Genomic DNA, 230,686 nt, shown 5'->3' with positions numbered 1-230,686 from the left:
TGGCGATGGCGTAGAAACTTCAGAAAAGATTCGGTTTTCGTACACCGCACCAGAAGATGCAGGAATGAATGCCGATTTTCTACAAAATGGGATCGATTCTTTAATGCAGCAGGCAATGGATCTTAAAGCGATTCCAGGCGGAGTGGTTTTGATCGCAAAGGATGAAAAAGTTGTTTTTCAAAAAGCCTATGGTTTACACAAATACAGTGATACGGTAAAAACAAAAGCTTCAGATCTTTTCGACCTGGCTTCGGTAACTAAAATTTCTTCAGCTTTACCTGCCTTAATGAAATTGCATGACGAAGGTAAATTCAGTTTAGAAGATGGGATCGACGATTATTTGCCCTACTTCAAAAATTCTAATAAAGCTGATGTTTCTTTTCGACAAATTTTTGCGCACCAGGCACGTTTTAAACCCTGGATTGCTTTTTGGCAAAATACCTTAAGAAAAAACGGAAGTTATAAATGGAATACCTTTAAAAAGGATTCTTCAGCAAGATTTCCAGTAAAGATTAGCGACGATATGTGGCTGCATCGCAATTACAAAAAGAAGATTTATAAAGCGATAAAAAAGTCTCCGCTAGAAGAAAAAGCTGAATATAAATATTCGGGGCTTGCTTTTTATTTGCTTCCGCAGATCGTAGAGAATTTGAGTAATGAAGATTACAGAACCTATTTAAATGAAAATTTCTACTCAAAATTAGGGGCGACAACTTTGGGATATCGCCCAACAGAAGAATTCGACATTTCCAGAATTGTTCCTACTGAAAGTGATTTTAATTTTAGACACGAACCAATTCACGGCAGTGTTCACGATGAAGGAGCCATTATGATGGACGGCGTTTCAGCTAATGCAGGATTGTTTTCTAACGCAAACGACCTGGCAAAACTAATGCAAATGTATTTGAATATGGGCGAATATGGAGGCGAGCGATATATTGAAGAAACTACTTTTAAGGAATGGACCAAAACACAATTTCCAGAAAATAATAATCGCCGCGCAATAGCTTTCGATAAGCCAAATTTAGAATATACCGGCCCGGGAAATAATACCGCCAAAGATGCCAGTGCAGCTAGTTTTGGACATACCGGTTTTACCGGAACAATGGTTTGGATGGATCCGGCCAAAGAGCTGCTTTTTGTGTTCTTGTCGAACAGGGTATTGCCAACCAGAGATAATCAAAGACTTTATAGTTTAAATACGCGAACGCAAATTCAGCAGGTTTTATATGATTCTATTGATAATTAGGATAGAATTTTTAGGGTATTTGTTCATTTCCAGGTAGTATTTGGGAATTTTAAGCCTAAATTTTTAGGGAAAGTTATTTGTAAATGATTACTCTTTTCTATTCAAAACTATATATTTGCCATGCTAAGCTAACTACACCGAATGAAACATTTACAACTACTGCCTCTTTTAGCGATTGGTTTATTTATCTCTAACCGTGCATTTTCTCAAAGTGAGCTTACAGGAGAGATTATAGATGAAAACAGCGATCCGGTTAGTTTTGCAAATGTAATTTTACTTAATGCAAAAGACTCTGTTTCTGTAGTAAAAGGAGTTATTTCTGAAGACGATGGGAGTTTTCGTTTTGAAGATTTAGAGCGCGATGCTTATGTATTAAAAATTAGTTTTTTAGGTTTTTCAGATTATTTAAAACGAGTAGAAGTTGAAGATAATACCAATCTTGGTACAATCGTTTTAAAAGAATCCAGTAATAATTTAGACGAAGTAACCGTAAGAGCCAGGAAACCTAAGATTGAGCGAAAAATAGACCGAATTTCTTTTAATGTCGAAAACTCGGTAATTTCAAGTTTAAACACTTTTGAGATCTTAAAGCGAACTCCAGGCGTAATTGTTAGTCAGGGCGAATTATTAGTTAAAAATCGTCCTGCAACAGTTTATATTAACGATCGAAAAGTTTATTTATCTACGGCCGAGTTAGAGCAGTTACTATCTGGTTTAAGTGGTGAAAATGTAAAATCTGTAGAGGTGATTACAACTCCGCCTGCAAGATATGAAGCTGAAGGTAGTGGTGCGATCTTAAATATCGTAATGTCTAAAAATCCGTCGATAGGATATAAAGGAAGTGTAAATGCCTCGAATACGATCGCAGTTTTACCAAAATATAGTTTAGGAACTAGCCAGTATTATAAAACCAATAACGTAAATGCTTTTGCGAGTTATAATTTTAATGCCAACAATATTTATAAGAACGACGAAAGTAATGTGACTTATTTTGAGCAGGATGGCTCAGAAAATTCTACATGGCTTGGTGATTTTGAACGTGATACTAAAAATTATGCACACAGTTTAAACACGATCCTGGATTTTACACTTTCAGAAAAAAGTAGTTTAAGCCTAAGCGCTAACTTGAATTTCACTCCAAAAAATGACTCAGATCTTCGCGGAAGAACAGATATTTATGATCCTTCAGAAGGTTTAGTATCATTTTTTACTACCGATAGCCGTTTGGAAAATGAAGGCAAGAATATGCTTTTTAATGCCGATTACGCTACAAGTTTAGGCGAAAACGGAACTACTTTATCGGCACAAGCCAATTACATTCGATTTGATGAAAATCAGGATCAGGATCTAAATACTTCTTATTTTAATGGCGATGGTGGTGGAATTAGAAATAATGCCATTTTAACTCAGGGTTTTCAAAACTCAGATATCTATACCGGGCAAGTAGATATTACCACAAATATGGGAAGTTTGCCATTAGAAACCGGAATCAAATATTCTGGAATTACTTCTAATAGTGGTCTTGATTTTTATGATAGTTTATTAGATCAGGTAGATGATCTTTCAGATGCTTTAGATTACGACGAGAATATTTATGCAGCCTATTTTAGTACGTCTAAAGATTGGGAGAAATGGAGTTTAAAAGCTGGTTTACGAGGAGAATATACAGATATTACCGGGATTTCTACTCAAAACGGACTAGTAAACGATCAGGATTATTTTCAGTTATTCCCAACTTTTTATGCAATGCGAAGTCTTGGCGAAGAGAATTCAATCAGTTTAGAATATAGCAGAAGGATCGAGCGACCAAGATTTCAGAGTTTAAATCCGTTTCAATATTACATTAACGAGAATAATGTAAAAGAAGGAAATCCTTCTTTAGTGCCGGGTATCGCGAATAAGATATCTTTAAATTATTCGCATAAAGGAGTATTGTTTTTTGATTTGTATTGGGACAGGGTAGATAATTCGCCTTCGGTTTTAGCATTTCAGGATAACCAAAATCAGATATTAAGAACGCTAAACGACAATTTAGATTACACTCAGCAATTCAGTTTAGATATTACTTATGCTAATTTTGTGACCGATTGGTATTACCTGTATGCGTACGCATCTGGATTCTATATGGAAAACCAGATTTATGCCAGAGAAAGTGCCCCAGAAACTTACAAAATCGATACGTTTAGCACGTTTGTTAACGTAGGAAACTACTTTTATTTTGGTAGCGACGGGACATTTAGTGGGAATGTAAACACCTATTTTTTACCCAATATTTTAGCCGGAAGCTACAAATATCAAGACCCGCAATTTGGATTGGATCTAGGGCTACGTAAAACTTTTATGAACAATAAGATCTCAGTTTCTATAAATGCTGAAGATCTTTTTAGAACCATGAATATTCCGCTGCAAAGCCAGTATTTAAATCAGGATAACGGATTTTATGCGATTTCTGAAACGCGAAGAATCACTTTTGGTATTCGATACAATTTTGGGAATTTCAGGTTAAACGATAATAGCCGAGCGATTAATGCTGATGAGGAAACCAGGCTTCAGGAAAGAAATGTCTTAGATTAATGCCTTATTGAACTGTGATTCTTTTTCTGCGGAAGTGATTCTTGGTTTTAATAATCGGATTTTTTTCAGCTAAAAGATTTAAAAAATTTATACTGAAATTATCGAATTTTAGACTCTGTTTTTGCTGAAGTAATCATAGCGCAATATGTTGTTCTCATTCTATTTTTTGTAATTTCTCATCATTTAAAGTCAATTCAGAAAGAACTCTAAGCACTTGAAAAAAGGTAGTTTACCTGAATTTTAAATTCTTCAATCTTATTTATTAATTTTGCACTTTCTAAAAAACAAAAGAACGTGGCAAAAATAGGAGATATAGATGTAGGAGAGTTTCCATTGCTTTTAGCACCAATGGAAGATGTGAGTGATCCACCATTTAGAGCCTTATGTAAAGAACAGGGCGCAGATGTGGTGTATACCGAGTTTATCTCTTCAGAAGGTTTGATTAGAGATGCAGCAAAAAGTGTGATGAAACTGGATATTTACGAAAAAGAACGTCCGGTAGGCATTCAGATCTTTGGTGCAAATCTAGAATCGATGCTCGAATCTGTTGAAATTGTAGAAAAATCTGGCCCGGATATTATTGATATTAACTTTGGTTGCCCGGTTAAAAAAGTAGTTTCAAAAGGTGCCGGTGCCGGTATTTTAAAAGATATAGATCTCATGGTTTCCCTAACAGAAGCTATGGTAAAACACACTAAACTCCCTGTAACTGTAAAAACCCGTTTAGGTTGGGATCACGATTCGATAAAAATCCTTGAGGTTGCCGAGCGTTTGCAGGATGTTGGTTGTAAAGCGATTTCTATCCACGGAAGAACCAGAGCGCAGATGTACAAAGGCGAAGCCGATTGGAGGCCGATTGCTGAAGTAAAGAATAATCCCCGAATGCATATTCCAGTTTTTGGAAATGGAGATGTAGACACTCCTGAAAGAGCCGTAGAAATGCGTGATGAATACGGTTTAGACGGCGCGATGATCGGTCGTGCAAGTATCGGGAATCCGTGGTTTTTTAGAGAAGTAAAGCATTATTTTAAAACAGGAGAACATTTAGCGCCACCAACGTTGCAAGAGCGTGTTGAAGCTGCGAGAAGACATTTACAGATGTCGATCGATTGGAAAGGTGAGAAGCTGGGTGTTTTTGAAACCCGAAGACATTATACCAATTATTTTAAAGGTATTCCGCATTTTAAAGAATATCGCATGAAAATGGTCACCAGCGATGATGCAGCTGATGTTTTTAAAGCTTTTGATGAGGTAGAAAGAGATTTCGCCGGCTACGAGTTTGTCTAATTAGTATTTAGAAATAAGATCGCTTGGCTGTGAGATTTTAGATTCTAGAGTTTAGATATTGCACTGGAGAAGTAGGATTTATTTTTATTGGCATATTTTGAATTGTGAATTAACAAGGTGTCACTTCGAGTGATTTTAGTGAAGTGATAACGGAACTAAAATTGTATCGAGAAGTGTAATGAAGTTAGAACCTAGATCGCTTATACTGTTAGATGTGAGAGTTTAAAATATAGAGCATAGAAAATAGACTTAAAAAGAAAGAATCAAGATTATATAATTTTGAGAGTAATTTTTTACTAAAAGTTGATCGCTTATAACTAACAGCTTCCAAAAACTGCCTACTGATACTGTTTACTGAATCACTGAAATTACTCTTCCAGTGCTTTTTTACTTCTTCCAGCGGCAAGGAAAGAGGCCAGTAGTCCTAGAATTCCTATGGTTAAAATTACGGTGAGAATATTGCTAATTTCGATCGTAACGGGATAAGCTAAACTAGGTGTGATCATTACCAGGTCGAATTGCATTTGTAGATAAATGAGGATAATGGCAAATAGAAGTCCGATTCCCCCACCAATGGTACACATTAACATTCCCTGGGTAAAAAAAATATTTTTGATCTGTTTTGGTGTCGCGCCTAAACTCTGCAAGGTTTTGATATTATCCTTTTTATCCAGAATTACCATAATGATTGATCCCACTACGTTGAATAATGCAATAATTAAAACTAGAGTGAAAATCAGGTAAACGGCAAGATTTTCAGTATTTAGCATTTTGTAAAGTACATCATTCAGTTGTGCTCGAGTTCTAATTTCAACTGAATTGTCGAAGGACTTCAGTATTGTTTCCTTTACGGATTCTTCGTCAGCCTCCGCAGATAATTTTATTTCTACAGCGCTAAAGGTGTTTTCATCTAAATCTAAAAGGCTTTGCGCAAAACCAATATTAGAGAAAACATATTTATCATTTAGATCTGAATTGATGTTATAAATACCACTAACCACAACGCTTTTCTGGTTAAAAGCATCGGCAGGATTGGTAATCTGTCCCTTTCCCGGTTTTGGAACCAATAATCGCATTAAGCGGTTATAATTAAAAAGTCCGGGATTTAGTTTTCTTGAAATATCAGCTCCAATTACTACCTGAGGTTCTGAAGATGTAAACCATGTGCCATCTACAGAGCTATCGATTTGCGTAACCTGCTGGTAGCGTTCGTCTACTCCTTTTATAAAAGCCCAGGCTGTTTTTTCTTCGTATTCTAAGAAAACACGTTCTTCGATAGTCTTGCTGTAGCTTGCAATTCCGTCGATATTCGCAAAATCTTCATCTAATTTTTCAGAAAAATTAATGGTTTTACCCGTTTTCGGAATCACTTTTAAGTCGGGATCAAACTCATTAGCAAATGCAAGACTAAACTCGCGCAGGCCAGAGAATCCCGAAAGCACAATAAATAAAGAAAAAGCCCCGGCAAAAACGCCAATAGCAGCGATTATAGTGATAATATTAATCGCATTATTACTGCTTTTAGAAAACAGGTAGCGTTTGGCGATGTATAAAGGGAACTTCAAGTTATGACTTTTTCCTACGTTCTAAAAGATCTGGATTATTGATTGGATCTTCGTCGCCTTTCATCGATTTTTCAATATTCTCGATATATTCTAGAGAGTCGTCGATAAAAAAGCTAAGATCGGGCATTTTACGTAGCTGATTTTTGGTACGTAAAGCCATTTGATGTTTGATCTTCGACTTTATTTCGTTTAACTCACTTAGAATTTCGTTGGCATGTTTCTGCGGAAAAACGCTTAGATAAGCTTTGGCAATGCTAAGATCTGTAGTTACTTTAACTTTAGAAACAGAAATTAAAATTCCATTTATCCCGGCATCTCTTAAATTATTATTTAAGATTTCTGCCAGATCTTTCTGCAAAACGCCTCCTATTTTTTTCTGTCTGTTTGTTTCCATGTTGCAAAAATAGTACTTTAAACTTAGCTGTATATTTATTGAAGATAAGAATAATTATTTTAGTGTGATCTTTGCTCGATAATCGAGATTAAATTTTTATTGCCTTGGGGTATTTTACAAAAATTAGTATCGGTTTTAAATAATTCTGAAATGAAAAAGATAGAACATATAGGTATTGCCGTGAATGATCTTGAAGAAGCTAACAAAATCTATGCGGCGGTGATGGGAAAACCTCATTATAAAAAAGAAGCAGTAGTAAGCGAAGGTGTGAATACTTCTTTTTTTGAAATTGGAGAAAGTAAGATTGAGTTATTAGCGGCAACCAGCGAAGATAGTGCTATTGCAAAATCGATTCTGAAAAGGGGAGAAGGGATGCATCATATTGCTTTTGCGGTAGATGATATTGAAGCTGAAATAAAACGGCTTAAAAATGAAGGTTTTCAGCTTTTAAATGAGCAGCCAAAAACGGGAGCAGATAATAAGTTGGTAGTATTTATGCATCCTAAGGAAGCCAATGGAGTTTTAATTGAACTTTGCCAGGAAATTAGGTAAACTTTGCTGAAATATTTAATGACATTGTAAAAGTCAATGATATTGAACTAATGGTATTACTCATAAAACATTACTAAGCAGATGCTAGATTTTGTGTCTAGATTATTTATTATCAAAATATTAAATATTGATAGTAGACTAATTTAAAAAAATGTTTGGCGTATAACTGGGATTTATCTAAATTTGCGCACCCATAATTAATTTTGTGGACTGGTCCTATAGCTCAGCTGGTTAGAGCACTTGACTCATAATCAAGGGGTCCATGGTTCGAGCCCATGTGGGACCACCAGTAAAACCAAGCCTTACAGAGATGTAAGGCTTTTTTATTTCTTCTTGGGTACAACATATGTACAACATATTACTAAGTATTATACACCTATAAATAGATATACTTATTTTTAAAATTAAATCGAGGGGGAGTGGTAATCAATGGGTGACCGATTTCCTAGAAAGTGCATAGCCTATTGCTTAAAATATAAAATAGTTTAACTTATTGTAAAGAGCGATTGAAAAGATGGATGATGAGTTGACGTTTTTGAGACCTTTAGGTACTGTACTGTGAGCGGCACTACTTTATTTGGCGGAACCATCCACTCGATTGTGAACTGTACAATTTAGTTAGCATTACCCCAATTATCCGGCAATCGGGATCTATTGTTAAAGGGAAGAGTTGAATAGGTAAAATAGAAAAAACTCGCGGATTTTCGTAAGTAGGCGAGAACTAGCTATTAATTATACACGTTAATGCTACACGTTTTTATTTTTTATTTGCAATGAATTCATCTGCAATTATGTAAGGTTGTCTCAGATTAAAATCGTGAGGACTTACATCTTCATTCCCAAAAATCAGCAGTTTTGCATCTGGTCGGTACGCATTACCTTTGCCATAATCTTTGATTACATTTTCTACATTGAATTCAATTCCGTGCTTTTCACAAACTTGTCTTATCGGTTCAGCTAAAGGTGCCGTAATTCCGAGGTTCATTTTCCCGTTTTGTTGATAATATTCTTTAATGCTAAAAAAATGTCTGTTTAATTCTATCCAATTTCCAGCTTTTTGTTCGTAAGCAAAGAATAAATCTCCGATGAATTCACTTGGATTTTGAGGATAACCTATTAATTCACATTCCAATTCATTTTTGTGAAATGTCCAGAGTAAAGGATGCTCATTTAAAATCTTTAACTTGATATAAGGTAAATACTGTTCTGAAAATAATCCTCTAAATTTAATCGTATTATGAGCAATTAATCTCCAATGGTCAGCTTCTTTAATCTTTCCGAAGTCGTCTCGTTCTTCCACGATGAAATTAAATTCCATTTTATTAAAAGGTCCGATTTGACCTTTTAGTTTAGTCAAATTAAACTGTCCATTGTGATAGAATTCAAATGAATTAGTTTTCTCAATTAATTTGTCAATCATTGTTTTTTCTCAAATTTGTGGAAATGGTTTTGAGTAGGCCAGTTGCGGGTTTATTAGCCAGGTTCTGTCTGCTTAAAAAAATATAGCTAAAAACATCGAATATCGATTAAGTACTTAGACCCAATTGACCACACGCGTTGTTAGCCACTGGCATTATTTCCTTGCCAAAAATTCTTTTGCTGTTAAAACAGGTAATTTTGAATTTTTAAAGTCTTTTTTATTTCTTGTAATGATAATATCAATATCATTTTCGATTGCGGAATAATATTGAAGACCATCTTCAAAATCTGGAAAAGTTTCATCACTTAAAGCAAGCTCAGTTATTTTATCATCTAAGCTTAATAATTCTACAAGAACTTTAAATTTTCTCAGAATTTCTCTTGCTTCTTTAGCAGATTTTAATTTTGTCAGAATGTAATTCGTATTGGCAAAAGTTAGAGCTGAAATTGTAAGATTTAACTGTTTTTTGTCCGCTTGTGAAAATAAAGTTGCTGCATCATCATAAAAATCTTTTCTTTTAGAAAGTAAATCGATTACGATGTTTGTGTCGATCAATATTTTTGTCATTTATATTTTTCAATTAAATATTGAGTATATTCATCCGTAACATCTAAATCTTTATCAATAGAAATAACACCACTCAAACTTTTTACCAAAGGTGTGATTTCATTTTCAGTTCTTTCTTTTTTAGTTAAAGTGCCTAAATAAGACTCTATTAATTTTGATAGACTAATATTATTAGATTTTGCGTAATGCTTAGCAGTCTCAATGATTTTTTCATTTAAACTTAATGTGAGTTTTTTATCCATTGCAAAATGTTTTACGTGCAAATATAAAAAATTACCACGTAATTGATTTGGTTTTGGATGTTTTTTCCTTAAATCTGACTTGTTATACCTCTATTTAAAAAGTCTTTTATTCCATTTTTTTCAGCTAAAATATGCGTGTTTCTTGCAATTAGAAGAACACTATTGTAAAAAAGCGTCTTTTTCTGCAATAAGGAAAAAGTTATTGTAAATATTTGCCAGTAGTTCAGGAGCTGGATTTACTTATTACTATAACTTTATTTAATTAGGATGTTCATTAATAAACAATGATCTATTACGAATTCATCCATTAGTTTTCTTTTGGTTATATTTAATAAGACAAAAGAATTGATACATGGAGAAGTTCATTCAGATCTCAGCAAAGGCATTGGCTCAATTGAGGTCTGGATTCAACTATTTTCTGGAAGAGAAAGTTCAGGCTAATTCTACCAATTCAATTCTTTTTCTTCTGTCCATCTTTGTTTTATTTCTGCTAAGCTTCAGCCTGATTCTAGGTTTTCCAAACATCGCCCAGATTCTTATCATTATTGCAGTTTTAGCAGGTATCATGCTTGTTATTCTTGTGGGGTTAGCTATTTACTATGAGTCTAATAGGCATCTTACTAAAGGACATCATAACTTTAAGATCGAACCCATCAATAAAAGCCGTATTCGTTTTGATCTTATTCAGTTGGATAAAGCTTCTCAAAAGGAATTCATAAGGCTTATGAAAGGGAAACGGGTCAATCAAAGAATCAACTTTACTATGGGAAATAAAAGTGGAGATTCGGCCAATCATAAGATTCTCTTTGTTCTTTTTGATGAACTATTGGTAGGAGGGATTCAGGATCTTGCTGGTGAACGTAAACAATACTTTTTTGACTTACTTATGGAATCGTTTTTAATGAATAATGCTCCGCTTAAAGCCTCCACATTGAAAACCAGCTTTTCGGCCTGGAAAGGGGATCAGGAAAAAATAAACTCCCGAAATCAACGAAAATTAATTAAACAGGTGCTACGGAAAGACTGAAATTCAATCCTAATATTCTTAATTTTTCCAGATCATATACCTATAAGCCTTACTTTTTTCTTCTTTTTTCATCTGACCGTTAGTTTATAGCATAATTAATGAATAATATCTTATTGGTTTAAATTATGGTATTGATTTACAGGTATTTGCTTTCTTAAGTTTGCTTTAGCTAAAATTATAAGAGGCCTCTTATGCAGTTTTAATTTTAAAGTAAATACTTATGAAAGAGCAAGAAAAAGTGGTGGATTTACTACAGGAAATTAAAGTACTGTTATCCCATAAGAAGAAAGTTATGAATGTTGAAGACCTATCTGTTTATACCGGGCTTTCCAAAAGTAAAATATATAAACTTACCCACCTTCAGCTTATCCCAATGGGAAGCAATCCTAATATTCGACAAAAGTTTTTTGATAGGGATAAGATTGATGCCTGGTTGTTAGGGGAACCTGATCTATCGGATCAACATATCGAGGAGCAATTCAATAAAACATTATTGAAAAACAAGAAGTAACCTATTCACTTAATTTATTTACTATGAAGAGTATACCATATTTAAGGGTAGGGACTTCGTATTATAAAAAAGTCAAAGCACCTACCATTGCCGGGCACTTCAATGAGCTTTTGCTCCCTTGGAGTGTAGAGACCATTCGACAGGATCATGGAAAATCATACCTGAGTAAAATTCCTAAATATGATGGGTTTACCTGTATTCCCGATCACCTGAATTTTAAACCGGTCTATCATGATTTTTATAATATCTATTCCCCCTTAAGTAATATTCCTATACAGGGCGAATTAGGTTTTAGTCTGAATTTTGTCCAACATATTTTTGGGGAGCATTTTGAACTGGGATTGGACTATCTGCAACTTTTATATACCAAACCGGTGCAAACCTTACCAATCCTTTGTTTGGTTTCGAAAGAGCGGAATACCGGAAAAAGTACCTTTTTAAAATGGCTGAAAAGCATCTTTGAAAATAACATGACCTATCTGACCAATGATAGTTTTAGTAGTCAGTTTAATGCGGATTGGGCGAATAAGCTTCTGATCTGTATTGATGAAGTGCTTTTCAATAAAGAGGAGCTGACCGAGCGGATCAAATACCTTAGTACCACCAACATTAATAAGTTAGAGGCTAAAGGGAAGGATAAACGGGAAGTGGAGTTTTTTGGAAAGTTTATCCTATGTAGTAATAATGAGGATAACTTTATCAAGATTGATGGTAATGAAACCCGGTTCTGGGTGCTTAAAGTGCCTAAAATTACGGTTGAAGAAACGGATTATCTCTATCATCTCAGCCGGGAAGTTCCGGCCTTTCTTCATTTTTTAAAACACCGTCAATTGCATTCCAAACATCTCACCAGGATGTGGTTTCATCCTTCCCAGTTAAAAACGCCAGCCTTAAAAAAATTGCTTGCCAATAATCGTAACCGGGTAGAAAAAGAACTGGCCACCATTTTACTTATGGGTATGGATCACTTCAATATCGATGACATTCAACTCTGCCCGATTGATGCATTACAACTACTGAATCGGACACGGATTAAAACGGATCTTACCCAGCTAAGAAGGTTGCTGAAGAATTCCTGGAAATTGGAGAATCAAAAGAATACGCTTTGCTATCAAAGATTGGTATGGTGGGGGGATGGATCGATAGAGCAGCGGGAAGCAAAAGGCCGCTATTTTAACATTTCAAGGTCGTTTCTGACCGAGAATTTTGATGAATTGATGAACGGGGAAGGTTAAGCCCTGTATTTATAGGGGTTTTAGGGTTCATCATTTATTCATCAAATGTTCATCAAAAATAAAAGTGATGAATAAAAGCCTGCTATTGAAAATAAAAATGATGAATTGATGAATTTTTGATGACAGCTTCAGCTCAATGTCTATAAGGGCTTAGGAGGGGTTCTCATCAATTCATCAAAAAAATCCAGAAAATAGAACGCTTATGAAAACAAAGAAAATATGCTGTGAACATGCTCGTAATTTAGACATCGTACACGTACTCGCTAAATTAGGTCATTATCCCAGCAAAACAACGGTGAAAGAAGCCTGGTTTCTGAGTCCCCTGCGGTCAGAAACACAGGCCTCTTTCCATGTCTCTTATCATAAAAACAGATGGTACGACTTCGGATTGGGAAAAGGTGGAAATTGCCTGGACCTGATTATTGCATTAAAACAATGTTCCATTGCTGAAGCTTTACAATTTCTGGCCAATGATCAGCAGCTAACAATTTCAGATTTAAAAAACCCTTCTTTGTCTTTTCATAAGCAGATTTCTAAAAAGAAAAAGGAGGGAATTAATATACTTTGTGTTCAGGAACTCTCAAACATTCAATTACTCCGCTATGCTAAAAAACGGGGGATCCCCAGAGAACTGATTCGAGGATTGACCAGTGAAGTACATTTTGAATTATATGGAAAACCGTATTATGCCATTGGTCTCCAAAATAGACGAGGAGGTTATGAGCTTCGGAATGCTTTTTATAAGGCTTCAAGTTCTCCTAAATCCTATAGTTATTTTCAACAGAATGGAAATGGTCTGATCATTACCGAAGGATTATTTGATTACCTGTCTTTAGCGTTATTGGATCCTGAGCTATTTTTTACCCGTGATCATATCATACTCAACTCCCTATCCTTTATTCAGGAAATCATCAAAGGTTTTGAAGGCTATCCTGATCCGATCTTTTTATTCCTGGATCATGATGCTGCTGGAGATCATATGACTTCGTATTTACTAGAACATTTTGCTCAGGCCATCGACCTGAGATATCGCTTTTATCCACATAAAGATCTTAACGAAAAACTTTGCCATGTTCAACGAGAAAATACCCTTTGAAAGTGAAAAGAAATCCTCCTATTCCTTAAGCTTTGAAAAGCTAAAAAAAAGGGAAGGCAAAACGAGGATTTCCAATGATGGGGACACGGGTTCCCATCAAACGGAAAATTCTAATATAGATCCTAATTCAAGATGTGTGTCTGTGGACACAATCTTGATTGCTCCCCATGGTCGCAATGAAAAAAAAGAGAGGTTTAAGGGGAAGACCTCCTTAATCAAATTCAGGTGTACGCTGTACCAGAAAAAACTACTGAACATTAAGGCCAAAAGATCGGGACTCAACCTTAGTGAATTTTGTCGGAAATCAGCCATGGATTTGCCCATTAATGAGCGGATGCGCGATGATCATATTGCTATCTACAAGGACCTTGTGAAATTCCATAACAACTTTAAGTCGATCGGGAATATGTTCCGAAAAAGGGATCCGAGATTATCGGCTGAAGTTTATAAGTTGGCTGAGGCCATGAAGCAACATCTTAAAAAACTGGACCTATGATTGGTAAAGGAAAATCTATTAGTCATACCCAGGCTTCCATGAAGTATGGATGGAACCAGGAGAAAGAGGCCGAAATTGTCTACGCTCAAAATATAGTAGGAGATTCTCCGCAGGAAATTAGCCGGGAGTTTGAACAGATCCAAAAGCTGAATGAGCATTGTGAACGCAATACGCTGTCGTTTGTCCTGAGTCCTACCATTGAAGATGGGCGGACACTGGATCAGCGTAAACTCGGAGAACTGACCAAAGATTTTATGCGGGAGATGAAACTGGGCGAGCGACAGGCGATTGCTTTTGTGCATCAGGATAAAGAGCATAAACATGTACATCTTTATGTGAACCGAATTGATTTTGATGGTCGCGCCTATAAGGATAATTTTATTGGTAAACGTAGTCAGCATGCTGTCGAGCGCGTAGCTCATGAACATCAACTGACCACCGTTCGTGAGGTACAGCTCATACGAGAGATCAATCTTACCGATATCCGTTTGGAAATCAAACGCCGACATGAGCTGACCATGAAACAGTTTAAACCGGAAACTTATAAAGCTTATATGCGCGGGATGGAAACCAATGGAGTAAAAGCGATTCCATTTATCAATAAGCAACAAAAACTACAGGGCTTTCGGTTTGAATTTGATGGGCATAGCCTCAAAGGCAGTGCCGTGCATCGCTCCATGAGTATGTCCAATATCGGAAAGCAAATGGCACGGGAACATGGTCTCGAGAAATTCAAAGAACTCAATAGAGCGATTAGCCTGGCGAAAAGCCCGGAACCGGTGCAAATCAGCTTAAAACTATTGAAAGAAATCGCAAAAAAAGTTATTAAAAAGTCCATATCCAAAGGCATGGATATCGGATACTAAACCTCTATAATTATGGCAAAAATTGATGAACTATCGGAATTGTTATGCTCCGAGCTGGCAAGCTTTGAACAGCATATGAAACGACTGGAAGAAATTCATTCCCAAGGGATCCACCTGGATACCGAAGACCTGATACGACGACTTTCAAGTCTGGAAGATACCATGGATTTTGAAAAGAACGAATATGAACGGATTTCTACGGAATTATCCGATACCATCAAAGAGGCGAAGATCTATCCGAAATGGGCGCTTATTGTATTTTTTGTGTCTTTGAGCTTGAATATTATAGTTATAACTTATTTTATACTTAAAATGTTTAAGGTCATTCCGTGAAGATGATTTAACCATAATTTTATTTTAAAGACATCCTTATTTTAAAGTTGGTACTTAGTTTTCATTTTAAAAAAATGGAAGAAAAAGCTGGTTTGCAATGTTCCCGGAAGGAATTGTATGATAAAGTTTGGAATAAGCCACTTACTAAAATTGCCAAAGAATATGATATCTCGTATTCGAAATTAAGAGAAACCTGTAAAACTCAAAATATTCCGCTTCCTCCTAATGGATACTGGATGAAACTTAAATATGCTAAGCCAACTAATCAGAAGCCTTTAATAGGTAATCATAAAGCTGAAATTAGAATAGCTCCAAATTTACCTAAGCTTGATAAGAATAAACTTCTCGAAAAGCTTAAGGTGCCAAAGAAGCTACCGAAGAAATTAGATCCTATCGTGGCTGCTACAAAAACCTACCTTGAGAATGGGAATAAGCCACCTAGAACCATACACGCATATATGGAACGCAATGACCATGGAACAATTTCTTGTTCTGTAAATAAAACTCAGGAATCTAGAGCACTTCGATTGCTAAATACCTTAGTTCTAGAATTGAAAGCCCTGGGGTATAATTTTAAATTCAATTACTATAGTTGTTTTTTAATCATGAAAGGGCTAGAATTTGAAATGTCCATCCGTGAGAAATATAAACGGGTTCCAAGGGAGAAACCTTCATGGGAGGGGCAAACGGATCTAATTCCTACTGGATTTTTGCTCATTCATTTTAAACATCGGTATAGTTCAGAGCGTGTTTTTCACGATACTAAAACCATTACACTTGAAGAACGACTGCCACGTATTCTTCAAATTTTACAAAATTGGTCCGAAAAAGAATATGCGGAACACCTACAACATCTGGAATGGAGTAAAGCTCAGGAGGAAAAAGAAAAACAGGAAAAGCTTTTTAGGGAAAAACGTGATCATGAAGTTGAGCGTTTTGAGGAGTTCATTAAACAATCTAATCGATGGGAATTTGTTCAGAGGTTACGAGTTTTTGTAAAGGAATATGAAAATAAGCTTGCTAATATAGATACGCTGACCTCCGATCAACAAGATTTTATTGATTTTGCTAAACGAAAAATAGATTGGCTGGATCCTACAGTATCAATAGAAGATGAACTTTTTGAAGATGTAAATCCCAATCGATTTCTCGATCAAAAATAAGTAGCTCCGCCTTTGTATATGCCTGGGCACTTAGTGAGTGTTTAAAAAAGTTAACCTCACCTTATGGGTATACAACTACCCTCTATTTGAAACTATGAATTTTGTATCTCCATTTTTATACTGTTCGTTATCAACTAATTTTAATAAAAAATGCACACGCACTGTAGATGCCGAAGCACTTAGTGATTGCTATCTAATAACCTCACCTTACGGGTGTACAGCCACCCTCTACTAATTCAAATCAATCAATAATAAGTTCAATTCCGGCTTTCTCTGCCTTATATTTTATTTTCATCGTAAGATCGTAATAGCTCCAATTCCGAAATAAAAATGCTTCCTCTTTGGCTATTTTTATTTTTTCTTCTTGGTTCATCAAAACAAGCGTACCGGCCTGATGTTTTATACAGAAATCTATGAGCTTCCTACTATAGACATGTAAGCGATTTTGTACATAATTGTATTCTGCATTTTTAAATCGTTCTAATGCTTTTGTTTTGCGCTTTCGCCCTTTGCCTGATTTTGCATAGTTTACTCCTGCTTCTACTCGCTTTCTTGCCGACTGAATCGCTAATCGTCGATGTAAAAACTCTTCTTTAGAGCCAATAGCCAGCTTTGCTCTTCCGATCTTGACAATGATCGGATATTCAATCGAAAGGGAGGCTTCCGCTATCTTATCTGGTTGTAGCTTGTGTTTTTCCTTTTCGAACTCAAAAACCGCATGCATAAAAATCTTATGCTTTTCCAACTTTAAATGGGATGTGCGAAGTTTGAGCTTTCCTTCCATTAATCGGTGTAAGAGTTTGCGCGTTTCGTGATAGTCTTTTCCTAAATAGAACACCATTGGTATGGAAAAGAAGCGGAACCGAAAAATATGTTTCTCTTCATCGTATCTTAAACCACATACTCCTTCAAAACTAAAGGGAAAAGCCATATCTCTTTTAAAGTTTTTTACAGATCGCTCTCCTCTCCAATAAGCATCCCGGTTTTGTCGAAATGAACTGAGCAGCGTACTATTCAGATGGGTTAGGATATTGGTGGGCATCTCGCCTTTAAAACGATCGGAAACTAAACGATAGGTGGTATTAATACGAGAGCGGTTAAATATGCCGTTTTCTGATTTCTTTTCATCCAGCAGCTTATATCGAACCCCTTCCGAGAAGTAAAGGAATTCCTGCGCCATTTCCTGGATATATAAATGAGAAACGATAAGATTTGATGCCCGGTAACAATTATATTGCCAGTCATATAATTTACTCAAAGCTTCCTTGCGTTCTTCCTGGGTAGGAAGATCAACTAGTAATTGGATTTTTCGAGTAAGTTTCGTTGTTGATGTACCCATAACTAAGCGGTTTGTAATTGTTCTTCATGTTTCTGCTGCATCAATTTATAGGCTATCATAAACTGACGGTGGACTTCCTTCTGCGGAAGTTGTAGCTCTTCAGCAATTTTTGAAAAGGAATGCTTTTTATCACATCGCAATTTTAACACCTTCGCCTGTTCATTGGTCATTTCCAGAGATTCCTTTTCGGTATTGGATGTTGACTGAATCGGCTGATTTAGTTTACTTCCTCGATGAATAATTTGCTTTAGATCATCGATGGCCAGGTAAACTTCGTTACTGGCATGTTTAACGCTTATGCCCATTAGTTTGGAAATAATCGCATATTTAAAATCATATTTTAAACAAAGTTCTATTAATTGTTTCCGCTTCGGTTCTATAAAAGGCAATACTTTTTGAATGCGATCATAATACTCCTGCTCTGACTTTTGATCCAAAAGATGTTGATCTTCTTCGGCTTCAGGATCAAAGCCGTGCATATAATCCTGATAGTTTTCATAAAATTCTAAGCGGTTGATCGAACGATAGAATTTATTTTTTGGACGGCAGTAATAGAATGTACATTCCCTCTTTACTACATGACGTAGAAAAAAGAACACGTGTTCGGGTCGCTCTATGGTATCACGAAGCATCCATAGTTTTAGAAAAGCATCCTGCATGATCGTTTCTACAACAAATACATCTTGAATGAGTTGTCTACCAATAAAGAAGATATGCCGACTGTGCCTGGCATAAATAAACTCCATAGCGTCAGGATGTCCTTGTTTTAAGAGTTTGAAATCACGTTCCATAACCAACAGTTTTTAATGTTGGATCGGATTTTCGAGTAAGTACTGTATCTATAAAAAATGCAAGTCTCTCGGTATGGTCTATAATTTTCATAATTTTGCTGTGGTTTTGTTTGTCTTTAATTAGTTGATCAAGCCATAAGCCTTCCCCACCAGCTGTCAAACTTGAGGGAAGGCTTTCTGGCTTCAAGCCTAGCCTAAACGGCTCATTCAATAAACGCTGGTTTGTTTCTTCTTATAGGTTTGGTTATTTAATGCATGGATCAACTCTCTTTCTCTCCGAAAATAGTAATGCTTTAGAATTTCTATTTACAATAGCTTCTATGTAAATGCTAACAGTAATGCTTAGTGATGCTCAAATATAATAAAAAAGTAAAATAATGGTACTTGTACCTTTGTTAAAATTATAAATAAGCTTCTAATTGTATAGTCGAAAATTCGATTATGGTTAGTGAAATAGAGGCTTACATAATAGATAAGGTAAAGGAGAAGCGAAAAGAAAAAGGTTTTTCCCAAATAGCACTATCCCAAAAGTTAGGTTTAAGCGATAGTTTTATTTCTCATGTAGAATCTAGTACACGAAGAGCCAAGTATAATCTTAACCATTTAAATCAGATAGCAATAATACTAGAATGTTCACCAAAAGATTTTTGGCCAGAGAATGGATTATAAGGCAATTATAAAACCCATAAATGAGGTCATTAAAAGTTAAATAGTAAACGATGAAAGTAGAATTTATTGGTCAAGGTTATAATCTTAACAAAAACACTTCAGTTTTTCATGAAATTAAAAAACTTTTATTAACTAGTCATTTTACCTCATTTAAATGTTTAGTTGCATTTGCAACAAGATCTGGAGTTTCATCCTTAACTCCATATATTCTTAAGGCAAAAGATAACATAATTGATTTTCAAATCATAGTAGGAATAGATGATATTACTACATATGAAGCTTTAAAAGAAATACTTTCATGGAATGTAAAATCATATATTTATCATTTTCAAAGTAATTCTTCTGTGATATTTCATCCTAAAATTTACATGTTTGAAGGGAAGGAGAAAAGTCATATTATCATAGGTTCAAATAATATGACTCAAACTGGTTTAGTTCAAAGTATTGAGGCTTCTTCATCAATTGAATTGGATTTAAGTCATAAAGCTGATTTAAAATTTATAGATTCGATATATAACTACTTTGATCCAATTTTTAAGTACCAAGATCAAAATCTCGAGTTAATAACCGAAGAGCTACTAGAGAAACTATTAGAAAAAGGTAAAATTCCTACAGAAAAAGAAATTCGAAATAGATATAAAGAAAATAGAAATTCAAAAATAAAGACTAAGGATAGTGATCAATCTATCTTTCCTCCTCGAAAAATTCAGCCCTTACCGAAGGAGTTTAGAAGTAAGACTTCAAAGGTTTCAAGTCCAGAACAAACTTATGATAATAAAATTTCTCAAATAGATACTTCAAAGCTCGCTTTCTATAAACAATTAGTGAAAAATGATGTTAGTTTGACGAGTTCTCCAGGACAGATGATCATTCCTATTAAGTTTTTAGATATTTTTCCTACTTTCTCTACGGTTCAACGTAAACCAAATGGAGCTTCCCAAAGAGAGGTGAAATTTGATGTTCATTTTCAAAGTGAAAATTACAATCAGGTTTTAAATGGAGTTAGATCAATATATTATGTACCCAGCCCAGAACACCCCCGTAAAAATAAAGAGCTTAGATTCACATTGCTAAATCGAAATATACATAGCACATTAAATGCTAAGGATTTATTAGTTTTCTATCGTTCAACATCTGAAGATATACATTTTATAGTAAAACATTTAAAATATGAATCTGTAGAAGCTAAAGAACTTTTGAAAAATGGCAGATATAACTTTATACAGCCTGATAAATAAGAATATAAGAATTTTTAAATTTCGTTTTGATATTTGGGGTGAATGTTCTAGTGTATTTTCTTTGATCAAAAGCTAATTCTTGAACCTTTGTATATCCAGATTTTTCCATCAAATTATCCGATATTTTATTTGCCTTAATTAATTCACCTTTTATAATTCCATCTCCAATGACCATACAAAAATAGCCCTTGTTCTTTTGAACTTTTCTTATTTCAGATATAATTGTCTCCAGTGCTAGTTCGTATTCATCAATACCTGCATTATTATCACTATGTTTATTTCTTGAACCAAATTCTCCAGACTGAGCTTTTTTATAATCAAGATTTAACCAATTCATCCTATGTTTATGATATAAATAATAGTCATAACTATTTACATAAGGAGGAGAGGTAATTACAGTGTCTATTTTATTATTTACAAATGATGAAATTTTACGAGAATCATCATTAAATACTTTGACTATTTTATTTGATGCTTCTTGATTAAACTCATTTAGCTTTAATGACATTTTATTCAGGGCACGATCCAACTCTTTAAAAACTATACCTTGATATAATTTTTTTTCAATGGCTGTATATCTAGTGTCGCTATCTTGATTAGACACTTTTACAATAATAGAAGATAAAGCTACCGATAATAGGTCTCGCACATCTGATTCATCAATGGAATTCAAATGATGTAAAACTATAGAGATTTCTTTTTGAATAAAATCTTTGAACCAATGATTAATGTTGTGAAAATGTGGGTATTTATAATAATTTTTATTATTTATATCAAATAGGACTTTTTCTTTGAAATCTTCAATTTTAGAAAAATCACTTTCATCAATTTTAGTAGATTTTACCTTTGATATTAATGAAGATAGAGGGTTAATATCGACACCAATTGCATTTCTTTGATTCAATTTTGACTCTACTAGGGTAGTACCTGAACCACAAAAAGGATCAAGAATCCAATCATTTTCATTGGAATATTGTAAAATAAGTTCTTTTGCTATTTGAGGAATGAATTTTGCAGGGTAAGGATGAAAACCATGTGTTGAATAGTTATTTCTTTTATAATTTTCTAAATTAATAGAAAAAGGTTTTTTTTCTAAATTGAGCTTGGTTTGATTCATATTTTTTTAAAAGATATAATGTAAGAATGACCAATATTTAAATAATAATTTCTGGAGGGATACCCTAAAACTACGAGAGGTCTGAATTGAGTTTGGTCGTAAATTCTAATATCCCATAGAGTAAATCCAGCATTTTCCGCAGCTTTTATAACATCTCCATGAAAATTGACATAAGGCACTTTTCTTTTTAAATCCCTGTAATCCTTTACGACCCAAACAGCATAGCTATTTTTTTTTAATACCTCAAAACTTTTATTCATGATATCTTCCAATTGATTCATAAATTCATCATAAGGTAAATTTCCTAGATCTCGGTTGCTTTCTGAATATGGGGTTGGATTACTGATCGCTTTAATTTCAGAATGTTCTCTCCATTTATATCCAAAATCACCTTTTATAGTTTGTAGAAGGTTAGCATAAGGTGGACTTGTTAAAATAAAATCAATGCTTTCCTTTTTAAGATGTTTTGTCATGTTTCGACAATCATCACATATAACTTTATGATTATTCGGGTCGATTATATCTTGAGAAGCTAAATCTGCGAAATTAGAATCTACTTCTATACCAACTGATTTCCTACCTAAATTAGCAGCAGCATCTATTGTAGTTCCCACTCCTAAAAATGGATCTAAGATTACCTGATCCTTTTTAGAATATATTAAAATTTGTTGTTCAGCTAGCGATAAAGGAAAACTTGCTCCATGTTGTTTTTGTTTATCTGGTTTACGTCCCTCATACTTCTCCACACTTTTACTTAAAGCGGCCCATTCTTTTCCACTTAGATTATTCAGCTTATTTTCTCTTTTATCCTTCCTTTTGCCATAACAGTCTTTGCAAATATTACTTTTTGCTCTTTCTGTACCTTCATAGGAATAAGAAGGTTTGCCACATTTGGTACATTTAAAACTGACTTTCTGATTCATTCTTCGCGCTAAAATTTCGAGTAAAAATAAAAACTAAACTTAGAAACAACTATATTATTATTAAAAACATAGTTTTATTTAAGTAAAGAAACTTTAAACTAAAAAAATAGTCAATAGTGATTTTTTGAATATATAAACTGAGGGTTAAATATTTAGTTATTATATCTCTAGGCTTTAACTTATTGAAGCAATAACTTACTTGCTTCATCCAAGATTGCCGTATCCAATTCTTTTAAATATGCTTTTGTAGTTTTAACATCTTGGTGCCCTAAGGATTCGCTAATAATATCTGTACCGGCACCTTTTTGCTTTAAGCAATTTGCAAAGCTATGCCTGGCTACATAGCTTGTTATAGGCTTATCAATTTTTGCAAGTTCTCCTAATTCTTTCAAATCCTTATTAAATTTTTTGAGCGTTTTTCTTTTTCTATTGTTTAATTGACTAGGAGTTAGGTTTTCATGAAGAATTATAGGGAAGACGTATGGATGGTTTTTGCCCTTGTAATAATTCAATATTAGTTGTACAGGCGGTAAGATTTTTATGATAAAGTTTCCTTTTGTCTTTGATCGTGTATAATGTATTCTATCGCTGTAGATATTATCCCACCTTAATTTCATCATATCGGCAAAATTCATTCCTCTGGTATAAAAACTAAAAATGAAATAATTTCTACTATTCACTAAATGTGGCTTTTCATTTAAATTAAGATTCTGAAGTCGATGTATCTCTTCGATTTTGAGCGCTTTTTTTATGGACTTTCCTTTTAGTTTAGAAATTTTGTAGTGCTTGAATGGATAAATTTTTTCATCTATTATATTTCGCTTAATAGCAACATTGAAAATCGCTCTAATGGCACGCATTTTAACTCCAATTCCCCCGCCAGTTCCTCCTTTATTTCTGAGATAAACTTCATATTTATCTAAAAAAGTAGGAGTGACCTCTTTAAAATGAATAGGCTTATTCTTTGCGAATTTCTGAACTGAATTTTTAGTATGGTGATATACGTCTGCATTTCCCATTCTTCCAGCCATTTTCATTTCATCAATCAGTTCATCCCAAAATGGAAAAATATTTGAAGCTTCTGGATTAGATTCAATTCTAAATTTATTTTCGAAATCATTTAGAGTATAAAAATCCTGATTCATCTCTAATTCGGAAATTACGGATAAGGCTCTGTCTTCAATCTTTCCGAGTAATCTATTTGATTTGACTTGTTGACTGTGCTTTTTACTAAATCTACCTAGCTTAGAATCCCACTCATTCAGATTAACTTCGAATGGAGTTCTAAAAAATTTTGATTTTCTATCTTTAGTAACTCTCAATGCAATAGGGTATTTTCCATTGCTCAATTTTTTCTTGCGTAGGACAGTTTTTAATGAAGCCATAATTCTTAATCAAACATATAACGGGTACAACATAGGTACAACAAATTGTTCAATAAAGGTAAATTAAAGATAGTTTATGAAAAAATAAATAAAGTTAAAACATTGAAAGTCAATTAAATGAAACTAAATGAAATTTATTGAAGTTGAATTTTTCATTTCTCATAATCAAGGGGTCCATGGTTCGAGCCCATGTGGGACCACATAAAAGCTTCTCAATTTTGAGAAGCTTTTATTTTTTAGAAAGCATAATATACTTCACTACTCATGTATGCTATCATATACTGAAGCTTGATTATTCATTTTTATTTCAAACTTTATCTAAGTCAGTTAAATAATTATTTTTCCAATTTTCTTGGATAGGGATTTCTCTTAGCCTATTTAATACCCGAAAATTTATCTCCATAATTTCTTAAAAACATGACAATCATCAGTTTCCTCACTTTAATTCTCATGTATCTTTATACTCGATTTATCCCAATCTTCAACTAGAGTAGAAAGTCAATTAAATCATCCAATTATGGAATTTTTGTTAGATTTTTTAGGTACAGATTATATCGCACTTTTCATTATTATCGGTATTGGTATTTTTTTAGGCGGAATTAAAATTAAAGGGGTATCCTTTGATTCTTCAGCAGTAATTTTTGTAGCTATTTTTTACGGCTACTGGCTCAACATTCAGGGAGTAGAGTTTGAACTTCCGGAAATTATTCAGAAAATAGGTCTGTTGCTTTTTATTTTTACCATTGGTATGCAGGCAGGACCGTCTTTCTTTGAAGTATTTAAAACTCAAGGTGCGAAACTAATTATCCTGGCAGTATTAAGTGTGGTAATTGGTACGATTACTACTGCATTATTATCAGTTGGATTTGATGTAGATTATAAAATTTCGGTAGGACTTTTAACAGGAGCGCTCACCAGTACGCCTGGTCTTGCAGCAGCTATCGAAGCATCTAATTCTCCACTAGCATCTATTGGTTATGGTATTGCGTATCCTTTTGGTGTAATTGGAGTTATTCTATTTGTAAAGCTATCCCCAAAGCTTTTTGGAGCTAAGATTTCCAAAGAGGAAGAAAATTACATTCGGGAAGCGCAAAGTAAGATTCCAGAAGTCACTAACAGGAATTTTGAAATTACAAATGATAATATTGAAGGGCGTACGATTAAAGATCTTGATATTAGGATGATGACCAAAGCCAATATTTCAAGAATTATGAGCCCAAATACTATGTCTGTTGCTCCTACTGCTGAAGCTATTTTGCATAAAGGTGATGTGGTAAAAGCTGTTGGAACTGAAGAAGCTTTAAAAAGAGTTGAGGTTTTACTTGGGCATTCTACGGAAGTCGAAATACCCGCCAGTGGTTTAATGGAAGTGAAATGGTATGTAGTTTCAAGACGTAACGTGGTAAATAAATCACTTAAAGAATTAAACGTAAAACGAAATTTTAAAGCAACGGTAACCAGAGTTCGAAGAGCAGGAATAGATCTATCTGCAAGGCCAACTTTAAAACTGAGATATGGAGACCGATTATTGATTTCTTCTAGTAAGGGAAATGTGGCTGCTCTTTCCCATATTTTGGGAGACAGTATGAAAGAAGTAGAAACCACAAGTTTCTTACCTGTAGCTTTGGGTTGTGTGGTTGGCTTACTTTTGGGGGCTATAGAAATTCCGCTTCCTGGTGGTAGTTCTTTTTCTTTAGGAATTACAGGAGGTGTTTTAATTGCTGCTCTTGTTTTAAGTAGGATTGGTAAAACCGGCCCAATCATTTGGAATTTGCCCGTAGTAGGAAATCAAATTTTGAGGCAATTTGGTTTATTGCTTTTTCTAACTCCTGTAGGATTAGCTGCGGGAAGTAAAATTGCACCTACAATTAACGAATATGGGCTTAATCTTTTCGGTATAGGTGCAATAATCACTTTAGTGCCTATGATCATTGTAGTTATTATTGGCAGGTTAATCTTTAAGGTTAATTTCCTTTCGCTTTTAGGAGCCTTAACTGGCGGAATGACAAGTACACCTGGCCTTACTGCTGTAGATTCTATGACCAGTACAGAAGGTCCCCAGGTTGCTTACGCTACAGTTTATCCTTTTGCTTTAGTTATGATAATAATCTGTGCACAAATTTTAGGAAGCTTGTAAGCTTTAGATTGAAGTAATTTTCCGAAATTCATTAAATGAATCTATTGGTTCTCGACTTATGATGACTCTGGAATTAATCGTATTCTTAATTGCGCATAAGCCATTCACGTAACATAAAAATTATACAAAATGAGTGCAGAAATTAGAAGGATTACTCAAACTTCATTTATGTTTTTATTATTTCTGATTCACTTACAAGTCTCCGCTCAACATTATTCAGAAATCAAAACTAACATCCCTTTAGATTCCATTCGGCTTAGCGATCCATATATTTTGGCAGATAAAACCTCCAAAATGTATTATATGACGGGTACGGGAGGTAAACTTTGGAAAAGTAAAGATCTTAAACTTTGGGAAGGGCCTTTTACGATTGTAGAAACAGACCCAAATTCATGGATGGGAAAAAGACCAATGATCTGGGCAGCTGAAATTCATCAATATAAGGGCAAATATTATTACTTCGCCACATTTACAAATCGTGATGTAATTATCGATACCGTTAAAGGCAATAAGATCGAAAGACGAGCCAGCCATATTTTGGTAAGTGATGCTCCAGATGGGCCTTATAAACCAATGGAAGATGAGACTTATTTACCGGCAGATAAACCAACTCTAGATGGTACGTTTTGGGTAGATAGAGATGATAAACCTTACATGATTTATTGCTATGAATGGTTACAAAACTGGAACGGTACGGTCGAAAAAATTCAGCTTAAACCAGATCTAAGCGGCTCTATAGGAGAGGGAGAGCTATTATTCAAATCCAGCGAATCACCGTGGAGTAAAGAGCGTACAGAAGATGGAGAAATAAAACCTAATAAAGTAACCGATGGCCCTTTTTTGTTTGAAACGCAAACCGGTAAATTAGGAATGCTTTGGACAAGCTGGGTATTTGGCGATTATGTTCAGGGAGTGGCATATTCTGAAAGTGGAACTTTAGACGGCCCTTGGATTCAGGAAAAAGAACCTATTACTCCGCCTAATTTTGGTCACGGTATGATGTTTAAAACCTTTGAAGGGAAGCTGCTAATGGCATTACACAGCCATCGGGTAGGGCCTAATGGGAACTATATTAGAATTCCTAATTTGTTAGAAGTAGACGATCGTGAAGATAAAATTTATGTATATTTAAAAAACTAGCCACGATTATAGTAAATTTGACAATAAGCTTATCAACTAATTATAATTAAAAAATGAAATCAGTAAAACTCGTTCTCTCTATAGGCTGCTTAATTTTTGCAAACCTGATAAATGCACAGATTGCAGAACTTAAAAGTCCAAATGAAAAAATACATTTACAACTTCATGAAAATGATGGAAAAATATCATATGATATTCGTTATTCTGAAGAGCAATTTTTAGAAGATTCACCATTAGGCTTAAAGACCTCACTGGGTGATTTTTCAGCTAACCTAAAATTTATTTCTTCGGAAGAAAATACCATCGAAAACTCTTATGATCTTAATCGAGCTAAAGTTAGCCATGTAGATTATAAGGCGAATGAGTTAGTTTCGAAATTCGTAAACGAGAATGAAGATACGCTGTTCGTATATTTCAGACTTTCTAATCGAGACGCGGCATATTCCTATAAGTTAAAATCGAAAGTAGGGCGATCCAACGTAAAGATTTTCGAGGAAGCTTCAGGTTTTAATTTGCCAGATTATGCAACCACTTATATAACTCCGCAGGCCTTACCAATGACGGGGTGGAGTGAAACCAAACCATCTTATGAGGAAGAATATACTTTAAACGGAAAGCTAGGCGAACCATCAACTTATGGCGAAGGTTATACCTTTCCTGCACTCTTCAAATTAGGTGAAAATGGATGGATTTTAATTTCTGAAACAGGAGTAGACAGTGGTTACCCGGGAAGTCGCTTAAGTGAATCTACTGCAGATGGTAGGTTTACTGTGCAATTTCCGCAGGAAGGAGAAAATAATGGTATTGGCGATACTTTTGCAGCAATGGCGATGCCAGCTAAAACACCATGGCGAACCATAACGCTTGGAAAAAGTTTAAAACCAATCGTAGAATCAACCGTTGCATTCGATCTTGTGGAACAAAAATATGAGCCTAGTGTCGATTATCAAATGGGACGTGCTACATGGAGCTGGATCGTTTGGCAGGACAACAGTATTAATTATGACGATCAGGTAAAATATATCGATATGGCCTCTGCTTTAGGTTTCGAATATGTGTTGATTGATAACTGGTGGGATAATAATATTGGTTACAAGCGAATGGAAGAGTTGGTAAAATATGCGCAATCTAAGGATGTAGATGTTTTACTTTGGTACAATTCTAATGGATATTGGAACGAGGCTCCGCAAACTCCACAGGACAAAATGAATACTAGTGCAGCCAGAAAAAAAGAAATGGAATGGTTACAAAAAATTGGCGTTAAAGGTTTAAAAGTCGATTTCTTTGGTGGGGATAAACAAACCACCATGAAGTTGTATGAAGATATTTTAACTGAAGCTAACGATTATGGTCTTGGAATCACCTTTCATGGATGTACTATCCCAAGAGGCTGGCAAAAAATGTATCCAAACTATGTAACTTCAGAAGCTGTTTTAGCTTCAGAGAACTTGATCTTTCGTCAGGATGCTTTAGATAAACATGCGCTAAATTCAACAATATTACCTTTTACAAGAAATGCCGTTGGAGCGATGGATTTTGCACCTGTTTTCTTAAACCAGAAAATGTCTAGAGACCAAAAAGGTGGAACCATTAGAAGCACTACAGATGCTTTCGAGCTGGCGACTTCTATATTATACTTTTCACCAATTCAGCATTTTGGTTTAACGCCAAATAACCTTGAAGAACAACCAGATCATGTACTCGATTTTATTAAAGAAGTGCCTAGCGTTTGGGACGAAACTATTTATATTGGTGGAACTCCAGAAGATTATTGTGCGCTGGCGCGTAGAAAAGGAGACCAATGGTATGTTGCCGTAACCAATGCAACTAAAGAGAAGCAAAAAATAGAATTAGAGCTGCCAATGCTCGCAGGAAAAGAGCTAAAACATCTTTATGATAATAAGGATAAAACAGCAGGCTATAAAACCGCTAAAATTAAAAATAACGGTACTTTAAAAATAGAATTACTTCCTGAAGGGGGAGCTGTTTTATATTAAAATATAAGCCGAAATTATATAAAAAAACCTCTCAATTTTTGGGAGGTTTTTGTTTTTCGACCTATCAGACAGCTTTTTGGATATTAAAATAGTGGCCTATAATAATAACTGTAAATTTTACATTAAATTAGAAGTCCGAAACTTCTAAAACCATCATCAATGAAATCAAAGATCACTGCTTTTCTAATTTTCGCCTTACTTTTTCAGGGTTTGCTAGCCCAACAACGTACTGCTGAAATTTTTCAAAATAACTGGAAATTTATAAAAGGTGATCCTTCAGGAGCCAAAGAAATTTCAGCAAATACTTCAGATTGGGAAAATGTAAGCATTCCTCACGACTGGGCAATTGCAGAAGATTTTATAAAAGATGGCGATGGAGACACCGGGAAATTACCTTGGAAAGGGCAAGCCTGGTATCGCCGGGATTTAGACCTTTCAGCAATAAAAAAAGGAAATAAGGTTTTCTTGATGTTCGATGGAGTGATGGCCTTCCCGAAAGTTTATGTTAACGGAGAGCTTGCCGGACAATGGGATTATGGCTACAATTCGTTTTATCTTGATATTACCGATAAACTTGATTATTCTGAAAATGCTAAAAATGTGCTTGCCGTTCATGTAGATACTCGAAAGCACGATAGCAGATGGTATCCCGGCGCAGGAATTTACAGAAAAGTCAGTTTAATTTCTATGGCGCCAATCCATACAAAGATCTGGGGCACACAGGTGACCACGCCAATTATAAAACCAAATTATGCTGATGTTCGAATTTCCAGTCTGGTAAAAAATGAAACTTCCGAAGCAAAAGAGATCACAGTTACTCAGCATATTTTAAATCCGGAAGGCAATGAGGTTTCCAACAAAAGTATTTCTCACGATCTACGTGCCGGGGAAGAAAATTATTTTGAAGTAAATGCACAACTAATCGATCCTATGCGTTGGGATATTGAGCATCCGCATTTATATAAAGCAACTACAGAAGTTAGTGTAGATGAAAAAATCATTGATGTTTCTGAAACTACTTTTGGGATTAGAAGCATTGAATTTACGCCAGATAATGGTTTTCAATTAAACGGAAGAAGAGTGCAGCTAAAAGGCGTGAATTTACATCACGGTCATGGTCCGCTTGGTGCTGCATTTTATCCAAGAGCGATGGAACGCCAGTTAGAAATTATGAAATCTATGGGAGTTAATGCCATTAGAAGTAGTCATAATACGGCCGCTCCAGAGGTTTTAGAATTGTGCGATAAAATGGGGATTTTGATGTTTAATGAGGTTTTTGATAAATACGATCGCAAAGCCGATATTGTTGACACCACTAATTTCGAAAGTTTCGCTGAACGAAATATTCGCAATTTCGTAATGCGAGATCGAAATCATCCTTCCGTATTTATTTGGAGCGTTGGTAACGAGATGCACGATGTGCAAGCCAATTATAATAACGGGTTTAAGCGTTTGCACACTATGCTGAATTACGTGCGAAAATACGATCATGCCCGCCCGGTAACGATGGTAAACGATGTGTTGGATAATGCGGCTTTACGACATTTCGATTTTTACGATGTACATAGCTGGAACTACGGCAGGCGTTATCGCCTGGCTCGCCAAATGGAACCCAATAAATCGGTCATTATTTCAGAATCTGCTTCTACCGTAAGTACACGCGGATTTTATGAATTTCCGTTACCCGAAAAGAAAACAGATTTTACCAAATCGCTTCAGGTGAGTTCTTACGATTTTCATGCACCAAATTGGGCAGAAATTGGCGACGATGATTTTATGTGGCAGCAGGACGAGCCTTATATCGCGGGTGAATTTGTTTGGACGGGTTTTGATTATTTAGGCGAGCCAACGCCCTACACTAATAAGAATGTAAAAGCGATGGGAATGAGCGATAAAGAAGCTGCACGAAGTTCATATTTTGGGATCGTGGATATTGTGGGGATTCCAAAAGATCGCTATTATTTGTATAAAAGCTACTGGAAGCCCAAAGAAAAAACGATTCATATTTTACCGCATTGGAACTGGAAAGGAAAAGAGGGCGAAAATGTTCCGGTTTTTGTGTATACCAATGGCGATTGTGCTGAACTTTTTATCAATGGTGAATCTCAGGGAAAACAATGTAAGTCGCCATCTTCTAAAAACTCCACAGAGCGTTTTCGTTTAATGTGGAAAGATGTGGTTTATCAACCGGGAGAAGTAAAAGTGGTTGCTTATAAACAGGGAGAGAAATTAGGCGAAAAAACTATAAAAACAACTTCTGAAGCGACCAAAATCAAACTTTCAGCAGATCGAAAAACGATAAAAGCGAACGGAATGGACCTTTCTTATGTGTTGGTAGAAGCTTTTGATAAAAACGGAAATTTAGATCCTTTAGCCAATCAAAGTTTACAAATTGAAGTCAGCGGAGAAGGGGAACTGGCCGGCGCCGGAAATGGCGATCCACAGTCTTTTGAGCCACTTCAGGATGATAAAGTCGATTTATTCTACGGAAAAGCAATGATCATCCTAAAATCTGGAATGGAAGCCGGAAATATTAAACTGAAAGTAAGCAGCGAAAACCTGAAAGGAGAAACAATAAAAATTGAAACTGAAAAATAAGAGAAAAACATCGATCCCGATAGCTCGGGATTGATGTTTTTTTTAATAACTGACGATCTATATTGCCATTCCGTATTTGACACAGAATCTCATCCAGTTTATATAAAACTAATGCCGAAATTCGACAATTTTGAGTAGCATTTAAATTTAAAAATCTTTCGAAAATACCAGTCTGGAACCTCGATCTTTAGTTGTAATTTCTTTTATTTCCGTTAATCCCAGTTTTTTAATAGCATTGATCGATGCGTGGTTGTGCGGACTGGCAGCTGCCAAAATTCGATGTTTTTGAAGCTTATTTTTAGCAAAATCGATCCAAAATTGTCCAATTTCAGTAGCAAAACCTTTTCCCCAATGGTTTTGGTGCAAAATAAATCCAAATTCCATATCATTTTCGTCGCCAAGAAAATCACACGGAATTAAGCCTGTAAAACCTATAAAATCGCCTGTATTTTTATCCAAAACACATACAAAACCAATCTGTTCTTCATCATTCAGAATAAAATCATTGCTTAAAACCTCCAAAAACTCTTTTTTAGTGAGCTTTCTTCCTTTAAAAGCCAATTTCATGACCGTTTCATTCTCGCAAAAGAGCTGATAAAGCGGCATAAATAATTCAGCTTCAAAACTTACAACCTTGAGTCGGTTTGTTTCTAGTTGCATTTTAGAATCCTTCTTTTGAACTCGAAAAGTATGGAAAATTTCTTATTGTCATCTCGACCCTGCCTCGCCGGCAGGCAGGCGAAGTGGAGAGATCTTTTTGTGAATGCTTATTTTGGTTGAGATTTCTCGACTACACTACATTTCGCTCGAAATGACAATTTTGTTCTTGGGCTTGATATGAAGGTTTTGTCATCTCGACCGCAGTGAAGAGATCTCATATTGAGAGTTTCATGTAAGTAAGATTTCTCCATTCGCTGCGCTTCAGTCGAAATGACAATCGGTTTTTAAAATATTAAATAGCTATATTTAATTATGAATGAGTATTATACATACATAACATGCAATTCTTCTAAACTTACGTTTTATATTGGGGTAACAAATAATCTAAACAAAAGGCTATCTCAACATTATGAAGATAGTATCAAGGAGAAAAGGTCTTTTGCAGGAAAGTATAACTGTTACAATCTTATTTATTTTGAAGTTTTTCAAAATGTCGATCAAGCAATTGCGAGAGAAAAACAACTTAAAAAGTGGAGCAGGGCTAAAAAGGAAAATCTAATTAGGCTTAAAAATCCTAATTTAGAATTTTTGAGCTTATAAAATTATTAATATCATTTCTATGGTATTTTCGGAGTAGATTTCTCCGTTCCGCTGCGCTTCAGTCGAAATGACAATTTTTTTCGAGTAAATGTATTTTGTCATCTCGACCAGCGCGGAGAGATCTCTTAGGAATGTTCATTTTTTTTAAGATTTCTCAACTACACTGCGTTTCGTTCGAAATGACAATTTTTTCGAGTATACTTTGTTTAGTCATCTCGACCAACGTGGAGAGATCTAATGCGTAGTTTTTATTGTAAGTGAGATTTCTTTATTCCGCTTCGCTACACCCGCCTGCCGGCTGGCAGGGTCGAAATGATATTTTTTAAAGAAAAATTCACTAATCCTGAGACTGCCAACTGCCCACTGCCCATTGAGACCGCCCACTGAAATCTAACTTCCTACATCCATATTTCCGCGGTAATATTCCATCACTTTAACTCTTAGTAGATACTGAAATTTTGCGTTCGCCAGGTTAATCCTGGATTGATCTAAACTGTTTTTACTTACGATATAATCTACGATGGTCGAAGCGCCGGCATTATAGCGAATCTCATTGATCCTGAAACTTTCCTGATAAGCCTCTACCTGTTCTTCTAAATTTCGCCATTGCTGGTAAGCGGTTTCCATATCGGCATGAACCTGAATAATACGTTGTCTAAACTGATTTTTCGTACTCTCCAGGTCGATTTTGGATTGTTTTAGATTTATTTTTTGAAGAGCCACATTGTTTTTAGCACGGAATCCATTAAAAATAGGAATGTTCATTGAAACTCCAACGCCCGTATTCAGGTTGTTAGAAAACTGATCTAAAAAAGAAATATCTGCAGTAGCATACTGAATCTGGCTTGCCAGTACTGGTAAAGATTGTCCATTATACTGAATATAGCTTCCGGTTTCTACAATTTGGCTGCCATTTTCAGTAAAAGTTCGTGCGGTACTCGAATAATTAGTGTTTAGCTGCGCAAATAATCCCACTTGTGGATAATAATTGGCTCGTGCAATTTTAACCTGTTTTTCGGCGGCTTCAATTCGTAATTTTCGAGCTTTAAAAGTGGCTAGATTTTCTACAGCTTCTTTAAAAACATGAGCAGCGCTTAAGTTGTATTTTTCATAAACTTCAAGAGAATGATAGGCTTCAGGAAAAACTTTATAATCGATATTGAGCAAAAGCGATAGCTGAGAAACAGATTGTTTTAAGTTATTTTCAGCATCGATCACGCTGTTTTCATCTGCAGAAAACTGACCTTTAATATTATTAAATTCGGCCGGATTGGCATTTCCTTCTTCATGCAAATTCTGTAATCTATCAAGCTGTCTTTGGGTATTTAAACGCCTTATTTTTGAAAGTTCCAATAGATCTTCAGCATTTAAAATCCCCATATAAGCCATAGTAACATCCAAAATCAGGTTTTGTCTGGCTTCCTGAACTTCAGCTTCAGCAGCTTTGATATTCAGCTTATCCCTTTTTAATTGATTCAGTAATCGAAATCCGTCAAAAACTGTGGCGCTAAGACTAAGACCGGCGTTCGAGTAATTTAGTTGCTGCTCGATCACATCGTTAGAATAGGGATCGATACTTCGCCCGTTGGTAATTCCGCCAGAAATACTTCCGTTTAACGTTGGTAAAAATTCATTCCGACTTTGTTTAAAATTAATATTGGCCGATTCTGAATTCAATTTTCGTGATTTTAGATCAGGATTATTTTTTAAGGCCAATGTGATGCATTGATCCAGATTTAATACGACGGAATCCTGCTGAGATCGACTTAAAAAAGGGCAAAGGATGATGAGTATTAAGATTGATGATTTTAAGTTCATTTTTTAAGATTTTGTGATGCTACCGTCTAAAAGATTGATGGTTTTAGAGGCATAGGCTGCGTTACTTTCAGAATGTGTAGCCTGGATGATGGTTACACCGTCTTCTTCGTTTAATTGTTTAAAAAGTTGCATGATCTCGTCACTTTGTTTCGAGTTGAGGTTTCCGGTAGGCTCGTCTGCAAGGATTAATTTTGGTTTAGAAATTAGCGCTCTTGCGATCCCTACCAATTGTTGTTGCCCACCACTTAACTGGTTAGGAAAAAGGTCTTTTTTACCAACAATATTAAAGCGATCCAGCATATCGCCAACCAGCGCTTTACGTTCAGCAGATTTTACTTTTTTGTAGAGTAGCGGAGTTTCGATGTTTTCGTAAACGGTAAGCTCGTCAATAAGGTGATATTGCTGAAAAACAAAACCGATGTATTCTTTGTATAATTTTGAACGATGTTTTTCCTTCATATTATGAATGGTCTCGTCCAGAAATTTGTATTCACCTTCCTGAAATCCGTCTAACATTCCAATCACATTCAGCAATGTAGATTTCCCCGAACCCGAAGGCCCCATGATAGAAATAAATTCGCCTTCTTCAACCTTAAGACTTAAGTCATTTAGCAGAAATGTTCTTCTTCCACCGGTGGTTACCCATTTGTAAATGTGGTCTAGTTCTAATAACATGTTTTTATTTTTTTTGAAAATTATATTTTAAACCTCACAGGTTTTTGAAACCTGTGAGGGATAGGTTTTACTCAGTTCTTAGTGATTTTACCGGATTTTGCAACGCAGCTTTTACTGTTCTAAAGCTTATGGTGGCCACAGCAATTAAGAGCGATAATATTCCAGAAGCGATAAAGAACCAGACGCTTAGTTCAATTCTAAACACATAATTTTGTAACCATTCGTTGGTAAAATACCAGGCAATAGGTGTTGCGATCACAAACGCAATTCCTACCAGGATTAAAAAATCTTTGGTTAATAGCAAGGTGATATTGGTTACTCCTGCACCAACAATTTTTCGAACACCAATTTCTTTTGTTCGTTGGGTAACCACTAAGATTGACATAGCAAAAAGCCCAATACAACTAAGAACGATAGCGATTATCGATCCGCTGGTGATCATGCTGGTTAGTCGTTTTTCATTTCTAAAGGTTCGGTCTATATTTTCATCCAGGAAAGACGCGGCAAATTCGGCATTAGGTTCGATATTCGCCCAGGCTTTCTCTATCGCATCATAACTTTGCGAAGCCGTATTTGGAGCAACTTTTAGATAAGCATAATAAAGATCCCAGTTTGGGTCTACAGAAATGGTAAGTGGCGCAATTTCTCTATTTAGATCCTGAAAGTTATAATCTTTAAGCACCCCGATAATCTTATAATTTCGGCTACCTTCAATTGGGATTATTTTATTTAAAGGCTCTTCTTCCTGAAGCAGTTTCGCCATCTTCTCGTTTATGATAATGCTAAGACTATCTGTGGCAAAACTTCGGTTAAAATCGCGTCCTTCTTTCAGTTTAAGATCTAAGGTTTTAATGTAATCGTAATCTACCGCAAGTACGTTAGTATTGATGTTTCTGCCCTGATATTCAAATCCCATTTGGCTTTCAAAACGAGAACCCGTGGCATCGATTCCTAAAATATTATCGGCACCACTAATGTTTAGGATATTTGGATTATCCTGAAGTTCATTCCGCAGTAATTTTAAAGATTCTCTGGCCGATTTTTTACCGTTTAACGGAAATGCGATCACCTGTTCTTTGTTGAAGCCCAGATTTTTATTCTGCATAAAATGTAATTGCTGCCACAATACTAAAGTTCCCGTAACCAGAAGAATAGCGATGCTAAACTGAAAAACCATAAGCACGTTTCGCAATCTATTTTTACCACTCATATCCAGTTTTCCTTTTAAAGACTGAATGGTTTTTAATTTAGAAAGTAACAAGGCGGGATATCCACCGGCGATTAATGTGATTACCGCCAGGATAAGTAGAAAGCCAAGAATCATCGACGGATTTATAATGCTACTGAATTCAGCCGGAATTCTAAATAGCGACTGAAAAGGATCGGCGATCAACAGACTTATCAATAAACCTATAATTGCTGAAGAAAGAAAAATGAACACGCTTTCTGCCCAAAATTGAATAAAAAGCTGACTCTTTGCAGCGCCCAGCGTTTTACGCATTCCAATTTCTTTAAGGCGTTTTGTGCTTCGGGCAACGCTCATATTAATAAAGTTTACACTGGCAATTAGGATAATTAGCATTCCTATTCCAAAGATCAGGTAAGGGTAACTTCTGGAAACTTCAAAAAGATGATCTTTAAGTTTTACAAAATGCCAATCTGTGATCGACATTAATTTTAGTTTTTTATAGTTTCCTTCAGCATTAGGTTGTGCGCCATCACGCTGGGCATCGTCGATATCTCCTTTAAAGTGAAGATTGGTGAATTTTTGAGCATTTTTTTCAAAATCGGCTACATCAACACCATTTTCTAATTGTACATACACGTGATGATTTCTATTTCCCCATTCGGTTAAATTTTCCTGATAATAGGGAGTATTTTCCATCGAAATGGCAAGACTAAGATCATCATTGGTGTTTTTTGGCAGGTCTTTTAGCACTGCAGTAACTACAAAAGGTTTTAATTCGCCACCAACCTGAATATCGAAGCTTTTTCCGATAACATTTGTTTCTCCAAAGATCTTATTGGCAGTTTCTGCCGTTACAACAACCGAGTTTTGATGTTCTAAAGGATCATTTTTCTTTCCGTAGAGCATAGGAAAAGAAAACATTTTAAAATAATCATTGTCTAAAAACACTAAATCCAGCAATAATTCTTTCTCTCCTTTTTTTACCAGATTATAGCCTTCGCGATAACGGCTGGCATATTTAACACCAGGAACTTCTTCTTTTAAAGTAGGTGCCATGGCGAGCGGCTGCGTTATAGTTGCTTTTGCGCCCTCTGGGTTTTGTGAAATAAAATAAGAGATAAATAAACGGTCCTTATTCTCATGAAAATTATCGAAAGAAAGTTCGTAAATCGAAGCAATACTTAATAGTATCGCTGCAGCAAAAGCGATAGATAATCCAAGAATATTAAGCCCTGTAAAGGTTTTGTCTTTGATGAGATTTCGCCATGCGATTTTGATATAGTTTTTAAACATGATGTTTTTTTTCTAGCTATTGATAGATGAGGTTTTATTCTGTCCTTAGGCTTTTTACGGGATTTCGCAAAGCGGCTTTTATACTTTTAAAACTTATAGTGATTAATGCGATTGCCAAAGTGATGATCGCGGCCATTAAAAATTGCCAAATGCTTAAATCTATTCTATAGGCAAAATCCTGTAGCCATTGATGCATAAAATAGTAGCCAATAGGGAAAGCAATTAGAAAGGCTATAAAGATCAATTTGATGAAGTCTTTAGCGAGCATTCCTACGATCTCGCTAACATTGGCGCCTAGAACTTTTCGAATTCCTATTTCTTTAAAGCGCTGTTCTGTTGCGAAAGTGATTAGGCCAAATAAACCAAGACAGGCCACAAATATGGTTAGCAGGGTAAAAATGCTAAGAATTGTACCCATTTGTTGCTCCTTGCTATAGGTTTGCGAAAATGCCTCGTCTAAAAATGAATACGAAAAATCTTCATTTTCGTTGAAATTGGACCATTTTTTTTCAGCAAAATTTAAGACCGAAGCAATGTTGGCATTTTTCGTTTTTAAGATTAATCCGCCGTAAGGATTATAGGCTAAAACCAAAGGATCGATCTCGTGATGTAAAGATTTAAAATGAAAGTTTTTAATAACACCAATCACGGTAAACTCTTCATTTTCGGGATCTGCTGCACGTTTAAAGGTTTTTCCGATAGGATGATCACCCAGATCTAAGATTTTAGCGGCTTCTTCATTGATAATCGCCTTATTTGCTTCATTTTTTAATTCCGAAGAAAAATTTCGCCCTTCAATAAGTTCTAATCCCAGGGTTGCGATGTAATCTTCATCGACGTCATAAAAGAAAAACTTCCGTAGATATTCATTATTCTTAAAAATACCCCGCAAATGGTCATCTGTTTCCCCGGCAGGCACATAAGCCGACTGGCTAACGCTGGCGATATTGGGGTTTTTTAGCAGTTCTTTTTTATAAGATTGTACTTTGGTGCTGCCCATTCTGTACGCATCCCTAAGTACGATCACCTGTTCTTTATCGTAGCCCAGTTTTTTATGCTGAATAAATTGCATTTGCTTATAAACAACAATGGTAGCAAGAATAAGCGATGCCGAGATCACAAACTGAAACACCACCATGCTGCTGCGCAAATTATTTCGTTTTCCAGAGGCTGAAATTTTGTTTTTTATGGCCAGTAAAGGTTTAAAAGAAGAAAGCACAAAGGCCGGATAAGCGCCTGAAAAAAGACTCACCAAAACAACGAAACTCAGCAATAGTAAAACGCTTTTTAAACTGACTAAATTTAGCAACTTCAGCTCTTTTCCTGCCAGGCTATTAAAGTAGGGCAAAACCAGGGTGATCAAACCAACAGCGAGTATGATGGCGAAAAGCGTGGTAATAAAAGATTCGGTTAAAAACTGAGTGACCAGTTGTTTTTTAGCTGAACCTAAAACTTTACGAATCCCAACTTCACGACTGCGTTTTGTAGCGGTTGCTGTAGCCAGATTCATAAAATTGATGCAGGCAATAAGAAGCATAAAAATGGCAATTGCACTAAAAATATATACGTATTTAATATCTCCGGAAGCAGAAATCTCGGTATTTGGTGCAAAATCTGAGTGTAAATGAATAGCTGTTAATGGCTGAAGAAATAGCCCTATGTTGTTATTCTTCTGAAATTCTTCATAAGAAATCCCAATAGCCTGCTGCACCTGTTCTCCCATATATTTTTTCATTAGTGCCGGGATTTGATTTTCGACAGCACTAAGTTGGGTTTCAGGTTCAAGAAGTAAATAGGTAGCAAAACCAGAAGTAACCCATAAATTAGAATTTGCACGCTCGTTGTGATGCATAGGAATAAAAACATCCATTTGTAGATGGGTGTTATGCGGCATATCCTGAAGGATAGCGGTAACTTCAAGATCTACTTCTAAGTCTGGAATCGTAATGCGTTTTCCTATTGGGTTCTCGTTGCCAAAATATTTTTTAGCTTCAGAGGAAGTTAGCACTACACTATTTGGATTTTCAAAGGGTGATTTTTTATCTCCTTTAAGGAATTTAAGATTAAAAACATCAAAGAAATTAGGATCTACATAAGCTGCTTTTATATTTTCAAAAGAGGTGTTGTTATACCGAATTACTGGATTATATACTTTACTTAATCGTGTAGCGTCTTTTACCTGCGGAAGATCTTCTTTAAAAGTTTTGGCGATGGGAGCAGCCACTACTGCTTCTTTAAGTTCTTCGCCATTAACGTTGCCACGAAGCACCACCCGGGCAATATTACCTGCATTATCATAAAACCGATCGTAACTCAGTTCATCCCAAACATAGATCGCGATTAAAATACAGCTGGCCATTCCGATAGCAAGACCACCGCAATTCAGAAAAAATGAAGACTTATTCTTAAGAAGATTTCTCCAGGCTATTTTGATGTGATTTTTAAACATGATGATGTGTTTTTTGATTGAATGAATTATTCTGTTTTTAAGCTTTTTGCGGGATTGATGAATGCTTTTTTAGCAGATTGAATTCCCACAGTTAACATAGCGATACCTATTACTACGGAAGCTGCAAGCCCAAAGACCCACCATTTTATTTCTATGCGATGCGCATAATCCTGAAGCCATTCCTGCATTGCATACCAACCAATTGGGATAGCGATAATAAGTGCTACAGCAATGGTTTTTAAAAAGTCTTTAGAGAATAGCATCACAATAGATTGTACCGATGCGCCCAGCACTTTTCGAATCCCTATTTCTTTTACGCGCTGTTCGGTTACCTGAACGATCAATCCGAAAACACCTAAGGCCGCCAGGAATAAACTCAGCACACTAAAGAAGCTGAAGAATTGTAAAAGTTTGGTTTCAGCTTCATATTGTTTTTGCAACAGATCTGAAACATTATTGATTTCCAGAAGTTTGTAAGGAAAAAAATCTTGCCATAATTCGTTGATTTTGGCAACAACTTTTTCCTCAGAGCCAGGTTTTATACGCATGAGTAGGCTTCCGCGATCTGGATTTTTATCAGCTTGAATTACGATTGGTTTTGTGCTGGTTCTAAGATTTTCATTATTGAAATTGCTCACAATACCAACAGGCGTTGCTTCCAAATCTTTATTAGCGACATTTAATTGATCAACTTTTAGAAGTTTTGCAGCCTGAGCGGTAATTAGAGATGGTCTTTTCTCCAACTCAGCTTTTTTGACCGAATCCATTTCAACATAAAAACTTTGTGGCAGGGCATCACCGCCAAAATCATCGCTCAAAAATCTTCCTTTTTCAATTTCCAGACCTAAAGTTTCAGCTAGGTCGGTATCGGCGAACATATACCAGATCTCCACTTCATCACCAGTATTGTCCGGACTTTCAATTCTTCGATTCATACTTCCGCCTCCACCAGATGGAATCCAGGAAGAAATACTCGCATTTTCTACAAACGGGCTTTTAAGTAATTCGTTTTTAAAACTCTCTCCTTTATTCTGCCAGGTTGAATATTTAATGCTTAGAAGATTGGAAGCATCGAACCCAATATCTTTAGATTTTAAAAGTGTTACTTGTTGGTTTACCACGATCATAGCGATGAGTACAACCAGTGAAATTGAAAATTGAAAGACCACAAGTCCTTTTCTTACAAATTGAGTTTGGCCTGTAGCATTAGATCTAAATTTTTTACGCAGTGAAGCCAAAGGATTTATTCTTGAGATCAACAGTGCAGGATATAAACCTGTAAGAATACTTAAGGTGAAAATCGATAAAATTGCACATAAAAATAATAAAGCAGAGTTAGTGAAAGTTAGTGCCAAAGGATGATCTATATAACTTACGATGCCAGGTATACTTAGCTGATAGATCACAAAAGCCAGAATGCCAGAAATAAGAAAAAACAATCCAGATTCTGCCAAATATTGGGAAATAAGCTGAAACCGATCTGCTCCTAAAACTTTTCTAACCCCGGTTTCCTGCATTTTGTGAGAAGTTCTGGCTGTAGTTAGGTTTACATAATTGATGCAGGCGATAACCAATAATAAAATTGCTATCGCACCCAAAATATAAAGTTTTTGGGTACTTCCTTTATAGATTTGATTACGAGCAAAATCAGATTTTAGATAAATACCCTGTAAAGGCTGTAACTCAAATTTATCTGGATGTTTAGCTTCGGTATAATTTGAATACCAATTATTGTATTTTGCCTCAAACTTTGTTTTATTCACATCGTTTTTCAGACTTACATAATAGGTTTGAAAAAAACCAAACTGCTGCTTATTAAGCACCTCTGTTCTGGGTTTATGCAGATATATCACCTGCCCTCTTAGATGTGTATTTTCCGGAATATCTTTGAAAATCCCCGTGATAAGATACTCGTTAGGCTCATTGCTGTAAGAAGGAAGATCTTTGATGGTTTCGCCAACCGGATTTCTACCCTTAAAAAATCTTTTTACCAAGGATTCTGAAATGATAATATTTAAAGTTCCTTCAACCAAATTTTCAGGATTCCCTGAAGTGATCTCAATATCAAACATCTTTAAAAATGAAGGGTTGGTGTAGATCACTTTGGTTTTTGTGCCTTCACCCTGAATATTTCTAAAACTAAAATTGGTGTCAAATTGTTCGATGGTGGTAATCGCCTCCACTTCCGGGAAATCTTTTAAAGCGATATTAGTTCCTGATAATGCATAATCTCCTTTTTCTAAAAGTTCTCCATCACGAGTATTTATAGTATTTACTCTAAAAATCTGGTCTTTTTTTGTCCAAAAGCTATCATAAGAAGATTCATCAATCACTACAGTGGTCACGGCAAGACAGGCAGCTAATCCAATCGTTAATCCAATAATATTGATTAACGAATAGGTACTGTTTTTAAGTAGATTTCTCCAGGCAATTTTGATGTGATTTTTGATCATGGCTATTCGGTTCTTAGAGATTTTACAGGATTTCTTAAGGCAGTCTGGATGGTTCTAAAACTCATTAAAATAACAGCGAAAATCAGCATTCCTATGGCGCTAAGTGCGAAAACCCACCAACTGATTTCGGTTTTATATGCATAATCCTGCAACCAGTTATCGATAAGATAAAATGCTATTGGGATGGCTACCAAGACAGCAATCGCCACCGGAATAATAAAATCTTTACACAAAGTTGCATTAAGCCTCATTAAGGAAGCCCCAAGTATTTTCCTGATTCCTATTTCTTTTGTTTTTCGCTCTGTCGTATAGATTACCAATCCAAATAAACCTAAGGCACTTATTAAAATACTAAGCCCCATGGCCCATTGTAATAATTTAGAAATACGTTGTTCCTGGCGGTAAAAAGAAGCTAGCGTTTCATCTACAAATTGTACCTCAAAATCTGCTTCAGGATAAATGTTTTTCCATTGTTTTTCAACATCAGCAATAGCGCTACTAAGATTGTTAGGATTAAAGCTAAAACTTAAGGTACTAAACTGAGTGTGCCATTTTCTGTTAATATCTGTAGTGAAAATCATTGGTCTAATGTCACTCCTTAAAGATACCTGATTAAAATCCTGCATTACGCCAACAATGGTATAAGGAGTTTCACCAATATTAACCCGCTGATTGATGATATCTTTTGGGTTACTATATCCTAATTTTTTTACCAGAGTTTGGTTCGCTACAAATTCATTAATAGTGTCGTTAATAGGCTTGCGGCCGGCGAGCAAAGGAATATTATAAAGTTCCAGATAATTGGTGTCGCCAAATAACTCGTCTGCCTGCGTTTTTTCCTCTCCATTTTCAGTAGCATACGTTATTAAGGTGCCATACATGGTGTAAGAAGAAGGCGCAGCGCTGGCCAAGCTGAGATTGTTGATTTTTGGATTAGATTTTAATTCATTCCTTAAAAGATATCTTTTGTCGATATTTTCATCTTGATAAGGAAATTCAACAAAGGCAATTTCATTAGACTTAAAGCCAAGATCTTTATTCAGCATAAAATGAATTTGCTTTCCAACCAAAATCGTCGCAATAATAAATATCTGGGCGATCCCGAATTGGAAAAAGCTTAAAAACTTACGGAGTTCTCCTTTATCTTTTCTATAAAATATGTTGCTCTTTAAAATTGAAACGGGTTTGAATTGCGACAGGATAATTGCCGGGTAAACCCCTGCTAAAGACTTACAATTAGCAAGAGTAGCATTATGCCAGTAATAATTTCTGGTTGAAGTATTAAGCTATATTGGAATGTTGGAGATAAAAATTCAGCAAAAACCTTGTAGAGCATATAACCAAACCCGATCGACAGGATTCCAGAGATAAGTGTAAGCAAAAATGTTTCGCCTAAAAACTGAAACATAAGTTGCTTTTTAGAACTTCCAAGGGTTTTTCGAATTCCAATTTCTTTGGCGCGTTGCGTTGCTGCTGCGGTATTTAAGTTTACAAAATTGATGCAGCCTAAAAGCAATAAGAATAGCGCAATAAATGATAAATAGGTTAAAACCGATTTATTTGCAGCGCTATTTCCATAATCGAACAAACCGTACTCGCTAAAATGCATTTCTGGTAAAGCCTGAAGATTAAAACCTAAATGATCTCCTCTTTCGGCTGCTTCTTTGTCTTCGTGCTCTTTACCCAGCGCATCTAATTTATTCTGAAGTTCACTTTTTACAGTGTTAGGATGAAGCAAAACAAAAAGTTGTGAGCTAGAACTTATACTCGTCCAACTTTCGTTGCTTACAGCCCAGTCCATATCGGTTTTTTTGGCTGCATCCAGCGAGATAAACTCGTCAAAAATCAGGTCGGTTTTTTCGCTAAAATCGGCTACAATTCCGGCAACTTCAACAGTGGCAGAATCATCATAAGTGATGGTTTTTCCTAAAACCTGATCGTAGGAAAGATTCGGGAAATACTTTTCAGCTTTATTCTTACTAAGAATGATCTTGTTAGGATCGTTTAAAGATTCTTTTGTGCCAGCCAGAAACTGATATTGGAAGATTTCGAAGTAATTTTTATCAGTAAAAATAGCACCTTCAGAATTCTTATACTTTTTGTCACCAACCTTTACTTCATAAGGCCTGTACGTGTAAAGTGAAGTCGCACTTGAAATTCCCGGAAAATCATCTTTTAAAACTTTAGTAAGTGGCGTGTTTATACCACGATTAATATTAGAATGATCTTTGCCAAAAAATCGTGTAGAAACTCTATAAATTCTATCCTGGTTTGAATGAAAATTATCAAAAGAGAATTCATGATAGATCATAAGGCCGATCACAAATGAGGCGCTTAATCCTATGGCCAGACTAATGATGTTTATTGCTGAAAAAAGCTTGTTTTTCCAGATGTTTCGCCAGGCGATTTTGATGTAGTTTTTAAACATGGCTTTATTCTGTTTTGATGTTTTTAACCGGATTTGAAAGCGCTGCTTTTATTGCCTGAGAGCTTACGGTTAGTAATGTAAGTACGATAGCTCCAAGACCAGCAATAAAGAATACATCTAAGCCTAAATTCACTCTGTAATTATAATCTGAAAGGAAGTTATCCATAGCCCAAAAAGCAATTGGAAATGCCACAACGCAAGAGATGATAATTAATATTAAAAAGTCTTTAGATAACAATCGAACAATAGAAAATACTGAAGCTCCCAAAACCTTTCGAATACCAATCTCTTTAATTCGATTTTCAGCTAAGAATGCAGCTAAGCCTAAAAGACCAAGACAGGAAATAAATATGGTAAAAAAGGCAAATATGGCTGAAAGCGTTCCGGTACGTTGTGATTCAGCAAATTTGCTTGCATAATCTTCATCTACAAAATGATACTCAAAAGGATAGTTTGAATTATATTTTTTAAATATCGCTTTAGTTTTAGAAAGAGCATCGGTCGTCGTTAGGTTAAGATTGTACCTTATATTTATAGTACTTAAATTACCTGCAGGACCACCAATGATCATAGGCGAAATAGGTTCAAAAGGAGATCGTATTATAAAGTCCTTTACAACACCTACCACATGCCAATTTCTATTGTTATCCTTTATAATTTTCCCGATAGGATCTTCAAAGCCCATTGCTTTAACTGCGGCTTCATTTAATAACATGGCAGTAGAATCTGTTCGGTATTTTTTTGGATCAATATCGCGTCCTTTAACAAGTTTTAGTCCACCGGTTTCTATTAGATTTCCGTCGGTATAAGTACGATCGATTATCGTATTATCATCTGGATTTTTTCCCTCCCAACCAATACTAGATGAATTACTCCATCCTTCTGTAAGAGGCGAAAAAGTTCTGGTTACAGATTCTGCTATATTTTGCGAGAGAAGATCGTTTTTTATCGAATTTATATTCTTAGCAATGTCTCCTTCTTCGTAAAGAAATACCAGGTTATTTTTATCATAGCCATTCTCCCGATCCTTGCCATACTGAATTTGCTTGTTGATGATTAAAGTGCTTATAATTAAAATTATTGCAATGCTAAATTGAAATACTACCAAAAACTTTCGAATATTGAATCCAGATTTATCTTGTTGTAATTTTCCTTTTAGAATAGCTATTGGCTTAAAAGAAGAAAGAAGAAATGCCGGATAACTACCAGCGATGAAACCAGTAATTAAAATGATAGACAGTGTAAATATCCAGAATTGAGAATTAAAAATATCTACTGATATTGGGTACTTTAAAAGGCTGTTAAAATAAGGAATGGTAATGATTGTAATGCCAGTGGCGATTATGCCCGCAATCCCTGCTATTAAAACAGACTCTGAAATAAATTGCCATATAAGAGATCCTCTATTAGCGCCGGCAACTTTTCTAACACCAATTTCTTTTGCTCGTTTCTCACTCCTAGCCGTGCTAAGATTCATAAAGTTGATACATGCAATTAGGAGAATAAATAATGCAATAACTGTAAAGAGTATAACTGTATCTATACGCCCGCCAGCAATTTCTCCATTTTCGAATTTAGATCGCAACCACCAATCAGATATTTTATGAATGATGATCTCGTTATCATTATTTCCATTGGTGCTGGTTTTAGCAATATCTTTAACTTTATTACTGAAATTTTCTGGAGTTGTTTTCTCAGATAATTTGGCGAAGGTTAAAACCGAATTGTTTTTCCAGTTATTATCGTCTCCGCCTATTCTTTCAAGTAAGGACCAAGGAAGTAAATATTCAAAATCAAACTGTGTGTTTTTAGGAAGATTTTTTAAAACACCACCTACAGTTAGAAGCTGATCATTATTTACCTGAATGGTTTCTCCGATAATCGATTTTTTATTTCCGAAGAGTTTTTTAGCCGTTGCTTCAGTAATAACAATATTCATTGGGTTGCTGAAAGCCGTAGCTAAATTTCCTTCAACTAAAGGAAAACTGAACATCTCTAAATAATCGGGATCTATAAAAGCTCCAGAAGGAATTAAACTATTTTCTCCTTTGCTAAAAAGTAGATCATTACTATTTGAAAACCTTGAGACTTTTTCAATTTCAGGAAAGTTGTTTTTTATGGCAGTGGCGAGGGGTTTGGGAGTATAGAACCAGACTTCGGTTTTATCATTCCACTTGCCTTTGTTTCCTAAAACATAAAGCTGATTTAAATCTTTATGAAAGGTATCCATGCTCCTTTCATGATTAACCATTAAAAGAATAAGCATGGTAACAGCCATACCAAGGGCTAAACCAAAAATATTGAGAAAGCTAAAAGCTTTATTTTTGAGGATATTTCGCCAAGCGATTTTGATGTAGTTTTTAAACATGGCTTTATTCTGTTTTGATGTTTTTAACCGGATTTGAAAGTGCTGCTTTTATAGCCTGTGAGCTTACGGTTACCAAGGCGATAAGTAAGGTTAATATCCCTGCGCCGGCAAAAATCCACCAGTCGAGATTTGTTTTGTAAGCAAAATTTTGTAGCCAGAACTGCATTAAGTACCAGCCAACAGGAATGGCGATAATGCACGAAATAGCAATCAATTTTAAAAAGTCTTTAGAAAGTAGTGAGGTAATTTGCGCCACTGAAGCTCCTAAAACTTTACGAATACCTATTTCACGGTTTTTAAGTTGTGCGGTATAGGTGCTTAGCCCAAATAGGCCTAAGCATGAAACGAAAATGGCCAAAATCGAGAAAATCCTGAAGAGTTTTCCTGTTCTAATATCATTGCAATACATGGTTTCGTATTGCTTATCCAAAAACGAATAACTAAAAGGAAAGCCAGGATTGTAGGTGTTCCAAATTTCTTCAATTGCAGCCATACTTGCTGAAATATCACCATCTGTGGTTTTAATGTAAATACGATAAGGATTGGGGTCGTAATACATTACGGCAGGTTCAATTTTATTTTTCATCGACGCAAAGTTGAAATCCTTTACAACCCCGGCAATGATGCCTTTGGTTTCCCAAAGTTCAAAAGATTTACCAATTGGGTTTTTGATTCCCGCTTGTTTTACGGCAGTTTCATTCAGTATAAAATGTAGAGAATCATTTGCGCGACCTTTAAAATTTTCACCGGCAACAAGTTGCATTTTCATCATCGGGATAAAATCTTCATCCACACCAATAGGGTTTACAATAAAATCACTTTGTGGATCTTTGCCGTCCCAATTGGTGTCTCCGGTAGTCATTCCGTTGTTTATAATATTGCTGTTGCTAAAGGAAACCGACGCGATATTGGGCAAATTCTTAATCTGATTTACAATAGCTTCTTTATGCGATCGCATTTCTTCAGGCATAGAAAAATGAAACACTTGCGAGCGATCGTACCCGGGATTTTTACTGGTAATAAAATCCAGTTGTTTCCCAATAATTATGGTGCTTATAATTAGAATTACTGAAAATGAAAACTGAAGACAAACCAAAACTTTTCTAAAGCTACCTGCGCCAACACCGGTAATCACATTTCCTTTGATGGCTTCCAGCGGTTTAAAAGAAGACAATAAAATTGCCGGATAAATAGAAGAAGCAACTAATGTTGAAATAAATACCGCTCCAATCATTCTCCATAACTCTGGGTCAAGAAAACTGAAATCAATATTTTTTCCTGAAACCGAATTAAAAGAAGGGGCTAATAAATAGATTAGCCCCATCGCTAAGACAATCGCTAATAAAAAGAAAATACACGACTCAATAATAAACTGTATAAAAAGTTGCTTTCTATCTGCACCAATTAGTTTGCGAAGACTTACCTCTTTGGCTCTTTGTATCGATCTTGCGGTATTTAGGTTTATGTAATTTATACTGGCAATACACAGTATAAGTATCAGAACGATCCCAAAGATGCGTACTGTTTTAATTTGAGTTGGTTCTCCGCCGTAACTATAAAGGTTTATTTGCTGGATGGGTTGTAAATAGTAGGCATCTCTGGTTTCAGACTGGATTGCATTCCTGTCTTTTGCTTTCTGAATTTTAGTTAGTTTCTGAACTACTTTTTCTGCGGAAGCATTCTTTTTTAATTTTAGAAACGTAAGGAAATTGAAGTTTCCCCAATCTGTATCCATAGATTCCCAATATCCGCTACCATCATATTCATTAGAGAAAATAGAAATAGGGAAGAATAGTTCGTAATCTAAACTCGAATTATTGGGAAGATTTTCAATAATACCGGTTACGGTAAAATGTTCTTTATAATCGGCAGCGATAGTTTTACCAATAGCTTCCGTAGTTCCAAAATATTTTTGAGCTGCTTTTTTGCTAATGATTACCGAATTATTTCCTGAAAAAGGAGAAGAAGCGTCTCCTTCAATGAATTTTAAATCGAAAAAATTAAAAAATTCGGGATCTACAAGCGCTCCGCCTCTGGCTTCAAATTTATTAGAAGAACTGCTAAAAATTCGGTAGCCATAAAAATCCCTAAGTCTAATGGCATCTTCGACTTCTGGAACTTCTCTTTTTGCGTAATAAGCAACCGGTCCTACAGAGACACCCCAGGTTTGTGAATTTTCACCACTGCTTAGAATACTGGAAACTCTATAAATACGTTTAGCGTCGCCAATTTCATTATAACTTAATTCAGAATTAATCCATACTGCGATAAAAATAGCAACACAAAGACCCAGCGATAACCCCAGTAAACTTAGGCCATTATAGAACTTGGATTTACACAAGTTTCTCCAGGCTGATTTTAGATGAATTTTGAACATATTTTTTATTTAGATAATGATTGATGTATTCTGAATTTTTTGAAAAATGATTCTTGAAATTTCCTCTTTTGATGATAAGAGAAAACCGAATTTTATTTTTTGATTGATAAATGACCCCGAAAAATCGCTAATGTTGATATTCTGCAAGTATGTTTTCGGTAACTTTTTGTCCGTCTAACATTCTGATGATTCGATGGCTGTATTTAGCGTCGTGTTCGCTGTGCGTTACCATGATGATAGTGGTTCCGGCAGCATTAAGTTCGGTTAGTAGATCCATAACTTCGTTCCCGTTACTACTATCCAGGTTTCCGGTAGGTTCATCTGCAAGAATAAGTTTAGGATTATTCACTACTGCACGAGCAACGGCGACACGCTGTTGCTGCCCACCCGATAATTGTTGAGGAAAATGCTTTCGACGATGCATAATTTGCATTTTTTCTAAAACTTCGTGTACACGTTCTTTACGTTCTGCCGGTTTAACGCCGGTATAAATAAGTGGCAGTTCTACGTTTTCGAACACGCTAAGCTCGTCGATAAGGTTAAAGCTTTGGAATACAAACCCAATATTGTGCTTTCTAAGGTTCGCTCTTTTTCGCTCATTAAATCCGGCAACTTCGATACCGTTAAAAATATAACTGCCTCCATCAGGATCATCTAGAAGGCCTAAAATATTTAGTAGAGTAGATTTTCCGCAACCCGATGGTCCCATAACCGAGACAAATTCTCCTTCCTTTACTTCAAAAGAAAGCTTATTAATGGCGATGGTCTGTACTTCGTCTGTACGGTAAAACTTTTCGAGATCTGTTATTTTTATCATGATGAATGTTTTTTGTCTGTATTGTTGCTGAAATAATTATGCTTAAAATTATAGAATTTAGTCTTTTAGAACCAGTTCCTGAATATCTTCGTAATTGCTGTAGCTTGAAGTGATCACCTGGTCGCCGGGTTCTAATCCTGAAAGAACTTCGTAATATTCGGTGTTTTGGCTACCCAACTGAATATCGGTTTTGTAAGCAATACTACCATCTTCACTTAATTTAAAGATCCAGTTTCCACCGGTTTCCTGAAAAAATCCTCCCTTCGGAATTAGTACCGCTTCTTTTTCCTGACTCAGCGCTACTCGAATTTGCAGCGTTTGGCCTCTTCTAATTTTCTCCGGCGCTTCTTCTAGAAAGGTCATGTCTACCTGAAATCTTCCGTTAGCCACCTGTGTGTAAACTTTCTTGATTTCCAGCGTATATTTTTTTCCGTCGAAATTAAAGCTTCCCTGTTGCCCCGCGTAAATTCGCGAGATGTAATGTTCATCTACATCTACACGAACTTTGTATCCGCTAATCACATCGATTTGTCCCAGGCGTTCACCTTTAGATTTTGATTGTCCAATTTCAGCATCTAAAGAAGTCAGTTGCCCATCAACCGGAGCCCGTACTACAAGATCTTCTACTTTTTTGCGCATCAGCTCTAAAGCTTTTCTGGTTTTTTCGTAAGATTCTCTTGCCTGTACATTTTCCTGTTTAGAAGAAATTGAATCCTGCTGTAAAACTCTTTCGGTTAAAGCCAAACGATCTTTTTGATATGAATAATTGTTTTTAGTTTCCAGGTATTCCTGTTCAGCAACCGCTCCTTTGTCGAACAATTTTTTATTCAGTCTATATCTTCTCTCGGCTTCTCTTAGGCTGCTTTTTACTTCGGTAAGTTGATTGAGTTTATTGATCGTGTTTTCTCTGGATGCATTTTGCGTGCGTTGCATTTGGGTAAGCAGATTGTATACCTGGGTTTCCTGATTTACTAAACTCAGTTCAAGATCTGTATTCGATAATCTAAGGATTGGCTCTCCTTTTTTCATCATTGCACCATCTTCGGCAAGTTTTTCTTCAACTCGGCCACCTTCTAAAGCATCAAGATAAATTGTGGTGATTGGCATTACCACTCCGTTTACCGGAATATTTTCCTGAAAGATGTCTTTTTTTACGGTATTAATGCTGATGCGTTCTTTTTCAACATTAAGTTTGGTGCTGCCGCTTGATGAAAGTAAAACAAAAACGATAAACCCAATTAAAAGCGCGCCACCAATGATCATGGCTATTCTTTTAGGTGTAAATCGTTTCTTTTCTATAGGTATATCCATTGTTGATTGATGTTGTCTAATTGATATTGGTTGTTATTTGATACTTTTTTCTGAATTGAAAATTTTCACATTCTCTTAAAACTATGTTATAATGATGCCAAAAACATAAAACACTGTAGATAAGCAATTTGAATTGTTTTTGAAATTAAAAAGTGTTCGGTTTTAATACACTATCTGTTCGAAAACAAAACAAATTCGTGAGATGTTAAATTTCTGAAGCCATTTTTATTTAGAGGTAAGAGAAAGTCGTAATATTGTAGGTATGCAACTAAAGAACGCGAACATACTGGTTATAGACGACGATCCCGATGTGTTAACTGCGTTGCGGATCATGCTGAAATCTTTGGCAAATAAAGTAGTGACCGAAAAGAATCCCAATAATATCACTTCACTTTTAGAGCAGGAAAAATTTGATGTGATCATTCTTGATATGAATTTTAACGGAGTCGTAAATACAGGAAACGAAGGGATTTTTTGGCTTAATAAAATTAAACAGATCGATAAAAAGGTAGATGTTATTCTAATTACTGCTTATGCCGATATCGATTTGGCCATTAGATCGCTAAAGAAAGGAGCTTCAGATTTTTTGGTGAAACCATGGAAGAACCAAAAAATGATCGAAGCCTTAAAATCTCTGGTAGAAAAAAAATCGGTAAAACCTCAAATATCGAGACCTACTGCTGCCGGAAATAAAATTATTGGCGAAAGTGAAGAAATGCAGCTGGTTTTTGAAAAGTTGAAAAAAGTTGCACCAACAGATGCCAATGTTTTGATTTTGGGTGAAAACGGAACAGGTAAAGATTTGGTGGCACGGGCGATTCACGATCAATCACTTCGAAAAAACAAGCCGTTTGTAAAAGTAGATGTTGGTGCGCTAACAGAAAGTTTATTTGAAAGTGAACTTTTTGGATATAAAAAAGGAGCCTTTACCGATGCACGTGAAGATCGTAAAGGTAGGTTTGAAGCTGCCAATGGCGGTACACTTTTCTTGGATGAAATAGGGAATATTAGTTTACGCCAACAGGCAAGACTACTTACTGTTTTACAAAATAGAACAATTACTCCGCTGGGTTCCAATGAAAGTATTCCAATCGATATTCGATTAATTTGCGCTACAAACTTGGAATTGAGTGATTTGGCCGATGAAAATACTTTTAGAAAAGATCTAATTTATCGCATTAACACCGTAGATCTTACGGTACCGCCACTCCGCGAACGTGGAAACGATATTACTTTATTAAGCCGATATTTTACAGATATGTATGCTGAAAAATATTTTAAAGGGCCATTTTCTTTTGATAAAGAATTCTTTAGTAAACTGAAATCACATTCTTTTCCCGGGAATGTTCGGGAGCTTCAGTATGTGTTAGAACGTGCAGTTATTATGGCCGATGGTGATACGCTTGCTGCGGAAGATTTGGTGTTTTCAGGATTAGAAAAGTCGGTAACAACTTCAACCGGAATTCAGGAAACAAATCTAGAAACCGTAGAGAAGCAAACCATCCTGAAGGTGATCGAAAAAAATAAGGGGAATATTTCTAAATCGGCTAAAGAATTAGGAATTACCAGGGCAGCTTTATATCGCAGACTCAATAAATATGACTTATAAAAAATACAGTTTAGGCCTTTTGCTAAGATTGGTGATTTTAACGGGGTCTTTAACTGCCGTTGCTTTTGGTATAAGTCTGCACCAAATGGCCTTGATCATTGTAGGAGCGATTCTGGCAATAGTGATTTTTTATAACCTGTATAAATTTATAACGCGTCGTTTTGTAGCGATGGACGATTTTTTTGAATCGGTTAAATACAACGATTTTTCAAGGCGCTTTGTAAGCAAAGGAGCGCCTGAAGATTTGTCTCGACTTCACAAAGGTTTCAATTTGATCAATGATAAAATTCGGGAGATCAACTCGAATAAGGAAGCGCAGTATCTTTACCTTCAGAAAATCTTAGAAATGGTAGATGTCGGCATCATTTCTTATAATCAAAAAACCGGCGACGTACTTTGGGCAAACGAGGCGATAAAGAAAACGCTGAGTATTCCTTCCTTTAAAAATATCAAGTTTCTTAAAAGTCGAAAACCGGAATTATTCGAGACTATTTTTGAAATGAGTCATCTTACCGGCAGCTCTATAAGCATCAAAGTAAATGGCGAAAAGCTAAAAGTATTGGTTTCTGAAACGGTTTTTTATGAAAATGAACATTCATTTAAGATCATTTTACTTCAAAATATTGATGAAACCCTAAATCAAAATGAATCTGAAGCTTGGAAAAAGTTACTGAGTGTAATGACGCACGAAATTATGAATTCTATTGCACCAATTTCGTCGCTGGCCGATACTTTGCAATATCAGGTCACTGAAAACCTGAAGAATCCTGAAGAAAATACTTTAGATATTTCAGATCTAAATGAAGCGATAGGAAGTATTAAAAAACGAAGCGAAGGTTTGATGAAATTTGCTAAAACCTATCGTAGTTTAAATAAGGTCACTAATATAAACCGAAATAATGTTTTTGTTGAAGATCTTTTTGCTTCGATAGAGCGATTAATGCGACCGTCTTTAGCTTCTAAAAATATCGATCTATATTTTGAGCTTTCCAATTTACAATTACAGGTTAAGATCGATAGCTATCTAATCGAGCAGGTGCTCATAAACCTGATCGTGAATGCAAGAGATGCCTTGCAGGATATCGACAATGCAGAAATTTACGTAACCGCAAAGGCGACTACAGATGGTTACACCGTTATAAAAGTGATCGATAATGGAAATGGCATTCCGCAGGAAATTCAGGAGACTATATTTGTTCCGTTCTTTACAACCAAAAAGAACGGCAGCGGAATTGGGCTGAGTTTATGCAAACAAATTATGATGTTGCATAAAGGGAAAATCCAGATTCACAGCGAAGAAAATAAAGGCACGGCAATAAGTCTTTTATTTTGAATTGATTTATCACCAAAATTAAAAGAATTAAGATCCGTATATATCAATTTGAATGTAATCATATTCCGACTATCAGCTTAAGAATGTCATACGAAATCGAAATAGTTTGTTTTAGGCGATAAATATTGAGCATTGGACGAAAAAATACGTCTAAATCGTTGATATTAGATATTTTTGCACAAAATAAAACCTTTAAGGTGGGATTTACGTTAATTTATTGGAGTGTAGTTTTATATTATCTCATTTCGAATTAAATTGCGTTGTAGGAATAGCTTTATGAAGAGGAGATTTTTAATATTTACTTTGTTTATTTTCAGTTCTTTGAACTATTCAGTTTTTGCACAAGAATTACCGCCGCCAGGCCCACCGCCGCCTGTAGGTTTACCAATAAATGATCATATCTGGATTTTAATTCTGATAGGTATTTTTATTGGAGCTTATTATTTCAAAAGCAGACTTTTAAGATAACTCGGTAATTCTTTTTACATATTTACCGATTACATCAAATTCAAGATTTACCGTAGTTCCTTTTTCAATTTTCTTAAAAATGGTGTTTTCAAACGTATAAGGAATGATCGCAACAGAAAATGAATTGCGTTCAGAATTAACCACGGTAAGACTTACGCCACTTATAGTTACAGAGCCTTTTTCAATAGTGATATTATTCAATCTAGGATCATATTCAAAAGTGAATTGCCAACTACCATCGAGGTCTTTAACATCGATACATTTTGCAGTTTGATCTACGTGTCCCTGTACTATATGCCCGTCGAGGCGATCACCAAGCTTCATTCCTCTTTCAAGATTCACAAGATCACCTACAAAGAGACTATCTAAGTTGGTTTTATTCAAGGTTTCCTGAATTGCAGTAACCGTATAACTGTTTTCTTTTATGGAAACCACAGTTAAGCAAACGCCATTGTGTGAAACACTTTGATCAATTTTAAGTTCGGGTGTCATTTTGGCTTCAACTTCTATATGAAGATTAGTGCCTTTTTTTATAAGATTCTTTATTTTTCCTACCTCTTCTACAATACCGGTGAACATGGATTCTATAATATTGGTTACATTTGTTATGTAAAAGTAAAATATATATTCGAAGGAAGTATGAAACATCCTAAAAAGATAAAAGTAGGAATTAGTATTGGAGATTTAAATGGTATTGGGAGCGAGATCGTACTAAAGACTTTCGACGATTCCAGAATGCTGGACTTTTGTACTCCTGTTATTTTTGCATCTACGAAGATCATCACATTTCTAAAGAAAAGATATAAGCTTGCAATTAATTTTCAGGGTGTCGATAGTGCTGAACATGCCATAGATGGTAAGGTGAATATTGTTAATGTTTGGAAGGAGAGCGTAACCATCAATTTTGGTGAAGAAGATCCTAAAGTTGGTGAGTATGCTTTTAAATCTTTAGAAGCTGCAACTGAAGCTTTAAAGAAAGATGAGATCGATGCACTTGTAACTGCGCCTATTAATAAACATACTATTCAGTCTGATAAATTTAATTTTCCAGGACATACCGATTATTTGGCTCAGCAGTTAAATGGCGAAAGTCTAATGTTTATGATTACCGATAATCTAAAAGTAGGATTATTTACAGATCATGTTGCTTTAAAGGATATCGCCAGTGTAATCACGCCCGAATTAATTAAAAAGAAAATAGCGATTATTCAGCATACTTTAAGACAGGATTTTAGAATTCAGAAACCAAAAATTGCGGTTTTAGGGATAAATCCTCATAGTGGTGATAATGGCGTAATTGGGAAGGAAGACGAAGAAATTCTGAAACCTACGCTTAATGAAATACGTGAGAGTGGTGAGTTGGTTTTTGGTCCATTTTCAGCAGATAGTTTCTTTGGTTCTAAGAATTACAAGAATTTTGACGCTGTGATCGCATCATATCACGACCAGGGATTAATACCATTTAAAACTTTATCTTTTGGAAACGGAGTGAATTTTACAGCAGGCTTAAGTAAGGTTAGAACTTCTCCAGATCATGGTACGGCGTTTGAAATTGCCGGAACAAACTCTGCAGATATTAATTCTTTTAAAGAAGCTGTGTTTAAGGCAATTGATATATTTAAATGTAGAGAAGAGTATAAAAAACTTACAGAGAATCCGTTAAAAAAACAGGGTAAAAAGATATAAACAAAAAATTGTTTATAAAAAGCTTTTAGTTAATTTAATTTTTTATCTTTGCAGCCGCCTTTGTAAAAGGGCGAAAACTCAAAACTGAGGACGAAATGAGGAAAATGAAAGCCTATACGATCCCTTTTGTGGGGTTAAAGCTTGGGAAGCACCAGTTTGAGTACGAGATTGACAATAAGTTCTTTGAGCATTTTGAGTACGAAGAGTTTAACAGTGTCGATGTAAAGATTGATCTGTTATTCGAAAAGAAAACTACCATGATGGAGCTAACTTTTAAGGCTTCTGGAACGGTAAATGTAAATTGTGATATCACAAACGAACCATACGATCAGCCAATAGAAAGCAGTTTGTATTTGGTTATTAAGTTTGGCGAAGAGTTTAACGACGACAATGAAGATTTACTGATTATTCCCCATGGAGAGTTTGAAATTAACGTACAACAATATATTTACGAACTTATTGTGCTTGCAGTACCAGCAAAGAAAGTTCATCCTGGAGTAGAAGACGGAACCTTAAAATCTGACGTGCTGGATAAACTGGAAGAACTAAGCTTAGGCAATAAGAATAAGGAAAAGAAAGATGGGGACGATATAGATCCCCGATGGGATAAATTAAAAAATTTACTAAACGATTAAATAATAGTAAGCCATGGCACATCCAAAGAGAAAGATATCTAAAACCAGAAGGGATAAGAGAAGAACTCATTACAAAGCAACTGCACCACAAATTGGTACAGATCCTACAACTGGTGAAGCACATTTATATCACAGAGCTCACTGGCACGAAGGTAAATTATATTACCGTGGTCAGGTGTTAATTGATAACACTGAAGAAATAGAAGCTTAATTTTGATTAGGGCTTCAAAAAAATATATAGAAACTCTCACAACGTGGGAGTTTTTTGTTTTTAGTTGATTAAGTCCCAAAAAGACCTTAATTTGCACCCCTGTTTACAGAAATTTTAGTACATTTCTCAAATTGTTTGTACACTAACCAGCTGCAAACAAGGTGTATAAATTCAATTCTATGAATAAAATCACAGCAGCCATAACAGCTGTAGGTGGCTATGTGCCAGAAGATGTGTTGACCAACAAGATGTTGGAGGAGATGGTAGAAACCAATGACGAATGGATTACTACCAGAACTGGAATTAAGGAAAGAAGAATTTTAAAAGATCCCAATAAAGGAACTTCATATTTAGGGATTCAGGCAGCTAAGGACCTTATTAAAAAAACAGGTCTCGATCCTAAAGAGATCGATATGGTGATTCTTGCTTCTGCAACACCAGATATGCCAGTAGCAGCAACAGGAGTTCATGTGGCTTCAGAAATTGGAGCTATTAATGCTTTTTCTTACGACTTACAAGCTGCTTGTTCTGGATTTTTATATGCAATGTCTACAGGTGCTGCCTATATAGAATCTGGTCGATACAAAAAAGTTTTAGTGATAGGAGCAGATAAAATGTCTTCTATTATTGATTATACAGATCGTACAACCTGTATAATTTTTGGAGATGGTGCCGGTGCGGTTTTAATGGAACCAAATGAAGAGGGTTACGGTCTTCAGGACGAGATTTTACGAAGCGATTCTATTGGTAGAGATTCTTTAAGAATCGAAGCAGGAGGCTCTCTTTTACCTCCTTCAGAAGAAACTATAGCGAAAAAATTGCATTACGTAAAGCAAGATGGGAAAACAGTATTTAAATATGCTGTTTCTAATATGTCTGGTGTAAGTGCTCAAATCATGGAGCGTAATAATCTAACTAACGAAGATGTAGATTGGTTAATCGCTCATCAGGCAAATAAAAGAATTATCGGAGCGACGGCCAGTAGAATGGGAGTAGAAGACGAAAAAGTATTAATGAATATCGAGAGATATGGTAATACAACTTCTGCAACTTTACCTTTATTACTTAGTGATTACGAGAAGAAATTTAAAAAAGGAGATAATCTAATATTTGCTTCATTTGGAGGTGGTTTCACTTGGGGAGCTACGTATCTAAAATGGGCTTATAATTCTTAAATAACACCCTTATTATTATGGATTTAAAAGAAATTCAGAATTTAATAAAGTTTGTTGCCAAGTCTGGTGCCAGTGAGGTAAAACTGGAGACCGGTGATGTGAAGATCACGATTAGAACAGGCTCAGACGAAAAAGAAACCACAGTTGTGCAACAAGTGCCAATGGGTGGACAGGTACAACCGCAAATGCCGGTACAACCACAAGCACCTGCTCCTGCTGCTGCACCACAAGAAAGTGCTGCCCCAGCAAAGGAAGAGGCTAAACCAGCTGAAGATGACTCTAAATATGTTACTGTAAAATCTCCTATCATAGGAACTTTTTACCGTAAACCTTCACCAGATAAACCTGTATTTGCAGAAGTAGGTGATGCTATTAAAGAAGGAGATGTTCTGTGTGTGATAGAGGCAATGAAACTTTTCAACGAGATCGAAAGTGAAGTTTCTGGTAAGATCGTAAAAGTATTGGTAGACGATTCGTCTCCGGTAGAATTCGATCAGCCTTTATTCTTAGTAGACCCTTCTTAATTCTTGCCAATTTTTGCACAGAGATTTTTCTCTGTAAATAAAAACCACAGGTATGTTTAAAAAAATATTAATTGCCAATAGGGGAGAGATCGCAATGCGTATTATCCGTACTTGTAAAGAGATGGGGATAAAAACGGTGGCGGTTTATTCTACTGCAGATGCAGAAAGTCTTCATGTAAGATTTGCAGATGAAGCAGTATGTATAGGTCCTCCTCAAAGTAATTTGTCTTATTTAAAGATCGCGAATATCATATCGGCAGCAGAAATAACTAATGCTGATGCTATTCACCCGGGATACGGTTTCCTTTCAGAAAATGCTAAATTCTCCAAGATCTGTGAAGAGCATGATATTAAATTTATCGGTGCCTCTGCAGAAATGATTAGCAAAATGGGGGATAAGGCGACTGCAAAAGCAACGATGAAAGCTGCAGGTGTTCCTTGTGTTCCTGGATCTGAAGGAATCTTAGAAGATTACGACGAATGTCTAAAATTAGCTAAAGAAATAGGTTTCCCTGTAATGCTTAAAGCAACCGCCGGTGGTGGTGGTAAAGGAATGCGTGCTGTTTGGAAAGAAGAAAATCTTCAGTCAGCCTGGGATTCTGCACGTCAGGAAGCTGGTGCCGCTTTTGGAAACGACGGGATGTATATGGAGAAGCTTATTGAAGAGCCTCGCCATATCGAAATTCAGGTAATTGGTGATCAAACAGGTAAAGCCTGTCACCTTTCAGAAAGAGACTGTTCAGTACAACGTCGTCATCAAAAATTAACCGAAGAAACTCCTTCTCCATTCATGACGCCAAAGTTGCGTAAGCAAATGGGAGAAGCCGCAGTAAAAGCAGCAGAATTCATTAAATACGAAGGTGCTGGTACAGTAGAGTTCTTAGTTGATAAACACCGTAAGTTCTACTTTATGGAAATGAATACTCGTATCCAGGTAGAGCATCCAATTACAGAGCAGGTTATCGATTACGATCTAATTCGTGAGCAAATTTTAGTGGCAGCAGGAATTCCAATTTCAGGAAAAAATTACGAGCCACAATTACATTCTATCGAATGTCGTATTAATGCTGAAGATCCTTATAATAACTTTAGACCATCACCGGGAAGAATCGAAAATCTTCATGCGCCGGGAGGTCACGGAGTTCGTATCGATACGCATGTGTATAGTGGATATATTATTCCGCCGCACTACGATTCGATGATCGCTAAATTGATCACTACGGCACAAACCCGTGAAGAAGCGATCAATAAAATGAAGCGCGCTTTGGATGAATTTATTATCGAAGGAATTAAAACTACGATTCCCTTCCATCGCCAGTTGATGGACGATCCAAGATATGTTGCTGGTAATTACACCACAGCATTTATGGACGATTTTAAAATGAATGCACCGGAAGAATAATCAATATCGATTTTCTATAAAATTAAGCCTCGTTTTTACGAGGCTTTTTTTGTGACCATGTTTCAGGGACTTTCTTAATCTATTCAGAAATTTTAGTCACTTTGCTTGAATTACTGCTGAAATTATAAAACTTTATGTAATTTCAGATTATAAATTTTAAGGATGAATTTTTCGTATTGGGAGCAAAAAAGCTGGCTGTCTGATGTCGATTTTGTAATCGTGGGGAGCGGTATTACAGGTTTAAATTGTGCACTTCAACTGCACAAAGATTATCCGGGTTCAAATATTCTAATTCTTGAAAAAGGAATATTACCTGAAGGTGCCAGTACAAAAAATGCCGGTTTTGCATGTTTTGGGAGTCTTTCTGAGATCTTAGAGGATCTAAAAACATTACCCGAAGAAGAAGTTGTTGCTTTAATTAAGAAACGATTAAACGGATTAAAGTTACTTCGGAAGAATTTAGGCGATGAAGAAATTGGATTTAAAAATCACGGTGGTTACGAGATATTTTTAGAAAAAGACAAAGCGCTTTTTGAAAAATGTCTTGCTGAAATGCCCCATATTAACCAATTGCTTCAGGAAGTTTTTGAAACCGACTGTTTTATGCTTTCTGAAAATAAATTCGGGTTTAAAAATATTACTGAAAAACTCATTTATAGTCCGTTTGAATCACAGATCGATACCGGGAAAATGATGAGTGAATTATTGCGGAACATTTATAAAAAAGGCATTCGAATTTTGAATAATATTGCCGTCCAAAATTTTGAAGATTTGGGCAATAAAGTGATCGTTAAAACATCGAATTTCGAGTTGGAATGTAGAAGGTTATTTATTGCCACAAATGGTTTTGCTTCTAAATTTGGAATTAGTGAAGTAAAGCCGGCAAGAGCTCAGGTTTTGGTGACAAAGCCTATCGAAAATCTTCAGATTAAGGGAACGTTTCATTTAGAAAGGGGATTTTATTATTTCAGAAATATTAATAATAGAATTTTATTTGGTGGCGGAAGAAACCTGGATGAAAAAGGAGAGGAAACTATCAAATTTGGACAAACAGAACTCATTCAGCAGAAATTAGAAGAGCTGTTAAAAACAACGATTTTGCCCGACCAGGAATTCGAGATCGACCAGCGATGGAGCGGAATTATGGGAATGGGAAAGAATAAAAAACCTGAAATTGGTCGATTATCGGCAAATGTCTTTTACGGTGTAAAATTAGGCGGAATGGGAATCGCCATAGGAAGTTTGGTAGGAAAAGAACTGGCAAAAATTAGCGAATGATAAAAAAGATACTTCGATTTATAGCGAAACTTATAGGGTGGTTTTTTCTAATTAGCTTTTTTCTGGTGCTTATGTTTAAATGGCTTCCTTTACCATTTACACCTTTAATGGTAATCAGATATTTCGAGCATCCAGAAGAAGAAATAAAACATGTTTGGGTACCGATTGAAGAAATTTCGAAAAACCTTCAGCTGGCAGTAATTTGTAGCGAAGATCAGAATTTTGAAAATCATAGCGGTTTTGATATCGAAGCCATTCAAAAAGCCATTGAAAATAACAAAAAAGGAAAGCGAGTGCGGGGTGCCAGTACCATTTCGCAACAAACTGCAAAAAATGCTTTTTTATGGCCCGGCAGGAACTATGTGCGTAAAGGCCTTGAAGCTTATTTTACATTTTTGATGGAGCTTTTATGGAGCAAAGAACGCATCCTGGAAGTCTATTTAAATAGTATTGAAATGGGCAAAGGTGTGTATGGGGCGCAGGCTGCTGCAAAAAGCTGGTTCGGGAAAGATGCTGTAAATTTAAGTCCAAATGAAGCTGCGGCAATTGCTGCAATTTTACCAAATCCGCGAGAATACAGTGCGAATCCTGCCAGTAATTACATAGGTCAGCGAAAAAGTTGGATCACCCAGCAGATGAAATATTACGGAGAATTCGACTTAGATAAGCCAAGAAAAATAAAAGAATAATACCTAGATTTTGACGACAAAAGAACATTTATATACCATGTGTGAGGAATATGTTGAATCTCGCATTCAGCGTATTTTAAAATCCTTAAAAAGCATTGAAGAGGATATGGAAAATGAGGGAAAAAGCAGTGCAGGTGATAAATACGAAACCAGCCGTGAAATGATGAGCGAAGAATGGAACAAATTATCCAATCAACTAAAAGAATTTAAACAACAAAAAGACACACTAAAATTAGCAAAAAACAGGGAAGGTTCTAAACTTGCGCAATTAGGTTGCCTGGTGAAGACTTCGGCTTCTAATTATTTTATTAGTATTCCTGCAGGTAAAATGGAGTTAGATCAAGAGGTTTTTTATGCTGTTGGTGCGAACTCACCAGTCGCAAGATTGTTAATGGGAAAGACGGAAGGTGAGGAATTTGAATTCAACGGAATTAAAAATAAAATTTTAAGTGTTGAATAGTTATTTCTTCCGCTTTTCGATAAGTGGTTTAGAAATCACAAAATAAACAGGAGCGCCGCTAGGGATAGCTGAACGATGTTCAGCAAAAACAGTTTTTCCGTTAAGATCGGCTTCAATTAAGTAATTATTTCCTTTAAAGTAAGAGTTGATCACGGTGGCTTTAATTGGTGATTTTCGGCTCACTTTTAGTTCTTCAGGATAAAGAATGATCTTTTTGCTAGAGGTCTCTTCCTGAACGATATCTTTTAGCATTACTTCATTAACATCGCCAAACAAAGAGGCAACATACTTGTTTGGCGGATTATTATATAATTCTTCAGGACTTGCTTTTGCATAGATTTTATGATCTTTTAAAACCATAGTGGTATCGGCAAATGATAGCGCGTCGGTAATATCGTGTGTGGCGATTATACAGGTAATATTTTGCTCTTTTAGATATTTAAAAACTTTACGTCGCAGATTATTTTTTCTGAAATGATCAATATGGCTAAATGGTTCGTCCAGCAATACCATTTCTGGTTCTTTAGCAAGTGCGCGAGCAAGTGCTACACGCTGCTGTTGGCCACCACTTAAAAGTTTGGTTTTTTTATTGGCCATATCTTCCATTTCTACCACTTCCAGTAATTCCTGAATACGTTTTTTCTTCTTTACGGGATACATGTTGCTAAGGTATTTCCCCACATTATCAGCAACACTTAGCGGAAGCATCAGGTCGAAATCCTGCGCCAGGTATTTAATAAAATCTTCACCGGGCACCAAATTAAACTTAGGGCCAAGTAATTCTTCTTCTCCCCAAAAGATTTTCCCATCGGTATGCAGTAATCCATAAATAAGCTGAAGTAAAGTACTTTTTCCGCAACCACTTTCCCCGATAATCGAGATGTTTTCACCACGATTTGCGGTTAAATTGATATTATCTAAAACCTGTTCTTCATTCTCGTAAGCAAAGGATACGTTTTCTAACTTCAGCATAATTGGTGTCGTTTTAGGAAGGTTGAAGATACCCAAATTTGAAAGTTTTGGAAATAAAAAACCCGCCAGATTTTATCGAATATTAAACCTGGCGGGAATTATTTCTTCAGTATTTTATACAGATAATCTAATCCTTCAATTCTGTACTTTCACTTGGGAGCTTTTCAAAGCCCATATTGTATAACGTGAAACCAAAAATATCAGCATATTCTTCAATGATCATACTGGTTGGTTTTCCGGCACCGTGGCCGGCTTTGGTTTCAATTCTAATCAGCACAGGTGCATCGCCTGCTTGTTTTTCCTGTAACTCTGCTGCAAACTTAAACGAATGCGCAGGTACTACACGGTCATCGTGATCTCCCGTGGTTACTAAGGTTGCAGGATATTCGGTTCCTTCTTTTACATTGTGAACCGGTGAATAATTATAGATATATTCAAACATTTCTTTACTATCTTCAGAAGTTCCGTAGTCATACGCCCAACCTGCTCCTGCTGTAAAAGTGTGGTAACGCAACATGTCCATAACGCCTACAGCAGGCAAAGCTACCTTCATAAGATCTGGTCGTTGTGTCATTGTTGCTCCAACTAATAATCCGCCGTTAGAGCCACCTCTAATCGCTAAATAATCTTTAGAGGTATATTTATTCTCAATTAAATATTCGGCTGCAGCGATAAAATCGTCAAATACATTTTGCTTTTGCATTTTAGTACCCGCATCATGCCATGCACGACCATACTCGCCACCACCACGTAGGTTTGGAACGGCATACACTCCACCTTGCTCTAACCAAACAGCGTTTGCTGTGCTAAAAGAAGGCGTTAAACTAATGTTGAATCCGCCGTAGCCGTACAAGATCGTCGGATTTTTACCATCAAGCTCAATTCCTTTTTTAGCAGTGATAATCATAGGAATTTTTGTACCGTCTTTAGATTTATAGAAAACCTGCCTACTTTCGTAATCATCTGGGTTAAAGTTAATATTTGGCTTGTTGTAAACCTCAGAAGTTCCTTCTTCAATATCATACTTATAAATAGTACCCGGAGTCACGTAATTGGTAAATGAATAATATAAAGTATCGGCATCTTTTTTAGCGCCAAAACCACCAGCAGAACCTAATCCCGGTAATTCGATTTCACGAACCAGTTTCCCGTCGTAATCGTATTGTTTTACTTGCGAAACAGCATCTACCATATATTCTGTAAAGAAATAACCGCCACCAGTAGATGGGCTAAGTACATTTTCGGTTTCTGGGATAAAATCTTTCCAGTTTTCTGGAGATGGGTTTGCAGCATCTACGGTTACAATTCGTTGATTTGGAGCATCAAGATTGGTAACGATATAAAGTTTGCTTCCTTCGTTTTCGATCACATAAGTGTCGGTATCTTCGTTACCGATAATCGTTTTTAATTCAGGATTACTTTTGCTAAGATCCATCATAAAAAGTTTACCTCCAGACGTCGAATTTCGAGCAGAGATAAACAAATATTTATTGTCTTCACTTACGCTTCCACCCACATAACGATGTTTTTGCTCTGGCGTGCCTCCAAAGATCATTTTATCTTCAGATTGTGGCGTGCCAATTTTGTGATAGAATAAACGATGCTGATCTGTTTTTGCTGAAAGTTCGCTTCCTTCAGGTTTTTCGTAGCTAGAATAATAGAAACCTTCGTTACCTTTCCAGGAAATACCACTGAATTTGATATCTTTCAACGTATCTTCTGCAACTTCTTTGGTTTCAGCATTTAGAACGATCACTTTTCTCCAATCGCTACCACCTTCAGAAATACTATAAGCTGCCATTTTTCCGTTTTCAGAAAAACTTAATCCACTTAAAGAAGTGGTTCCATCTTCGCTAAATTTATTTGGATCTAAAAACACTTCAGCCTCATCATTTTCATTTTTACGGCGATAGATCACATATTGGTTTTGTAAACCGTCGTTTTTAGAGAAATAAGTGTAATCTCCCTCTATGTAAGGCGCACCTATTTTCTCGTAATTCCATATTTCAGAAAGACGTTTTTTTAAGTCTTCTTTAAAAGGGATCTTATCTAAATATCCAAAAGTAACTTTGTTTTCAGCCTTTACCCATTCTTCGGTTTCAGCACTGCGATCGTCTTCTAGCCAGCGATAAGGATCTTTAACTTTAGTACCAAAATAATCGGTTATGGTATCTACCTTTTTGGTTTCGGGATAGTTTAAATTCAAAGCAGTTTCTTTTTCTTTTTTTGTTTCTTCAGAATCTTTACAGGAAGCCAGCGCGGCAAGGGTAAAGACTCCTATGATCATTTTTTTCATCGTGTGAGGTTTTAAGGAGAGCTTAAATTTATAAATAAAAAACGAGGTTGCTGAAAACAACAACCTCGTAAATATATTCTGAAAGGAAAATAAACTTAAACCAGTTTGTTTTCCATTAAGTATTCTGCGATTTGAACAGCGTTCGTTGCAGCTCCTTTTCTTAAGTTATCTGCCACCACCCAAAGGTTTAAAGAATTTGGTTGTGAGTAGTCACGACGAATTCTACCTACAAATACATCATTTTTACCTTCAGCATAAATTGGCATTGGGTATGTGTTAGTATCTGGATTGTCCTGAACGGTAACACCAGGAAAATCGTTTAAAATTTTACGAACATCACTTTCTTCAAAATCATTGGCAAACTCCAGGTTCACAGATTCACTGTGTCCACCAACAACCGGAATACGAATTGCTGTAGCGGTTACTGAAACTGAATCGTCTCCTAAGATCTTTTTCGTTTCGTTAGTAAGTTTCATTTCTTCTTTGGTATATCCATTATCCTGAAAAACATCACAATGCGGTAGAGCATTACGGTGAATTGGGTATGGATAGGCCATTTCGCCTTCTTTTTCTTCGTATTCGTTTTCTAACTGCTGTACCGCTTTAACTCCGGTGCCGGTGATCGATTGGTACGTAGAAACTACCGCACGTTTTATAGTGTATTTGTCATGAAGCGGTTTTAAAGCCATTAATAACTGAATCGTAGAACAGTTAGGATTGGCGATAATCTTGTCTTCTTTTGTTAATTCTGAAGCGTTAATTTCTGGGATTACCAGTTTTTTGGTAGGATCCATTCTCCATGCTGAAGAATTATCTACAACCGTAGTTCCATTTTCAGCAAATTTTGGAGCCCATTCTAAAGAAGTTCCTCCGCCGGCAGAAAAAATAGCAATCTCTGGTTTGGCAGCAACAGCATCAGCAAGGCTAATAATAGTATATTCTTTATCCTTATAAGTTACTTTCTTTCCAACCGATTTTTCTGATGCAACCGGTAATAATTCGGTTATAGGAAAATCTCTTTCGGCTAGTACTTTTAACATAACCTGCCCTACCATTCCGGTAGCGCCAACAACTGCTACTTTCATTATTAATTAATTTTATCTGCTTTGGCAGATGGTTTTAGAATTTTAAATTAAGTTTCGTTACAAATGTATTATACCTGTTAGGATCTATCGATCTTATAACTTCTTTTTTTGAGATAAAATTATCTTTTTAAACGTATTTGTGATATTTGTTAAAAAAAGACCCCTCTGTATTAGAGGGGTTTAATTATACATATTGCTACTTAGAATGTGCAGTATAGCGGTGCACGTATTTTTAAAGCGCTACGATGTTATGTCGCAGAGCCATTTTGTTTCTTCAATTCGTCCCTTATTTGGGCTAGGAGTTCCTCTTGAGTTGGCCCTTTTGGAGCTGCAACAGGTTTTGGATCTTCTTTTTTCTTTGTCTTTTCGTATGCTTGTAAGAACAAAAATATAAATAATGCGACAATTAGAAAATTGATAATTGCCTGAATTAGATTACCATAAGTAATTACAGCCGCTTTAGCTTCTTGTGCTTCTGCCAGGCTGGCGTAAGATTCGCCATTTAAAGCAATAAATTTTCTCGTAAAATCGGTTCCGCCGGTAAGCACACCGATAATTGGGGTAATAACATCTTTTACAACAGAGTCTATGATGGTTTTAAAGGCAGCGCCAATAACTACAGCAGTAGCTAGAGCCACAATATCACCTTTCATTATAAACTTCTTAAATTCTGAATACAAACTCATAAAAAAGGATTTGATGGTTAATAGAATTTATAATATTACAGAAAAATCGAATAGATTTTTAATCAATTATAAGTCTTTTAACTCTCTGGGAGATAGAGGTAATAAGCTCGTAGGAGATCGTACCAGCTTTATTTGCAAATTTTTCAGCGCTTCTTTCCTTACCAAAAATAATTACTTCGTCACCTTCTTTACAATCTATATCTGTAACATCTACCATCAACATATCCATACATACATTACCTATAATTGGCGCTTCTTTCCCGGCAATTAGAACAGCCGTTTTTTGCTTTCCGTAAAGTCTGCTTATTCCATCGGCATGGCCAATAGGTAAAGTTGCGGTTATGGTATCTCTTTTAGCAACAAAACCACGATTATATCCAACACTTTCTTCAGCTTTAATATGGTGAATTTGTGAGATAATAGTTTTTAACGTGCCTACAGGTTTTAGCATCTTATCCTGTTCGGCAGAGTTACCGTAGCCATAAAGTCCGATTCCTGTACGCACCATATCGAAAGCAGCTTCAGGATAATTTAAGATTCCAGAGGTATTACATAGGTGGCGTAAGATCTTATGATCAAAAGCTGCAATGATCTTTTCTGAAGTTCGCTTGAATTTCTCTATTTGTGAATGGCTAAATTCTTTTTCATCAAGGTCTTCACTGGCGCCTAGGTGAGAATAGATTCCTACCAGTTTTATTGCTGAAGTTTTCCTGAAAATCGAAATAACATCATCAATTTCTTCAGCAGAAAAACCTAAGCGATTTAGGCCAGTATTAATATTGATGTGTACGGGATAATCCTGTAGTTTTAATTCTTCAGCAGTTTTAATAAACTCGGTTAAAATATGTTTACTGTATAAACTTGGCGTAAGGCAATTATCGATCACTAATTGGAAGTTATGCGTTTGCGGATGCAATACCATCACTGGTTTTTGAATGCCACCTGTTCTTAAGCTCACACCTTCCTGGGTATAAGCTACCGCAAAATAATCGATGCCAGAATTCTCTAATCTTGATGCAATGGCAACCGAGTCGCTTCCATAAGCAAAAGCTTTTACTACCGCCATCATTTTAGTAGAAGTAGCAATTTTAGAACGTAAATACCGGTAATTATGTTCTAAAGAAGTTAGGTCTATTTCTAGAACAGTTTCCTGTGCTTTAGGCATTTTTTTCTTTTAAGTTAGGCTTTATCACCTCGGCATCATTCACATTCATTCGTCTAACTTTCTCTTGGTTCATTGCTTTATAATATGCAGCCCTGCTTAAAGGTTCGTATTCTTCGGTCTCTCCAAGAAAAACCAGATCATCGCTTACTGCTTTTCGATAACTATACTGGGCAAGATTTCCCGTACGGGTGCAAACCGCATGTACTTTAGTTACATATTCTGCCGTTGCCATAAGATTAGGCATAGGGCCAAAAGGATTTCCTTTAAAATCCATATCCAAACCTGCTACAACAACACGAATTCCCTTGTTGGCAAGATCATTACAAACCCTTACGATCTCATCATCAAAAAACTGCGCTTCATCAATGCCAACCACATCACAACCATCGGCTAATAGTCGAATATTAGAAGCAGATGGTACTGGTGTGGATCTAATCTCGTTAGAATCGTGAGAAACGACCATTTCTTCGTCATATCGCGTATCGATAGCCGGTTTAAAGATTTCTACATTTTGTTTGGCAAATTGAGCTCGTTTAAGGCGACGTATAAGTTCCTCAGTCTTTCCAGAGAACATACTACCGCAAATAACCTCTATCCAGCCAAATTGCTCTTCGTGATTTACTGTATTTTCGAGAAACATTTTGTAATTTTCAGATCGAAATGGGAAATAACCTCTTTTGTATAAAGGTGGAACAAATTTATTAAAAATCCAACCCTGTAAGAAGGGCTAATCATTAAAGTTATGAAGAAGACGATAGAAGCTGAATTGAAAAAGCTGGCGCAAAAGATATTAGATGGGGATGCAGAGAAGCAAATCGATCAGCTAAAGCAAGAGGCTAAAGTTCTTTATGAAAAACTTACCATATTACAATTTACATACACTAATTTAGAAGAAGAAAAGCCAGAAGCAAAACCAGCCTTGCAAGCTGTTAGTTATGCCGAAGATACTTACGCACCTTCTAAGCCGCAGCCTTCCAGAACGCAATCGCAAACAACCTATAAAGAAGGTAAATATTACGTGCCAGATGGAACCGAGTTTAATGATAGTGATGCGATAACCGAACCTAATACTGAAAAGATTAAAGATATCGTGGCGCAAATGCCACCAGAAACAGAAGGTTTAGATCGATTAATGGATGCGCTTAATGAAGACTGGTCTAAGGTGAAGCCTGAACTGGAAAAGCCAGAACAAAGCTGGCCACAGCAAACCCAACAAAAACCTGCGCCAGAGCAACCAGAAGAGCCAAAATCTGAAGAACCAGAATCTACCGAGCCAGAAACGATAAAATCACCAGAGATTCCTGAAGAGCATTTTGCTGAACCGCCAATCTTTGAGCCTAAAAAAACTGAGCCGGAGACAGAACCAGAAGCTAAGAAGGATCCAGAACCAGCACCAGAGCCAGAACAACCAAAAGAAGAGAACAAACCAATAGAACCCGAAGAATCAGCGAAGCCGGAAGAAAAGCCTGGTAATGATTTTAGACAAATAGGGGTAGATTATGATAATCTTCCAGATTTTGAGCCTCTAAATAATCGCCCAAACGAACAACGACCACGTTCTGTAAACGATCGCTTAAAAAGCGGAATTAGCATTGGGCTAAACGATCGTCTGGCTTACATAAAACATTTATTTGCCGGAAATGCATCAGATTATAATCGTGTGCTTTCGCAGTTAAATACCTTTAGCGATTTTAGTGAAGCTTATAAATTCATTCAGTTAGTGGTAAAACCAGATTATAACAACTGGGAAGGAAAAGAGCAGTACGAAGATCGATTTGTAGAAGTTATCGCTAATAAATTTCAATAACATTTATGGGAAAACTTTTTTTGGTTCCCACTCCAATAGGTAATCTTGAAGATATCACTTTTAGAGCCATAAAGGTTCTAAAGGAAGCCGATTTGATTCTTGCTGAAGACACACGTAATAGCGGTAAACTTCTAAAGCATTTTGATATTACAACGCAAATGATTAGCCATCACATGCATAACGAGCATAAAACGGTAGATCAGTTAGTGGGAAGAATGCAGGCTGGCGAAACTTTTGCTTTGATTAGCGACGCGGGGACACCGGCAATTTCAGATCCTGGATTTTTATTAACACGGGCCTGCGTAGAAGCCGGAGTAGAAGTAGATTGTTTACCTGGAGCGACCGCTTTTGTACCGGCTTTGGTAAATAGTGGGTTGCCAAATGATAAATTTGTTTTTGAAGGTTTCTTACCGGTAAAAAAAGGACGCCAAACGCGTTTAAAATTACTGGCAGAAGAAAGCCGAACTATGATCTTCTACGAATCGCCACATAAACTTATAAAAACGCTTACCCATTTCACCGAATATTTTGGTGCTGATAGGCAGGTTTCTGTATCGCGAGAGATCACTAAACTTCACGAAGAAACCATAAGAGGTACTGCAAAAGAAGTTTTAAAACATTATACGCAAAAACCACCAAAAGGGGAAATTGCAATCATTGTAGCCGGAAATAAATAATGCAGGATCTGCTTAAGGAAATACGCGCTTGCGATGTTTGCCGGGAGCATCTACCATTAGGGCCGCGCCCAATTATCGAAGCTGTAAAAAATTCAAAGATCATTTTGATTAGCCAGGCGCCGGGAAGGGTTGTACATGAGTCTGGAATTGCCTGGAAAGATCAAAGTGGTAAGAAATTACGAGAATGGCTGGATGTAGATGATGAAACCTTTTACGATCCAGCCAATTTTGCCATTTTGCCAATGGGTTTTTGTTATCCCGGGAAAGCGAAAACCGGAGATTTGCCGCCAAGAAAAGAATGTGCCCCACTTTGGCATCATCAGGTTTTTGAAAAATTAGAAAATGTAAAGCTTAAGATCTTGATCGGTTCGTATGCTTCCAGCTATTATTTGCCAAAGTCGAAGCATAAAAATTTAACCGAAAAAGTATCGAATTTCGATGATTTTCTACCGGAATTTTTACCGCTGCCACATCCATCACCGGTAAACCGATTTTGGCGAATAAAGAATCCCTGGTTCGAGGAAAAAATGATTCCTGAAGTTCAGCAACTGGTCAGGAAGATCTTATAAGGTGATTTCGATTAAATTGCCATTTTCATTTTCTGAACTGGTATCAAAAACAACTTCCTCGTTTAGCCAGATTTTGGTGATAATCGCACCGTTTTCAGTATTAAATTCAGTAGTTAAAAATTCTTCAACACCGTCGATTACCAGTCGGGTTTCAGATCGATCGTTTTCATCGAGCTTATCACTGGCAAAAATTCGTAATATATCTTGCCCTTCTGAATCTTCAATGAAAGCAATATTATTGGAAGATATCCAATTTCCGTCATTCTGATAATAAAGTTTTACATTTTCAGTAGTGATCGCACCGGTTTCAATTAGATTTTCACCATCAGCATTTTCAGGCAGGATAAAAATCTCATAATCATAAATGGTGCAACAAACAATGTCGTCTTCGTGATCATCTTCACAGGAAGAAAATAAAAATACCGAAAACATCAGCAGGAGAAAGCTTAATTTTTTCATGATGTTGTTTTCCAGATAGATGCGAAAAGCTAAAAAAGGTTGCGCGTTTATTTTAAGATATTTACGAACTCAAATTTTTTACCGCTAAACAGGCCTTTATCAGATAATTTTAGGTCTGGGATCACCAATAAAGCCATAAATGATAAGGTCATAAACGGTGCTTTTAAAGTGCTTCCTAATTCTTTGGCCATTTTATCGATTTCCTGATATAATTTTCCGGTTTCCCAGGCATCTTTATCACTTATAATTCCCGCCACAGGCAGTGGTAAAGATTTTTTATTTTCGTTGTTTACCGTACAAATTCCTCCTTTGTTTTTGATGATGAGGTTAACCGCATTGCAAATTTCTTCGTCGCTGGTTCCCACAGCGATAATATTATGAGAATCGTGCCCAACCGAGCTGGCGATCGCTCCTTTTTTGAGTCCGAAATTTTTTATAAATGCTATGGAAGGCGCTTTGTTTTCATAGCGATTTACTACTGAAATCTTTAAAATATCCTGGTCGATATTCGATGAAAGTGAGCCATTTTTTAAAATAGCTTTGGCTTCGATCTCGTTAGAAATTAACTCACCATCCAAAGCTTCGATCACTCTAATCAGATCTGTCGAGGCTTCAAGTTTAAAATTTTCAGGAGATTTTTCAGAAATATTAAAATTATTAGGCGTTTTAAATTCGACTGAAGGGATATGAGATTCATCATTTTCAGCAACGATTTCTCCGTCGATATAAGTCGCCAGAACTTTAAAATTGGTCAGATTTTCAACCAAAATAAAATCGGCTGCATCACCTTCTTTCAGCAAACCAATATTCAAATTATAATGTTTAACCGGGTTTATACATGCCGCCTGCAAAACTTTAAAAACATCCATTCCTTTGGCAACCGCACGTTCACAAAGCTGATTAATATGTCCTAGAACCAGATCGTCTGGATGCTTGTCGTCTGAACAAAACATCATATTTTGATAATGATCGGGTAAAAGATCGATAAGCGCTTCAAAGTTTTTAGCAGCGCTACCTTCTCTTACAATCACTTTCATCCCAAGGTCTAACTTTTCTTTAGCTTCATCGTAGGTAAAACATTCGTGATCTGTACTAATACCCGCTTTTGCATATTTCTCGGCATCTTTTCCGCGAAGACCTGGTGCGTGGCCATCTACAGGTTTTTTAAAATGCTGCGCCCATTTTATTTTCTCGAGCACTTCAGCATCGTCATATAAAACTCCGGGATAATTCATCATTTCTGCCAGATAAAAAATATCAGGAGATTGCATTAGTTCTTTAATCGCTTCAGCATCGATAATCGCTCCGGCAGTTTCAAAAGTGGTCGCCGGCACACAACTTGGAGCTCCAAAATGAAATTTTAAAGGGACTTTTTTACCATTTTCGATCATAAAATTTACACCGTTGATACCAAGAACATTGGCAATTTCATGCGGATCTGAAACTGTACCCACTGTGCCGTGAATACTGGCTACACGAGCAAATTCTGAAGGAACAAGCATCGAACTTTCTATATGAATATGAGCATCAATAAATCCGGGCATAAGAAACTGTTTTTCGTTATGCTGAGATTCTTTAATTTTGACGATCTTTTTATTTTCGATGTGAACTTCCGCAGAAAAAATCCGTTGGTTCTCGATATCAACCAGTTGTCCTTTTACGATCTTCATTTGTAAATTTATTGGATGTTGAAAGTAACAAATTAAATTGGGAACTTATATTTTAGCGACTTTATAAACATAAGATCATGACACTTCAAGACTATTTAGAACAGGTAAAATCCAATCCAAAATCTGCAGATTTTAAGCAAACTATGGCTTTGATCGACGAATATTATCAATTTTCGCCAGCCTCTTTTAAGAACGGAGAAATTTATAACGAAGCCGGCACCAACAACGGAAGCTGCAAAATCTTTGCTTTAGGATTACTCAAAGAACTTAGTAAGGAGACGACTTTAGCGCTTTTTGCAGAGCATTATTTTGAAGGTGTTTTAAATGATCCTGAAGGTGATAGTCACCAAAATATTCGAAATTTTATGAAAACCGGCTGGAGCGGAATCGCTTTTGATTCTGAAGCTTTGCAGCCTGTAAAGTAATTTCTTTGTAATTTAAGTCGATAGTATTTCCTGAATTATATTGATTTTCAGGTAATTTTTGTGTGTAAAGAAGATAAATGTAGATGAATACCCGCTGGACCATTAAACCAAATCCCAATCCCGAAATTGTAAATTCTTTGATGCAATCTTTGGGCGTAGAAAAACCTATTGCGAAACTCCTAGCGCAACGTGATATTACGACTTTCGAGGAAGCCAAGAAGTTTTTTAGGCCAAATCTTAAAGATCTTCACGATCCATATTTGATGAAAGATATGGATAAGGCCGTAGCCAGAATCGAAAAAGCCTTGGCTGTTGAAGAAAATATTATGGTTTATGGCGATTATGATGTAGATGGAACCACCAGCGTGGCCTTGATGTCGTCCTACCTAAAAACCCGCTATCCAAATGTCGCAACTTATATTCCAGATCGATATAACGAGGGATACGGAGTTTCTTATCAGGGAATCGATTTTGCGGCCGATAATGATATTAGCCTGATCATTGCTTTAGACTGCGGAATTAAAGCCATCGATAAAGTAGCTTACGCCAAGGAAAAAGGAATCGATTTTGTGATTTGCGATCACCACCGCCCGGGAGCTAATATTCCTGAAGCTGTTGCCGTTCTAGATCCAAAACGGGAAGATTGCGAATATCCTTATAAAGAATTATGTGGTTGCGGTGTAGGTTTTAAATTGATTCAGGCGTTGGCTGAAAAACGAGGTGATACCATCGAAGTCTTGCTGCCTTATTTAGATTTGGTGGCGACTGCAATTGGTGCCGATATTGTCCCTATTACCGGTGAAAACCGAATTTTAGCCTATCATGGTTTGCACGTGATCAATGTGGCGCCACGTCAGGGATTTAAAGCGATATTGAGTCAGCTTAAAAAAGAGACCATCACTATTACCGATGTTGTTTTCGTTATTGCTCCACGAATAAATGCTGCCGGAAGAATGAAGCATGGTTTGCATGCGGTTGAGTTACTTACGGAAGAAAACGAGGAGCAAGCACAACAATTCGCTTCTGAAATTGAACATCACAACGCCAGCCGAAAAGATGCTGATAAATCGATCACTGCTGAAGCTTTGGTGCAAATTGAAGAGTTAAAAGAACAGGAGCGATTAAGTACTGTTGTTTACGCCGACCATTGGCATAAAGGAGTTATTGGGATTGTGGCTAGCCGGTTGACAGAAACTTATTATCGCCCGACTTTGGTTTTTACGAAAAGCGGAGATAAGTTGGCAGCCTCGGCAAGATCTGTAAAAGGTTTCGATGTGTACAATGCTTTAGAAGCCTGCCAGGATCATATCGAGCAATTTGGTGGGCATATGTACGCAGCGGGCTTAACGATCAAAGAAGAAGAATATGAAAATTTTAAAAGGAAGTTCGAAGAAGTTGTTACTGAAACCATCGACAGGAAATTACTCACTCCGGAAATTAGTATTGATGCTGAACTGGAATTAGATGAAATCACGCCTAAATTTTGGCGAATCCTGAAGCAATTTGCTCCTTTTGGCCCGGGAAATATGTCTCCCGTTTTTATGTCTCGAAATTTAACCGATTCTGGTTTTGGGAAATGTGTGGGTAAGGAAGAAACACATTTAAAGTGCCGAGTAACACAGCTTGAAAACAAGTCTTCTTTCAATGTGATTGGCTTTAATCTTGGCGAGAAACTGGATATTATAAAAGATAAAAAAAGCTTTAGTGCCGTATATTCTATAGACGAAAACGAATGGAACGGAAATGTTTCTTTACAGTTAAGATTTAAGGATATCAAGGAGTAGTTAGATTTTAGATCGCTTCGCTTTTAGATGTTGGGAATTAGAAATTAGACTAGAGAGAATAGATTATAGATGCTACGTATGTTGAATGCAAAAACCTGTCACTTCGAGTGATTGTGAGTTTAGGAGCAATTTTATCGAGAAGTGGATTTTAGTTAGAATTCAGATTTTTAAAAGGAATAAAACTCAAGATTCGATAGCTTTAAACTTAAATTTGACCGAATCAGATTGAAAAGCTACAGCTAAAAAAGTCGTCATTTCGACCCTGCCGGGCGAGATGACAGTCTTTTACTAAACAGAAGTCAAAATCATTATGATAGCTAAAGCTAATGGCTAAAATCTCTGTAAACTGTCAACCGTAAACTCTAAACTCTTCTTAATTTAGACTCATTTTAAATAATATTCTTATCTTTGAAAGAAACCTGCTTAAAACCGAAGTATGGAAGATGTAGATATTATTTACCACAACGACACCGGAATATCTTTTAAATGGAAAAACGGAATAGCTAATACTAGTGAAAACCGAGTTCAACTAGTTTTTAAAGACATGGGGTTCTATTTACTACCGGAAGAAGTTGTACTCTTTTCAGAAAATATTCAGATTGCTAAACATCGTAATCCTAACTGTTCTCGATGTGTTAGTTCAGAGATTTGTGAACGTGATATTTTGCTTAAATCTCCTCTTCAGAAAATGGATTTTGCTGTAAATGCTTTCGAATTAAACGAGATCTGCGACCTTGTGGAAGGCACGATTTTCAAAATGAGACTTCATTATTACTTAGAATTCGAATCTAAAAATTAAACTGCTTTGCAATTAGATGTTAGAATCTAGAGATTACATGCTTTATGTTGAATGCTAAATTTTGAATTGAGAAACCTTTGACTTCGAGTGATTGTGAGTTTAGGAGCAATTTTATCGAGAAGTGAATCTTAGTCAGAATTCAGATTTTAAAAGAATAATATCCAAGATTTGATAGTTTCGACCTAAAATTTTAAAACTTTCAAGCAGAAAGCTAATGCCTCAAAGCCCATTGAAAATTGTTTCTTGAAAGCTGCAAACTGAGACTGCTAATTCTGCTTCTGAGTCTTTAGTAATAAATAAGTCTGACTCAAAGCACCTGCATCTCCAGGTTCGCTTTCTTCAAAATCTACGATGATATTACCACTTCTTTTATAAACCTGATTTATCGTGATCTTGGTACAGCAGGAATTATAAAATTCACCAACTACGATAATTAAATTCGCATTGGTAAAATCGAAATCTATGTTTTCTAAGTTTTCTGCTCGATCTGGATTTACCTCTTCAATAGTTGGAATAAAGTCTAACCAGTCTTCCCGATCTGTAAAAACCTTATATTGTTTAGGTATTTTTTCTCCTCTGGAATAGCTTAGCTGGCTCTCAAAAATGATTTCATAAGACAGGTTATCAATTACTACCTCAGCATCGTCACTGGAACATCCAGAAAATAGAAAAATAAAAAATAATAGCGAAGCTAATTTTAAAGCAGACATATTTATCTTTTTTTAAAGATACTGAAATCCACTTTAGGTTGCTTTTGCGTAGGTAATATTTTTAGGCTAGCTGAATCGGAGAGATAACAAATTAAACCAACGTTTGTCAAGCTAAAAGCTGATCGCTAAACGCTAATGCCTCAAAGCCCATTGAAAATTGTTTCTTGAAAACTGCTGACTGAGACTACCAACTGCCAACTGAGACTGCCAACTGAGACTGCCAACTGTAAACTGCTTACTGCTCCTTCAACTTCTTCAAGTGTAGATCCTTTCCGTCAAATTCAGCATAAGTGTAATGTGTGATCCAATCGCCGGTGTTGATGTATTTCGAATTTTCTTTCAGCTTAATTTCCATAGGTAAATGGCGGTGGCCAAAAAGAAAGTAATCATAATGTTTAGTTTCCAGTTTTCGTTTGCAATACTGGATTAACCATTCGTTGTCTTCACCTAAAAACTTTGCATCTTCGTCGCCAGAAATCAGTTTGTTTTTTACTGAAAAATATTGCGCTAAAGGTATTCCAAGATCGGGATGAAGCCATCGGTAAAGCCATTTTGCAAAAGGATTGGTAAAAACTTTTTTCATTCGCTTATAGCCGTGATCTCCGGGACCTAATCCATCACCGTGACCAATTAAAAAGTTCTTTCCGTTAAATTCGAATTCCTGCGGACGGCGATACGTGGGAATATTCAGTTCTTCTTCAAAATAATTCTCCATCCATAAATCGTGATTTCCGACGAAAAAATAAATAGGAATTCCGCTGTCTTTAAGTTCGGCCAGTTTTCCCATCACTCGAACAAAACCTTTTGGAACGGCATGTTTATATTCAAACCAAAAATCGAAAAGATCGCCTAGTAAAAAGATTGCAGCGGCATCGTGTTTAATCTCATCCAGCCACTTAACAAATATCGCTTCTCTGGGGTTACTAGCCTCTTTTGTAGGAGCGCCCAGGTGATTATCACTGCTAAAATATACTTTCTTTCCTTCGGGAATGGTCATTGGTCGTTGCTTAACTTTTGCAAAGTTAACAGAAACTTGCAAAGCGCGATTAGTTTCTTTTTTCTGAATAAGCCATTAATTTCTGAAGATCTTTAATCGAGCCGCCATTGGTGACCTTAAAATCATTTTCTTTTAAGATCTTACTGGCTTTTATGCTACGCAATCCATGAGCACAATAGGTAATATAATTAAGCTCTTTATCCAGCTTTTTTAGATTTTCTGAATTGATATCGCTAAGCGGAAAATTAGTAGCATTTTTAATATGTCCCTGCCTAAATTCTTTGGGAGTACGAACATCTAAGATTTGAAACTGACTAATATTCTTTCCCTTTAGCGAATGATCTGTGTTGCTATTTTTGAAATTCTTGAGCACAAAATAAGAGCCCAAAAGTACAACGAGAATAATGGCAAGAACACTTGGATTCACTTTTAATTGATGCTTTTAGAAATGAAAAATATGGTCTAAAAATCGATAATCTTAGTTATCGCTGGCGTACCATTCAGCAAAACTGGTTTCAGTTTCCTGGAGTTTTAATGAATGCAGTTTTATATGATCTGGTAAATGTTTATTTATTTTTTCAGCAAAATCGATTACCATATTTTCACTGGTAGGTTGATAATCCACTAAAATCACATGATGCCCACGATCCTGCAATTCTTTAGCAAGCTCCAGGTGTGGCGTGTTTTGGTTAAAAACGGTAGCATGATCAAACTGGTCTACAATTTCAGACTTTACGATCTTTTTTAGGTCGCCAAAATCGATCACCATACCATATTTTACATTTTCAGTATCTGCGATAGGCTCTCCAATAACGGTCACGCTAAGTTTATAGCTATGGCCATGAACATTGCGACATTTACCGTCGTAGCCGTAAAGCGCGTGTCCTGTTTCAAAAGAAAATTGCTTGGTGATCCTAATCTTTGCCATACCCAAATTTTATGTGTGCCGTGTATATTTTAATTCCCTTAAAATCTAGGCCGAAATTGTATAAAATCGACTCAGGATTTTTAGGAATTATTTTGAAGCAAAGGTATTAAAAGTGTAATCAATTTTGAAGATTAAGGCTTCAGCATTTTTTTATCCCGAAAATTTTCAGTTAACTTTGAAAGTGTAAACTTTAGGGGTGCCAATTAAATTTGGCTGAGATAACACCCTTTGAACCTGATCCAGATTAGCATCTGCGAAGGAAAAAGTACGAAAACTTTGAATCGATTTTGGTCAATATTAGGCTAAGTGCTATAAATTTATTCTGAATTTAAGACTTGTCTTCAGAATAAAAAAACTAAAATTTGATTCCTGGTTCGTGGAAAGGCCACGAGATTTATTCACTTTTCTTCAGGGACAATTCCCCTTGGTTTACAGCTATTAAAAATCTAAGGATATGATAACTGTAAACGTAAACAACCAAATTCATTCTTTTAAAGAACCTGTAAAGCTTCATGAACTTTTGGAGCAGCTTAAGATCAAGCCTTCAGGGATTGCCATTGCGATTAACAACGAGATTATTTCTAAACCTAAGTGGGAACATACACTGTTGGAAGAAGGAAATAATGTGCTGGTTATTCGTGCTACACAAGGCGGTTGATACGTATTTCAGAAAAAATAAAAAAATCAACCTAAACCAGTAAAGCATGAAACCTAACCAGTTACCACGCGAGCAGGCGATTAGTAGGGCGCCTTTTCCAAATTCAGAAAAGATCTACGTAAAAGGGCAAATACACCAAAATATAAACGTGCCTATGCGAAAGATCAAACTCGATGACACCATCGATAAATTTAACGGTACACGTACACCAAACGAACCTGTTTTGGTGTATGATACCAGTGGCCCGTATACAGATCCCAAAGTAGAAATTGATGTTAGGCAGGGTTTAAAACCCATTCGCCAGCAGTGGATCGCCGCCAGGGAAGATGTGCAACAGTTAAGCGGACTTTCTTCTGAATACGGTCGTGAGCGAGAAGAAAATGAAAAGCTTGATGAACTACGTTTTAAGCGCATCAGGAAACCTTTAAAAGCAAAACCCGGGCAAAACGTAACGCAAATGCATTACGCGAGGCAAGGCATTATAACTCCTGAAATGGAATTTATTGCCATTCGTGAAAATCAAAAACTTCAGGAAATTACGTCAATTACCAATCAGCATCCCGGTGAAAGTTTTGGGGCGAATATTCCCAAAGTGATCACGCCCGAGTTTGTTAGAGATGAAGTGGCCAGAGGTCGTGCCATTATTCCAAGTAATATCAACCATCCTGAAAGTGAACCCATGATCGTTGGGCGAAACTTTCTGGTAAAGATTAATGCTAATATTGGGAATTCTGCGGTAAGTTCTTCGATCGAAGAAGAAGTTGAAAAAGCAGTTTGGGCCTGCCGCTGGGGAGCCGATACGATAATGGATCTTTCTACCGGAAAAAATATCCACGAAACCCGAGAATGGATTCTTCGGAATTCCCCAGTACCTATCGGAACCGTACCAATCTATCAGGCTTTAGAGAAAGTAAACGGAAAAGCCGAAAACCTGACCTGGGAAATTTTTAGAGATACACTAATCGAACAAGCTGAACAGGGCGTAGATTATTTTACTATTCATGCCGGTGTTCGTTTAAAATACATTCCGCATACTGCAAAACGAGTAACAGGAATCGTTTCTCGTGGTGGTTCGATCATGGCAAAATGGTGTTTGGCGCATCATCAGGAAAGCTTTTTATATACCCATTTCGAAGAGATCTGTGAAATTATGAAAGCTTACGATGTTGCTTTTTCACTTGGTGATGGTTTAAGACCAGGTAGTATTGCCGATGCGAATGACTATGCCCAGTTTGCCGAACTAGAAACGCTGGGCGAATTAACGAAAATCGCCTGGAAGCACGATGTGCAGTGTTTTATTGAAGGTCCCGGGCACATCCCAATGCATATGATTAAAGAAAATATGGACAAGCAACTGGAAGAATGTGGCGAAGCTCCTTTTTACACGCTTGGCCCGCTAACCACCGATATCGCGCCGGGTTACGATCATATCACCAGCGGAATAGGTGCAGCAATGATTGGTTGGTACGGTTGTGCCATGTTATGTTATGTCACTCCGAAAGAACATCTTGGTTTACCGAATAAAGAAGATGTAAAAGAGGGTGTGATTACGTACAAGATCGCTGCCCATGCGGCAGATTTGGCTAAAGGTCACCCGGGAGCGCAACATCGTGACGATGCAATGAGTAAAGCACGATTTGAGTTTCGATGGGAAGATCAATTTAATCTGGCGTTAGATCCAGATACCGCGAGAACTTATCACGACGAGACTTTACCGTCAGAAAATGCGAAAGTGGCTCATTTTTGCTCGATGTGCGGTCCTAATTTCTGCTCGATGAAAATCACACAGGATGTGCGGAATTATGCGAAGGAAAACGGACTCGACAGCGAGGAAGCCATCATAAAAGGAATGGAAGAAAAATCTGAAGAGTTTAAGAAGAAAGGAAGCGAAGTTTACTTATAATTTTCGAACAATGTTAGTATTAATTTCTGCGGAAAAGTTTATCGAAAATGAAGAAACTCAACTGAAGTCAATTTTAGACAATGGCTTAGACGTGCTTCATATTCGTAAACCTAAAGCTTCTTTTGAAGACTTAAAACACTGGTTGCAAAGTTTCGAGCCGGTTTATCGATCTAAAATGGTGTTGCACCAACACCATGAACTGGCAAAAGAATTTAATTTGAAAGGAATCCATCTTACTGAAACTTTCAGGCTGATGCTGGGAGAAACTGTTGAAGATTATGCGACATCTTTTAAGCAGGAAAACTTAACGATAAGCACTTCGTATCATCAAAAAGAATTGATCTCGAAATCATCGATTTTCAACTACTGTTTTTTGAGTCCGGTTTTTAGCTCGATCTCAAAAACAGATTATGCGGGCAAGTTATTCCAGGTGCAAGATGTTCAGCAAAAAGTAATAGCGCTAGGCGGAATCAATTCAGCAAAAATTCCGTTAATCCGAAAAATGGGATTTAGTGGAGGTGCTGTGCTTGGTGCCGTTTGGATGGACGAAGATCCCGGGCAAAGTTTCAATAAAATTCAGCAGCAATATGAGTCAGTTTTTAGATAAAAACGAGTCGGTTTTTCAGAAAAAGATTTCCTGCCTTCAATATATCTCGCAGGGTAAAGATAGATTTCAGCATTTAGAAAATATTGAAAAAGTATTGAGAGCTGGCGGAAACTGGATACAGTTGCGAATGAAGGAAATGCCGCAAAATGAAGTGCTTAAAACAGCGATTTTGGCCAGGGAATTATGCTCAAAATTCAGCGCGAAATTGATCATAAACGATCACGTAAAAGTAGCGAAAACCTGTAATGCAGATGGTGTTCATTTAGGGCAGGAAGATACCAGTGTTTTAGAAGCTCGTGAGATTTTGGGAACTCAAAAAATAATTGGCGGAACGGCAAATACATTTCAGCATTGTTTAAATCACCTTGAAAATGGAGTCGATTATATTGGTTTGGGACCGTTGAGATTTACTTCAACCAAAAAGAAACTGAGTCCGATTCTAGGATTTTCAGGTTACATGGATTTGATGGTAGCATATTCAAAACATGAAAATACGGTTCCGGTAATTGCTATCGGTGGGATTCAACTCAGTGACATAGAAGAATTACGTCAAATCGGGCTAAGCGGAATTGCGGTATCTGGGATGCTAACGCATTCGGAACATCCTGAAAAAGAGATTCGGCAGATTTTAGACGGATTTGCTGTTAGAGGTTAGACGAGAAATTATTTTGAATGCTAAATGCTGAATTTTGAATGATTGAGGTTCCGGCCTGCCGAAAATTGCTCGTAAAATTTTAACCCGCATTATTTGGTGTGTCATGCTGAATAAAGTCCGGAATGACGGGAGCTAGGATCTTTTGCATATGCAGATACTTATTTACAAAAAACTAATCGTTGAAAGCTAAAAGCCGACAGCTAAAAACCTAACAATGGAAAAACTAAAAATAGCAGATAAAACCTTCGATTCTCGATTATTTACGGGAACGGGGAAATTCAGTAATTCAAAACTAATGCGAGAAGCAGTTTTAGCTTCAGAAAGTGAACTGGTAACCGTAGCTTTAAAACGAGTAGAAGCCGGTAATGAAGAAGACCAAATGATTTCCAGTCTTGCGCACGAGAAACTGAGTTTACTGCCTAATACATCTGGCGTTCGGGACGCAAAAGAAGCCGTGTTTGCAGCACAAATGGCCAGGGAAGCCCTGGGGACAAATTGGGTAAAAGTCGAAATTCATCCCGATCCTAAATATTTATTGCCAGATGCGGTAGAAACTTTAAAAGCCTGCGAAGAATTGGTGAAATTGGGTTTTGTGGTGATGCCTTATATTCATGCAGATCCTGTTTTGTGTAAACGCCTGGAAGATGTAGGTGTGCAATGTGTGATGCCGTTGGGCGCACCTATTGGAACCAATAAAGGTTTAAAAACTTTAGATTTCTTAGAGATTATAATTGAGCAATCCAATGTTCCGGTAATTGTTGACGCTGGGATTGGAGCGCCATCTCATGCGGCCTGGGCGATGGAAATTGGGGCAGATGCCGTTTTAGTAAATACTGCGATCGCTGTCTCTAAAAACCCTGTGCAAATGGCAAAAGCATTTAAAATGGCTGTAGAATCTGGGCGAATGGCTTACGAAGCAAAACTTGGCAAAACAGCTAAGATCGCAGAAGCTAGCAGTCCGCTAACACAATTTTTGTATGAATAGTTTTAAAGCAGTTTTAGCAAAGTACGATTGGGATGAGGTATTGGAAAGTATTCAGGAGAAAAATATCCTTGATGTAGACCATGCGTTAGCAACCGCAAAACCCGATCTTGAAGATTTTAAAGCATTAATTTCCCCTGCGGCCAAACCTTATTTAGAGCAGATGGCTGCTAAAAGCAGGGCGATCACTAAAAAGCGTTTTGGCAATACAATGCAGATGTATGCGCCAATGTATTTAAGTAACGAATGCCAGAATATTTGTACGTATTGCGGATTCAGTTTAACAAATAAGATTCCGCGACGTACCTTAACTGATGCTGAAATTTTAAAAGAAGCTGAGTTCCTAAAGAATAAAGGCTATCAGCATATTTTGCTGGTTACCGGCGAAGCCAATAGAACGGTGGGGATTGATTATTTAAGCAATGCCGTTAGGCTTTTAAAACCATATTTTGCCAATATTTCTATTGAGGTACAACCGCTAGATCAGGATGAGTATGAGCGATTAGTTGAAGATGGATTGTTTGCCACTTTGGTTTATCAGGAAACTTATCACCGGGCCACCTATAAAATTCATCATCCAAAAGGTAAAAAATCGAATTTCGATTATCGTTTAGAAACACCAGATCGATTGGGTAGAGCCGGAATTCATAAAATAGGAATTGGCGCCTTGTTTGGTTTGGAAGACTGGAGAGCCGATAGTTTTTTTACAGCTTTACATCTTAAGTATCTACAGAAAACCTATTGGAAAACTAAATACTCGATCTCTTTTCCGAGATTACGACCATTCAGCGGTGGTTTAGAACCTAAGGTTGAAATGACCGATCCAGATTTGTTGCAATTGATCTGTGCTTACCGAATTTTAGATGAAGATGTAGAGTTGTCGATTTCTACCCGGGAGCAAGAGAAATTTCGGGATCATATTGCGCATTTGGGAATCACTTCGATGAGTGCCGAATCAAAAACCAATCCCGGTGGTTATGTAGTAGAACCGCAATCATTAGAGCAATTTGAAATTTCAGACGAGCGAAGTACCGAAGTGATTGCTGAAATGCTATTAAAAAACGGAATAGAACCTGTATGGAAAGATTGGGAGAAGTTTTAGCCGGAAGTTCACAGTTTACAGGATTTAGCAAATAGCCTATATAAAGTTGCTCAATTTCCCCTCTTCAATTTAAAATAATTATAGCCGTAAACGTTAAATTTCGATGATTTGTGATACTCTATAGTTGTATTCATTATTTTAGAGGTTCAGAAGTGTTATTCAATTCTCTTTCAGAAGTATTAAATAGAATCAATATGGAAAACTCTAAAGTTAGTTCAGGTTTCAAACAAGGTCTTATGCTTGGCTTTTTAGTTTTCTTTGTGCTGTTATTAATTATCAACCTGATATTTAAGAATGTGCTTGGTGATAATCTTAATCAGACTTTAATTATGGGGATAAGCTTTTTTGGAATTTGCTGCATCTTTCAAAGACTTAGATGATTAGATTTCTGCTTCAGGTTTTTGGGATTACAACTTTAGCATATCATCGCATTCGCATATTATCAAATTTTCAAATTAAAATATTTTCAATCTTCGTATTCAAAAAAGAATTAATTTTGTGCGGTTTTTATAAAATTTAGATTGAAAGAAGAACTTTTTGAGCAGCTTGATTTTAGTGTAAATCAGCAGTATGAGCAAATCATCGAAGATTTGCTGGAAAAGCAATACAGCATTGTAGACGATTTTTTTCAGACGGAAGAAATCAATCGATTAAGATCCTCTTTGTTGGCCAAATACGAAGAAGACCAATTTAAAAAATCGGCTATCGGGAATCGCACGAACGAACTTATCGAAAAAGCGATTCGTGGTGATTTTATTTTATGGATGAACGAAGTTGAAGCTGGTGAAACCGAAAAAATTTTCTTCAATAAAATCAATAATCTTGTCGATTACCTAAATAAGACTTGTTTTATGGGGATTCTGTACAAAGAATTTCATTATGCGGTGTATCCAAAAGGCACATTTTACAAGCGACATTTAGATACTTTTCAAAATGATTCTCGTCGAAAACTTTCCATCGTAAGTTATCTAAACGACGAAAACTGGTTAAAAACCAACGGAGGAGAACTGGTAATTTATAAAGAAGACGGTAGCGAAGAAGTGATCTATCCTTTGCCGGGAAGAGTAGTGATTTTCGAAAGTCAGATTCTGGAACACGAGGTAAAAGAAGTCAAAAACTCTGAACGTTTAAGCATTACCGGTTGGTTAAAGACCAGGTAAATTTTATATAATTTCAGGTATTTGGGCGTTGCCTTCGGCCGGGCTTTACATTGCAATCTTTTTCTCGTTCCTCGTAAAAGGATTTTCATTGCAATCCCTAACGCAAGACTGATCTCGAGTAGAAATTACTTTTTAAACTTTTTGTAAAAAACTAAAATGATTAAAATAATGGCTAAAATTATCCAAAATCCGTAACCGCTAAGAAAACTTAAGATCTCAAAAGTTTCCTCGTTTTCAGGTAAGGTACTTTGCATTACTTTCTTTGTTTTTTACGTCGATAATGGTCAAATATCACCAAGGCAACAACCACTATGAAGATAAGTAGATACCAAAAGTTTTCACTTAAAAAATCTGAAAGCTCAAAACCGTATTGTTGCGTTTCTGTTGCAGGTTGGTCTTTAGGAAGTTCAGGTTGTTGAAAAAACATCGTCTTTTTATCTAAAATTAGAAAATATAAGAGTGCTTATAGCCAATAAAATGGTAAATTTCAGATAAGCTTCGGCTTCAAGAGATCTTGTTTTTAGTTCTTTAAATGGAAGCATTTGGGAATTTAGCCAGGTAAGAAACCAAGACCAATATCTTCTAAGACCAATCTCGAAATTTCTCTTCGTTCTTCGCTAGCATCTTTTTGAAAAATTACATCTTCAAGCAAGATATTCATTTTGTAGTATGTTTCGAATTCTGTTTCTTCAACATCATATACGAAAAATGTTATATTGCCCGAAACAACTTGCCATTGGCTAATCAGCTCAGGAATTTCTTCAATCACATCATTGCAAAAATTATTTGCATTTGATCTTTCATGAATATTAATATTACAAATTAGATCACTATCTGGTAAAGAAAAAGTTGTTCCAGCATTAGTTATATTTAATTCCTCTCTACCTGTCCCGGCGATGCTTAAGGTTATATTGGGATTTAATGAGTCTAGTTCCTGGATTATTGAAAAGTCACCGCAACCACTAACTTTACCCACAAAATCTAATTCAAAAGGGAGTGTCACATCCTCCTCCTCATCCTTGTCACAACCAGAGAATAGCAATATCGATAATAAAATAAGTAATAACTTTTTCATTTGCTAAGTTAGTTTGTGAAGATATAAAGAATTTTAGTTATTTCGACTTTCTAGAAAATACTTAAAAACGAAGTAGGTAACTTTCTTATTTAAATGTTTTTATCTAGTTTTCCGATAGACTTTAAAAGCCATAAAACCAATAACAAGGATAGGAATAATTAGTAGCAAAATATTATTAAATTGAACTCCTATGTCCATTTCATTAGCGTGCGTCACGATGTAGTTTTTTCTTTTTAAAAATACGGTAAACTAAAAAGGCTACAAGAACAAAAAATGCAAATGGTATCATCATAGCAGCGATTTCTCCTGTAAATGCGCCTAGCATTTCTGCTTTATCACCCAAAGTGTCTAATGGTAAAACTTTCATATGTTATTCTTTAAATTTAGAGAGCGCATTTCGGGTAAAGTCAGATAACACCAGTTCTCCACTAATGGCAGCATTTTCCATTAAAATGGTCGTCCAGTTCTCTGTGCCTTTCCAGAGCACGCGTTTCATTTCGAGTAGGGCTTGAGGGTTGTAAGATGCTAATTTTTCAGTAAAAATGGTAATTTCTTTGTCTAAATCTTTAATATTTTCGAAAACACGAGCGTAAAGTCCTTTATCTTTAGCCCAATAAGCTGTTTTCCACTCGTGTGCAGCCAGTGTAAGCTCTCCAAGTCCTGCAACGCCTATTTTTCGTTCGATCGCAGGAGCAATAACAAAAGGACCAATCCCAATACTTAATTCTGAAAGTTTTATAGAAGCAGCTTCAGTAGCCATGGCATAATCACAGGCCGCAATTAACCCAACGCCCCCGCCTACTGTTTTCCCCTGAATTCGACCAATGATTAACTTTTTACAGTTTCGCATGGCATTTAAAACATTTGCGAAGCCCGAAAAAAATACTTTTCCCTGTTGCATCGTTTCAACAGCCATAAGCTCATCAAAAGAAGCGCCGGCGCAAAAGGCTTTTTCACCTTCAGATTTTAGAATGATTACTTTTACTTCAGTATTATCTGAATATTCGGAAATAGCTTTTTCTAAGCGTTCTAGAAGAACACCTGGGAAGCTATTGCTGGCAGGATGGCCAAATTCGATAATCCCGATTCCATTTTCTATTTTACTGTATAAGCTACCGTTCTCGCGTGTGGTCGTCATAATTCAAGTTTTATCAAAAGTAAAAATTCTAATAAGGATTTGCGAATCCATCTTTCACAAAAGAATGTTAGTAATTGTGTTGCAGATTTTCTAATTCGTATATTCCGCCGTATTCAAATTATATGGGAACAGAAAAAAGTTTAGACCTAAGAAAAGATATCGAAGATATAAATGAGATTCCAGGAATCCACGAATTACTAAATGTAATTAGTAGCTCCTCGAATATGCGATTTGTTGCCGTAGCGAGAGTTACCAAAGAGCGATGGATCACAGGAGTTTCTAAAGATGATATCGATTTTGGCTTGCGACCTGGTGACGAGCTGGATGTTGGATCTACCATTTGTAATGAAATTAGGCAGCATCATATTCCTGTAATCATTGAAGATGTAGATAGTAACGCGATTTTTTGTAATCACCATACACCCCAACAATATGGCTTTAAAAGTTATATCTCATATCCTATTTTTTTAAAAGACGGTTCCTTTTTTGGAACATTATGCGCTATCGATCCAAAACCGGCAAAGATCAATAACGATAGGATAAAAAACATGTTTAAGCTGTATACAGATCTAATTTCTTTTCATTTAGAAGCTATACATAAACTTAATCATGCTAATAGAAAGATTAAGAAACAGCAGGAAATAGCAGAGTTGCGGGAAACATTTGTCGCAGTTTTAGGGCACGATCTTAGAAATCCTATAGGTACTACAAGAATGTGTGCAGATATGCTGTTAAGCGCAAAAATACCTGATGCTGCAAAAAAGCAGGCAGAAATCATTAAATCTACTTCTTATAGGATGCAAAGTCTTATAGATAATCTTTTAGATTTTGCTAAAGGTAATTTAGGCGATGGTATTAGTCTGCATCTAAAAAGTGACAATATTGAGCTAGAAAAGGAATTGCATGAGGTTATTGCAGAAAGTAAAATATTAAACGATAACAGGTTAATCGAAACCAATATAAACCTGAGTCATGATGTTGATTGTGATATTAATAGAATTGCACAATTGCTTTCTAATTTATTGACAAATGCTTTAAAACATAGCGAGTCTAAAGAACCTGTAGAAGTAGAAATCTCAAGTGAAAATTCAGAGTTTTCTCTTGCGGTAATCAATTATGGGGAAACAATTTTAGAAAAGCATCAGGAAAACCTATTTAAACCATATTTTAAAAGTAAGGCTAAAAGTAACGAAAATGGGTTGGGCCTTGGGCTTTACATTGCTTCAGAAATAGCCAAAGCTCATCATGGCGATCTTTATGTAGAATCAAATGAAGGGAAAACCTGTTTTAGTTTTCATATGCCGTTAAAATCAAATATAGAATCGGCTGAAGCTTTATAGTCTAAACCTCTTTGTTTAAATATTTTCTTCGGAATTTAATTACTAGTCCGCTTGCTCTAATAAGCATCCAAACAAAAAATCCTATCCATATTGCATACAATTTCAACCCAAAATAATCTGAAATTAATAAGGCCGGGGTGAATCCTAAAAATGTGGCTACTAGCAGAAGGTTTCGTAGGTAGGCCGCTTCACCTAAACCTTTAAAAATTCCGTCGAACATAAAAGCGATAGCATTAATGGGCTGCATTAACAGTACGATCCAAAAAGCAGAAGCAAATAAAGCTAATACCGCCTCGTCTTTATTAAATAAAATGCCTATTTGACCATAGAAAATTCCGCAGATGGCCATTAAGATCAAAGCGATCAAGACTGCGTATTTTGAAATCTTTTTGCTGAGGCCCCAAAGATTTTTATAGTCTCTGGCGCCAAGCAGTTTACCGCCAATCGCATTACCTGCATTGGCATAACCATCGATAAAAAAGCTAAAAAACAACCAGATATTCATTAAGATACTCTGTGCTGCGATATAATTTTCGCCGTAATCTGTTGCATAAGCATTGGCCAGCATAATCGCGATATTTAGCGAAAGCGTTCTCAAAAAAAGATTAGCTGCCATCACCAAAAGCGGCTTAAATTCTGGATTAAGTTTTAAGCTTGGTTTTAAATGAAATGGTGTTTTTTTAAAGAAATACCACAAGGCGATGATAAACATGGTTGCCTGGGCAGCAAGACTTGCATAAGCGGCACCTTCTAGATGCATTGCCGGGATATAACCATCGATCCCATAAACCAAAATATAATCTAATGCAATATTCACCAAAGCACCGCTTAGACTAGATTTCATAGCCCAGGAGGTATTTTGTAAACCTCTAAAAACACCAAAAATGGTAAACGTAAGTAGCGTTAAAGGAAAACCAATAGCTCTAATCTGATAATAACTTACCGAGTAATTAAGGATTAAGCCTTCAGCATTGTACGCACTAAAAATTAGTCGGGCAAGCGGAGCGGTAATTCCGTAGATCAAAAGACTTAGGAAAAGATTAAAAACGATCGTTTGTGGAACTAATGTTTTCACGGCATGAAGACGATTAGCCCCAAGATGCTGAGACACTTTTGCGGAGATCGCTGTTTTTGTTTGCGCCAGGATCCAGATCACAGCAGATAAAAAGGAACCTACGATACCAGCGGCAGCCAAAGCTTCAACCGAGTTATCTTTTACATTTCCAATTACTGCAATATCGGTAAGCGAAATTAAAGGCTCTGCAATACCTGCTATGATCGCGGGAATTGCAATCCTGTTGATGTTTTTAAAACTTACTGCTGAGGTATCTAATTTGGCCATATTGGCAAAGATAGACGGGTTTTTTTAAAGAACTAATTCGTAACAATGAAACGGATGTTCGCTTTGTTTAGGGAAGAAAATGTCGCCCAATCTTTTATAGCCTCGAGATTCGTAAAAACGGTGGTTTCTTTTGTTCTGGCTAAAGGTGTCTAAACGCACAGAATTATAATTATGGTTTTTGGCAAAATCTTCAGCAAAATCCATTAGCTTTTTTCCATTTCCCAGTCCCCAAAAAATAGGATCTGTAGCCAGCCGATGCACGTAAATATTGTTTTCGTTTTTGGTAAGCCACTTTATTGGGATATACTCATTGTCCATTTCTGGAGATAGTACTATGATTCCCATAATCTCATTTTCAGCATTTGTGAGCTTATACAATTCGTTCTTTTTAATATCTGCAGCTAGCTTTTCTTTAGATGGATAATGCTCGTTCCACTGGTAGATCCCTTTATCTGCCATAGCCTGCGCACAACGCTCAGTTAAGCGTTTTATCTCGGTAAGATCTTCGGTTAGGGCGGGTTTTATCATTAGGTTTAAAAAACTTTTTTATTTGGATAAAATTTTTAAATTTGCTTGCATCAAACGGGGGATTAGCTCAGCTGGCTAGAGCGTTTGGCTGGCAGCCAAAAGGTCATCGGTTCGACTCCGATATTCTCCACAAAACCTCGCATATTTGCGGGGTTTTTTATTTTATTTCTGCTTTCAATCGATTCACTAATCCGCTGATATATTTCTTTACAGAAGAAAGCATGTTATCATGGTTTTGTAATCCGCGATCGTAAATGCTTTTCATTTTTTCTTCGTCGTCCAGAATAGCCTGATTTTTTGCTTTGGCGTCACCGCTTAATCTATTTACAGTTTCTTGCATTTCATCTTTAAAAGATTCGAAATCTGGAAAACCAATTTTAACCGGAGTTTGGGTTGGGCCAATATCGATATGACTTAATTGAATGGTAAATTCTTCATCTTTAAAACTACTTAGAATCCCAAAGTAAATATCCATTGGCAGTGTCGCGGTTCCTTGTTTTACTTCAACTTTAGAAGTAATGTCTGCGATCATTTCATCTTTGGTGTTTTTTGAAGCTTTTATGTTCGCTCGAGTAAATTCGGCCAAAAGCCATTCATGCAGTTTTTCTTTGATTTGCTGCCGAGATTTACCTTTTACGTCGATCGTCTCTTCATAGTATAAATTACCTTTTTCATTAAATTGAGCAGTGGCAGTGATACTTATAAGCAGGAAAAAGATTAAGAAGCTTTTCATTTTTATCAAATTTTGTTCAAAGATAATTGCAATAGGAAAAGAAAAAAAGAAACCTCCTACAATCGTGGGAGAAGGAGGAGGTTAGATCAAAAAATTAAATTATTTTTTTTGAATAAAATACAAATCTCTAGTTATCATCATCTGTATCGCCATATTCATCAATAAGATCCTGAACTTCCGCAGCGATAAATGGAAATGTTCTATCTAATAAATATTGTAACTTTTCTGGAAGTTCTTCTTTGTCCCATGGATGAGAAGCTTCAAAAACATGATTCGCGTTTTCTACCAGTAACAATTTTGAGATCGGGCTCCATTCAAAAAGCTCTCCAGAGCAGGAAATAGAAACCGTAGTATCATTACTTCCGTGAGCAATTAAATGCGGAATTTCCAGTTTTTTGGTAGCATTCTTTACATTAAGGCGCTCTTTATTTTCCTTGTAATTCCTATAAAACTGGTAGTGGTGAGGTAGTTGTTGTTTCGTTCTACTGTTTACAATATATTGCACGCCTTTTTTCTCCCATTTTTCGAGGTCTTTGCCAGTTGGAAATTTAGCTCCAAGATCTGTTGGGGCAGCAAAAGTTACCAATCTGGTAATTCGTTTTTCGTTCGCCGCTTTTATGATTGCGATGGCACCACCACGTGAGTGCCCAATAAGATTAATATGGCTAACATCAACTTGGACCGCATTTGGAAAATCTGGTAATAAGATCCAATCGATCACAGATTGTAGATCATCCAGCTCGATGGTATAATTATTATCACCAAAAGCCTCGATATTTAAGAATTCGGTTGGATTCTCTGGAGTGGTTCCGTTATGTGAAAAATTAAATTTCACAAAAAAATAGCCTTTTTCAGCAAAAGTTTCGGCCATTTTATCCCATGCACCCCAATCTTTAAAACCTTTATAACCATGGCAAAAAATTACCACCGGTTTTGGTTTTTGATCGTCTTGATAAAACAGATCGCAAAGAATGGGTTTGTCATGTTTTCCTTCGATCTGTACATTTTTCTTTTTCGTAATTTCCATAAGCTTAAATCTCTTTTTCGGTGAATGGAATCGCCGGATTACAAATTTCAGTAATTAATTTTTTTAATTGGTCCTGGTAGGCTAAAAAAGTATCTTCTGTAATCGAATAATTCTTAGTTCTGCTTCTTGGATTCTCTTTTTTCGCAAATTTTAATAGACCAGCTTTCAGGTTTTTAAAGGAAATTATTCCGCCCTCAACAGGAAGCGAAAGATTTTCTTCATTTTTCATCATGGTAGCGTAAGCAAGGACCTGAAAACTCTTGCTATACTTGTCGTAATCTGTAGTGATGTTTTCCCAATCTACAATTTCTATTTTACTTTGTTCTACCTTTCCAGTTTTATAGTCAATAATTCTGGTGATACCGTTACAATTTTCAACACGGTCTACCTTTCCCTTTATGTATACCGGAAAATTAAGCTCAGGAATATCGATTTTCGACTTTAGATTTTTTTCGATCTTTAGGATCTTTATTTCTTCTCCTTTTTTAATACGATTACTTTCCAGGTCTAAAAAGTTGGATAGATAACGCTTGGCTATTTCAAAAATTAGGTAGTTTTTACCCTGTAAGATTGGTGATTTTGTATAAGTTTTATGAAATTGAGTCGCGACTTCCTGGCCAATACGTTTTCTAAAATCCAGAATATGCGCTTCAGTTAAGATCTGTCCTTCTAATGGCTGATAAAACTCCTCTAAACTGTCATGGATTACCGTTCCCAGCGTATTGTAAGCGACGGTTTCTTCAACTTCCTCTTCCTCTTTCACACCAAGAACATATTGATAATAAAAGTCTAATGGATTCCTGATGTAACTGGTTAATGCTGAAGGCGAAAATCCATAATTTGCGAGACTTTTTAATTTTTGGATCATCGCCGGGGTTTTCTCAATCACTTTCAACTCGTTACTTACTTTGGGCACTTTTGGCGAAACAGTATTGATCTTTAAATTATGCTTCGGTTGTTTTTCAATCTCCAACTGAGTTAAAAATCTACTTTTTTCTCCGGAATTTAATCCGCCACTTTCTGTATTATAAAGCATGGTAACTTTTCTGGCCCGCTGCAAAAGTCGGTAAAAGTGATAGGTGTACACCGCATCTTTTTCTCGGTAAGTTGGCAGATTATAGGACTTTTTAAGGTCGTAAGGAATAAACGAATTATTCGATTTTCCTGAGGGTAAAGTGCCTTCGTTAACCGATGTGATAATTACGTTTTCAAAATCCAGCGCACGCGATTCTAACATTCCCATAAGCTGTAAACCTTTAAACGGCCTTCCCTGAAAATCTAAACTTTGCGTGCTCATAATCTCATTATAAAAATTACGCAACGCGGTTAAGCTACTAATGTGTGGATAGGTGTGATTTAAAGTTTGAAGCTGATTAAACAGCTTATGAAAATGGTATAAAAATTCCAGTTGTAGTTTACTAGCCTGCGCTTCTTTTAAATTATTTTTTATACTGAAAACGATTTTCTGAAAATTCTCGATGGCGATTTTGGCCGAATTCTCCCAACTTTTAAAACACCATCTAATAAATTCTTTGAGCTCTTCTGGAAAATTAGCTTCAATATCATCGAATTTCAAATATACCGTATTCTCTTTATTGATCTTCTGAATAAATGCTGAAGCATATGGTTTTAAAATTTGATGCAGCGAAGGATGATTTATGATCGCAATTACATTTTTATAGTAATAGCTGGAACCTGATTTGCTATGTAGATCAAAAAGTGAATTAAATAAAGAAGTTACCGGTGCATTTTTAAGCGGAAATCCCATCGTAATGTTCAAATCTCTTACGTTGGGCGGTAAACTATTTAAAATAGGTAACAACAAGCTTTCGTCGCCTAAAACGATGGCGGTTTTTTCTAATTCGGCTTCACTTTTATCGGCCAGTAGTTCAGCTAAATATTTCGCCTGCCCAATATTTTTAGGAATTCCGGTAATTGCGATGTCTTTTTCTTTGCGATATTCTTCGATACCCGGATTAAGCGGATTTTCCTTATAAAATGGCCAGTCTTTTAAATATTCCCGAATAAATAAAGAAGCTTCATGATGATAATCTTTTAGAAACACATTGTCTATATCCCAAAAAACTGTCGCTAAATCTTTCTGTAATAATTCCTGAAAAATGACCTGTTCTGCGGAATTTAGTGCGTTAAAACCTAAGAATATATGTTTTTGAGCTGATTTTTTTTCGGCATAGTCCGCAATTTTTGAAGCCGCTGAGCGATAAATTAATCCCTGATAACCTTGCTTTTTTTCAAAAAGATTTTCCTTTAAAACTGAATAATATTGCGGTAACTGATTCCAAAACTTCAGGTAATTTTCAATAAGTTCAGTTCTATTTTGCTTCGACCAGTGATTAATATCCTGGATGTCTGCCAGGTAATCGAAAAACTTTTCAGCATCAATTAAATAGCGATCAATTTCGTTAAAATCGTGGATCAAACTTTGCGCCCAAGCCAAAAAGGTTTCGAAACTTTCTAATTCTTCCTTTTCAGTAAGCTTTTGATAAACTTCGTAGAATTCGAAAAGCGTAGTGGTGTTATCTATAGACTTTAAGCCAGAAACTTCTTCAGTAAATTCTTCTATGCTATAAATTTTGGGAGCAAAAATAGTAGAAGCAGTAAGTTGGGTAAGTTCATTCAGCAAAAAAGCACCTGCTCTCTTACTGGGTAAAACGAATACCAAATCTGAAATTGGAGTCTCCTCTTGCTGAAGTTTTTCCAGCATCTGGCGAATAAATGATTTCATAAGATAAAAATAAAAAACGCGCTGAGCATTCAGCGCGTTTTTTTGAGATTTATAGTGTTTCTAACAATTGTTTGTTAGCAATATTATAAATAATTACTCATCTTCCTTTAAAGAGATCTGTACTCTTCTGTTTTCCTGTCTACCAGCATCAGTGCTATTAGTAGCGATTGGTCTACTTTCACCGTAACCTTCAGAAGTTAATCTATCAGATGGGATACCAGCTTCAACTAGAAATTCTCTTACAGAAGCAGCTCTTTCTTTAGATAGTTTCAGGTTATATTCATCACTACCAACACTATCTGTATGTCCTTCGATATGGAAAGTAGTATGATCGTATTCTTTCATGATATCAGCGATAGAATTTAAGGCTTCTTCAGACTCGCTTCTTATCGATGCTTTATTAAAGTCAAATAAAATAGTATTTGAATATTCGTTTAATTCGCTTACTACTTCTGCAGTAGGCTCTGGACATCCGTTATTTGCTACAGTTCCTGCAACATCTGGACATTCATCTTCTTTGTCTGGCACACCATCGCCATCTGAATCTGGACAACCGTCAAATTCTGGAAGACCTGCAACTTCAGGACATTCATCATCCTTATCTGGAACACCGTCACCATCTGAATCTGGACATCCGTTAAACTCAGCTAAACCTGGAGTTTCTGGACATTCGTCTTCTGGATCTGGAACACCGTCACCATCAGTATCAGGACATCCGTTAAACTCAGCTAAACCTGGAGTATTTGGACATTCATCATCTTTGTCTGGGATTCCATCACCATCTGAATCTGGACATCCGTTGAATTCTGGAAGACCTGGAGTTTCTGGACATTCGTCGTCTTTGTCATAGATTCCATCACCATCTGTATCTGTTCCACCAAACATGAACTTAATACCAGCACTATGTTGAAAGTGTTGACCCATTTCAGGTTCAAAAGCATGTTTGTATTTAGACTCAACAAATAATGCAAGATTGTCTGTAAACCAGAAATTGATTCCTAAGCTACCATTTAAAGTTGGAGCGTCGAAGTTTTCAATATCATCTGAATCCTGATCACCAACCCAAGTGTAACCACCACCAACTCCAACAACTGGATCAAACCATCCATTATTTAGCATTGCTCTTAGAGAATAATTTATCGATCCGTCTACAGAGTAGTAAGAAAGATCGTTAACAGAACGGTCACCGAAATCATTGATTTGGTTTATAGATCCGTCGATTTCTGCTACTAAGCCAGCACCAATATATCTACCAACAGTTAGTTGAGATACAGATGGAAGAATATTCCAATGGTCTCCAGTATTAAAATATTCATCGAACATTCCGTTACTAAGAGGAGCACCATTTCCTGTAGGATAAAAATCAACAGCATTGGTACCAATGCCTATAGCCCATGGGTTATTTTCATCCTGTGCATTTGCAGAACCTATACCCAACACGACCATCGATAACAAAAGTAATTTTGAAAGATGTTTCATATCAATAGTTTAGTTTTAAGTGTTAATTACAGCAAAATTAGGTGGTGTTTCGCCATTGCCAAAGTTTGCTGTAATAAAGTTTTCTTAATAATCTACTTGATATTCTCGTGTTGAGTAGGGATTTTGCTTTTAATTTACAACTTCATTAAGAATATATTTAAAATTTCCTAATAAAGAGTTAATCAATTACGCCTAAGTCTTTTCCTACTTTTGTAAATGCAGCTATAGCTTTATCAAGATGTTCTTTCTCATGCGCAGCAGATAATTGAACTCTAATTCTTGCTTTTTCCTTTGGTACAACAGGATAAAAGAAACCAATCACATAAATGCCTTCTTCTAAAAGTTTGTCGGCCATATCTTGTGAAAGTTTAGCATCATAAAGCATTACCGGAACAATAGCAGCATCACCATCGATGATGTCAAAACCGGCATCTTTAATCCCTTGCTTAAAATATTTGGTGTTTTCTTTTAATTTGTTTCTTAGACTGTCGTCTTTTTCAAGTAATTCAAAAACTTTTAGAGAAGCGCCTACAATAGAAGGTGCTAAAGAGTTTGAAAATAGATAAGGTCTGGAGCGTTGTCTTAAGATCTCGATGATCTCTTTTTTAGCGGTTGTATAACCACCCATGGCTCCACCAAGCGCCTTACCTAAAGTACCGGTAATAATATCTACACGATCAAGAACTCCTTTTTCTTCTAAAGTTCCAATTCCTTTTTCACCAATAAAACCGGTGGCGTGACATTCGTCGATCATTACCATCGCGTCATATTTATCGGCCAGGTCACAAATTTCATCTAGCGGAGCTACAAGTCCGTCCATAGAAAATACACCATCGGTAACGATCAATTTAAAGCGAGCGCCATTTTCATTGGCGGCTTTAAGTTGAGCTTCAAGATCTGCCATGTCTCCATTTTGGTAACGATAGCGGGCCGCTTTACAAAGGCGAACACCGTCAATGATCGAGGCGTGATTTAACGAATCTGAAATGATGGCATCTTCCTTTGTTAGCAATGGTTCAAAAATCCCGCCGTTAGCATCAAAACAAGCAGCGTAAAGAATAGTGTCTTCAGTTCCGTAGAAATCGGCAATTTTTTGCTCTAATTCTTTATGGATATCCTGAGTTCCGCAGATAAATCGAACGCTGGACATTCCAAATCCGTGGGTATCCATGGTATCTTTTGCAGCCTGAATAATTTCTGGATGCGAAGAAAGACCAAGGTAATTGTTGGCGCAAAAGTTAATAACTTCCTGCCCGGTATTTATTTTTATAACAGCGTCTTGCGGAGTCGTAATGATACGCTCTCTTTTAAACAATCCGTTATCTTTAATTTCCTCTATTTCGTTTTGAAGATGTTCTTTAATAGCTCCGTACATAGTTAGGTGAATTTGATTTTTGGCAAAATTAAGTATCTCTTTTAAACAAACCGAAGGGAAATCGCTTTGTTTGTGTAAACGAGTATTTTCTTATCAACGTGAAATCCCATTTTTGTTAGTGTTTCGCCGTAGTTATTGATCTGGTGTTCATGTTTAGCATCAAAAGCACCGGTTTTATAATCGATAACGCTTACCAACTGGCCGTCAAAATTTAAACGGTCTGGGCGTAATCGCTCGCCATTTTCAGTAATAATATCTCTTTCGTTATCATTTTTTACGGCTTCAGAAAAATAAATTTCAAGTTCTGGATGGGAAATAATATTCTGTAAAAGTGTTTCGATCTTATCTGAGACTTCTTCAGCAATAACTCCGTTTGCGATAGCATTTTTAAGTACCGGTTTTAGATCTTTTTCGGTATTAATTTCAGCTAAAAGATCATGGATAATTTCCCCTTTTTCGATCGCTTCCTGCTGTTTGGTATCCCATAAACTTCCCGATCTGGTCACAATATTTACCGCCTGATTTTGAGTTGCTGAAGAATAAAAATGTTGTAAAGTTATGCCTGAATTTTCTTTTTCTTCGGAAGTTGGAGCGTCTATTTCACCGAACTCATAATTCAATTGCTCGTCGTTCCAAATGCCACTTCGCTTTAAATAACCAATAAGCAATCCTGAAGTTTTATTAGGATATTCATTGCCGCTTCGATCCAGGTCGAGTTTCGATAAAATATAGAGCTGTTTTACTGGTCGCGTGCAGGCAACGTATAACACATTCAACGTATCTAATTCATTCTGAAAAAGTAACTGTGTGTATAAAGCATCGGGAATTTCGCCCCAATTTTCCATTTTGGATGAAGCGTTTATGTAGCTTACCGGGATATCATTTAGATTACCATCATTTGGCACCCAAAGTGAATCTTTTCGCGTGTCTTTAAAATCTGAATTTGCAAAAGGATAAATTACAATAGGAAATTCCAGTCCTTTGGCTTTGTGAATCGTCATGATCGTCACCGCGTTTTCCTGCTGCGGAGCAATAATGCTGAGTTTCTCGTTTTCCTGCTCCCAAATTTCTAAAAACCCCTGAATTCCTTCGGTATCTTTTTGGGTAGTTTCGTAAACAAAATCCAGGAAAAACTGAATGTAAGCATTCGAATCTTTTACCAGCCCAAAACTTCTAATAATGTATTCGCAACTTTCGTAAACCGAGTATTCATTTAAAAAATCGAGGTTAAAATCGAATTCGTAATCTTGTAACCAGCTAAAAAAATCGGTTCCGTTTTCACTAATCTTAGCTGAAATTACGGAGTGCGGATCTTCAAGTCGCAATAAATATTCCTGCAGAAACCCGAAAACCGATAATTTGAGCTCATTATTTTCTGGAGTGATCGAAAATTTTAAAAGGTCACAGATAAAATGAACTTCAGGCGAACGAGAAATCAATAACGTTTCAGAAGAAACCACATCAATCTCTTTTTCATTTAAAGCAGAGGCGATTGCTACACCTTCAGATTTTCTTCGGGTAAGGATACAAATATCAGATCGCTTAAAGCCCTTTGCATCAAGGTTGTTAATAATTTCGATCACTTTTTCAGGATAGACTTCCTGTTCTTCTTCACGATTTTCAGCTTCAATAAAACCAATATTCACATAACCCGAGACCGATTTTTTAGGATTTTGGGCACTTTGTTTAAAAAGTTTGCTGTATTCTGGATGCCCAAGAAAATCTGCCGCATATCCAAAAAACTGGTTGTTGAAATTCACAATTTCGGCAGCGCTTCGATAATTATCAGGCAAATTAAAAACCTGTTTTTCGATCTGAAATGGATTGCCCTCATTACTTAAATCGATAAATTGTTCGGCTTTACCGCCACGCCAGCGATAGATCGATTGCTTGGCATCGCCCACCAACATTAAGCTCGAGGTCTCATCAGGTAGAGATTCCATCGAAAGCTTGTTGTCGATAAGCGGAATTAGATTTTTCCACTGCATTTGCGAGGTATCCTGAAATTCGTCGATAAAATAATTTTGGTAGCGCTCCCCCAAACGTTCGTAAATAAACGGTGCGGGCTGGTCTTTCACTTGAGCACTAATCATTGGATTAAATTCTGAAATTAGAAGAATTTGGCGCTCTTCTTTTATTTCCTGAATTTCTCGATTTAGGGCATTTAATAATGAAAGTTGCGTAAGACGTTTGCCGATTTCAGTATAAAATTCTAAGCTGAAAAAAAGTTTTTTAGTCTGAACAAATAAATCCAGAATTTGTGGTAAGATGGCATCGCCAAGTGCCATTTTTCCTTTTTTTAGCGGTAAAATGCCTTCATTTTCCAGTTTTTCTACCCATTTTGAAGTGAAATTTGGTGTTTCGTTGGCTTTTAATTTCAGAAAATGCTTAGGCAAATATTGTCCGCTGAAATCTGTTGGGTCAATTCCGCTATCGGCAATCAGTTCAAAAAATTGATCTGATTTTTGACCAATTTTAGCCTGATTATTTTTGATTTGTTGTTTCAGTTTTTTGCTGAAAGTTTCAAAATCTTCCAGCGTTTTTGGCTGAAGCTGTTTTAAGTAAAATTGATTATTCTCGTTTACCAGAAGTTTAGCGATTTCTAACAAATCCCGACCAATATCCCAGCTTTTATCCTCATCTGCCTTGCTCAGTGAAAAATCGACCAACACTTTGGTAAGCTTTTCGTCGTTTCCGGTACGATTTATCAGGCGGTCTACAGCCTCGTTCAGGATTTTATCGGTATCCAGTTCTACTTCAAAATTAACGGGTAACCCAAGATCTTTAGCAAAGGTTCTTAGTACGCGATGTGTAAATCCATCGATCGTAGAAACTTCGAAAGCCGCGTAATTATGGATGATATTCTTTAAAATTGCGACCGATTTTTGCTGAATTTCCTCCGTAGAATGTTCTGTTTCATTTGCAACCGCTTCTAAAAGCGCTTTTGAACTTTCTGGAACAGGATTTTTAGTAAAAGCATAAAGACTTTCAACAATTCGCGTTTTCATTTCGGCCACAGCCTTATTCGTAAAAGTGATCGCAAGGATATTCTTATAACTATCTGTTTTGCCAGACCTAAAAAGTAAACTTAAATAAGATTTAACCAGGGTAAAGGTTTTGCCCGATCCTGCTGAAGCGTTGTATATTGTGAAATTATTAGCCAATGTTGGAAAGATAAAGTGTGATTTGAAGGTAAGGTAAAATTGATTTTCTAAAAGCCTAAGCTTTTAAGTATTTTATAACATTTAATTGTTTCCATTGCAAGGCTTAATACTTAAATTTGAGTGAATTTATTACTAATCGCTAAAAAAATATAAGACTATGGCATTTGCGTTACCAGAGCTTAAATACGCATTCGATGCGTTAGAGCCACATATAGATGCAAAAACGATGGAAATTCACCATGATAAACATCATAGTGGATACACCACAAAACTAAATAAAGCAATCGACGGAACTGACCTTGATGGTAAAACTATCGAGAATATCCTTAAAAACCTGGATATGACTAACAAAGGAGTTAGAAATAATGGTGGAGGATATTATAACCACAATCTTTTCTGGGAAGTGATGTCTCCTGATGGAGGCGGAAAGCCAGAAGGGGAGCTAGCAGAAGCTATTGATAGCGCTTTTGGTTCTTTTGAAGCTTTTAAAGAAGAATTTTCTAACGCTGCAGCCACTCAGTTTGGTTCAGGATGGGCATGGTTATGTGTTCACGAAGGAGGAAAATTAGAAGTATGTTCTACACCAAACCAGGATAATCCATTGATGCCTGAAGTAGGTTGTGGAGGAACTCCAATCTTAGGACTTGATGTTTGGGAGCATGCTTACTATTTAAATTATCAAAATAAGCGTCCTGCTTATATTGATGCGTTCTTTAACGTGATCGATTGGAAAGAAGTAGCAAGTCGCTATGCAAAAGAAAAATAGTTAAGTAATTAATTGTTAAAGTTCGAAAGAGGCTGTTCGTAAGAACGGCCTTTTTTGGTTTATAATAGTGAAAAATTGATGCTGAAATTACCTAATTTGAGTGTTTAGAAAAGTATATAAAATAAAAAAGGTGGATTGTTATCCACCTTTTTTGCCCCAAATCTACCATGAACTTAACCTACTTAAATTTTATGGCAAGACTAATATAGATATATTGTGTATTCGTTTAAAAACTTTTAGATAAATGACCTATAAAATAGTTGAAATACATTTTTTAGTAGGCTCTATCTTTATTTCCTTCAAAAAAGTTGATAAAAGCTCTGTTTACCACTCTGTTACCTCCAGGGGTTGGATAGTCTCCAGTAAAGTACCAATCACCAAGATTTTTAGGACAGGCTTTATGTAAATTATCTACAGATTGGTAGATCACTTTTACATCTGCTTCTACCGTTGGTTCGCTTAAAAGTTCAGATATTTTTTCTGAAATCTGCTCATCTGTAAATGGCTCGTAGATCTCTTTTACAAAGTTTTGAACTTCCTTATCTTCAAGGTTTACTTGCTCTTTACATTTGTTATAAACTTCTTCAACTAATTGAGAATTGTTGTTTTCTTCCAGTAATTCTAAAGCAGCTCTAAAAGCAACTAGATCCTCCAGACGAGCCATATCGATACCGTAGCAATCTGGATAACGAATTTGCGGTGCTGAAGAAACAACAACGATTTGCTTAGGATTAAGACGATCCATCATTTTAATGATACTCTTCTTAAGTGTTGTACCTCTAACAATACTGTCGTCGATAATTACCAGGTTGTCATCTTTCTTTATTACACCGTAAGTAACATCATAAACGTGCGCCACAAGATCGTCACGGCTGCTATCTTCAGTAATAAAAGTTCTTAGTTTTACGTCTTTGATAGCGATTTTCTCCGTCCTTAAACGATGCGCTAAGATTTCCTGTAGACGCTCATCTGTTAAGCTTTCCTTTTCTTCTAGAATTGCTTCGTTTTTCTGGCGATTTAATTCATCCTGTGCAGCTTCAACCATTCCGTAGAAAGAAGTTTCAGCCGTATTTGGAATAAATGAGAAAACCGTATTTATGGTGTCGTAATTAATGGCCTTAAGTACTTCAGGCATTAATAATCTACCAAGCATCTTACGCTCTTTGTAAATTTCAGCATCACTTCCTCTAGAGAAATAAATACGTTCAAAAGAACAGGCTTTTCGTTCTAATGGTTCGATGATCTTAGTGATCGAAACATCGCCATTCTTTTTAGTGATAATGGCATGCCCCGGATCTAATTCCTTAATGTCTTCAAAATTCAAATTGAAAACAGTTTGAATTACCGGTCTTTCTGAAGCTACAACCACAACTTCATCATCTTTATAGTAATAACAAGGACGAATTCCTGCAGGGTCACGAAGCACAAAAGAATCCCCGTGTCCCATTAAACCAGCCATAGCATAACCACCATCCCAGTTTTTAGACGACTTTTTAAGGATCTTAGCCACATTTAATTGTTCTGCAATATGTGGAGAAGCCTCTTGTTTGCTATAGCCTTCTTTCTTTAATTTTTTGTATAATTTTCTAACTTCAGAATCTAAGAAGTGACCAATTTTTTCCATGATGGTCACCGTATCTGCTTTTTCTTTTGGATGCTGACCAAGTTCTACGAGATTATTGAAAAGGTGGTTAACATTGGTCATGTTAAAGTTTCCTGCAACGATAAGATTACGGTGCATCCAGTTATTTTGTCTAAGGAAAGGGTGAACACTTTCGATACTGTTCTTTCCAAAAGTACCATAGCGAACGTGACCTAAAAAAAGCTCCCCTAAATAAGGAATTTTTCTTTTTTGAAGCGCAACATCATCGGCGTATTCTGGATTTTCTTTCATCTCGGCGTTGATACGCTGATTGATCTGCTCGAAAATATCCTGAATTGGTTGTGCCTGGTTAGAACGAATTCTACTAATGTAACGCTCCCCGGGCTGAACGTTAAGTTTAATGCTCGCAAAACCAGCGCCGTCCTGCCCACGGTTATGCTGCTTTTCCATTAAAAGGTACATTTTATTTACGCCGTAAAAAGCTGTACCGTATTTTTCTTTGTAGTATTCAAGTGGTTTTAACAGTCTAACCTGTGCAATTCCACATTCGTGTTTAATGGCGTCACTCATAGTTGTATTGTTGCTTCTTGTGGGATTTGTTTACTCGAAAAAACGAGATTTTTTTAATTTTTCCTGAACCCGATATTTTGGGACGGGGTGCTTCCAAATTAATTAAAATGTCTATTCTGTTTGTTCAATATCGATAATTGCTAAGCGATACTGAAATATTTTAGTAACAAAAAAAGCCCTGAAATTACAGGGCGTGTTTATTTATTTTAGCGCTATTTTAAACTGTGTGAGTTTTTTAAACTCCTCAAGCCGCGTGTTTATCTCATCTTCAGAAAGCTCTTTCATTCGCTCGGTTCCAAATTTCTCTACACAAAACGAAGCGAGATTTGAGCCATAAATGATTGCATTTTTTAAATTTTCAAAAGAAATATCATCTGTATGTGCTAAGTAGCCAATAAACCCACCGGCAAAAGTATCTCCTGCTCCAGTTGGATCAAAAACTTCTTCTAAAGGTAAAGCAGGGGCAAAGAATACATTTTCGTCATGGAAAAGTAAAGCACCATGCTCTCCTTTTTTAATAACAACATATTTTGGTCCCATTTTCTCGATCACTCTAGCTGCTTTTACTAAAGAAAATTCACCAGAAAGTTGTCTCGCTTCTTCATCGTTAATAGTAATTACATCTACTTTGGCGATTACCTGCTTAAGTTCCTCCAAGGTATTGTCCATCCAAAAGTTCATCGTATCTAAGACTACAAGCTTTGGATTTTTAACCTGATCTAACACACTAAGTTGAACTAGTGGGTGAAGATTACCCAGCATCACGTACTCTGCATCTTTATAAGATTCTGGAACTACAGGACTAAAATCTGCAAGTACATTTAATTGAGTGTCTAAAGTATCACGAGAGTTTAAGTCGTTATGATATCTACCGCTCCAAAAAAATGTCTTCCCATTTTCTACAATTTCGATACCATCTATATTGATGTCTTTTGAAGAAAGAAGATCCAGATATTTTTGAGGAAAGTCACCACCAACCACAGAGACTACTGCACTATCTACATTAAAGTTTGAAGCCGAAAGGCCAATGTAAGTTCCCGCACCACCAAGAATTTTATCGGTTTTTCCAAAAGGAGTTTCGATAGCATCAAAGGCTACAGTTCCTACAATAACTAGTTTGCTCATAATTGCATTCAAAAATTATGCTGCAAATATACGGTTTGTTTTTCAAGCTGTAAACCAAAAGTTAAATTAGAAGAAGTATAAGCTTAATTTTTAAAGCCTTCGTCTTCTAATAAATCCTTTTCTTTGGAAGCTTTAACCGCCAAAGCATCGCACCTTTCGTTTTGTGGGTGGTTGTTATGACCTTTTATCCAGGTAAACGAAATTTGATGTTTCCTGTACTCTTTTAAGAAGTCTTTCCAGAGATCTGCATTCTTACGATCTTTGAAGTTTTTTTTCTCCCAGCCAAAAACCCATTTTTTTTCTACTGCATCTGCAACGTATTTCGAGTCGGTAAACACTCTAATGTTAAGATTAGGCTTTTTAAGTTTTTTTAGCGCTTCGATCACCGCTAAAAGTTCCATGCGATTGTTAGTGGTGTGCTTAAAGCCCTGTGCAAATTCTTTTTTGTAGGATTTGCCAACCCATTCCATTACGATACCATAACCACCTGGCCCTGGATTGCCACGGGCAGCGCCATCAGTATAAATTCGAACCTGTTCCTGCAATGCTTAGGAGTCTTTTTTTAATAATTGTTCGATCACCAAAGGAAAATGATGATGCTCTAATTCGTGAATTTTTGAAGCTAAACTTTCTGGAGAGTCATGTTCTTCTATGATAGTCTTAGCCTGGAAGATGTGCTCACCTTCATCATAATGTTCATTAACAAAATGAATCGTGATACCACTTTCTTTCTCTTTATTAGTAATGATCGCTTCGTGTACACGCATGCCATACATTCCCTTGCCACCGTAATTTGGCAGTAAAGCTGGGTGTACATTAATAATACGGTTTGGGAAGTTTTCAATAATATTTTTAGGTACCATCCATAAGAATCCTGCTAAAATGATAAGATCTGGATCGATGTCTTTTAATACATGAAGCACATCATTAGAATGATAAAAGGAATCTCTATCAAAATGTAATGCCTGTACATCTAAATCGTAAGCGCGACGCAAAACTCTGGCGTTTCTTTTGTTCGAGAAGACCGCTACTACCTTAATATTTTCAGAATTTTCGAAATAGCGTATAATATTTTCAGTATTTGATCCTGATCCCGAAGCAAATATGACGATTTTTCTTACGTTATTATTTTTTGGTTGATCACTCAAAACAAGGCTGTTAACAATTATTAGGAGATAAAGTTAACCTCTTTCATCGAAAAATATGTAAATTACCTTCACATTTTTAAAGTAAAAATCGGTTTTAAAATAAAGTTTTTTATTTTTGCCACCTAATCAAAATTAAAATAAAATATTATGTCTGACATTGCATCAAGAGTAAAAGCGATTATCGTTGACAAATTAGGTGTTGATGAGAACGAAGTTGTTAATGAAGCAAGCTTCACCAACGACTTAGGTGCTGATTCATTAGATACTGTGGAATTAATCATGGAATTCGAAAAAGAATTCGATATTCAAATTCCAGACGACCAGGCTGAAAATATCGCAACAGTTGGTCAAGCAATTTCTTATATTGAAGACGCGAAAAAATAAAAATTAAAAGAACCATATGGAGTTAAAGCGAGTTGTAATAACGGGCTTGGGTGCCCTTACCCCAATCGGTAACAATATTAGCGAATATTGGGACGGCTTGGTAAATGGTAAAAGTGGTAGTGGCCCTATTACGCATTTCGACCCCGAAAAGTTCAAAACAAAATTCGCTTGTGAACTCAAAGATTTTAATCCGTTAGATCACTTCGATCGTAAAGAAGCGAGAAAACTGGATAAATTTACCCAATATGCCATGGTAGCTTCAGACGAAGCTATTGCAGACTCCGGAATAGACCTAGAAGCGGTAGATAAATATCGCGTAGGTGTAATCTGGGGTGCTGGAATTGGTGGATTGGAAACCTTCCAAAACGAAGTGCTTAACTTTGCGGCGGGAGATGGTACTCCAAGATTTAATCCTTTCTTTATTCCTAAAATGATCGCTGATATTGCCCCAGGTAATATCTCTATTAAACATGGTTTTATGGGAGCAAACTACACCACGGTGTCAGCTTGTGCTTCTTCGGCCAATGCAATGATAGACGCATTAAATAATATCCGTTTAGGATATAGCGACGTGATAGTTTCAGGAGGATCAGAAGCTGCTGTAACTATTGCAGGAATGGGAGGTTTTAACGCTATGCATGCCCTTTCTACCAGAAACGAAAGTCCAGAGACTGCATCAAGACCTTTTGATGCTACTCGTGATGGCTTCGTACTAGGTGAAGGTGCCGGTGCGCTTATATTAGAAGAGTATGAGCACGCTAAAGCAAGAGGCGCTAAAATTTATGCTGAGGTAATTGGTGGAGGTCTTTCTTCAGACGCTTATCACATGACGGCTCCGCATCCAGATGGAAACGGTGTTGTTAGAGTGATGGAAAACTGTCTAAGAAATGCCGGAATTAAGCCTGAAGATGTAGATGCGATAAACACGCATGGAACATCTACTCCTCTAGGAGATGTGGCTGAATTGAAAGCAATTACTAAAGTTTTTGGAGATCACGCGAAGAATATTAATATTAATTCAACAAAATCAATGACGGGCCACCTTCTTGGTGCTGCCGGTGCGATCGAGGGTATTGCAAGTGTACTTGCTATGCAGCATAGCATCGTACCACCAACGATCAATCACGAGAATGTTGATGAGAATATCGATCCTTCGTTAAACTTAACCCTTAACAAAGCTCAGGAACGAGAATTGAATATCGTGATGAGTAATACCTTTGGGTTTGGCGGGCACAATGCCTGTGTAGCATTTAGAAAATTAACAGAGTAACTCTTAATGAGTGTTATTCGAAACATATTAAATTCCCGTTCTTCTAAGGGCGGGAATTTTTTTAATTCTCTCCATAAATTACTCGGATTTCGTCCTAAAAATATAGAAATCTACGAGCGAGCTTTTACGCATCGATCGCTTAATATTAAAGACGAATTGGGTAATCCTATTAATTATGAGCGTCTCGAATTTTTAGGGGATGCCATGTTAGGATCTGTTATTGCATCTCATCTTTACCAGAAAGTTCCAGAAGGTGACGAGGGTTATCTTACCAAAATGCGCTCTAAGATCGTTAGTAGGAAGCATCTAAATGAGTTAGGAAAAGATATGAACCTTATTAGGTTTGTAAAATCAAATATCCCAAACGACCAATTTGGGGTGAATATCCACGGAAATATTTTTGAAGCACTTATTGGTGCAATATACCTGGATAGAGGCTATAAATACTGCACTAAGTTTATCTATAATCGAGTGATCGAGCCTTATGTAGATATCGAGACTTTAGAAGGGCGTGTAATAAGTTATAAAAGTCTTTTAATAGAGTGGTGCCAAAAGCAAAAAAAGGAATTCAATTACCAGGTTTATGAGGATACCGGCAAAGATGAACTTAAACATTTTGCGGTAAAATTATGGATCGATAAAAAGGTGATTTCTAAAGCACGTGCTACCTCAAAAAAGAAAGCAGAGGAAAAAGCATCAAAAAGGGCATATTATGCACTTCAAAATAAAATGAATTAATTTTTGTCATATTCTCTATAACTATAACGTTTTCGTGAAAAATTATGAAAATTAATCAATTTAAATCTTTATTTTTGTCATCGATATTTTATCTTTATCGATAAAGTTGATTTAGCATGCAAGCACATAAAATGTTGCTGGATGATGTCGAGGAAGATGACTTTAAATTGATTGCGATTTATGCCAATTTAGAGCCTTATAAAATGGCTTTTTTGCTAAACCGTTTTTTAAACTTAAAGTTAATGCGAAGTCGCTTTGATGTTGACTTTAATCATAAAGATGCGCAGGCAATGTATGCTTTATTTAAGTACAAAGACCTGGCGAATTATAGAGATTACAGCCTTGTAAGCAATAAATTTAAAGGTAAATCCAGAAAGATTTTAAATGCTGGTACTTTATTTTTGGAAGAAGAAGTAAGACCTTTAGAGGTTAACCTTATTCCGCAATATAAAAAAGTTGACTTTTTTTTGAAGATAGAAGAAAATATAGAAGATCAACAGGTTCACCATTTGGTGAGTCTTATAAGTCGTATTCCCCAGGTACAGGCTGCCTACAAGATCCATGTGGATCAATTAAAATCCAAACAAAATCTAATTTTTGAATAATGCCAACAAATAAGAAGACAAAAATAGTTGCCACTTTAGGGCCGGCAACAAGTTCCAAAGACACCTTAAAAGAAATGCTTCAGGCAGGAGTAAATGTTTTTAGGATCAACTTTTCTCACGCTAATTATGATGATGTTAGAGAGCGCGTACAAATGATTAGAGATCTTAATGAAGAAGAAGGTTTTACTGCTGCAATTTTAGCCGACTTACAAGGTCCTAAATTAAGAGTAGGGACCATGAAAGAAGATGTAGTTGTAGCTGCTGGAGATGAAATTGTTTTTGCTACTGGAGAAAAATTTGAGGGCTCTAAAGAACGCGTTTATATGAATTACGACGCTTTTCCTAGAGATGTGAACGAAGGAGAACGTATTCTTTTAGACGATGGGAAATTGATCTTTGAGGTTGTTAGCACAAATAGAGAAAACGAAGTTGTAGCAAAAGTTATACAAGGAGGTCCTTTAAAATCCAAAAAAGGAGTAAACCTTCCTAATACAGATATTTCTTTACCTGCACTTACAGAAAAAGATGTTGAAGATGCGAAATTTGCCTGTAGCTTAGAAGTAGATTGGATCGCACTTTCTTTTGTAAGACACGAAAAAGATATTATTGAGCTTCAGGATCTAATTAAACAGCATACCGAATATAAGATCCCTATCATTGCTAAGATCGAAAAGCCAGAAGGTGTAGACAACATCGAAAAGATCGTTGCTTACTGTGATGGTTTAATGGTTGCACGTGGAGACCTTGGTGTAGAAATTCCGGCGCAGGAAGTTCCATTAATTCAGAAAAAATTAGTGCTTGTTGCTAAAAAAGCACGTATCCCGGTAATCATTGCTACCCAAATGATGGAAACAATGATCACCAGTTTAACACCTACCAGAGCAGAGGTGAACGATGTTGCTAACTCGGTTATGGATGGAGCAGATGCTGTGATGCTTAGTGGAGAAACTTCTGTAGGGCAATATCCAGTTCAGGTTATCGAGAAAATGGCTTCAATTTTAACGAGTGTAGAGAACTCTCCGTTAATTAAAGTTCCTCATGATCCTCCACACGTGCGTACAAAAAGATACATTACTAAAGCAGTTTGTTTTCATGCAGCGCATATGGCTAACGAGATTAAAGCCAAAGCAATTTGTACCTTAACAAATAGTGGATATACAGCTTTCCAAATCTCTGCCTGGAGACCAGAAAGTCATATTTTAGTTTTTACTCATAACAAAAGAATCCTTAACCGTTTAAGTTTACTTTGGGGTGTTAAGGCTTTTTATTACGATAAATATAGCACTACAGACGAGACGATCGATGATATTAACAGTATCGCAAAAGCTGGTGGTTTTGTAGAGCAGGGAGATTTTACAATTAATCTTGCAGCGATGCCAATTGCTTCTAAAGGAATGGTAAATACGCTTCGAGTTTCTGAAATTGAGTAATACCCAAACAATTTTTATAAAAGAAGAAGCCCCGATACGTCGGGGTTTTTTTATGGTTTTTACTGAAGTCGATATTCGATAAAATCAGGTAGTTTTTTAGAAATCGAATTTTAGCTGAACAACCACTTCTTTTTTTTCTTCTTTTTCTTTTGCTGAAGGTTTATCGGTATTTAAATTAGATAGTGAAATACCTAAAAGCCTCACAGAATCTTTCATTTTTTCCTGGTATAAAAGTTCTTTCGCGAGCTCTAGGATCAACTCTTTGCTAGAAATATAATAAGAGATCGTCTTACTTCGTGTTTGTAGCGTAAAGTCGCTGTATTTTATTTTTAAGGTAACTGTTTTACCTGCAACCTTACTCTTTTGCAGGCGACGTTCGATCTCTTCAGCAATATTGGTAAGTTTTTCAAGCATAAAAATTTCCGAAGAAATATTTTCGCTAAAAGTGCGCTCTGCACCAAGGGATTTTCGCATTCGGTTTGGTTTTACTTCGCTTTCGTGAATTCCTCGTACAACATTATAATAATATGGCCCGTGTTTACCAAAATGATCGGCCAGATATTCTTCAGATTTCGATTTTAGATCTTTCCCAGTGAAGATTCCTAATCGGTACATTTTTTCGGCAGTAACCTTTCCCACACCATAAAACTTTCTAATCTCTAGTTGTTCTAAAAATTCTGAAACTTCCTCTGGATGCACGGTTTTTTGTCCGTTTGGTTTGTTAATATCGCTGGCAACCTTTGCGATAAACTTATTGATCGAAATTCCTGCTGAAGCGTTTAGGCCCGTTTTCTCCTTTATTTTCGCCCTTATTTCTCTTGCAATCATTGTAGCACTTGGATTGCCCATTTTATTTTCGGTAACGTCTAGATAGGCCTCATCTAAAGAAAGTGGTTCTACAAGATCGGTGTACTCAAAAAAAATGCTTCTAATTTGCTGAGAAATTTCGCGATAACGATCAAATCGAGACTTAACAAAAATAAGATCGGGGCAGTTGCGTTTGGCGATAACGCTACTCATAGCACTTCTTACCCCAAACTTCCTAGCTTCGTAACTGGCAGCGCTAACTACGCCACGTTGCGAACTACCGCCAACAGCGATGGGTTTCCCTCTAAGTTCGGGATTGTCCAGCTGTTCTACTGAAGCGTAAAACGCATCCATATCGATATGAATTATCTTGCGCATTCTCACGGTTCTGCAAATTTAATGCTAAAACAATCCATCTTGAAAATACACTAAATGATTTTAATTATATTTAAAAGAACGATCTAAATCATGCAATATGGAAAAGACGGCAATTGTTTTGGGAGCCACTGGATTAACGGGGCGACATTTGGTAGAAGAACTTTTAAAAAATGAAAATTATACTAAAATAACTTTATTTTCCAGAAGTAAATTTGGGAAGGATCATCCAAAACTGGAAGAACATCTTATCGATGTACTAAAATTAGAAGATTATAAGGATGATTTTGAAGCACATGATGTATTTTGCTGTGTAGGCACTACAAAATCAAAGACACCCGATAAAGAGAAATATATGAAGATCGATCACGGAATTCCGGTTACTGCTGCAAAGTTAGCTGCCAAAACGGGAGCCGAGTGTTTTGTCGTGATTTCTGCCATGGGAGCCGATGCGAATAGCAGTATTTTCTATAATCGCACAAAAGGTGAAATGGAGCAGGATGTGATGGAAAAAAGTATTCCCAATATTTACATTTTCAGGCCGGCATTAATAGTGGGAGATCGAGAAGAAAAACGTTTTTTTGAGAAAGTCGCCACGCATGCTTTTAAATTATTTAATTTTATGCTTGTAGGGAATCTTAAAAAATATCGATCTGTTAGATCTGAGAATATCGCCAAAGCGATGATGCATGTCGCAAACTTTTGGTATTCAGATTCCATAATAAAATCAAATAAAATAAACGAACTCGCAGCAAAATACGATGGTAGAAATTGAAAGGAAGTTTTTAGTTAAAAATGAAGATTTTAAAGCAGAATTTTATCAAAAGAACCGCATTACACAAGGTTTTTTAAATACAGATCGACTGCGTACCGTTCGTATAAGAATTAAGGATGAAACTGCCTTCCTTACCGTAAAAGGAAAAAATAATGAAGCAGGATTAAGCCGTTTTGAATGGGAAAAAGAAATCGATAAAACTGAAGCTGAAGCACTTTTAAAACTTTGTGAGCCTGGAATGATCGATAAAACCCGGTTTTTGGTGAAATCTGCCAGTCATATTTTTGAAGTAGATGAGTTTTATGGTGAAAACGAAGGCTTGATCGTTGCTGAAGTTGAGTTAGCATCTGAAAATGAAAATTTTGAAAAACCGAAATGGCTAGGGCAGGAAGTTACCGGAGATCCAAAATATTACAATTCGCAACTGAGTAAAAATCCGTATAAATCATGGTAAAATGCTTTCGATTTTTGATGATTTTGAGCCTCATTTTTATTTCATGTCATACAGATAAATCAACTTCTGTTGAAGAAGATAAAGAGAAAAAGGAAGATAAGATTTCTGCGGAAGAAATGTCAAAGCAATTACAAGAAGATGGTTTTAAAAGCTTTACTTATAAAGAAGGTGACACCACTTACTTAATGCAACAATATTATATGGTTTTTTTGAAAGCTGGGCCAAATCGAGATCAGGATTCGCTTAGTTTAGCAAAATTACAACAGCAGCATATGGCGCATTTAGAACGAATGGGTAATGAAGGTTATGCCAGTTTAATTGGCCCATTTGAGGATAGCAGCGATATAAAAGGTATTGCCGTTTATAATACCAGAACACTAAAAGAAGCCGACAGTTTAGCCAATTTGGATCCTATGGTAAAAGCGGGACGATTAACTATAGAAGTTCATCCCTGGTGGACAGCCAAAGGCAATAAATTAAATTAAGCCTTAGATTTAATAATATTGATAATATCCTGCTTTTGTAAAACACCAGATTGGCGCCAAAGTTGAGCTCCATTTTTAAATAGCATCATGGTTGGGACACCCCTTACCTGGTATTTTGCCGCAAGTTGCTGATTTTTATCTACATCGATTTTAATGATCTTGATATTTTCACCAAGTTCGGTCTTTACTTCTTTTAAAATTGGCGCTAAAGTTTTACATGGGCCGCACCAATCGGCATAAAAATCGATTAAAACAGGATTTTCGTCTGTGATGATATCTCCAAAAGTGCTCATATTATTTGTTTTACGTGGTGGTTTATCATTGCTGAAATTTCATAAAATACCGCAATATTTTTTACAATCTTAATGCTTCAGCTTTACGTAAATTTAGGAAATTCAGAAGAAAATTAAAATGCAATGCTGTTAAGTATTTGGCTTATTTTTCAGCAACACAAAAAACATCTACACTCACTTCTCTTCCTTCCAGTTTTTGTGGCCCTAAAGGTTTTACAATGAAGTTTTCGGCAATTTTAGGATTCTCGTTTACCTTGCCAGAGATAAGGATTAATTTATCATAGGTTTTGCATAATCCCTCTATCCTTGAAGCCACATTTAAAGTATCGCCATGATAAGCAATTTCACGTTTTATATCACCAACTTCTACAGCAGTAACCAAGCCTTGATGAGCACCGGCTTTAAAAACAGGAACGTGATCGTAGGCCTTTAAATAATGCTCTTTTTTATGCTGAAACCGTTTGTGGACGGCGTAGAAAAATTCGATCGCTAAAGAAGAATCAAAGCATCTAAGCGGCCAGCTTACTACAATTTCGTCACCTACGTATTGATAGATCTGGGCATTATATTTTTTCACCATTTGATTGATGTCCATAAAGCTTTCCTGGATAAAAGCACTATAGCGCAAATGCCCAAGCTTTTCGGCCAATTGGGTAGAATCCTTAAGATCCAAAAACATAAATAATCTATTCTCTTCAGCTGGGTAACGGAATTTACCAAGTAAAAAAGGTAAGATAAGACCTGGTCCAAATTTATTGGTCATCTGATTAATAAAACTCAGCACTAAAGTCATAAATAGCGTATAACTTAAGATGATCACGTTGTAATATTCCCAATTCATCCTAATAATATGCTCGGTATATTGATTTAAAAACGTACCGCTAATAAATTCTATAACAATATATCGTAATAGAAAAATTATCGAAGTAAGTACCGTAAAATAGAGTACACCACCCACCAGAATATTAAAACCTAACGAGCGATTTCTAAACATATAATTTTTAAGAAAATGGTCGATGATCCCTAAAGCTAAACCTAATAAAGCACCAAGGCTAAGAAAGAGTGTAAGCACGCCAGAAATAGAAATATCTGTAGGTCTTCCCATTGCCTGTAACACAGACAATGCGGTGAAATGTATAATTAAAAACAATAATCCATACGCGAAGATCCAGAAGATGATCTGTTTAATGATCTTGCTTAAAAACGGATATTGGTTAGAAAAGCTATAGAAATTTACAGCGTAATATTTTCCCATAAGCTTTGTAGTTTTTGTTCGAAAAGTTTGTGATGATTGATGAAAAAAATTGGATAAGCAAAAATATAACTTTTAAACGCATTGATTTTAATTCTAAGCGAAATAATGCGATAAAACAGCCCCGAATTTTTTTAAATCCGGGGCTATTTCCAACAATTAACAAATAACAAGATTCAAACTATTGCCATCCTCCCCCAAGTGCCTGGTATAAATTTACCATAGAATTTAATTGGGAGTATTTGGCATTGATCAGATCTAATCTGGAGTTTAAGGCATTTTCTCTTGCCGTTAATACTTCCAGGTAGTTCGCTAAACCATAGTTTAGCAATTCTTCAGAATAATCTGTAGCAGTGCTGTAAGAGTCGTATTCTTTTTCTTTGATCTCGATACGATCTGTAGAGGCTTCGTAATTATAGAGAGCATCGGCAACTTCTTTAGTGGCTGTTAAATAAGCCTGTCTAAACTGTAATCTTGCTTGCTCCTGCTGTGCCTGGGCCACTTCGTACTGTGTTCTTATTTCTCTTCTTTGGAAGATGGGTTGGGTAAGTCCACCTACGATCGTCGCAAATAATGAATTGGTGTCAAAAAGATCTCCTGCACTTAAAGCCTGTACCCCACCAGTTGCAGTAAGGGTAATTTGTGGATAAAAGTTTGCTCTCGCCGCATTGGTTAGCTCAAAAGCATTAACTAATCCATATTCTGCCTGCATAACATCTGGTCTATTTCTAAGCAATTGTGCCGGCACGCCCGTTTTCAATTCGGTTTCGATCTCCTGTCCTTCTAATGTTGTACGATCGATCGATGTTGGCTCTTTTGCTAAAAGAATTGAGATCGTATTTTCTAGTAACCTAATCTGGTTATTAATATCGATCAATAAGGCCTGGGCAGTATATAATTGTGCTTCTGTTTGTTTCACACCAACTTCAGTAATATTACCAGCTTCTTTAAGAGCTCTATTGGTTTCCAGACTTTTCTTTCGGTTTTCGATGGTTTTTTCAGTAACCTCCTTTTGTTCATCTAAAGCCACCAATTGGTAATAACTTGAAGCAATATTAGCGATCAAGGTTGTTTTTACTGCCTGATGCGCTGCAACACTCTGCAGATAACTGGCTTCAAAAGCACGTTTATTACTTCTAATTCTTCCCCAAATATCAGCTTCCCATGAAAGGCTTCCTGAAACTTCGTATTGATCTAAAGAAGAGAATAATCCACCAAACTGACTGTTAGAAGAAAGTTCCTGGTGCGTTAGTGAAGCATTTCCTGATAATGATGGGAAATAGCTTGCTTTTCCTTGTTTTAGGTAAGCCTCTGCAGCAAGAATTTGCTGCATGGCTACTCTAATATCGATATTATTTTCCAGTCCTTCTTCAATATATCCTTGTAGAATAGGATCTGTAAACATATCCTTCCAGGAAACATCGGCCATTGTGATACTATCCTGTGGCAGGCTGTCTGTTCTATAATTTTCTTCTTTTACCACCTCTGGTCGCTCGTATTCTTTAGCAACAAAACAAGATTGTAAGCTAAGAATGACCAATGGAAAAACCAGGGTTTTAAAATTTATCTTTGTTTTCATCTTTAATGGCTTTCTAAGATTCTATATTTTTTACGGCTTCTGGTTTCTTTCCAACTTTCTCCTGAAGCCACTGGAATAGGATAAATAGAATTGGGATCACAAATACACCTAATACTGTACCTATCAATAATCCTCCAACAGCACCGGTACCAATTGATCGGTTACCCGCTGCACCAACTCCGCTAGCCAGTACTAAAGGCATAAGTCCAAGAATAAAGGCAAACGAGGTCATAAGGATTGGACGTAAACGTGCTTTTGCACCATCAATGGCCGCATCTACAATAGACTCGCCATTTCTACGTCGCTGAATCGCAAACTCTACGATAAGGATCGCATTCTTAGCCAGCAATCCTACCAGCATGATCAATGCGATCTGGAAGTAGATGTTGTTCTGCAGTCCCATTAATTTGGTACTAAGATAAGCCCCAAAAATACCTAAGGGTAATGAAAGAATTACTGAAAATGGTAACAAGTAACTTTCATATTGTGCTGAAAGCAGGAAGTAAACAAATACCACACATAAGATAAAGATCATTACGGTCTGGCTACCTGCATTTACCTCTTCACGAGTTAGTCCTGAATAAGCAATATCATAGTTATTCGCTAATTTAGAAGCTTCAGATTCTACGATATTAATACCATCACCAGAACTAAATCCTGGGTTCATCGCAACGTTTAAAGTGGTCGAATTAAACAGGTTAAACCTTGTTACAGATTGTGGTCCATAAACACGCTCTAAACTTACATATTCGCTAAGCGGCGACATATCGCCAGTCTCTGTACGAACAAACATTTTATTTAGATCATCCTTGTCGGCTCTTTCGTTTGGATAGGCCTGAATATACACACGATATTGTTTACCAAATCTAGAGAAATCGGCTGCATAAATACCTCCTACATACCCCTGAATGGTCGCAAAAATATCACTAATAGTTACCCCGGTTTGCTTGGCCAGTGGAATATTAATATCCATCTGGTATTGTGGGTAATTAGTATTAAATGCAGATTGCGCGTATTGAATTTCTGGATGTGACATTAGGTTTTGCATAAACTCCTGATTTGCCTGGTCAAATTCTTTAAAGTCACCACCAGAACGATCGAGTAGATTTACTTCAACACCAGATGAGGCACTAAATCCAGGAATACTTGGTGGGGCAAAGAAAATAATGTTTGCATCTGGAATCGTACTTGCGATACCAAATAACTGTCCGGTTATTGCGTCTGCAGACAGTGAGTCTTCTTCTCTCTGGCTCCAGTCTTTTAATTTGATGAATCCAAGAGCGTAGTTACTACCCTGTCCATTCAATAAACTAAATCCGTCTACCATGTTTAGTCCTTCAACTCCTGGTAGATCTTTTACTTTATTGTAAAGTTCTCCAGTAATTTCGTGAGTTTTATCTAGAGAAGAACCTGCAGGTAATTCAACATTGGCAAATACAATACCTCTATCTTCATTAGGTACAAATCCTGTAGGAGTAGTAGTAGACGTCCACCAGATACCAACAGCTGAAAGTATAAGGATTACAGCGGTAATCCACTTGTGTTTGTATAAGAAATGCAATGATTTACCATATCGATGAATTGTTGCATTGAATCCACGGTTGAATGCAGCATAGAAGCGCTGTAAGAAATTTTTCTTCTTATGATCTTCATGCTCGTCATGTGGTTTAAGGAATAATGCACACAATGCCGGACTTAATGTTAATGCGTTTATCGCTGAGATAAATATCGAAACGATAAGCGTAATACCAAACTGCTCATAGAAAACTCCTGTAGGACCAGTAATAAAAGTTACCGGGATAAATACCGCTGCCATTACTAAAGTAATCGAAACAATCGCTCCAGAAATCTCGTGCATGGCATCTATAGTTGCTTTTTGAGCATCTTTGGCACCTTCATCAATTTTGGCATGTACAGCCTCTACGACCACAATCGCATCATCCACTACAATACCAATGGCAAGTACTAGGGCGAAAAGCGTTAAGAGGTTAATCGAGTATCCAAACAGGTTAAGGAAAAAGAATGTACCCAGAATCGATACCGGTACTGCAATCGCAGGAATAAGTGTCGATCTAAAATCCTGAAGGAAAATAAATACTACAACGAATACTAAAATAAAGGCTTCAAAAAGTGTATGAACTACTTTGTCGATAGAAGCATTAAGGAATTCGTTAGTGTCAAATGGTATAAAAACATCCATTCCTTCTGGGAAGTCCTTCTTCAGTTCTTCCATTCTGGATTTAATGTTTTCAATAATTTCCTGTGCGTTAGAACCTTTTGTTTGGTAGATCGCCATACTCACACTAGGATGCCCTAATGTTCTGGAACTTACCTGGTAATTTTGTGCATCTAGCTGAATTTCAGCAACATCTTTAAGTCTTAAAAATTCACCATTACCAAGAGCTTTGATGATGATATCTTCATATTGGCCTTCTTCTTTATAACGACCTGGATATTTGATCGTGTAAGAAAAAGTTTCTCCACTGTTTTGACCAAGTGTACCAGCCGCCGCTTCTAAACTCTGTTCGTTTAGTGCTGCTGTTACATCTGAAGGTACAAGATCGTAGTTTGCAAGTTTATTTGGATCTAACCAAATTCTCATCGCGTAATCCTGACGAGAAAATACGTTCACATCACCAACCCCGTTTACCCTTTTAAATTCAGGTACAACATTAATGTTAAGGTAGTTGTTGATGTATGTAGCATCATAATCTGGGTTTTCAGAATAAAATGACAAGAACATTAAAGAACTGGTCTGTCTTTTCTGAGTTACAACCCCTGCCTGAGTTACCTCCTGTGGCAGTAATGGATTGGCTAATGCTACACGGTTTTGTACGTTTACCGCATCAATATCTGGATCTGTTTCCTGATCAAAATAAACGGTAATCTCAGCAGTACCATTGTTGGTAGCTGTAGAAGTAATGTAGGTCATCCCCTCAACCCCGTTAATTTGTTCTTCAATAGGGATAATTACACTCTCCAAAATCGTTTCAGCACTGGCACCCGTGTAATTTGCGGTTACCTGTACGGTAGGTGGAGCAATATCTGGATACTGCTCTACGGGTAAATTGCTAAGCCCAAGAACCCCCAAAATAACAATGATAATAGATATCACTGTAGAGAGGACGGGCCTTTCTATAAATGTTTTAAGCATTGTCTTGTTATCTAAGGATTATTGAAATAATTGATCTACCGGTTTAGCAATACTGTCAAAAGCAACTTCTTGTGGCTGGATCTCTGCGCCTGGACGTAGTTTCCCGGCACCTTTAGCTACAATTTTGTCACCTTTTTGTAAACCAGATTCTATAACATACAGGTTTCCAATAGCTGCTTTGGTTTCTATCGCAGCAGAAGATACTTTGTTTCCTTCGCCAACTTTATATGCTAATACTTTTCCTTGTTGTTCGAAAGTTGAGTTTTGTGGTACTACCGTTGCATCTTCGTAAGTCACCGGGATTTTGATCGTACCACTGTTACCGTTGGTAATAAGTTGATTAGGATTATCAAAGATCGCTCTAAAGCTCACCGTACCTGTATTTTGATTTACCTGTCCTGTTACGGTCTGGATCTTTCCTTTCTCTTCGTAAGTAGCTCCGTTAGTTAATACCAAAGAAACTTCAGGGAAGTTATCTACTTTTTCCTGGCGGTTTTCACCCTCAGTAGATTGGATAAAGTTTAGATAATCAGATTCGTTCATCGAGAAATAAGCATATACTTTCTCAATATCAGATACCGTAGTAAGTGGGGTCGTATCGTTTGGTCCTACAAGTGTTCCCTGTCTTAATCGAATGGAACCAACATAACCATCTACCGGGCTTTTTACAGTTGCATAACCAATACTAGCGCTAATACTTTCGTACTGACTTTTAGCCTGTTCTAGTTGTGCTTTTGCTGTTTCTAACTGCACTTCACTAATAATGTCTTTTTCTACTAGTGGAGCTAAACGGTCTACTTCTACCTGTGCAGCATTAACGCTTGCTTTTGCAGCATTGGCATCCTGGGTTAGCGATTGGGTTTCTAGTTTAAAAAGTGGCTGTCCTTTACGAACTTTTTCACCTTCGTCTACCAAAACCTCCTGGATGTATCCCTGTACTTTAGCACGTACATCACTGTTTACGATACCTTCGATTCTTGTAGGATACGAGTTGTATCCCGTTACCGTTTTAGTGGTAATTGTTACCACAGGTAAAGGCATTGCCTGTTGCTGTGCCTGTGCCTGCTGCTGGTTCGACTTATCATCTCCGCAAGAAATGAGCATAAGAACTCCAGCGGCAAGACCAATATAAGTTTTAATTGTTCTCATTATTAAATAATTAGGGGTAAGGATTATTAGATTTCTATTTTAGACATTTTGTTTATTACGCTCTCAATATTCACTTTTTGAGATTCTAAATACTCTCTGAATAGCAGTGCGATTTGCCCTGTGTTCTGAAACTTCTGAGTATTATTTGTTTTGTTGAAGTTTATGATTTTATCAATTAATTTAATTTCTTCAGTGATGTTTACATGATACTCTTCGAGTGTATTTTTTAAATAATAGGTACTGGCTCGAAAATATCTTTTACGATCACCGGGTTTTGTAAAATATTCTACTTTTTTAAGTTGTAAAAGATGATTTAAATGAGTAGAAACAGAGCTTTTACTGGCCTTTGTGATCGATAAGATCTCATCGAAAGTGTGCCCGTCTTTAGGTGATAGAATCATTATAGCATAGATTCTTGCAGCCAAAGGCGCTAATTGATGCACCTGTTCAAATCGCACTCCTATCTCCTCGATCAACTTCCCTTTTTCTTCTGAACAACAATTCATGATTCAAAATTTAGAAGTGCAAAGGTATGATTGGTTCGGAAACTACCGAACTAAATAAACTTAAAATAAAGTTAATTATTTTCTAGCGCGTAGAAAATCGAATTCATTGCTCTTCAAAAGGAACCCAATACGTATTACACTGCGATATTGATCGTACTCAATAAGATTTTCGTCGTAACCGGTAAACCATTCTAATACGATAAATTGGTTAACGCTATTAAAAGGATTGTATAAAATTCTTGGTCTCGCAGCACCTTTCCAGTCTAATGAAAGTCCTTTTTGAAGCATCAATTGCGCATAAAGTCTATTTGGGATAAACTCATAATCAAAATTTAACTGACCGTATCCAGAGTAATCCATAAGGTCTGGATTACTCTCTTTGTAGTAAAAAGGCAGCCAGGCTTTCACTCCTGCCACAAGTTTTTTAGAAATTGCCCGGTAATATTCTAAAGAAACAAAATTCCAACTACGAGAATAAATACTGTCGCGACCATTCGATTCGTGCTCTAAAGCCAGTGTTGCTAAAGAATTTACCCTGTTATCTTTGTCGTAGAAATATTTGGAATACGCAATTCCAGGATTAAAATTTATTTCTTCAAAAGGGCTGGAAAATTCGTAGATATTCCAGAAAGCCTTTTGGGTATATTTTAAAAATAAATAAGAATCCTGCGGCACTTTTTTTCTGAAAAGTAATTGCTTAAAACTTACCTGATATTTAGCGTCTGCAGTCTTTTTGCTAATCCCAGTATGCGTAGGAACGCCGGTAATAAAATAATTGTCTTTATGAATGGTGAAAGATGGAATCGTCTTTACACTATCCTGTAATTCTTCTTTTGTAAGTCGTTGTGCATAAACAGGTTTAAGTAGAAAACAGAAAGTAAATAAAGCAAAGAGGATTTTCATCAAAATAGAATTCAATTGTTGAGGTTGCCTTTAAAAAATAACAGTAAAAACCGATTTTTGAAAGTTTTAGAACTAGTTTTGCAAATTTAGGGCTTCGATTTTATTTATAGATTGGTTTAACAAATAAAAAAGCCCTGAAAAAACAGGGCTTAAATCTATATTTTTAAGCTGAAATTATTCGCCGTAAATACCAATTTTTAGCTCACCCTTTTTATTCATGGTAGCGCGGTACATCCCGGCAGTATTAAATTCCATCGCTACATTACCATCATGATCTATGGCAATGATTCCGCCATCGCCGCCCATTTCTGGTACTTTTTTCTGAATAACCTCAGCTGACGCTTCCTGTAAGCTGAATCCTTTATATTCCATTAGTGCTGAAATATCGTAAGCTACCACGCCACGTATGAAGAATTCTCCCCAACCGGTAGATGATACCGCACAGGTTGCGTTGTTAGCGTAAGTCCCGGCGCCTATGATGGGAGAATCGCCAATTCTATTCCATTTTTTATTGGTCATCCCGCCGGTAGAAGTTCCCGCTGCAAGATTTCCGTTTTTATCCAAAGCAGCGCAGCCTACGGTTCCAAATTTAGAATCTTTGATAAAACTATCGTAATTGGCAGCTGTTTTGTTTCCTGTTTTTTCTGCCTCGCGCTCTTTTACACGTTGTAAACTTTTAAATCGATTTTCAGTATAAAAGTAGCTTGGATCAACGATTTCTAGTCCGCGTTGCGCGGCAAATTCTTCCGCTCCTTTTCCGGCAAGCAGCACATGTTCAGAGTTTTCCATTACTTCATAAGCCAGGTTGATAGGATTTTTCACATTCGAAACTCCAGCGACTGCACCGGCATTTAAAGTTTCTCCATCCATAATAGAAGCATCCAGTTGGTTGGTTTCGTCATTTGCAAAAACTGCACCTTTAGCCGAATTGAACAATGGAGAATCTTCCATCACATTTATAGTTCGTTGCACCGCTTCGATCGCTGTCCCGCCATTTGCTAAAATTTCGTGACCTGTTCTTATGGCTTCTTCAAGTTTTACTTTGTAAGCTTTTTCAAGAGAATCGGTCATGTTTTTTTTGAGGATCGTACCAGCACCACCATGAATTACAATCCCAAAATTAGGAATACTATCATTTGTATTTTCGGTTGAGTTTTCTTCGGAAGTTGAAGAAGTAGCACTTTCTTTTTCTGAAGTTTCTCCGCAAGAAATAAAGGCGAAAATGCTAAAAAGAAGAAGTAGTTTTTTCATCGAATATTAGAGTTTAGATGGGTTGAAGTTATATAAATTAATTGAAATCTTTAAAATCGCGTTAGTGATAGCAGTGAAAAGCCCGTAAAGCACCTTTTTTGGCGCTGCGGACTTGCAACGAATAGCACGGTGGCCAAAAAAACGCAGTGATTTTGGCCAAACGCCCTAGTAATTATAAAACAGCATATACTTATAGAGTTTCTAAAAATCATCCTGAAATCGCCCAATCTTAGCCATAGTAAAGCGCCAGATATTTATCGAATCTTGGGTTTCTTTTGTTCATATTGTGTAATTTTAGATTCAAAAATTAAATTATGGCTGTAGCTAAACCTTTTAATCTTACCAAGTGGATCGAAGAGAACCGCGATACTTTGAAACCACCGGTTGGAAACCGAAATTTATACAGAGAAGCAGATGATTATATCGTGATGATCGTTGCCGGGCCAAATGCCAGAAAGGATTATCATTATAACGAAACTGAAGAATTATTTTACCAGCTGGAAGGGAATATCGAAGTTCATATTCAGGATGAAGGTGTGAAAAAAACCATGAAATTGGGGCCTGGAGATATGTATTTGAATCCGGCTAAAGTGCCACATTCACCAGTTCGTCACGAAAATTCTTTAGGATTAGTGGTAGAGCGTAAACGGGTGGATTTGCCGGGTGAAGATGGCTTGTTATGGTTTTGTGATCATTGTAATCATAAATTGCACGAAGTTTATTTTCCACTAGAAGATATCGAAAAAGACTTTTTAAAACACTTTAAAGACTTTTATGCTAGTGAAGACTTAAGAACCTGTGATAATTGTGGAGAGGTAATGCCAACCGATCCTCGTTTTGTGGCAGACGAAGATTAAGCAAACGAACAAACAAACCACACGCACAGAAAAAATGAGTCAAATCGCAAAAGATTTTGGAATTGATAAAGCCTTAGAAGAATTAGGGCTTAAAGATATAAACAATGGGACTTCGACTGGGAAAGATTTCTTTTCTGGCGGAGAAATTATCGAATCTTATTCTCCGGTTGATGGTGCTTTGATAGGAAAAGTAAAAGCCACCACACCTGAAGATTACGAAAAAGTAATCACTACGGCAGAAAAGGGATTTAAGGAATGGCGAACAATGCCGGCTCCGCAACGAGGTGAAGTTGTTAGAAAATTCAATGACGAATTACGCCGACTAAAAGAACCACTGGGAAAACTGGTTTCTTACGAAATGGGAAAATCGTATCAGGAAGGTTTAGGCGAAGTTCAGGAGATGATTGATATCTGTGATTTTGCAGTGGGATTATCACGTCAATTACACGGTTTAACGATGCATTCTGAACGTCCCGGACACAGAATGTACGAACAATACCATCCATTAGGAGTTGTTGGGATTATCTCGGCATTTAACTTTCCGGTAGCTGTTTGGTCGTGGAATACTGCTTTGGCTTGGGTTTGTGGCGATGCTTGTATCTGGAAAGGTTCAGAGAAAACTCCGCTTACCTCGGTAGCTTGCCAGAATATTGCTGCTCGTGTTTTTTCTGAAAACGGAGTGCCAGAAGGTATTTCCTGCTTGATCACCGGTGATTATAAAGTAGGTGAGTTGATGACCAAAGATGAGCGAATTCCTCTAATTTCTGCAACGGGTTCTACCAGAATGGGAAAAACCGTAGCGAAAGAAGTGGCCGGCCGATTAGGGAAATCGCTTTTAGAATTGGGCGGAAATAACGCGATTATCGTCACTCCAGATGCGAATATTAAAAATACGGTGATCGGTGCTGTTTTTGGAGCGGTAGGAACTTGCGGGCAACGTTGTACGTCCACCCGAAGATTAATTGTGCACGAAGATATTTACGATAAAGTGAAAAATGCGATCGTAGATGCTTATCAGCAAATTAAGATCGGGAATCCGTTAGATGAAAATAGTCACGTTGGGCCGCTAATCGATAAAGATGCGGTGAAAAATTACCAAGCTGCTTTAGAAAAAGTGGTAGAAGAAGGCGGTAAAGTTTTAGTAGAAGGTGGCGTTTTAGAGGGCGAAGGTTACGAGAGTGGCTGTTATGTAAAACCGGCAATTGCTGAAGCTGAGAATCATTTTGAAATCGTACAACACGAAACTTTTGCCCCCGTGCTTTATATTATGAAGTATAAAGGCGATGTAAGTAATGCACTAGAATTACAGAACGGCGTTCGCCAGGGACTTTCTTCAGCAATTATGACGAATAATTTACGAGAAGCCGAACGTTTCTTATCGGTTGAAGGTTCAGATTGTGGAATTGCGAATGTAAATATTGGAACTTCAGGAGCTGAAATTGGTGGCGCTTTTGGTGGTGAGAAAGAAACCGGTGGCGGTCGTGAATCTGGCTCTGATGCCTGGAAAGTCTATATGCGCAGACAAACCAATACGATCAATTACACGACAGAATTACCTTTAGCGCAAGGAATCAAATTCGATTTATAGCGCAAAAAATTAGTGCTGAAATTATACAATATCAACCTCGTAGTTTTTCTAAAATTACGAGGTTTTATTTTTTAGTTCTGTTTGCTTTCTAAACTCTTTTGGTGATCGATGCACGATTTGCTGAAAAGCATAACTAAATGCTGAAAGGCTGTTGTAACCGCAGCTGTAAGCAATTTCAGTGATCGAAAGATCGGTTTGCAAGAGCATTTCCATACTTTTAATGGTGCGCGAAAGTTTTACGTATTGCAAAAACGAAGTTTCCATATTTCCCTGAAACAGGCGTGAAAGTGTGCGTGAACTTTGCCCAAATTCTTCGGCGATTTTATCTAAATATAGCGGCTGATCGATATGTTGATGAATGTATTTTAATATTGGTCGTAAAGATTCATTTTCGGTAGTAGGTAAAACAATGGGCAAAGGATTTTCAGCAGCATCTAAAACAATATTCTTTAGCGCTAATAAAAATTCTAACTGAGATTTATCTTTTTTAGTAACATCTCCGCGCCATTTTTCCGTATAATAGATCATTTCCATCAATAGATCGGTTACGGGAAAAATGCCGCCACGTTCCTGTAATTTATGGTCTTTCGGGATCACCCATATTGGGAAGAAAATATTCCGAACAAATTTTACTGAAGTCCGTGAAATTACGTTGTGTTCTCGCCCTGCCGGGATCCAGATAAAATGCCTTGCCGGGAAAAAGTATGATTTGTTCCGGGTATTTAAAAAAGCAACGCCACCTTCTACATAGCTCATTTGGTGTTTATTGTGGCTGTGCATTGGCAATTGTTCTTCAATTTTAGTGTGATGCACAAAAAAGCTATCAGGATCACGCTTTACTTTCTCTAAAAATGGATGCATTGCAAGGTAACTTCAGAAATTAACATTGGCTGAAATTATAAAATATTTGGCTAATTTTTGAAAATAAGACTTGAAGATATGGCAGAAATTTGCAAAATGAAATTTAAAGAAGTGAACGACAGAATTATAAAACTTACTTTAAGTCTCTTTTTGTTGAATTTTAGTCAGTTGGCAGTCGCGCAGGTCACTCAGGATAGCATTTCGCTAAGTCTTGAAGAAGCCTGGAATCGCGCTAACACCTACAGCAAAGAGATTCGGTTAAGAGGTCTTGATAAAGAAATTGGTAAGGAGAACGTGATTAACGTTAAGCGTCAACGTTTACCGCACGTAGAAGTAGAAGGAAGTTATGGGCAGCTTTCTAATATCCCGATTTTTGTGGATGGAATTAGAAATGATGCCGAATACATTCATTTAGAAGATCATACCACATATAACGCAGGAGTACAGGCGTATTTCAATATTTATAACGGAAATAAAACCAATCTACAGATTTCTGAAGCTGAAACAAGGCAGGAATTATTAACGTATCTGGAAGAAGAAACTGCATCTGCCATTCATTATCGTGTCGCTGAAGCTTATTTAGATATGCAGCGTTCGATGGAATTTAAGCAGTTAATTCTTCAGAATATCGAAAGAAATGAAAAGCGCTTAGACCAGATCACGAAATTGTATGAAAATGGCGTGGTTTTAAAAAGTGACCTTTTGCGTGCAAAACTTCAGCTTTCAAGACAACAAACCAATTTGTTGGAGATGAAAAATAATGTAGAGTTGGCCACGCAATCGCTAAACATTCTGGTAGGTTTTGAAGATGAACAGCCTATAAAACCTGTAGATAGCATACAGGTAAATATGCTAAAAGCTGAACAAACTTATCGTGATTATGTGAATGATGCGCTGGAAGTTTCGCCAAGATCCAGAATTGCTGAAAAGCAGATCGAAATGCGCGAACTTCAGGAAGAAGAGTTGAAAGCCGATAAATTGCCAAGAATAGGATTGTTTGGAGATTACACGTATTCGTACCCGCAAATTCAGTTGTATCCTTACGAGACAGCTCCATATCTTTTGGGAATTGCCGGGATACAGTTAACCTACGATCTTTCAGCTTTATATCACGATAAACACAAAGAAGAAGCTGCAAAAATAGCGGTAGAGCGTCAAAAATTAGAGCAGCAAAATACCGAAGATCAGCTTCGAAAAGGTGTAAAAGCTTCCTATAAACATTTACAGGAAGATCTGGAGAAAATTGAAATTGCGAAGATGAATATCGACCAGGCGCAGGAAAGTTACCGAATCGTGAACCAAACTTATTTCAATCAGCTTTCCTTACTTACCGATCTTTTAGAAGCAGATACGCAATTATTACAGGCGAAATTCGAACTGGTAAACAATAGAATTTCAGCAAGATTACATTACTACCAACTACTAAAAATAACAGGCGAATTATAATGAGCGATAAAATTAAGAAATACGAAAATATAGATAAGGCAGCAGTAAAAACAACATATATCGTTGCACTAATCGTGTTGCTGGCGCTTATCATTTGGGGCGTGTTTGCATTAGTCAACTTTTGGAAATACGAACAAACCAACGATGCGCAGGTTAAAGAATATATTAACCCGATCTTGAGCAGATCTAACGGATACGTTCAGGAAATTAGGTATAGCGATCATCAAAAAGTAGCGAAAGGCGATACGCTAATCGTTTTAGATAAAGATGAAGCGAATGTGAGTTTGCAAGAAGCCGAAGCTGCTTTAGCTTCCGCAGAAGCTCAACTAAAAGTTTTAGAAAGCAATGTAGGAACGGCAAGCAGTAACGCCAGTGTGAGCGAGGCAAAAATTAGTGCTGCAGAAGCCGAATTATGGCAACAGCAGCAAGAATTTAATCGTTACAAGAAGTTGCTTGAGGGAGAAGCGGTTACCCAACAACAATTCGAAAATGTAAAAACCAGGTTAGAAGTTGCAAAATCGAATGTTGAAGCAATTAAAAACACCTACGATGCTTCGCAAGGAAGAACCCGAGATGTAAATGCGCAGATCGCGGTGGCGAAAGCTAATATTCAGCAGCGAAAATCTACTTTAGAGCGTGTAAAACTGGATATGAAATATTCGGTTATCGTGGCGCCATCAGACGGTTATATGGGAAAAAAGAATTTGCAGGAAGGCCAATATGTTCAAAAAGGGCAAACCATTGGTTTTATTGTAGATCAAAACCAGGGAAAATGGATCGTGGCAAATTTTGAAGAAACTCAGATCGCAAAAATGCAGGAAGGCCAGGAAGCGACCATCACGGTAGATGCGTATCCCGATGAAACCTTCCACGGAAAAATAGAATCACTTTCGCCGGCAACAGGATCTGAATTTTCTTTGTTACCAACCAATAACGCCACCGGAAACTTTGTAAAGATCACGCAGCGTTTCCCGGTTAGAATTCTGTTTACAGATGATGCTTCAAAATTGCAAAAACTTCGTGCAGGGATGAATGCTGAGGTTTTTGTACCAAAATCTTAAGTTATGCCGAGTGCAAAAAATAGTGATGTTTTTAAAAGCTGGGTGCCAGATTGGTTAATTTTAGTAGGCATTTTTTTATTTCTAATTCCGATTGCTTCGGTATTGGGAATTTATATGGCCGGGATCAATAGCGCTGCAAGTTATTATGGGATCGATGCGATCGATGTTCGCCTGTCTGTGGTGATCTTTTACCTGGCGATCGTTTGTGCTTTCCCGATAGAAAAACATTTTTTTAATCGGTTTTCATCGAGGCCATATTTGGTGGGATGCGCATTAATTTACGTGGCGATCAATCTCATTTTATATTCTACAAGTAGTTTTGCAGTTTTATTGATTCTGCGATTTTTTGGCGGTGTGTTATCGCTAAGTTTTATTGGAATAAGTTTTAGTATGATCTTTAGGCAATTTCACGCGCAACGTAGTCGGGTTTTGGGATATGCAACCTTGTATTCTTCATTATTTGCAACGGCACCATTAGCGCAAATCTTAGATGCTTATGTGTTTACTGAATACGATTTCAACACGATCTTTCTGGTAAAGATCTATGCTTTGATTCCGGGATTATTATTGTTTTTATTTATGCTGAAACCAAAGATCGATCTACGTCCAGAAGGGAAGATTCCGTTTAAAAATGTAGACTGGAAGAGTTTTGTATTGCTGGCAACTCCGCTAATTTTAATCGCTTATATTTTATTGTACGGCCAATATTATCATTGGTTAAAAAGTATACGAATCACACTTTGTATGATCGCTTTTGTGTTTTTTACAATGCTTTTTGTGATAAGACAATTAAAGCTGAAAGATCCTTATATCGATCTTGGTGTTTTTAAAACCAGAAATTTTAGGATCGGGATGCTGTTGCTTATTGCATTTTATTTTGCAAAAGGTGATACTAGCGCGCTCTATGGTTTCTTCGGAAATAGTGTGAATTTAGATATGTATAATCAGGGATATGTGATGCTGATCAATGCCGTGGGGATTATTGTTGGCGCAGCTTTAACCGCTAGATTTATTCTGGCTAAAATGAATATCAGGCTAATTTGGATCACTGGGTTTGCTGCCTTATTGGGATATCATTTGCTGAGTTTAAATGTGCTTGCCAATCAGGCTGAAATGAGTGATCTTTTGCTGCCTTTGTTTTTACAGGGTTTTGGTAACGGAAGTTTAATTTTATCGATCGTAATGTTTTATGTAACCGCCGTACCGCCAAACATAGGATTTTCAGCATCGGTAACCGGTGTGGCGTTTCGGTTTTTTACGTTTACCGCAAGTATGGCGCTGGTTTCGTTTATGAGTTTGCATCAACAAAAAGTACATCAACAATCTTTTGCTGAACATTTAACAGCCGATAATCCTATTGCAATGCAACATATTGCTGAATATTCCCAAGTTTTACAACAAGAAGGAAATCTGGTTGAATCGCCTAATGCATCAAATGCGTTGCTGAGTCGGGAAGTTGGCAAGCAAACCAACCTGATGTTTGTTAGAGATTACTTTATTTATATGAGTGTCTTTATAGGTGTGGTAATGCTGGCGATCGCATTGATTCCGCATTTTCACTATCATATTAGAAAGATAGGAGCGAAGTTAATTCCGATTTAAACTTTAACGAGATTTTTCTAAAATTTTATAATTCCGGTTTTCGATCCTTAGGTCTCCCCAAGCTTATTGATCGAAGCCGGAATTATTCTTTTTGGTTGTTTTTATAACCAAATATGAAATTCCAATGACTGCAATGATTAGGCATAAAGGGGAATAAAATGTGGTATCCAAACTTGCGAATTCAGTTTCTGTAACCTGTTTGAAAAAGCCAACAAACCTAAAATCACCTATTGATCTTATCAAAAATATAATAGGTATTGTCCAAAGCATTAAATTTCGGATAGAATCTAAGATTTTGTTTTTTAATGGTTTCTGGGAAAAGTGGTAAACAAAGCCAAAGAGTAGCAATAATGATCCAATTACAATACAATCAATCGTACTCGGTTTGAGAATTTTGATTCCTTGTTCATTACTAGGAATTGCGATTTCGAAACCCCATTTCCCACCAAGTGACCAATAAAAATGAATGATTGAAAGAATGAAAAATATAATTGTCAATATTCTGGCAAGTATGCTTTTCATTTTTTTTCGGTTGATGCAAATTTCAGAAAAAAATTACTTAGTTTTCTTGACGTATTGCGTTAGGATCACAATATGTTGTCCTTCAACACGACCTTCAATTTGTTCAGCATTATCCCAAACTAAAGAAATACGATGAACGGCCGTACCACGTTTTGCCGTAAAATTAGCCCCTTTTACATCCAGATCTTTGATAAGTACAACCGAGTCGCCATCTGCTAAGATGTTTCCGTTGCTGTCTTTATGAATAATTTTTTCAGCTTCATCTTCGGTTTCTTCAGTAGATTTTGCCCAGGTTAAAGCTTCTTCATCCAGATACATCATATCTAATAGATCCTGCGGCCAGCCTTCGCTACGTAAGCGATTCAGCATTCGCCAGGCAACGATTTGTACCGGTAAATGCTCGCTCCACATACTTTCGTTTAAACAACGCCAGTGATTAGGATCTACTTTTTCTGGATCTTCAATTTGCGCTACACAATTCTTACAAGCATAGATCGAATCGTCTAAAGTACCTTTAGAAGTTGGCGGTACCTGATAGATCTGTAAGTCGTGTTCGTAACCACATAATTCACATTTGTTGCCACTACGGTCTGCTAATCGTTTTTCAAGTACGCTCATTTTTCTAAAAATTTCTGCAAAAATACATTTTATTCTAGCTTATAAGCCGGAATATTACATTTTGTTAAAATTAGAGCTTTTTGGCATTGATTTTTTTGAAGAATTCGGTTCGATAGGTGTCGCCAAGCGGAAGATCTTTTCCGTTTATCCAAACCTCAAAATTGTCGGTTTTTTCGATCTTATTTAGGGCTATGATATACGATTTGTGAATTTTAATGAAGTTTTCTTCAGGCAAACTTTGCTGAATCTTTTTCAAAGTATTGTAAGTTACTAACTGCTCTTTTTCAGTATGAATTACCACGTAATTTTTGATACTTTCAGCATAAAGAATATCGTCTAATTTCACTTTTTGAAAGCGATTTTTCCCATCGGTCTTCACAAAAAAATAGTCTTCAGAATCTATAATTTCGGGTTGTATTTCCGTAGAAATTTTCTTTTTTACTTTTTCGACAGCTTCGATAAATCTTGGGAATGCGATAGGTTTTAGCAAATAATCTATCGCATTTACCTGAAATCCTTCTACAGCAAATTGTGCGTAAGCCGTTGTAAAGACGATATTGGTTGTTTCGCCGATCATTTTTGAAAGTTGAATTCCCGTAAGATCGGGCATTTGAATATCCAGAAAAACCAGCTGAGGTTCGTGTTTTTTTATGAGATCTAAACCTTCTAAAGCATCGGTGGCTGAAGCAATAAGTTCTATTCCTTTCATTTTGCCAACAAAAGTTTCCAGCACTTTAATTGCCGGTGGTTCGTCGTCGATAATGATACATTTTATAGTTTCTGCCATTATTTGAGAGGAAATTGAAGGTTTACAAAATAACGATCGTCTTTGCTGAAATGTTCTAAACTATAGTTTTTGCCGAAAAGCAAAGCGAGGCGCTGCTCGATATTCTTGTACCCAATACCAGATTCATCATAATTTTCCTGGGATTTAAAATAGTTTTCAACCTTAAAATGAAGCTGATTTTTATCGATTTTCAATAGGATATTTACAGGTTTTTCCGGCTGATTCAAAATGCCGTGTTTAAAAACATTTTCTACAAAGTGAATTAAAAGCAAAGCCGGGATTTTCTCGCTCCCAACCTGATCTGGAAAAGTGGTTTTTATAAAAAGCTGATTCGAAAACCGTCGCTGAAATAGATTAATATAGTTATTTATAAAATGAATTTCGTCTTTCAGTAACACGTATTCATCTTCGTTTTCGTAGGTGATATAACGTAACATTTCAGACAATTTTAAAATATCATCGCTAAGTTTTTCGTCTACCACCAAAGCATCAGCATAAAAACTGTTGAGAGTATTGAATAAAAAATGCGGACTCAACTGCGACTTTAAAATCTGAAGTTCAGCCTGTTTTTTTCCTAAACTCAGCTCGCTGATCTTTTGATTAATACTGAACTGATATTTTACGAAATAAAAGATCAAACTCAGTAAAAATATCCTGATTGCGTAGTACGAATTATCGAAAATATAGAATAATGGTTTGCGCGAATTAGGATAATAATTGTGCTCACCGGTAAAAGTGTATAAGATCACTTCTTCTAATAAATAGCGTATTCCGGCGAAATACAGCAAACTAAAAATGAGCCCTAAGAACAGCAATCCCCATTTTTTCTGCGGAATTGTTTTGGGTGCAATAAAACTATACACCAGGTAAAACAAACTCACTTGCAAAATTGTGAATTCCAGGTCACGCAAATTAAATTTTGTAAAACCCTGAAGCACAATTTCTGCAAACACGTCCATTGCAAAAAAGAGTAACCAAAAGATAATATGATATGTGATTTCCTGCTTTTTGGTCATATTGGGTAAAGTAACTAATAATTCTTAAAGCTCGTTGAATTTTACCAGTTCAAATTCTGGTGTGCTCTCGTAAAGCCAGTTTAAAATTGCTATGTGGGCTGCACCAAAAATTACCAGAATCCGGTCATCTGGAGTATGTTCAATTCTTTGGATCTTTCTAAAAATTCTAAGATTACGGTTCATCCATAACATTGAAAGTGCATCGGGACCTTCCATTTCTTCTGAAGTAAACTGTCCGCCTGAAATATATGCCCCAAAAGCGCGATCTAAAACCTTATCCGAATTCATGTATTTAAATGTTTCTAATAAGCTGTTTTGAAACGCTAAAGTGTCTTTATAGGCATAGAAATTTTTATAGCGTTTCATCATCTCGTCATCTCCTCCAAAATAATGTCGGTTTGCAATACTATCCAGATACGAATTTGTATTGGAGAATTCTTTTGTTCGTGTAGTTTTATACAGTAGATCCCCACTATCCACACCATAAATTGTGTCCAGCCCAAAACGATCTGCCAATCGCATTCCAATTTGGCTTCGTTCACTAGCGTAAAGTTCAGCTTTTCCTGACTTGTATGCTTTCCAGTTTTTTATAAATTTTGAGGAATTATAAGTTTCAATCATGATCTTGGTGGGTTTAAATTTACTGATGTAGTCCAATAATTCCTGAAGTTCTTTTTGGCGTTTTTCAGAGTAAATATTGACTTTCTGATCTTCAGCAGCTTTGTGGACATCAAGCCCCGGATAATTAAAATGAAAACTCCCCACTAAAAGTACTTTTGGAACCTGCTCACCTTTCCGAAGAAATTCATCTGGATCTTTAAAATCGCTCTGCGAGAATAATTGGGAAGAAATAAAACTGATTAAAATTGAAATAAGAATACTTTTCATAACTGTTCGTTATTTGATTTGCCTCAAAACTATAAAGCCTCTTCCTTTTTATTTTTGAGAAAAAACAAACCCCCCAATTTTATAGGATGAAATTGGTTATTTATACAATCAATTTTTTGAAAGCTGATTGCTTTTCTCGAAAATCGAGATTTTATATTCTAAGGATTGCCTCGAAAGAAGAACAAATTTTCTAATAAATGCTTTTTGGATTGCTCTAAGGAAGTTTGCTAAATTCCACGATCTGGTCGATCCAATTCGAAGTGTTTTGCAGGTAAAGATCTGGTGTGATTCCCTTGGTTTCGTATTGGTGTAAATTATTGTTTTCATGTTTGGTTGAAAAACTAACATTAAAGCCTAAACAGTCTGTTTTTGCTGAAAAAGATTTATTTCCATAGCCATATTCCAACATACCGCGAGAATTTTCGCCTGCAATGATACTTCGTTTATCTTTTTTTAGCTGAAGAGCAACAAGTTCGGCTGCACTGGCAGTTTTAAAATTAATCAGTACGAATATATGCCTGATATTCTCGTTTTTTTGAAGTGATTTTATCAGTGGTTCAGCCTGTTTTATAGCGCCGCCGGCATTGTTTCTTAAATCGATGATCAGGTTTTCTTTGCTAAGCTTTTCAAGATGATCTTCGTAAAAAACCTGTGCTTCTTTCATCAAATTTCGGGTTCTGCTTAAAGTTTTGATACCTATATAATCAAAGTCGGCATTTATCGATCTAAAATTGAAATTCTGTTCGTGATTTACATGAAAAAAGTATTGATTGGCTTTGTTCCAAAAAGTACCCTGAATTCGTCCATTTTCGATTTTGATATTATTTTGATACGAAAGAATTCCGTTCGCGAAAAACTCGAAGATCTCAAAGCTTCCATCTTCAGTTTTGTTGATTTTCAGCCTCATTTTTCCTTTTTTCCATCCTTCAGAAGCCGATTTCAAAGTAATTCCAAGCCATAAACTGTCATTTTCTTTTTTTAGAAAAATTTGATCTCTACCAGCGTGATAAATTCCGGAGATATTATCCTCAATTTTGGTGGTGTCGATGCTCTTTTTGTAAGTCGGGATATTTTCAGCAAGATCTTCTGGAACCTTATAAATCTGGTTGTGCCGATCTTTGATAAATGAGGCATATTTTTGCAAATACCCGGCACAAAAGTATTCGCTAAGCTCATCTTGTTTAATTTCAGTGATAATTTTTTCTTTCCATTGCTGAAATTCCTGTTCTCGATTTTCTTTTTTAATCTGAATTTTATAGCTTTTTGAATGCTGAATTAATGCTGAAATCTCCTCTAATGCTGAAATACAATTACAGTCTGAATGTTGTCCAAAAGCGGTAAAACTTCCGAAGAAAAATAGCATCAGAATTAAAGATTTTTGAATGTTTTTTGAAAAAAGAATACTGTAGATGTTGATCGATATTGCCATAGTGATGAACTTAAAAAATAGAGTTTAAAAATATCGAATATTGACTTTTGATTGTTTCAAATAATTCGAAACCAGGGTTTTTCAGGATGAAACAGGGGATTTTCAAAACGAATTCTAAAAGTAGCTGCCAAAAACGTATAACTTCAGTTTAGGTTAAGTCTTAAAACAATGATAACTTGGATAGTCGTCTGCTATAATTTTTTTAATTTGGAGCTTCAATTAAAAAATCAACAATGAGCATTTTCAGTAAAGACACAATCGAGGAAGAGCATAAAAAGAAACAGGAAGATTTTAAGGAAGAAGATGTAGATCGCGTTCTGGAGGACGAGGAGGAAATAAAATCTAAGTTTGAAAATAAGAATGCGTTGCGCCGTTATTTTGATGATGCGCAGATATTATTTAGTTTGGTGCGTGATTATGCAAGTGGCGAATATCGCGAAATTCCGTTTAACATTGTTGCTGCGGTAGGTGCTGCTTTGTTGTATGTGTTGTCGCCAATTGATTTAATTCCAGATTTTATCCCGGTAATTGGATATTTAGATGATGCTGCGGTAATTGCTTTTTGCCTTAGTTTGATCGAGAGAGATCTTGCGGCTTATAAGGTTTGGAAAGATGCGAAATCGTAAAAAATAAAAAGTGTTCAGAAAAATAAAAGTCCGCTGCTAAGCGGACTTTCTTATTTTCTATTCAGAATTAGATAATTCCGTTATTTTCTACCCATTTAAAAGTATATTGATCTTGCGGAATTGCAATACGATCTGCGATTCTCGTCATTCTATCTGGTAATTTCATTAAATAATCACGAGCTTTTTCAGCTTCATCGGTAAGCGCTCTCATTTTATCGATCTCCCAGTAAGCATTTAGTTTCTTAAGGATCTCGATATAATCGTAAGTGGTATAAACACCAAGACGTTGTGCTGCATTCGAGAAATTTTCGAAAGCCTGTGCAATACCTTCGCCACTTTCTCTTAAAAACTGCGCTGGCATAACGATCTTCTTTTTCATCATGTCGTGAAATGCTAACATCATTTCGCTAGGATCGTGCTCAAAAATAGTTTTCACAAATTCACGATAGGCCATATAGTGGCGCATTTCGTCTCCTGCGATGATATTACACATTTTTCCCAGCATTTTATTTCCTTTTTTCTTAGCTAACTGTCCCACTCGCTTGTGAGAAATATTTGTTGCTAATTCCTGGAAACTGGTATAAACGAAGTTTTTATAAGGATCTCTACCGGTACCAATATCAAAACCATCATTAATTAAATGTTGTGTGGTTTTTTCTATTTCGCGCATGTTTACACGACCCGATAAATAAAGATATTTGTTTAATGCGTCACCGTGACGATTTTCTTCACCCGTCCAGTGTCTTACCCATTTAGACCAAGGGTTTTGTTCACCATCGGCACGACGTTGCTGGTCTACACCTTCTACATCCATAAGCCAGCTTTCGTAAGTAGGCAGGGCTTCTTCAGTAACCATATCTGCTACAAGTACCACCCAAAAATCATAACCTAATTCTTTTGCTTCTTCACGTATTTGTTTAACGTTCTCCAGTCCTTCTTCCCCTTGTAGATTAGGCAAAAGATCTGTTGGTTGCCAAATATCATCGACGGGAATCAGATATTGGTCAATAAAACCATCTACTTTACTTTCGATAGTTTTCATCACTTCAAGTCTTATGTTTTCTAGGGCCATTATTTTTGTATGTTACTGTAAATTAAGAATTTTTATCTTATTTACAGAGTTGTTAGCAATATAAAATGCAATAATCATGCTAGTAATTAATCTACTAATACACGGTTTGCAAATTAAAGGGAAATACATTGAATTACAAAGTGCTAAATATTTTGTGGTATTCTTTTAATTTCTTCCGTTCTCATTTGGATATAAAGTGTATACAGGATCGCTTTGCCAAACTTCCTTAGTGTTTACTTCTAGCGCAGAAATACTTCCTTTAAAAGCAGCACCGGTATCTACATTCCAAATATTGGCTTTATTTACCGGGAAAGTCTCTCCAATCCTGGTAACGGGGGTGTGCCCAATAAAAATCTCTTTAAAGATCTGTAGTCGTTTAGGATAAAGATCGCTGGTTTCTTCGATAGAGGTATCTAATGCCAACGCCATTTCCCATAACGTGCGATCCCAGTAAAAACCGGTGTCATAATATTCACTTTCCGGGCCATGTAAATTGGTAAACCCCGCATGCACAAATAGTCGATTTTGGTCGTCTACATAATAATTTTGCATTTCAGAAAAGAAACGTAAATGTTGCTCTATTTCTTCAGAAGATAGTTTTGCATACCCATCGATGCTACTTTGCCCACCATGCATCACCCAACGATCGGTCATCGTTCCGTTTTTTAGGTATTGATGCGTAAGATCGTCATGATTTCCTCGCATAAAAATACAATCGAATTCTTTGCCAAGTTCAATTAAATAAGAAACTACTTGTGCAGATTCACTCCAGCCATCTACATAGTCTCCCAGGAAAATGATCGTATCTTCTGCAGTTATTTTTACTATATCGTGTAATAATTGTTTTAATGCTTTTAATCCCCCGTGTATATCGCCAATGGCTAGCGTTCTACCCATGCTAACTATATTTTACTTTTCTTAAAATTCGTGTACTCTCTTTATAATAGTGATAGGCTTCGCTGCTGTACTTTTTTAGGAATGGTTTTGCTTCTTCCAGTTTTTCCATCGCTTCGCCGAAGCCGTTAAGGTAACAAAGCAAATAGGTTGAAGGTAGGTTTTTAACATCCTTTCGCTGGTTTTTAGTAAGCGGAAGCAATTTTTTTAGACGCTCTAAAAGCATATTGTTGCTATTGTAGATATGATAAAGTGTGTTTTTGTCGAATTGTGGTGGCTCGAATACCAGTTCACTTTGGATCTCGTAAGTAGCGTTATCTTTAAAATGAATTGTGACTTCTTCTAAAGGATAATAACGATAGCTATTGGGAACACCAAGATGAACATACTCCAGGATTTTAAAACTGTTAGCATCTGAAGTGATACTTACTTCATCTAAATCTGAATAAAATAATTTTACCTGTTCGTTTATTAAAGCGATATCTACCCGGCTAAAATAAAGTTCGCCTTTTGCATATTTTTTCTTTCCCGCCCAGCAAACCACAAAATATTCTTTAAAAACCTGGTAAGTAGGATTCAGTTTTTTGTGGTGATTAATAAAATCGAAAACGCCGTTTAATGTTAGTTCGATATTGTTTTGTGCGTGTTTTTCGATGGAAGCAACAACTTCAGAATTTTCATCTTCAATTTTAATATCAAAATCTTTGGGCATACTTATGCTTCCGTCCCTAAGAAAGATCGATCCGCCGTAATACTTCCATATATTTTTTCGCAGCGAACATATTTTTCCATTATTAGGGCGAATGGTAACCAGCCCAACCACCAAATGATCTGGAAGGTGAGGAAACGGAATATTCTCGTACATCACCTTGGGCGGATTGCTTAGATAGGCATTAATTAGATTTTGAATCTTACTGTCATCAAAAAAATCGATCCCAATAATCTGATTGTCCTCATCTCTAACCCCAATAACGATATACGAGTTGTTTTTTGGGTTAGAGTTTGCCAGTGCACAAATATGTTTTAGAAACTTCGCCTTCCCCTCTTTTTCGCTAATGTTAAGTTGCAGTTTTTTATCATAAAAACTGTTTTCGTCATTATGCGCCAAAAGGTTTTTAATAAGAAGGCGTTTATTGATCATATCATTGTTTGTCTACAATAGTGCTACTTGCCTGTGCGGTACACATCACTATTAGATCTGCAATATTAACATGGTAAGGTCGTGTTACCACAAACCGAATGATATCTGCAATATCTTCTGGACGTAAAGCCTCAAAACCCTGATATACTTTTTTTGCTTTCTCGCTATCTCCTTTAAATCTTACGTCACTAAATTCGGTTTCTACAAGTCCGGGGTTTATAGCACCAACGCGAATTCCCTTGCCGTTAAGATCGATACGCATTCCCTGGTTAATCGCATCTACCGCATGTTTGCTGGCGCAATATACATTTCCATTAGGGTATACTTCTTTCCCTGCTGTAGAACCTATGTTTATGATATGTCCAGATTTTCTTTCGATCATTCCCGGAATTACCGCTTTGCTTACATATAGCAAGCCTTTTACATTAATATCTATCATCGCCTCCCAATCTTCTATGGCTCCGTCTTGGATTGGATCTAAACCATGTGCATTTCCGGCATTGTTAATTAGAATATCGATATTAGAGAAATCTGGAGGTAAATTTTCGATCTTTTTAAAGACTTCTTCTTTGTCACGAACATCAAAGCTTAGGCATAATACTTCAGTTTTTTTACCAAGCTCTTCTTTAAGTTCATTTAAACGTCCTTCTCTTCTTCCGCAGAGAATTAAACGATAAGCTTCACCGGCTAAAGCTCTGGCCGTTTCTTTTCCTATTCCACTTGTTGCTCCTGTTATTAAGGCAGTTTTCATCACAAAAATTTTTGAAGTCTAATTTAAGAAAGTATTTACAAGTTTGGGGGTAAAGTATAGCAATAAGACTTATAATCTTGTTAAAATGAGTTAAGGAATATTAAAGTTGAAAATGAAATAAAATTCGCGCCGTTATTTAGCCTGAATAAACCAAATCTATTTTTATGAGAAAGCAATTTTTTAATTTGAAATTTTTATGTCTGGCTGTTTTTACGGGGCTTGCCTTAAGCTCGTGTAGTGATGATGATGAATCTGGAGCGGCCGAAGGGGATGCCAGAATTTCGGTAAGAATGGTCGATGCGCCAGGAGATTACGAGGCTGTAAATATCGATGTAGAACAAGTGCAGGTGCAAACCGGAGCCGAGGACGACGAAAACGAAGCTTGGATAAGCTTAGATACTGAAGCCGGAATTTACAACCTACTTGAGCTTACCGGCGGAGTATCGCAATTATTAGCCGATGAGGAAATTGAAGCCGGATATGCCGGGCAAATTCGATTAATTCTTGGAGACGATAATACGATCGTGGAAAATGGCGAAGAATATCCGCTTGCAACTCCAAGTGCACAGCAATCTGGTTTAAAATTAAATCTTAATCAGGAATTAGAACCTGGTGAAGAGTATTTTTATGTGCTGGATTTTGATGTAGATGAATCTATCGTAACGCAGGGAAATGGTGGTTATACTTTGCGCCCGGTAATTAGAATCTCTGCGGGAGACGATGCCGGGATGATCGTTGGAGAAGTTCACCCATCAGAGTTTAGAAGTTTAGTAACGGCAACAAATGCTTCGTATAGTATTTCTGCTTATACTAATGCTGAAGGTGAATTTGCGCTCTACGGAGTGCCAGAAGGAACCTATCAAATCACTGTTGAAGCAGATCCAATCTCTGGATTAGATGATCTAACTGTAAATAATGTTGTAGTAGACGACGATGAAACTACAGATTTGGAGACTTTGTTCCTGGAGTAAAAAAATGTTATAAACAGATTATCGAAAAAGGCGCTAATGTAAATATTAGCGCCTTTTTTATTGGCACCGCCAACGGGTGTAATACTCCAAGGCTTGCCTCGAAATTAAAAAATTGTCTCTAGTGAATGCCTCGTGGGCTTGTCCCGAGGTAGTTAACTTTAGTGATTTTAGAGATGTTTCTTAAAGAAGCGTGTTTAAAGCTTAGTTCTGTCTGGTTTTAGCCGATTTTACAAGGTTTTAGAGAGAATTTTTAATAGAAATCAATAAAACAAAGAATCTGATTGTTATGGTTTTAAAAAATATTAATCACTGATACACAATAGAATTTAGTGCATTCCGTTAAATTTATGCTTAAAACAAATAATGTAGATTATTGAATACCCGAAAGTTTAATAATATTGAATTTGCTACGACCACTGTATGGTTGTATATTCACGTTTTAAAATCTAATTAGAATAATGACAGATAATCAATCTTCTTTAGACATCGCCAGTCTAAATGAAAAAATTGAAAGAGAAAGTGCTTTCGTTGATGTGCTAACTACAGAAATGAATAAAGTTATCGTAGGACAAAAGCACATGGTAGAACGATTACTTATAGGTTTATTAGGACAGGGACATATCCTTTTAGAAGGAGTTCCGGGTCTTGCAAAAACCCTGGCTATTAATACTTTATCACAAGCTGTGCATGGATCATTTAGTCGTGTGCAGTTTACTCCAGATTTACTTCCCGCAGATGTTGTAGGTACGCTTATTTATAATATGAAGATCAATGACTTCAGTATAAAAAAAGGACCTATTTTCGCTAATTTCGTCCTTGCCGATGAGATTAACCGTGCACCGGCAAAAGTACAGTCGGCTTTACTGGAAGCGATGCAGGAAAAGCAAGTAACCATTGGAGACGAAACTTTTAAATTAGATAAGCCGTTTTTAGTAATGGCAACGCAAAACCCGGTAGAGCAGGAAGGAACTTATCCTTTACCTGAGGCCCAGGTAGACCGTTTTATGCTAAAAACAGTGATTAAATATCCACAATTAGAGGAAGAGCAACTAATTATTCGTGCAAACCTTAGAGGTAGTTTCGAGAAGGTAAATCAGGTGGTGAGTATCGAGCAGATATTAAGAGCTCAACAAACGGTTCGAGAAGTATATATGGACGAGAAGATCGAGAAATATATTCTTGATATTATTTTCGCCACACGTACGCCAGAGAAATATCGCTTAGAAGATCTAAAACCACTAATTAACTTCGGAGCTTCTCCTCGTGGTAGTATTAACCTGGCAACGGCAGCAAAATGCTATGCTTTTATCAAGAGAAGAGGATATGTGATTCCTGAAGATGTTAGAGCCGTTGTTTACGATGTTTTACGTCACAGAATAGGAATTACGTACGAAGCCGAAGCCGAGAATATAACTTCTGAAGATATTATTGGTAAGATCGTTAACGAGATCGAAGTACCATAGGTATTTGCATTTATCAATTGTAAATTATCAAAAATGCTTTGGTAATTGATTATTGTTATTTGTTTATTGAAAAATATGGATACCAAAGAGTTACTTAAGAAAGTTCGTAAGATCGAAATAAAAACCCGTCGCCTTAGTGATCATATCTTTGGCGGTGAATATCATTCTACCTTTAAAGGAAGGGGAATGACTTTTAGCGAGGTGCGCCAATATCAATTTGGTGACGACGTTCGTAATATCGATTGGAATGTTACAGCACGATACAGTGAGCCTTTCGTTAAAGTTTTTGAAGAAGAAAGAGAGCTTACCATGATGCTGGTAGTTGATGTTTCAGGATCAGAATTTTTTGGAACTCAACGTCAGTTTAAAAAAGAAGTGATTACTGAAATTGCGGCGACATTGGCATTTTCAGCAACACAAAATAACGACAAGATTGGTTTGCTAATGTTTTCAGACCAGGTAGAGAATTACATTCCGCCTAAAAAAGGAAAATCTCACGTTCTAAGAATTATACGAGAATTGTTAGAATTTCAGCCAAAAAGTAAGAAAACCGATATTTCATTGGGCTTAAAATATTTATCGAATGTGATGAAGAAAAAAGCCATTGTTTTTGTGTTATCAGATTTTATGAGCGACGACTATCAGCAAACGCTTAAGATCACCGGTAATCGTCACGATGTTACCGGAATACGAGTATACGACCAGCGTGAAAAGGAAATTCCTAATATTGGTTTGGTACAAATGTTGGATGAAGAAACCAACGAATATATTACCGTAAATACAGGTAGCAAAGCGGTTAGACGCAGTTATACTGAATATTATCTGGATCGATTAAGATATTTTGAAGAAAGCTTTGCCCTTAGTGGAGCAGGAGTTATTAATACCAGGGTAGACGAAAGTTATGTGAAAAAACTTTTAGGGTATTTTAAAAGAAGAGGCTAAGCATATTAAGATGAAAAAAGATCAATTGTTAGATTCTATTTATAAAAAACATACTTTAAAAAAGCAGTTGCAGGCAGTATTGGTTATTGTTGTTGCTTTTTTTGCTTTTCCCGCCATGGCGCAGGAAGCTCAGGTTTCAGCAAGTATCGATACCGCCAGGATCAAAATTGGTGAGCAGATTCTATATAAAATTAATGTGGAAACAGATTCTACCAATCTGGTAGTTTTTCCTGAGGGGAATACTTTTTCACCATTAGAAGTTGTAGAATCATTAGGAGCCGATACTACAAGAATTCAAAATAGATTTCAGCTTTTAAAAGAATATACCTTAACCCAATTCGATTCGGGTTCGTACACCATTCCGCAGCAAAGAATTATTATTAACGAGAAACCGTTTTTAACCGATTCTATACGAGTTGAGGTTGCAGATGTTGCAGTAGATACTACCAAGCAGCAAATGTATCCTATAAAACCATCGGTAGAGATACCTCAAAGTTTTAGTATTCCGGCCTGGGTTTGGTGGTTGCTTGCTATATTGATGATATTGGGCGTTTTGCTATTCTTTTTTATTAAGCGTAGAAAAGAAAAAGCACTGGAAAATAAATTGCCGCCTTACGAGCAGGCTATGAAAGACCTGGACGATCTTGACAAAAGTACGCTTATCGAAAACCGAGAAGTTAAGGAGTATTATTCAAGATTAACATATGCGGTTAGACGTTATTTAGACGAAAAAGTCTATGATCGTGCAATGGAAAGCACAACGACCGAGCTGATTAGCTTTCTTGAAATGCAACAAAAATCTGGTGTGCTTCATTTGCATGGGAAAACACTTCAGAATTTAAAACAAATATTACAAAGAGCCGATCTTGCAAAATTTGCCGGTTCGCGCCCAGATGTGATCACAGCAAAAGAAGATCGTAACAAAACCCGAATGATCATTAACGACGTTAAATCGTCGATGCCAGAGCCTACCGAAGAAGAGCTAATGCTAGACGAAGAATATCGTCAAAATAAGCTTTCTAAAAAACGTAAGAAAAGATTGATTTTGGGTGTTTCAGGCGGAGTTTTAGTGATCTTTATCGCCCTGGCTGTTTTGATTAGTTCTAAAGGTTTGGATTATGTGATCGAGACCTACTGGGGACATCCAACTAAAGAATTGTTGGAAGGAGAATGGATTAGAAGTGAATATGGAGCTCCCGCTGTAGCGATTACCACTCCAGAGGTTCTGGTAAGACAGGAAATGGAACTTAGCGAAGATGCTACACAAACCTATGCCGATGCACAAATGTTTAGTTTTGGTAGTTTGGTAAGTAATTTTTACACCAGTTTAAGTACCCGAATTTTTACAAAACAGGATCAATTTGATCTTAAAACAGGAGTAGACGGGGTTTACAAAGAATTAGAAAATCAGGGTGCACAGAATATAGTGATGAAACAGGAAGAATTTAGCACTGTAAATGGCGCTAAAGGAGTACGAGTTTTTGGAACTTTAGAAATGACGAATCCTGTAAATGACGAGGTGCAGCCTAAAAAATATAGTATCCTGAATTTTGCTGAAAACGGAGGCTTCCAGCAGATCACAGTGATCTATGATGAAGAAGATAGCTATGCTGAAGAAATTTCCGGAAGGATCATAAATTCAGTAGAACTTATAAAATTGAATAATTAATGTTTGCGAATTTCACTTTCGAAAATCCTGAGTTTTTCTGGTTGTTTATTTTACTTCCGGTAGCGATCGCATGGTATTTCTGGAAAAGAAATCTGCAAACTCCGGCATTAAGAATGTCGAGTATTCAGGGATTTAAAGCTAAATCTAGCATTCTAGCAAAATTAAGACCGCTTCTTTTTGTTTTAAGGATGCTGGCACTTGCTTTACTAATTGTAGCACTGGCACGACCAAGAACAGTAGATGTTTCTACCCGAACCAATAGTACACAGGGAATCGATATTGTAATGGCAATAGATGTTTCTGCAAGTATGCTGGCGAGAGATCTTCAGCCAAACAGATTAGAAGCAACAAAAACTGTTGGTGAAGAATTTATAAAAGGGCGACCTTCAGATAGGATAGGATTAGTACTTTATTCAGGAGAAAGTTTTACCAAAACACCTATTACCAGCGATAAATCTGTGGTATTAAGAGCTCTAGCCGATGTAGAATTTAACACCATTTTAGAAAGTGGTACAGCAATTGGTTCTGGTCTGGCGACTTCGGTTAACCGATTAAAAGATAGTAAAGCCGAAAGTAAAGTGATCATTTTACTTACAGATGGTGTAAATAACTCTGGGTTTATCGATCCTAAAGTAGCCAGTGAGCTTGCTAAAGAATTTAATATAAAAGTCTACACTATTGGTGTTGGTACCAATGGGATGGCTTTAACTCCGGTAGGTATTGCAGGAAATGGTAGTTTTAGGTTTGGTAACCGCCAGGTAGAGATCGATGAAGAATTACTGCAGCAAATTGCAGATGAGACGGGCGGAAAATACTTCCGGGCGACCAATAATGAAAAGCTGGAAGATATTTATGAAGAGATCGATCAATTAGAAAAAACCGAGATCGAAGAATTTAAGTATACTAATTACGATGAGAAGTTTCGGCCATTTGCATTATTGGCAGGCGCCTTACTTTTATTCGAATTGTTATTAAGATATACCGTATTTAGAAGTTTTATATAAAGCTTAGGATGTTAGTATTTGAAGAAGAAATATATTTTTGGCTGTTTTTAGTCATTCCGGTGGTTTTACTACTTTTTATTTTCCTCCTATTCTGGAAGCGAAAAGCACGTAAAAGTTTTGCCAGTGATGAGCTTTTGCAAAAATTAGCGCCAAATAAGTCGAATTTTAAGCCTATTCTTAAAGTTATTTTGGCTTGTATGGCTTTGGCCTGTTTAGTGGTTGCTTTGGTGAATCCAAAAATGGGAACTACGATGGAAACTGTAAAGCGTGAAGGTGTAGATATCGTTTTTGCGATCGATGTTTCCAAAAGTATGGATGCTGAAGATATTGCGCCAAGCCGAATTGAGAAGTCAAAACAATTGGTAAGACAGATCCTAAACGGATTGGGAAGCGACCGTGTTGGGATTATTGCTTATGCAGGTAGTGCTTTTCCGCAGTTACCAATTACAACAGATTATGCCGCTGCAAAAATGTTCCTTCAGGCTTTAAATACCGATATGATAAGTTCCCAGGGAACCGCCATTAGTGATGCGATCGACCTGGCAACTACTTATTACGATGACGATAATCAAACAAACAGGGTATTGTTCATTATAAGTGATGGTGAAGATCACGAAGGAAATGTAGAGTCTATTGCAGATGAAGCTGCAGAACAAGGCATCAGAATTTATACTATTGGAGTAGGAAGCGAAAAAGGAGGGCCAATCCCAATTAAAAGAAATGGCGTAGTTCAGAATTATAAAAAAGATCAAAACGGGGAAACCGTAATAACAAAACTTAACCCGGCAACGCTTCAGGAAATAGCTGCTGAAGCTAATGGAGAATATATAGAAGGCAATGTAACTGCCAACGTAACTGAAACGGTACAGGATTTGTTACAGAACATAGAGAAAACAGAATTTGAAGCAAAACAATTTGCCGATTATCAATCACATTTCCAGTGGTTTTTAGGGATTTGCTTTATATTTCTGTTTTTAGACGTATTTCTTTTGGAGAGAAGTACAGCATGGATTAAAAAGCTTAATTTGTTTAACGAAACAAGAAAGGATTAATATGAGAACTGCTAAAATGACATTTAGGCAAAACTCGTTTTTCCTGATTTTAGCATTGCTTTTTTCTGCAGTGGTTAATGCACAGCAGGCTAATGATGAAAAACGTCTAAAAAAAGAAGCAAATGCCTATATGAATGAAGCCGAGGAGGCTTTAAGTGAAAATGATTTTGCAAGTGCAGAGGCTGCTTATAGAAAAGCTATAGCTAAAGATCCTGCGAATACCGCAGCAAAATATAATATGGGAAACCTGTATTATAATCGCGAAAAATCTGGCGAATCGCAATCCAGGTTTGTAGAGGCAGATAAGGTTTCTGAAAGTAAAGAAGATCGTCACCGGATAAATCATAATCTTGGGAATTCTTTTATGAAGCAGAAGAAATATAAAGAAGCTGTTGAAGCTTATAAAAATGCTTTAAGAAATGATCCTACAGATGATGAAACTCGTTATAATCTGGCTTTGGCAAAGAAGAAATTAGAAGAAGAACAGCAGCAAGATCAGAATAACGACGACAATCAGGACAATCAGGATAACAAAGATCAAAACGAAGATCAAAAAGATCAGGATCAAGATAACGAGGGAGATAAAGGCGAGGATAAGGATCAGGATGGAAAGCCAGAGGACGAAGGCGATAATGAAAAGCAGGATCCAAAGGACGGAGAAGGAGACCAGGAAAATGAAAAACCTCAGGATCAAAATCCTAACGAACAGAATAAAGAGGATCAGAATCAAAAAGATCAAAAGGGAAAACCCGATCAGCAAAAACAGCAACAGCCTCAACCTGCACAAGGACAGCTTTCGCCACAACAGATTAAAAATCTGCTTGAAGCTATGAATAACCAGGAAGAGAAAACGCAGGATAAAATGAATGCTGAAAAAGCTAAAGCTGTAAAAACTCGATCAGATAAGGACTGGTAGAATCCTGAATTTCGTTGATAAACGGGACTAAAAGATTCAGTCTCAATAGCCGTCGGGATGCCCCGAAATAAAGAGGTTTTTAAACAAATGCCTCATCGGCTTTTCCTGAAATAGTTTACTAATTAGATCTAGATTAGAATTAAGGTTTACAAATGAAATTAAAGTTAATAGTATTAAGTCTGTTTCTATTTACTACCTCACTTCTTTCTGCACAGGTAAAGTTTACAGCAGAAGTTAGCCGGGAGCAGGTTGGAATCAACGAGCGTTTGCGTGTTGATTTCAATATGAATAAGGACGGTGATAATTTTACTCCGCCTTCTTTTACCGGCTTTAAAGTAGTTGGTGGTCCCAACCAGCAGGTTAGTAATAGTTGGGTAAATGGGAAAAGTACTTTTTCTAAAACCTATAGTTATTACCTGCAGCCTAACTCTAAAGGAACCAAAACGATTGGCCAGGCAGAAGTTACTGTAGATGGTACAGTTTACAAAACTTCCCCTGTAAACGTAGAAGTTGGTGATGCTGTAGAACGACCTCAGGACGGAAATAATGCTGCCATCGTGCCCGAAGATAATCTGCATTTGGTTGCAGAGGTTTCTAAACCTAACCCATATCTTAATGAAGCGATAACCGTAGTTTATAAACTGTACGTAAGTGAGCGTATAGGGATTAGCAATTTTAGAATGCTGGACAATCCAACATTTCCAGATTTTTGGAGCCAAAACTTAAATATAAACGGTTATAGATTTGAACAGGGTACTTACCGAGGTGAGCCATATCGTTATGCAGTGGTGCACAAATCTTTATTATATCCACAAAAAACCGGGAAACTGGAGATCGATCCTATAGCAATTTCAGTTTCTGTAGATGTTCCTAGTCAGCGTAGAAGCATTTTTGGAGGGATCATTTACCAAACTGTAGAAAAGCGAGTAACCTCGTCTAGTAGAGAGATCGATGTAAAGCCATTACCAACACAGGGAAAACCTGCTAATTTCACCGGTGCTGTTGGTAGTTTTGAGTTTAGTGTAGATCCTAGTAAAACAACTTTAGATGCGGGTGAATCGCTTACAGCTTCAGTAAAAGTGAGAGGTCGTGGTAATCTTATGCTTTTTGATCTTCCAGATCTTTCAGTTCCAGCTTCATTAGAGATCTATGAGCCAGAACGTAAAGAGAATTTTAGTTCTACATTAAATGGAACGCAAGGAAGTCTTACCGAAGATTATACTATTGTTCCTTCAAGAAAAGGGGAGTATCCAATCCCGGGATTAAACTTTTCGTATTTCGATCCAAGATCTGAAACTTATAAAAGTATTAGTACAAACGATATTGTGATTGATGTTGAAAATGGTCCAGTAGGAACACCTGCATCTTCCACAAATAGTACGGGAGATAGCAATGTGGTTACAAATAATAAACAGCCGGTAACATTAAGTGGCGATCAATTTAGATATATAAAATTAAAAGCCAATCTAAAATCGTTAAACGAGCCTTCTTTCTTTAGATCATGGTTATTTTGGTTGCTATTAATTTTACCATTATTAATAATTCCTTTAGTGATCGTATTTGGTAAAAAGCGAGAAGCCAGAGCTAACGATGTTACAGGAAATAGAATAAGAAAAGCCGATAAATTAGCCAGAAAATATCTTTCTGAAGCCAGAAAAAATCTTGGTGAGCAGCAACAATTCTACATTGCATTAGAAAGAGCAATGCATAATTACTTAAAAGCCAAATTGCATATCCAGACTGGTGAAATGAGTAAAGAAAGAATAAGTGAAATCCTTACCGAAAAAGGAGTAGATCAAACAACAACAGCTCAGTTTATCGAGATCCTTAAAAGTTGTGAGTTTGCCAGATATACACCGGCATCGATGGTAACCATGAAGCAGGATTATGATAAAGCCGCGAACGTGATATCAACTTTAGATAAACAATTATAATTATGAAAAAGGTCTTTTTAATTATACTCGTTTTTTGCACTACAGTTGGTTTTGCCCAAAATGAGGCAGTTTTTGAAGAAGCAAATAAAGTCTACGCCGATGGGAATTACGAAGAAGCGATTGCTAGCTACGAGAGCATTTTAAATGATGGTGAAGCTTCTGTTTCTTTATATTACAATTTAGCGAATGCTCATTACAAATTAAATCATATTGCGCCTAGTATTTATTACTACGAAAAAGCACTTCAGCTAGCGCCAAACGATTCAGATGTAAAGAACAATATTCAGTTTGCCAGGAATATGGCGATGGATGATATTCAAAGTGTAGAGCGAACTGGTATTTCTAAAACTTTCGATGATCTAATTGCGACCTTTAGTTACAATACCTGGGGAAGCATTGCGATTGGCTTTATGCTAATATTCGTTATTTTATTCCTCTTTTATTACTACGGAAGGAGTACACTTGTAAAGCGCATCTTCTTTATTGGTTCAATGGTTTCTGTGGTACTTTGTATAGCTTCAGTAATATTTGCATTCAGCCAGGAAAATATTCAGCTAAATAATAATTATGCGATTGTTTTTGCTGAAGAGGCCGGAGTTAGAAGCGAACCAAACTTACGAGGAGATCCTTCATTTTTACTACACGAAGGGACAAAAACCAAACTCTTGGAAAACTATCAGGAATGGTACAAAATTGAAATTGCTGATGGTAAACAAGGTTGGATCTTAAAGGAAAACCTTAAAGAATTATAAGATTAGCTGTCTCCAGACTATTTTATTTTAAACAAAGTAGATACAGCCAGTTACAAAATTTCATACTTTTATAGTATGAAAGTGATCGCATATATCATTGCCCTATTGTTTTTGGGCTTTCTTGCTATACCTTCGATCGAAGCAATTGTGGACGATAATCTAAATTGTTCACAAGTTTATACTGTCAATGAAGAAGAGAATAAAAGCGAGATTAACTTTCAGTTTAAATTAACCCAGCATCAGGATTCAGGTTTTTTAATTAATCAGTTTAGTCTTGATAAAGATCAGGTATTTTATGATTCTCGCCAGACATATCACAATATCTATATAGATGTGACTTTTCCTCCACCTAAGCAGCTTTAAATTTTGAGGTCGAACTTACCAAAATCGACAAATTAAAAGGAAGATTTAATAGATCTTTTAAAAATTCAATTTTTAGAGGTCATCAAAATTTCAAGCTTATGTTTAAACATTTAAATAAAGATTTACCGGCCAGTCTTGTAGTATTTTTTGTGGCCTTACCATTATGTCTTGGTATTGCCCTGGCAAGCGGAGCCCCTGCATTTTCGGGTTTAATTGCCGGAATTATTGGTGGTATCGTTGTAGGAGCAATTAGTGGATCGCAGCTTGGTGTAAGTGGTCCTGCCGCTGGTTTAGCAGTGATCGTATTGGGAGCGATCGCAAGTTTAGGCTTTGAAAACTTTTTGGTAGCTGTAGTGATAGGTGGTGCAATTCAGATATTATTAGGAATACTTCGAGCCGGAGTTATTGGTTATTATTTTCCATCTTCAGTAATAAAAGGAATGCTTGCCGGAATTGGAATTATTATTTTTCTAAAGCAAATTCCGCATGCGTTTGGATATGATTCTGAGCAGGAAGGTGATTTTTCTTTTTTTCAGCCGGGAGGAGAAAATCTTTTATCAGAATTATTAAATATGTTCGATTATATTTCTCCAGGTGCTATTATTGTAACCTTATTATCGCTGGCTATTTTATTACTTTGGGAAAATGTCCTGATCAATAAAAACAGAATCTTTACTATTGTGCCGGGCCCATTGGTTGCGGTATTGGTTGGAGTAGTATATTTTTTATTAACTCGTAATACAGAGATCGGGATTGCTGAAGCTCATTTGGTAAAAGTTCCGGTTCCAGAGAGTTTTTCAGATTTTACCAGCCAGTTTAGTTTTCCAAAATTTGGAGCAATTACTAATCCTCAGGTCTGGATTACGGGAGTCACGATCGCAATAGTAGCCAGTTTGGAAACTTTACTTTGTGTAGAAGCTTCAGATAAGTTAGATCCTCATAAACGTGTTACACCAACCAATAGAGAATTGGTCGCGCAGGGAACCGGTAATATAATTTCTGGTTTAATAGGTGGTTTGCCTATAACCCAGGTAATTGTAAGAAGCTCTGCGAACGTACAATCTGGGGCAATGACAAAAATGTCTGCAATATTTCATGGGATATTCCTATTGATTGCGGTGGTGGTTATTCCGGCGGTTTTAAATATGATTCCGCTTGCTGTGCTTGCTGCAATTTTATTTCTGGTAGGTTATAAATTAGCAAAGCCCTCTCTTTTCAAAAAAATGTACCGTTTGGGTAAGGCTCAATTTTTGCCTTTTATCGTTACTATTATCGGCATCGTTTTTACCGATCTTTTAAAGGGGATAGGCTTAGGTTTGGCTGTAGGTATTATCATTATTTTACTGAATAGCTACCGCAATTCTCACTTTTTGCACAAAGAAGAAGTAGATTCAGATCTTCACATTTATAAAATGGTTCTTGCTGAAGAAGTTACGTTTTTAAACAAGGGAGCTATAAATAGGGAATTGCATAGTTTGCCGAAGAATTCTCAGCTTGAGATCAATATAAAGAACACCAGATTTTTGGATTATGATATTCTTGAAATTTTAGATGAATTTGCCGTCCATGCGGCCGAGAAGAATATTAGGATAACCATCCTAACAAAAAATGGGGAAGTTGTAAACCCTGAAAGTTATTCGAAATTTTTTATAACCAATGCTAATGCTTAATTTTAGATAAAAATAGAGATGGAATTTTATAAGCAGATTTTAGAAAACAACAAAGAATGGGTGAGCAACAAGCTAAGTTCTGATCCAGATTTTTTTAAACGTCTAGAGAATGGACAACAACCACCACTACTTTGGATAGGTTGTGCAGATAGCCGTGTTCCTGCAAACGAGATTATTGGCACACAACCCGGTGAAGTTTTTGTACATCGTAACATCGCCAACATGGTAGTGCATACAGATATGAATATGTTAAGCGTTTTAGATTATGCGGTTAATGCACTTAAAGTTGAACATATTATCGTTTGTGGCCATTATGGATGTGGAGGTGTTAAAGCCGCTATGGAAAACAAATCTATTGGCTTGATCGATAACTGGATTAGACATATAAAAGATGTTTATAAAATGCATACCGATGAGCTTGAAGCCATCGAAGATGAAAAAGAACGTTGGGATCGTTTTGTAGAACTGAACGTGATCGAGCAGGTATATGATTTAGCTGAAACATCTATTCTTCAAAATGCCTGGAAGAATGAGCAGAAAGTTGTGATACATGGTTGGGCTTATGGCGTAGGAACCGGTATTGTAAACGACCTGAATGTTCACTTAAGCGGAAATGAGAAATTAGATGAAGTTTACAGATTAAACTTCTAGTATTTATATTTTTTGTGCGGAAAGAGAAGAAGCCTTAGGGCTTCTTTTTTTGTTTTAAAAATCATCGTTAGAATCCTCTTCTTCATTGTTTTTAGGATCCCAAATATCACGTTCCCTTGCTTCTCTTAAAATGGTAGGCAAAATTGTTGGTGCAATGATCGCAATGGGCTCATAAAGTACAGATTCTTCAATGGTTTCGTCTTCAACGATATCAATTTGCTCTTCTGTAGCTCTAAAGAACATCATAACAACACTCGCTAAAAATGCAAGCTTTAAAAGCCCAAAAACACCTCCTAATATTTTATTTACCATTCCCAGCGCCGCGAGATTAGCCACTTTGGTTAGAAATTTTCCGGCCAAGGTTACCAGGAATAAAATTAGAATAAAGGTGATCGCAAAAGCGAAAAGATTGGTTACATTTTCATCCCAATTTACATGATTAGCTAAAAAATCACTTAAAATATGGCTAAAATAGATCGCACCATAGATCCCGGCGATTAAACCAACAAGCGCTGCAACTTCAGCAAAAAGTCCACGAAAAAAGCCACGTATTAGTCCGTATAATAAAACAATCCCCAGGATGATGTCGATGGTGTTCATGTAGTTTTCTTTGATCTATTGGTAAATTGTTTTAATATTTCGTTACAGTCGTTTTTGCCCAAATATCGCCCAATCTCTGATTTTTATCTGAAGTTTTTATAATCACGATGCCAATTACTCCAAAAAGGAACATATCGATTGGGTCTAAGAGATGTCTTTTAAAAGACTGTCCAAAACTTATTTTTTTCGAATAACCAGAAAATGTTACCGGTTTTAATTGAACAATAGTATTACCTACGGTAGCACCAAACCAGGTTTCGAGGCAAACAATAAATAGAAACCAGAATAAAACGGGGATTAAAGCGGGTAAGCCGTTTAGATGATAGGTATACTCATCGTCTGGCGTTCCCAAAATAAAAACGAGCAAAAAAGTAATAAAGTATACTATGCTATAATCGATAAAACCGGCCAAATATCTTCTAACAATATACTTAGGTTTTGGTTCTTCAAAGGAGTCTAAATCTTGCATGTAAAGGATATCTAATCAAATATAAATAATTTGCGTGCAAAACCTATATTTGCAGCATGGCAAGAGATGAAAAATTAAAAGAGCGGTGGGAAGATCTTCAGCAAAAATTAGCAGCCCAATTTGCAGATGGTGAGATCATGGAACTTGATGCTGTAATTTATATTATTGGTGTGCAGGAACTTGGGCAGTTACATCGCCGATTTAAAAAGGATCAAAAAGTCGATCTAATGCATATCGCTATTTGCAGGCTATTGGAGCCTTATGGCTATTACGAGTTTGATTATTTTGACGAAGACGGCTGGCCACATTATAAAGTTTTAGAGCAGTTACCTAATTTAAAAGCCGGCGAACAAAGTATCTTAATGAAAGAAGCAATAGTCCAGTATTTTCTTGAAAAGGAATATATTTCGTAGATGAACGCATTGCTTTATTTTACCGATTTCCCCAATGATTCTGGGCCTGTCTACACTGAAACCATTCAGGGAAGATTTCCGGTAGAACCTTTTAATACGTTTAGCAATCTTTTCTTTTTAGCGATCGTGATTTATTTCTCTTATCGCGTATATAAAAACTACAAGGCACAATTATTTTTAAGTTTTGCTTTACCCGTATTGTTTATTGGTTGGGTTGGCGGTACCATCTATCATGCTACCAGGAGTCACGAGATCTGGTTGTTAATGGATTGGGTGCCTATCGATATTCTATGTTTAGGGGCTTCTCTTTATTTTGCTTCTAAAGCCAGTTCTAAGAAAAGGCAGGTAGTGGGCCTAATGATCTTAGTGCTTTTGTTGGTTTTGGGAGTACGTTTTATTCCGTTTAGATCACATGGGCAAACTTATGCGTATATCGCAACGGCTATAGGCTTATTACTTCCTATAGGGATTCATGTTTTTCAAACTAGATTTAAGCATTCTAAATATATGGTTTTTGCGGTGTTAAGTTTTGCTGTAGCGATAAGCTTTAGAGCTTTAGATCGTTACATTCATTTTTCCATGGGAACGCATTGGCTGTGGCATAGCTTTGGTGCATTTTCAGTATTCTTTTTAATGAAGTATATTTTCCACGATGCGAAGTCGTCCAGACTCGTAAATAATCAAGATTAGATTTCTTCTTTTTAAGCTTCAGGTTTTATCGGTTTTTAATACAGGCTAAAGGCGTAAATTTTTATAAATTTGCCACCTTATAAGAATGGTATCTATGATTGATAAGATTAAGGAACATATTGCTGATGTTAAAGCGTTTAACGCTGATACGAAGGAAGAAATAGAAAATTTCAGAATAAAATATCTTGGTAAAAAAGGAATTTTAAATAGCTTTTTTGCTGAATTTAAGAACGTTCCTAACGAACAAAAGAAAGATTTTGGGCAAACGGTAAACGAACTTAAAACCTCTGCACAGGCAAAAGTAGACGAATTGAAGGATCGTTTAGAAAGCCTGGAAGAAGAAAAAGGAATCTATGGCGATCTTTCTCGCCCATCAGAACCTTTGGAAATTGGTTCTCGTCATCCTATTTCGATAGTTAAAAATCAAATCATAGAGATTTTCTCTAATATTGGCTTTAATGTTTCTGAAGGGCCAGAGATCGAAGACGACTGGCATAACTTTACAGCATTAAACTTACCAGAATATCATCCGGCAAGAGATATGCAGGATACGTTTTTTATTCAAACAGATCCTGATATTCTATTAAGAACGCATACATCATCTGTGCAGGTAAGATATATGGAAGGGAATAAACCGCCAATTAGAACCATTTCTCCTGGTCGTGTATTTAGAAATGAAGCTATTTCTGCACGTTCTCACTGTATTTTTCACCAGGTAGAAGGATTGTATATCGATAAGAATGTTTCGTTTGCAGATCTTAAGCAAACGCTTTTATATTTTACAAAACAGCTTTTTGGAAAATCTAAGATTAGATTAAGACCTTCTTATTTTCCATTTACCGAGCCAAGTGCAGAGGTTGATATCTATTGGGGATTAGAAACCGAAACAGATTATAGGATTACCAAAGGAACGGGTTGGTTAGAGATCATGGGATGCGGAATGGTAGATCCTAACGTACTTAAAAACTGTGGTATCGATCCAACAGAATATTCTGGTTTCGCCTTTGGGATGGGGATAGAACGTATCGCCATGTTGCTTTATCAAATTGGTGATATTCGTATGTTTTACGAGAATGATGTACGATTCTTAGAGCAATTTAAATCTTCTATCTAAAATCCTGAACAAGGAATTTATGAGTTTGTTGAGAGAAGACCAGCCTTAAAACACCGAACTTTCCAGAAAAAGAAAACTTATGAAAAAATCTGGTTTCATTATTCTGGCGGTTATCGTTTTAGGGATTGCGTTATATCTCGCAATAGCTGTTTTAAAAATCACAATTGGTTTAATTGTACTGGCAATTGCAGCCGTTGTTTTGTTTGTACTTTGGTATATGATTAAACACAAGTGGGAAGAAAAATTTGAAAACGAATCTTAAAAAGATCGAATTTTGAAAAAGGATATAGAAATTCCTAAGGTTGAAAAAGTTCACGTTGCTGCAGTAAGAGAATTCAATAAAGAGTTTCAGGCAGACGAGTGGAATGCTTACATTATCAATAATAAAAATGTTTCTATCGAAATGATCCTTATCGTAGCTAAAGGTTATGATGGGAAGAAAGAAACATCGGTGATGCGCCACAAGCTGGAAAAATTACCGCCACATTCATTCGCGAAGATCGAATTTATTCAGGATGAAGTTTTAGGACTTAATAATGAATACCAGGTAACTTTTTTTGCTGAAAACAAGATGTTCGAGAAAGCATTTGTATTTAAGAAGAATAGCGTTAACGAAGCAAATAAAAAAGAACTGCCTATTATTCCCAAATTGGGCATTTTAGCCGAATAATTTTAAATAAACTACCTCGGGGCAAGGCATCGAGGCATTCGTTGGAAATAAATTTTTAATTTCGAGGCTAGCCTCTGGGTATTATACCCTTTGGCGATGCCAATAAAAAAGCCTCTGGAAACAGAGGCTTTTTTGATATTATATTTTCAGTATAACTTACTGAAGTTTATTAGATGTATCGTTATAAGTTCCAACTACGGTACTACCACTATTCTGTCTAACAGTTCCAAAAACATGGATGCTGGAATCTTCTCCAACAAATTCTAAAGTAGCACCGCTATTCAGGTTTAAATTACCATAAACCGTAAGGCTTCCTTCGATTCTTAGCACAGAACCGCTGTTAATATTAAGATCGTGATTTCTGCCATAGGTTCCTACGGCCATTGCGCCTCTCATATTAAATTCTCCCTGGCTGTTGATGTTTGCACCGTTCTGAATGTTTATCGATCCACAGAAAGTGAAATCTCCACCAACGTTTAAGTTTTTAAGTGTTGCAGAACCACGGTAAGCTAAAACTTCGTTGCTGTTTACATTTAGATTAGAACGCCCGGTGTAAACATCGTAAGATTCACATTCGGCAAAGTTTTCGTTTACTTCTGGCTGGCTTATTTTTATGATTCTTAATCCGCCGGTGCCAGAGGCAACAAAAATATATTCACCATCAGATTGAATGTAATTAGAAGATCCTTCTAAATCTACAACACCTTCTTCAACTAAAGTATTATTTTCGTCTAGTTTAGCGATACCAAAACCAGCTCCACCATTAGCCATTAAAATAAAATCTCCTGCAATAGAAACTGCATTTGTTACAACATCTGCATCATCATATTCTGCTTCAGGAAGAATCTGAATGTCTAATTGCTGCAATGCATTCCCAGAATTGCTATCATAAATTCCTACACCATTACTACCTTCAGAAACCAAAATCGCCTGATCTTTAAAGGCAATAGTACGTTTCGATTCGCTCGCTAAATTAGGAGTGCTAATATTGTTTAAAACCGAAAGATCGTTAGGATTATACATTGCAAGACCTTCGCTACCACTTAGTACGGCAATTTTATTGTCTCCGTAAGCGATCGATCTAAGATCTGGTATAGTTTGCTCAAGGATAGTTTCTAAACTAGCTGCGTCGTAAAGACCTAAAACACCGGTCGCGCCACTTACTCCAATAATTCTGTCATTAAAACCTGCAATATCAACAGCAACATTTCCCTCAATTGGTTTTAATTGAAAGTCCTGTAAAAAGTTACCTTCAGAAACACTAACGTAACCAATGTTCGCGCGATATTCAAGATTTAAAAGCTCGTCTGTATTTACTGCGGAAGCAAAATATAATCTCCCATTATTAAAATAAGCTGAAGTAAAATCTACAATATCTGAAGTTACTCGGCTTTCTACAAAAGGATTGGTTTTATCTGTAATATTGATAATATCGATACCACCAAGATAAGCTTCACCTTCCATCATGTAAGTTACATAGGCATAATTTCCGTCGATCTTTACGTGGCTTGCTCTAAGTGTAGTTCCATCTACAACCGGAGGATCTACGGTTGCGATCTGCTCTAAAGCAATATCACTTACTTGTGGATCTTCGTCTTCTACAGCTTGTCTGGTAAGACTGGCTCGATTACTGGCAGTGATCGAAGAAATACTTAAAACACCGGCTCCGTTTCTGCTTAAAACGCTTTCTAATTCGCTTTCGTCATTATTAATTTCGAAGTTTTGCTGAGTGTATTCGTTCTCATCAAAATGGTCGTTACTGTCACTACATGCGATTGCCAGGAAAGACAAGATTATCAATCCTGCTAGTAATTTTTTGCTCATAGGGGGCTTGTTAAATTTTGGGCAAAAGTAATCAAAATCAAAGGTTATGCCGTTTAAACCTCGGTTATTTCAGGTTAGACTTTTGTTAAAAAAAGGAGGTTTTTGCCTCCTTAATCTAACTTATCTGCAAGTTTTTTAAATGTTTTCTTTGGGTTTTTTCCTTCGTAAAGAATCGCATAAACCGCATTGATAATTGGTGTTTTTGCTTTACGTTCCTTATTGATCTTGTAAGCACTGTCTGTAGCGTAATAGCCTTCAGCGATCATACTCATTTCCATTTGTGCACTCTTTACGGTGTAACCTTTCCCAATCATATTCCCAAACATTCTATTTCTACTAAAAACAGAATATCCAGTAACTAAAAGGTCACCTAAATAAGCCGAATCGTTGATGTTTCGCTTCATTTTGTGTACTTTTTTAATGAATTTTTTCATCTCGCGAATCGCGTTACTCATTAATACACTCTGGAAGTTATCACCATAACCAAGACCGTGTGCAATTCCGGCTGCAATAGCATAAATATTTTTAAGAACCGCAGCATACTCGGTTCCTACAATATCATCACTGGTTTTGGTTTTTATATATTCACTGGATAGAAAACCGGCTAGCATCTTAGCTTTTTCTTCATCACTACAAGCAATCGTTAAATAAGAAAGGCGCTCTAGCGCTACCTCTTCTGCATGGCAAGGCCCGGTAATTACACCAATATTTTCAAAATCGATATTGTAGAATTTATTGAAGTGTTCTCCAACGATCAAACTACTTTCTGGAACGATACCTTTTATGGCTGAAAAGATCGTTTTTCCTTCCAGAGATTGGGTAAGATTATCTAATTCAGATTTTAAAAAGGCAGATGGAATGGCAAAGATCAGAATATCTGCAGCGCTAACAATTTCATTAATATCATTGCTAAGATGTAGCTGATTAATGTCAAATTCTACATCACTAAGATAATTAGGATTATGCTCGTGCCTTTTTAAATGCTCTACAGCATAAACACTTCTCATGTACCAATGTACCTTTTCGATGTTTTCGGTAAGCATTTTTACGATAGCAGTTGCCCAGCTACCGCCGCCAATAACAGCTATATTAGGAGTTGTACTCATTTGTTTGGTTTGTTATGCGTACTACAAAAATAAAGATTAAATAGGGCTTTAAAATTTCTAGAGAAGCTAACCGCCTAAGTATGGCAAAAATTTAACACAAAATAGCCGTCCTTAAAGACAATCTTAATAGAAAAGCTCACGTTATCCATTTATTCTTCTTCTAACCAAAGGAGAATTTTCTTAGTTTTTTTGGTTGGTTATTTAGTTTGAAAACCGCCTTGTATAAAAGATACAGGGCGGTTTTTTGATCGTAGTATTCGTATATTTTAATAGCGAAGTGCGTCTAAATTTTAGTTTCTTTTGGCTATTTATAAAAATTGTTATGAAGCACGTAATCCCAAACTTTGGTTGGTAACATAGGTTTTATAAACTTGCCTTCTTTTATCGAATCTCGAATAAATGTTGCTGAAATTTCTATAACAGGAGCATCTACCCGAGTGATCTTTGGATGATCTTTAAATTGATTTTGTACCCTTCCGCCAGATTTTCTTGGATATACATACAACGAATGATTTTCTAAAATTACCTCATAATTTTTCCATTTATGAAAGCTCTTTAGATTGTCTTCACCCATGATAAGACAAAATTCGTTGGTTGGAAATTTTTCCTGAAGGTGGGCCAGCGTTTTTACCGTGTAATTTGGTTGCTCTAATCTAAATTCTACATCGCTAGGTTGTAAATGTTCAAAGTCTTCACAAGCCATAAACACCATATCCAGGCGATGATGATTATTTAAAAGCGTACTTTTCTTTTTATGTGGGTTATGCGGAGTAACCACCAGCCAAACTTCATCAAGATCTGAAAATTCGGCCATGTGATTCGCAATAATCAAATGCCCAATATGAATGGGATTAAAGGTCCCAAAAAAAAGTCCGATTTTTCTGTTCATCTTACTTTTTTATAAAATCCGAAACTAGATTATAAGCTTCTTCTAAAGCAACGTCCAGATCGTTATTTTCAATAATAAAATCAAATTGCGGTGCGGTGGCAAGTTCGATACTCGCTTTAGCGACACGCATATTAATTTTATCCATCGATTCGGTTTTACGCTTCTTTAACCTAATCTTTAATTCTTCGATACTGGGTGGTTTTACAAAAACAGCCAATGTTTTTTCAGGATAGATCTTTTTAATATCTAATCCGCCAACCACGTCGATATCAAAAATAACATGCTTTCCTTTTGCCCAAATTCGCTCTACTTCAGCTTTTAGAGTTCCGTAGAAATTATCACGATAAACTTCCTCCCATTCCAGAAATTCGTCGTTTTTGATCTTCTTTTTAAAATCTTCTAAAGACAAAAAGTAATAATCCTTTCCATCAACTTCGTTAGGGCGAGGATCACGAGACGTTGCCGAGATCGAAAAATCCAGCTTTAATTCGTTTTGTTTTAAAAGATGTCTTACAATAGTGGTTTTCCCTGAACCAGACGGAGCTGAAAATACGATTAGCTTCCCTTCTTTCATGGTGCTCTACTTTAATTTGGGTTAATTGCTTATAGTACGTTTAAGACCTGCTCTTTAATTTTTTCCAGCTCATCCTTCATCTGCACTACAAGCTGTTGCATTGGTGCATAGTTACTCTTGCTACCAATGGTGTTTATTTCACGCCCCATTTCCTGGCCAATAAAACCTAATTTTCTACCGTTGCTGTCTTGAGTATCGAGCGTTTCGGTGAAATAAGCCAGGTGATTTTTTAATCTCACTTCTTCTTCTGTAATATCGTATTTTTCGATGTAGTAAACTAGTTCCTGCTCAAAGCGGTTTTCATCTACATTTTCCTTAAGATCTTCAATTCCTTTGCGGAGACGCTCACGTACATTCTCTACACGCTCTGGATTAATTTGCATAATTTCATCTAACAAATTACCAATATTGCTAACGCGAAGTTTAAGGTCTTTCTCTAAAGCAGCACCTTCTGCTGTTCTAAACTCGTTAATTTCAGCAAGCGCTTCCAATAAGGTTTTCTCGATTTCAGCAAACTCATTTTCGTCGATCTCGTCACGCTCGGTTTTTAAGGCATCAGGTAAGCGCATCGCGATTTCTAAAAGTTGAGCTTCATGCTTACTGCCAACATTTGGTAATTTAAGATCCATCATTTGTTTGATGTAATTTTTTACCGCTTCAGCATTTACAGACGCAGAGGTTTCGTCTCCTGTTTGCTCTACATACAGAGAGAAATCTACTTTTCCTCTTTTTAAAGCTGAAGATATCGTGTTACGCATCACCAATTCTTTCTCACGATATTGCGAAGGGATCCTGGCATTTAGATCCAGATTTTTACTGTTTAAAGATTTAATCTCTATAGTAATCTTTTTGTTGGGAAGTTGTAGTACACTTTTCCCAAAACCTGTCATTGATTGAATCATGCTTCATTTTTACGGTTGGGCAAAGATAATCAATTCTTAGGCAGCGCAAAGGCTATAGAATAATTTAGCTGAATAATGGAATTTCCTGAAATTTTTCCTGAAATCTTAGAGCTGATCATGGATAAATTGAAGCGCTCTCTCTTCCTGGTAATACATTTTTTTATGCTGAATAAAACCTACGTGACCCCCATGTTTTGGAATTTCCAGATGTAAGAATGATGATTTTTCGGCTATTTTCTTCGGAAATGATGCTGAAGTCAAAAAACTATCATTTTCAGCATTTAATAAGAGTGTTGGGATCTTAATATTAGGTAAAAACTGAAGACAACTGCATTTTTCGTAATATTCTGCCGCTGAAGCATAGCCATGCGCCCGGCTGGTATATAACTCATCGATTGCTAACAATGAATTACAAGCCGATATTTGATGTTTTTCGAGTTCTTTTGGAAAAGCCAGTTGACGCTCAAAAAGCTGATCTTTCAGGTTCTTTTCGAATCGGTTGGTGTATAATTTGTTTTTTGGCAGGTTTAGCGCTTCCAAGCTGGCGCCTAGATCACAAGGTGTAGAAACAGCCACAGCAGTTTTTATTTGCGATGGCAGTTCGTGGCGTTCTCCAAGATATTTCAGCAAAAGATTTCCGCCAAGGCTAAAACCAACCAAAGCGATTTGATCGTACTTATTTTTGCTGAAAATATGGGCCAAAACTTCTTCCAGATCTTCAGTGGCACCGGCGTTGTAACTTCGGTATAATCGGTTAATTTCACCGCTACAACTTCTAAAGTTCATTCCGCAATAATCCCAGCCATTTTCAGTAAAGATTTTGCCCATTCCCAGCATATACGGTCTATTGGCATTGCCGGCCAAACCATGCATGGTTACAATTAATTTTTTGGATTCAGTTTTAGAAAATGCCCAATCTAAATCTAAAAAATCACCATCCTTTAGCTCCAAACGTTCTCTTTTTTCAGACTTAAAATCCACTTTTCTAAGCGTTGCTGCATAGATGGTGGCGATATGAGCATTTTTAAAAAGAGGCGGAGCGGTATAATTACTTTTAATCACTGGCATAGGGCAAATTTCAGAAAAAATTAGGTAAGGAAACTTATAATTTGGGATAAGAATAGCGGCAACTTCAAATCAAATTTTCGATGATTCGATGGAATAGTTAAACTAATTATGCATGCATAGCAAATATTTGTAATTTAGTAATTCTGTAAAAATTGAAAAAAATACTTATGTATACCAAAGAATTTGAAATACGCTGGAGTGATATCGACGCAAACCGGCACCTGGCCAATACGGCTTACATCAATTTTATGAGCCACACCCGGATGGGTTTTTTAATGGAAAATGGTTTTGGACAAAAAGACTTGGCAAAGCATAATCTTGGTCCGGTGGTTTTTTATGAACACGTGTACTATTTTAGAGAAGTTTTTGCAGGAGAACCGGTAAAAGTGAGCCTGCAGTTAAAAGGACTTTCTGAAGACGGAATGTATTTCGAATTTGTACATAATTTTTATGACAGCAAAGGAAGAAATTTTGCAAGCTGTGAAATGATGGGCGGTTGGATAGATCTTAAAGCAAGAAAGCTAACAGGTTTACCTTCAGAATTAATTAATAATTTTGATAGCCTGCCACATACCGAAGATTTTAAAGTGCTTACAAAAGAAGATACCAGGAAACACGGTAGAAAACCAAAGGACGTCGATCCAGAATTGCTAAAATAAAGCGAGCTGAAATTATCGATTTTCGATTTATATTTTTTGAAAACCCGGCTACGCCCGGGTTTTTGTTTTCTTAAAACTTACCAGGTAAACACCAACAAAAACCAGTACGCCAGCGGCAACTTTTATGGTGGTTAATTGGTCTGCGCCCACCAGGATCGCATAAATAATGGCGATTAAAGGCTGTAAATAAATAAAAACACTTATCGTAGAAGCCGATAATTGTTTTAATGCGTAAATATTAAGCAGGTAGGTAGAAAATGTTGTTCCGGCAACAACAAAGGCCATTCGCCAAATCGCATCGAATGGTAAGTTTAACCAGTCTACCGCTGTAAATTCAGAATAAGTAACGGGTAAATTTAAAATTACACCCATTAGGAAAAGCCATTTCATAAGAGTAATGGCGTGATATTTTTTGGTAAGTGGTTTTACGATCACCAGGTAAAATCCGTAAGAAAATGCATTGATAATAAACATTAAATTCCCAAGCGGAATGTTGGGCGCATTCGATACACTATCTGTACTGAAAAGCACTAAAGCCAATGCTCCAGATAAGCCCAAAGCAATACCAATTCCTTTAATAAGCGTGATCTTTTCTTTAAGAATAAATGAAGCTAAGATCAAAACCATGACGGGAGAAAGCGTGACAATAACCGAGCTGTTAATTGGGGTGCTAAGGCTTAATCCTTTAAAAAAGAAAAGCATGTTAATGCACATTCCAAAGACAGCGCAACCCAGCATTCTTGGGTAATCTTTTTTATCGATCTTTTCTTTTGGAGCAAACGGACTTAATAGCCAAAACAAAATAGCAGCGCCCAGCACTCGAAGCATAATAAAACCAAAAGCTTCGATATGTGCAGGCATCACTCCTTTGGCGATGGTGTGGTTTAAACCATAGATCGCACTGGCACCTATTGCGGCGAGGATCGCCAGCAAACGCTTATCCATGGATAGATTCTTTAGCGGCTGCTACATTCTTTTTAGCATTACCAATAAAGATCTCATTATCGTTAATTATTACCGGACGTTTTAAAAAAGTATAATGTTCCAGGATCAAAGCTTTGTAATCTTCTTCGCTAAGATTCTTGTTTTTAAGATCACGTTCTTTATAAAGTCGTGCTCTTTTGCTAAAAAGCGACTCGTAGCTACCCGCAAGTTTTTGCATTTCTTCTATTTGCGCTGCGGTAATTGCATCGGTTTTGATGTCCTGAAGTTCAAATTCTGCCGGAGCTTCGATCTCGTTTAAAATTCGTTTGCAGGTATCGCAGGTAGACAGGTAGTAGATCTTTTTCATTTTATTTCGATTTAAGAATGCATAAGAAAAGCTGCAAAGGAAAAACTTTATAAGAGCTTCTGCAATTTATTCGGTTGCTGAAAGATCGATTTTTAAATATTCTGAAATTTCTTTCAGCTCATATTCGTAAGTTTTTTGTCCTTCAGCATAAGCCGCAATCTCGTATGGATTATAGGTTAAGATCAATTTATCATCTCTAAAGCCAATATTTGCCGGAAGGTGAAATTCGTCGTTTTCGAAGAACATTCCGGTGCTGTTGATGTTTTCGTCCTGCGGGATATCTTCTTTATTTCTGAAGTCTTTTTCTACAAATTCTTTAAATTCTGCAGTAAAGAGATCCTTGTGCGTGTAAACTTCGCCAGTTTCAGGATTAAAATTCATATAGGTATTGCTTCCGTAACCATGTGCGCCACCGGTAAAGGTATAAGAGTTGAAATCTATACTTAATAATTTGAGGTTTTCTGAAGTAATTTCAGCAAAAACAGTCGCTTCCCAAGGGATGTCGGTTTCAGGAAAATCTTCTCGGTAAGAAGCATAATTTGCAATAAAACCATCAACCATCTCTTCCATAGTTGCAGGATTGTCATCTGGATTAAAACCAGAAACAAGTTGGATAATATGAGATTCTATAGAATCATTGAGCTTTTTAGCAACCTCTTCCTGGCCTTTGGCAACTGGATAGTTAATGTTTACAAAAGTGCAATTTCCGGTTTCAGGATTACACTTTTCATAAGATTTCTCTACATTATAATTGGTGAAAATAAGGGCTTCTTTTTTCTCTTCTTCACAGGCAAAAAGCATCAGGCTGGCAAGCAACACAAAAAGAAATTTTTTCAAAATGGTTTTCGGATTTTAGGTTATTGTTTTGCTAAAGTACGCAGCAATTTTGGCATTGCCAATGCGAAGCTTATTTTTGCTAGTAAGATTTTTAATAGCGATGAAAATCAGCTTATAAAGCTAGATTTTCGCTATAAACCAACTAAATTATTGTTATGAAATTTAATACCAAAACCATACACGGCGGGCAGGAAAATACAGATCCTGCATACAATTCTGTAATGCCGCCGATCTATCAAACCAGTACGTATTCGCAAAGCACCCCTGGAGGTCATAAAGGCTTTGAATATTCCAGAAGTGGAAACCCAACTCGTGCCGCTTTAGAACGTTCTTTAGCTAGTATCGAAAATGGTGAATTTGGGATGGCTTTTGGATCTGGACTTGCTGCGATCGATGCGGTAATGAAGCTTTTTAAACCAGGAGACGAAATTGTAAGTACCAACGATCTTTACGGTGGTTCTTACCGTTTATTTACCTCGATATTCGAAAATTTGGGCATTAAATTTCATTTTATCGGGATGCAGGAAGCTGAAAACATCGAAGCTTATATTAACGAAAATACAAAGCTTATTTGGGTAGAAACACCAACTAACCCAATGATGAATATTATCGATATTGAAGCTGCAGCTAAAATTGCGAAAAAGCACAATGTCTTATTAGCGGTAGATAATACTTTTGCGACACCATATTTACAGCAACCTTTAGATCTGGGAGCCGATATTGTAATGCATAGCGCCACAAAATATCTTGGTGGGCATAGTGATGTTGTGATGGGAAGTCTTGTGGTAAAAGATAAAGCTTTGGCCGATAAATTATATTTTATTCAAAATGCGAGTGGCGGAGTTTGTGGACCGCAGGATAGTTTTTTGGTGTTACGCGGAATTAAAACTTTACATCTTAGAATGCAGCGCCATTGCGAAAATGGAGAAAAAGTAGCCCGATTTTTAAAAGAGCATGCCGGAGTTGCAAAAGTGAACTGGCCAGGATTTGAAGATCATCCAAACCACGATATCGCCAAAAAGCAAATGAAAGGTTTTGGCGGAATGATCTCTTTTTCTACTACGGAAGGAAACGCAGAAAGTGCAATTAAAATTCTTGAAAATCTGAAGGTTTTCACTTTAGCTGAATCTTTAGGCGGAGTAGAATCTTTAGCCGGGCATCCGGCAAGTATGACGCATGCGTCAATCCCAAAAGAAGAACGTGAAAAAACCGGTGTTGTAGATAGTTTGATACGATTAAGTGTAGGAATTGAAGATGGAGACGATCTTGTTGAAGATCTAAAACAGGCGTTGGGATAATCGTAGTTAGATTTTAGACCGCTGCGCTGTTAGAAATTAGAAAATAGAAGAGTAAGCGATCGAGGTTATTTTTTCTGAAATTTTGCAGAAGTATTAATTTGATAAGGAAACAAATTTTTATGCTAATCCTGTTCGTTCGGCGGACTTGATTTAGCATCTCATGATTAAAAAAAAAAACGAGGACTGAAATTATCGAATTTCAGCACTCGTTTTTTAATCTTTATTCTAAGATTTAAAAGCGAAGCGGTCTAGATTTTAAATTACTTTGCTAAGCGCCCAGATAAGTCGTTTTACTTCTTCTTCTGTGTTGTAATGCACCAGACTGATGCGTACCACTCCATTTTTTTGGGTTAGGCCGAAATCTTCAACCAGTTTTTTAGCGTAAAAATCACCAAATCGAATACCTATTCGATAATCGTCGATTTGCGTTACAATATCATCACTTTTAAGTTCCTGATGTACAAAAGAAATCGTAGGTACTCTTTTAGAAGCATCGGCTTCAGGATTTCCTATGATCTTAACTTTAGGATTTTCATTTAAAAAACCAAGAAGCTTTTTGGCCAATTTCTGCTCATGTCGTGCAATAACTTCATAAGATCTTTTCAGCATTAAAACTGAAGATTCTTTATCTTTTGGAAAGTGTTGTTTATAGAATTCCTGAAAATATTCAGTGATTCCCAAAAGACTATAGGTGAGTTCAAAATTGAAGTTCCCCGGTTGAAATTTATACGGGATATCATCTTTTTTGAAGAAATAGTGGTTAATTCCATCTAATTCCAAAAGGTGCTCATATTTGCCGTACATTAAAGCTAAGTGCGGGCCATAGGTTTTATACCAGCTAAAGGTGTAAAAATCGACATCTAGATCCTGCACATCAATTTGGCGATGAGGTGCGTAAGCAACGCCATCTACGCAAATAAGCGAGCCGTTTTCATGTACAACTTCAGCAATTTCCTTGATAGGATTTATAGTTCCTAAAATATTAGAACAATGCGTAACAGCAACCAATTTGGTCTTTTGTGAAAGTAATTTTTTAAGTTCAGAAAGCTCTAATTCCATAGTATTTGGATTGGCTTTCCAGATCTTAACTTTTATGCCTTTTTCTTCTAAATCTGTCCAGGGAGAAACGTTTGCTTCATGATCTGTATTGGTGACGATTACTTCATCACCTTCCTGCCATTTTTTGCTAAGGGAAATGCTTAAAATCCTAAAAAGCATGCTCGAAGAAGGTCCTATAATTACTTCTTCGGTTCTATTGGCGTTGATGAATTTTGCAACTTGTTTGGTTGCCCATGCTAGCTTTTCGCCGGCTTCCTTGCTAATTTTATAAGATGCGCCAAGTTGTACGTTATGATGAATTAAATAGCCATTAATTCGCTGAATAACTTTTCCCAATACCTGGGAGCCACCGGCATTATCCATAAAGACAAAATCTTTATCGAGTGCAGGAAACTGTTTTCTAACAAATTCTATATCCATAAATCTATTTATCTAAAAGGCTTTCATTAAAAAGCTTAAGAATTCTGCTATACTCATCTGTCCAGCTGCTCGGCTCAACAAAACCGTGATCTTCTACTGGATAAACAGCCATTTCCCAGTTATCTTTTCCTAACTCGATAAGGCGTTGAGAAAGTCTTACAACATCCTGAAAATGCACATTTACGTCTACCATTCCGTGGGCGATAAGTAGATCTCCTTCTAAACCTTCAGCAAAATAAATAGGTGAAGATCTGCGATAGGCAATAGGGTCGTTTACAGGCTCATTAAGAATGTTGGATGTGTATCCATGATTATAATGTGCCCAATCTGTTACAGATCTTAGCGCCGCACCGGCAGCAAAAGTATCTGGTTCGTTAAACATTGCCATTAAAGTAATAAATCCGCCATAACTACCACCATAAATTCCGATTTTTTCAGGATTTATTCCGTGGTTTTCAACTAAATATTTTACACCATCTACCTGATCTGAAAGGTCTTTGCCTCCCATGTGGCGGTAAATCCCGGTTCTCCAGTCGCGGCCGTAACCAGCGCTTCCACGGTAATCGATATCTATAACGGTGTAGCCTAAATCTGTTAATAGATTATGGAACATATATTCTCTAAAATATGACGACCACCATTGGTGTACATTTTGTAAATATCCTGCACCATGCACAAATACAACCGCAGCATCATTTTTAGTTTCTTCACTTGGCGTGTATAATCTTGCCGGAACCATCGCACCGTCTTCAGCTTCAAACTTAATAAGTTCAGGCGTTCTCCAATCGTAACTTGCAAATGCTTCAGATTGGCCGCTGGTTAATTGTTTAGCTTCAGCTTTTCCGGTTTTCTTAAGATAGAGTTCCCATGGCTTATTACTGAAAGAATAATAGATCGCCATATATTTTTCATCTGGAGAAAGATAAACCTGATTATTACCTGTCATATTAGTCAGTTTCTCCATTTTACCACCCATCACCGGCATTTTATAGAAATGACGAACATCCGGGCCTTCTGCTGAAGTGGTTAAATACCAGTACTTTTTATTATTCGATAATTCTGGATCAAAAACTTCATATTCCCCTGGAGTAAGATCTTTTTTATCTCCGTTATCAACATTCAGAAGATATAAATGAGAATATCCCGTAGCTTCAGATTGAAAATAAATATGCTTATTATCTGGTAACCATCCAATGGTTCCGCCACCAAAAGACCAGCCAAGACCCGGCCCGGCGATCCATGCTTCGTCGCGTTGGCGATCGATGGTGGTAAGACTGCCATTTTCAAGGTCTAATTGGGCGATCCAGCGATCTTTGTTGTCTTTAGATCGAATGCTTACGATAGCTTTCTCTCCATTTTCAGAAAAATAAGCAGGCGAAGTAATCACTTCACGAACTTTTTCTTCCCATTCTTTATCTGGATAATCTTTTACGTAATCTGGCAAGTCTTTAATACCTTCAAGCTCTGCTGTGCTTACCATAAAAACGGTATCTTTTTCGATATTGTAAAGCGCTAATTCTACTTCGGTTTTATCGTCGCCAACTTTAGAGCGTGCAGGCAGATCTTTAGTGTATCCAGATTGGTCTACGTAATTAGGAACATCGGTATTTTCACCGCGTTCTCTTTTAATTAAATTGAAACTTACATATTTTCCGTTAGGAGAAATGCTAAGTCCGGATATTTGCTTATCTCCCGCATAAAAGGCATAATCTTCTTCTTGGGCAACACTTTCGCGATAGGATTTAGAAGTTTCAGATTTTTCTTTGCGTTCATTAACTACTTCTAGAAGATCAAGATTTTCATCCTGTATCCATTGGTTTTTGTCTGAAAGTTTCTCATCTCTTCCTTCGCGCTTTTTGCCGCTATTGATATTGGTTAATTTTGTTATCGTGCCTTCGTCAAGATCATAGATAAACGCATTGTCATTCAAGATGAACGAAATTTTAGATTCGTTTGCCATAAACTGAGGATCTATAATACGTTCACCCAGGTCGATCAATTCTGTTTTCGATGCTTTTCTGATATTGTATAAAAAGAGCTTCCCATTTTCAGTAAAAAGCATTTCGGTTTTTTTATCATTATAATCACCGTAACGCGGGATCATATTTTCCTTTTCCTGCTGAGAAACCTTTAGGATTTTTGATTGGTTAGAAAGATCGATCTTGTATAATGAATCGTCCGGGTCATTTTCCAGGTTATACTGAAAGTAGATATTTTCACTTTCGATTCCCCATTGTATTCTAGAGGGGAAAGTTCCCATCCATTTTGGGTCTTGCATAATTTTTTCCACAGAAAGATCGCTTTCTTGTGATTGCAGAGTGATGCTGCTAAATGCAATAAGCAAAAGGATTGCGATATTGCTAAAACGAAGCGTAAATTTTGTCATTTAGGTAAATATTGGATTTTAATTAGTGGTGAGATTTCGATAAATCAAAAAATTAAATTTTCGAAGCCAAAATACTCAAAAATATAATCATCAGCTCTTTGACAAAAAAGCTTAAAAATTTGCTCACAATATACTTAAAATCACGCTTGAATTCAAGAATAATAGGCCTTAAGCTATGATTTCAGTAAAGAATATATTTATATTTGAAAGCAATAATTCACCAAATTTTCAATCAAAATCCAATGAAAAACAAACTACAACTAGCTTTTGCATCGCTTGCACTTGCTGCGACGGCTTCTTTTGCACAGCAACAGGATCCAATCGTAGAGGAGATCGTTACAGAAGCTACCGAAAATTCTCAATTAAAAAAGTTAGGCCACGAACTTTTAGATGTTATAGGGCCAAGACTTGTAGGTTCACCACAAATGGAACAGGCACACGACTGGGCTGTTAAAACCTATGCTGATTGGGGAATTTCTGCCGAAAATCAACAATGGGGAACTTGGAAAGGCTGGGAGCGTGGTATCACACATATCGACCTTGTAGAACCTCGTCTAAGAACTTTAGAAGGAAGACAACTGGCATGGAGTCCATCTACTTCTAAAAAAGGAGTTACTGCAGAGGCTGTTCTTTTACCTAAAGCTAAAGACTCGGCCGACTTTCAATCTAAATTGAGCGCTGTAAAAGGCAAATTTGTATTGATGTCTTTTAACGAGCCAACTGGCCGTCCAGATTATAACTGGGAAGAATGGGCTACAGACAAGTCTTTTGATAAAATGAAAAAAGAACGTTCTGCAGCAGAAAATGCCTGGAGAGATCGTATAAGAACTACCGGATATTCTTCTAGAGAATTACCAAAGATCTTAGAAGAAGCAGGAGCTGAAGGAATTATTACTTTAAACTGGTCTAGCGGTTTTGGCGTAAACAAAGTATTTTCTGCCTATACTGAAGACATTCCTACCGTAGACCTTTCTTTAGAAGATTACGGGTTAGTATACCGTATGGCTGAAAGTGGAGATAAGCCAGAGCTTAGTATCACAGCAACTTCTGAAGATCATGGAGAAGTACCTACTTTTAATACGATCGCAACAATAGAAGGTTCAGAAAAACCTGAAGAGTATATCGTTCTTTCTGCACATTTTGATAGCTGGGATGGAGGAACCGGCGCTACAGATAATGGTACAGGTACTCTAGTAATGATGGAAGCTATGCGTATTCTTAAAGAAGTATATCCAAATCCTAAGCGTACGATTATTGCCGGTCACTGGGGAAGTGAAGAACAGGGATTAAATGGGTCTCGTGCTTTTGTAAAAGATCATCCTGAAATTGTAGAAAATGTACAGGCAGTTTTTAACCAGGATAATGGTACCGGTCGTGTAGTTAATATTTCTGGAAACGGATTAGTACAGGCTTACGATTATGTTGGTGATTGGTTATCTGCCGTACCAGATAGTATTTCAAGACAAATAGAAACACATTTTCCAGGAATGCCTGGTCGTGGAGGATCAGATTACGCATCTTTCCTTGCTGCCGGAGCTCCAGCTTTTAACCTAAGTTCTCTTAGCTGGTCTTACTGGAACTATACTTGGCATACTAACCGCGATACTTACGATAAGATCGTTTGGGACGATGTGCAGAGCAATGCTATTCTTGCAGCGATCTTAGCTTATAAAGCGAGTGAAGATTCAGATAAAACTTCAAGAGAGCAAAGAGTGCTTCCTATAAACAGTAGAACTGGTGAGCAAATGACGTGGCCAGAGCCTAGAGATGCAACACGTCGCGGAGGCTTAGATTAAACACCGAAATTCGATAAATTCAGATACAATTTTTTAAAACCCTTATTCTTTCATAGAATAAGGGTTTTGTTTTGTGCTGAATCTTAAGTTGTAATTTTTGTATCTTTGATTAAATAGCCTTTAGATATGGACTTGCAAACAAGAAAGTTAAATTTAATATCATATCTCGCCCAGATTCAGGATGAAAATCTTTTATCTGAAATAGAGAGTTATATTCTAAAAAATATATCGAGTGATCAGGAAACTTTTTTAGAGCCTTTTAGTCCGGAAGAATTAATAAAAAGAATTGAAATCTCTGAGAACGATTTTGAAAATGGGAGGTTTAAGTCTCAGGAAGATTTAAAAAAAATAACTGAAAACTGGTAATCATTTGATGTGTGGAGATAGTTTGGTCTGATTTTGCAATTAGTAATTTAAAAGAGATTTATGATTACTATAAAGAGAATGCAAATCATAAGGTTGCCAAGAAAATTAAGTCAGAAATTTTTCAATCTACAAATCAACTTAAAATATTTCCAGAATCAGGACAAATAGAATTTTATCTGAAGAAATTAAATAGAAATCATAGATATTTAATTTCAGGGAATTATAAGATCATCTACAATATAAAAGGCAATAAGGTGCTGATCTATGATATTTTTGATGTTCGAAGAAACCCAGATAAAATGTTGAAATAAACTCTTAAAACTTCTTCTTCAAACGTTTAGCTGCTTTTGTATATCCACCATTTCCGCCATCTACAAAATGAATATGTTCATGAGTGCTAATATCTCGCACGTAGCAGGACATAATACTTTCTTGGCTCACATGAATTCCGTAAGCTATTTTTCCTGAATTTTCCAGGTTTTCTAAATAGCCAATGAGTGCTTCTCTTTGCTGAGGTGTTCCTGAAATCACTGTGTTGATTCGACCATCAATGGTTAAGGTATCGGTTAACGCGACTAATTTTTTAAGGTAGTTTTTGCCGTTTTCTTTTTTAAGCCAGATGTGTTTTCCATACTTGCCCGTTAGCCAGCTTTTAACTAAATAAGGAAGGTTAAATTTGCCCAATTTGGCCTTCATTTCAGAATTGATCTTTCGCAAATTCGCTTTCAGTTTTAATCTTCTTACCGTGATAGGCTTTCTGTGACTTGGTGAGCCATAAATATCGTCGATCGCCTTAAGGACTTCAGCAAAGATCTTATAGGATTTAGTGTCGTTTTTAGAAATCACGATAAGGCTCACTACTTCCTGCCCGTTTTTAGGCGGTTTTATTTTGTCCCATTTGCATTCCATCCCCTCCAGATCAATGGGTTTTTCGTCTGGGACAGGTTCCTGCTCTGGGAGCGTATTTTTAATGAGATCTTCAGCATAGTGTAAAGCATCTCCCAAAACAACAGGAATGTTTAGATCTTCATTCACCTCAAGTTTGGCGATTTTAAGCTGAATATTTTCCTGGTAGATCTTCTTCACCGGAAAAGATCCCGTTTTAAGCTCTAATTTGAAGTTTTTTAGCGTATTTCTTTTATGTTTCTGAAGTGCGCTTAGTGTTTCTTCTAAAATTTCCTGGGGAACAAGTGCGATAGCACCATCGCCACCAAAAAAGAACGGAATATTGATCTTTGCCTTATAAGCAATATTGATCATGGCGATTACCGCGCCCGTAGCAATAAGGTTAACCGAGTTGTGCTGGCCTTTTGCAATCGCTTCAGTTGAATTTTTGATATCTGCAGCAACGATATGCCAATTTTCAGGAACATTCTTAAAATGACCAATATCGCCTACCAGCTTACTCACGGGGATATCCCAGGCCGTTAAATTTTCATAAAAATTTGTATCGATATTGGCCATTTTTAGCTTTAATCTCTTATTAAGTTTTTAATTCAACAAGGCATGCCTCGAAATTAAAAAAGATTCCTATCCATACCTCAAGGACTTGGCATGATGTCCTTGATTTATAGATCTGTAATTTGTTCTATCTCTGCTTCAGTAAGCTCTAATAAGCCGGCTTTTGGAAGCCTGGTGATCATTTCTCGCCAGTTATCGTCTTGTTCAAAAATTTCAGCAAAAACAGGCAAAGCTTCGTCCAGGCGATCGCTGTTTGCCAGCGCTACCGCTTTCCAGAATTTCATTTCCAGGTTATCAGGAAACATTTCTTCCGCAGTACCATATTCTTCTAAAGCCATATCGATATCACCTTTCTCAACGGCAAGATCTCCTTTGTTCATATGTTCGTAAGCACGAGCGGTTTTAAGTAATCGCTCTAACTCCTGTATTGGATTTTGATGATCGTCTACTCTAAGATCGATATTTTTCTCTTCCCAGGGATTTTCAACTTTTTTAGGGCCTACAACAATAAGTGCAGCCGATTGTTTACCGCGAATGTCACCACCTGCATTTTGTGCTGCTTTTAAAACCTCTACCATACGTTCAGCTAAAGGAAGATCTTCGTTTGATTTAAAAGCTTCGGCCATGGCAGGAACAACTTTGTCATTCAGCATCATATTCGCCTGTACAGAAAAGTTTTCTCCTTCGATATGTGCGGCAGACTCTACACAAAGTTTTCCGGTGTAAGCAGCAACATTTCCTTTAACATCAAGAAAAGCAATTTGGCGGTAATCACGACCTTCGTCCTGGCTTACTAATTCGTCCAAAGCATCTTTGGCAGACATACCGCCACCCATTAATTTTAGTCCGTTTGGTCCGTAAGCAGGATTTACGAAAGACTGTGTAGCGACAACGCCCACACCAGATTTTCCCCAGCTCACCAAAGAACCTACAGAAAACCAATGGCTTTGTACCGCAACGGCCATTTCGCCAGTTCTGGGATCTTTAGCAACGACAGAGAAGGTATGGGCAAAAGCTTCTTTGTCGATATTGGCATTTTGAGCTTTTGCTTTAATCATAAAAAAACAAATTAAAACGAGTGGTAAGAATTTTTTCATGTTGATTGTTTATAGATAAAAAACGAGTTTAAATATATACAATCTTTGGCGAAGCCAGCCTAAAATATATGTTGGTTAATCTTTGATATCTATAACCTTAAGATATTCTGGGCCGCCATCTATGGGATATCCTTCCACTTTTTCAGCAATAATGGTATAGGTTTGTCCCTCTAATTCGGTTAGATCTATTTTTCCTGAAGTCAAGGCATAGGTTTCATTATCGGTTCGTAAAATATGGCTTCCGTATTGATAAGACGTAATGCCTGCTGCTTCGATTAATCCGGTAAGTTTCATATTGCTGGTTACTTTTTGATTATTACAGGTTGCAGTAATAATTAATAAAAAGAAAGAAGAAAGTAGCACTCCTATTTTCATGGTCATATAAGTTAAGTTGCTTTGAAAATACATTTTCTATGCGACTTTGCCTTTACTCTTAGGGAAGTTTTAACGAGTAGAAAGTTTACATAATAAAAACATTTTTAATTTTGTGTTTGCTGAAAAAGCCGGCCTCGTAGTTCAACGGATAGAATAGAAGTTTCCTAAACTTTAGATCCAGGTTCGATTCCTGGCGAGGCTACAAACGCAAAAAGGGATTAGAGTTTAACCTCCAATCCCTTTTCCTGACTTTAAAACTTACTAGAACTAATTCCGCCGCCTTTACAAAGCAGCAGAATAATCAAAAAACAAATAACTGCCAGAACGATTAATATGATTTCCAGCATAACTTAATTTTTAATGGCCTCGCAAAAGCTTTTTATATCTTATTGAGCTGATTTGAAGAAATTTCTCTGTTATAGCTTTATAACTTGCCGATTTAATTTTTATTGCTGAAGTTGTGCTACAACCTCCTGCCATTCTTTAATTTCAGGGATTCCCGGTTTTCTTTTTCCGAAGAATTGTACGATCAATTCGTCATTATCGTCAAAACATTCTATAGAAGTAACAATGCCATCTTCGGTTGGTTTTCTAACCACCCAGCAATTTTCGACTTTTTCCATATTTAGATGAAGATTAAAATCTGGATCCATGATATTAAACCATTGCTGGTGCCATAGCGTTTTTTTAATGTCACCGGTATGAATTTGAATATTTCCGCGATTTCCAACAAATACCATGATAGGCACTTGTTTGCTGGCAACGATTTCTAACATTTTTACGATGTTATTTTTATCAATTTTATCGGCGTAGTAGGCACTAGGCGCTAATTTTAAAGCCTGTGTACGACTTATATTGTGTTTTTTAAGTAGTCCAAAAAAGTGATGCGTATCTTTTAATTCTTCCCAGGATTTTTGGAAGCCTGCAAGATCAACTTCTTCATCGCTCTTATAATTTTTTTCTTCGGAAAAAGGCTTAATTTCTAAATCGGCCGATTGCTCTTCAGCTTTATATTTTTCAACTAAATTTTTATAGGCTTCAATATTGCTTTGCGGTGTAAGATAAATTTTATGAATTGCCATACCATCTTCAGCAAAAAACTGAAGACTAAGCCGTTCTTTTCCGCGAGCCATTTCAGAAACAGCAAATGCAAATGCCCAATGCATAAAGAAAATTCTTAGGTCGATATCTTCACCCACAAAAAGGCCAACCGGAGATTTGCCAATCGATGGATTTAAATAGGTTCCTTTTCTTTCGTGTACACAACTTTCGTTTCGGGTTAGTGCCATTACTTTTCCTAAAGATTCAATTTCCTGTAAAATTTCTTTAGGTTTATTCGCTAATCGGGTAACGCCATTACCAATTTTTGTGGCAAGCAATTCAGCTTCACTTACATTTAGCGCCTGTGCGGCATTACGTATTCTTAGTTGAGGTTGCTCTTCTTTAAGAGTTTCCCATTGTTGTTTTAAACTTGTTGTACTCATGGGTTAATATTTTGAATTATTGAGGTTGATTTTTCCTCGCCAAACACGATCATAGGTGTTTGTGCGAGAGGGTGAGACATTACCTTGCAGGGAAAATCGTAAACATCGCAAATGGTTTTAGATGTAAGCACTTGTTTAGGATTGCCATATTTTACCATTTTACCATCTTTAAGCAAGAGAATGCGATCTGCAAATTGTGCAGCAAGATTTAAATCGTGCATAACAATAGCGGCCATATTGCCTTTTTTTACAAAGCCTTCAACCGCTTCTAAAACTTTATGCTGATAATAAACATCCAGGTTGTTGAGTGGTTCGTCTAGCAGCATTAATTTTTCCTGAAATTCGTTGTTTAGCTGTGCAAATATTCTGGCAAGGTGAACACGTTGTTTTTCCCCGCCAGAGAGTTGGTTATAAGATTTGTCTTTAAAAGCGCTCATCTCTGTAAGTTTTAAACTTTCAGAAACTACTTTTAGGTCCTTAAGGTTTGGCTTGCTGGTAAAATATGGATAGCGCCCCATCATAACGACTTCGTTTACCGGCAGCGGAATATCCTGTTGGTGATGTTGGCTAAATTTAGCCCTTGTTTTTGCAAGCTTTGCTGTGGTCCATTTTTTAATTGATTGCTGCTGAAAATTAATTTCTCCTGAATAGTTGATTTCTTCAGTCAGGGCTTTAAGCAAAGTGCTTTTCCCGGCACCGTTTGGGCCAATGATAACAAAAAGTTCCCCCGGTTGGATACTGAAGTTTATATCCTGAAGAAGTTTCCTCGTTTTTATGTTGATGTCTAACTGGTTGATGGCCAACATTATAAAGCTTTTTTAAATTGAAGAAGAATTAAAATAAAAACCGGAGCGCCCATAAAAGCGGTAATAATTCCTATTGGGATTTCGATAGGAGCTAAAGTGGTGCGGCTAATTATATCTGCAGTAAGCAGTAACAAACTACCAAAAACGGCAGAGAGCGGTAAAATGATGCGGTAATCAGATCCTAAAAGCAATCTTAGGATGTAGGGAACAATAAGTCCTACAAAAGCAATTGTTCCTGCAAACGCTACTGATGCTCCTACAACTAAAGAGGATAACCAGATAATTTTTGCATGATATTTTTTCACTTTTATACCCAGGTGCCTGGCATTTTCTTCGCCAAGCATCATGGCATTTAAAGCTTTACCATTGCCGAATAAAAAACTAAGGCTAACAAGGTTAATTATAAATAGAATAATCACTTTTGGCCAGTTGGCAGCACCAAGGCTTCCCAATCGCCAAAACGTAAGATCACGCAATTCATCATCTTTAGAAATAAAGGTTAGAAAACCTGTAGTTGCTTCGGCCAGGGCAGCAATGGCGACTCCGGCTAAAAGCATGATCACTACATGGGTTTTTCCGTTTTTAAAAGAAATGCTATACACCAGCATCATGACTAATAGTGCACCAATAAATGCAGCGATAGAAATTAAGGAATAATGTAAAATTTCAGGAAGAAAGCTTTTTATCGTACTTCCTAAAACAATGGCTACAGCCGCAAAAAGTGCAGACCCAGAAGTTATTCCTATAATTCCGGGAGTAGCAAGTGGGTTTTTAAACATACCCTGCAAAGATGTTCCTGTAACAGCAAGTCCTGCACCCATAATTATTGCTAAGATGGTTCGTGGCATACGTACATCAAAAAATATATAAGCATCGGTAGGATTTACTGCTACAGTATCATCAAAAATGCTTTTAAATAAAAGCAGAAAGTCATTCCAGTTTAGCTGGTATACGCCCAAAAGGCTAGAGGCTATAAAAGAGACAATCAATAGAATAAAGCCTAAGGACATATACCATTTAAACTTAGTTTGCATACTGGCTAAGCTTTGTGTTAAGTTGAGCTGCAGCTTCTCCCGTTCTTGGGCCAAATCCTGTAAGTAACAAGCCGTCCATGCTAATTACCTGTCCTTTTTTTGCAGCGGTCGTATTTGCCAAGCCAGGAATATCTTTTAAACCTTCTACACCGTTTACACTTTGTAATCCGCTATCAAAAAATAGCAACACATCTGGATTGGCCTGTGCTACAGCTTCTGTAGTAAGTGGGCGGTAATCATCATAAGTGTTCATTGCGTTTTCGCCGCCGGCAAGCTCGATCATTTTTGCTACGGGAGTTTCTTTTCCGGCAACAAGCAAAGTACCGGCACCGCGGGCATAAACAAACATTACTTTTGGTTTGCTATTAAATTCCTTTAAAGTATTAAGCTCATTTTCGATGTTTTTAGTGATCTTTTTTGGAGCTTCAGTATTTAGGTCTTTCGCAACACTATTGGCTAGTTTTTTTGCTCCTTCTACAGAGTATTCTGGCTCGTAATAGTGTACCGGTACTTCTAAACCATCAAGCTGAGCAATAATATCTGCTGAAAGTTCTTTCTTAACCGCGAAAATTTGTGTTGGTTTTTGCTGAAGCAGGGCTTCAACATTTAAATTCATTACATGGCCAAGATCTGTAGCATTTTCTTTTAAGTCGGCTGGGTAAATACTGGTAACATCTACAGCTACGATTTGATCTTTATAGCCTAATTCGCTAATAATTTCGCTTAGTGTACCATTAAGACTAATAATACGCTCTTTAGCTGTTTCTTCCTGAGATTCTTGTGGTTGGTTAGCTTCAGATTCGTTGTTTTTACAACCAATTATGGCGATAAAACATAGAATACTGAATAGTTTAAATAGCTTCATATATTATTTTTATTAAATCTAAATAAGGCAAATGTAAAATTCATTTTGAAAGAAGTCCAATTTCAAATGTTAAATTTATTTTTATTTAGATTGGTTAAAAATAATATGAGTTTTTCTTTGGTTGTTTCAATTTCTGCTTATAAGTTTGCGGTTAAATTTATTTAAACTAAATCTAAATAATGAAAATTGCAGCTTTTATTTATTTCAGCTTAATCTTTGGGAGCCTTTATGCACAAAAGGATTCGGTTAATGTAAATGAGTTGGACGAAGTGCTTTTGTTTGGAAATGAACAGACTATAAATAGTATAAATAAAGAATTATTTAGCGTAAATGCGATTAGCGCACAGCAGATAAATCAGGTTGGGGCGAATAACCTGGCAGATATTTTAAATCAGCAATTAAATATTAGCATTACGCCCAATGCTGCAGATGGTCGCTCTACCGTTAGCATGTTTGGTTTGTCTGGAGATTATGTGAAAATCCTTGTGGATAACGTGCCGCTAGTTAGTGATAATGGCTACGGAAATAATATTGATCTCACCCAAATTAATCTTGAAGATATTGCTCGGATAGAAATTGCTGAAGGCGCTATGGGCGTACTTTATGGCGATAATGCTGTAGCCGGAGTTATAAATATTATCACCAAAAAATCTAGTGCTTCTAAATGGAATATCAGGGCAAGTGTACAGGAAGAAACGGTTGGTGAAGAATATAATTTTGAAGATGAAGGGAGGCATATCCAAAACTTAAATATTGCGCATAATATTTCAGATCACTGGTATGCGTCAGCTAATTTTTCAAGAAACGATTTTAACGGATTCAAAAATAATTACTTCGGAAGAGATTATTTCGGCTTATCTGGAAATAGCGTGGCTAATGACGGTAGGCGTGGTTACGAATGGAATCCAAAACTTCAGCACACTTTAAATGGAATGCTGAAATTCGCTAAAAACGACTTCAATTTTTTCTACAAATTCAACTATTATAATGAAACTCTGGATATTTACAATCACGCTATAAATGCGCGAATTCAGGATGGAGAATACGATATTACCGCAAATGATGAGCAATTTGTAAGCAACCGGTTTAGGCACGAAGCTCAGGCTTTTGGGAATTTGAACCAGGTGCATTATAATCTTTCACTTTCGTACCAAACTCAGGTTCGAGATTACGAAACCTACGTTTACGATCTTAGGCGACAACAAAAGAGGAGTACAACTTCAAAAATGACCAATCAGGAAAGTGATCTTTGGTTTTCTAAAGGGACTTTCGAAAATTTATTGTCAAAATCAGCCAATTTCAATCTTACTGCGGGTTACGAAATCACCTATCAGCAAGGTTATGACGCCGTAGCCAGCGGAGCATATTCAGATAATATTGCAGAACAGGATTTGGGGAATTACGATGTATTTTCTCAGCTTTCCTTTACCAAAAATAACTGGTCGATCTATCCGGGAATCCGTTATAATTACAATTCTAATTACGATGGGAAACTTATCTGGTCTACCAGTGCTAATTACAATCCGGCGAAGGATCTAAAACTTCAGGCGGTGGTAGGATCGGCTTATAAAACGCCAACTTTCACTAATTTATACTACTATTTTGTAGATGCCAATCATGATGTGCGTGGTAATCCAGATTTAAAGCCAGAAGACGGAATTTCATACCTGATCTCTGCGGAAAAAACTTCAGTTTTAAACAACGAATTTCGGCTTCAGAATAACCTGAAATTCTTTCATTTTGATATTCAGGATAAAATAGATCTGGCGGTTGTGGGCGATAATTCGCAAATGGAATATCTAAATATCAGTGAATATAAAATTTTAGGTGTTTCTACTGAAAATAACTTCAGCTATAAAAACTTTCAAACCAATATTGGCCTAAGTTACACCGGGATTTCACAAAGCCTGGAAACCGAATTGTCCAATCCGGATGATTATTTATTCAGCTTAAATGCTACGGCTGCTTTACGCTACTACTGGCCAAAAGCTGAAACTCGTTTTTCACTGCTGCTAAAATACAATGGCGAGTTGCAGCAATATTTTAGAGATAACGATACTAACGAATTTGTAAAGGGAACGCAGGAAGATTACTCGTTAATGGATGCCAGCATCAACAAATATTTCTTTAAGAAACGTTTTGAAGTTACACTGGGCGCCAGAAACCTTTTTAATGTAGTTCGCGTAAACAATTCGGCTATTACCGCAACGGCCGGTCACGAAGCACCATCAACTTCTTTGTTGTTTGGTTACGGCCGGTCTTATTTTTTAAAACTTTTATATAACCTAAATATTTAATTCTAATCAACACCAAATGAAAAAGAATCTTTTACTTCAATTATTTTGCCTCTCTTTTATTGTCTTTAGCTGTAGTAGCGATGATGATAATGGAGGAGGAATTATCGAAATCCCCGCTGTAGAAAGTGCAGTTTTAGATATCGAGTCTGGTGGCTCTACAGAACCTAACCAGGTATATATCGATCTAAGTACAGAAGAAACAACTGTAGTTCGTCGTGATAGCTGGGAACTTGGTTTTATAAGTTCAGAGAATCGCGTGGTTTTAAACTCTTCGATTTTAGCTTCAGCAGCAAAACTAGAAGGTATTTACGATATCGATGCGGTTAGTGAGGATACCGAATTAACTGCGCCTATGACTTTAAAAACTCTAAATCAAGGATTCCAACCAATAGAAGTTACGGTAAGTACGTTAAACGAATTAAAAGAAGGAATTCCTGTAGGATATCATATGTATGGCGATCTAGAAAATAACATTAGGTTTACTGATGACAGCACAGGAGATTTAGATAAAACAGCCATAGGTGATATTCCAACTACTGAAGCCGAAGCTGAGGTGATAATTGTTTCACTTGGTAATGAAATCCCAAAAGATGAAGCCGAAGCAGGATCGATAAACACCACTGGAGATCATCGTGGTTTTTATAAGATCAAGGTTTTTATGAACAACAACGATTATGTGTTGCAATATGCTCCCCTAAGTTCAGATACGCACGAGGAAGTGGTAATTACCAAAGACGAAGCTTATGACTTTACTGCTTTTAGTTTAGAAAACGGGATCGAGGTTGATGTAGAACCAGCCAAAGAAAACTGGGATCTAAATTATACCAGTGTATATTCTTACTACGGAAGTTCAAGAGGATTGGTAGCTGGCGTCACTTATTCAGATTATGTGGTACATAATACTTTGAATGGCGTAGGAGTTTATATGGTGCTTACTGAAGAGCCTGGCGAAGGCGAAGATGCAGCGCCTGTTGCTACCGGAGAACCTTTGTACGACGAGTTTACATTAGAAGATGTAAACGAAAATGAATTTGAATATAACGATCGTGCCTTAATTGCAAGTGGATGGCGTTCTAGTAGTGAAGGAGCACTTTCAGATCGTTATTATATTGTAAGAGATACCGATGGTAATTTTTACAAACTACAATTTACTGCGTTGCTTAATGAACAAGGGGAACGCGGTTTTCCTCAGATCGTTTACGATCTTCTTTAAGGAGTGTTATTTTAGTTAGTTTTAATCCCTGTTCTTGTAAAAGGCAGGGATTTTTTCTCGATTAAAGCATTTGTTAAGCCTTGTAATGATGGAATTTAATTATCTTAAGCTTCAAATTTTTAGTATGAAAAGGATTTTCGTAACCTTATTCGTTTTAGTGGTAGCTTTTACAGTAAATGCGCAACAATTAAAAGCCTACGCAATTTATGATTCTGAAGGAAATTCGGTTTCGTTTCAAAAAATGAGCGATAGTTTATCGAATTATGATGTGGTGCTTTTTGGAGAATTTCATGATCATCCTGTAGTGCATTGGCTTCAGAAAAAGCTTACTGAAAAATTATATGCTAAAAACACCAATTTGGTCTTAGGAGCCGAAATGTTTGAAGCCGATAATCAATTGATTTTAGATGAATATCTTCAAGGTAAAATTCCGCAGAGCCGTTTCGAAGAAGAAATGCGACTTTGGAATAATTATAAAACAGATTACAAACCTCTAATAGAATTCGCAAAAACCAATAAACTGCAATTTGTGGCAACCAATGTGCCAAGACGTTATGCATCTGCGGTGTCGAAGAAAGGCCTGGATTCTTTAAAAAATTATGCTGAAGAAGCTAAATCTTACTTCGCAAAACTTCCCATAAAAGTAGATACGATCACTCCCGGTTATGCTGAAATGCTGAAAATGATGAGTGGTCACGGTATGCAGGGTGATGCCATGAAATTTGTAGAAGCTCAGGCGATCAAAGACGCGACAATGGCTGAAAAGATCCTGGATTATCTTCCTGAAGATGGGATTTTTCTTCATTATAACGGCGATTATCACAGTAAGAGTTATGGCGGAATTTACTGGTATCTAAAAGAAATGAACCCCGATTTGAAGATCGCGGTAATTAGTGCAGAACAAAGCGACGACGAAGCTTTAGAATTTGTGCCAGAAAAAGCGAATACCGGTAATTTTATACTTTTTATTCCTGAAGATTTTACGCGCACTTACTAAAGGGGAAATTTCCATTTTTGTATAAATAAGTTGTCGATTTTTAGACTTTGGAGTTATTCTTGTTTTTGAAAAACTTCAAATGGTATTCCTATGAAATTTTTCAAACTATTTTCAATTCTAACTGTTTTCGGGTTTTCTATTATGGCGAGCGCTCAGGAAACAGATTCCTTAGCAATTTCACCTGAAGTTTCTAATCATAAAGCCATTCAAAAAGATTATCTAAGCATAGTCTATGGTCCGTATAGTTTTAAGTATAATATGGCATATGTTTCTTTAAACGGAGAAGATTACCAGAAAATCAAACAAAAACGATCTAAGCTTTTTAATCATTATGATTTTAATGGATTAATAAAACTCATAAAAAAATATAATGCTGAAGGTTGGGAGCTTATTGGAGAAGAATTCAATTTTAAAGAAGAAAGTGGTGACTACCTATTTGTGATGATGGCAAGAGATAGTGAAGAACTAAAAACCGAGAAAAAATAAGGTAGCTGTAAAAGCTTAAAATAAAGTGAAATAACAAGCTGTTAACAATTTAAACGGTATTCAATTTATACTTTTGAATCAGCTGTTTGTCTTAAAGCTAAAAAGGAAAGAAATTAAAATGTATTTCTGGGCAATCATTCCCAAATCTGATTCCCCGGAAACAAATTCTGAAGAACTCAGATATTTGTAAATGATTTTAAGTGAGAGAGAGTGAGAAAAGGGCTGATCAACGCTTGTTGGCAGCCTTTTCTTTTTGTATAATTTTAAGGTCTCTTATAAAATTCCGTGAAATAACAGCCCATTAACATCACTTCCCTTAGCTGCTTCTTAATTTCGTATCGAACCAAAAAAAATGAAATTATGAAGATGAAAAAGAAACTCAATTTAGGTTTACTACTATTAGCATTTATTAGTTTTAGTGCGATTAATTTAAATGCTCAAAGCGAAAAACAAAAAGATCTAATCGACGATGCTACTGCATCTAAAGCTGCTTTTATTGAAGAAGAACCAGAATTGGCAGCTTTATTCGAAAAAGCCGCCGGTTATGTGATCTTCCCAAATGTAGGGGAAGGCGCTTACATTTTAGGTGGAGCAGCAGGAAACGGTGTGTTGTTTGAAGATGGGCAGGTAGCCGGGTTTTCAGAATTACGTCAGGTAGATATTGGTCTACAAATTGGCGGGCAGGCTTATAGACAGGCTATTTTGTTTCAAACAGAGGCAGAATTAGATGAATTTAAAGAAGGAAATTATAAACTTTCTGGAAAAGCTTCTGCCGTGATCGTAGAAGAGGGTAAAGCAAAAAGCGTTAATTTTAAAAAAGGTCGCGCCATCGTAACCATGCCAAAAGCTGGGGCAATGGTAGATATTTCTGTAGGAGGACAAAAGTTTGAATATAGAGACTGGAGTGAATAATTAAAATATTCAGTATTATTGTATAAAGCCGGTAATATAACCGGCTTTTTTTGTACCGAAGGATTTAATAATCCGAGGTACTTTACTTCAAAAAAAACATCATGAAGACAAAAGCTATAATTTTTGACGTAAACGAGACTCTTTTGGATATGCAAAACTTAGAGAATAGAGTTAATACTGAATTAGGTAATGAATTGGCTTTTCAAGTTTGGTTTAGTAAGCTTTTGCACTATTCGTTGGTGGAAAATGATACTGAAAATCATCATGATTTTTCTCAGGTTGCCTTAGCTACTTTCAAAATGTGTTCTAATTACTTTGGCAAAGAATATTCAGAAGAACAAATAAAATCTATACTGAAATTGGTTAAAGAATTGCCGGCTTATCCGGAAGTTTTCGAAGCACTTAAAATCCTAAAAAAAGACTGCATTTTGATCGCTTTAACTAACGGAAATCAGGAAACCGCTGAAGCTCAACTAAAATATGCCAAAATTGATGGTTTTTTCGATGCGATATATTCAGTAGATGTGGTAGGAAAGTTTAAGCCACATAAAAGTACTTACCAAAAGGTTTTAAGTGATCATCAACTTAATGCTTCTGAAGTTTTAATGGTTGCAGCGCATGGCTGGGATATTGCCGGGGCGCAAAATGCAGGTTTAAAAACAGCTTTTATTGCAAGACCGGGCAAAAGTACATATCCATTAGCAAAACAGCCAGATCACATTGCAGAGGATTTAGAAAATCTTACTAATATTATAATCTAGACCAGAAAAACCTGCGTGCTAGTTATTAGAAAAATCTTGATCTCTTATCACTTTAATTCTAGAATATCGAATACTAAAAAACAAGGACCGAAATTGTATAATTTCAGCCCTTGTTTTTTAGTATTTAAGATTGGTTAAAATCTCTAGAAATTCCTTTTGAGTAGATTGTGTTTTGTCTTTGGTGTACCAAGTGTGTAATTCTTTTTCGAAAGCTTCAAAATCTCTACCGGCAGGATTTTCTTTCCAATCCATTACCATATCCTGGGCATGCTTTGGTCGTGGTCCCCAGGTAAACAATTCTACTCCATCTTCAGAAAAAGCAATAAGCTTAGGGATCGATTTACTTCCGTTGGTATGGTATTTTTCAATCAACTCTGGATTTTCGTCTCTAAGAATTACTCTAAGATCGATTTTGTTCCCTGCGGCAGCAATTTCGCCTATAATTGGCAAATTCTGGGCACTATCCCCGCACCAGGCTTCAGTAATTACATACCAAACCTGTGGTTTTTGGAGTGTAGTGACAAAATTCTCTAATTCAGGAATTAGTTTTGTTGTTTTATTAAGCCTTTTCATTCGGCTTAAATTAAGCTCGGTAAATTTTATAAGATTTTCGGTTTGTTTTTCTCCGGAAGTCTGTTTGTTTTTTACCAGTTGTACCGTCCATTCGTAAAATTCGATATAACTAAATACCGGTTTATTTACATTCATTTTTTAATGTTTTAGAAGTTAAATCCTAGCGAGAACATTACTCTGTTTCCATCTTCGCTATGATATAATCCTAAATTACCTGAAAGTGCGTTAAACCCGTTTATAAAGATCGAACCACCAAAATCGTTATGCCAAACATCTGAGTTATCATCATCTTCCCAAACGCGACCGTAATCAAAACCTAAAGTGAATCCCATTCTTACAGGAACAAAATTGGTTCTAAATTTAGCGATTCCTACACGTAGATCTGTACTTTGATAAAATGATGTTTTACCATTAAAGCGTTCGTTTCTATAGCCTCTTAAACTATAATTACCACCTAAGGTTGCGCCGTGATAAAATTCGTAATTATCACCAAAAATCATCTGGCTTCCAATCTTAGTTGCAAGCACTGCCAGCCCACTTTCATGTAATGGATAATCTATAGATAAAGATGGTTTCAAATATACAAATTCGTTGTCGAATTCGTCGATATTTGTCTTATAACCTGTGGCAATATCGAACTGTAATCCTCTTCTTGGAAATGCCAGTTCGTTCCCTTTATTTTTATACTGAAATGAAAGCTCTCCACCGGCATAAATCTGGCTTTCGAAAACATCATTATCAGGATTAAAAAATTCGCCAGTAGCTTCATTCATTTTGTAATCTACTTCGTGAGATTCGAGCATTGGTTTAATAGCAAAGTTTATTCCGCTTCCATTTCGATAGATCAAAGAAGGAGCGATATTCCACTGTGCAATTCCTACTCGGTTATAATCTCTATCTACCGCATCGTCATCGTAACTGGTTTCATTTCCGTAGCCAAAAAAGTTGATCGCATAATTAGGGCTTGTAAATCCAGCTTCTATTCCAAAGTTCCAGTTATGGAAAATATGTGCAAATTCTCCAGAATAGGTAAATTCGGATCCATTAGTGGCAGAAAAATATGCTGCGCCAAAAATATGTTGCGATTGGAAAGGATTATTGGCTAATCCATAAGTGGTGTAAGTGTCTGAAACCCCAACTTTAAATCCTGCATCTGGATCCCAACCAATTGCCGGGAACATGGTGTTTGTACTGTATTTTCTCTTATCTGGATTATAGTTATTTACATCGTAATCGTCTACCAACCATTTGCTGCTATTACCTTTTATGGTATTCTTTTTATTCTTGTAATCGTAAAGTCTTGCGTTACGGTTATTTTCAAATTCATAGGTATCGTTATTTTCTCCACCAATTACTTTTAGCTTTATGTAATGATCACCGTCACCTTCAATTTTAAAATCGTCTTTTCCGTCTAAACCATATAACCATATTTCTTTGGTAGTTTCTTTATCGTAAGTATTTTCGAAAACCATCTCATCTTCAGTTTCGATCGAAATTGTTGTTTTCCCGTTAGGTTTTCTGGTGATAAGAAATTTGTCATCCTCTTCTGTCCCGGTGATCACCTGGAAGCGATTTAAATACTCGTAATAAGCGCGAGCTGGCTCTAAAAGATTATCACGTCGCTCTTTCATTGCTTTTTTGATATCTTCTATAGATTGATCCTGAACTTCTTCTGGTAAAACTTTAAATGAATTGTCGATTACCTGATCTGTAAGCTGATTTTGTATAAATTCAACTTGATTTTTCCAGTCTTCCCAGTCCAGGTTTTTAATAAACGCCTGGTCTAAGGAATATCCATCAAAATTTAGCCATTTGATGCTCTTAACTCCTTTTTCGTAATCCTGCATCTTTCGAAAATCTACGATAGCAAGTTTTAAAAACTTGATAAGCAAACCATCATATCTTGGGAAAGCCTGGTCACGATCACGGCGTATTGGTTTGTAAAGTTTAGTGTCGTCTTCCTGTTCAAATTCAGAAAAACGCCATTGATCATTGTGACGGTCCCAGTCCCCAATAAGCATATCAACCAAACGTGCTTTGATCCATTCAGATTCGTCGATCTTATATTCTTTAGATTCGCGCATATCTAATAAAAGATCTGTAGTAGAGACGATATCATCTGGAGTTCCAAATTTAGGATTGTCTTTATTTTCGTCACCTGCGTGCACTTCTTTCATATAAAGTTTATCCCCGTAATCTTCGTTAAAAATATTCAGGTTCTTTTGCTTTGGCAGGTAATAGATCTCTGGCTCGGCATTATAGATATTAAGCGTATCTAAGATTGGGTTTAATGCAAAAGGCGCGTAAGGATGTGCTGTGGTATAAAAATCCTGCACAATTCTTTCGGCTACGGTGTTTTGCATATAATCCTCTACGTAGTGATTTTTAATGGCAGATTGTATAAATCTAACCGCACTTTTTCTAAGTTCACGTAAAGTATATTCGTGGTCTTCATCATCCTTAATTCTTACCGATCTGGATTGGTGTCCACCACCTTCAGATATCGCAACAGGATTACCTGGTAATTTGCTAAGGTCTAAAACAGGAGCCTCGATTTCTTTGCTATACACATCGCGATAATGTGTTCCCCAAAAGAAATTATATACATCAGATTTAGAAGTTTCTTCTTTGGTGTATATCGAAGCTTTTTTAGTAGCTGGCCAGTCACTTATATCGTGATAAGAAACTTCGTCCATCGTTGTTTGCTGTCTTTTAATGATCTTACTGAATAATTTTTCAGTAGCTCCATTTTCAACTGAATAAAATTCAACTTCAGAGCTGTTATCGTCGTAAACAGTAAGTCTGGCAAAACCATGATCGCTTGAGGCAAACTGCCCGTCATCTTCATCGGCTCTTGCTTTTTTCGTTTTCTTTCCGCCCGTACCACTTATAATTTGTGGAATACCATCGTCTGCCAAATATTGTAGGTTTTTATCGCTAGAAGAAACAAATATCACATCAGGGAACATACTTGCCAGTGTTTCTATAGTTCCTCTTAATTGTTTACGTTGCTGACTGTAGAAATCTTCCTTATTAAAACCGCCGGTTTTTTCAAAAAACCCACGTCTTGTATTACTTAAAATAGGATGATGTATGGCTACGATTACCGTTTTGTTTTGCTCGTCTTTAAGGTCGTCTTTAAATTTGGTAAAGAATTCGTCGCGCGTTTTTAACTCGCATTTGTTATTGATATATAAATGCTCATCCCAATCTTCTAAGAACCATTGAGAATCTACCATTAAAAGTTCAATATTCTCTGTGTCCAGGTCTTCGATCTCACGAACACAACCATCGTTAGGCCAAAATTCAGCATTACTGTTATCCTGAATAAAAGATTCCATATCGTCGATATTCTCATGGCCATTTTTGTTCCATTCATTTTTACCAGGCGTGTAAATTACACGTCCGTTAAAATTTTCCATTGGTTCCATAAGACTTTTACGAAGTCGCTCTTTTGCCGCTTCACGATCTTTTTTCTTTGGAGGGAATCCATTTTTAGAAGTGATATTACCCAAAGCTACAAATGTTGCTTTCTCATCTTGTTGCGACATTTGGTTTATTGCTGAAAGAACCTCTTTTGTATAATTGGATTCATCTACACCGGTGTTCCCTGTAAAATAGAAAGTTTGTGAAACTTTTCTATCAGATTGCTGAGCATAAGAATAGGTGCTACTTATTGCTAATATTAGGCAAAAAGCGAAGTAAATTTTATTGAAGCTGAAAGTGGTTTGCTGAAGTATAAATCTATTAACCATGTAAATCCTGTTAGTTATCTGAAAAGTCGAAATTGCCGTAGGGCGATGTGAAATTTCAAAAAAAATCAGAGATGGGAATAAATTTTAACTATCTATAACACTTTTAATTCTTGAAGCCTAAAAGTTTTCCTAAAAACCAGGGCAATCCTAAGCTATCACTAGTTAAGATTACGTTTTTCGATAAAGAATTTTTTTAGCAGCTGGCTGCATTCCTGCTCCATAATTCCTTGGGAAACTTCTGTTTTTGGATGCAATTGAACTCCGAATTTTTGATAACCTCGATGCTCATCTTTTGCTCCAAAAACCAATCTAGAAAGCTGACTCCAATATAGCGCACCGGCACACATCTGGCAAGGTTCTAAAGTAACGTACATCGTGCAATTCCTTAAGTATTTTCCTCCTAAAAATCCGGCTGCTGCTGTGATAGACTGCATTTCGGCATGTGCGGTGACGTCGTTTAAAGTTTCGGTGAGATTGTGACCGCGTGCTATTATTCGGTTTTTGATTACGACCACTACACCAACAGGAATTTCGCCTTTTTCAAAAGCAATTTCGGCTTCTTCATAAGCCTTTTTCATAAAATAAGTATCGTCGTATGGTGTAAGCACGCTATAATTTTTAAGCAAGATAAAAAAGGAAGCGCTAAATATTCAAAATAGTTTCAGGATAAAATTAAATTTGTCAAGAATATGGAGTATCAGGTTTTAAATAAAATAGAACAACCCGAAGATCTAAGAGGTTTATCTTTGCAGGAATTACAGCTTCTGGCTAACGAGTTACGACATTATATTATTCAGGTTGTGGCGGTTAAAGAAGGCCATTTAGGGGCGAGTCTTGGCGTTGTAGAATTAACCATTGCACTGCATTTTATCTTTGATACTCCCAATGATCTGCTAGTATGGGATGTTGGTCACCAGGCCTATGGACACAAGATTTTAACAGGCCGTAGAAATAATTTTCATACCAACAGGCAGTTAGGCGGCCTAAGCGGATTCCCAAAAAGAGAGGAAAGCGTTTATGATACTTTTGGGGTTGGACATTCTTCAACATCTATCTCTGCAGCGCTGGGAATGGCTTTGGCTTCTCAGTTAAAAGGAGACATAGAAAAACAACATATTGCAGTTATTGGAGATGCTTCTATCGCAAGCGGAATGTCTTTTGAAGGTTTAAATCATGCCGGAGTAACCAATGCTAATTTGTTGGTGATCTTAAATGATAATGCAATAGGGATCGATCCTAGTGTGGGTGCTTTAAAAGAATATCTTACCAAAGCTAAAGTTGGTTATAAGCCTAAGGAAAGCAATATCATCGAGGCGCTTAATTTCAATTATTTTGGGCCGGTAGATGGTCACGATTTGGATGCTTTGTTATCGATTCTGAAAGAACTACAGCAAACTAAAGGCCCTAAATTTCTTCATGTTATTACTAAAAAAGGAAAAGGTTTAAAGAAAGCTGAAGAAGATCAGGTGAAATATCACGCACCGGGGAAATTTCAGCCGGAAACAGGAGAATTATTACCGCGAAATTCTGAAGGTTTAGCTTTAAAATATCAGGATGTTTTTGGTCTCACTTTGGTTGAATTAGCTAAAGAAAATAAAAAGATCATAGGGATAACTCCCGCAATGCCTACCGGAAGTTCCCTAAAATATATGATGAACGCTTTTCCTGAAAGAGCTTTTGATGTTGGAATTGCCGAACAGCATGCTGTGACCTTAGCTGCCGGAATGGCCACGCAAGGCGCAGTTGTTTTTTGTAATATTTATTCCACTTTTTTACAACGAGCCTACGACCAGGTAATTCACGATGTAGCGCTGCAAAACTTACCGGTTGTTTTTTGTCTGGATAGAGCTGGTTTGGTTGGTGAAGATGGCGCCACACATCATGGTTTATTCGATCTGGTTTATTTACGCGCCATCCCAAATATGATCGTTGCTGCCCCTGCCGATGAAATTGAATTAAGACAACTTTTGTATACCGCTCAATTAGGTATAGCGCATCCAATCGCAATACGTTATCCAAGAGGAAGAGGTGTTACTAACAATTGGCAGGTTCCTTTTGAAGCCTTAGAAATTGGAAAAGCGGTTTGTGAAAAAGAAGGCCAAAATCTTGCAATCTTAGCTTTAGGGGCGATCATTAAGAACGCAAAAGTAGCTTTGAAACAAATAGAGGAAGAGTTAGGATTATATAATATGAGGTTTGCAAAACCCTTGGATGAAACCATGCTACACAAGGTTTTTAAAGAATATAAAACTGTTGTAACGCTAGAAGATGGTGTGGCAAAAGGTGGTTTTGGTAGTGCGATATTAGAGTTCGCTGCAGAGCATAATTACACGAATAAAATAAAGTGTTTAGGAGTTCCAGATCATTTTATAGAACATGGAAAAATAGATGAATTACAAGAAATCGCCGGAATAGACGTTAAAAGTATTGTCCGCCAGGTGAAATGTTTATTATAAATTTTAATTTTGCGAATCCGAATAATCTAAATAACCAATGAAAGTGCGATTAACCATTAGTTTAATTTGTATTTCATGCTATCTGGGTCTTTCTTCTTTATCGATGTGTGCACAAAATCAAACGGCGCAAGACACCACACAGACGCCGCAAGATTCTGCAGAGGTCGAGCCTGTAGTGATATACTGGTCTGAAAAGAATTCAGTTGGAGTGAATTTAAGCGAAGTAGCCTTTGTAAACTGGAATGCCGGTGGAAATAATTCCATTTCAGCATTGTTTCATGGGCAATTCGAAAGAAACTACAAGAAAAAGCTTACTAGCTGGAAAAATTACCTCTCGTTAAGATATGGTTTAAACTCCCAGGAAGGTCAGGAAGTTCGAAAAACCGACGATCAAATTCAGTTTAAAACTACTTTTGGATACCGTAGAGACTCGGTTTCTAACTGGTATTATTCTGGAAATATCGATTTTAGAACTCAGTTTGCTAATGGTTATAAATATCCTAATACAGAAAATGCGATCTCTAAATTCATGGCGCCGGGTTACCTTCTAATTGGTGTGGGTACGCAGTTTTCGCATCCAGACGAAAATTTTAATGCCTATATCTCTCCGGTGACAGAGAAATCTACTTTTGTGCTCGACCAGCGTTTAGCTAACGAAGGTGCTTTTGGTGTTGATCCAGCGGAATACGATGAGCTTGGAAATCTAATTGACGAAGGAAGTAAAGTACGATCTGAATTTGGTTTTTTAATTACCAGTGATTTTAAAAAACAGGTGTTTCCAAACGTGAATATGAATACCCAGATAAGTTTGTATTCAGACTACCTTCGGGATTTTGGAAATATTGATGTCGATTGGCAGCTGGCTTTTGATATGAAAGTAAACGACTTTATAAAAGCTAACATTGGCTCGCATCTTCTCTACGATAACGACGTGAAATATAAAGAAGATGTCGATGGCGACGGCGAATTAGAAACCCTGGGAGCCAGAGTGCAATGGAAACAGCTTTTAGGGATTGGATTTACCTATGTCTTTTAAGCTGAAATCCTCGATCAATAATTTGGCAGATATGTCAAGATATCATTGATCTTTATTCCAAATAATTTCTTCTGAAAATTAAAAACCAGATCCCTGATATCTTTTAAAAGAAGAAACTGTAAACCCATCGGTTAGCGATGCGGTATACGAACAAACCTGAATTAATTTTTGATACACTGAAGTTTCAGCTTGTAGGTGTTTTAATTTTGGAACAGATTTTAAGACCAGATCATTAAAATTAGAATCCAAATCTTCGCGTTCTGGTAAAAATGCGCTAGTATAGGTGTCTAGTAAAGTTTCCAGCATTTTATAGCCGGCAATTTCTTTATTGATCACCTCTTCGCTTTGATAGATCTTTTCAACGCTAATTTTGATAATATCTTTGATCTGCGCTTCGTATTTACTTTTATCAAAAAGTGCCTGATGGAATTCTCCCGCAAGAATAGCTTCTTCGTTCGCTAAGAATATTTCGGCAGCTTCACGAATTAAAGTGTTAATTGCTAAAGATCGCAGATAACTTAAACGATCTGCTGTGCTTTGCAGCGAGTTATATTTTGGCGTAGAGATGTTGTCCTTAACCAGTTTTATCAAATATTCTAAGGCATAATCTTCATCGATCAAGCCAAGGTTTATACCGTCTTCAAAATCGATAATAGTGTAACAAATATCATCTGCAGCTTCTACTAGAAAAGCTAAAGGATGTCTGGAAAAACTAATATCTCCATCTTTGCCGGTTTTAGATAAGCCCAGTTCTTGTGCGACATCCAGCATGGTTTCTTTTTCACTTTGAAAGAAACCAAATTTCTTATCGGCAATATTTTTTGTGGGTTTGTGAGGTAAGGATTCTTTAGGATACTTCATAAAAGCACCTAAAGTTGCGTAACTTATTCTTAAACCTCCCGGCGTACCAGGTCGATCTTCGGTAAGAATTTTAAATCCGTTTGCGTTACCTTCAAACTTCACCAAATCCTGGTATTCTTTATCGCTAAGTTGTGATTTGAATCTTTTACCGTTTCCATTTAAGAAATATTCGCCTATTGCTTTTTCTCCGGAATGTCCAAAAGGAGGATTTCCTATATCGTGCGCTAAAGCAGCTGCGGCAACAATGGCTCCAAAATCGTTCATTTGGTAACCGTGAATATTGCTAAGATGTGGATGCTTTTCTAAGATCTTTTTTCCGGTTAATCGTCCTAAAGAACGACCTACTACAGAAACTTCTAAACTATGGGTTAAACGCGTATGTACAAAATCTGTTTTAGAAAGTGGGATCACCTGGGTTTTATCCTGTAAACTTCTAAATGCTGAAGAAAAAATGATACGATCGTAATCTACTTCGAAACCTAAGCGAGTTTCGTCTTGTTCTTTACGTAATCTTTTATTGGTATCTCCAGATCGTTTAAGTGATAATAGTTGTTCCCAGTTCATGATTTTGGTTTTGCGTTAGGGATAGAGCGGTTTGTTTGAGCTCTTGCAAGATCGATAGATCTTGCAAAGCGAGTAGCGAAAGCCCGGCCGCAGGCAACGCCCAGATTATAATTTTTCGGCTACTTTTTCTAATTCGGTATACCAGTCTTCCCCAAATTTTCTAATTAAAGCTTCTTTGGTGAATTTATAGATGGGTACACCTAATTCCTCGCCAAGGCTACAGGCATCGTCGCAAATATGCCACTGGTGATAATTTATGGCAGAAAACTCTGAATAATCCTGAACGCGCACCGGGTAAAGGTGGCAGGAAACCGGTTTTTTCCAATCGATTTCGCCCTGGTTATAGGCTTCTTCGATACCGCAAAGAGCAGTGCCTTTGTCATCGAAAGTCACATAAGCGCAATCTGCACCATCAATAAGGGGTGTTTCGATCTCGCCAAAGTCGTTGGTGATATATCGTCCCTGTTCTTCGATGGCATCGATTCCTTTTTGCCTTAGAAATGGTTTTACTTTTGGATAAATTTTATCCATGATCTCTTTCTCGTACTCTTCTACGGGAGCACCAGCATCGCCGTCTACGCAGCACGCTCCTTTGCAGGCAGAAAGATTACAAACAAATTCTTTTTTTAGAATTTCTTCTGAAACTATGGTTTTACCTAACTGAAACATACGGCAAAGATAATTTTAAGATTGATTTTATAAAGAAAAGCGCTTTATTATTTGCCTTAGAACAGCGATTTAAAATGGTTCTAGGCTAGGCGTAGAATAGATATCCTTAATTTTATGTTTTTGAGAAATATTTATAACTGAAAATAACTAAAATCGTTATGAAAATTTACTTTTGCAAAAAATTTTGAGCTATGTTTAATTTGTTCGATTTCAGGGAAGTGTTTACCGTAGGAATGATTTTATTTGCGGTAATCGATATTATTGGAAGCATTCCTATTGTATTGGATCTACGAAAAAAAGTAGGGCATATACAAAGTGAAAAAGCATCGATCGTTGCCGGTTTATTAATGATCGCTTTTTTGTTTTTAGGGAAAGAGATCTTAAATCTTATTGGGATCGATGTAAACTCGTTTGCAGTAGCGGGTTCTTTTATTCTATTCTTTTTGGCTTTAGAGATGATTTTGGGGATTAGTTTGTATAAAGATGATGCGCCAGAGTCTGCATCGATCGTGCCTTTGGCCTTTCCTTTAATTGCCGGGGCAGGAACCATGACCTCGCTTTTATCGCTTAGAGCAGAATATGAAACCATAAATATTATTGTGGCTATCATAATCAATATTATCTTTGTATATATCGTCTTAAAATCTTCAGGAAAAATCGAGCGGGTTTTGGGATCGCAGGGTATAAATGTTATCCGAAAGATATTTGGCGTTATTTTATTGGCAATCGCCGTTAAACTTTTTGCCGCAAACATTCAGAGTTTATTTTCATGACAAAGTATTTAATCTACACCATCGTTTTTTTAGGAATTGTTGTTATTGGATTTAATATCACTATTTTAGATTTTAATAATCTTATGGAAGACGAAAGTGGAACAGCATTAATCGCAATTGTAGCAAGTCTTTGTGTAATTGTATTAATGGGAATTCTTTTAGTTTCCAGAACGATCGCAAAAAAACATAATCAATAATATGGAATATGACCTTTTAATTGTTGGAGGAGGAGCTGCAGGGATGTCTTGTGCTTTAGTTGTAGGATCTGGTTTAGAAAAGGAATTTGCCAAAGACAAAAAAGTAGGGATCGTGATGCATCAAAAAACATCAGATCTGCAAACAGCACTTTTTAATAATGTACTTGGGTTACAACCGGGAACTAAAGGAATGGATGTGTTGAAAGCAGGACCAAAACAATTAGAAGACTTATATCCAAAAGTAGAACAATTAAAAGGCGAGAAACTTCAGCATATTAGCAAGAACGAAAACGGAGTTTACGAGCTTAAAACAAATAAGAATTCGTATTTAGCGAAAAAAGTGGTGATTGCTATTGGGTATTCAGATAATTTTAGAATTGGAGGTATAGACGAGTATGTGATTCCGCATAAAAAGGCGAAAGCTTCTAAGAATAGAGTGCAGCTAATAAATGAAGATCATCTTGTAGTGCCTAATCTTTACGTGGCCGGTTCTTTGGCCGGTTGGCGTAGTCAGTTTTCCATTGCCTGTGGTAGTGGCGCTGCTGTAGCAACAGATATTCTTACCGATTGGAATGGCGGTGAACACACCAAAGTTCATGATAAGTTAAGCTAGCATAAAGCAGCTTATAGCGGTGATCGTAGAAGTGATCATTAATATGATGAAGATGCGATGCAAGCCGCGATAAAGTAAAGCTCTTCTAAGTTTGCCTGTAAAAACCTTATCTGGGTTCGAAGCGATATGCCTTTTAATCGTATTTCTTGAGACATAAGACGAACTCACCATAATATCCTTTTGGAGAAATAACAAAGCACTATTATCCATAAGCCTGAAGCTAACTGCAATTACAAAGAAAAGCAGTGGCAGAATCACACAATAAGTACCAAGATAATCGATAGAATTCATTAATCTTTAAAGTTATTTTTCTTCTCAGATAATTCTAATACCTTATCGATTACCGGATCTCCCTCGTTCTTTAATTGCTGAAAGTAAGTAGAGCCAAATAGTTGTTGCGCCATTACTGCTTTTAAATACTGCTTCATTAAGGGCTTATATTCGGTAAGGCGAATATTTAGTTTTTCACTTTTTCCGAAAGCTATTAGTCTGTCGACAGTTTCATCTGTAATTTCAACTTCATTGTCGAATTCGGTTTTAGAAAGCGAATTGTAATAACTTCTGTCCCTTTCTAATTCCTGAAAAACAAATCTGCTTAAAAAGCCGCCGTTCAGCAAAATCCTGATGTGTTCGCGTTCAATTTCGATATCTTTCGGGATAAACACATCTGGGATAATTCCTCCACCGCCATAAACGATCTTTCCGCCGGGTGTCACATATTTTAAAGAATCATCTACTTTGATACTATCTACACTTTTAAGTTCACCATTTTTATAGCGACGTTCGTAATCTCTAAAGTAACTATCGTTACCGTTCTCGTATGGTTTTTGGATAGATCTACCGGTTGGCGTGTAGTATCTTGCGATGGTTAATCGTACTGCGCTGCCATCACCAAGATCCATTTCACGTTGTACCAGTCCCTTCCCGTAAGAGCGTCTTCCAATGATTGTTCCCACATCATTATCCTGCAATGCGCCGGCAACCACTTCGCTTGCTGAAGCTGAATTTTCATTGATCAAAACATATACATGGCCGTCTTCAAAATCGCCTTCGCGCTGAGCAAAAGTTTTTTCGATAGAGCCACTTTTGTTTTTTGTAAAAAGAATTAGTTTTTCATCTTTTAGGAATTCATCTGCAATATTTATTGCTTCAGCTAAATAACCGCCTGGATTATCACGAAGATCTAGCGCGATTTCCTTAGCCCCCATTAATTCTAATGCTTTTATTGCAGCATTAAATTCTTCGTAGGTCGATTCAGCAAAACGATTAATTTTAATATAGCCAACGGTTTTATTCAGCATATAAACCGCTTCCACACTTTTAATTGGTACGTGATCACGCTTTACATTAAAGCTTAGGAGCTCTTCTTTGCCTGGTCGTTTTACTTTTAATTCGACCTTACTACCTTGTTTTCCTTTTAAGAAAGTGGTTAAGGAATCACTGCTTACGCCAAGATCGAATAGTGGCGTATCGTTAGCATATAAAATGCGATCACCACCGCGAATTCCTATTTTTTCACTTGGGCCGCCCTCTAATGCCTGGATAACCATAATGGTATCTTCAACCGAATAAAAACTTACTCCAATCCCAACAAAATCACCTTTCATGTTTTGTGAAACATTATCGTATTCTTGCTCTGGGATGTAAACCGAGTGAGGATCCAGACCTTTTAAAATCGTATTTACCGTAACATCAACGATACTATCTGTATTTACTTCATCAACGTACTCGTAATCAATATAGTCGATAAGTCGGTTTAATTTTTCTTTTTTAGGATTTGATGAAAATAATTGATCTGAAGATGAATAATTTATCTTGCCACCCATAAATACGCCAATAGCGCAGGCAATACCTAAAAGCAGTGGGGTATATATATTTCTTTTATTTTTCAATCGTCTAATTGCGTTATCTGTATTAAATCGACACCTGCTTTTTTAAGAAAATCGAGACCGCTATTATCCTTATAGTCTACGCAATATACCAGTCTGGTAATCCCGGCCTGGTGTATAAGCTTACTACATTCTTTACAGGGCGACATGGTGATGTATAAAGTTGCGCCCTGGCAGGATTGTGTAGAAGCGGCAACTTTTAAAATTGCATTAGCCTCGGCATGTAAAACATACCATTTGGTGTAGCCTTCTTCGTCTTCACAAAAATTTTCAAATCCGCTTGGCGTACCGTTATAACCATCAGAAATGATCATTCTATCTTTTACAATAACTGCACCAACCTGTTTTCTTTTACAATGAGAAAGTTTACTCCACTCTCTGGCTATTCTTAAATAGGCTTTGTCGTATTTAAGCTGTTTTTCTTTTTGCATGTCTTCTGAAAAGAGATCTTTAGAAATCCCTAACTTATAATGTAAGAATCGCTAAAATATTGTAAGCGACAGGTTAAACCAATTTTAAGGCGTTAAAGTTACTTAAATCGCATTAAAATTATCTCTTAGAATAGGGAGAATAATTCCTATCACAATGGCTGAAACAACCAGTATCCAATCACGCTTAGAGGCCTGAAAGAAATTTTGAACGATAAGCGCCAATATTAGCACAGATAATACCACGATGGCCTGTGCGCATTCTATCCCTAAAGCGAATTCTATAAGCGGAAGGATCTTAGAAGAAAATCCGCTACTTAGCATTTTAAAGTAGGTTGAAAAACCAAGCCCGTGAATGATCCCAAAAAAAGCGGTGGTAAAATATAAAAGCCCGGGATTGCTGGTTTTCTCTTTATTACTTGCCGTAAATATATTATAGATCGCCGTGATCATAATGGAAACCGGAATTAAAAACTCTACCCAGGTCGTGTCTACGATCACAATTTCGTACGTAGATAAAAATAGTGCAAACGTATGGCCTATTGTAAAAATGGTGACTAACCATAACACTCTTTTCCAGGAGGTAAAAGTATACGACGCTACTAAAGCGATCAAAAAAAGAATATGGTCGTAAGCATTCAAATCTAGAACATGCTCCAGGCCTAACTTAAGATATAACCAAAATTGTGACATAAGGGATAAAGGCTAACGCTGCCGAATGTACGACTTCTTAAGAAAATCACAAAAGCTAATACGATAAAGCCTGAGTTTTCTGTATTTACATCGGTTTCAGTAAAATTTTAACAAACGCTAATGTATTGATAATCAGCGATCAGTTGTATTCTGTTTAAAATTGGTCTAATTAAATTATAATGAATTGAAAAAGCTGATTATTTTTGAAGCAATAATTTTGAATAAGTCTAAATAAAATCCTTTAAAATTAGCTAATCTTAGCAACAGCAGGCATTTGTAAGACTTGGTTAAATATATTTAATAATGAAGAAAAAGAAAAAGTACGGTTTACGCACATTTATTAACGATGTTCATTTATGGTTAGGATTAGCCAGCGGAATTATTTTATTCTTGGTTTGTCTTAGCGGAACCATACTTACTTTTGAGCACGAAATAAAAGATCTTTTTGCTGAAGATTTTAGGGTTGAAGCTGGAGACGAAAAATTATCTGTAGAACAACTAATATCGGCATTAGAAGGCGAAGGGATCGTAAGCTCGGTTACCGTACCGGCTGAAGAAGGCGAAGCTTACGAGTTTAGTGTAAAAGAATCGCCAAAACAACGACGTGGCAGTACCTATTATGTAAATCCTTACACGGCAGAATTCAGTAAAACGCAGAAATCTTCTTTAGATGGTTTTTTCTTTTCGATGTTTAAATTACACAGATGGTTGTTATTGGATTCTTCAATTGGGCGACCAATCGTTGGAGTTTCAACCATTATTTTTTTAATCCTTTCGATCACTGGGATCGTGCTTTGGTTTCCGAAGAAAAATATTAAGTGGAAAACCTTAAAACCTGGCTTCAAAATTAAATTTTCGGCAAGATGGAAACGTATTAACCACGATTTACATAATACTTTAGGATTTTATGCCTGTATTTTTTTAGTGGTGATGTCGCTTACCGGTTTGTGCTGGTCTTTCCAATGGTATCGTGATCTGGGAAGCGAAGTTATGGGGGCACAGATTTTTGGTGGTCGTGGTGGCCCGCGCGTAGAAAGTGAAGCCCAAATTGACGAAGATGAGGTAATATCTATTGCTGAAGTTGAAAAAATAACCACACAGGAACTGAATTACGAGGGGAAAACCTCGATTAGTTTCCCATCTGGAGATAAGGGTGTTTATAGTGTTAGAAAATACGAATCGGCTAAACTTTCCCCGATAATTGCAGATAATCTAATTGTAGATCGTGACGGGAAAGTGCTTAAAAAGGAAATTTTTAATGATAAGCCACTTAATGTAAGAATTACTTCTTTAATTAAGCCTTTACATACCGGAACCATTTATGGTGGCTTCTCTAAATTTATCTATTTTCTAGCTTGTTTAATTGCAACCACTCTTCCTATCACCGGGACATTTATCTGGTTGAATAAAATGAAGAAAAAGCCTAAAAAAAAGAAGGCCTAAAACTTTACAATTTCAGCTTATAGACTTGACTTTTTCTAGGAGTTCTGGTCTATTGAGTTTATCTTATAAACCGCCAGTTTTTGGCGGTTTTTTTATGCTTTTGTAGTAAGTTAGAAGGATTGAAAGTTGTTTCTTACAAATGTTTGAAAATGTAATTCTTAACAAAATTGCAATATGTTAATGAATACTTAAACAAATAGTGGTTTTGCTTTTAACTTAATAGGGGATCTGTGGTTTAAGCTTTCTGTTAGCTAATATTCGATAAAAATGGTGCATTTTATTATCGGGTTAATTTATTTCTTATTTTTAAAGTTATGTTAAAATCTAAATTCTAAAATGAGTAATTCTAACAGCAATCCACTATTTTACGTGGATAATTTACAAAAAGACGGTAGCAACTATAGCGTAGATTTCTACTTCCCTGATAATTTTTCGTATACCACTTGCGAAGTAATTGGTAACAGTCCATTAATTTTCGAAATTCTAAAGATTGAAATTTATGTAACCGGAGACAAAAACGTTGAACCTAGTAACGATGTAGCAACTAAAACTATTTCTCTGAATTTGAGTGACTTTCAATTTAGCTATTTAAAATTTAAAATAGTTTGGAAGTTAGGCACAGGAATAGGCGGTGGAGTTGGCGATCCAGATGATGATGAAACTGTTGGAGAGGGTGTCCTAAAAGGTGTGGGATAATGAAAAAGTTACTGGTTTTTTGTGGATTTTTAATCTTTGGGCTGGCCTCTTGCTTTGCCCAGCAACATCTTTTAGATGAAGCTGAAACTTCTCAAGAAGCAGATAATTATCAGTTATCTTTAGATATTCTATCACAGATAGATACAAATTCGCTGTCCATTCCACAAAAAGCCAGATTTTATTATCTACAATCTACTAACCATAAATTCAGAAATGAAGATTCAGACGCTTATCCCTTATTGCTTAGAGCGCGAAAGCTTTATACTGAATTGGATAGTCTTGAAAAAGTAGCAACCATTAATCTTGAAATTTTTCAGGTATTAAGAGATATTGGGAGTGAACATTTAAATTATAATGAATATATAGATGCTTATTTAAAATATCATCTATCGCAAAATAATCCTAAGAATTTACGAAAAGCTTATATTAGGATTGCAGCTAATTTTGCAAGAAAGAAAACTGTAGATAGTTCTTTTACATACTTTAGAAAAGCACTGCAATTAATAAAACAAGACAACGATACTCTGGCTGAAGCCAATATGTTGAACAATTTTGGAGTATTGTATAACGAATTTACCTCAAACAGGGATTCAGCCTTGTACTATTTTGATCTTTCTAGAAAGTTTTATGAGGAACCGAAAGATCTACAATCAAGCTATCTAAATACGGCTAGTGCCTATAAGAAGCTAGGTGAGTATGATAAAGCTATTTTAAACTATATAAAAGCAGATTCGCTTTTAGGTCTAGTTAAGGAGTATCAAATCGCTGATAAACAATTTCTATACGATCTAATAGCTAAAACTTACGAGCTGGACGAGCAACCTGCAAAAGCATTAGAATATTACAAATTAACCCAGGCTTACCAGGATAGTTTAAACCTGCAGGAACAGGAGAAAGCGATCTACGATATCCAAACCAAGTACGAGGTTCAGAAAAAAGAAAATGAAAACTTACAATTAAAGCAATCTCGATTTTGGTTAATTTCAGGAGTAATTTTACTGGTATTGTTGCTTATTGCCACTTATCTTGTGTATCGCAATCGCATGGCCAAAAAGCAGTTAGAAATAAAACAATCGGCTTTAGAGAAAAACCAGTTAGAAAAGCAACTTAAAGACCAGGAACTTGCCGGTTTAGACGCCATGATCGAGGGGCAGGAAAAAGAGCGCCAACGCATTGCAAACGATCTTCACGATAATTTAGGCGGATTACTGGCTACATTGAAACTTCATTTTCATAACTTAAAAACTAAAACCGATCGTCTTCGTGACGAGCAGGACGAATTATTTAAAGCTACCCATTCACTTTTAGATGAAACCTACCAGCAGGTAAGAAATTATGCGCATCAGCGAAATGCCGGTTTAAAAACCAGCGAAGGTTTGGTGCCATCGATAAATAATTTTGCCTCTAAAGTTTCTGTGGGGAATAACCTTGTGGTACAGGTAGAAGATCACGATATGGAAGGTCGCCTGGAAAATAGTGTAGAAATAACGATTTTTAGGATTGTACAGGAACTAATTACCAACGTGATCAAACACGCGCAAGCTTCAGAAATTATCGTACATCTTACTTCTTTCGAAGATCATATTAATATTATGGTAGAAGATAATGGTAAAGGTTTTGATCCTTCTATTATAAAGGATAACGACGGGATGGGATTGGCTTCGATCATAAAACGGGTAGAACATCTTGGTGGTAATGTAGATATCGATAGCCAGCCGGGTAGCGGTACCACGGTAATTTTAAATATTCCAAGAACATGATTCGTGTAATTATTGCTGAAGATCACTTAGCCGTTGCCGATGGAGTTTTGGCCTATTTTAAGTATCACGATACGATTTCGATTATTGGTCATGCAAAAAATGGGGAAGAACTTGTAAAACTGGTGGAAAAAAATATTCCAGATGTGGTATTGGTAGATATTAGAATGCCGGTGATGGATGGTGTCGAAGCCGCAAAATTGATCAAAGCGAAATTCGACAGAATTGCGATCATTGCTTTTAGTATGTTCGATCAGGACGAAGCGGTAGATTTTATGCTTCAGGCCGGCGCAACAGGATATTTGCTAAAGAATTCTCCGCTTACCGAAATGGAGAAGGCGATATTGGCGGTTTCTGAAGGGAATTTATATTACGATGCCAATTTAAGTCTTACTGCTGAAGATACCGTTCAGGAAACAAAAGGAATTCTTACCAAACGCCAAATCGAAATTCTAAAACTTGTAGGTAAAGGCAAAACCAATCAGGAAATTGCAGATGCTTTGTTTATTGGGAAAACAACAGTGGAAACTCATCGCAAAAATATGATAAGAAAACTCGGTTTACATGGGCCGGGAGAATTACTTCGCTACGCGTTACAGCGCAAATACGATTTTTAAAATATACCCTTGCATGGGGATGGTGCTATCCAAATCTATAAGCTAGTTTTGGAGTATTAATTCTTAGTACTAGCAGTTCTTAATAGTATTAATGAAGTATTTCGTTCAATTGCCTCTCTTTAGAGGTCTGTTCTAAAAACTTAGCTGCAAAACCTATTTGTTTTCTACTTTGCAGGGAAGTCTAAGAACGTTTTCTCGATTTCATTTATGAAATGATGCTCCCGGCTAAAAGGCGGGAGTTTTTTGTTTTTAAAAGTTTCAGAGCGATAAGCAGCTTGCCTTTAGTTTTTTAAAAGTCTATTCTTTTTTGAAGGCTTTTAATACTTCATGTTTAGGTAATATTGCTAACAATTATTGAAGCTAAACTTTACATTTAGTTGAATTGCAGCTAACAGTTTTTTAAGGTTTTTTATGTTTTTTTGAGATTGATTCGGGTTTGGTGAATACATCCAAATTTATATTAGCTTAAAGAGGTTCTCTTTAAGAAAATAACGAAACAGGTTTTAGAACCTGTTCATTCCTTTTGTTTCTTAAATCCACCTCTATCCCGGGGTGGATTTTTATCATAATCAAGATTTAAAGCTGTGTGGTTAATCCTGGGTATTATTTTTCTACGGAAGTAAACTTTAAGATTTTCAGAATTGATTTATAAAAAAGAGTTTAGGAATTATCCAATCTTGGGTTTAGTGGAAAGGGAATCATCAAAATTCGATTTTTAAAGAAAAAGATACTGCATATCAAATAATTTTTTAATTTTGCCGTCCAATTGCCTTGGTGGCGGAATTGGTAGACGCGCTGGATTCAAAATCCAGTTTCTTCGGAAGTGTGGGTTCGATTCCCACCCAAGGTACTAGAGAGCAAAACCCCTGCAATTACAGGGGTTTTGTCGTTTTTAGCCCTCAATATTACTTGTATGAAAATTGAGGTGAATATCACAAAGGAGCCTACAAAGGAGCCTATTTCGTTCGAAATCGTCGATATGAGTAAGAAGAAATATTCCGAAGTAAAAATTTACATTCCAAAAAAGAAAGGGCGAAAAAGTGTTGCTCCTGGCGATAAATGGTATGTATATTTTTATTGGCGAGATCCCGAAACAGGGAAGATGAATATTAAATGCAAGTATTATCGCGGCATAAATCAAAAAAAAACCGTTGCAGAGCGTGAAGAAGTAGCAAAGGCCTATCAGCGATCTTATCAAATGTTGTTGGAGCAGGGCTGGAATCCACTAAAAAACAAAATTAAGAATCAGAGATCTTCTCCTAAGAAGCAAAAGCATACTTTAAAATCTGCTATTGAATATGCACTAGCGATAAAAATTCGAAATACGAAGGAGAGTACAGCTCGAGATTATAAATTTAGATCTCAATTTTTTCTCGACTGGGCTGATGTCAATTTTAAATCAGGTTTGCCATTAGAACAATTTAAGCTTGAAGACTTTTATCAGTTTATGGATTACCTCGAGTTAGATTACATAAACAAAGCTTCTGGAGAACGATTGTCTAATACCAGTATAGATAATACCCGTAGAGTGATATCTGCATTATTTACAGAGTTAAAGAATAAAAGGTTAATTGATACTAATTTTGTGAAAGGAATTCCTAAACTTAAATCGGAACCATTAAAAAACCGTCCTTTTACGCATTCGCAATTGATTGAAATAAAAAAGTATCTTGAAGAGCATGATCCATACTTAATTCAATTCATTTCTTTTCTACTATATCCAATTTTAAGACCAATTGAAATTACCAGATTAAAAGTTCGAGATCTTAACACCGAAGATTGGATCCTTGGGGTGGAAACAAAAACTGAAGCATTTTCTTATCGAAAGATTATTACTAAAATGCAGCCTATTATTGGGCAGATGGAATTAAAAGGCTATCCAGGGTCTTACAGTTTATTCACAAATGAAAACAAGCCTAGTATATGGCTACCTAAGCAGGAAAAATCTAAAGTGAATCATTTTACGAACCGATTTAAAAAAGTAAAGAAAGCTTTAGGTTACGGAAAAGAATATGGATTATACAGTTTTAGACATACGGCCATTGGAGATTTATACAATTCAAAACAGGCAGAAGGAATACCGGAACAGCAAATTATTTATGATTTAATGCCAATTACCAGGCATAAGAGTGAGGCCGGTTTAAGGAATTACCTAAGAAATATAAAAATAGCACTACCAGCAGATCATAGTGATATCTACACCATAGATTTCTAAAATTTACTATATTTACCTGAAGACAATCTCAATTTAGTGTTTTAATTTAGTAGTAAAAAAGCCTGGTAATTTTACCAGGCTTTTCGTTTTAATATGCAGTTACAATAATTTCCGAAGAGGATCCAGAATCGGAACCAACTTCAAAACTTTCTACTTCTTCAAAATTGATATCTGAAACATCTTTATTTTCTTGATTTTTTTCTCTTCCTTCCGGCAAAAGCATTTGTTGTTTAAATATGCTATACTTTAGATCTGTTTCAGGCAATTCATTATACCTGTTTTTATTAGTGTAAATAAAGTTTTCCCGGTAATCCTCAAATTTTTCTGTAAAGAGTACTATATCCACATCGAATTGCGATTTAGAACCACCACGCATATTACCATCTGAAGTCAACTGAAAGATGAAAATAAATAGTTTACTATCATATTTCTTACGAAAATCTTTATCTACCTGAACATCTTTTTGAATTTCCCTTAATTTCTCGAAGCTATCAATTGCAATAATATCATTGCGCATGATTAGAGCATGTAAATCTTCCATCGTATTAATTACCGGAGCTTCGATATTATGTAAATTTTCCGGATCTATATATTGATCTTCCTTTTTTAGGTAAAGTGAGCTATCCGGATGCTCCTCCATACTAGCATGGCCCACCTTATAATTTTTAGCAAACGCATTGATTACCTGAAAAAGAAATCTCGTTTTTCCTGCTCCTTGTGGCGCAGTAATACTTATACCTACACTTTCTTCATCCTTAATTTCTACGTTACCTAAAAACTTCGCAATTTCCTGATTAGGAATATTATAATACCGGAAAGTTTTATTTTTAAGCTGTTCACGTCTAGCAGCCCTACTTTTAGGATTTTTTTGTCTCGAAATCGGTTCCGGTTTAGCTTCCTGCGGTTGGATAACTTCAGCTTTATGCACCATTGCCGTTTCTTCTTTCTGTACCGGTTGTGGTAGCGTTTGTAAAACTTCGGGTTCCTGGTCATCCAGTACCGCTAATTCCGTTTCGGTATTTTCAGGTGCATTTAATCCAGAAGAATTATTTTCCTTATCTTTGATAAAAGGTTTACTATTAACAGCAGACTGGGATTTTTCGCTTTCTGCATCGATAGTAAGCCTTTTTGCTTCTATGGCCTTATGATCGTAGTACACGGTGCCGTTCTCACCTTTGCGAAGCGTTAAGACAACCTCGTAGGGGAATTTGTCGATTACAGCATAGCTTTTCATTCGGTAAACCCCTGCAATTTCTGCCCTCTTCTTTTTGTCTTTTTCAAACTTTATTAAGGTTGAATTTTTTAGCATTTCCATTGCCTTAAAAATAAGCTGAACTTTTAATTTTGTTCGTCTACTTCTAATGGCATGATAGATACCGGCATTCGTAAAATGTACCGTTTCGCCAATTTCGTTATGCTCGTATTTTTTCCCTGTTAAATTGGCTTTTGCCCAGTTATAGGCGAAATTCGCAAATTCTTTGATGCTTTTGAATTTTTCCGGAGCTGGAGCATTTAGGCCTTCAAATAAAGAAAGCTGCTCTTCAGATTTATTTTTAGCTTTTTTCTCTGGTTTGCTATTTTTAAGGTTTTCCAGTTCCTTATGAAATTTTGGAATGCCCTCTTTGTCATAATTCAAGATAAAATCTGTTGCTTTTTGTGCAGCACTTGCAGATCTCATCAATAACCGGTTATCTTTCTTAAGATGTGGCAAGGCGTTCTGCCAGTTCTTTATATATTCAGCATGGTTGCTTTGATTTCGCCAAATAATACCGGCTTGTGCTGAAAGGAAAACAGCTCCAAATTCAGCAATAAGCTCTTCTTTCGCATAGGCCTTAGAACCAAACCTGTTTTTGACTTTTCGGTTAAGACGTTCTTCGAAACCGGTACTGTGGGTCATTTCGTGAAATAGCGTACGATAATAGTCTAAACCCGTATCAAAATCTTTGAATTCCGGCATGCTAATAAAATCATCTACAAAATTGTAATAAGCCCTTCCAGGTTCATGCTTTAATTTAGGCGCTGGAGTAGGGAAGCTTTTAAAAATGGCTTCAGCAATTTCTAAACGTGAATCGTCATTACCTTTAATGCCATTGTTATAATAGCCAATTTTGAAGTTTTCTAAATCAAAATCAATATCTTCAATATCAGATCCATTAAAGACATTGTAGTATTTCAGAATTGGAATAGCGTTCTGATCGGTTATACTTTCCGGACTGAATTTTTCTAACAGCTTAATATCCTTTCTGTTCTTTTTTAACCAGGATATCATTTTTAGACGGTTATAAGTACCGTACTCTAATTCAGGTTCTGCTTGTTCGTATTTATAAAGCTGTGTAAAGTAAACCACCTTTGCTGCCTTGGCTCCCTTTTTTATTTTCCCTTTGTGTTTCTCAATCTGGTTAAATGTCAAAAAGAAAGGGTTTTCGAAACTACCCATCGCGAAATCGGTAAGCATCATGGCATTAATACCCCTGTACGGTTTTCTTGTTGAAAAATTGAAAGGGATTAAATAGCCTTCCTTACGCCATTTTGTTTTATAACCTTCGCCACTGGCCGCTTCAATCTGTTCGATCATTTTATCGGTGATCATTTGGTAGATATCATCCGGGCTAACTGCTTTGCCTAAACCTTCAAATTCCATTTGAGGGATTTCCTGGTCAATGCCACAAAGACAATCTTCAGGTAAACGTTCTATTTCACGAGATCCAATGGTTATTTTAAATTCTAAATCTTGTTCAGAATTTAAAAGCTGATCGATTTTTTTAGTTATGGAATGTTGCCCCTGATCTGTAGCTAATATTGCGATTGTTTTTAATTCTTCGCGGCTGACTATTTTCCCATTTAAGTTGTTGAAGGCTTGAACAGCATTGATGATCATAAAGAAGGTAATTTATAATGTGAATTGTTTTCCAAATATTTCTATTGTCGTGGCTATATTCAGATTTGAACTGTCTCCCACGATATCTAATAACTCGCTAATGTTTCCTAAAGCTTGTGAAATTGGAATTTGAACAGGTATATTTTGTAATAGTTTTGTTCCCTGGGCCGAAATCGCAATATTGTTGATATTCGTATTTGCCGTACCTAGAAGTTGTCCTGATTTCGTAAAGAATTCTATTTGCTGAATATTAATCATGCTACCGGGGATAGAAAGATCTAAGTTTGAAGGATTAACAATCTGAACATCTGCTTTCAAACTTAAACCACCCAGGCCGTCAAAGCTTATATTATTAACCGATTTTAAATTGAAGGATAGGTTTTCTAAAGCCTGGGAATATCCTTTCACTTTATCTTTTCCAAAATAATATGCAGCTCCGGCAGCTATACCGCCCAGCATAAGAAGGTTTTTTAAAACCATAACTTTTTATAATTTGATTAATAATCCTACTCTAAACCTGATAGGGCTTACCGGATCCTGAAAAGCATACGCTATACCTGCGGAACCGCCAAACCGTCCTTTAATAAACAATACTTCAGTTCCTACCGAATTAAGAAGACCAGGCACAAATTCCACACTTGGTTTTAGATAAAAACCTAAAGAGGTTTTTTGTATGGTTTTGGTTTCGGTTATGGTGGTGCGTAGATGATCGATACTTGTTCTTAAATCGAGCTTCAGCACACGGCCTTCCGAAAGAATATCGCTATACACCACGGCATTTTCGAAATACGTCGTATCTCTATACCGATTTACTTGCTTTACCTTTTTAGGATCTTGCTCATGCATCTTTTCTTTCGGAATTATTTGCGTGCTGTCCTTATGCTCAACTACGTTTACAGTTTCTGGAGTTTTATTTTTGATTTGCTGATTACTGGAACTATCTACTTTAGTAACAATTTCTGTTTCAATAGTGGTTTCTTCAGAAATGACTACATCACTACAGCAGCTATCTGTGAATAGCAAAAAAGCAAGTATTGCTATTACAATGAGATAAACATGTGAAATATTCAATTTTTTAAGTAGTAACATTGTCTAAATTTTTGAAGGTTTGATCTCGCAAATAATCCAGGTATTCTAAGCGGTTAAGGAACTTTTCTCTTAACCGCTTAAATTTATTCTCTTGTTGTTTCAGTTTTTTTTCCATAGGAAACTGTTTTTACTCTCAAAACATCCTGAAGAAGGTTCTCGTATCTATTGAGCATTTGTGCCGTGTCTGCTTTCCCGTCCTTTAAAAGGGTGTAGTATTTCAGAGCAATTTCATCGATTTTGTTGTCCTTAGCTTTAATTTCATTTTTTAGAGCTGTCTTTTCTTTGATCAGATAAAAAATAATGCCTAGTAAGACCCCAGCGATTGATAATTCTTTGAAATTTAACACAGGGAGAATTTCTCCAATATCTACTTGAAATAGGTGCATAAAAGGGGAGTTAATGGTTACTACTTGATTTAGGGCTTAGATTGAAGTGCCGTGTTTTTCAGCAAGTTTCTTGAAATACCGGGTGCGCCAATATGGACGTTTCATCACTTCTTCGGCTATCCATTCGTGCTTGCTATCATTTACCCAATGCTCACCCATAATGGCGTGACCAGGATTATCGGTTGTAGCCACTTCGTAAAGCGTTCCCATCGTATGAAAGAACACCACCTTCAGCAGTTTTGGGCGTTCTAACAAAAATTCATTTAAGACAATGGTTTTACCTTTTTCCAGAACGGCCCCGAGAAAATTGTGATTAGCCTGTATGAATGCTACCTTTTCTAATTTCTGAAGTATCGGTACGTAGTTTATATGCTCATATCGGGCATGATCTACAAATTCATCTAACAATTTTGGTAGTGTTGGATGATTGGTAAGGATCTGATCTTCATTAGCCGTTGCAACGGCTTCAGATATTGCTATAAGTTCTTTTGATACACTTAGCTCAAATTGCTTAGAAGCTTCGGTCTTACTAAATTCCTGATCGGCCTTTTCAAACTTTTCAGTTATTGTGGTTTCCTGAGCAACTGTTATTGATGAAAACAATACCGGGGTTAAAAATGAGCAAAGTGCTAGAAATACAAATCGTTTCATAATGATGAATGTTTAATGATTGATGAATGATGTAAGAAAAAGCCAGATGTTAATAGTGTAGGATGATGAAGCCTATAACTACCGGTAAAATAAGAAGCAAGAAATTTCGCCAATGAAAGGCTTCTTCTGTTCTATGCTCCAGGTAATGTTCTTTAAAAACAGCTAATAGTGTTACTACGATTATTGCCTGGATATCATGACCGTTGAAAACGGCACACAAGGCTAGTGCGAGAATTGCCAGTACAGCGCCGATTAGTAGTTGTAAATACCAATCTCTTTTTTCGAGATAATTGAAAATTGTTTTCATGATTGATGAATGATGAATTAAAAAATTATGATGAATTGATTATTGTGCGTTTTGTTGTATTTGAAGCGTTTCTGATACGTGACCGTCTGAGATTTCAATATTGGCTACTCGACCAATTTCGGGAGTAGCGTTTGCATCGATTGTAACGGTTATCTTATCACTACCTACACCCGAAGTCTTGGAAAAGCTTATCCAATCGGAATTATCATCTACCGACCATTCGTATAAAGTCGCTATCGTGAGTTCAAAGCTTCCACCACCTGCGTTAATCGTCTTTGATGTATCGGAGATAAAAATATCTTGTAGATCTCCGCTAGCTAGCCAGTAATAATACCAAGTGCCATTTGATAACACACTAGAGAAAAAATAAATATCGACCACACCACCTTGAATAACCTGGTTAGATTTGCCTTTCGGTGTTAGAATTTGGCATTGCGGTATAGCTTCTCCGCTATTATCAAGTGTAAGTTTTCCTGCTACACGACCACGCATAACTTTGTAATGCGTTACATCGTGATCTTCTAAACTATTCTTATTAATACTGAAGCTTTGATCTGTAGTTCCTTCCTTAAGGTGTAATGCACTTATTTTTGAATTTCGGTTGAGTACATAAGTAGCAGCATTGGGAACATCAATAATTTCAGTTTTTTGATATCCAGGTACTTCAAGACTTTGGAATTTTCCAATATTCGCTTTGATATTTTCGGCAATGTGAATTTGTTCCAGGGGTGCATTGCCAACTCCCATTCCTAATCGATCGTTATTGAAAACTATACTACCCTCTGACATACTTTTATGGATGTACATGACGGGTTCATTCGTGAGCGAGTTAATAAGTAGAAAATAACCAGAAGGGTGTGTTTGCCATGTCCAGTCCCCTGTAATTGCATTCCCTGGGCCACTATTATTGGTTAAGCGAAGTGATGGATAATTACTTCTAGCTTTAAAGCCTTTTCCTGTTAATGCTGAATAAAATAGATCATTGTCCTGGTTGAAGAAAACCGTTAGTAATTCAAGAAATGAATTTCTATTAAAACTAACTTCCCTTCCGGTTTCATCGATAAAGAAAACTTGACTTTTATACCCTGTAGTATTTGCCTTTAAATCCTCAGTCTTTTCATTGATTTCCTTTAAAGCATCTTGTGAGTTTCTCGATAATAAGTTTGATATAGGCTCTAATTTTGCCTGGTATGCTGAGATATTTTTTTTTCCAAAATATTTAGGATCGAAAATATTAAATTCGTGCTGTATCCATAAATTTCCAATTATAAATATTTCGTTTGCTCCCCAATCTTCTACTTTTACAATACCTTCACTAACTATTTGTTTTTGAGGATAGCCAGCATCCGTGTTGTATAAGTAATAATCTTCCAATTCGGGATCATTGTAATAGTAATTAGCGATAGCAGGAACAATGGAATTATAGCGTGGAAAAGTATTATTTTCAACATTTCTTTGCGAGGAATCCAAAGGAACGCCTTCAAAATATCTAAGATCATTAAACCCGCCATTTGCACTTGATCTTAAATACTTAGAAACATTAAGTATTGCTTTTTTTATGTTTTTTGGCGTAACTCCATCAGTTGTTGATGAACCAGTGTAAATAATATTGGTAAGATTAATACTTCCCTGTTCTATACCTTCCGTAGTTTCATAATCATATAGGCGATCACCTGGAAAATGGTTTGCCATTGCATCTAGATGAGCTATATCTATGACATGGCATAGCGTTATGTTACTGTAGAATACCCCTTTGTTTCTATCATCAGAAGAGTTTCTGTATATTTCGTATAAAGTACCGTCCGTAAACATCGCATATTTACACCACATTTTTACGTGGTTTCTCATAGCGACTTCTTTTGGAGTGTCGTTATTATTAACAGCCCAATGATGAATATACCCCACGATATCAAACATTCTATTATTGAATATTGCTTCTTGGAAATTGGTTACTACAAAATCTATGTTTGGGGTGCCATCTGAATTTTCTATTGGATAATGAAGTGTTGTGGTAAGATATGATGGGATAGCAAAGTTTCCTTCTTTCCAATCAACCCCTAAAACAGCAGGTATTTTACGTTCATAATAATTCCAAAGAATGGTATTAAAGTCCTTAAAATAATTTTTTATATCCGATATGTTCTTATTTGTCCAAACATTTTGAATGTTGTAAATCAATTCAAATGCTTTGTGCATTTTCTTAATATTCGTAGCGAAATGGAAATAAGCACCTCCTATCCATTCTATAGTGCCAACAGGATGCTCAAATGTGCCAGGATCTTGTAGATCATTTGCCAGCAGTCTAATTACAAATTCTTCGGCTACAGCATTTGCTACACTTTGATCATTTGTCAAACTAGCATATAAAGCTGCATGAAAAATATTCCTTAATTTGCTTGTATCTTTAGTGCCACCCGCCATAACTGAGGGATATGAATATCTTCCCTCAGTAGGATTATCAAGAAATTCATCTTTATTATTTACTAAATCAGTAAAATCATCATTAAAAAATGGAGTAGGTTTAAATTTACTTTTAAACCTTTTAATGTTGATTTTTTTAGCTTTGGTGCTAAACTGTAGATCATCGCCTTCTAAACTTGTATCAGTATCCTCTCTAAGCGTTTGAGCCGTATCACTAGTATTCCCACCGGCAAGGACTGGAGAATCACCAAGAGCTGAGCGAATAGCTTCAAGATCTACCTGGCCATCAAAAGAAATTCTGGTAAAATCCCCGGCAGTCGCTAATTTTGTATTTCCATTATAAGAACCAGCAGCACCGGTAAAAAGCCAAACTACTTCTTTTTCATTTTGAGTAGCTGTAACCTGAACATAACCTGTTGCTGGAATTTCGAAACTGGTGCCGTAAGCCTGGTAATTTTCCAGAGCCTTATTGTTAAAGGCTTTTTCTATTGCCAGAGCATTGATGTTACCAAGATCAATAGTTTTCTTTTGCGCATTTTTTAGTTTCTCAATATCCTGTAATAGGCTTTCAGGGATTTCAGTATTACTGTTACCCCATCCAACACGATCAACTACTTTTCCTACTCCCATTTGTACTAGATATTTTGATTTGTTATTCCTTGGTAGATTAAAAAGCCAATAGTGGCCACAATAACAATACTTCCTACGGATAGCCCGGGATTTTCAACTCCGAACTTTTTTAAGCGTTTTAACCATCCCGAAAGGAATGTTGCTGAATTAGAAACTGTCTCGTAATGCTTTTTTCGATAACCGTTAAACAGATTGACAAAACGTACAGGATCTACACGGTTAATTGCAGATAAAGTCATCGGGCCCATTACATCATCTTCAGATAGATTATAACCGAAATGATTATTAAGACATCGCTGTGCCAATAGCACACCATTACCTGCATTTACTTCATGATCGATTATCGTGTTAGCAACAGCTTGATTAATAATTTTATCACCACCGTTCTTTAACCAGAAATACTCCAGGAATAATTCTTTTGCGTAAGATTTGGTAATCGCGAGCATATCAGCTTTACTTGGTGGGTAGCCCAAAATGCTTTCGTACCACCTTGCAGAAATGCCATGGTTCGTTCCTACATATTGACCAAGACTATTTTTATTGCCTGGATCATTTGTATTGTTTTGATAACCGCCTTCTACTTGCTGCAATAGGGGAGAGTAGGCCTCAAACGAAGCATTTAATCCAAGCGTTCCAAAATCTTTTGCGAGTAAAGGTTTGTAGTTTTTTAACTGAGCCATTACAATGTTGCTTTTTTAGGTTTGTTCCCCATAGAGATTAAGAGCATAAAGGCCAAGCCAACGCCTACCGGTTTAAACCAGTTTGTTTTCTTCTTTGGTGCAGTAATTACCACTTCATCCATAGCGTTAACATTTGTACTAAGTGTAATTGTACCTGGTACATTTGATACCGGGTATTGTTGCGCCTTAAATGATAAATGGGAAAAAATTATCGAATCGCCTGCTTGAACATTTAAGGTAGCTTTCCCACTGGTATCTGTGATCGTGCCATTGGTGGACGAAGTATATACGTGTGCACCGGAAATTGGCGAACCAAATTCATCTTTTACTATAAATTGCTTAGTCATGATATTAACGGTATTCGTGGTTTCAGATGAATTATTCGTGTTCGTTGCATCTGGAGTACTCGTAGGATTTTCCGGTTGTGCTACGTAGTCTGGATTATTATCCATATACTGTTTTGTGTAGGCGCTTCCGTATGTACGGGTAATTGTCTTCTTTCCCGGGTACGAAAAGACTACTCTATGATTTTCTTCTGAAGTGGTATGCGCAACGCCTTTACTATTGCTTACACCTCGATCGACTTCAAATCCCTTCTGGTCATACGTTACTACGGTTACACCTTTAATAACATCTCCGGTTGCACGATCAAAGAATCGAAAAGGTTTATTAATTGCCATTATGCTGCATTTTGATATCGTTTTGCTTCCGGTATAATCTGAGAGATTTTTGCAAAATCTTCAGCTGTGAGTTCGTTGCTTAACCAGGTCAAAAGACTATGATCGTCGCTGGTAAAAGGATCACCAATGTTTCTCCAAAACTTAGAATATTGTCTAGCTCCAAATGCTTCATAAACCTTTACAAAATCGTTTTGATTTAGATTTTGAAGGGAATTGAAAATGATGGTCTTTTCCTGATCATTAGGTCTTCCAAGAGTAGCCATTGCAGTATATAAGCGTTCGGCAATCGCCGTAGCTTCAACACTGCTTAATTGTGATGATGGATACTTAGGGTTTTTTTGAACCTTCGGAATTTCATCTTTTTTGAGGTACTGAAAACCTACATAGGCTACAGCTCCTAAAGCTGCTATTCCCACAACAGGAATAACGTATTTGCTAACCGCATTTGGGATTGGAATTGGTGTCATAATTTTATCAGATAAAGGTTTTGATCAGCCCCCATTTTTTGTCGAGAGCTTCAATCGCCTTTGGCTTTCTGGCCAGTTCTTCCAGTTTCTGTAAGTGTTCTGGAGAAAGATTAGCCAAAACGTTAAGCGATTTTCTTTTTTTGTTGGCCTCTTCTGGAGTGTTGGCCATAATTACAAGCGTTGATGCTGCCATGATGATTTAAATTAATTGATGTTCTTTTAATAAATTGATCCATAAAGGCTTTATTCTCTGCTAATCCCTGTGCAATAACATGAGAAGCGGCATTCGATAAATCGTCTGGAACCTGAGCCCTTCCGATTAAATCAATAAGATATTGTTTGTTGTCACTAAGTTTTGGTTGCTGTGGAGCGTTTAATCCCTGTGATTGTCCGCCGGGTCTGCTAAATTGCTGGAGGATCATTGGAATTATATCAGGCTTATCGGCTAACTTGTCAAGCAGTTTATCAAAACTAGATGGTTTGTTGTTGCTTTCCAGTTCATTGCGAAGTACCTGCTCTTTATATTTATCAACTTGACTTTTTAAATCCTTATTTTCAGCTTCTAAAAGGCTGTTTTTAGAAACTAACTCGTCATGTTGCTTTGCCCTGGTAAAAGTGTCTATGGTATCGCTAAAGCTTAAACCACTGGCAGGATTTCCAAGTCCCGGGAACATTTGTGATTGTTGATGTGTGGCAGCCGGCCGAACCGTACTACCACTTGCATCAACGTTTCTTTTTTCAGGCTGGGAGAGCGCAAAGTTTAGTCCGCATCCTTCTTTACGATAAGAAGAACCGTTTTTTCTTTTTCGTTGTAACTGTACATTGGTAACGCCACGGGATAATAACTCCTTAAAATAATCCATTGGGGCGGTGTAACGAGTATTCAAATCCTGAAAAGAAAGACATTTCTCCAGGACTTCATCTTTATTAACGTCGTAGACTTCCCAACGGTTAAGAGGATCGTTCTTAAGCCAATTAATGATTTTATCTAAACTTTGCTCTGCCATAACTTTTTAACATTTTTCAGGGACTACGAAATAGCATTTGCAGTCCTTTTTTCCTGCACCTTCAAATCGAACAGGTACATTTCCGGTCATTTCAAACCCGGTTGCACCGGCCTGAAAACTTTCTCCCGGTTTTAACCTGGCTTCCATCACATATACATCGGTTTCTCCAAAATTGTAAAAGGTTGGTTCTACCTTTCCATCGATTGGATAATCCCGATTATCAGTCTTGATAAGCTCGAAGGTTAATTTTCCTTTTAACATGTGGTGTCGTTGTCAATAATTCCGAAAACTACCTGTACCTGAAAGTTTTCGGTAAGGTCTGTAGTAGCCGTTAATTTTAAGGTTAACGTACTTCCACCGGTGTATTCAAGCGGCTTAAATCCGTCTAAGAATTTGCCGGTATCATTTTTCTTCCAGAAGTCAAGATCCATTTCAGTCTCAACCTCACTACCATTTTCATCAAATCCAAGATTTATAATTTGATCTTTTGGTTTAGAGCCTATAGCAGCAGCAAAAACACGTTTCCCGGAAGGGATAAGAATAGTATTCTGATCGTATTTAGAGCCGGCTTCAATGGTAAGTACCTGCTTGCGCCATTTAACTTTCTGCATAATTTTTACTTTAGAAAAAAAGCCCTGCCCGAATTGCAAGGCAGGGCTTTTCGAATTAAACTAACCAACCAACTAATGTTGTTATATGTTTTTCAGGGTTTTGAAGCCTTTGATTCTCACTTCTACATAAACATTTTTTCCTGCTTCAGAAGGAGCTAATGTTTGCCCACCAGGGAAAACAAAATCCCAGCTCATTGCTGTTTCATCTGCTAACAGAATGAAAGTTTCCAGGTCATGGAAATAATCTTCTTGCTTTGTAGGCATTTCACCTGCAATAAGATCGGCTACAGGTACATCTAAGATCTCACGGCCATTTTGCTTTAAAACGAAATTGGCGTTTCTAAGTGCTGCCGGTACATCCTGAGTGTAGATAACTGCACCTTCTTTGTCGGCTCCGTCTCCTTCTGCAAATCCTACAGAAATAGCATCTGCTACCACTGCCATGTTTTGTGGCAATGAATTTCCGTTCATGGTAGAGATACCAGCTAATTTTTTAGTGTTCTCGTCAATGAATGGATAAGTAGAAGAAGCGTTAGTTGCGTTCTTTCTTACTATTGCAGTATGCTTAAGTAAACGCACTCTTTGGCTTGCAAGATCCTGACGAAGACCGGCAGATAATTTGTCTGTTACTTCACCTAAGAACGCTAAGGCAGATAGGTATTTAATACGATTGCTATGAATTGTTGTCATTTCTGTTCGTTTTTTGAAATTGATGAATGATTTTTAAATGATGACTTTTATCGATTTTTATACTAGTAAGCTGAAGCTTTATTAGCAGATGGGATTCTTGGAGCAGCAGGCTCAAAGTTGATTACCGGAGCCGCGTTTAATGCAGTGTAACTGCCGCCACTCTCACAAGGGCATGCAAGACCAACCGCACCACCTACAAATCTGGAGGCCATAGAAGTGTCGTCTACAGAGATTTGACCTTCTGCGAAATCACGAATTGCTGCAAGACCTTGCTTAACTGCAATACCAATTCCTGCCATTTTTAAGGCCTGTGAGATACTGTCTTTTCCTTTTACGATAGAGGCTAATAGAATTCCGCCGCCGGTCATTCCGTAGCGTGCAGCCGTTTTATGCTCTGCCGGGATGATCGCCATAGCACCATCGGAAACAGCACCACCAAGAACAGCTCCACCGAAACTAACGGCTTCAGTGCTAATGTTTGCTAAAGAGATTTTTCCAATTTTCATTTTTACAATGGATTTAAATTTTGATTACTTATTTATGACGTTGATGCTATGTGATTACTTTTTTAAAAGATTCACGACCATTCCGGCTAGTGCTATCTTTTTGAAATGTTTATCCAACCAGCTTTTCTCAGCAGGTGGAGGGTTTTTTGGGACTACCGAAGAATCATTTATCGGAGTTTCTGCCGCCGTTGCAACGGCTTTATCATAATACCAGGCATGTGCTACCAAAGTTTCATCACCCGGCCACTTGTAGTTTTCTAACTTTTCTACTCCTGTTTCACTGGCCAAGGTTCTTTTTACCTGAAAAGCTGGATCTGTTAGAATGGCCTTAAGCGTATTTTCTATGGCGGTTATTACCTGTGTAAGCACTTCAGTTTTAGCAAGCTCTACATCGCCAATACTGCTGATAATGGATTCATTACTTTTGGCACGGTAATAAGCCGTTGCAACGGCTAGATCTCGAATAAGCTTATTGGTATCTTCTACCGTTGCAACGGCGTTGCAACGGCTCTCAAAAAAGGCTTTGAAGGTATCATTAAACCATTGTTCTACATCATTATGCACATGGCTGTCCAAATTTGCTTCTTCATTGCATTGCACAACTAATAGTAGCTGTGCCAAGCTATTCTGAAAAGTAGTTTTCGAGCTGTCCAAATTGATAGAACGGATTAATGATGTGATGATACCCAGCTGCATTACTTTTTAGTTTTAGTAGTTGCGTTTCCCTGTTTCATTTGCTTCATTACCATTGGGATAGAAATAGCTGCAATGGCTACTGGTGCGAGCCATCCCATACCGGCCTGACTAGCTCCCTGATTGGTGTTACCAATAGGAACCTGGTTGTTTCCGCCGTTTTGATAATTGCTTCCAGGATTGGTATTGCCTCCCATATTCAAATCCTGATCTGTAGTTACTACATCATCATAATTTGGTGTTGATGATTGGTTTCCGCCTTCTACACGGTAACTATCATATTGATAAGCGTATTTGCTACCAAACTCAGCTCCCCATGTATAAGGTTTGCCAATACTGGGCATCGGTTTTTCTGTTTGCAGAAAACCCTCTTTTTTCCCGGTGGGAACTAAGGTTAAACCTGAACTTTCCAAAGTTTGTAGTACACGCTGTTTAGCTTCTTCAGCTCCTTTTTGTCGTGCTGCATAGCCTTTACGAGTACAGCTTGCGTATTTTGAGGCTTGTCCGTTTTTTGAATCTGCTATGTATGCATCTATGGCATTCATAAACTTGTTAACCGTTGTGGTGTTAACGGCCTTATCAAGACCAGCGTGATCATTGATAAAGAAAGGAATATCGGTTTGTAATGCAGATTGTGCTTTACTTTCGGAGTAACTGGCATTCCAGCAGGAAAGGTCGAAACCATTTGCGAAAATGGCACCAAAGGTATTTCCGAAGAAATCCTGTGGTAACATATTCATTAAGGCTTTACCAGCAGCTACAGCAGCAGTGCCGGTAACAACTATCCCTAAACCTCTTTGATATTCCGGGTCTGAGACTAAGGTGAATGTAAATTCTTTGCCTTGAATGCTAATACCGTTATCAATAATAGCAAACTGAGGATCTACACCTTGCGAGGTATATTTATTCACTTCGCTGCGAATGGCATTTACCGTTGCAACGGGAACATTATTTTCTAATAGGAAAAGGCAAAACTTATTGAAATTATCAATAATGTTCTGCTTTTCTGCACTTAACACATTAGAAGGTGCATTAAGACCAACGTGCTGTAGCATCATAAGATCATGTTTTTCTAAATAATTAACTTCTTGATTGTGATGCCTTGTTGCATCAATTACGAACGTTGGTGCATTTTTAGAATAGCTTTCCGGGTTTTGGTCTTGATAGATCACAACATATACATGTGTCCAGTGTTCAGGATTGAAATATGGTTGACGTACCTGGCGAATGGCGTGTTTGATGCCTAGATTTGAGAGAATGGAGCTTGCGAAAACCGAAAAGCTTTTACAGTCTACACCTTCTTTTCTTTTATGCCAGGTGCATGCAGGAGAAGAAATTTGTTGCAATGCGCCGTCTGCGTTATATTGAATGTGATCGTAAGAAAATTTATAAATATTATGTGCCAATAACCTTAAATCTTGACTGTAAAGCAGGGCGGCAAGTTCTTTTGTTTGCCAGGCATACTTAATAATCCAATCTCGCATTTCATCTACAGTATGGAAGGTATCACCTTGCCCAAGATCTGTAGAGGCACAACTTACCGCCGGGATCAATTTCTCGTACTGTTTTCCTGGTTTCAGATTGCGCTTAAGTGATGCGTTTTGTTCCTGCGTTACAGCCATTGAAGCTTTTTCTTACTTGTTTAGGCCTGCAAGATGGGGAAGGGAAATCTTGGAGCTGAAGGATATAGTCGAACTGCATCGAATTCGATCTAACTTTCTGCTATAAAATAGAATTTTGAATAATTTAAACGCATTTTAAATTATTCCAATAAAGAGGGAGATATTATGTTTCCTGTAATTAAGAAAATACCTGACATTGGGTATAGTATTTAATTCGGTTTAATTGTATATTTCTGATTATCAATCAAATAAAATTATTATGGCAAGACAATTGGAAAATACTCAACTTTTATTCGTAGATCTTAACGGAGCTAATATTCAAAATCCTAACATATTTTATTCGGTCAAATTAGCAGAATATTTGGGGGGTGATGGTGATTCTATTAGAAATAAATTATGTGATATAAACTTAACAGCTTTTTATTGTCATGATTTGCCCGATTGGTCTAAGATGAATGAGGCGATTTTAAAGTTTAATGTTAAATATTATCCATCTAATGATAATAATGCTGATTTAAATGAAGCTTCATTTGTAAGAGACTTTAGGGTGAAAGATGGAACTTCTCCTGGAGGGTTCCTACATAGAAAAATCTTTAAGAATGTTAATTACGGAGAAGAACTATTCTTGAAAGTTAAGCTTGATGAGATTGATGAAAAGTTTGATATATCAAAGGTAACTGGAATGATTCAAAATACTAGTATTGGGGAATATTTGAATCTAGGTGGAGCGCTTGACTATATTAAGCTAGGAACAGAGATTTATGACGGTATTGCAGAAATGGTCGTAAAAGATGATCCGATTTGGGATGAGGATGATATAAGTTTACATTCTGATTTTCCTCAAGGGGGTGGCTCTGCAGCTTTAAAAGAGGGGACTTATATTTTAATTTCTACCTCAGATACAAAAGGGAAGTCTACAAAATATTGGGAGGATGATTATTCTAATGTTTTCTATAAGGGGAAACATTTACATTTGGGAGCCGAAGAAAACGACAATCATCTAAAAACTAATTACATGGTTTTTGAGATTAAATTTCATTAGTATTAGATTTTAAGATGGATAGTTTAGATATGATTATTTCTATTTCAGCAAGTATATTTAGTTCTTCAATTACGTATTATTTGGCTGTTAGAAAAAGTAGAAATGATAAGTTAAATCTGGAAAGAGAAATATCTGCTAGATATGGCGAAAAACTTAATGAATTAAGGCTTAAATATTACGGCAGAGCATTCGAATTAACAGACTTGCTTGGTAAACGAATCCGTGATGAAGATGATTTACCTGGTATTTATAAAACTCTAATTAATGGTTTACGAGATTGGAAGACAGGTGAAGTAAACCTAATTCTCTCCGATAACTCATTGAATTGCTTTTATGAATTAATAGAAGCTTCGAAAGCTGAGCTAGCGTTAGGGACAAAATATAATGATCAACAATTAGATAAAATTTGGCTAAAACGTACCGGGTTTAGAAATAGTCTTAGGCAAGATTTAGGTATTTTGAGACTTATTGATTCTAATCAAAAGATAAACTTTGTAAGGTAAAAGTTAATTGATAGAATAGAATTTAATCTAAATTATTGGAATTAAGAATTATTTAACCGAAAATTGTACTAGGCGATCGTAGAATAAAGAATTTCGTCAAATTTTGAAGAATTTGAACGCGTTTCATTACATCTAAATTAGAAAACCGTTAAAATTCTTAACGGTTTTTTTATCAGATAGTTTTAGTGCAGAATTTTTTAATTTCTAGTGAAATCTACCATTCTAAAGTTAAACTTTTTTGTGGATAGTTGATCATAAGATTAAAATTCTCGAGAAAATCAGCTGTGCCAACTAATGGGGGAATTGAATTATTTTTAATAAAAGAGACTTCTAAATTCATAGTTTTCACAATCGAATTTCTTTGCATGTTGAGAATATCAATTTTGATTTTAAATGAATATGTTTCCAAGCCCTGTCCAGAAATACCTGCTGTTCTTGTCTTTGATTCAGTTGATTTGTTTAAGGGGATTCCAAGATTAATTGCTATCATCATAGGAAAAGTACATTTTTCAGCTCCGCTATCAACTAAAGCTAATACGGATATACACTTTCCATTTTCAGGATTAGTTAACTTTAATGGTAATTTTGGTTTTAATTGATTCTTATTATCAATTGTTAACGGATACGAAGATCTACTCAAAATATGAATTGATAATCTGGATTAGTTTCAAAATCTAAAATAAACTCCTCTCCTGATTTTTCAGCTTGCTCAATTACTTTTAGAGCATCATTGCTTTCGAATATGACTTTACCCGTAAGAAGGCCTATAGCTCTTACCAATACCGTGTTTTGAGATTCGAATTTATTTTCTTTAGACATTTTTTAAAGAATTAGTTTGTAAAAATACCTGTTTTTAATCGAAATAGGTGACTTTTTTTGCTAAAATATACTTATTATGTCGTTAAAATACAAATAAGTCGGATTAAGTGTGGATGTTGTTCTCAGGTTCTATATCATAAACGTAAATCAATGTTTATTACTAATTTTTTAGAGACAAGCGTTAATTATATATTTTTATATATTTGATGAAATTTTTCCGTAAAATGTTAAAAGATAAACAAGTAAATTTTATTCTTAGTGGAGTTTTTCTTACTCTTTGCATACCTCTAATTATAGGTTTAGTTCTTTTCTTATGGATCTTAGATGACTTTAACTTTAGAGATGTTATGTTTTTTGCTACAGGATCTGTTGCTATCTTAACTTTTATATTGCATACAATTAATGGCGAAAGAGATAAGAAGTTCAAGCAAGAGCAAATGGAAGAGACCAAAGCTTTCAATGAAAAAAATCTTTATAATAAGAAGTGTGAAAGGAGTTATTTGATAATTTCTCAGTTCTA

General features: G+C 36.5%; 219 protein-coding genes, 4 tRNA genes and 1 riboswitch (2 of these 224 cut by a window edge). Of the genes, 104 read left to right on the top strand and 119 right to left on the bottom strand.

All coding sequences use genetic code 11. From position 1 onward, the window contains the following. From BM201_RS02365 to dusB, 3 genes are all read left to right on the top strand, one after another. Positions 1-1,249, top strand: partial view of a serine hydrolase domain-containing protein gene (locus BM201_RS02365; RefSeq protein ID WP_092539784.1) — the final stretch only. It extends 1,700 nt beyond the left edge of the window; the window shows 1,249 of its 2,949 coding nt (coding positions 1,701-2,949); its start codon lies off the left edge, out of view; it ends in the stop codon at positions 1,247-1,249. Between the two features lie 141 nt (positions 1,250-1,390). After that, positions 1,391-3,823, top strand: a complete 2,433-nt coding sequence (locus tag BM201_RS02360) for an outer membrane beta-barrel protein (protein ID WP_092539783.1) — start codon at positions 1,391-1,393, stop codon at positions 3,821-3,823. 294 nt (positions 3,824-4,117) lie between these two features. Further along, entirely contained in the window at positions 4,118-5,110 is a 993-nt protein-coding gene (gene dusB, locus BM201_RS02355) for a tRNA dihydrouridine synthase DusB (RefSeq protein WP_092539782.1), read from the top strand. Positions 5,111-5,478: 368 nt separating this feature from the next. Here dusB and BM201_RS02350 read toward each other — a convergent pair whose 3' ends face one another. Together BM201_RS02350 and rbfA are read right to left on the bottom strand one after the other, a co-directional pair. Beyond that, complete coding sequence (locus tag BM201_RS02350; RefSeq protein WP_092539781.1) at positions 5,479-6,675, bottom strand: ABC transporter permease; 1,197 nt, start codon at positions 6,673-6,675, stop codon at positions 5,479-5,481. Position 6,676: 1 nt separating this feature from the next. Continuing rightward, positions 6,677-7,069 carry a 30S ribosome-binding factor RbfA gene (gene rbfA / locus BM201_RS02345; RefSeq protein WP_084842026.1) on the bottom strand — a complete coding sequence of 131 codons (393 nt, stop codon included), beginning with the start codon at positions 7,067-7,069 and terminating at the stop codon, positions 6,677-6,679. Positions 7,070-7,219: 150 nt separating this feature from the next. Between rbfA and mce the strand changes: the two genes are divergently transcribed. Next, positions 7,220-7,621, top strand: a complete 402-nt coding sequence (gene mce, locus BM201_RS02340) for a methylmalonyl-CoA epimerase (protein WP_092540588.1) — start codon at positions 7,220-7,222, stop codon at positions 7,619-7,621. A 212-nt stretch (positions 7,622-7,833) separates the two neighbouring features. Beyond that, positions 7,834-7,910, top strand: a tRNA-Ile gene (locus BM201_RS02335). A gap of 468 nt (positions 7,911-8,378) precedes the next feature. Here BM201_RS02335 and BM201_RS02330 read toward each other — a convergent pair. The 3 genes from BM201_RS02330 to BM201_RS02320 all read right to left on the bottom strand — a co-directional run bounded on the left by BM201_RS02330 (position 8,379) and on the right by BM201_RS02320 (position 9,850). Next, positions 8,379-9,041: a hypothetical protein gene (locus BM201_RS02330; protein ID WP_092539780.1), complete on the bottom strand. Its 663-nt coding sequence runs from the start codon at positions 9,039-9,041 to the stop codon at positions 8,379-8,381. A 153-nt stretch (positions 9,042-9,194) separates the two neighbouring features. Next, a complete protein-coding gene (locus BM201_RS02325; RefSeq protein ID WP_092539779.1) occupies positions 9,195-9,608 on the bottom strand; it encodes a type II toxin-antitoxin system VapC family toxin in 414 nt (137 codons plus the stop codon). Then, positions 9,605-9,850, bottom strand: coding sequence for a DUF6364 family protein (locus BM201_RS02320; RefSeq protein ID WP_092539778.1), 246 nt, complete (start codon positions 9,848-9,850; stop codon positions 9,605-9,607). The genes BM201_RS02325 and BM201_RS02320 overlap by 4 nt, the downstream gene beginning before the upstream one ends. A gap of 352 nt (positions 9,851-10,202) precedes the next feature. On the opposite strand from BM201_RS02320, the gene BM201_RS02315 reads away from it, so the two are divergent. The 8 genes from BM201_RS02315 (at position 10,203) to BM201_RS02280 (ending at position 16,577) form a co-directional block, all read left to right on the top strand. Beyond that, on the top strand, positions 10,203-10,877 hold the full coding sequence (locus BM201_RS02315; protein ID WP_092539777.1) for a hypothetical protein: 675 nt from the start codon (positions 10,203-10,205) through the stop codon (positions 10,875-10,877). A gap of 220 nt (positions 10,878-11,097) precedes the next feature. Beyond that, positions 11,098-11,388: a helix-turn-helix transcriptional regulator gene (locus tag BM201_RS02310; RefSeq protein WP_092539776.1), complete on the top strand. Its 291-nt coding sequence runs from the start codon at positions 11,098-11,100 to the stop codon at positions 11,386-11,388. Positions 11,389-11,411: 23 nt separating this feature from the next. Then, positions 11,412-12,623, top strand: coding sequence for a primase-helicase family protein (locus BM201_RS02305; RefSeq protein ID WP_092539775.1), 1,212 nt, complete (start codon positions 11,412-11,414; stop codon positions 12,621-12,623). Between the two features lie 202 nt (positions 12,624-12,825). After that, entirely contained in the window at positions 12,826-13,719 is an 894-nt protein-coding gene (locus BM201_RS02300) for a toprim domain-containing protein (RefSeq protein WP_092539774.1), read from the top strand. Beyond that, a complete protein-coding gene (gene mbpA / locus BM201_RS18200; protein WP_245758553.1) occupies positions 13,694-14,215 on the top strand; it encodes a mobilization protein MbpA in 522 nt (173 codons plus the stop codon). Before BM201_RS02300 ends, mbpA begins: the two co-directional genes overlap by 26 nt. Continuing rightward, positions 14,212-15,081, top strand: coding sequence for a relaxase/mobilization nuclease domain-containing protein (locus BM201_RS02290; RefSeq protein ID WP_092539773.1), 870 nt, complete (start codon positions 14,212-14,214; stop codon positions 15,079-15,081). Before mbpA ends, BM201_RS02290 begins: the two co-directional genes overlap by 4 nt. Before the next feature lie 12 nt (positions 15,082-15,093). Continuing rightward, positions 15,094-15,414: a DUF6730 family protein gene (locus tag BM201_RS02285; RefSeq protein WP_092539772.1), complete on the top strand. Its 321-nt coding sequence runs from the start codon at positions 15,094-15,096 to the stop codon at positions 15,412-15,414. A gap of 74 nt (positions 15,415-15,488) precedes the next feature. After that, entirely contained in the window at positions 15,489-16,577 is a 1,089-nt protein-coding gene (locus BM201_RS02280; RefSeq protein ID WP_092539771.1) for a hypothetical protein, read from the top strand. Between the two features lie 241 nt (positions 16,578-16,818). Here BM201_RS02280 and BM201_RS02275 read toward each other — a convergent pair whose 3' ends face one another. Both BM201_RS02275 and BM201_RS02270 read right to left on the bottom strand, forming a co-directional pair. Beyond that, positions 16,819-17,916 carry a hypothetical protein gene (locus BM201_RS02275; protein WP_092539770.1) on the bottom strand — a complete coding sequence of 366 codons (1,098 nt, stop codon included), beginning with the start codon at positions 17,914-17,916 and terminating at the stop codon, positions 16,819-16,821. A 2-nt stretch (positions 17,917-17,918) separates the two neighbouring features. Next, entirely contained in the window at positions 17,919-18,707 is a 789-nt protein-coding gene (locus tag BM201_RS02270) for an RNA polymerase sigma factor (RefSeq protein ID WP_092539769.1), read from the bottom strand. A 441-nt stretch (positions 18,708-19,148) separates the two neighbouring features. Between BM201_RS02270 and BM201_RS02265 the strand changes: the two genes are divergently transcribed. Together BM201_RS02265 and BM201_RS02260 are read left to right on the top strand one after the other, a co-directional pair. Beyond that, positions 19,149-19,376 (top strand): helix-turn-helix domain-containing protein, encoded by a 228-nt coding sequence (locus BM201_RS02265; protein WP_092539768.1) that lies wholly within the window; start codon positions 19,149-19,151, stop codon positions 19,374-19,376. Positions 19,377-19,426: 50 nt separating this feature from the next. Continuing rightward, complete coding sequence (locus BM201_RS02260) at positions 19,427-20,614, top strand: restriction endonuclease PLD domain-containing protein (RefSeq protein ID WP_092539767.1); 1,188 nt, start codon at positions 19,427-19,429, stop codon at positions 20,612-20,614. Here the strand turns inward: BM201_RS02260 and BM201_RS02255 are convergent. The 3 genes from BM201_RS02255 to BM201_RS02245 all read right to left on the bottom strand — a co-directional run bounded on the left by BM201_RS02255 (position 20,595) and on the right by BM201_RS02245 (position 24,039). Next, positions 20,595-21,731: a DNA methyltransferase gene (locus tag BM201_RS02255; protein WP_092539766.1), complete on the bottom strand. Its 1,137-nt coding sequence runs from the start codon at positions 21,729-21,731 to the stop codon at positions 20,595-20,597. The two genes, BM201_RS02260 and BM201_RS02255, sit on opposite strands and share 20 nt — an antisense overlap. Continuing rightward, positions 21,728-22,654 carry a DNA methyltransferase gene (locus BM201_RS02250; RefSeq protein WP_092539765.1) on the bottom strand — a complete coding sequence of 309 codons (927 nt, stop codon included), beginning with the start codon at positions 22,652-22,654 and terminating at the stop codon, positions 21,728-21,730. The genes BM201_RS02255 and BM201_RS02250 overlap by 4 nt, the downstream gene beginning before the upstream one ends. 179 nt (positions 22,655-22,833) lie before the next feature. Next, positions 22,834-24,039 (bottom strand): site-specific integrase, encoded by a 1,206-nt coding sequence (locus BM201_RS02245; protein WP_092539764.1) that lies wholly within the window; start codon positions 24,037-24,039, stop codon positions 22,834-22,836. A gap of 517 nt (positions 24,040-24,556) precedes the next feature. Between BM201_RS02245 and BM201_RS02240 the strand changes: the two genes are divergently transcribed. From BM201_RS02240 to BM201_RS02225, 4 genes are all read left to right on the top strand, one after another. Continuing rightward, a complete protein-coding gene (locus BM201_RS02240; RefSeq protein ID WP_092539763.1) occupies positions 24,557-26,176 on the top strand; it encodes an aspartate:alanine exchanger family transporter in 1,620 nt (539 codons plus the stop codon). 129 nt (positions 26,177-26,305) lie between these two features. Then, positions 26,306-27,316 (top strand): glycoside hydrolase family 43 protein, encoded by a 1,011-nt coding sequence (locus BM201_RS02235; RefSeq protein WP_245758552.1) that lies wholly within the window; start codon positions 26,306-26,308, stop codon positions 27,314-27,316. A gap of 53 nt (positions 27,317-27,369) precedes the next feature. Beyond that, positions 27,370-29,313, top strand: a complete 1,944-nt coding sequence (locus BM201_RS02230; protein WP_092539761.1) for a glycoside hydrolase family 97 protein — start codon at positions 27,370-27,372, stop codon at positions 29,311-29,313. 159 nt (positions 29,314-29,472) lie between these two features. Beyond that, the gene (locus tag BM201_RS02225) at positions 29,473-31,911 is read left to right on the top strand and encodes a glycoside hydrolase family 2 TIM barrel-domain containing protein (protein WP_092539760.1); all 2,439 of its coding nucleotides are present in this window, start codon (positions 29,473-29,475) and stop codon (positions 31,909-31,911) included. Positions 31,912-32,058: 147 nt separating this feature from the next. Here BM201_RS02225 and BM201_RS02220 read toward each other — a convergent pair whose 3' ends face one another. After that, the gene (locus tag BM201_RS02220) at positions 32,059-32,571 is read right to left on the bottom strand and encodes a GNAT family N-acetyltransferase (protein WP_092539759.1); all 513 of its coding nucleotides are present in this window, start codon (positions 32,569-32,571) and stop codon (positions 32,059-32,061) included. A gap of 312 nt (positions 32,572-32,883) precedes the next feature. On the opposite strand from BM201_RS02220, the gene BM201_RS02215 reads away from it, so the two are divergent. Continuing rightward, positions 32,884-33,171: a GIY-YIG nuclease family protein gene (locus BM201_RS02215; protein ID WP_092539758.1), complete on the top strand. Its 288-nt coding sequence runs from the start codon at positions 32,884-32,886 to the stop codon at positions 33,169-33,171. Positions 33,172-33,561: 390 nt separating this feature from the next. Here BM201_RS02215 and BM201_RS02210 read toward each other — a convergent pair whose 3' ends face one another. From BM201_RS02210 to BM201_RS02160, 11 genes are all read right to left on the bottom strand, one after another. Then, complete coding sequence (locus BM201_RS02210) at positions 33,562-34,989, bottom strand: TolC family protein (RefSeq protein ID WP_092539757.1); 1,428 nt, start codon at positions 34,987-34,989, stop codon at positions 33,562-33,564. Between the two features lie 3 nt (positions 34,990-34,992). Next, positions 34,993-35,664, bottom strand: a complete 672-nt coding sequence (locus BM201_RS02205) for an ABC transporter ATP-binding protein (protein WP_092539756.1) — start codon at positions 35,662-35,664, stop codon at positions 34,993-34,995. A gap of 67 nt (positions 35,665-35,731) precedes the next feature. Continuing rightward, positions 35,732-38,146 (bottom strand): ABC transporter permease, encoded by a 2,415-nt coding sequence (locus tag BM201_RS02200; protein ID WP_092539755.1) that lies wholly within the window; start codon positions 38,144-38,146, stop codon positions 35,732-35,734. A gap of 34 nt (positions 38,147-38,180) precedes the next feature. After that, positions 38,181-40,595 (bottom strand): ABC transporter permease, encoded by a 2,415-nt coding sequence (locus tag BM201_RS02195; protein WP_092539754.1) that lies wholly within the window; start codon positions 40,593-40,595, stop codon positions 38,181-38,183. Between the two features lie 26 nt (positions 40,596-40,621). Continuing rightward, the gene (locus tag BM201_RS02190) at positions 40,622-43,048 is read right to left on the bottom strand and encodes an ABC transporter permease (RefSeq protein ID WP_092539753.1); all 2,427 of its coding nucleotides are present in this window, start codon (positions 43,046-43,048) and stop codon (positions 40,622-40,624) included. Positions 43,049-43,050: 2 nt separating this feature from the next. Beyond that, entirely contained in the window at positions 43,051-44,094 is a 1,044-nt protein-coding gene (locus tag BM201_RS02185) for an ABC transporter permease (protein ID WP_092539752.1), read from the bottom strand. 176 nt (positions 44,095-44,270) lie between these two features. Then, the gene (locus BM201_RS02180) at positions 44,271-45,476 is read right to left on the bottom strand and encodes an ABC transporter permease (protein ID WP_092539751.1); all 1,206 of its coding nucleotides are present in this window, start codon (positions 45,474-45,476) and stop codon (positions 44,271-44,273) included. A 4-nt stretch (positions 45,477-45,480) separates the two neighbouring features. Further along, positions 45,481-47,844 (bottom strand): ABC transporter permease, encoded by a 2,364-nt coding sequence (locus BM201_RS02175; RefSeq protein WP_092539750.1) that lies wholly within the window; start codon positions 47,842-47,844, stop codon positions 45,481-45,483. A 4-nt stretch (positions 47,845-47,848) separates the two neighbouring features. Then, positions 47,849-50,221, bottom strand: a complete 2,373-nt coding sequence (locus BM201_RS02170) for an ABC transporter permease (protein WP_092539749.1) — start codon at positions 50,219-50,221, stop codon at positions 47,849-47,851. A gap of 127 nt (positions 50,222-50,348) precedes the next feature. Beyond that, positions 50,349-51,038 (bottom strand): ABC transporter ATP-binding protein, encoded by a 690-nt coding sequence (locus BM201_RS02165; RefSeq protein ID WP_084842275.1) that lies wholly within the window; start codon positions 51,036-51,038, stop codon positions 50,349-50,351. Between the two features lie 57 nt (positions 51,039-51,095). Next, complete coding sequence (locus tag BM201_RS02160) at positions 51,096-52,349, bottom strand: efflux RND transporter periplasmic adaptor subunit (RefSeq protein ID WP_092539748.1); 1,254 nt, start codon at positions 52,347-52,349, stop codon at positions 51,096-51,098. A 262-nt stretch (positions 52,350-52,611) separates the two neighbouring features. Between BM201_RS02160 and BM201_RS02155 the strand changes: the two genes are divergently transcribed. Beyond that, on the top strand, positions 52,612-53,958 hold the full coding sequence (locus BM201_RS02155) for a sigma-54-dependent transcriptional regulator (protein ID WP_092539747.1): 1,347 nt from the start codon (positions 52,612-52,614) through the stop codon (positions 53,956-53,958). After that, on the top strand, positions 53,948-55,291 hold the full coding sequence (locus tag BM201_RS02150) for a sensor histidine kinase (protein ID WP_092539746.1): 1,344 nt from the start codon (positions 53,948-53,950) through the stop codon (positions 55,289-55,291). Before BM201_RS02155 ends, BM201_RS02150 begins: the two co-directional genes overlap by 11 nt. 459 nt (positions 55,292-55,750) lie before the next feature. On the opposite strand, the gene BM201_RS02140 is transcribed toward BM201_RS02150, so the two are convergent. Further along, on the bottom strand, positions 55,751-56,338 hold the full coding sequence (locus tag BM201_RS02140) for a riboflavin synthase (RefSeq protein WP_092539744.1): 588 nt from the start codon (positions 56,336-56,338) through the stop codon (positions 55,751-55,753). A 60-nt stretch (positions 56,339-56,398) separates the two neighbouring features. On the opposite strand from BM201_RS02140, the gene pdxA reads away from it, so the two are divergent. From pdxA to BM201_RS02095, 9 genes are all read left to right on the top strand, one after another. After that, positions 56,399-57,445, top strand: coding sequence for a 4-hydroxythreonine-4-phosphate dehydrogenase PdxA (gene pdxA / locus BM201_RS02135; RefSeq protein ID WP_092539743.1), 1,047 nt, complete (start codon positions 56,399-56,401; stop codon positions 57,443-57,445). A gap of 95 nt (positions 57,446-57,540) precedes the next feature. Then, positions 57,541-58,080 (top strand): YceD family protein, encoded by a 540-nt coding sequence (locus BM201_RS02130; RefSeq protein ID WP_092539742.1) that lies wholly within the window; start codon positions 57,541-57,543, stop codon positions 58,078-58,080. Positions 58,081-58,093: 13 nt separating this feature from the next. After that, on the top strand, positions 58,094-58,291 hold the full coding sequence (gene rpmF, locus BM201_RS02125; protein ID WP_084842267.1) for a 50S ribosomal protein L32: 198 nt from the start codon (positions 58,094-58,096) through the stop codon (positions 58,289-58,291). Positions 58,292-58,470: 179 nt separating this feature from the next. Beyond that, positions 58,471-59,466, top strand: coding sequence for a beta-ketoacyl-ACP synthase III (locus BM201_RS02120; protein WP_092540584.1), 996 nt, complete (start codon positions 58,471-58,473; stop codon positions 59,464-59,466). Positions 59,467-59,483: 17 nt separating this feature from the next. Beyond that, positions 59,484-59,990 carry an acetyl-CoA carboxylase biotin carboxyl carrier protein gene (gene accB / locus BM201_RS02115; protein ID WP_092539741.1) on the top strand — a complete coding sequence of 169 codons (507 nt, stop codon included), beginning with the start codon at positions 59,484-59,486 and terminating at the stop codon, positions 59,988-59,990. A gap of 52 nt (positions 59,991-60,042) precedes the next feature. Next, positions 60,043-61,392: an acetyl-CoA carboxylase biotin carboxylase subunit gene (gene accC, locus BM201_RS02110; protein WP_092539740.1), complete on the top strand. Its 1,350-nt coding sequence runs from the start codon at positions 60,043-60,045 to the stop codon at positions 61,390-61,392. Positions 61,393-61,554: 162 nt separating this feature from the next. Further along, positions 61,555-62,670, top strand: coding sequence for an NAD(P)/FAD-dependent oxidoreductase (locus BM201_RS02105; protein ID WP_092539739.1), 1,116 nt, complete (start codon positions 61,555-61,557; stop codon positions 62,668-62,670). After that, entirely contained in the window at positions 62,667-63,359 is a 693-nt protein-coding gene (mtgA, locus tag BM201_RS02100) for a monofunctional biosynthetic peptidoglycan transglycosylase (RefSeq protein WP_092539738.1), read from the top strand. The genes BM201_RS02105 and mtgA overlap by 4 nt, the downstream gene beginning before the upstream one ends. 10 nt (positions 63,360-63,369) lie before the next feature. After that, complete coding sequence (locus BM201_RS02095) at positions 63,370-63,819, top strand: GreA/GreB family elongation factor (protein WP_245758550.1); 450 nt, start codon at positions 63,370-63,372, stop codon at positions 63,817-63,819. On the opposite strand, the gene BM201_RS02090 is transcribed toward BM201_RS02095, so the two are convergent. The 6 genes from BM201_RS02090 to BM201_RS02065 all read right to left on the bottom strand — a co-directional run bounded on the left by BM201_RS02090 (position 63,820) and on the right by BM201_RS02065 (position 70,663). After that, positions 63,820-64,791 carry an ABC transporter ATP-binding protein gene (locus BM201_RS02090; RefSeq protein WP_092539736.1) on the bottom strand — a complete coding sequence of 324 codons (972 nt, stop codon included), beginning with the start codon at positions 64,789-64,791 and terminating at the stop codon, positions 63,820-63,822. Between the two features lie 127 nt (positions 64,792-64,918). Continuing rightward, entirely contained in the window at positions 64,919-67,087 is a 2,169-nt protein-coding gene (locus BM201_RS02085) for a prolyl oligopeptidase family serine peptidase (RefSeq protein WP_092539735.1), read from the bottom strand. Between the two features lie 95 nt (positions 67,088-67,182). Continuing rightward, positions 67,183-68,172: an aspartate-semialdehyde dehydrogenase gene (locus BM201_RS02080; RefSeq protein WP_092539734.1), complete on the bottom strand. Its 990-nt coding sequence runs from the start codon at positions 68,170-68,172 to the stop codon at positions 67,183-67,185. 248 nt (positions 68,173-68,420) lie between these two features. Then, positions 68,421-68,858 carry a large conductance mechanosensitive channel protein MscL gene (gene mscL / locus BM201_RS02075; protein ID WP_092539733.1) on the bottom strand — a complete coding sequence of 146 codons (438 nt, stop codon included), beginning with the start codon at positions 68,856-68,858 and terminating at the stop codon, positions 68,421-68,423. 58 nt (positions 68,859-68,916) lie between these two features. Next, a complete protein-coding gene (gene alr / locus BM201_RS02070) occupies positions 68,917-70,023 on the bottom strand; it encodes an alanine racemase (RefSeq protein ID WP_092539732.1) in 1,107 nt (368 codons plus the stop codon). After that, entirely contained in the window at positions 70,016-70,663 is a 648-nt protein-coding gene (locus tag BM201_RS02065) for a thymidine kinase (RefSeq protein ID WP_092539731.1), read from the bottom strand. The genes alr and BM201_RS02065 overlap by 8 nt, the downstream gene beginning before the upstream one ends. 102 nt (positions 70,664-70,765) lie before the next feature. Between BM201_RS02065 and BM201_RS02060 the strand changes: the two genes are divergently transcribed. The 3 genes from BM201_RS02060 to BM201_RS02050 are packed head-to-tail and all read left to right on the top strand — an operon-like array spanning position 70,766 to position 73,076. After that, positions 70,766-71,830 (top strand): hypothetical protein, encoded by a 1,065-nt coding sequence (locus tag BM201_RS02060; protein WP_092539730.1) that lies wholly within the window; start codon positions 70,766-70,768, stop codon positions 71,828-71,830. A gap of 5 nt (positions 71,831-71,835) precedes the next feature. Then, complete coding sequence (gene rsmI, locus BM201_RS02055) at positions 71,836-72,507, top strand: 16S rRNA (cytidine(1402)-2'-O)-methyltransferase (protein WP_092539729.1); 672 nt, start codon at positions 71,836-71,838, stop codon at positions 72,505-72,507. Next, the gene (locus BM201_RS02050) at positions 72,507-73,076 is read left to right on the top strand and encodes a uracil-DNA glycosylase family protein (protein ID WP_092539728.1); all 570 of its coding nucleotides are present in this window, start codon (positions 72,507-72,509) and stop codon (positions 73,074-73,076) included. The genes rsmI and BM201_RS02050 overlap by 1 nt, the downstream gene beginning before the upstream one ends. On the opposite strand, the gene BM201_RS02045 is transcribed toward BM201_RS02050, so the two are convergent. Both BM201_RS02045 and ade read right to left on the bottom strand, forming a co-directional pair. After that, the gene (locus BM201_RS02045) at positions 73,071-73,535 is read right to left on the bottom strand and encodes a hypothetical protein (protein WP_092539727.1); all 465 of its coding nucleotides are present in this window, start codon (positions 73,533-73,535) and stop codon (positions 73,071-73,073) included. The two genes, BM201_RS02050 and BM201_RS02045, sit on opposite strands and share 6 nt — an antisense overlap. A 47-nt stretch (positions 73,536-73,582) precedes the next feature. Further along, positions 73,583-75,205, bottom strand: a complete 1,623-nt coding sequence (ade, locus tag BM201_RS02040) for an adenine deaminase (protein ID WP_092539726.1) — start codon at positions 75,203-75,205, stop codon at positions 73,583-73,585. Between the two features lie 77 nt (positions 75,206-75,282). On the opposite strand from ade, the gene BM201_RS02035 reads away from it, so the two are divergent. The 3 genes from BM201_RS02035 to BM201_RS02025 all read left to right on the top strand — a co-directional run bounded on the left by BM201_RS02035 (position 75,283) and on the right by BM201_RS02025 (position 78,213). Continuing rightward, the gene (locus tag BM201_RS02035) at positions 75,283-75,630 is read left to right on the top strand and encodes a HopJ type III effector protein (RefSeq protein ID WP_092539725.1); all 348 of its coding nucleotides are present in this window, start codon (positions 75,283-75,285) and stop codon (positions 75,628-75,630) included. A gap of 83 nt (positions 75,631-75,713) precedes the next feature. Beyond that, complete coding sequence (recJ, locus tag BM201_RS02030; RefSeq protein WP_092539724.1) at positions 75,714-77,414, top strand: single-stranded-DNA-specific exonuclease RecJ; 1,701 nt, start codon at positions 75,714-75,716, stop codon at positions 77,412-77,414. A 436-nt stretch (positions 77,415-77,850) separates the two neighbouring features. Beyond that, positions 77,851-78,213, top strand: a complete 363-nt coding sequence (locus BM201_RS02025; RefSeq protein WP_092539723.1) for a hypothetical protein — start codon at positions 77,851-77,853, stop codon at positions 78,211-78,213. Positions 78,214-78,479: 266 nt separating this feature from the next. On the opposite strand, the gene BM201_RS02020 is transcribed toward BM201_RS02025, so the two are convergent. From BM201_RS02020 to BM201_RS02005, 4 genes are all read right to left on the bottom strand, one after another. After that, on the bottom strand, positions 78,480-78,923 hold the full coding sequence (locus BM201_RS02020) for a hypothetical protein (RefSeq protein ID WP_092539722.1): 444 nt from the start codon (positions 78,921-78,923) through the stop codon (positions 78,480-78,482). 235 nt (positions 78,924-79,158) lie between these two features. Further along, positions 79,159-79,920: a UDP-2,3-diacylglucosamine diphosphatase gene (locus tag BM201_RS02015; RefSeq protein WP_092539721.1), complete on the bottom strand. Its 762-nt coding sequence runs from the start codon at positions 79,918-79,920 to the stop codon at positions 79,159-79,161. 49 nt (positions 79,921-79,969) lie between these two features. Next, positions 79,970-80,347, bottom strand: coding sequence for a rhodanese-like domain-containing protein (locus tag BM201_RS02010; protein ID WP_245758549.1), 378 nt, complete (start codon positions 80,345-80,347; stop codon positions 79,970-79,972). A 51-nt stretch (positions 80,348-80,398) separates the two neighbouring features. Next, entirely contained in the window at positions 80,399-80,848 is a 450-nt protein-coding gene (locus tag BM201_RS02005; protein WP_092540580.1) for a 6-pyruvoyl trahydropterin synthase family protein, read from the bottom strand. A 182-nt stretch (positions 80,849-81,030) separates the two neighbouring features. Further along, a riboswitch (TPP riboswitch) is annotated at positions 81,031-81,127 on the top strand. 175 nt (positions 81,128-81,302) lie between these two features. Here BM201_RS02005 and thiS point away from each other — a divergent pair. The 7 genes from thiS to BM201_RS01965 all read left to right on the top strand — a co-directional run bounded on the left by thiS (position 81,303) and on the right by BM201_RS01965 (position 87,915). Further along, positions 81,303-81,506, top strand: a complete 204-nt coding sequence (gene thiS / locus BM201_RS02000) for a sulfur carrier protein ThiS (protein WP_092539720.1) — start codon at positions 81,303-81,305, stop codon at positions 81,504-81,506. Positions 81,507-81,552: 46 nt separating this feature from the next. Beyond that, positions 81,553-83,409 (top strand): phosphomethylpyrimidine synthase ThiC, encoded by a 1,857-nt coding sequence (gene thiC, locus BM201_RS01995; protein ID WP_092539719.1) that lies wholly within the window; start codon positions 81,553-81,555, stop codon positions 83,407-83,409. A 10-nt stretch (positions 83,410-83,419) separates the two neighbouring features. Then, positions 83,420-84,016 (top strand): thiamine phosphate synthase, encoded by a 597-nt coding sequence (locus BM201_RS01990; RefSeq protein ID WP_092539718.1) that lies wholly within the window; start codon positions 83,420-83,422, stop codon positions 84,014-84,016. Beyond that, positions 83,997-84,671: a thiamine phosphate synthase gene (locus BM201_RS01985; protein ID WP_092539717.1), complete on the top strand. Its 675-nt coding sequence runs from the start codon at positions 83,997-83,999 to the stop codon at positions 84,669-84,671. Before BM201_RS01990 ends, BM201_RS01985 begins: the two co-directional genes overlap by 20 nt. A gap of 214 nt (positions 84,672-84,885) precedes the next feature. After that, positions 84,886-85,656, top strand: a complete 771-nt coding sequence (locus BM201_RS01980) for a thiazole synthase (protein ID WP_092539716.1) — start codon at positions 84,886-84,888, stop codon at positions 85,654-85,656. Then, positions 85,649-86,755 carry a 2-iminoacetate synthase ThiH gene (thiH, locus tag BM201_RS01975; protein WP_092539715.1) on the top strand — a complete coding sequence of 369 codons (1,107 nt, stop codon included), beginning with the start codon at positions 85,649-85,651 and terminating at the stop codon, positions 86,753-86,755. The genes BM201_RS01980 and thiH overlap by 8 nt, the downstream gene beginning before the upstream one ends. A gap of 521 nt (positions 86,756-87,276) precedes the next feature. Continuing rightward, a complete protein-coding gene (locus BM201_RS01965) occupies positions 87,277-87,915 on the top strand; it encodes a 2OG-Fe(II) oxygenase (RefSeq protein ID WP_092539713.1) in 639 nt (212 codons plus the stop codon). Positions 87,916-88,040: 125 nt separating this feature from the next. Here the strand turns inward: BM201_RS01965 and BM201_RS18290 are convergent, their stop codons facing one another. The 4 genes from BM201_RS18290 to BM201_RS01955 all read right to left on the bottom strand — a co-directional run bounded on the left by BM201_RS18290 (position 88,041) and on the right by BM201_RS01955 (position 90,128). Further along, positions 88,041-88,169: a hypothetical protein gene (locus BM201_RS18290; protein ID WP_262508065.1), complete on the bottom strand. Its 129-nt coding sequence runs from the start codon at positions 88,167-88,169 to the stop codon at positions 88,041-88,043. Positions 88,170-88,465: 296 nt separating this feature from the next. After that, on the bottom strand, positions 88,466-88,990 hold the full coding sequence (locus BM201_RS01960) for a hypothetical protein (RefSeq protein WP_092539712.1): 525 nt from the start codon (positions 88,988-88,990) through the stop codon (positions 88,466-88,468). A 202-nt stretch (positions 88,991-89,192) separates the two neighbouring features. Further along, positions 89,193-89,357 carry a hypothetical protein gene (locus BM201_RS18070; protein WP_175486956.1) on the bottom strand — a complete coding sequence of 55 codons (165 nt, stop codon included), beginning with the start codon at positions 89,355-89,357 and terminating at the stop codon, positions 89,193-89,195. A 3-nt stretch (positions 89,358-89,360) separates the two neighbouring features. Further along, positions 89,361-90,128 carry an enoyl-CoA hydratase/isomerase family protein gene (locus tag BM201_RS01955; RefSeq protein WP_092539711.1) on the bottom strand — a complete coding sequence of 256 codons (768 nt, stop codon included), beginning with the start codon at positions 90,126-90,128 and terminating at the stop codon, positions 89,361-89,363. Positions 90,129-90,250: 122 nt separating this feature from the next. On the opposite strand from BM201_RS01955, the gene BM201_RS01950 reads away from it, so the two are divergent. Beyond that, the gene (locus BM201_RS01950) at positions 90,251-91,468 is read left to right on the top strand and encodes a GAF domain-containing sensor histidine kinase (protein ID WP_092539710.1); all 1,218 of its coding nucleotides are present in this window, start codon (positions 90,251-90,253) and stop codon (positions 91,466-91,468) included. A 1-nt stretch (position 91,469) separates the two neighbouring features. Here the strand turns inward: BM201_RS01950 and BM201_RS01945 are convergent, their stop codons facing one another. Continuing rightward, complete coding sequence (locus BM201_RS01945; protein ID WP_092539709.1) at positions 91,470-92,810, bottom strand: MATE family efflux transporter; 1,341 nt, start codon at positions 92,808-92,810, stop codon at positions 91,470-91,472. Positions 92,811-92,834: 24 nt separating this feature from the next. Further along, positions 92,835-93,338, bottom strand: coding sequence for a GNAT family N-acetyltransferase (locus tag BM201_RS01940; RefSeq protein WP_092539708.1), 504 nt, complete (start codon positions 93,336-93,338; stop codon positions 92,835-92,837). A gap of 56 nt (positions 93,339-93,394) precedes the next feature. Here BM201_RS01940 and BM201_RS01935 point away from each other — a divergent pair. Next, positions 93,395-93,468 (top strand) — tRNA-Ala (locus tag BM201_RS01935). A 27-nt stretch (positions 93,469-93,495) separates the two neighbouring features. On the opposite strand, the gene BM201_RS01930 is transcribed toward BM201_RS01935, so the two are convergent. The 6 genes from BM201_RS01930 to BM201_RS01905 all read right to left on the bottom strand — a co-directional run bounded on the left by BM201_RS01930 (position 93,496) and on the right by BM201_RS01905 (position 103,862). Next, on the bottom strand, positions 93,496-94,071 hold the full coding sequence (locus BM201_RS01930) for a DUF4468 domain-containing protein (RefSeq protein WP_092539707.1): 576 nt from the start codon (positions 94,069-94,071) through the stop codon (positions 93,496-93,498). 127 nt (positions 94,072-94,198) lie between these two features. Then, positions 94,199-95,098: an alpha/beta hydrolase family protein gene (locus tag BM201_RS01925; protein WP_092539706.1), complete on the bottom strand. Its 900-nt coding sequence runs from the start codon at positions 95,096-95,098 to the stop codon at positions 94,199-94,201. Between the two features lie 4 nt (positions 95,099-95,102). Beyond that, entirely contained in the window at positions 95,103-97,844 is a 2,742-nt protein-coding gene (locus BM201_RS01920; RefSeq protein ID WP_092539705.1) for a PD-(D/E)XK nuclease family protein, read from the bottom strand. A 93-nt stretch (positions 97,845-97,937) separates the two neighbouring features. Then, on the bottom strand, positions 97,938-99,323 hold the full coding sequence (locus BM201_RS01915; protein WP_092539704.1) for an OmpA family protein: 1,386 nt from the start codon (positions 99,321-99,323) through the stop codon (positions 97,938-97,940). Between the two features lie 178 nt (positions 99,324-99,501). Next, the gene (kbl, locus tag BM201_RS01910; protein ID WP_092539703.1) at positions 99,502-100,698 is read right to left on the bottom strand and encodes a glycine C-acetyltransferase; all 1,197 of its coding nucleotides are present in this window, start codon (positions 100,696-100,698) and stop codon (positions 99,502-99,504) included. A 41-nt stretch (positions 100,699-100,739) separates the two neighbouring features. Beyond that, positions 100,740-103,862, bottom strand: coding sequence for a UvrD-helicase domain-containing protein (locus tag BM201_RS01905; protein ID WP_092539702.1), 3,123 nt, complete (start codon positions 103,860-103,862; stop codon positions 100,740-100,742). 157 nt (positions 103,863-104,019) lie between these two features. On the opposite strand from BM201_RS01905, the gene BM201_RS01900 reads away from it, so the two are divergent. Further along, positions 104,020-104,628: a superoxide dismutase gene (locus BM201_RS01900; RefSeq protein ID WP_092539701.1), complete on the top strand. Its 609-nt coding sequence runs from the start codon at positions 104,020-104,022 to the stop codon at positions 104,626-104,628. A 274-nt stretch (positions 104,629-104,902) separates the two neighbouring features. On the opposite strand, the gene BM201_RS01895 is transcribed toward BM201_RS01900, so the two are convergent. From BM201_RS01895 to purN, 4 genes are all read right to left on the bottom strand, one after another. Beyond that, complete coding sequence (locus BM201_RS01895) at positions 104,903-106,801, bottom strand: amidophosphoribosyltransferase (RefSeq protein ID WP_092539700.1); 1,899 nt, start codon at positions 106,799-106,801, stop codon at positions 104,903-104,905. A 201-nt stretch (positions 106,802-107,002) separates the two neighbouring features. Beyond that, positions 107,003-107,926 (bottom strand): PfkB family carbohydrate kinase, encoded by a 924-nt coding sequence (locus BM201_RS01890; RefSeq protein WP_092539699.1) that lies wholly within the window; start codon positions 107,924-107,926, stop codon positions 107,003-107,005. Between the two features lie 83 nt (positions 107,927-108,009). Continuing rightward, on the bottom strand, positions 108,010-108,471 hold the full coding sequence (gene rnhA, locus BM201_RS01885) for a ribonuclease HI (RefSeq protein ID WP_092539698.1): 462 nt from the start codon (positions 108,469-108,471) through the stop codon (positions 108,010-108,012). A 3-nt stretch (positions 108,472-108,474) separates the two neighbouring features. Next, entirely contained in the window at positions 108,475-109,074 is a 600-nt protein-coding gene (purN, locus tag BM201_RS01880) for a phosphoribosylglycinamide formyltransferase (protein ID WP_092539697.1), read from the bottom strand. Positions 109,075-109,221: 147 nt separating this feature from the next. On the opposite strand from purN, the gene BM201_RS01875 reads away from it, so the two are divergent. From BM201_RS01875 to pyk, 5 genes are all read left to right on the top strand, one after another. Beyond that, positions 109,222-109,458, top strand: a complete 237-nt coding sequence (locus BM201_RS01875) for an acyl carrier protein (RefSeq protein ID WP_013069791.1) — start codon at positions 109,222-109,224, stop codon at positions 109,456-109,458. Positions 109,459-109,474: 16 nt separating this feature from the next. Continuing rightward, on the top strand, positions 109,475-110,728 hold the full coding sequence (gene fabF / locus BM201_RS01870; protein ID WP_092539696.1) for a beta-ketoacyl-ACP synthase II: 1,254 nt from the start codon (positions 109,475-109,477) through the stop codon (positions 110,726-110,728). A 6-nt stretch (positions 110,729-110,734) separates the two neighbouring features. Next, positions 110,735-111,466 carry a ribonuclease III gene (gene rnc / locus BM201_RS01865; RefSeq protein ID WP_092539695.1) on the top strand — a complete coding sequence of 244 codons (732 nt, stop codon included), beginning with the start codon at positions 110,735-110,737 and terminating at the stop codon, positions 111,464-111,466. Between the two features lie 116 nt (positions 111,467-111,582). Further along, complete coding sequence (locus tag BM201_RS01860) at positions 111,583-112,071, top strand: IPExxxVDY family protein (RefSeq protein ID WP_092539694.1); 489 nt, start codon at positions 111,583-111,585, stop codon at positions 112,069-112,071. Next, positions 112,071-113,501: a pyruvate kinase gene (pyk, locus tag BM201_RS01855; protein ID WP_092539693.1), complete on the top strand. Its 1,431-nt coding sequence runs from the start codon at positions 112,071-112,073 to the stop codon at positions 113,499-113,501. Before BM201_RS01860 ends, pyk begins: the two co-directional genes overlap by 1 nt. A gap of 96 nt (positions 113,502-113,597) precedes the next feature. Here the strand turns inward: pyk and dinB are convergent, their stop codons facing one another. Next, positions 113,598-114,686: a DNA polymerase IV gene (dinB, locus tag BM201_RS01850; protein WP_092539692.1), complete on the bottom strand. Its 1,089-nt coding sequence runs from the start codon at positions 114,684-114,686 to the stop codon at positions 113,598-113,600. Between the two features lie 97 nt (positions 114,687-114,783). Between dinB and BM201_RS01845 the strand changes: the two genes are divergently transcribed. The 3 genes from BM201_RS01845 to BM201_RS01835 are packed head-to-tail and all read left to right on the top strand — an operon-like array spanning position 114,784 to position 116,397. After that, positions 114,784-115,458, top strand: coding sequence for an NAD(P)H-binding protein (locus BM201_RS01845; RefSeq protein WP_092539691.1), 675 nt, complete (start codon positions 114,784-114,786; stop codon positions 115,456-115,458). Beyond that, entirely contained in the window at positions 115,445-115,912 is a 468-nt protein-coding gene (locus BM201_RS01840; protein ID WP_092539690.1) for a CYTH domain-containing protein, read from the top strand. Before BM201_RS01845 ends, BM201_RS01840 begins: the two co-directional genes overlap by 14 nt. Positions 115,913-115,929: 17 nt before the next feature. Next, complete coding sequence (locus BM201_RS01835) at positions 115,930-116,397, top strand: YciI family protein (protein WP_092539689.1); 468 nt, start codon at positions 115,930-115,932, stop codon at positions 116,395-116,397. Here BM201_RS01835 and trxA read toward each other — a convergent pair. The 8 genes from trxA to BM201_RS01795 all read right to left on the bottom strand — a co-directional run bounded on the left by trxA (position 116,394) and on the right by BM201_RS01795 (position 126,484). Then, entirely contained in the window at positions 116,394-116,690 is a 297-nt protein-coding gene (trxA, locus tag BM201_RS01830; protein ID WP_092539688.1) for a thioredoxin, read from the bottom strand. The genes BM201_RS01835 and trxA overlap by 4 nt on opposite strands. A gap of 142 nt (positions 116,691-116,832) precedes the next feature. Continuing rightward, positions 116,833-117,945, bottom strand: a complete 1,113-nt coding sequence (locus BM201_RS01825) for an adenylate/guanylate cyclase domain-containing protein (protein WP_092539687.1) — start codon at positions 117,943-117,945, stop codon at positions 116,833-116,835. A gap of 178 nt (positions 117,946-118,123) precedes the next feature. Continuing rightward, positions 118,124-119,521 carry an efflux transporter outer membrane subunit gene (locus tag BM201_RS01820; RefSeq protein ID WP_092539686.1) on the bottom strand — a complete coding sequence of 466 codons (1,398 nt, stop codon included), beginning with the start codon at positions 119,519-119,521 and terminating at the stop codon, positions 118,124-118,126. 13 nt (positions 119,522-119,534) lie between these two features. Next, positions 119,535-122,675, bottom strand: coding sequence for an efflux RND transporter permease subunit (locus tag BM201_RS01815; RefSeq protein ID WP_092539685.1), 3,141 nt, complete (start codon positions 122,673-122,675; stop codon positions 119,535-119,537). 18 nt (positions 122,676-122,693) lie between these two features. Further along, positions 122,694-123,824, bottom strand: coding sequence for an efflux RND transporter periplasmic adaptor subunit (locus BM201_RS01810; RefSeq protein ID WP_092539684.1), 1,131 nt, complete (start codon positions 123,822-123,824; stop codon positions 122,694-122,696). A gap of 26 nt (positions 123,825-123,850) precedes the next feature. Next, on the bottom strand, positions 123,851-124,330 hold the full coding sequence (locus BM201_RS01805) for a GbsR/MarR family transcriptional regulator (RefSeq protein ID WP_092539683.1): 480 nt from the start codon (positions 124,328-124,330) through the stop codon (positions 123,851-123,853). A gap of 75 nt (positions 124,331-124,405) precedes the next feature. Then, positions 124,406-125,233 carry a phospholipase A gene (locus BM201_RS01800; RefSeq protein ID WP_092539682.1) on the bottom strand — a complete coding sequence of 276 codons (828 nt, stop codon included), beginning with the start codon at positions 125,231-125,233 and terminating at the stop codon, positions 124,406-124,408. Positions 125,234-125,407: 174 nt separating this feature from the next. After that, positions 125,408-126,484, bottom strand: coding sequence for an isoaspartyl peptidase/L-asparaginase family protein (locus BM201_RS01795; RefSeq protein WP_092539681.1), 1,077 nt, complete (start codon positions 126,482-126,484; stop codon positions 125,408-125,410). Positions 126,485-126,798: 314 nt separating this feature from the next. Here BM201_RS01795 and BM201_RS01790 point away from each other — a divergent pair, with 314 nt between their 5' ends. Both BM201_RS01790 and amaB read left to right on the top strand, forming a co-directional pair. Beyond that, a complete protein-coding gene (locus BM201_RS01790) occupies positions 126,799-127,341 on the top strand; it encodes a 3-hydroxyanthranilate 3,4-dioxygenase (RefSeq protein ID WP_041578510.1) in 543 nt (180 codons plus the stop codon). Between the two features lie 34 nt (positions 127,342-127,375). Continuing rightward, positions 127,376-128,929, top strand: a complete 1,554-nt coding sequence (amaB, locus tag BM201_RS01785) for an L-piperidine-6-carboxylate dehydrogenase (RefSeq protein ID WP_092540578.1) — start codon at positions 127,376-127,378, stop codon at positions 128,927-128,929. 54 nt (positions 128,930-128,983) lie between these two features. Here the strand turns inward: amaB and BM201_RS01780 are convergent, their stop codons facing one another. Next, the gene (locus BM201_RS01780; protein ID WP_092539680.1) at positions 128,984-129,790 is read right to left on the bottom strand and encodes a helix-turn-helix domain-containing protein; all 807 of its coding nucleotides are present in this window, start codon (positions 129,788-129,790) and stop codon (positions 128,984-128,986) included. A 96-nt stretch (positions 129,791-129,886) separates the two neighbouring features. On the opposite strand from BM201_RS01780, the gene BM201_RS01775 reads away from it, so the two are divergent. Genes BM201_RS01775 through BM201_RS01765 form a run of 3 tightly spaced genes read left to right on the top strand, consistent with a single transcriptional unit; the run spans position 129,887 to position 133,899 of the window. After that, positions 129,887-131,236, top strand: coding sequence for a TolC family protein (locus tag BM201_RS01775; protein ID WP_092540576.1), 1,350 nt, complete (start codon positions 129,887-129,889; stop codon positions 131,234-131,236). Beyond that, complete coding sequence (locus tag BM201_RS01770; protein ID WP_092539679.1) at positions 131,236-132,297, top strand: HlyD family secretion protein; 1,062 nt, start codon at positions 131,236-131,238, stop codon at positions 132,295-132,297. Before BM201_RS01775 ends, BM201_RS01770 begins: the two co-directional genes overlap by 1 nt. Positions 132,298-132,300: 3 nt before the next feature. Beyond that, positions 132,301-133,899, top strand: a complete 1,599-nt coding sequence (locus BM201_RS01765) for an MFS transporter (RefSeq protein ID WP_092539678.1) — start codon at positions 132,301-132,303, stop codon at positions 133,897-133,899. Between the two features lie 63 nt (positions 133,900-133,962). On the opposite strand, the gene BM201_RS01760 is transcribed toward BM201_RS01765, so the two are convergent. The 6 genes from BM201_RS01760 to BM201_RS01735 form a co-directional block, all read right to left on the bottom strand. After that, entirely contained in the window at positions 133,963-134,421 is a 459-nt protein-coding gene (locus BM201_RS01760) for a DUF3995 domain-containing protein (protein WP_092539677.1), read from the bottom strand. Positions 134,422-134,454: 33 nt separating this feature from the next. Then, complete coding sequence (locus tag BM201_RS01755) at positions 134,455-135,039, bottom strand: PhnA domain-containing protein (RefSeq protein ID WP_092539676.1); 585 nt, start codon at positions 135,037-135,039, stop codon at positions 134,455-134,457. A 70-nt stretch (positions 135,040-135,109) separates the two neighbouring features. Beyond that, a complete protein-coding gene (locus BM201_RS01750; protein ID WP_092539675.1) occupies positions 135,110-135,826 on the bottom strand; it encodes a LytR/AlgR family response regulator transcription factor in 717 nt (238 codons plus the stop codon). Continuing rightward, a complete protein-coding gene (locus BM201_RS01745) occupies positions 135,826-136,842 on the bottom strand; it encodes a sensor histidine kinase (RefSeq protein ID WP_092539674.1) in 1,017 nt (338 codons plus the stop codon). The genes BM201_RS01750 and BM201_RS01745 overlap by 1 nt, the downstream gene beginning before the upstream one ends. Positions 136,843-136,866: 24 nt before the next feature. After that, the gene (locus BM201_RS01740) at positions 136,867-137,730 is read right to left on the bottom strand and encodes a DUF5694 domain-containing protein (RefSeq protein ID WP_092539673.1); all 864 of its coding nucleotides are present in this window, start codon (positions 137,728-137,730) and stop codon (positions 136,867-136,869) included. A 214-nt stretch (positions 137,731-137,944) separates the two neighbouring features. Then, positions 137,945-139,159, bottom strand: coding sequence for a S41 family peptidase (locus BM201_RS01735; RefSeq protein ID WP_092539672.1), 1,215 nt, complete (start codon positions 139,157-139,159; stop codon positions 137,945-137,947). Positions 139,160-139,392: 233 nt separating this feature from the next. Between BM201_RS01735 and BM201_RS01730 the strand changes: the two genes are divergently transcribed. Further along, positions 139,393-139,785: a YkvA family protein gene (locus BM201_RS01730; protein WP_092539671.1), complete on the top strand. Its 393-nt coding sequence runs from the start codon at positions 139,393-139,395 to the stop codon at positions 139,783-139,785. A 67-nt stretch (positions 139,786-139,852) separates the two neighbouring features. On the opposite strand, the gene BM201_RS01725 is transcribed toward BM201_RS01730, so the two are convergent. The 4 genes from BM201_RS01725 to BM201_RS01710 all read right to left on the bottom strand — a co-directional run bounded on the left by BM201_RS01725 (position 139,853) and on the right by BM201_RS01710 (position 143,643). After that, positions 139,853-140,857, bottom strand: a complete 1,005-nt coding sequence (locus tag BM201_RS01725) for an acyl-ACP desaturase (protein ID WP_092539670.1) — start codon at positions 140,855-140,857, stop codon at positions 139,853-139,855. Between the two features lie 165 nt (positions 140,858-141,022). Further along, positions 141,023-141,754 (bottom strand): metallophosphoesterase, encoded by a 732-nt coding sequence (locus BM201_RS01720; RefSeq protein ID WP_092539669.1) that lies wholly within the window; start codon positions 141,752-141,754, stop codon positions 141,023-141,025. 1 nt (position 141,755) lies between these two features. Beyond that, a complete protein-coding gene (locus tag BM201_RS01715) occupies positions 141,756-142,892 on the bottom strand; it encodes an ATP-binding protein (RefSeq protein WP_092539668.1) in 1,137 nt (378 codons plus the stop codon). A 1-nt stretch (position 142,893) separates the two neighbouring features. Beyond that, a complete protein-coding gene (locus BM201_RS01710) occupies positions 142,894-143,643 on the bottom strand; it encodes an SDR family NAD(P)-dependent oxidoreductase (RefSeq protein ID WP_092539667.1) in 750 nt (249 codons plus the stop codon). 164 nt (positions 143,644-143,807) lie between these two features. Here BM201_RS01710 and BM201_RS01705 point away from each other — a divergent pair, with 164 nt between their 5' ends. The 12 genes from BM201_RS01705 (at position 143,808) to can (ending at position 157,030) form a co-directional block, all read left to right on the top strand. Then, entirely contained in the window at positions 143,808-144,614 is an 807-nt protein-coding gene (locus BM201_RS01705; RefSeq protein WP_092539666.1) for a DUF4382 domain-containing protein, read from the top strand. 458 nt (positions 144,615-145,072) lie between these two features. Further along, the gene (locus BM201_RS01700; protein WP_092539665.1) at positions 145,073-146,077 is read left to right on the top strand and encodes an AAA family ATPase; all 1,005 of its coding nucleotides are present in this window, start codon (positions 145,073-145,075) and stop codon (positions 146,075-146,077) included. A 75-nt stretch (positions 146,078-146,152) separates the two neighbouring features. After that, complete coding sequence (locus tag BM201_RS01695; RefSeq protein WP_092539664.1) at positions 146,153-147,019, top strand: DUF58 domain-containing protein; 867 nt, start codon at positions 146,153-146,155, stop codon at positions 147,017-147,019. Between the two features lie 10 nt (positions 147,020-147,029). Continuing rightward, a complete protein-coding gene (locus tag BM201_RS01690) occupies positions 147,030-148,688 on the top strand; it encodes a DUF4381 family protein (protein ID WP_092539663.1) in 1,659 nt (552 codons plus the stop codon). Beyond that, entirely contained in the window at positions 148,688-149,692 is a 1,005-nt protein-coding gene (locus BM201_RS01685; RefSeq protein WP_092539662.1) for a vWA domain-containing protein, read from the top strand. The genes BM201_RS01690 and BM201_RS01685 overlap by 1 nt, the downstream gene beginning before the upstream one ends. 8 nt (positions 149,693-149,700) lie before the next feature. Continuing rightward, positions 149,701-150,744, top strand: a complete 1,044-nt coding sequence (locus tag BM201_RS01680) for a vWA domain-containing protein (RefSeq protein ID WP_092539661.1) — start codon at positions 149,701-149,703, stop codon at positions 150,742-150,744. 1 nt (position 150,745) lies between these two features. Next, positions 150,746-151,660, top strand: a complete 915-nt coding sequence (locus tag BM201_RS01675; protein WP_092539660.1) for a tetratricopeptide repeat protein — start codon at positions 150,746-150,748, stop codon at positions 151,658-151,660. A gap of 152 nt (positions 151,661-151,812) precedes the next feature. Next, a complete protein-coding gene (locus BM201_RS01670; RefSeq protein ID WP_092539659.1) occupies positions 151,813-153,594 on the top strand; it encodes a BatD family protein in 1,782 nt (593 codons plus the stop codon). A 2-nt stretch (positions 153,595-153,596) separates the two neighbouring features. Further along, positions 153,597-154,346, top strand: coding sequence for an SH3 domain-containing protein (locus BM201_RS01665; RefSeq protein WP_092539658.1), 750 nt, complete (start codon positions 153,597-153,599; stop codon positions 154,344-154,346). Between the two features lie 75 nt (positions 154,347-154,421). After that, positions 154,422-154,709 carry a hypothetical protein gene (locus BM201_RS01660; RefSeq protein WP_092539657.1) on the top strand — a complete coding sequence of 96 codons (288 nt, stop codon included), beginning with the start codon at positions 154,422-154,424 and terminating at the stop codon, positions 154,707-154,709. 98 nt (positions 154,710-154,807) lie between these two features. Further along, positions 154,808-156,379 carry a SulP family inorganic anion transporter gene (locus BM201_RS01655; RefSeq protein WP_092539656.1) on the top strand — a complete coding sequence of 524 codons (1,572 nt, stop codon included), beginning with the start codon at positions 154,808-154,810 and terminating at the stop codon, positions 156,377-156,379. A gap of 18 nt (positions 156,380-156,397) precedes the next feature. Beyond that, positions 156,398-157,030, top strand: a complete 633-nt coding sequence (gene can / locus BM201_RS01650) for a carbonate dehydratase (RefSeq protein WP_092539655.1) — start codon at positions 156,398-156,400, stop codon at positions 157,028-157,030. A 54-nt stretch (positions 157,031-157,084) separates the two neighbouring features. On the opposite strand, the gene BM201_RS01645 is transcribed toward can, so the two are convergent. After that, positions 157,085-157,630 carry a CvpA family protein gene (locus tag BM201_RS01645; RefSeq protein WP_092539654.1) on the bottom strand — a complete coding sequence of 182 codons (546 nt, stop codon included), beginning with the start codon at positions 157,628-157,630 and terminating at the stop codon, positions 157,085-157,087. 31 nt (positions 157,631-157,661) lie between these two features. Continuing rightward, positions 157,662-158,099 (bottom strand): RDD family protein, encoded by a 438-nt coding sequence (locus BM201_RS01640; RefSeq protein ID WP_092539653.1) that lies wholly within the window; start codon positions 158,097-158,099, stop codon positions 157,662-157,664. 56 nt (positions 158,100-158,155) lie between these two features. Here BM201_RS01640 and BM201_RS01635 point away from each other — a divergent pair, with 56 nt between their 5' ends. The 5 genes from BM201_RS01635 (at position 158,156) to BM201_RS01615 (ending at position 160,986) form a co-directional block, all read left to right on the top strand. Further along, positions 158,156-158,512 (top strand): hypothetical protein, encoded by a 357-nt coding sequence (locus BM201_RS01635; protein WP_092539652.1) that lies wholly within the window; start codon positions 158,156-158,158, stop codon positions 158,510-158,512. Then, positions 158,513-159,202 (top strand): hypothetical protein, encoded by a 690-nt coding sequence (locus BM201_RS01630; protein ID WP_092539651.1) that lies wholly within the window; start codon positions 158,513-158,515, stop codon positions 159,200-159,202. It begins immediately after the preceding gene. Positions 159,203-159,296: 94 nt separating this feature from the next. Continuing rightward, positions 159,297-160,316 carry a phenylalanine--tRNA ligase subunit alpha gene (locus BM201_RS01625; RefSeq protein ID WP_092539650.1) on the top strand — a complete coding sequence of 340 codons (1,020 nt, stop codon included), beginning with the start codon at positions 159,297-159,299 and terminating at the stop codon, positions 160,314-160,316. A 79-nt stretch (positions 160,317-160,395) separates the two neighbouring features. Beyond that, positions 160,396-160,578 carry a hypothetical protein gene (locus tag BM201_RS01620; RefSeq protein WP_092539649.1) on the top strand — a complete coding sequence of 61 codons (183 nt, stop codon included), beginning with the start codon at positions 160,396-160,398 and terminating at the stop codon, positions 160,576-160,578. Between the two features lie 12 nt (positions 160,579-160,590). Then, the gene (locus BM201_RS01615; protein WP_092539648.1) at positions 160,591-160,986 is read left to right on the top strand and encodes a hypothetical protein; all 396 of its coding nucleotides are present in this window, start codon (positions 160,591-160,593) and stop codon (positions 160,984-160,986) included. A gap of 156 nt (positions 160,987-161,142) precedes the next feature. Here BM201_RS01615 and BM201_RS01610 read toward each other — a convergent pair whose 3' ends face one another. The 6 genes from BM201_RS01610 to BM201_RS01585 form a co-directional block, all read right to left on the bottom strand. Beyond that, on the bottom strand, positions 161,143-162,810 hold the full coding sequence (locus BM201_RS01610) for an LVIVD repeat-containing protein (RefSeq protein ID WP_092539647.1): 1,668 nt from the start codon (positions 162,808-162,810) through the stop codon (positions 161,143-161,145). Positions 162,811-162,920: 110 nt separating this feature from the next. Beyond that, the gene (locus tag BM201_RS01605) at positions 162,921-163,916 is read right to left on the bottom strand and encodes an NAD(P)H-dependent glycerol-3-phosphate dehydrogenase (RefSeq protein ID WP_092539646.1); all 996 of its coding nucleotides are present in this window, start codon (positions 163,914-163,916) and stop codon (positions 162,921-162,923) included. A 304-nt stretch (positions 163,917-164,220) separates the two neighbouring features. Further along, positions 164,221-164,805 carry a nicotinate (nicotinamide) nucleotide adenylyltransferase gene (gene nadD / locus BM201_RS01600; RefSeq protein ID WP_092539645.1) on the bottom strand — a complete coding sequence of 195 codons (585 nt, stop codon included), beginning with the start codon at positions 164,803-164,805 and terminating at the stop codon, positions 164,221-164,223. A gap of 1 nt (position 164,806) precedes the next feature. Then, entirely contained in the window at positions 164,807-165,379 is a 573-nt protein-coding gene (gene gmk / locus BM201_RS01595) for a guanylate kinase (protein WP_092539644.1), read from the bottom strand. A 29-nt stretch (positions 165,380-165,408) separates the two neighbouring features. Beyond that, entirely contained in the window at positions 165,409-166,281 is an 873-nt protein-coding gene (locus BM201_RS01590; RefSeq protein ID WP_092539643.1) for a YicC/YloC family endoribonuclease, read from the bottom strand. 105 nt (positions 166,282-166,386) lie between these two features. Further along, positions 166,387-167,349 carry a YheT family hydrolase gene (locus BM201_RS01585; RefSeq protein ID WP_092539642.1) on the bottom strand — a complete coding sequence of 321 codons (963 nt, stop codon included), beginning with the start codon at positions 167,347-167,349 and terminating at the stop codon, positions 166,387-166,389. Between the two features lie 167 nt (positions 167,350-167,516). On the opposite strand from BM201_RS01585, the gene BM201_RS01580 reads away from it, so the two are divergent. Then, positions 167,517-168,008: an acyl-CoA thioesterase gene (locus tag BM201_RS01580; RefSeq protein ID WP_092539641.1), complete on the top strand. Its 492-nt coding sequence runs from the start codon at positions 167,517-167,519 to the stop codon at positions 168,006-168,008. Positions 168,009-168,056: 48 nt separating this feature from the next. Here the strand turns inward: BM201_RS01580 and BM201_RS01575 are convergent, their stop codons facing one another. The 3 genes from BM201_RS01575 to BM201_RS01565 form a co-directional block, all read right to left on the bottom strand. Further along, complete coding sequence (locus BM201_RS01575) at positions 168,057-168,953, bottom strand: DMT family transporter (RefSeq protein ID WP_092539640.1); 897 nt, start codon at positions 168,951-168,953, stop codon at positions 168,057-168,059. After that, positions 168,946-169,299, bottom strand: a complete 354-nt coding sequence (locus tag BM201_RS01570; protein ID WP_092539639.1) for an arsenate reductase family protein — start codon at positions 169,297-169,299, stop codon at positions 168,946-168,948. The genes BM201_RS01575 and BM201_RS01570 overlap by 8 nt, the downstream gene beginning before the upstream one ends. A gap of 66 nt (positions 169,300-169,365) precedes the next feature. Next, positions 169,366-170,136, bottom strand: a complete 771-nt coding sequence (locus tag BM201_RS01565) for a DUF3298 and DUF4163 domain-containing protein (RefSeq protein WP_092539638.1) — start codon at positions 170,134-170,136, stop codon at positions 169,366-169,368. Positions 170,137-170,291: 155 nt separating this feature from the next. Here BM201_RS01565 and BM201_RS01560 point away from each other — a divergent pair, with 155 nt between their 5' ends. Further along, a complete protein-coding gene (locus BM201_RS01560) occupies positions 170,292-171,434 on the top strand; it encodes a cystathionine gamma-synthase (RefSeq protein ID WP_092539637.1) in 1,143 nt (380 codons plus the stop codon). 255 nt (positions 171,435-171,689) lie between these two features. Here BM201_RS01560 and BM201_RS01555 read toward each other — a convergent pair whose 3' ends face one another. Beyond that, positions 171,690-172,913 (bottom strand): cysteine desulfurase-like protein, encoded by a 1,224-nt coding sequence (locus BM201_RS01555; protein WP_092539636.1) that lies wholly within the window; start codon positions 172,911-172,913, stop codon positions 171,690-171,692. 4 nt (positions 172,914-172,917) lie between these two features. Beyond that, positions 172,918-175,299, bottom strand: coding sequence for a S9 family peptidase (locus BM201_RS01550; RefSeq protein WP_092539635.1), 2,382 nt, complete (start codon positions 175,297-175,299; stop codon positions 172,918-172,920). 242 nt (positions 175,300-175,541) lie between these two features. Here BM201_RS01550 and BM201_RS01545 point away from each other — a divergent pair, with 242 nt between their 5' ends. From BM201_RS01545 to BM201_RS01535, 3 genes are all read left to right on the top strand, one after another. After that, positions 175,542-177,095 carry a M20/M25/M40 family metallo-hydrolase gene (locus tag BM201_RS01545; RefSeq protein WP_092539634.1) on the top strand — a complete coding sequence of 518 codons (1,554 nt, stop codon included), beginning with the start codon at positions 175,542-175,544 and terminating at the stop codon, positions 177,093-177,095. 126 nt (positions 177,096-177,221) lie between these two features. Continuing rightward, complete coding sequence (locus BM201_RS01540) at positions 177,222-177,461, top strand: hypothetical protein (protein ID WP_092539633.1); 240 nt, start codon at positions 177,222-177,224, stop codon at positions 177,459-177,461. 11 nt (positions 177,462-177,472) lie between these two features. Continuing rightward, a complete protein-coding gene (locus tag BM201_RS01535) occupies positions 177,473-177,772 on the top strand; it encodes a type II toxin-antitoxin system RelE/ParE family toxin (protein ID WP_092539632.1) in 300 nt (99 codons plus the stop codon). A 4-nt stretch (positions 177,773-177,776) separates the two neighbouring features. On the opposite strand, the gene BM201_RS01530 is transcribed toward BM201_RS01535, so the two are convergent. The 3 genes from BM201_RS01530 to BM201_RS01520 form a co-directional block, all read right to left on the bottom strand. Continuing rightward, a complete protein-coding gene (locus BM201_RS01530) occupies positions 177,777-178,925 on the bottom strand; it encodes a DUF3095 family protein (protein ID WP_092539631.1) in 1,149 nt (382 codons plus the stop codon). 104 nt (positions 178,926-179,029) lie between these two features. After that, entirely contained in the window at positions 179,030-179,980 is a 951-nt protein-coding gene (locus BM201_RS01525; protein WP_245758548.1) for a DUF1028 domain-containing protein, read from the bottom strand. A 114-nt stretch (positions 179,981-180,094) separates the two neighbouring features. Further along, complete coding sequence (locus tag BM201_RS01520; protein ID WP_092539629.1) at positions 180,095-180,400, bottom strand: hypothetical protein; 306 nt, start codon at positions 180,398-180,400, stop codon at positions 180,095-180,097. Positions 180,401-180,524: 124 nt separating this feature from the next. Here BM201_RS01520 and BM201_RS01515 point away from each other — a divergent pair. Further along, positions 180,525-180,596: transfer RNA gene (locus BM201_RS01515), tRNA-Arg, on the top strand. A gap of 244 nt (positions 180,597-180,840) precedes the next feature. Here BM201_RS01515 and BM201_RS01510 read toward each other — a convergent pair. The 4 genes from BM201_RS01510 to BM201_RS01495 are packed head-to-tail and all read right to left on the bottom strand — an operon-like array spanning position 180,841 to position 184,583. Further along, positions 180,841-181,878: a hemin-degrading factor gene (locus BM201_RS01510; protein WP_092539628.1), complete on the bottom strand. Its 1,038-nt coding sequence runs from the start codon at positions 181,876-181,878 to the stop codon at positions 180,841-180,843. Then, on the bottom strand, positions 181,875-182,684 hold the full coding sequence (locus BM201_RS01505; RefSeq protein WP_092539627.1) for a heme ABC transporter ATP-binding protein: 810 nt from the start codon (positions 182,682-182,684) through the stop codon (positions 181,875-181,877). The genes BM201_RS01510 and BM201_RS01505 overlap by 4 nt, the downstream gene beginning before the upstream one ends. Then, entirely contained in the window at positions 182,684-183,718 is a 1,035-nt protein-coding gene (locus BM201_RS01500) for a FecCD family ABC transporter permease (protein WP_092539626.1), read from the bottom strand. Before BM201_RS01500 ends, BM201_RS01505 begins: the two co-directional genes overlap by 1 nt. After that, a complete protein-coding gene (locus tag BM201_RS01495) occupies positions 183,708-184,583 on the bottom strand; it encodes a heme/hemin ABC transporter substrate-binding protein (protein WP_092539625.1) in 876 nt (291 codons plus the stop codon). Before BM201_RS01495 ends, BM201_RS01500 begins: the two co-directional genes overlap by 11 nt. Before the next feature lie 179 nt (positions 184,584-184,762). Here BM201_RS01495 and BM201_RS01490 point away from each other — a divergent pair, with 179 nt between their 5' ends. The 6 genes from BM201_RS01490 (at position 184,763) to BM201_RS01465 (ending at position 191,249) form a co-directional block, all read left to right on the top strand. Further along, positions 184,763-186,880: a TonB-dependent receptor plug domain-containing protein gene (locus tag BM201_RS01490; RefSeq protein WP_092539624.1), complete on the top strand. Its 2,118-nt coding sequence runs from the start codon at positions 184,763-184,765 to the stop codon at positions 186,878-186,880. A gap of 16 nt (positions 186,881-186,896) precedes the next feature. Further along, positions 186,897-188,093, top strand: a complete 1,197-nt coding sequence (locus BM201_RS01485) for an HmuY family protein (RefSeq protein WP_092539623.1) — start codon at positions 186,897-186,899, stop codon at positions 188,091-188,093. 124 nt (positions 188,094-188,217) lie between these two features. Next, positions 188,218-189,090, top strand: a complete 873-nt coding sequence (locus BM201_RS01480) for a ChaN family lipoprotein (RefSeq protein ID WP_092540574.1) — start codon at positions 188,218-188,220, stop codon at positions 189,088-189,090. Between the two features lie 90 nt (positions 189,091-189,180). After that, positions 189,181-189,576: a hypothetical protein gene (locus BM201_RS01475; protein WP_092539622.1), complete on the top strand. Its 396-nt coding sequence runs from the start codon at positions 189,181-189,183 to the stop codon at positions 189,574-189,576. Positions 189,577-189,936: 360 nt separating this feature from the next. After that, the gene (locus tag BM201_RS01470; protein WP_245758547.1) at positions 189,937-190,488 is read left to right on the top strand and encodes a lipid-binding SYLF domain-containing protein; all 552 of its coding nucleotides are present in this window, start codon (positions 189,937-189,939) and stop codon (positions 190,486-190,488) included. Positions 190,489-190,589: 101 nt separating this feature from the next. Beyond that, entirely contained in the window at positions 190,590-191,249 is a 660-nt protein-coding gene (locus BM201_RS01465; RefSeq protein ID WP_092539621.1) for a haloacid dehalogenase type II, read from the top strand. A 117-nt stretch (positions 191,250-191,366) separates the two neighbouring features. Here the strand turns inward: BM201_RS01465 and BM201_RS01460 are convergent, their stop codons facing one another. From BM201_RS01460 to BM201_RS01450, 3 genes are all read right to left on the bottom strand, one after another. Continuing rightward, complete coding sequence (locus BM201_RS01460; protein ID WP_092539620.1) at positions 191,367-191,957, bottom strand: thioredoxin family protein; 591 nt, start codon at positions 191,955-191,957, stop codon at positions 191,367-191,369. An 11-nt stretch (positions 191,958-191,968) separates the two neighbouring features. Beyond that, positions 191,969-195,577 (bottom strand): BamA/TamA family outer membrane protein, encoded by a 3,609-nt coding sequence (locus tag BM201_RS01455; RefSeq protein ID WP_092539619.1) that lies wholly within the window; start codon positions 195,575-195,577, stop codon positions 191,969-191,971. 158 nt (positions 195,578-195,735) lie between these two features. Further along, positions 195,736-196,185: a nucleoside deaminase gene (locus BM201_RS01450; protein ID WP_092540570.1), complete on the bottom strand. Its 450-nt coding sequence runs from the start codon at positions 196,183-196,185 to the stop codon at positions 195,736-195,738. An 81-nt stretch (positions 196,186-196,266) separates the two neighbouring features. Between BM201_RS01450 and dxs the strand changes: the two genes are divergently transcribed. Next, on the top strand, positions 196,267-198,033 hold the full coding sequence (gene dxs, locus BM201_RS01445) for a 1-deoxy-D-xylulose-5-phosphate synthase (RefSeq protein WP_092539618.1): 1,767 nt from the start codon (positions 196,267-196,269) through the stop codon (positions 198,031-198,033). 37 nt (positions 198,034-198,070) lie between these two features. Beyond that, entirely contained in the window at positions 198,071-199,069 is a 999-nt protein-coding gene (locus BM201_RS01440; protein WP_245758546.1) for a DUF3078 domain-containing protein, read from the top strand. Between the two features lie 78 nt (positions 199,070-199,147). Here BM201_RS01440 and dgt read toward each other — a convergent pair whose 3' ends face one another. Together dgt and BM201_RS01430 are read right to left on the bottom strand one after the other, a co-directional pair. Continuing rightward, positions 199,148-200,494, bottom strand: coding sequence for a dGTP triphosphohydrolase (dgt, locus tag BM201_RS01435; RefSeq protein ID WP_092539617.1), 1,347 nt, complete (start codon positions 200,492-200,494; stop codon positions 199,148-199,150). Between the two features lie 105 nt (positions 200,495-200,599). After that, positions 200,600-201,163: a DUF3109 family protein gene (locus tag BM201_RS01430; protein ID WP_092539616.1), complete on the bottom strand. Its 564-nt coding sequence runs from the start codon at positions 201,161-201,163 to the stop codon at positions 200,600-200,602. A 191-nt stretch (positions 201,164-201,354) separates the two neighbouring features. On the opposite strand from BM201_RS01430, the gene BM201_RS01425 reads away from it, so the two are divergent. From BM201_RS01425 to BM201_RS01415, 3 genes are read left to right on the top strand one after another with little or no spacing between them, the layout of a single operon-like run. Then, on the top strand, positions 201,355-201,936 hold the full coding sequence (locus tag BM201_RS01425) for a MarC family protein (RefSeq protein ID WP_175486955.1): 582 nt from the start codon (positions 201,355-201,357) through the stop codon (positions 201,934-201,936). After that, a complete protein-coding gene (locus tag BM201_RS01420; protein ID WP_084842423.1) occupies positions 201,933-202,133 on the top strand; it encodes a hypothetical protein in 201 nt (66 codons plus the stop codon). The genes BM201_RS01425 and BM201_RS01420 overlap by 4 nt, the downstream gene beginning before the upstream one ends. 1 nt (position 202,134) lies before the next feature. After that, positions 202,135-202,746 (top strand): FAD-dependent oxidoreductase, encoded by a 612-nt coding sequence (locus tag BM201_RS01415; protein ID WP_092539615.1) that lies wholly within the window; start codon positions 202,135-202,137, stop codon positions 202,744-202,746. Here the strand turns inward: BM201_RS01415 and BM201_RS01410 are convergent. The 4 genes from BM201_RS01410 to BM201_RS01395 all read right to left on the bottom strand — a co-directional run bounded on the left by BM201_RS01410 (position 202,738) and on the right by BM201_RS01395 (position 205,756). Further along, a complete protein-coding gene (locus BM201_RS01410; protein ID WP_092539614.1) occupies positions 202,738-203,037 on the bottom strand; it encodes a hypothetical protein in 300 nt (99 codons plus the stop codon). The genes BM201_RS01415 and BM201_RS01410 overlap by 9 nt on opposite strands. Next, positions 203,037-204,638 (bottom strand): S41 family peptidase, encoded by a 1,602-nt coding sequence (locus BM201_RS01405; RefSeq protein ID WP_092539613.1) that lies wholly within the window; start codon positions 204,636-204,638, stop codon positions 203,037-203,039. The genes BM201_RS01410 and BM201_RS01405 overlap by 1 nt, the downstream gene beginning before the upstream one ends. Further along, positions 204,635-205,066 (bottom strand): deoxycytidylate deaminase, encoded by a 432-nt coding sequence (locus tag BM201_RS01400; protein ID WP_013069933.1) that lies wholly within the window; start codon positions 205,064-205,066, stop codon positions 204,635-204,637. The genes BM201_RS01405 and BM201_RS01400 overlap by 4 nt, the downstream gene beginning before the upstream one ends. A 102-nt stretch (positions 205,067-205,168) precedes the next feature. Further along, positions 205,169-205,756 carry a HupE/UreJ family protein gene (locus BM201_RS01395; RefSeq protein WP_092539612.1) on the bottom strand — a complete coding sequence of 196 codons (588 nt, stop codon included), beginning with the start codon at positions 205,754-205,756 and terminating at the stop codon, positions 205,169-205,171. A gap of 303 nt (positions 205,757-206,059) precedes the next feature. Between BM201_RS01395 and BM201_RS01390 the strand changes: the two genes are divergently transcribed. The 6 genes from BM201_RS01390 to BM201_RS01365 all read left to right on the top strand — a co-directional run bounded on the left by BM201_RS01390 (position 206,060) and on the right by BM201_RS01365 (position 212,484). Next, positions 206,060-207,199, top strand: a complete 1,140-nt coding sequence (locus BM201_RS01390) for a PepSY-associated TM helix domain-containing protein (protein ID WP_092539611.1) — start codon at positions 206,060-206,062, stop codon at positions 207,197-207,199. Positions 207,200-207,535: 336 nt separating this feature from the next. Then, positions 207,536-207,895 (top strand): hypothetical protein, encoded by a 360-nt coding sequence (locus BM201_RS01385; protein ID WP_092539610.1) that lies wholly within the window; start codon positions 207,536-207,538, stop codon positions 207,893-207,895. Beyond that, positions 207,895-209,655, top strand: a complete 1,761-nt coding sequence (locus tag BM201_RS01380) for a tetratricopeptide repeat-containing sensor histidine kinase (protein ID WP_092539609.1) — start codon at positions 207,895-207,897, stop codon at positions 209,653-209,655. Before BM201_RS01385 ends, BM201_RS01380 begins: the two co-directional genes overlap by 1 nt. Beyond that, on the top strand, positions 209,652-210,269 hold the full coding sequence (locus BM201_RS01375) for a response regulator (protein ID WP_092539608.1): 618 nt from the start codon (positions 209,652-209,654) through the stop codon (positions 210,267-210,269). The genes BM201_RS01380 and BM201_RS01375 overlap by 4 nt, the downstream gene beginning before the upstream one ends. 768 nt (positions 210,270-211,037) lie before the next feature. Next, positions 211,038-211,119: transfer RNA gene (locus BM201_RS01370), tRNA-Leu, on the top strand. A gap of 63 nt (positions 211,120-211,182) precedes the next feature. Further along, positions 211,183-212,484, top strand: a complete 1,302-nt coding sequence (locus BM201_RS01365; protein WP_092539607.1) for a tyrosine-type recombinase/integrase — start codon at positions 211,183-211,185, stop codon at positions 212,482-212,484. 88 nt (positions 212,485-212,572) lie between these two features. Here BM201_RS01365 and BM201_RS01360 read toward each other — a convergent pair whose 3' ends face one another. The 17 genes from BM201_RS01360 to BM201_RS01280 form a co-directional block, all read right to left on the bottom strand. Then, positions 212,573-215,362, bottom strand: coding sequence for a zincin-like metallopeptidase domain-containing protein (locus tag BM201_RS01360; RefSeq protein WP_092539606.1), 2,790 nt, complete (start codon positions 215,360-215,362; stop codon positions 212,573-212,575). Between the two features lie 12 nt (positions 215,363-215,374). Further along, on the bottom strand, positions 215,375-215,821 hold the full coding sequence (locus BM201_RS01355) for a hypothetical protein (RefSeq protein ID WP_139219107.1): 447 nt from the start codon (positions 215,819-215,821) through the stop codon (positions 215,375-215,377). Positions 215,822-215,848: 27 nt separating this feature from the next. Then, positions 215,849-216,451, bottom strand: a complete 603-nt coding sequence (locus tag BM201_RS01350; RefSeq protein WP_092539604.1) for a hypothetical protein — start codon at positions 216,449-216,451, stop codon at positions 215,849-215,851. An 83-nt stretch (positions 216,452-216,534) separates the two neighbouring features. Then, entirely contained in the window at positions 216,535-216,837 is a 303-nt protein-coding gene (locus tag BM201_RS01345) for a hypothetical protein (protein WP_092539603.1), read from the bottom strand. 36 nt (positions 216,838-216,873) lie between these two features. After that, on the bottom strand, positions 216,874-217,488 hold the full coding sequence (locus BM201_RS01340; protein WP_092539602.1) for a hypothetical protein: 615 nt from the start codon (positions 217,486-217,488) through the stop codon (positions 216,874-216,876). Positions 217,489-217,537: 49 nt separating this feature from the next. Continuing rightward, entirely contained in the window at positions 217,538-217,795 is a 258-nt protein-coding gene (locus BM201_RS01335; protein WP_092539601.1) for a hypothetical protein, read from the bottom strand. 39 nt (positions 217,796-217,834) lie between these two features. Then, positions 217,835-220,846, bottom strand: coding sequence for a BACON domain-containing protein (locus BM201_RS01330; RefSeq protein ID WP_092539600.1), 3,012 nt, complete (start codon positions 220,844-220,846; stop codon positions 217,835-217,837). A 5-nt stretch (positions 220,847-220,851) separates the two neighbouring features. Then, positions 220,852-221,526, bottom strand: coding sequence for a glycoside hydrolase family 108 protein (locus tag BM201_RS01325; RefSeq protein WP_092539599.1), 675 nt, complete (start codon positions 221,524-221,526; stop codon positions 220,852-220,854). After that, positions 221,526-222,206 (bottom strand): carboxypeptidase-like regulatory domain-containing protein, encoded by a 681-nt coding sequence (locus BM201_RS01320; RefSeq protein WP_092539598.1) that lies wholly within the window; start codon positions 222,204-222,206, stop codon positions 221,526-221,528. Before BM201_RS01320 ends, BM201_RS01325 begins: the two co-directional genes overlap by 1 nt. Beyond that, complete coding sequence (locus BM201_RS01315; protein WP_092539597.1) at positions 222,206-222,673, bottom strand: hypothetical protein; 468 nt, start codon at positions 222,671-222,673, stop codon at positions 222,206-222,208. The genes BM201_RS01320 and BM201_RS01315 overlap by 1 nt, the downstream gene beginning before the upstream one ends. 122 nt (positions 222,674-222,795) lie before the next feature. Continuing rightward, positions 222,796-223,680: a hypothetical protein gene (locus BM201_RS01310; protein ID WP_092539596.1), complete on the bottom strand. Its 885-nt coding sequence runs from the start codon at positions 223,678-223,680 to the stop codon at positions 222,796-222,798. A 6-nt stretch (positions 223,681-223,686) separates the two neighbouring features. After that, positions 223,687-223,941, bottom strand: coding sequence for a hypothetical protein (locus tag BM201_RS01305; protein WP_092539595.1), 255 nt, complete (start codon positions 223,939-223,941; stop codon positions 223,687-223,689). Continuing rightward, positions 223,935-224,291, bottom strand: a complete 357-nt coding sequence (locus tag BM201_RS01300) for a hypothetical protein (RefSeq protein WP_092539594.1) — start codon at positions 224,289-224,291, stop codon at positions 223,935-223,937. Before BM201_RS01300 ends, BM201_RS01305 begins: the two co-directional genes overlap by 7 nt. A gap of 81 nt (positions 224,292-224,372) precedes the next feature. Continuing rightward, positions 224,373-224,981 carry a hypothetical protein gene (locus BM201_RS01295; RefSeq protein ID WP_092539593.1) on the bottom strand — a complete coding sequence of 203 codons (609 nt, stop codon included), beginning with the start codon at positions 224,979-224,981 and terminating at the stop codon, positions 224,373-224,375. 62 nt (positions 224,982-225,043) lie between these two features. Further along, the gene (locus tag BM201_RS01290; RefSeq protein WP_092539592.1) at positions 225,044-225,487 is read right to left on the bottom strand and encodes a hypothetical protein; all 444 of its coding nucleotides are present in this window, start codon (positions 225,485-225,487) and stop codon (positions 225,044-225,046) included. 54 nt (positions 225,488-225,541) lie between these two features. Next, positions 225,542-226,183, bottom strand: coding sequence for a hypothetical protein (locus tag BM201_RS01285; RefSeq protein ID WP_139219105.1), 642 nt, complete (start codon positions 226,181-226,183; stop codon positions 225,542-225,544). Further along, complete coding sequence (locus BM201_RS01280; protein ID WP_092539590.1) at positions 226,183-227,802, bottom strand: hypothetical protein; 1,620 nt, start codon at positions 227,800-227,802, stop codon at positions 226,183-226,185. The genes BM201_RS01285 and BM201_RS01280 overlap by 1 nt, the downstream gene beginning before the upstream one ends. A 259-nt stretch (positions 227,803-228,061) precedes the next feature. Between BM201_RS01280 and BM201_RS01275 the strand changes: the two genes are divergently transcribed. Further along, complete coding sequence (locus tag BM201_RS01275; RefSeq protein WP_092539589.1) at positions 228,062-228,844, top strand: hypothetical protein; 783 nt, start codon at positions 228,062-228,064, stop codon at positions 228,842-228,844. A 14-nt stretch (positions 228,845-228,858) separates the two neighbouring features. After that, positions 228,859-229,347, top strand: a complete 489-nt coding sequence (locus tag BM201_RS01270) for a hypothetical protein (protein ID WP_092539588.1) — start codon at positions 228,859-228,861, stop codon at positions 229,345-229,347. Between the two features lie 214 nt (positions 229,348-229,561). On the opposite strand, the gene BM201_RS01265 is transcribed toward BM201_RS01270, so the two are convergent. Together BM201_RS01265 and BM201_RS01260 are read right to left on the bottom strand one after the other, a co-directional pair. Continuing rightward, on the bottom strand, positions 229,562-229,987 hold the full coding sequence (locus BM201_RS01265) for a pepsin/retropepsin-like aspartic protease family protein (RefSeq protein ID WP_092539587.1): 426 nt from the start codon (positions 229,985-229,987) through the stop codon (positions 229,562-229,564). Continuing rightward, positions 229,984-230,166 carry a hypothetical protein gene (locus BM201_RS01260; protein ID WP_092539586.1) on the bottom strand — a complete coding sequence of 61 codons (183 nt, stop codon included), beginning with the start codon at positions 230,164-230,166 and terminating at the stop codon, positions 229,984-229,986. The genes BM201_RS01265 and BM201_RS01260 overlap by 4 nt, the downstream gene beginning before the upstream one ends. Before the next feature lie 224 nt (positions 230,167-230,390). Here BM201_RS01260 and BM201_RS01255 point away from each other — a divergent pair, with 224 nt between their 5' ends. Further along, positions 230,391-230,686: the 5' portion of a DUF4760 domain-containing protein gene (locus BM201_RS01255; RefSeq protein WP_175486954.1), read on the top strand. The gene runs 346 nt beyond the window's last position; only the first 296 of its 642 coding nucleotides appear in the window; its start codon is at positions 230,391-230,393; the stop codon falls past the right edge of the window.

It is taken from the genome of Zunongwangia mangrovi (genome assembly GCF_900112105.1).
GTDB classification, from domain to species: domain Bacteria; phylum Bacteroidota; class Bacteroidia; order Flavobacteriales; family Flavobacteriaceae; genus Zunongwangia; species Zunongwangia mangrovi.
This window is presented reverse-complemented; position numbering and strand designations above follow the sequence as displayed.

Excerpts from the sequence above, each read along its gene's own strand:
- BM201_RS02360 (WP_092539783.1), top strand. The coding sequence starts at position 1,391 with ATGAAACATTTACAACTACTGCCTCTTTTAGCGATTGGTTTATTTATC.
- rbfA (WP_084842026.1), bottom strand. The coding sequence starts at position 7,069 with ATGGAAACAAACAGACAGAAAAAAATAGGAGGCGTTTTGCAGAAAGAT.
- mce (WP_092540588.1), top strand. The coding sequence starts at position 7,220 with ATGAAAAAGATAGAACATATAGGTATTGCCGTGAATGATCTTGAAGAA.
- BM201_RS02330 (WP_092539780.1), bottom strand. The coding sequence starts at position 9,041 with ATGATTGACAAATTAATTGAGAAAACTAATTCATTTGAATTCTATCAC.
- BM201_RS02325 (WP_092539779.1), bottom strand. The coding sequence starts at position 9,608 with ATGACAAAAATATTGATCGACACAAACATCGTAATCGATTTACTTTCT.
- BM201_RS02320 (WP_092539778.1), bottom strand. The coding sequence starts at position 9,850 with ATGGATAAAAAACTCACATTAAGTTTAAATGAAAAAATCATTGAGACT.
- BM201_RS02315 (WP_092539777.1), top strand. The coding sequence starts at position 10,203 with ATGGAGAAGTTCATTCAGATCTCAGCAAAGGCATTGGCTCAATTGAGG.
- BM201_RS02310 (WP_092539776.1), top strand. The coding sequence starts at position 11,098 with ATGAAAGAGCAAGAAAAAGTGGTGGATTTACTACAGGAAATTAAAGTA.
- BM201_RS02305 (WP_092539775.1), top strand. The coding sequence starts at position 11,412 with ATGAAGAGTATACCATATTTAAGGGTAGGGACTTCGTATTATAAAAAA.
- BM201_RS02300 (WP_092539774.1), top strand. The coding sequence starts at position 12,826 with ATGAAAACAAAGAAAATATGCTGTGAACATGCTCGTAATTTAGACATC.
- mbpA (WP_245758553.1), top strand. The coding sequence starts at position 13,694 with ATGTTCAACGAGAAAATACCCTTTGAAAGTGAAAAGAAATCCTCCTAT.
- BM201_RS02290 (WP_092539773.1), top strand. The coding sequence starts at position 14,212 with ATGATTGGTAAAGGAAAATCTATTAGTCATACCCAGGCTTCCATGAAG.
- BM201_RS02285 (WP_092539772.1), top strand. The coding sequence starts at position 15,094 with ATGGCAAAAATTGATGAACTATCGGAATTGTTATGCTCCGAGCTGGCA.
- BM201_RS02280 (WP_092539771.1), top strand. The coding sequence starts at position 15,489 with ATGGAAGAAAAAGCTGGTTTGCAATGTTCCCGGAAGGAATTGTATGAT.
- BM201_RS02275 (WP_092539770.1), bottom strand. The coding sequence starts at position 17,916 with ATGGGTACATCAACAACGAAACTTACTCGAAAAATCCAATTACTAGTT.
- BM201_RS02270 (WP_092539769.1), bottom strand. The coding sequence starts at position 18,707 with ATGGAACGTGATTTCAAACTCTTAAAACAAGGACATCCTGACGCTATG.
- BM201_RS02265 (WP_092539768.1), top strand. The coding sequence starts at position 19,149 with ATGGTTAGTGAAATAGAGGCTTACATAATAGATAAGGTAAAGGAGAAG.
- BM201_RS02260 (WP_092539767.1), top strand. The coding sequence starts at position 19,427 with ATGAAAGTAGAATTTATTGGTCAAGGTTATAATCTTAACAAAAACACT.
- BM201_RS02255 (WP_092539766.1), bottom strand. The coding sequence starts at position 21,731 with ATGAATCAAACCAAGCTCAATTTAGAAAAAAAACCTTTTTCTATTAAT.
- BM201_RS02250 (WP_092539765.1), bottom strand. The coding sequence starts at position 22,654 with ATGAATCAGAAAGTCAGTTTTAAATGTACCAAATGTGGCAAACCTTCT.
- BM201_RS02245 (WP_092539764.1), bottom strand. The coding sequence starts at position 24,039 with ATGGCTTCATTAAAAACTGTCCTACGCAAGAAAAAATTGAGCAATGGA.
- BM201_RS02240 (WP_092539763.1), top strand. The coding sequence starts at position 24,557 with ATGGAATTTTTGTTAGATTTTTTAGGTACAGATTATATCGCACTTTTC.
- BM201_RS02235 (WP_245758552.1), top strand. The coding sequence starts at position 26,306 with ATGAGTGCAGAAATTAGAAGGATTACTCAAACTTCATTTATGTTTTTA.
- BM201_RS02230 (WP_092539761.1), top strand. The coding sequence starts at position 27,370 with ATGAAATCAGTAAAACTCGTTCTCTCTATAGGCTGCTTAATTTTTGCA.
- BM201_RS02225 (WP_092539760.1), top strand. The coding sequence starts at position 29,473 with ATGAAATCAAAGATCACTGCTTTTCTAATTTTCGCCTTACTTTTTCAG.
- BM201_RS02220 (WP_092539759.1), bottom strand. The coding sequence starts at position 32,571 with ATGCAACTAGAAACAAACCGACTCAAGGTTGTAAGTTTTGAAGCTGAA.
- BM201_RS02215 (WP_092539758.1), top strand. The coding sequence starts at position 32,884 with ATGAATGAGTATTATACATACATAACATGCAATTCTTCTAAACTTACG.
- BM201_RS02210 (WP_092539757.1), bottom strand. The coding sequence starts at position 34,989 with ATGAACTTAAAATCATCAATCTTAATACTCATCATCCTTTGCCCTTTT.
- BM201_RS02205 (WP_092539756.1), bottom strand. The coding sequence starts at position 35,664 with ATGTTATTAGAACTAGACCACATTTACAAATGGGTAACCACCGGTGGA.
- BM201_RS02200 (WP_092539755.1), bottom strand. The coding sequence starts at position 38,146 with ATGTTTAAAAACTATATCAAAATCGCATGGCGAAATCTCATCAAAGAC.
- BM201_RS02195 (WP_092539754.1), bottom strand. The coding sequence starts at position 40,595 with ATGTTTAAAAATCACATCAAAATAGCCTGGAGAAATCTTCTTAAGAAT.
- BM201_RS02190 (WP_092539753.1), bottom strand. The coding sequence starts at position 43,048 with ATGATCAAAAATCACATCAAAATTGCCTGGAGAAATCTACTTAAAAAC.
- BM201_RS02185 (WP_092539752.1), bottom strand. The coding sequence starts at position 44,094 with ATGCTGAATAAAGATCTTGGCTTTAAGTCTAATGAAATTGCCTTTGTT.
- BM201_RS02180 (WP_092539751.1), bottom strand. The coding sequence starts at position 45,476 with ATGTTTAAAAACTACATCAAAATCGCCTGGCGAAACATCTGGAAAAAC.
- BM201_RS02175 (WP_092539750.1), bottom strand. The coding sequence starts at position 47,844 with ATGTTTAAAAACTACATCAAAATCGCTTGGCGAAATATCCTCAAAAAT.
- BM201_RS02170 (WP_092539749.1), bottom strand. The coding sequence starts at position 50,221 with ATGTTCAAAATTCATCTAAAATCAGCCTGGAGAAACTTGTGTAAATCC.
- BM201_RS02165 (WP_084842275.1), bottom strand. The coding sequence starts at position 51,038 with ATGATAAAAATAACAGATCTCGAAAAGTTTTACCGTACAGACGAAGTA.
- BM201_RS02160 (WP_092539748.1), bottom strand. The coding sequence starts at position 52,349 with ATGGATATACCTATAGAAAAGAAACGATTTACACCTAAAAGAATAGCC.
- BM201_RS02155 (WP_092539747.1), top strand. The coding sequence starts at position 52,612 with ATGCAACTAAAGAACGCGAACATACTGGTTATAGACGACGATCCCGAT.
- BM201_RS02150 (WP_092539746.1), top strand. The coding sequence starts at position 53,948 with ATGACTTATAAAAAATACAGTTTAGGCCTTTTGCTAAGATTGGTGATT.
- BM201_RS02140 (WP_092539744.1), bottom strand. The coding sequence starts at position 56,338 with ATGTTCACCGGTATTGTAGAAGAGGTAGGAAAAATAAAGAATCTTATA.
- pdxA (WP_092539743.1), top strand. The coding sequence starts at position 56,399 with ATGAAACATCCTAAAAAGATAAAAGTAGGAATTAGTATTGGAGATTTA.
- BM201_RS02130 (WP_092539742.1), top strand. The coding sequence starts at position 57,541 with ATGAGGAAAATGAAAGCCTATACGATCCCTTTTGTGGGGTTAAAGCTT.
- rpmF (WP_084842267.1), top strand. The coding sequence starts at position 58,094 with ATGGCACATCCAAAGAGAAAGATATCTAAAACCAGAAGGGATAAGAGA.
- BM201_RS02120 (WP_092540584.1), top strand. The coding sequence starts at position 58,471 with ATGAATAAAATCACAGCAGCCATAACAGCTGTAGGTGGCTATGTGCCA.
- accB (WP_092539741.1), top strand. The coding sequence starts at position 59,484 with ATGGATTTAAAAGAAATTCAGAATTTAATAAAGTTTGTTGCCAAGTCT.
- accC (WP_092539740.1), top strand. The coding sequence starts at position 60,043 with ATGTTTAAAAAAATATTAATTGCCAATAGGGGAGAGATCGCAATGCGT.
- BM201_RS02105 (WP_092539739.1), top strand. The coding sequence starts at position 61,555 with ATGAATTTTTCGTATTGGGAGCAAAAAAGCTGGCTGTCTGATGTCGAT.
- mtgA (WP_092539738.1), top strand. The coding sequence starts at position 62,667 with ATGATAAAAAAGATACTTCGATTTATAGCGAAACTTATAGGGTGGTTT.
- BM201_RS02090 (WP_092539736.1), bottom strand. The coding sequence starts at position 64,791 with ATGCTGAAGTTAGAAAACGTATCCTTTGCTTACGAGAATGAAGAACAG.
- BM201_RS02085 (WP_092539735.1), bottom strand. The coding sequence starts at position 67,087 with ATGAAAAAAATGATCATAGGAGTCTTTACCCTTGCCGCGCTGGCTTCC.
- BM201_RS02080 (WP_092539734.1), bottom strand. The coding sequence starts at position 68,172 with ATGAAAGTAGCAGTTGTTGGCGCTACCGGAATGGTAGGGCAGGTTATG.
- mscL (WP_092539733.1), bottom strand. The coding sequence starts at position 68,858 with ATGAGTTTGTATTCAGAATTTAAGAAGTTTATAATGAAAGGTGATATT.
- alr (WP_092539732.1), bottom strand. The coding sequence starts at position 70,023 with ATGCCTAAAGCACAGGAAACTGTTCTAGAAATAGACCTAACTTCTTTA.
- BM201_RS02065 (WP_092539731.1), bottom strand. The coding sequence starts at position 70,663 with ATGTTTCTCGAAAATACAGTAAATCACGAAGAGCAATTTGGCTGGATA.
- BM201_RS02060 (WP_092539730.1), top strand. The coding sequence starts at position 70,766 with ATGAAGAAGACGATAGAAGCTGAATTGAAAAAGCTGGCGCAAAAGATA.
- rsmI (WP_092539729.1), top strand. The coding sequence starts at position 71,836 with ATGGGAAAACTTTTTTTGGTTCCCACTCCAATAGGTAATCTTGAAGAT.
- BM201_RS02050 (WP_092539728.1), top strand. The coding sequence starts at position 72,507 with ATGCAGGATCTGCTTAAGGAAATACGCGCTTGCGATGTTTGCCGGGAG.
- BM201_RS02045 (WP_092539727.1), bottom strand. The coding sequence starts at position 73,535 with ATGAAAAAATTAAGCTTTCTCCTGCTGATGTTTTCGGTATTTTTATTT.
- ade (WP_092539726.1), bottom strand. The coding sequence starts at position 75,205 with ATGAAGATCGTAAAAGGACAACTGGTTGATATCGAGAACCAACGGATT.
- BM201_RS02035 (WP_092539725.1), top strand. The coding sequence starts at position 75,283 with ATGACACTTCAAGACTATTTAGAACAGGTAAAATCCAATCCAAAATCT.
- recJ (WP_092539724.1), top strand. The coding sequence starts at position 75,714 with ATGAATACCCGCTGGACCATTAAACCAAATCCCAATCCCGAAATTGTA.
- BM201_RS02025 (WP_092539723.1), top strand. The coding sequence starts at position 77,851 with ATGGAAGATGTAGATATTATTTACCACAACGACACCGGAATATCTTTT.
- BM201_RS02020 (WP_092539722.1), bottom strand. The coding sequence starts at position 78,923 with ATGTCTGCTTTAAAATTAGCTTCGCTATTATTTTTTATTTTTCTATTT.
- BM201_RS02015 (WP_092539721.1), bottom strand. The coding sequence starts at position 79,920 with ATGACCATTCCCGAAGGAAAGAAAGTATATTTTAGCAGTGATAATCAC.
- BM201_RS02005 (WP_092540580.1), bottom strand. The coding sequence starts at position 80,848 with ATGGCAAAGATTAGGATCACCAAGCAATTTTCTTTTGAAACAGGACAC.
- thiS (WP_092539720.1), top strand. The coding sequence starts at position 81,303 with ATGATAACTGTAAACGTAAACAACCAAATTCATTCTTTTAAAGAACCT.
- thiC (WP_092539719.1), top strand. The coding sequence starts at position 81,553 with ATGAAACCTAACCAGTTACCACGCGAGCAGGCGATTAGTAGGGCGCCT.
- BM201_RS01990 (WP_092539718.1), top strand. The coding sequence starts at position 83,420 with ATGTTAGTATTAATTTCTGCGGAAAAGTTTATCGAAAATGAAGAAACT.
- BM201_RS01985 (WP_092539717.1), top strand. The coding sequence starts at position 83,997 with ATGAGTCAGTTTTTAGATAAAAACGAGTCGGTTTTTCAGAAAAAGATT.
- BM201_RS01980 (WP_092539716.1), top strand. The coding sequence starts at position 84,886 with ATGGAAAAACTAAAAATAGCAGATAAAACCTTCGATTCTCGATTATTT.
- thiH (WP_092539715.1), top strand. The coding sequence starts at position 85,649 with ATGAATAGTTTTAAAGCAGTTTTAGCAAAGTACGATTGGGATGAGGTA.
- BM201_RS18290 (WP_262508065.1), bottom strand. The coding sequence starts at position 88,169 with ATGCAAAGTACCTTACCTGAAAACGAGGAAACTTTTGAGATCTTAAGT.
- BM201_RS01960 (WP_092539712.1), bottom strand. The coding sequence starts at position 88,990 with ATGAAAAAGTTATTACTTATTTTATTATCGATATTGCTATTCTCTGGT.
- BM201_RS18070 (WP_175486956.1), bottom strand. The coding sequence starts at position 89,357 with ATGAAAGTTTTACCATTAGACACTTTGGGTGATAAAGCAGAAATGCTA.
- BM201_RS01955 (WP_092539711.1), bottom strand. The coding sequence starts at position 90,128 with ATGACGACCACACGCGAGAACGGTAGCTTATACAGTAAAATAGAAAAT.
- BM201_RS01950 (WP_092539710.1), top strand. The coding sequence starts at position 90,251 with ATGGGAACAGAAAAAAGTTTAGACCTAAGAAAAGATATCGAAGATATA.
- BM201_RS01945 (WP_092539709.1), bottom strand. The coding sequence starts at position 92,810 with ATGGCCAAATTAGATACCTCAGCAGTAAGTTTTAAAAACATCAACAGG.
- BM201_RS01940 (WP_092539708.1), bottom strand. The coding sequence starts at position 93,338 with ATGATAAAACCCGCCCTAACCGAAGATCTTACCGAGATAAAACGCTTA.
- BM201_RS01930 (WP_092539707.1), bottom strand. The coding sequence starts at position 94,071 with ATGAAAAGCTTCTTAATCTTTTTCCTGCTTATAAGTATCACTGCCACT.
- BM201_RS01925 (WP_092539706.1), bottom strand. The coding sequence starts at position 95,098 with ATGGAAATTACGAAAAAGAAAAATGTACAGATCGAAGGAAAACATGAC.
- BM201_RS01920 (WP_092539705.1), bottom strand. The coding sequence starts at position 97,844 with ATGAAATCATTTATTCGCCAGATGCTGGAAAAACTTCAGCAAGAGGAG.
- BM201_RS01915 (WP_092539704.1), bottom strand. The coding sequence starts at position 99,323 with ATGAAACATCTTTCAAAATTACTTTTGTTATCGATGGTCGTGTTGGGT.
- kbl (WP_092539703.1), bottom strand. The coding sequence starts at position 100,698 with ATGTACGGAGCTATTAAAGAACATCTTCAAAACGAAATAGAGGAAATT.
- BM201_RS01900 (WP_092539701.1), top strand. The coding sequence starts at position 104,020 with ATGGCATTTGCGTTACCAGAGCTTAAATACGCATTCGATGCGTTAGAG.
- BM201_RS01895 (WP_092539700.1), bottom strand. The coding sequence starts at position 106,801 with ATGAGTGACGCCATTAAACACGAATGTGGAATTGCACAGGTTAGACTG.
- BM201_RS01890 (WP_092539699.1), bottom strand. The coding sequence starts at position 107,926 with ATGAGCAAACTAGTTATTGTAGGAACTGTAGCCTTTGATGCTATCGAA.
- BM201_RS01875 (WP_013069791.1), top strand. The coding sequence starts at position 109,222 with ATGTCTGACATTGCATCAAGAGTAAAAGCGATTATCGTTGACAAATTA.
- fabF (WP_092539696.1), top strand. The coding sequence starts at position 109,475 with ATGGAGTTAAAGCGAGTTGTAATAACGGGCTTGGGTGCCCTTACCCCA.
- rnc (WP_092539695.1), top strand. The coding sequence starts at position 110,735 with ATGAGTGTTATTCGAAACATATTAAATTCCCGTTCTTCTAAGGGCGGG.
- BM201_RS01860 (WP_092539694.1), top strand. The coding sequence starts at position 111,583 with ATGCAAGCACATAAAATGTTGCTGGATGATGTCGAGGAAGATGACTTT.
- pyk (WP_092539693.1), top strand. The coding sequence starts at position 112,071 with ATGCCAACAAATAAGAAGACAAAAATAGTTGCCACTTTAGGGCCGGCA.
- dinB (WP_092539692.1), bottom strand. The coding sequence starts at position 114,686 with ATGCGCAAGATAATTCATATCGATATGGATGCGTTTTACGCTTCAGTA.
- BM201_RS01845 (WP_092539691.1), top strand. The coding sequence starts at position 114,784 with ATGGAAAAGACGGCAATTGTTTTGGGAGCCACTGGATTAACGGGGCGA.
- BM201_RS01840 (WP_092539690.1), top strand. The coding sequence starts at position 115,445 with ATGGTAGAAATTGAAAGGAAGTTTTTAGTTAAAAATGAAGATTTTAAA.
- BM201_RS01835 (WP_092539689.1), top strand. The coding sequence starts at position 115,930 with ATGATTTTGAGCCTCATTTTTATTTCATGTCATACAGATAAATCAACT.
- trxA (WP_092539688.1), bottom strand. The coding sequence starts at position 116,690 with ATGAGCACTTTTGGAGATATCATCACAGACGAAAATCCTGTTTTAATC.
- BM201_RS01825 (WP_092539687.1), bottom strand. The coding sequence starts at position 117,945 with ATGGGAAAATATTACGCTGTAAATTTCTATAGCTTTTCTAACCAATAT.
- BM201_RS01820 (WP_092539686.1), bottom strand. The coding sequence starts at position 119,521 with ATGAAAACAAAGATAAATTTTAAAACCCTGGTTTTTCCATTGGTCATT.
- BM201_RS01815 (WP_092539685.1), bottom strand. The coding sequence starts at position 122,675 with ATGCTTAAAACATTTATAGAAAGGCCCGTCCTCTCTACAGTGATATCT.
- BM201_RS01810 (WP_092539684.1), bottom strand. The coding sequence starts at position 123,824 with ATGAGAACAATTAAAACTTATATTGGTCTTGCCGCTGGAGTTCTTATG.
- BM201_RS01805 (WP_092539683.1), bottom strand. The coding sequence starts at position 124,330 with ATGAATTGTTGTTCAGAAGAAAAAGGGAAGTTGATCGAGGAGATAGGA.
- BM201_RS01800 (WP_092539682.1), bottom strand. The coding sequence starts at position 125,233 with ATGAAAATCCTCTTTGCTTTATTTACTTTCTGTTTTCTACTTAAACCT.
- BM201_RS01795 (WP_092539681.1), bottom strand. The coding sequence starts at position 126,484 with ATGAAAAAACTACTTCTTCTTTTTAGCATTTTCGCCTTTATTTCTTGC.
- BM201_RS01790 (WP_041578510.1), top strand. The coding sequence starts at position 126,799 with ATGGCTGTAGCTAAACCTTTTAATCTTACCAAGTGGATCGAAGAGAAC.
- amaB (WP_092540578.1), top strand. The coding sequence starts at position 127,376 with ATGAGTCAAATCGCAAAAGATTTTGGAATTGATAAAGCCTTAGAAGAA.
- BM201_RS01780 (WP_092539680.1), bottom strand. The coding sequence starts at position 129,790 with ATGCATCCATTTTTAGAGAAAGTAAAGCGTGATCCTGATAGCTTTTTT.
- BM201_RS01775 (WP_092540576.1), top strand. The coding sequence starts at position 129,887 with ATGAAATTTAAAGAAGTGAACGACAGAATTATAAAACTTACTTTAAGT.
- BM201_RS01770 (WP_092539679.1), top strand. The coding sequence starts at position 131,236 with ATGAGCGATAAAATTAAGAAATACGAAAATATAGATAAGGCAGCAGTA.
- BM201_RS01765 (WP_092539678.1), top strand. The coding sequence starts at position 132,301 with ATGCCGAGTGCAAAAAATAGTGATGTTTTTAAAAGCTGGGTGCCAGAT.
- BM201_RS01760 (WP_092539677.1), bottom strand. The coding sequence starts at position 134,421 with ATGAAAAGCATACTTGCCAGAATATTGACAATTATATTTTTCATTCTT.
- BM201_RS01755 (WP_092539676.1), bottom strand. The coding sequence starts at position 135,039 with ATGAGCGTACTTGAAAAACGATTAGCAGACCGTAGTGGCAACAAATGT.
- BM201_RS01750 (WP_092539675.1), bottom strand. The coding sequence starts at position 135,826 with ATGGCAGAAACTATAAAATGTATCATTATCGACGACGAACCACCGGCA.
- BM201_RS01745 (WP_092539674.1), bottom strand. The coding sequence starts at position 136,842 with ATGACCAAAAAGCAGGAAATCACATATCATATTATCTTTTGGTTACTC.
- BM201_RS01740 (WP_092539673.1), bottom strand. The coding sequence starts at position 137,730 with ATGAAAAGTATTCTTATTTCAATTTTAATCAGTTTTATTTCTTCCCAA.
- BM201_RS01735 (WP_092539672.1), bottom strand. The coding sequence starts at position 139,159 with ATGGCAATATCGATCAACATCTACAGTATTCTTTTTTCAAAAAACATT.
- BM201_RS01730 (WP_092539671.1), top strand. The coding sequence starts at position 139,393 with ATGAGCATTTTCAGTAAAGACACAATCGAGGAAGAGCATAAAAAGAAA.
- BM201_RS01725 (WP_092539670.1), bottom strand. The coding sequence starts at position 140,857 with ATGGCCCTAGAAAACATAAGACTTGAAGTGATGAAAACTATCGAAAGT.
- BM201_RS01720 (WP_092539669.1), bottom strand. The coding sequence starts at position 141,754 with ATGGGTAGAACGCTAGCCATTGGCGATATACACGGGGGATTAAAAGCA.
- BM201_RS01715 (WP_092539668.1), bottom strand. The coding sequence starts at position 142,892 with ATGATCAATAAACGCCTTCTTATTAAAAACCTTTTGGCGCATAATGAC.
- BM201_RS01710 (WP_092539667.1), bottom strand. The coding sequence starts at position 143,643 with ATGAAAACTGCCTTAATAACAGGAGCAACAAGTGGAATAGGAAAAGAA.
- BM201_RS01705 (WP_092539666.1), top strand. The coding sequence starts at position 143,808 with ATGAGAAAGCAATTTTTTAATTTGAAATTTTTATGTCTGGCTGTTTTT.
- BM201_RS01700 (WP_092539665.1), top strand. The coding sequence starts at position 145,073 with ATGACAGATAATCAATCTTCTTTAGACATCGCCAGTCTAAATGAAAAA.
- BM201_RS01695 (WP_092539664.1), top strand. The coding sequence starts at position 146,153 with ATGGATACCAAAGAGTTACTTAAGAAAGTTCGTAAGATCGAAATAAAA.
- BM201_RS01690 (WP_092539663.1), top strand. The coding sequence starts at position 147,030 with ATGAAAAAAGATCAATTGTTAGATTCTATTTATAAAAAACATACTTTA.
- BM201_RS01685 (WP_092539662.1), top strand. The coding sequence starts at position 148,688 with ATGTTTGCGAATTTCACTTTCGAAAATCCTGAGTTTTTCTGGTTGTTT.
- BM201_RS01680 (WP_092539661.1), top strand. The coding sequence starts at position 149,701 with ATGTTAGTATTTGAAGAAGAAATATATTTTTGGCTGTTTTTAGTCATT.
- BM201_RS01675 (WP_092539660.1), top strand. The coding sequence starts at position 150,746 with ATGAGAACTGCTAAAATGACATTTAGGCAAAACTCGTTTTTCCTGATT.
- BM201_RS01670 (WP_092539659.1), top strand. The coding sequence starts at position 151,813 with ATGAAATTAAAGTTAATAGTATTAAGTCTGTTTCTATTTACTACCTCA.
- BM201_RS01665 (WP_092539658.1), top strand. The coding sequence starts at position 153,597 with ATGAAAAAGGTCTTTTTAATTATACTCGTTTTTTGCACTACAGTTGGT.
- BM201_RS01660 (WP_092539657.1), top strand. The coding sequence starts at position 154,422 with ATGAAAGTGATCGCATATATCATTGCCCTATTGTTTTTGGGCTTTCTT.
- BM201_RS01655 (WP_092539656.1), top strand. The coding sequence starts at position 154,808 with ATGTTTAAACATTTAAATAAAGATTTACCGGCCAGTCTTGTAGTATTT.
- can (WP_092539655.1), top strand. The coding sequence starts at position 156,398 with ATGGAATTTTATAAGCAGATTTTAGAAAACAACAAAGAATGGGTGAGC.
- BM201_RS01645 (WP_092539654.1), bottom strand. The coding sequence starts at position 157,630 with ATGAACACCATCGACATCATCCTGGGGATTGTTTTATTATACGGACTA.
- BM201_RS01640 (WP_092539653.1), bottom strand. The coding sequence starts at position 158,099 with ATGCAAGATTTAGACTCCTTTGAAGAACCAAAACCTAAGTATATTGTT.
- BM201_RS01635 (WP_092539652.1), top strand. The coding sequence starts at position 158,156 with ATGGCAAGAGATGAAAAATTAAAAGAGCGGTGGGAAGATCTTCAGCAA.
- BM201_RS01630 (WP_092539651.1), top strand. The coding sequence starts at position 158,513 with ATGAACGCATTGCTTTATTTTACCGATTTCCCCAATGATTCTGGGCCT.
- BM201_RS01625 (WP_092539650.1), top strand. The coding sequence starts at position 159,297 with ATGATTGATAAGATTAAGGAACATATTGCTGATGTTAAAGCGTTTAAC.
- BM201_RS01620 (WP_092539649.1), top strand. The coding sequence starts at position 160,396 with ATGAAAAAATCTGGTTTCATTATTCTGGCGGTTATCGTTTTAGGGATT.
- BM201_RS01610 (WP_092539647.1), bottom strand. The coding sequence starts at position 162,810 with ATGAGCAAAAAATTACTAGCAGGATTGATAATCTTGTCTTTCCTGGCA.
- BM201_RS01605 (WP_092539646.1), bottom strand. The coding sequence starts at position 163,916 with ATGAGTACAACTCCTAATATAGCTGTTATTGGCGGCGGTAGCTGGGCA.
- nadD (WP_092539645.1), bottom strand. The coding sequence starts at position 164,805 with ATGAACAGAAAAATCGGACTTTTTTTTGGGACCTTTAATCCCATTCAT.
- gmk (WP_092539644.1), bottom strand. The coding sequence starts at position 165,379 with ATGAAAGAAGGGAAGCTAATCGTATTTTCAGCTCCGTCTGGTTCAGGG.
- BM201_RS01590 (WP_092539643.1), bottom strand. The coding sequence starts at position 166,281 with ATGATTCAATCAATGACAGGTTTTGGGAAAAGTGTACTACAACTTCCC.
- BM201_RS01585 (WP_092539642.1), bottom strand. The coding sequence starts at position 167,349 with ATGCCAGTGATTAAAAGTAATTATACCGCTCCGCCTCTTTTTAAAAAT.
- BM201_RS01580 (WP_092539641.1), top strand. The coding sequence starts at position 167,517 with ATGTATACCAAAGAATTTGAAATACGCTGGAGTGATATCGACGCAAAC.
- BM201_RS01575 (WP_092539640.1), bottom strand. The coding sequence starts at position 168,953 with ATGGATAAGCGTTTGCTGGCGATCCTCGCCGCAATAGGTGCCAGTGCG.
- BM201_RS01570 (WP_092539639.1), bottom strand. The coding sequence starts at position 169,299 with ATGAAAAAGATCTACTACCTGTCTACCTGCGATACCTGCAAACGAATT.
- BM201_RS01560 (WP_092539637.1), top strand. The coding sequence starts at position 170,292 with ATGAAATTTAATACCAAAACCATACACGGCGGGCAGGAAAATACAGAT.
- BM201_RS01555 (WP_092539636.1), bottom strand. The coding sequence starts at position 172,913 with ATGGATATAGAATTTGTTAGAAAACAGTTTCCTGCACTCGATAAAGAT.
- BM201_RS01550 (WP_092539635.1), bottom strand. The coding sequence starts at position 175,299 with ATGACAAAATTTACGCTTCGTTTTAGCAATATCGCAATCCTTTTGCTT.
- BM201_RS01545 (WP_092539634.1), top strand. The coding sequence starts at position 175,542 with ATGAAAAACAAACTACAACTAGCTTTTGCATCGCTTGCACTTGCTGCG.
- BM201_RS01540 (WP_092539633.1), top strand. The coding sequence starts at position 177,222 with ATGGACTTGCAAACAAGAAAGTTAAATTTAATATCATATCTCGCCCAG.
- BM201_RS01530 (WP_092539631.1), bottom strand. The coding sequence starts at position 178,925 with ATGGCCAATATCGATACAAATTTTTATGAAAATTTAACGGCCTGGGAT.
- BM201_RS01525 (WP_245758548.1), bottom strand. The coding sequence starts at position 179,980 with ATGATTAAAGCAAAAGCTCAAAATGCCAATATCGACAAAGAAGCTTTT.
- BM201_RS01520 (WP_092539629.1), bottom strand. The coding sequence starts at position 180,400 with ATGACCATGAAAATAGGAGTGCTACTTTCTTCTTTCTTTTTATTAATT.
- BM201_RS01510 (WP_092539628.1), bottom strand. The coding sequence starts at position 181,878 with ATGAGTACAACAAGTTTAAAACAACAATGGGAAACTCTTAAAGAAGAG.
- BM201_RS01505 (WP_092539627.1), bottom strand. The coding sequence starts at position 182,684 with ATGTTGGCCATCAACCAGTTAGACATCAACATAAAAACGAGGAAACTT.
- BM201_RS01500 (WP_092539626.1), bottom strand. The coding sequence starts at position 183,718 with ATGCAAACTAAGTTTAAATGGTATATGTCCTTAGGCTTTATTCTATTG.
- BM201_RS01495 (WP_092539625.1), bottom strand. The coding sequence starts at position 184,583 with ATGAAGCTATTTAAACTATTCAGTATTCTATGTTTTATCGCCATAATT.
- BM201_RS01490 (WP_092539624.1), top strand. The coding sequence starts at position 184,763 with ATGAAAATTGCAGCTTTTATTTATTTCAGCTTAATCTTTGGGAGCCTT.
- BM201_RS01485 (WP_092539623.1), top strand. The coding sequence starts at position 186,897 with ATGAAAAAGAATCTTTTACTTCAATTATTTTGCCTCTCTTTTATTGTC.
- BM201_RS01480 (WP_092540574.1), top strand. The coding sequence starts at position 188,218 with ATGAAAAGGATTTTCGTAACCTTATTCGTTTTAGTGGTAGCTTTTACA.
- BM201_RS01475 (WP_092539622.1), top strand. The coding sequence starts at position 189,181 with ATGAAATTTTTCAAACTATTTTCAATTCTAACTGTTTTCGGGTTTTCT.
- BM201_RS01470 (WP_245758547.1), top strand. The coding sequence starts at position 189,937 with ATGAAGATGAAAAAGAAACTCAATTTAGGTTTACTACTATTAGCATTT.
- BM201_RS01465 (WP_092539621.1), top strand. The coding sequence starts at position 190,590 with ATGAAGACAAAAGCTATAATTTTTGACGTAAACGAGACTCTTTTGGAT.
- BM201_RS01460 (WP_092539620.1), bottom strand. The coding sequence starts at position 191,957 with ATGAATGTAAATAAACCGGTATTTAGTTATATCGAATTTTACGAATGG.
- BM201_RS01455 (WP_092539619.1), bottom strand. The coding sequence starts at position 195,577 with ATGGTTAATAGATTTATACTTCAGCAAACCACTTTCAGCTTCAATAAA.
- dxs (WP_092539618.1), top strand. The coding sequence starts at position 196,267 with ATGGAGTATCAGGTTTTAAATAAAATAGAACAACCCGAAGATCTAAGA.
- BM201_RS01440 (WP_245758546.1), top strand. The coding sequence starts at position 198,071 with ATGAAAGTGCGATTAACCATTAGTTTAATTTGTATTTCATGCTATCTG.
- dgt (WP_092539617.1), bottom strand. The coding sequence starts at position 200,494 with ATGAACTGGGAACAACTATTATCACTTAAACGATCTGGAGATACCAAT.
- BM201_RS01430 (WP_092539616.1), bottom strand. The coding sequence starts at position 201,163 with ATGTTTCAGTTAGGTAAAACCATAGTTTCAGAAGAAATTCTAAAAAAA.
- BM201_RS01425 (WP_175486955.1), top strand. The coding sequence starts at position 201,355 with ATGTTTAATTTGTTCGATTTCAGGGAAGTGTTTACCGTAGGAATGATT.
- BM201_RS01420 (WP_084842423.1), top strand. The coding sequence starts at position 201,933 with ATGACAAAGTATTTAATCTACACCATCGTTTTTTTAGGAATTGTTGTT.
- BM201_RS01415 (WP_092539615.1), top strand. The coding sequence starts at position 202,135 with ATGGAATATGACCTTTTAATTGTTGGAGGAGGAGCTGCAGGGATGTCT.
- BM201_RS01410 (WP_092539614.1), bottom strand. The coding sequence starts at position 203,037 with ATGAATTCTATCGATTATCTTGGTACTTATTGTGTGATTCTGCCACTG.
- BM201_RS01400 (WP_013069933.1), bottom strand. The coding sequence starts at position 205,066 with ATGCAAAAAGAAAAACAGCTTAAATACGACAAAGCCTATTTAAGAATA.
- BM201_RS01395 (WP_092539612.1), bottom strand. The coding sequence starts at position 205,756 with ATGTCACAATTTTGGTTATATCTTAAGTTAGGCCTGGAGCATGTTCTA.
- BM201_RS01390 (WP_092539611.1), top strand. The coding sequence starts at position 206,060 with ATGAAGAAAAAGAAAAAGTACGGTTTACGCACATTTATTAACGATGTT.
- BM201_RS01385 (WP_092539610.1), top strand. The coding sequence starts at position 207,536 with ATGAGTAATTCTAACAGCAATCCACTATTTTACGTGGATAATTTACAA.
- BM201_RS01380 (WP_092539609.1), top strand. The coding sequence starts at position 207,895 with ATGAAAAAGTTACTGGTTTTTTGTGGATTTTTAATCTTTGGGCTGGCC.
- BM201_RS01375 (WP_092539608.1), top strand. The coding sequence starts at position 209,652 with ATGATTCGTGTAATTATTGCTGAAGATCACTTAGCCGTTGCCGATGGA.
- BM201_RS01365 (WP_092539607.1), top strand. The coding sequence starts at position 211,183 with ATGAAAATTGAGGTGAATATCACAAAGGAGCCTACAAAGGAGCCTATT.
- BM201_RS01360 (WP_092539606.1), bottom strand. The coding sequence starts at position 215,362 with ATGATCATCAATGCTGTTCAAGCCTTCAACAACTTAAATGGGAAAATA.
- BM201_RS01355 (WP_139219107.1), bottom strand. The coding sequence starts at position 215,821 with ATGCTGGGCGGTATAGCTGCCGGAGCTGCATATTATTTTGGAAAAGAT.
- BM201_RS01350 (WP_092539604.1), bottom strand. The coding sequence starts at position 216,451 with ATGTTACTACTTAAAAAATTGAATATTTCACATGTTTATCTCATTGTA.
- BM201_RS01345 (WP_092539603.1), bottom strand. The coding sequence starts at position 216,837 with ATGCACCTATTTCAAGTAGATATTGGAGAAATTCTCCCTGTGTTAAAT.
- BM201_RS01340 (WP_092539602.1), bottom strand. The coding sequence starts at position 217,488 with ATGAAACGATTTGTATTTCTAGCACTTTGCTCATTTTTAACCCCGGTA.
- BM201_RS01335 (WP_092539601.1), bottom strand. The coding sequence starts at position 217,795 with ATGAAAACAATTTTCAATTATCTCGAAAAAAGAGATTGGTATTTACAA.
- BM201_RS01330 (WP_092539600.1), bottom strand. The coding sequence starts at position 220,846 with ATGGGAGTAGGAAAAGTAGTTGATCGTGTTGGATGGGGTAACAGTAAT.
- BM201_RS01325 (WP_092539599.1), bottom strand. The coding sequence starts at position 221,526 with ATGGCTCAGTTAAAAAACTACAAACCTTTACTCGCAAAAGATTTTGGA.
- BM201_RS01320 (WP_092539598.1), bottom strand. The coding sequence starts at position 222,206 with ATGGCAATTAATAAACCTTTTCGATTCTTTGATCGTGCAACCGGAGAT.
- BM201_RS01315 (WP_092539597.1), bottom strand. The coding sequence starts at position 222,673 with ATGACACCAATTCCAATCCCAAATGCGGTTAGCAAATACGTTATTCCT.
- BM201_RS01310 (WP_092539596.1), bottom strand. The coding sequence starts at position 223,680 with ATGGCAGAGCAAAGTTTAGATAAAATCATTAATTGGCTTAAGAACGAT.
- BM201_RS01305 (WP_092539595.1), bottom strand. The coding sequence starts at position 223,941 with ATGTTAAAAGGAAAATTAACCTTCGAGCTTATCAAGACTGATAATCGG.
- BM201_RS01300 (WP_092539594.1), bottom strand. The coding sequence starts at position 224,291 with ATGCAGAAAGTTAAATGGCGCAAGCAGGTACTTACCATTGAAGCCGGC.
- BM201_RS01295 (WP_092539593.1), bottom strand. The coding sequence starts at position 224,981 with ATGACAACAATTCATAGCAATCGTATTAAATACCTATCTGCCTTAGCG.
- BM201_RS01290 (WP_092539592.1), bottom strand. The coding sequence starts at position 225,487 with ATGAAAATTGGAAAAATCTCTTTAGCAAACATTAGCACTGAAGCCGTT.
- BM201_RS01285 (WP_139219105.1), bottom strand. The coding sequence starts at position 226,183 with ATGCAGCTGGGTATCATCACATCATTAATCCGTTCTATCAATTTGGAC.
- BM201_RS01280 (WP_092539590.1), bottom strand. The coding sequence starts at position 227,802 with ATGGCTGTAACGCAGGAACAAAACGCATCACTTAAGCGCAATCTGAAA.
- BM201_RS01275 (WP_092539589.1), top strand. The coding sequence starts at position 228,062 with ATGGCAAGACAATTGGAAAATACTCAACTTTTATTCGTAGATCTTAAC.
- BM201_RS01270 (WP_092539588.1), top strand. The coding sequence starts at position 228,859 with ATGGATAGTTTAGATATGATTATTTCTATTTCAGCAAGTATATTTAGT.
- BM201_RS01260 (WP_092539586.1), bottom strand. The coding sequence starts at position 230,166 with ATGTCTAAAGAAAATAAATTCGAATCTCAAAACACGGTATTGGTAAGA.